Origin of the sequence: Cupriavidus sp. MP-37 (assembly GCF_020618415.1) — a bacterium.
Lineage (GTDB): Bacteria > Pseudomonadota > Gammaproteobacteria > Burkholderiales > Burkholderiaceae > Cupriavidus.
The window spans coordinates 1,924,393-2,155,078 of sequence record NZ_CP085345.1 but is presented as its reverse complement, the minus strand read 5'-3'; the positions used below and the strand labels follow the sequence as shown (position 1 = coordinate 2,155,078).

The 230,686-nt window shown below is 69.0% G+C and carries 189 protein-coding genes and 3 pseudogenes (2 of these 192 running past the window's edge); 107 read left to right on the top strand and 85 right to left on the bottom strand.

From position 1 onward, the window contains the following. Both LIN44_RS26045 and LIN44_RS26040 read right to left on the bottom strand, forming a co-directional pair. Window positions 1-564, bottom strand: the beginning of a protein-coding gene (locus LIN44_RS26045; RefSeq protein ID WP_227315124.1) for a CaiB/BaiF CoA-transferase family protein. 648 nt of this gene lie to the left of the window's left edge; 564 of the gene's 1,212 nt are visible here — the first part of the coding sequence; the start codon lies at window positions 562-564; the stop codon falls past the left edge of the window. Between the two features lie 123 nt (window positions 565-687). Continuing rightward, window positions 688-1,575, bottom strand: coding sequence for a LysR family transcriptional regulator (locus LIN44_RS26040; RefSeq protein ID WP_227315123.1), 888 nt, complete (start codon window positions 1,573-1,575; stop codon window positions 688-690). Window positions 1,576-1,652: 77 nt separating this feature from the next. On the opposite strand from LIN44_RS26040, the gene LIN44_RS26035 reads away from it, so the two are divergent. Next, window positions 1,653-2,519 carry an IclR family transcriptional regulator C-terminal domain-containing protein gene (locus LIN44_RS26035; protein ID WP_227315122.1) on the top strand — a complete coding sequence of 289 codons (867 nt, stop codon included), beginning with the start codon at window positions 1,653-1,655 and terminating at the stop codon, window positions 2,517-2,519. A 14-nt stretch (window positions 2,520-2,533) separates the two neighbouring features. Here the strand turns inward: LIN44_RS26035 and LIN44_RS26030 are convergent, their stop codons facing one another. From LIN44_RS26030 to LIN44_RS26015, 4 genes are all read right to left on the bottom strand, one after another. Continuing rightward, complete coding sequence (locus tag LIN44_RS26030) at window positions 2,534-3,373, bottom strand: dioxygenase (RefSeq protein WP_227315121.1); 840 nt, start codon at window positions 3,371-3,373, stop codon at window positions 2,534-2,536. Window positions 3,374-3,394: 21 nt separating this feature from the next. After that, window positions 3,395-5,038, bottom strand: a complete 1,644-nt coding sequence (locus tag LIN44_RS26025; RefSeq protein ID WP_227315120.1) for a class I adenylate-forming enzyme family protein — start codon at window positions 5,036-5,038, stop codon at window positions 3,395-3,397. After that, window positions 5,035-5,832, bottom strand: a complete 798-nt coding sequence (locus LIN44_RS26020; RefSeq protein WP_227315119.1) for a citryl-CoA lyase — start codon at window positions 5,830-5,832, stop codon at window positions 5,035-5,037. Before LIN44_RS26020 ends, LIN44_RS26025 begins: the two co-directional genes overlap by 4 nt. A gap of 144 nt (window positions 5,833-5,976) precedes the next feature. Further along, on the bottom strand, window positions 5,977-6,255 hold the full coding sequence (locus LIN44_RS26015) for a hypothetical protein (RefSeq protein ID WP_227315118.1): 279 nt from the start codon (window positions 6,253-6,255) through the stop codon (window positions 5,977-5,979). A 277-nt stretch (window positions 6,256-6,532) separates the two neighbouring features. Here LIN44_RS26015 and LIN44_RS26010 point away from each other — a divergent pair, with 277 nt between their 5' ends. Next, window positions 6,533-7,147: a TetR/AcrR family transcriptional regulator gene (locus tag LIN44_RS26010; protein WP_227315117.1), complete on the top strand. Its 615-nt coding sequence runs from the start codon at window positions 6,533-6,535 to the stop codon at window positions 7,145-7,147. Between the two features lie 63 nt (window positions 7,148-7,210). Here LIN44_RS26010 and LIN44_RS26005 read toward each other — a convergent pair whose 3' ends face one another. From LIN44_RS26005 to LIN44_RS25985, 5 genes are all read right to left on the bottom strand, one after another. After that, on the bottom strand, window positions 7,211-8,299 hold the full coding sequence (locus LIN44_RS26005; RefSeq protein WP_227315116.1) for a PHB depolymerase family esterase: 1,089 nt from the start codon (window positions 8,297-8,299) through the stop codon (window positions 7,211-7,213). Window positions 8,300-8,497: 198 nt separating this feature from the next. Then, on the bottom strand, window positions 8,498-9,376 hold the full coding sequence (locus tag LIN44_RS26000; protein ID WP_227315115.1) for a DUF2950 domain-containing protein: 879 nt from the start codon (window positions 9,374-9,376) through the stop codon (window positions 8,498-8,500). Window positions 9,377-9,379: 3 nt separating this feature from the next. Then, a complete protein-coding gene (locus tag LIN44_RS25995) occupies window positions 9,380-10,723 on the bottom strand; it encodes a DUF3300 domain-containing protein (RefSeq protein ID WP_227315114.1) in 1,344 nt (447 codons plus the stop codon). A gap of 52 nt (window positions 10,724-10,775) precedes the next feature. Next, window positions 10,776-11,159, bottom strand: coding sequence for a hypothetical protein (locus LIN44_RS25990; RefSeq protein ID WP_227315113.1), 384 nt, complete (start codon window positions 11,157-11,159; stop codon window positions 10,776-10,778). A 67-nt stretch (window positions 11,160-11,226) separates the two neighbouring features. Next, window positions 11,227-11,517, bottom strand: a complete 291-nt coding sequence (locus tag LIN44_RS25985; protein ID WP_227315112.1) for a transposase — start codon at window positions 11,515-11,517, stop codon at window positions 11,227-11,229. Between the two features lie 803 nt (window positions 11,518-12,320). On the opposite strand from LIN44_RS25985, the gene LIN44_RS25980 reads away from it, so the two are divergent. Together LIN44_RS25980 and LIN44_RS25975 are read left to right on the top strand one after the other, a co-directional pair. Next, complete coding sequence (locus LIN44_RS25980) at window positions 12,321-13,277, top strand: LysR family transcriptional regulator (protein WP_227315111.1); 957 nt, start codon at window positions 12,321-12,323, stop codon at window positions 13,275-13,277. 406 nt (window positions 13,278-13,683) lie between these two features. Beyond that, on the top strand, window positions 13,684-14,349 hold the full coding sequence (locus LIN44_RS25975) for a response regulator (protein WP_227315110.1): 666 nt from the start codon (window positions 13,684-13,686) through the stop codon (window positions 14,347-14,349). A 36-nt stretch (window positions 14,350-14,385) separates the two neighbouring features. On the opposite strand, the gene LIN44_RS25970 is transcribed toward LIN44_RS25975, so the two are convergent. From LIN44_RS25970 to LIN44_RS25955, 4 genes are all read right to left on the bottom strand, one after another. After that, the gene (locus tag LIN44_RS25970) at window positions 14,386-14,847 is read right to left on the bottom strand and encodes a MarR family winged helix-turn-helix transcriptional regulator (RefSeq protein ID WP_227315109.1); all 462 of its coding nucleotides are present in this window, start codon (window positions 14,845-14,847) and stop codon (window positions 14,386-14,388) included. A 32-nt stretch (window positions 14,848-14,879) separates the two neighbouring features. Then, window positions 14,880-16,475, bottom strand: a complete 1,596-nt coding sequence (locus LIN44_RS25965; protein WP_227315108.1) for an MFS transporter — start codon at window positions 16,473-16,475, stop codon at window positions 14,880-14,882. A gap of 118 nt (window positions 16,476-16,593) precedes the next feature. Continuing rightward, window positions 16,594-17,388, bottom strand: coding sequence for a DUF2182 domain-containing protein (locus tag LIN44_RS25960; protein ID WP_227315107.1), 795 nt, complete (start codon window positions 17,386-17,388; stop codon window positions 16,594-16,596). Beyond that, complete coding sequence (locus LIN44_RS25955; protein WP_227315106.1) at window positions 17,385-18,029, bottom strand: DUF1326 domain-containing protein; 645 nt, start codon at window positions 18,027-18,029, stop codon at window positions 17,385-17,387. The genes LIN44_RS25960 and LIN44_RS25955 overlap by 4 nt, the downstream gene beginning before the upstream one ends. Window positions 18,030-18,202: 173 nt before the next feature. Between LIN44_RS25955 and LIN44_RS25950 the strand changes: the two genes are divergently transcribed. Then, on the top strand, window positions 18,203-18,493 hold the full coding sequence (locus tag LIN44_RS25950) for a hypothetical protein (protein WP_227315105.1): 291 nt from the start codon (window positions 18,203-18,205) through the stop codon (window positions 18,491-18,493). 159 nt (window positions 18,494-18,652) lie between these two features. Here LIN44_RS25950 and LIN44_RS25945 read toward each other — a convergent pair whose 3' ends face one another. From LIN44_RS25945 to LIN44_RS25905, 9 genes are all read right to left on the bottom strand, one after another. Beyond that, the gene (locus LIN44_RS25945; RefSeq protein WP_227315104.1) at window positions 18,653-21,964 is read right to left on the bottom strand and encodes a hybrid sensor histidine kinase/response regulator; all 3,312 of its coding nucleotides are present in this window, start codon (window positions 21,962-21,964) and stop codon (window positions 18,653-18,655) included. Between the two features lie 88 nt (window positions 21,965-22,052). Further along, window positions 22,053-22,754 (bottom strand): response regulator transcription factor, encoded by a 702-nt coding sequence (locus LIN44_RS25940; protein WP_227315103.1) that lies wholly within the window; start codon window positions 22,752-22,754, stop codon window positions 22,053-22,055. A 209-nt stretch (window positions 22,755-22,963) separates the two neighbouring features. Continuing rightward, window positions 22,964-23,605, bottom strand: coding sequence for a response regulator transcription factor (locus tag LIN44_RS25935; RefSeq protein WP_227315102.1), 642 nt, complete (start codon window positions 23,603-23,605; stop codon window positions 22,964-22,966). A 131-nt stretch (window positions 23,606-23,736) separates the two neighbouring features. Next, window positions 23,737-27,129, bottom strand: coding sequence for an ATP-binding protein (locus LIN44_RS25930; RefSeq protein ID WP_227315101.1), 3,393 nt, complete (start codon window positions 27,127-27,129; stop codon window positions 23,737-23,739). A gap of 203 nt (window positions 27,130-27,332) precedes the next feature. After that, window positions 27,333-29,918: a fimbria/pilus outer membrane usher protein gene (locus tag LIN44_RS25925; protein WP_227315100.1), complete on the bottom strand. Its 2,586-nt coding sequence runs from the start codon at window positions 29,916-29,918 to the stop codon at window positions 27,333-27,335. A 114-nt stretch (window positions 29,919-30,032) separates the two neighbouring features. Further along, window positions 30,033-30,803, bottom strand: a complete 771-nt coding sequence (locus LIN44_RS25920; protein ID WP_227315099.1) for a fimbria/pilus periplasmic chaperone — start codon at window positions 30,801-30,803, stop codon at window positions 30,033-30,035. 132 nt (window positions 30,804-30,935) lie between these two features. Next, entirely contained in the window at window positions 30,936-31,484 is a 549-nt protein-coding gene (locus tag LIN44_RS25915; protein ID WP_304524192.1) for a fimbrial protein, read from the bottom strand. A gap of 289 nt (window positions 31,485-31,773) precedes the next feature. Continuing rightward, a complete protein-coding gene (locus tag LIN44_RS25910; RefSeq protein ID WP_227315098.1) occupies window positions 31,774-33,183 on the bottom strand; it encodes an ATP-binding protein in 1,410 nt (469 codons plus the stop codon). Beyond that, window positions 33,180-33,899 (bottom strand): response regulator transcription factor, encoded by a 720-nt coding sequence (locus LIN44_RS25905; RefSeq protein WP_227315097.1) that lies wholly within the window; start codon window positions 33,897-33,899, stop codon window positions 33,180-33,182. The genes LIN44_RS25910 and LIN44_RS25905 overlap by 4 nt, the downstream gene beginning before the upstream one ends. Window positions 33,900-34,210: 311 nt before the next feature. On the opposite strand from LIN44_RS25905, the gene LIN44_RS25900 reads away from it, so the two are divergent. Both LIN44_RS25900 and LIN44_RS25895 read left to right on the top strand, forming a co-directional pair. Then, window positions 34,211-36,145: a ligand-gated channel protein gene (locus LIN44_RS25900; RefSeq protein ID WP_255638472.1), complete on the top strand. Its 1,935-nt coding sequence runs from the start codon at window positions 34,211-34,213 to the stop codon at window positions 36,143-36,145. A 51-nt stretch (window positions 36,146-36,196) separates the two neighbouring features. Then, window positions 36,197-37,126 (top strand): siderophore ABC transporter substrate-binding protein, encoded by a 930-nt coding sequence (locus LIN44_RS25895; protein ID WP_227315096.1) that lies wholly within the window; start codon window positions 36,197-36,199, stop codon window positions 37,124-37,126. Window positions 37,127-37,144: 18 nt separating this feature from the next. Here LIN44_RS25895 and treF read toward each other — a convergent pair whose 3' ends face one another. From treF to LIN44_RS25880, 3 genes are all read right to left on the bottom strand, one after another. Further along, entirely contained in the window at window positions 37,145-38,932 is a 1,788-nt protein-coding gene (treF, locus tag LIN44_RS25890; RefSeq protein ID WP_227315095.1) for an alpha,alpha-trehalase TreF, read from the bottom strand. 129 nt (window positions 38,933-39,061) lie between these two features. Continuing rightward, complete coding sequence (gene mdtD / locus LIN44_RS25885; RefSeq protein WP_227315094.1) at window positions 39,062-40,486, bottom strand: multidrug transporter subunit MdtD; 1,425 nt, start codon at window positions 40,484-40,486, stop codon at window positions 39,062-39,064. Window positions 40,487-40,587: 101 nt separating this feature from the next. Beyond that, window positions 40,588-42,777 (bottom strand): TonB-dependent receptor, encoded by a 2,190-nt coding sequence (locus tag LIN44_RS25880; protein ID WP_227315093.1) that lies wholly within the window; start codon window positions 42,775-42,777, stop codon window positions 40,588-40,590. 303 nt (window positions 42,778-43,080) lie between these two features. On the opposite strand from LIN44_RS25880, the gene LIN44_RS25875 reads away from it, so the two are divergent. Beyond that, window positions 43,081-43,701: a flavodoxin family protein gene (locus tag LIN44_RS25875; RefSeq protein ID WP_227315092.1), complete on the top strand. Its 621-nt coding sequence runs from the start codon at window positions 43,081-43,083 to the stop codon at window positions 43,699-43,701. 58 nt (window positions 43,702-43,759) lie between these two features. Here LIN44_RS25875 and LIN44_RS25870 read toward each other — a convergent pair whose 3' ends face one another. Further along, on the bottom strand, window positions 43,760-44,719 hold the full coding sequence (locus LIN44_RS25870; RefSeq protein WP_227315091.1) for a LysR family transcriptional regulator: 960 nt from the start codon (window positions 44,717-44,719) through the stop codon (window positions 43,760-43,762). Between the two features lie 173 nt (window positions 44,720-44,892). Between LIN44_RS25870 and LIN44_RS25865 the strand changes: the two genes are divergently transcribed. The 3 genes from LIN44_RS25865 (at window position 44,893) to LIN44_RS25855 (ending at window position 48,666) form a co-directional block, all read left to right on the top strand. Further along, the gene (locus tag LIN44_RS25865; protein ID WP_227316430.1) at window positions 44,893-46,014 is read left to right on the top strand and encodes a M20 aminoacylase family protein; all 1,122 of its coding nucleotides are present in this window, start codon (window positions 44,893-44,895) and stop codon (window positions 46,012-46,014) included. Between the two features lie 60 nt (window positions 46,015-46,074). Continuing rightward, window positions 46,075-47,397: an MFS transporter gene (locus LIN44_RS25860; protein WP_227315090.1), complete on the top strand. Its 1,323-nt coding sequence runs from the start codon at window positions 46,075-46,077 to the stop codon at window positions 47,395-47,397. Between the two features lie 162 nt (window positions 47,398-47,559). Continuing rightward, window positions 47,560-48,666 carry a methyl-accepting chemotaxis protein gene (locus tag LIN44_RS25855; RefSeq protein ID WP_227315089.1) on the top strand — a complete coding sequence of 369 codons (1,107 nt, stop codon included), beginning with the start codon at window positions 47,560-47,562 and terminating at the stop codon, window positions 48,664-48,666. Window positions 48,667-48,893: 227 nt separating this feature from the next. Here the strand turns inward: LIN44_RS25855 and LIN44_RS25850 are convergent, their stop codons facing one another. The 4 genes from LIN44_RS25850 to LIN44_RS25835 all read right to left on the bottom strand — a co-directional run bounded on the left by LIN44_RS25850 (window position 48,894) and on the right by LIN44_RS25835 (window position 54,099). Beyond that, a complete protein-coding gene (locus LIN44_RS25850) occupies window positions 48,894-50,231 on the bottom strand; it encodes an aspartate aminotransferase family protein (RefSeq protein WP_227315088.1) in 1,338 nt (445 codons plus the stop codon). Window positions 50,232-50,264: 33 nt separating this feature from the next. Continuing rightward, entirely contained in the window at window positions 50,265-51,773 is a 1,509-nt protein-coding gene (locus tag LIN44_RS25845) for an amidohydrolase family protein (protein WP_227315087.1), read from the bottom strand. A 26-nt stretch (window positions 51,774-51,799) separates the two neighbouring features. Continuing rightward, the gene (locus LIN44_RS25840) at window positions 51,800-52,792 is read right to left on the bottom strand and encodes a tripartite tricarboxylate transporter substrate binding protein (protein WP_227315086.1); all 993 of its coding nucleotides are present in this window, start codon (window positions 52,790-52,792) and stop codon (window positions 51,800-51,802) included. 293 nt (window positions 52,793-53,085) lie between these two features. Beyond that, on the bottom strand, window positions 53,086-54,099 hold the full coding sequence (locus tag LIN44_RS25835) for a helix-turn-helix transcriptional regulator (protein WP_227315085.1): 1,014 nt from the start codon (window positions 54,097-54,099) through the stop codon (window positions 53,086-53,088). Between the two features lie 234 nt (window positions 54,100-54,333). On the opposite strand from LIN44_RS25835, the gene LIN44_RS25830 reads away from it, so the two are divergent. The 15 genes from LIN44_RS25830 to LIN44_RS25760 all read left to right on the top strand — a co-directional run bounded on the left by LIN44_RS25830 (window position 54,334) and on the right by LIN44_RS25760 (window position 71,673). Beyond that, window positions 54,334-55,455 carry an SRPBCC family protein gene (locus LIN44_RS25830; protein WP_227315084.1) on the top strand — a complete coding sequence of 374 codons (1,122 nt, stop codon included), beginning with the start codon at window positions 54,334-54,336 and terminating at the stop codon, window positions 55,453-55,455. A gap of 28 nt (window positions 55,456-55,483) precedes the next feature. Then, on the top strand, window positions 55,484-56,950 hold the full coding sequence (locus LIN44_RS25825; RefSeq protein WP_227315083.1) for an aldehyde dehydrogenase family protein: 1,467 nt from the start codon (window positions 55,484-55,486) through the stop codon (window positions 56,948-56,950). An 85-nt stretch (window positions 56,951-57,035) separates the two neighbouring features. Further along, a complete protein-coding gene (betA, locus tag LIN44_RS25820) occupies window positions 57,036-58,766 on the top strand; it encodes a choline dehydrogenase (protein WP_227315082.1) in 1,731 nt (576 codons plus the stop codon). 176 nt (window positions 58,767-58,942) lie between these two features. Beyond that, window positions 58,943-59,830 carry a TorF family putative porin gene (locus LIN44_RS25815; RefSeq protein ID WP_227315081.1) on the top strand — a complete coding sequence of 296 codons (888 nt, stop codon included), beginning with the start codon at window positions 58,943-58,945 and terminating at the stop codon, window positions 59,828-59,830. Window positions 59,831-59,876: 46 nt separating this feature from the next. After that, window positions 59,877-60,188: a hypothetical protein gene (locus tag LIN44_RS25810; RefSeq protein WP_227315080.1), complete on the top strand. Its 312-nt coding sequence runs from the start codon at window positions 59,877-59,879 to the stop codon at window positions 60,186-60,188. A gap of 440 nt (window positions 60,189-60,628) precedes the next feature. After that, on the top strand, window positions 60,629-62,185 hold the full coding sequence (locus LIN44_RS25805; protein ID WP_227316429.1) for an APC family permease: 1,557 nt from the start codon (window positions 60,629-60,631) through the stop codon (window positions 62,183-62,185). A gap of 79 nt (window positions 62,186-62,264) precedes the next feature. Continuing rightward, entirely contained in the window at window positions 62,265-63,218 is a 954-nt protein-coding gene (locus tag LIN44_RS25800; RefSeq protein WP_227315079.1) for a PDR/VanB family oxidoreductase, read from the top strand. A gap of 107 nt (window positions 63,219-63,325) precedes the next feature. Next, entirely contained in the window at window positions 63,326-63,790 is a 465-nt protein-coding gene (locus LIN44_RS25795; RefSeq protein ID WP_227315078.1) for an SRPBCC family protein, read from the top strand. Further along, window positions 63,771-64,130: a helix-turn-helix transcriptional regulator gene (locus tag LIN44_RS25790; RefSeq protein WP_227315077.1), complete on the top strand. Its 360-nt coding sequence runs from the start codon at window positions 63,771-63,773 to the stop codon at window positions 64,128-64,130. The genes LIN44_RS25795 and LIN44_RS25790 overlap by 20 nt, the downstream gene beginning before the upstream one ends. A 243-nt stretch (window positions 64,131-64,373) precedes the next feature. Beyond that, on the top strand, window positions 64,374-65,588 hold the full coding sequence (locus LIN44_RS25785; protein WP_227315076.1) for an efflux RND transporter periplasmic adaptor subunit: 1,215 nt from the start codon (window positions 64,374-64,376) through the stop codon (window positions 65,586-65,588). 10 nt (window positions 65,589-65,598) lie between these two features. Continuing rightward, a complete protein-coding gene (locus LIN44_RS25780) occupies window positions 65,599-66,291 on the top strand; it encodes an ABC transporter ATP-binding protein (protein WP_227315075.1) in 693 nt (230 codons plus the stop codon). 12 nt (window positions 66,292-66,303) lie between these two features. Next, window positions 66,304-67,458, top strand: coding sequence for an ABC transporter permease (locus LIN44_RS25775; protein ID WP_227315074.1), 1,155 nt, complete (start codon window positions 66,304-66,306; stop codon window positions 67,456-67,458). A gap of 16 nt (window positions 67,459-67,474) precedes the next feature. Continuing rightward, complete coding sequence (locus LIN44_RS25770; protein WP_227315073.1) at window positions 67,475-68,641, top strand: ABC transporter permease; 1,167 nt, start codon at window positions 67,475-67,477, stop codon at window positions 68,639-68,641. Window positions 68,642-68,918: 277 nt separating this feature from the next. Next, window positions 68,919-70,109 carry a sodium/glutamate symporter gene (gene gltS / locus LIN44_RS25765; RefSeq protein WP_227315072.1) on the top strand — a complete coding sequence of 397 codons (1,191 nt, stop codon included), beginning with the start codon at window positions 68,919-68,921 and terminating at the stop codon, window positions 70,107-70,109. A gap of 13 nt (window positions 70,110-70,122) precedes the next feature. Then, entirely contained in the window at window positions 70,123-71,673 is a 1,551-nt protein-coding gene (locus tag LIN44_RS25760) for a TAXI family TRAP transporter solute-binding subunit (protein ID WP_227315071.1), read from the top strand. Window positions 71,674-71,700: 27 nt separating this feature from the next. On the opposite strand, the gene LIN44_RS25755 is transcribed toward LIN44_RS25760, so the two are convergent. Further along, a complete protein-coding gene (locus LIN44_RS25755) occupies window positions 71,701-71,934 on the bottom strand; it encodes a hypothetical protein (RefSeq protein ID WP_062803537.1) in 234 nt (77 codons plus the stop codon). Between the two features lie 163 nt (window positions 71,935-72,097). Here LIN44_RS25755 and LIN44_RS25750 point away from each other — a divergent pair, with 163 nt between their 5' ends. Next, the gene (locus LIN44_RS25750) at window positions 72,098-72,571 is read left to right on the top strand and encodes a DM13 domain-containing protein (RefSeq protein WP_227315070.1); all 474 of its coding nucleotides are present in this window, start codon (window positions 72,098-72,100) and stop codon (window positions 72,569-72,571) included. A gap of 188 nt (window positions 72,572-72,759) precedes the next feature. On the opposite strand, the gene LIN44_RS25745 is transcribed toward LIN44_RS25750, so the two are convergent. Continuing rightward, complete coding sequence (locus tag LIN44_RS25745) at window positions 72,760-73,827, bottom strand: porin (RefSeq protein WP_227315069.1); 1,068 nt, start codon at window positions 73,825-73,827, stop codon at window positions 72,760-72,762. 322 nt (window positions 73,828-74,149) lie between these two features. Between LIN44_RS25745 and LIN44_RS25740 the strand changes: the two genes are divergently transcribed. After that, window positions 74,150-76,780: a penicillin-binding protein 1A gene (locus LIN44_RS25740; RefSeq protein WP_227315068.1), complete on the top strand. Its 2,631-nt coding sequence runs from the start codon at window positions 74,150-74,152 to the stop codon at window positions 76,778-76,780. A gap of 36 nt (window positions 76,781-76,816) precedes the next feature. Here LIN44_RS25740 and LIN44_RS25735 read toward each other — a convergent pair whose 3' ends face one another. Then, the gene (locus tag LIN44_RS25735) at window positions 76,817-78,148 is read right to left on the bottom strand and encodes a DUF1501 domain-containing protein (RefSeq protein ID WP_227315067.1); all 1,332 of its coding nucleotides are present in this window, start codon (window positions 78,146-78,148) and stop codon (window positions 76,817-76,819) included. A 19-nt stretch (window positions 78,149-78,167) separates the two neighbouring features. Beyond that, window positions 78,168-79,772 (bottom strand): DUF1800 domain-containing protein, encoded by a 1,605-nt coding sequence (locus tag LIN44_RS25730; protein WP_227315066.1) that lies wholly within the window; start codon window positions 79,770-79,772, stop codon window positions 78,168-78,170. Window positions 79,773-79,960: 188 nt separating this feature from the next. Here LIN44_RS25730 and LIN44_RS25725 point away from each other — a divergent pair, with 188 nt between their 5' ends. Both LIN44_RS25725 and LIN44_RS25720 read left to right on the top strand, forming a co-directional pair. Continuing rightward, on the top strand, window positions 79,961-80,884 hold the full coding sequence (locus LIN44_RS25725; RefSeq protein ID WP_227315065.1) for a DMT family transporter: 924 nt from the start codon (window positions 79,961-79,963) through the stop codon (window positions 80,882-80,884). Further along, entirely contained in the window at window positions 80,868-81,632 is a 765-nt protein-coding gene (locus LIN44_RS25720; protein ID WP_227315064.1) for an AraC family transcriptional regulator, read from the top strand. The genes LIN44_RS25725 and LIN44_RS25720 overlap by 17 nt, the downstream gene beginning before the upstream one ends. Window positions 81,633-81,665: 33 nt before the next feature. Here LIN44_RS25720 and LIN44_RS25715 read toward each other — a convergent pair whose 3' ends face one another. Beyond that, entirely contained in the window at window positions 81,666-82,115 is a 450-nt protein-coding gene (locus LIN44_RS25715) for a group 1 truncated hemoglobin (protein ID WP_227315063.1), read from the bottom strand. A 211-nt stretch (window positions 82,116-82,326) separates the two neighbouring features. On the opposite strand from LIN44_RS25715, the gene LIN44_RS25710 reads away from it, so the two are divergent. Next, the gene (locus LIN44_RS25710) at window positions 82,327-83,130 is read left to right on the top strand and encodes a BPL-N domain-containing protein (protein WP_227315062.1); all 804 of its coding nucleotides are present in this window, start codon (window positions 82,327-82,329) and stop codon (window positions 83,128-83,130) included. Between the two features lie 12 nt (window positions 83,131-83,142). Here LIN44_RS25710 and LIN44_RS25705 read toward each other — a convergent pair whose 3' ends face one another. Next, entirely contained in the window at window positions 83,143-84,291 is a 1,149-nt protein-coding gene (locus LIN44_RS25705) for a hypothetical protein (protein WP_227315061.1), read from the bottom strand. A 192-nt stretch (window positions 84,292-84,483) separates the two neighbouring features. Between LIN44_RS25705 and LIN44_RS25700 the strand changes: the two genes are divergently transcribed. Both LIN44_RS25700 and LIN44_RS25695 read left to right on the top strand, forming a co-directional pair. Next, entirely contained in the window at window positions 84,484-84,798 is a 315-nt protein-coding gene (locus tag LIN44_RS25700; RefSeq protein ID WP_227315060.1) for a multidrug efflux SMR transporter, read from the top strand. Between the two features lie 201 nt (window positions 84,799-84,999). Next, a complete protein-coding gene (locus LIN44_RS25695) occupies window positions 85,000-86,856 on the top strand; it encodes an ABC transporter ATP-binding protein (protein ID WP_227315059.1) in 1,857 nt (618 codons plus the stop codon). Between the two features lie 12 nt (window positions 86,857-86,868). On the opposite strand, the gene LIN44_RS25690 is transcribed toward LIN44_RS25695, so the two are convergent. After that, the gene (locus tag LIN44_RS25690; protein ID WP_227315058.1) at window positions 86,869-87,618 is read right to left on the bottom strand and encodes an SDR family NAD(P)-dependent oxidoreductase; all 750 of its coding nucleotides are present in this window, start codon (window positions 87,616-87,618) and stop codon (window positions 86,869-86,871) included. Between the two features lie 20 nt (window positions 87,619-87,638). Between LIN44_RS25690 and LIN44_RS25685 the strand changes: the two genes are divergently transcribed. After that, entirely contained in the window at window positions 87,639-88,640 is a 1,002-nt protein-coding gene (locus tag LIN44_RS25685; protein ID WP_370641700.1) for a LysR substrate-binding domain-containing protein, read from the top strand. Between the two features lie 52 nt (window positions 88,641-88,692). Here LIN44_RS25685 and LIN44_RS25680 read toward each other — a convergent pair whose 3' ends face one another. After that, entirely contained in the window at window positions 88,693-89,193 is a 501-nt protein-coding gene (locus LIN44_RS25680) for an Ohr family peroxiredoxin (protein ID WP_227316427.1), read from the bottom strand. A gap of 325 nt (window positions 89,194-89,518) precedes the next feature. After that, on the bottom strand, window positions 89,519-90,490 hold the full coding sequence (locus LIN44_RS25675; RefSeq protein ID WP_227315057.1) for a GlxA family transcriptional regulator: 972 nt from the start codon (window positions 90,488-90,490) through the stop codon (window positions 89,519-89,521). 516 nt (window positions 90,491-91,006) lie between these two features. Here LIN44_RS25675 and LIN44_RS27590 point away from each other — a divergent pair. The 3 genes and pseudogenes from LIN44_RS27590 to LIN44_RS25665 all read left to right on the top strand — a co-directional run. Further along, window positions 91,007-91,183 (top strand): annotated as a pseudogene (locus LIN44_RS27590) (hypothetical protein); the annotation flags it as partial. A gap of 138 nt (window positions 91,184-91,321) precedes the next feature. Further along, window positions 91,322-92,392: a LysR family transcriptional regulator gene (locus tag LIN44_RS25670; RefSeq protein ID WP_255638666.1), complete on the top strand. Its 1,071-nt coding sequence runs from the start codon at window positions 91,322-91,324 to the stop codon at window positions 92,390-92,392. Then, window positions 92,389-93,270, top strand: coding sequence for a DMT family transporter (locus LIN44_RS25665; RefSeq protein WP_227315055.1), 882 nt, complete (start codon window positions 92,389-92,391; stop codon window positions 93,268-93,270). The genes LIN44_RS25670 and LIN44_RS25665 overlap by 4 nt, the downstream gene beginning before the upstream one ends. Before the next feature lie 112 nt (window positions 93,271-93,382). Here the strand turns inward: LIN44_RS25665 and LIN44_RS25660 are convergent, their stop codons facing one another. After that, window positions 93,383-94,213, bottom strand: coding sequence for an alpha/beta fold hydrolase (locus LIN44_RS25660; protein WP_227315054.1), 831 nt, complete (start codon window positions 94,211-94,213; stop codon window positions 93,383-93,385). A 450-nt stretch (window positions 94,214-94,663) separates the two neighbouring features. Between LIN44_RS25660 and LIN44_RS25655 the strand changes: the two are divergent. Then, window positions 94,664-94,786, top strand: a pseudogene (locus tag LIN44_RS25655) (helix-turn-helix domain-containing protein); the annotation flags it as partial. 214 nt (window positions 94,787-95,000) lie between these two features. On the opposite strand, the gene LIN44_RS25650 reads toward LIN44_RS25655, so the two are convergent. After that, window positions 95,001-95,825, bottom strand: coding sequence for a substrate-binding domain-containing protein (locus tag LIN44_RS25650; RefSeq protein ID WP_227315053.1), 825 nt, complete (start codon window positions 95,823-95,825; stop codon window positions 95,001-95,003). A gap of 194 nt (window positions 95,826-96,019) precedes the next feature. Between LIN44_RS25650 and LIN44_RS25645 the strand changes: the two genes are divergently transcribed. The 5 genes from LIN44_RS25645 (at window position 96,020) to LIN44_RS25625 (ending at window position 101,160) form a co-directional block, all read left to right on the top strand. After that, window positions 96,020-96,922, top strand: a complete 903-nt coding sequence (locus LIN44_RS25645) for a LysR family transcriptional regulator (protein ID WP_227315052.1) — start codon at window positions 96,020-96,022, stop codon at window positions 96,920-96,922. A gap of 30 nt (window positions 96,923-96,952) precedes the next feature. After that, complete coding sequence (locus LIN44_RS25640; protein ID WP_227315051.1) at window positions 96,953-97,156, top strand: hypothetical protein; 204 nt, start codon at window positions 96,953-96,955, stop codon at window positions 97,154-97,156. A gap of 1 nt (window position 97,157) precedes the next feature. Next, a complete protein-coding gene (locus tag LIN44_RS25635) occupies window positions 97,158-98,102 on the top strand; it encodes a DUF808 domain-containing protein (RefSeq protein WP_227315050.1) in 945 nt (314 codons plus the stop codon). A gap of 441 nt (window positions 98,103-98,543) precedes the next feature. Then, the gene (locus LIN44_RS25630; RefSeq protein ID WP_227315049.1) at window positions 98,544-99,923 is read left to right on the top strand and encodes an amino acid permease; all 1,380 of its coding nucleotides are present in this window, start codon (window positions 98,544-98,546) and stop codon (window positions 99,921-99,923) included. A 76-nt stretch (window positions 99,924-99,999) separates the two neighbouring features. Continuing rightward, complete coding sequence (locus tag LIN44_RS25625; RefSeq protein WP_227315048.1) at window positions 100,000-101,160, top strand: glycosyltransferase; 1,161 nt, start codon at window positions 100,000-100,002, stop codon at window positions 101,158-101,160. A 13-nt stretch (window positions 101,161-101,173) separates the two neighbouring features. On the opposite strand, the gene hpnA is transcribed toward LIN44_RS25625, so the two are convergent. After that, complete coding sequence (hpnA, locus tag LIN44_RS25620; protein WP_227315047.1) at window positions 101,174-102,181, bottom strand: hopanoid-associated sugar epimerase; 1,008 nt, start codon at window positions 102,179-102,181, stop codon at window positions 101,174-101,176. A gap of 241 nt (window positions 102,182-102,422) precedes the next feature. Here hpnA and ispH point away from each other — a divergent pair, with 241 nt between their 5' ends. The 6 genes and pseudogenes from ispH to LIN44_RS25590 all read left to right on the top strand — a co-directional run bounded on the left by ispH (window position 102,423) and on the right by LIN44_RS25590 (window position 109,227). Next, entirely contained in the window at window positions 102,423-103,382 is a 960-nt protein-coding gene (ispH, locus tag LIN44_RS25615) for a 4-hydroxy-3-methylbut-2-enyl diphosphate reductase (RefSeq protein ID WP_227315046.1), read from the top strand. A 20-nt stretch (window positions 103,383-103,402) separates the two neighbouring features. Further along, the gene (gene hpnH, locus LIN44_RS25610; protein ID WP_227315045.1) at window positions 103,403-104,575 is read left to right on the top strand and encodes an adenosyl-hopene transferase HpnH; all 1,173 of its coding nucleotides are present in this window, start codon (window positions 103,403-103,405) and stop codon (window positions 104,573-104,575) included. A gap of 10 nt (window positions 104,576-104,585) precedes the next feature. Continuing rightward, window positions 104,586-105,731 (top strand): annotated as a pseudogene (gene hpnI, locus LIN44_RS25605) (bacteriohopanetetrol glucosamine biosynthesis glycosyltransferase HpnI); the annotation flags it as partial. A 203-nt stretch (window positions 105,732-105,934) separates the two neighbouring features. Further along, entirely contained in the window at window positions 105,935-107,359 is a 1,425-nt protein-coding gene (hpnJ, locus tag LIN44_RS25600; protein ID WP_227315044.1) for a hopanoid biosynthesis associated radical SAM protein HpnJ, read from the top strand. Between the two features lie 38 nt (window positions 107,360-107,397). After that, on the top strand, window positions 107,398-108,213 hold the full coding sequence (gene hpnK, locus LIN44_RS25595; RefSeq protein ID WP_227316426.1) for a hopanoid biosynthesis-associated protein HpnK: 816 nt from the start codon (window positions 107,398-107,400) through the stop codon (window positions 108,211-108,213). Window positions 108,214-108,222: 9 nt separating this feature from the next. Next, the gene (locus LIN44_RS25590) at window positions 108,223-109,227 is read left to right on the top strand and encodes a lysylphosphatidylglycerol synthase domain-containing protein (protein WP_227315043.1); all 1,005 of its coding nucleotides are present in this window, start codon (window positions 108,223-108,225) and stop codon (window positions 109,225-109,227) included. 24 nt (window positions 109,228-109,251) lie between these two features. On the opposite strand, the gene LIN44_RS25585 is transcribed toward LIN44_RS25590, so the two are convergent. Continuing rightward, a complete protein-coding gene (locus LIN44_RS25585) occupies window positions 109,252-109,896 on the bottom strand; it encodes a phospholipid-binding protein MlaC (protein ID WP_227315042.1) in 645 nt (214 codons plus the stop codon). 180 nt (window positions 109,897-110,076) lie between these two features. On the opposite strand from LIN44_RS25585, the gene LIN44_RS25580 reads away from it, so the two are divergent. Further along, window positions 110,077-112,713, top strand: a complete 2,637-nt coding sequence (locus LIN44_RS25580; RefSeq protein ID WP_227315041.1) for an MMPL family transporter — start codon at window positions 110,077-110,079, stop codon at window positions 112,711-112,713. A 38-nt stretch (window positions 112,714-112,751) separates the two neighbouring features. Continuing rightward, window positions 112,752-113,549, top strand: a complete 798-nt coding sequence (locus LIN44_RS25575) for a VacJ family lipoprotein (protein ID WP_227315040.1) — start codon at window positions 112,752-112,754, stop codon at window positions 113,547-113,549. Window positions 113,550-113,554: 5 nt separating this feature from the next. Here the strand turns inward: LIN44_RS25575 and LIN44_RS25570 are convergent, their stop codons facing one another. After that, window positions 113,555-113,998 (bottom strand): FKBP-type peptidyl-prolyl cis-trans isomerase, encoded by a 444-nt coding sequence (locus LIN44_RS25570; protein ID WP_227315039.1) that lies wholly within the window; start codon window positions 113,996-113,998, stop codon window positions 113,555-113,557. A 208-nt stretch (window positions 113,999-114,206) separates the two neighbouring features. On the opposite strand from LIN44_RS25570, the gene LIN44_RS25565 reads away from it, so the two are divergent. The 8 genes from LIN44_RS25565 to LIN44_RS25525 all read left to right on the top strand — a co-directional run bounded on the left by LIN44_RS25565 (window position 114,207) and on the right by LIN44_RS25525 (window position 128,121). Beyond that, a complete protein-coding gene (locus LIN44_RS25565; RefSeq protein WP_227315038.1) occupies window positions 114,207-115,541 on the top strand; it encodes a tetratricopeptide repeat protein in 1,335 nt (444 codons plus the stop codon). Window positions 115,542-115,632: 91 nt separating this feature from the next. Continuing rightward, window positions 115,633-115,998: a DUF6152 family protein gene (locus LIN44_RS25560; protein WP_227315037.1), complete on the top strand. Its 366-nt coding sequence runs from the start codon at window positions 115,633-115,635 to the stop codon at window positions 115,996-115,998. A 13-nt stretch (window positions 115,999-116,011) separates the two neighbouring features. Beyond that, entirely contained in the window at window positions 116,012-116,524 is a 513-nt protein-coding gene (locus LIN44_RS25555) for a DUF6644 family protein (RefSeq protein ID WP_227315036.1), read from the top strand. Between the two features lie 453 nt (window positions 116,525-116,977). Further along, window positions 116,978-117,997, top strand: a complete 1,020-nt coding sequence (locus LIN44_RS25550; protein WP_227315035.1) for an AraC family transcriptional regulator — start codon at window positions 116,978-116,980, stop codon at window positions 117,995-117,997. A 166-nt stretch (window positions 117,998-118,163) separates the two neighbouring features. Next, window positions 118,164-123,128: an Ig-like domain-containing protein gene (locus LIN44_RS25540; protein WP_304524191.1), complete on the top strand. Its 4,965-nt coding sequence runs from the start codon at window positions 118,164-118,166 to the stop codon at window positions 123,126-123,128. 241 nt (window positions 123,129-123,369) lie between these two features. After that, window positions 123,370-124,701: a TolC family protein gene (locus LIN44_RS25535; RefSeq protein ID WP_227316425.1), complete on the top strand. Its 1,332-nt coding sequence runs from the start codon at window positions 123,370-123,372 to the stop codon at window positions 124,699-124,701. A 79-nt stretch (window positions 124,702-124,780) separates the two neighbouring features. Next, complete coding sequence (locus LIN44_RS25530; protein ID WP_227316424.1) at window positions 124,781-126,916, top strand: type I secretion system permease/ATPase; 2,136 nt, start codon at window positions 124,781-124,783, stop codon at window positions 126,914-126,916. 53 nt (window positions 126,917-126,969) lie between these two features. Further along, complete coding sequence (locus tag LIN44_RS25525) at window positions 126,970-128,121, top strand: HlyD family efflux transporter periplasmic adaptor subunit (protein WP_370641756.1); 1,152 nt, start codon at window positions 126,970-126,972, stop codon at window positions 128,119-128,121. Window positions 128,122-128,151: 30 nt separating this feature from the next. Here LIN44_RS25525 and copD read toward each other — a convergent pair whose 3' ends face one another. The 4 genes from copD to LIN44_RS25505 are packed head-to-tail and all read right to left on the bottom strand — an operon-like array spanning window position 128,152 to window position 132,459. Continuing rightward, window positions 128,152-129,090, bottom strand: coding sequence for a copper homeostasis membrane protein CopD (copD, locus tag LIN44_RS25520; RefSeq protein WP_227315033.1), 939 nt, complete (start codon window positions 129,088-129,090; stop codon window positions 128,152-128,154). Then, window positions 129,091-129,477, bottom strand: coding sequence for a copper homeostasis periplasmic binding protein CopC (copC, locus tag LIN44_RS25515; protein ID WP_227315032.1), 387 nt, complete (start codon window positions 129,475-129,477; stop codon window positions 129,091-129,093). A 49-nt stretch (window positions 129,478-129,526) separates the two neighbouring features. Continuing rightward, window positions 129,527-130,549 (bottom strand): copper resistance protein B, encoded by a 1,023-nt coding sequence (locus LIN44_RS25510; RefSeq protein WP_227315031.1) that lies wholly within the window; start codon window positions 130,547-130,549, stop codon window positions 129,527-129,529. Continuing rightward, on the bottom strand, window positions 130,549-132,459 hold the full coding sequence (locus LIN44_RS25505; RefSeq protein ID WP_227315030.1) for a copper resistance system multicopper oxidase: 1,911 nt from the start codon (window positions 132,457-132,459) through the stop codon (window positions 130,549-130,551). Before LIN44_RS25505 ends, LIN44_RS25510 begins: the two co-directional genes overlap by 1 nt. Window positions 132,460-132,638: 179 nt before the next feature. On the opposite strand from LIN44_RS25505, the gene LIN44_RS25500 reads away from it, so the two are divergent. After that, on the top strand, window positions 132,639-133,364 hold the full coding sequence (locus tag LIN44_RS25500) for a heavy metal response regulator transcription factor (protein ID WP_227315029.1): 726 nt from the start codon (window positions 132,639-132,641) through the stop codon (window positions 133,362-133,364). After that, window positions 133,361-134,746, top strand: a complete 1,386-nt coding sequence (locus LIN44_RS25495; RefSeq protein ID WP_227315028.1) for a heavy metal sensor histidine kinase — start codon at window positions 133,361-133,363, stop codon at window positions 134,744-134,746. The genes LIN44_RS25500 and LIN44_RS25495 overlap by 4 nt, the downstream gene beginning before the upstream one ends. Window positions 134,747-134,940: 194 nt before the next feature. On the opposite strand, the gene LIN44_RS25490 is transcribed toward LIN44_RS25495, so the two are convergent. From LIN44_RS25490 to LIN44_RS25445, 10 genes are all read right to left on the bottom strand, one after another. After that, window positions 134,941-137,442: a CHASE2 domain-containing protein gene (locus LIN44_RS25490; protein ID WP_227315027.1), complete on the bottom strand. Its 2,502-nt coding sequence runs from the start codon at window positions 137,440-137,442 to the stop codon at window positions 134,941-134,943. Further along, window positions 137,420-139,129, bottom strand: coding sequence for a FecR domain-containing protein (locus LIN44_RS25485; protein ID WP_370641755.1), 1,710 nt, complete (start codon window positions 139,127-139,129; stop codon window positions 137,420-137,422). The genes LIN44_RS25490 and LIN44_RS25485 overlap by 23 nt, the downstream gene beginning before the upstream one ends. Further along, on the bottom strand, window positions 139,122-139,856 hold the full coding sequence (locus LIN44_RS25480; protein WP_227315026.1) for a response regulator transcription factor: 735 nt from the start codon (window positions 139,854-139,856) through the stop codon (window positions 139,122-139,124). Before LIN44_RS25480 ends, LIN44_RS25485 begins: the two co-directional genes overlap by 8 nt. A gap of 236 nt (window positions 139,857-140,092) precedes the next feature. Beyond that, on the bottom strand, window positions 140,093-141,463 hold the full coding sequence (gene pelG, locus LIN44_RS25475; protein WP_227315025.1) for an exopolysaccharide Pel transporter PelG: 1,371 nt from the start codon (window positions 141,461-141,463) through the stop codon (window positions 140,093-140,095). Window positions 141,464-141,465: 2 nt separating this feature from the next. Continuing rightward, window positions 141,466-143,061, bottom strand: a complete 1,596-nt coding sequence (gene pelF / locus LIN44_RS25470; RefSeq protein WP_227315024.1) for a GT4 family glycosyltransferase PelF — start codon at window positions 143,059-143,061, stop codon at window positions 141,466-141,468. Then, window positions 143,058-144,044, bottom strand: coding sequence for a lipopolysaccharide N-acetylglucosaminyl transferase (locus LIN44_RS25465; protein WP_227315023.1), 987 nt, complete (start codon window positions 144,042-144,044; stop codon window positions 143,058-143,060). Before LIN44_RS25465 ends, pelF begins: the two co-directional genes overlap by 4 nt. Then, a complete protein-coding gene (locus LIN44_RS25460) occupies window positions 144,037-145,476 on the bottom strand; it encodes a PelD GGDEF domain-containing protein (protein WP_227315022.1) in 1,440 nt (479 codons plus the stop codon). Before LIN44_RS25460 ends, LIN44_RS25465 begins: the two co-directional genes overlap by 8 nt. 65 nt (window positions 145,477-145,541) lie before the next feature. Further along, a complete protein-coding gene (locus LIN44_RS25455; protein WP_370641754.1) occupies window positions 145,542-146,087 on the bottom strand; it encodes a penicillin-binding protein activator LpoB in 546 nt (181 codons plus the stop codon). A gap of 78 nt (window positions 146,088-146,165) precedes the next feature. Then, window positions 146,166-150,263 (bottom strand): tetratricopeptide repeat protein, encoded by a 4,098-nt coding sequence (locus LIN44_RS25450; RefSeq protein WP_227315020.1) that lies wholly within the window; start codon window positions 150,261-150,263, stop codon window positions 146,166-146,168. Further along, window positions 150,226-152,997, bottom strand: coding sequence for a bifunctional glycoside hydrolase 114/ polysaccharide deacetylase family protein (locus tag LIN44_RS25445; RefSeq protein ID WP_227316422.1), 2,772 nt, complete (start codon window positions 152,995-152,997; stop codon window positions 150,226-150,228). The genes LIN44_RS25450 and LIN44_RS25445 overlap by 38 nt, the downstream gene beginning before the upstream one ends. A gap of 1,132 nt (window positions 152,998-154,129) precedes the next feature. Between LIN44_RS25445 and LIN44_RS25440 the strand changes: the two genes are divergently transcribed. From LIN44_RS25440 to LIN44_RS25425, 4 genes are all read left to right on the top strand, one after another. After that, entirely contained in the window at window positions 154,130-154,333 is a 204-nt protein-coding gene (locus LIN44_RS25440) for a cold-shock protein (RefSeq protein ID WP_012356773.1), read from the top strand. A 225-nt stretch (window positions 154,334-154,558) separates the two neighbouring features. Continuing rightward, complete coding sequence (hpnD, locus tag LIN44_RS25435; protein WP_227315019.1) at window positions 154,559-155,422, top strand: presqualene diphosphate synthase HpnD; 864 nt, start codon at window positions 154,559-154,561, stop codon at window positions 155,420-155,422. 45 nt (window positions 155,423-155,467) lie between these two features. Beyond that, window positions 155,468-157,483: a squalene--hopene cyclase gene (gene shc, locus LIN44_RS25430; protein WP_227315018.1), complete on the top strand. Its 2,016-nt coding sequence runs from the start codon at window positions 155,468-155,470 to the stop codon at window positions 157,481-157,483. Next, window positions 157,480-158,160 (top strand): phosphorylase, encoded by a 681-nt coding sequence (locus LIN44_RS25425; protein ID WP_227315017.1) that lies wholly within the window; start codon window positions 157,480-157,482, stop codon window positions 158,158-158,160. Before shc ends, LIN44_RS25425 begins: the two co-directional genes overlap by 4 nt. A 237-nt stretch (window positions 158,161-158,397) precedes the next feature. Here LIN44_RS25425 and LIN44_RS25420 read toward each other — a convergent pair whose 3' ends face one another. Next, entirely contained in the window at window positions 158,398-159,654 is a 1,257-nt protein-coding gene (locus tag LIN44_RS25420) for an Hsp70 family protein (RefSeq protein WP_227315016.1), read from the bottom strand. Window positions 159,655-159,745: 91 nt separating this feature from the next. Continuing rightward, entirely contained in the window at window positions 159,746-161,005 is a 1,260-nt protein-coding gene (locus LIN44_RS25415; RefSeq protein ID WP_227315015.1) for a diguanylate cyclase, read from the bottom strand. Window positions 161,006-161,550: 545 nt separating this feature from the next. Between LIN44_RS25415 and LIN44_RS25410 the strand changes: the two genes are divergently transcribed. Next, window positions 161,551-161,784 carry an IclR family transcriptional regulator gene (locus tag LIN44_RS25410; protein WP_227315014.1) on the top strand — a complete coding sequence of 78 codons (234 nt, stop codon included), beginning with the start codon at window positions 161,551-161,553 and terminating at the stop codon, window positions 161,782-161,784. Window positions 161,785-161,960: 176 nt separating this feature from the next. Beyond that, entirely contained in the window at window positions 161,961-162,326 is a 366-nt protein-coding gene (locus tag LIN44_RS25405) for a LysR family transcriptional regulator (protein WP_227315013.1), read from the top strand. A 2-nt stretch (window positions 162,327-162,328) separates the two neighbouring features. On the opposite strand, the gene LIN44_RS25400 is transcribed toward LIN44_RS25405, so the two are convergent. The 4 genes from LIN44_RS25400 to LIN44_RS25385 are packed head-to-tail and all read right to left on the bottom strand — an operon-like array spanning window position 162,329 to window position 165,906. Then, a complete protein-coding gene (locus tag LIN44_RS25400) occupies window positions 162,329-163,099 on the bottom strand; it encodes a class I SAM-dependent methyltransferase (RefSeq protein WP_227315012.1) in 771 nt (256 codons plus the stop codon). Window positions 163,100-163,159: 60 nt separating this feature from the next. Continuing rightward, on the bottom strand, window positions 163,160-164,041 hold the full coding sequence (locus tag LIN44_RS25395) for an ABC transporter permease (RefSeq protein ID WP_227315011.1): 882 nt from the start codon (window positions 164,039-164,041) through the stop codon (window positions 163,160-163,162). A gap of 15 nt (window positions 164,042-164,056) precedes the next feature. After that, window positions 164,057-164,893: an ABC transporter ATP-binding protein gene (locus tag LIN44_RS25390; protein WP_227315010.1), complete on the bottom strand. Its 837-nt coding sequence runs from the start codon at window positions 164,891-164,893 to the stop codon at window positions 164,057-164,059. Window positions 164,894-164,895: 2 nt separating this feature from the next. Continuing rightward, window positions 164,896-165,906, bottom strand: coding sequence for an ABC transporter substrate-binding protein (locus LIN44_RS25385; RefSeq protein ID WP_227315009.1), 1,011 nt, complete (start codon window positions 165,904-165,906; stop codon window positions 164,896-164,898). Window positions 165,907-166,300: 394 nt separating this feature from the next. Between LIN44_RS25385 and LIN44_RS25380 the strand changes: the two genes are divergently transcribed. Continuing rightward, window positions 166,301-167,575, top strand: coding sequence for an O-acetylhomoserine aminocarboxypropyltransferase/cysteine synthase family protein (locus tag LIN44_RS25380; protein WP_227315008.1), 1,275 nt, complete (start codon window positions 166,301-166,303; stop codon window positions 167,573-167,575). Between the two features lie 87 nt (window positions 167,576-167,662). Here LIN44_RS25380 and LIN44_RS25375 read toward each other — a convergent pair whose 3' ends face one another. The 3 genes from LIN44_RS25375 to LIN44_RS25365 are packed head-to-tail and all read right to left on the bottom strand — an operon-like array spanning window position 167,663 to window position 170,280. Continuing rightward, window positions 167,663-168,640: a lysylphosphatidylglycerol synthase domain-containing protein gene (locus LIN44_RS25375; protein WP_227315007.1), complete on the bottom strand. Its 978-nt coding sequence runs from the start codon at window positions 168,638-168,640 to the stop codon at window positions 167,663-167,665. After that, entirely contained in the window at window positions 168,637-169,869 is a 1,233-nt protein-coding gene (gene clsB, locus LIN44_RS25370; protein WP_227315006.1) for a cardiolipin synthase ClsB, read from the bottom strand. The genes LIN44_RS25375 and clsB overlap by 4 nt, the downstream gene beginning before the upstream one ends. 54 nt (window positions 169,870-169,923) lie before the next feature. Continuing rightward, complete coding sequence (locus tag LIN44_RS25365) at window positions 169,924-170,280, bottom strand: hypothetical protein (protein WP_227315005.1); 357 nt, start codon at window positions 170,278-170,280, stop codon at window positions 169,924-169,926. Window positions 170,281-170,462: 182 nt separating this feature from the next. On the opposite strand from LIN44_RS25365, the gene LIN44_RS25360 reads away from it, so the two are divergent. From LIN44_RS25360 to LIN44_RS25325, 8 genes are all read left to right on the top strand, one after another. Then, window positions 170,463-171,284, top strand: a complete 822-nt coding sequence (locus LIN44_RS25360) for a MetQ/NlpA family ABC transporter substrate-binding protein (RefSeq protein WP_227315004.1) — start codon at window positions 170,463-170,465, stop codon at window positions 171,282-171,284. Between the two features lie 117 nt (window positions 171,285-171,401). Next, window positions 171,402-172,175 (top strand): SDR family oxidoreductase, encoded by a 774-nt coding sequence (locus LIN44_RS25355; protein WP_227315003.1) that lies wholly within the window; start codon window positions 171,402-171,404, stop codon window positions 172,173-172,175. An 80-nt stretch (window positions 172,176-172,255) separates the two neighbouring features. Then, the gene (locus LIN44_RS25350; RefSeq protein WP_227315002.1) at window positions 172,256-173,164 is read left to right on the top strand and encodes a LysR family transcriptional regulator; all 909 of its coding nucleotides are present in this window, start codon (window positions 172,256-172,258) and stop codon (window positions 173,162-173,164) included. 211 nt (window positions 173,165-173,375) lie between these two features. Continuing rightward, window positions 173,376-174,461 (top strand): pyruvate dehydrogenase (acetyl-transferring) E1 component subunit alpha, encoded by a 1,086-nt coding sequence (gene pdhA, locus LIN44_RS25345; protein ID WP_227315001.1) that lies wholly within the window; start codon window positions 173,376-173,378, stop codon window positions 174,459-174,461. Between the two features lie 71 nt (window positions 174,462-174,532). Beyond that, the gene (locus LIN44_RS25340; protein ID WP_227315000.1) at window positions 174,533-175,510 is read left to right on the top strand and encodes an alpha-ketoacid dehydrogenase subunit beta; all 978 of its coding nucleotides are present in this window, start codon (window positions 174,533-174,535) and stop codon (window positions 175,508-175,510) included. A gap of 45 nt (window positions 175,511-175,555) precedes the next feature. Continuing rightward, window positions 175,556-176,674, top strand: a complete 1,119-nt coding sequence (locus LIN44_RS25335; RefSeq protein ID WP_227314999.1) for a dihydrolipoamide acetyltransferase family protein — start codon at window positions 175,556-175,558, stop codon at window positions 176,672-176,674. 220 nt (window positions 176,675-176,894) lie between these two features. Beyond that, on the top strand, window positions 176,895-177,917 hold the full coding sequence (locus LIN44_RS25330; protein WP_227312327.1) for an IS110 family transposase: 1,023 nt from the start codon (window positions 176,895-176,897) through the stop codon (window positions 177,915-177,917). A 487-nt stretch (window positions 177,918-178,404) separates the two neighbouring features. Beyond that, entirely contained in the window at window positions 178,405-178,599 is a 195-nt protein-coding gene (locus tag LIN44_RS25325) for a ribbon-helix-helix domain-containing protein (protein ID WP_018006421.1), read from the top strand. A 1-nt stretch (window position 178,600) separates the two neighbouring features. Here LIN44_RS25325 and LIN44_RS25320 read toward each other — a convergent pair whose 3' ends face one another. Further along, window positions 178,601-180,286: a SulP family inorganic anion transporter gene (locus LIN44_RS25320; protein ID WP_227314998.1), complete on the bottom strand. Its 1,686-nt coding sequence runs from the start codon at window positions 180,284-180,286 to the stop codon at window positions 178,601-178,603. A gap of 215 nt (window positions 180,287-180,501) precedes the next feature. Between LIN44_RS25320 and LIN44_RS25315 the strand changes: the two genes are divergently transcribed. Together LIN44_RS25315 and LIN44_RS25310 are read left to right on the top strand one after the other, a co-directional pair. Continuing rightward, window positions 180,502-180,939: a universal stress protein gene (locus tag LIN44_RS25315; protein WP_227314997.1), complete on the top strand. Its 438-nt coding sequence runs from the start codon at window positions 180,502-180,504 to the stop codon at window positions 180,937-180,939. Between the two features lie 104 nt (window positions 180,940-181,043). Further along, window positions 181,044-181,700 carry a peroxiredoxin gene (locus LIN44_RS25310; RefSeq protein ID WP_227314996.1) on the top strand — a complete coding sequence of 219 codons (657 nt, stop codon included), beginning with the start codon at window positions 181,044-181,046 and terminating at the stop codon, window positions 181,698-181,700. A 325-nt stretch (window positions 181,701-182,025) separates the two neighbouring features. Here LIN44_RS25310 and LIN44_RS25305 read toward each other — a convergent pair whose 3' ends face one another. From LIN44_RS25305 to LIN44_RS25295, 3 genes are all read right to left on the bottom strand, one after another. Next, on the bottom strand, window positions 182,026-183,018 hold the full coding sequence (locus LIN44_RS25305; RefSeq protein WP_227314995.1) for a chemotaxis protein: 993 nt from the start codon (window positions 183,016-183,018) through the stop codon (window positions 182,026-182,028). A 141-nt stretch (window positions 183,019-183,159) separates the two neighbouring features. Next, the gene (locus LIN44_RS25300; protein WP_078201057.1) at window positions 183,160-183,420 is read right to left on the bottom strand and encodes a MoaD/ThiS family protein; all 261 of its coding nucleotides are present in this window, start codon (window positions 183,418-183,420) and stop codon (window positions 183,160-183,162) included. Between the two features lie 29 nt (window positions 183,421-183,449). Then, window positions 183,450-184,622, bottom strand: a complete 1,173-nt coding sequence (locus tag LIN44_RS25295; RefSeq protein ID WP_227314994.1) for a sialidase family protein — start codon at window positions 184,620-184,622, stop codon at window positions 183,450-183,452. Window positions 184,623-185,201: 579 nt separating this feature from the next. Here LIN44_RS25295 and LIN44_RS25290 point away from each other — a divergent pair. After that, the gene (locus tag LIN44_RS25290) at window positions 185,202-185,825 is read left to right on the top strand and encodes an N-acetyltransferase (protein WP_227314993.1); all 624 of its coding nucleotides are present in this window, start codon (window positions 185,202-185,204) and stop codon (window positions 185,823-185,825) included. A 16-nt stretch (window positions 185,826-185,841) separates the two neighbouring features. Here the strand turns inward: LIN44_RS25290 and LIN44_RS25285 are convergent, their stop codons facing one another. Beyond that, window positions 185,842-186,051 carry a hypothetical protein gene (locus LIN44_RS25285; RefSeq protein ID WP_227314992.1) on the bottom strand — a complete coding sequence of 70 codons (210 nt, stop codon included), beginning with the start codon at window positions 186,049-186,051 and terminating at the stop codon, window positions 185,842-185,844. A gap of 465 nt (window positions 186,052-186,516) precedes the next feature. Between LIN44_RS25285 and LIN44_RS25280 the strand changes: the two genes are divergently transcribed. Next, window positions 186,517-187,920 (top strand): NCS2 family permease, encoded by a 1,404-nt coding sequence (locus tag LIN44_RS25280; protein WP_115702107.1) that lies wholly within the window; start codon window positions 186,517-186,519, stop codon window positions 187,918-187,920. Window positions 187,921-188,066: 146 nt separating this feature from the next. Here the strand turns inward: LIN44_RS25280 and LIN44_RS25275 are convergent, their stop codons facing one another. Further along, window positions 188,067-188,477 (bottom strand): VOC family protein, encoded by a 411-nt coding sequence (locus LIN44_RS25275; RefSeq protein ID WP_227314991.1) that lies wholly within the window; start codon window positions 188,475-188,477, stop codon window positions 188,067-188,069. A 284-nt stretch (window positions 188,478-188,761) separates the two neighbouring features. Between LIN44_RS25275 and LIN44_RS25270 the strand changes: the two genes are divergently transcribed. Then, window positions 188,762-189,070 (top strand): H-NS histone family protein, encoded by a 309-nt coding sequence (locus LIN44_RS25270; protein WP_018006439.1) that lies wholly within the window; start codon window positions 188,762-188,764, stop codon window positions 189,068-189,070. 64 nt (window positions 189,071-189,134) lie between these two features. On the opposite strand, the gene LIN44_RS25265 is transcribed toward LIN44_RS25270, so the two are convergent. Further along, on the bottom strand, window positions 189,135-189,752 hold the full coding sequence (locus tag LIN44_RS25265; RefSeq protein WP_227314990.1) for a hypothetical protein: 618 nt from the start codon (window positions 189,750-189,752) through the stop codon (window positions 189,135-189,137). 488 nt (window positions 189,753-190,240) lie between these two features. Here LIN44_RS25265 and LIN44_RS25260 point away from each other — a divergent pair, with 488 nt between their 5' ends. After that, entirely contained in the window at window positions 190,241-191,269 is a 1,029-nt protein-coding gene (locus LIN44_RS25260) for an AraC family transcriptional regulator (protein ID WP_227314989.1), read from the top strand. 13 nt (window positions 191,270-191,282) lie between these two features. Here LIN44_RS25260 and LIN44_RS25255 read toward each other — a convergent pair whose 3' ends face one another. Further along, window positions 191,283-192,203, bottom strand: a complete 921-nt coding sequence (locus tag LIN44_RS25255; protein WP_227314988.1) for a LysR family transcriptional regulator — start codon at window positions 192,201-192,203, stop codon at window positions 191,283-191,285. Between the two features lie 104 nt (window positions 192,204-192,307). Here LIN44_RS25255 and LIN44_RS25250 point away from each other — a divergent pair, with 104 nt between their 5' ends. Further along, on the top strand, window positions 192,308-193,537 hold the full coding sequence (locus LIN44_RS25250; protein ID WP_227314987.1) for an MFS transporter: 1,230 nt from the start codon (window positions 192,308-192,310) through the stop codon (window positions 193,535-193,537). Window positions 193,538-193,548: 11 nt separating this feature from the next. Here LIN44_RS25250 and LIN44_RS25245 read toward each other — a convergent pair whose 3' ends face one another. Further along, on the bottom strand, window positions 193,549-194,775 hold the full coding sequence (locus LIN44_RS25245; RefSeq protein ID WP_227314986.1) for an NnrS family protein: 1,227 nt from the start codon (window positions 194,773-194,775) through the stop codon (window positions 193,549-193,551). Between the two features lie 234 nt (window positions 194,776-195,009). On the opposite strand from LIN44_RS25245, the gene LIN44_RS25240 reads away from it, so the two are divergent. The 22 genes from LIN44_RS25240 (at window position 195,010) to cobA (ending at window position 220,868) form a co-directional block, all read left to right on the top strand. After that, window positions 195,010-196,290 carry a nitrate/nitrite transporter gene (locus LIN44_RS25240; protein ID WP_227314985.1) on the top strand — a complete coding sequence of 427 codons (1,281 nt, stop codon included), beginning with the start codon at window positions 195,010-195,012 and terminating at the stop codon, window positions 196,288-196,290. 54 nt (window positions 196,291-196,344) lie between these two features. Further along, the gene (locus tag LIN44_RS25235) at window positions 196,345-197,730 is read left to right on the top strand and encodes a NarK family nitrate/nitrite MFS transporter (protein ID WP_227314984.1); all 1,386 of its coding nucleotides are present in this window, start codon (window positions 196,345-196,347) and stop codon (window positions 197,728-197,730) included. Between the two features lie 189 nt (window positions 197,731-197,919). After that, the gene (locus tag LIN44_RS25230) at window positions 197,920-201,669 is read left to right on the top strand and encodes a nitrate reductase subunit alpha (protein ID WP_227314983.1); all 3,750 of its coding nucleotides are present in this window, start codon (window positions 197,920-197,922) and stop codon (window positions 201,667-201,669) included. Then, window positions 201,666-203,216 carry a nitrate reductase subunit beta gene (gene narH, locus LIN44_RS25225; protein ID WP_227314982.1) on the top strand — a complete coding sequence of 517 codons (1,551 nt, stop codon included), beginning with the start codon at window positions 201,666-201,668 and terminating at the stop codon, window positions 203,214-203,216. Before LIN44_RS25230 ends, narH begins: the two co-directional genes overlap by 4 nt. A 27-nt stretch (window positions 203,217-203,243) precedes the next feature. Continuing rightward, window positions 203,244-203,909 carry a nitrate reductase molybdenum cofactor assembly chaperone gene (gene narJ / locus LIN44_RS25220; protein ID WP_227314981.1) on the top strand — a complete coding sequence of 222 codons (666 nt, stop codon included), beginning with the start codon at window positions 203,244-203,246 and terminating at the stop codon, window positions 203,907-203,909. 214 nt (window positions 203,910-204,123) lie between these two features. Next, window positions 204,124-204,807: a respiratory nitrate reductase subunit gamma gene (gene narI / locus LIN44_RS25215; RefSeq protein ID WP_227314980.1), complete on the top strand. Its 684-nt coding sequence runs from the start codon at window positions 204,124-204,126 to the stop codon at window positions 204,805-204,807. Window positions 204,808-204,834: 27 nt separating this feature from the next. Further along, a complete protein-coding gene (locus LIN44_RS25210; RefSeq protein ID WP_227314979.1) occupies window positions 204,835-205,587 on the top strand; it encodes a peptidylprolyl isomerase in 753 nt (250 codons plus the stop codon). Between the two features lie 15 nt (window positions 205,588-205,602). Continuing rightward, a complete protein-coding gene (locus tag LIN44_RS25205) occupies window positions 205,603-206,310 on the top strand; it encodes a carbonic anhydrase (RefSeq protein WP_227314978.1) in 708 nt (235 codons plus the stop codon). Continuing rightward, window positions 206,307-206,864 (top strand): molybdopterin-guanine dinucleotide biosynthesis protein B, encoded by a 558-nt coding sequence (gene mobB / locus LIN44_RS25200; RefSeq protein WP_227314977.1) that lies wholly within the window; start codon window positions 206,307-206,309, stop codon window positions 206,862-206,864. The genes LIN44_RS25205 and mobB overlap by 4 nt, the downstream gene beginning before the upstream one ends. Before the next feature lie 199 nt (window positions 206,865-207,063). Next, the gene (locus tag LIN44_RS25195; RefSeq protein ID WP_227314976.1) at window positions 207,064-209,958 is read left to right on the top strand and encodes an AMP-binding protein; all 2,895 of its coding nucleotides are present in this window, start codon (window positions 207,064-207,066) and stop codon (window positions 209,956-209,958) included. 75 nt (window positions 209,959-210,033) lie between these two features. Next, on the top strand, window positions 210,034-211,050 hold the full coding sequence (locus LIN44_RS25190; protein WP_227314975.1) for a TerC family protein: 1,017 nt from the start codon (window positions 210,034-210,036) through the stop codon (window positions 211,048-211,050). A 10-nt stretch (window positions 211,051-211,060) separates the two neighbouring features. Next, on the top strand, window positions 211,061-211,486 hold the full coding sequence (locus tag LIN44_RS25185; protein WP_227314974.1) for a universal stress protein: 426 nt from the start codon (window positions 211,061-211,063) through the stop codon (window positions 211,484-211,486). Window positions 211,487-211,706: 220 nt separating this feature from the next. After that, window positions 211,707-213,392: a nitrite reductase gene (locus tag LIN44_RS25180; RefSeq protein ID WP_227314973.1), complete on the top strand. Its 1,686-nt coding sequence runs from the start codon at window positions 211,707-211,709 to the stop codon at window positions 213,390-213,392. 74 nt (window positions 213,393-213,466) lie between these two features. After that, window positions 213,467-213,787 (top strand): c-type cytochrome, encoded by a 321-nt coding sequence (locus LIN44_RS25175; protein ID WP_227314972.1) that lies wholly within the window; start codon window positions 213,467-213,469, stop codon window positions 213,785-213,787. After that, the gene (locus LIN44_RS25170; protein WP_227314971.1) at window positions 213,769-214,143 is read left to right on the top strand and encodes a cytochrome c; all 375 of its coding nucleotides are present in this window, start codon (window positions 213,769-213,771) and stop codon (window positions 214,141-214,143) included. Before LIN44_RS25175 ends, LIN44_RS25170 begins: the two co-directional genes overlap by 19 nt. Further along, window positions 214,143-215,318, top strand: a complete 1,176-nt coding sequence (locus LIN44_RS25165) for a cytochrome D1 domain-containing protein (protein ID WP_227314970.1) — start codon at window positions 214,143-214,145, stop codon at window positions 215,316-215,318. The genes LIN44_RS25170 and LIN44_RS25165 overlap by 1 nt, the downstream gene beginning before the upstream one ends. An 8-nt stretch (window positions 215,319-215,326) precedes the next feature. Then, on the top strand, window positions 215,327-216,316 hold the full coding sequence (locus LIN44_RS25160; RefSeq protein ID WP_227314969.1) for an Lrp/AsnC family transcriptional regulator: 990 nt from the start codon (window positions 215,327-215,329) through the stop codon (window positions 216,314-216,316). Next, window positions 216,313-216,822: an Lrp/AsnC family transcriptional regulator gene (locus tag LIN44_RS25155; RefSeq protein ID WP_227314968.1), complete on the top strand. Its 510-nt coding sequence runs from the start codon at window positions 216,313-216,315 to the stop codon at window positions 216,820-216,822. The genes LIN44_RS25160 and LIN44_RS25155 overlap by 4 nt, the downstream gene beginning before the upstream one ends. Then, complete coding sequence (locus LIN44_RS25150) at window positions 216,822-217,355, top strand: AsnC family transcriptional regulator (RefSeq protein WP_227314967.1); 534 nt, start codon at window positions 216,822-216,824, stop codon at window positions 217,353-217,355. The genes LIN44_RS25155 and LIN44_RS25150 overlap by 1 nt, the downstream gene beginning before the upstream one ends. A gap of 22 nt (window positions 217,356-217,377) precedes the next feature. Next, the gene (gene nirJ / locus LIN44_RS25145) at window positions 217,378-218,541 is read left to right on the top strand and encodes a heme d1 biosynthesis radical SAM protein NirJ (RefSeq protein ID WP_227314966.1); all 1,164 of its coding nucleotides are present in this window, start codon (window positions 217,378-217,380) and stop codon (window positions 218,539-218,541) included. Next, the gene (locus LIN44_RS25140; RefSeq protein ID WP_227314965.1) at window positions 218,538-220,064 is read left to right on the top strand and encodes a nitrite reductase; all 1,527 of its coding nucleotides are present in this window, start codon (window positions 218,538-218,540) and stop codon (window positions 220,062-220,064) included. Before nirJ ends, LIN44_RS25140 begins: the two co-directional genes overlap by 4 nt. A gap of 30 nt (window positions 220,065-220,094) precedes the next feature. Continuing rightward, on the top strand, window positions 220,095-220,868 hold the full coding sequence (cobA, locus tag LIN44_RS25135) for a uroporphyrinogen-III C-methyltransferase (protein ID WP_227314964.1): 774 nt from the start codon (window positions 220,095-220,097) through the stop codon (window positions 220,866-220,868). 80 nt (window positions 220,869-220,948) lie between these two features. On the opposite strand, the gene pobA is transcribed toward cobA, so the two are convergent. The 5 genes from pobA to pcaH form a co-directional block, all read right to left on the bottom strand. Continuing rightward, window positions 220,949-222,118 carry a 4-hydroxybenzoate 3-monooxygenase gene (gene pobA, locus LIN44_RS25130; RefSeq protein ID WP_227314963.1) on the bottom strand — a complete coding sequence of 390 codons (1,170 nt, stop codon included), beginning with the start codon at window positions 222,116-222,118 and terminating at the stop codon, window positions 220,949-220,951. A 43-nt stretch (window positions 222,119-222,161) separates the two neighbouring features. Continuing rightward, complete coding sequence (pcaC, locus tag LIN44_RS25125) at window positions 222,162-222,569, bottom strand: 4-carboxymuconolactone decarboxylase (protein ID WP_227316421.1); 408 nt, start codon at window positions 222,567-222,569, stop codon at window positions 222,162-222,164. A gap of 373 nt (window positions 222,570-222,942) precedes the next feature. Continuing rightward, window positions 222,943-224,322 (bottom strand): 3-carboxy-cis,cis-muconate cycloisomerase, encoded by a 1,380-nt coding sequence (locus LIN44_RS25120; protein ID WP_227314962.1) that lies wholly within the window; start codon window positions 224,320-224,322, stop codon window positions 222,943-222,945. A 95-nt stretch (window positions 224,323-224,417) separates the two neighbouring features. Further along, entirely contained in the window at window positions 224,418-224,987 is a 570-nt protein-coding gene (pcaG, locus tag LIN44_RS25115; protein WP_227314961.1) for a protocatechuate 3,4-dioxygenase subunit alpha, read from the bottom strand. Between the two features lie 4 nt (window positions 224,988-224,991). Next, window positions 224,992-225,693, bottom strand: a complete 702-nt coding sequence (gene pcaH, locus LIN44_RS25110; RefSeq protein ID WP_227314960.1) for a protocatechuate 3,4-dioxygenase subunit beta — start codon at window positions 225,691-225,693, stop codon at window positions 224,992-224,994. A gap of 94 nt (window positions 225,694-225,787) precedes the next feature. On the opposite strand from pcaH, the gene LIN44_RS25105 reads away from it, so the two are divergent. Continuing rightward, window positions 225,788-226,750 carry a LysR substrate-binding domain-containing protein gene (locus LIN44_RS25105; protein WP_227314959.1) on the top strand — a complete coding sequence of 321 codons (963 nt, stop codon included), beginning with the start codon at window positions 225,788-225,790 and terminating at the stop codon, window positions 226,748-226,750. A gap of 58 nt (window positions 226,751-226,808) precedes the next feature. Here LIN44_RS25105 and LIN44_RS25100 read toward each other — a convergent pair whose 3' ends face one another. Beyond that, a complete protein-coding gene (locus LIN44_RS25100) occupies window positions 226,809-228,188 on the bottom strand; it encodes an aromatic acid/H+ symport family MFS transporter (protein WP_227314958.1) in 1,380 nt (459 codons plus the stop codon). 426 nt (window positions 228,189-228,614) lie between these two features. Here LIN44_RS25100 and LIN44_RS25095 point away from each other — a divergent pair, with 426 nt between their 5' ends. Beyond that, on the top strand, window positions 228,615-228,824 hold the full coding sequence (locus LIN44_RS25095; protein ID WP_116341694.1) for a DUF2905 domain-containing protein: 210 nt from the start codon (window positions 228,615-228,617) through the stop codon (window positions 228,822-228,824). A gap of 27 nt (window positions 228,825-228,851) precedes the next feature. On the opposite strand, the gene LIN44_RS25090 is transcribed toward LIN44_RS25095, so the two are convergent. After that, window positions 228,852-230,686 carry the 3' portion of a methyl-accepting chemotaxis protein gene (locus tag LIN44_RS25090; protein WP_227314957.1) on the bottom strand. It continues 118 nt past the right edge of the window, so 1,835 of the gene's 1,953 nt are visible here — the last part of the coding sequence; the start codon falls outside the window, past its right edge — the gene reads right to left on this strand; it ends in the stop codon at window positions 228,852-228,854.

Genomic DNA, 230,686 nt, shown 5'->3' with positions numbered 1-230,686 from the left:
CAGCAGCGCGCCGATCACGCCGTACAGCGAGGCCAGCGTGTCGCCGATGCTGACGCCGGAGCGCACCGGCGGCCGGTCGGGATAGCCGCTGACGTAGCGCAGCCCGCCCATCGATTCGGCGATTGCGGCAAAGCCGGGACGGTCCTTGTACGGACCGGTCTGGCCGTACCCGGAGATGCGCACCATGATCAGCGCCGGATTCACCTGGCGCAGGTCCTCCCAGCCGAGGCCCCATTTCTCGAGCGTGCCGGGGCGGAAGTTCTCGATCACGATGTCGGCGTCGGCCACCAGCTTGCGCACGATCTCCTGCCCTTGCGAGCTGCGCAGGTCCAGCGTCATGGACTTCTTGTTGCGGCTCTGGCTGTACCACCACAGCGAGGTGCCCTCATACAGCTTGCGCCATTTGCGCAACGGATCGCCTTCGCCGGGCGACTCGATCTTCACCACCTCGGCGCCGAACTGCGCCAGCAGGCCGCCGGCATACGGGCCGGCGATCAGCGATCCCAGCTCCACCACGCGCACGCCCTGCAGCGGCATCTTTTCCTTGTTCGCTTCGTTGACCATGACGGTTTGCTGCTCCTGTCCAGATACGGTGACTGCCATGCAAGATTGGAAGAACTGGCGCGGCCGGTAAAGCAGTCATTGGCGAGCCCGCCATCGCGTGACGCGATGGCGGCAATGCCTGCGCTATGCCGCCTCGCGCAAGCGGTCGACCAGCAGCCGTGCCACGGCCGACAGGCTGTCGTAGGCGCGCACGCCGATCACCAGCTGGCGCGCGGCCCAGGGCTCGTCCAGGCGGACGGCACGGATGCCGAGCGTGTCCTGGTAAGGCGCCGCGCTGGACCGCGGCAGGATCCCCAGCCCCAGCCCCGCCTGCACCATCAGGCACAGCGCGTCGTAGCCCGGCACATGGATGCGCGGCTTGAACGCGCGGCCCGCCTCGCTGGCCGCCCTCACCAGCTGCAGATGGATCTGGCTGCCGGCATGCAGGCTGATCAGGTCATGGTCCAGCATTTCGCGGATCGTCACGCCCTGCTGCGCCGCCAGCGGATGCCCGCGGGGCACGACCACCACCAGCTCGTCGCACCGGTAAGGAAAGGTCTCCAGTTCGGCGCCGAAGGCGCCCGCCGTGAAGATGCCTATGTCGGCGGCGTTCTCGGCCACGGCACGCACGATGGCGGTGGAAATCCGCTCATCGAGATGCACGTCGACACGCGGGTAGTCCGCCAGGAACGACTTGAGCTGCGCCGGCAGGAACTGCGTGATGGCGGAGATGTTGGCGAACACCCTGACCTGCCCGCGCAGGCCGCCGCCGTAATCGCGCATGCGAACGACGATGTCGTCGAGGTCGTTCAGCACGCCGCGCGCAAGATGGACCAGCTCGAGTCCCGCCGTGGTCGGCTCCACGCCCTTGTTGCTGCGCCGGAGCAGGGGCGTGCCCAGCCCTTGCTCCAGCTCGCTGATGCGCTTGCTGACCGCGGCCGCGGCCAGGTGCGTACGCTCCGCCGTGGCGGCGATGGAGCCCTCTTCGGTCACGCAGACAAAGAGGCGCAACGAGGTAGGATCGAGTCTCATGTGGATCTGTCTCCCGGACGCCGGCCTTGCCGCCGTCCCCTTTGTTCCGGCCCGGCCGTTGCGGCTAAAATGCACGCATGACCTCTGCCGCTGATTCGCCCGACCCTGCCACCGCCCCCGCCGGCCAGGACGCCCCGCCCAAGCTCGAAGAAGGCCACCGCGATTACGTCGCGGCGCTGGCGCGCGGGCTGGCGGTGATCCAGGCATTTACCGACGCCATGCCTGAAATGACGCTGAGCGAGGTGGCCCAGGCCACCGGCATGACGCCCGCCAGCGCGCGCCGCGCGCTGCTGACGCTGCAGGCGCTGGGCTACATCGGCGCCAACGGGCGGCGCTTCGTGCTGCTGCCCAAGGTGCTGTCGCTGGGCGCCGCCTTCCTCAGTTCGATGAACCTGCGCGACATCGTCCAGCCCTTCCTGCAGGAAGTGGCCGAGCGCTTCCGCGATTCAGTCTCGTTCGCCGTCCTCGACGGCGACAGCGTGGTCTACCTGGCGCATGTGCCCAGCCAGCGCCGCATCGCGTTCCGCGCCTCGGTCGGCTACCGGCTGCCGGTCCATTGCACCTCGCTCGGCCTGGCCTTGCTGGCGCATGCGACCAAGCCGCAGCAGAAAAAGGTCCTGGACCGCGCGCCGTTCCAGAAATTCACGCCGATGACGCTCAGCGACGCGGATTCGCTGCGCGCCGCGCTGGCACGCACGCTCGAACAGGGCTATGCAATCCAGAACGGCCAGCTCGAACTCGGCGTGCTGTCGATCGCCGTGCCCGTGCGCGATCCCCAGCGGCGCGTGATCGCCGCCATCAACTGCTCCACCGAGACCGAGCGCGCCAGCCCCGAGGAGCTGGTTGCCACGCGTCTGCCGGCGCTGCGCGAAGCGGCGGCGGCCATCGAGGACGCGATCCGGCGCGCGCCCGCGCTGGCACACTCCATCACGGCGGCCTACTGAGCCGCGCACATCGTTCAGGCTGCCGCTTCAGGCTCAATCACCACGTCCAGCGTCACCAACTGGTGCCCGTCGCGCTCCGGATGGGGCATGGCCTCGACGATATGGTCATCGATGGTCGAGAAAATGCAGTCGACCGGATTGGCGGGATCGCCCTTGAAGTAGAGCTGGCAGGTCAGCGTGCGGTATCCCGGCTGCATCACGCGGTAGTGGATATGCGGCGCGCGCTGGCGGTTGCGGCCCAGGCGCTTCATCAGCACGCCGACCTCGGTATCCTCGCGCCCGATGATGTAGCCGCCCGGACGCACGGTGAAGATCTGGAAACCACCTTCGGCATCGCAGCGCAGCTTGCCGCGCAGGTTGTCTTCGGACTGGGAGTCGTCTTCGTTCTCGTAACGGCCGAACTGGTTGGGCTGCCACACGATCAGCGTCGCGCCCGGCACCGGCTGGCCGGTGCGCGCGTCCCGCACGCGCCCGCGCACTTCCAGCCGCTGCCCGGGTTCCTCGTCCGTCGCCAGGTGGCAGGGGTTGCTGCCTTCGGGCACCTGGTCCTTGGGGAACGGGCCGGTCACGTTCTGCGGCGTGGCCTGCTCGTCGGTACGCGCCAGGTCCAGCGCGCGCATGGTCAGCCCCATCATGTCGCACAGCATGATCAGCTCATCCTGCGCGGCGACCCTGCCCAGCCAGGCGGCAATGCCATAGAGCTGGTCATCGGTCAGCCGGAGCTCGTCCAGCATGGCGTGGAAATGCCGCAGTGCCACGCCGAACTGCGCCTGCAGCTTTTCATCCGAACCGGGCGCCCCGGCGCACATGGCGGCCAGCGCGCGCTGAAGGGTGTAGTTGTCCTGAGTGCTCATGGTTGTCTCCGTTGTTCTGGTTCATTGGCCGGCGGCGGACAGGTCGACCGCGCGCGCCAGCAGTGTCTGGTCCGCCTTCAGCTTGTGCTTGGCGGGCTTGTGGGTGGGTGTGTGCGGGATGGCATCCACGGTGACGATATAGCGCGGCAGCTTGTGCGCGGCCACGCGGCCGCGTGCCCAGGCAAGCAGTTCGGCAGCACCGGCCGACTGGCCGGAGCGGAACTGCACCGCCAGCAGGATTTCTTCCTCGCCCAGCTCTGCCGGCACGCCGATGGCTGCGGCCTCCTCGACGGCCGGGTGCTCGCCGAAGATGCGATCGAGCTCGGCGCCGGAGACGTTTTCGCCCTTGCGCCGGATCACATCCTTCTTGCGCGCAACAAAGACGTAGTAGCCGTCATCGTCCTGCCGCACCAGATCGCCGGTGGCGAACCAGCCGTCGCGGAACGCGGCCGCCGTCTGCTCGGCATCGCGGTAATAGCCTTGCATCAGCGTAGGCGTGCGGATCAGCAGTTCTCCCTCGCCGCCCGGCGCCACGTCATTGCCTTCGTCATCGACGATGCGGGCCTGCGGCACCGGCACTTCGGGGTCCGGGTGCGGCGAGATCAGCCCCATCGTGCCGAGCTTGTGCGGACCGTTGAACGGGTTGGCGATCACGCCCGGAATCTCCGTCATGCCATAGCATTCGATCAGGCGCGGCACGTGAAACTCCTGCTTCATCACGCGCACCATCTCCTGCGTCTGCGGCGCAATGAACATCTTGGTGATGCGATGGCCCGGCACGAACTCCTCGCGCGGACGCCTGGCCAGGATGCTGCCGGCCGCAGCCACCAGATTGACTTCCGTCGCAGCGGTCTCGGCCGCGAAACGCCAGAACGACGACGCCGAGAACCTGCGCAGCAGCACCAGGCAGCCGCCGCAGGCCAGGGCGCCGCCGACCGAGTACATCAGCGCGTTGATGTGAAACAGCGGCATCACGCACATCACACGCTCGTCGGGCTGCAAGTGCAGCCGGCCCACGAAGGCCTCGGCCGTCAGCACATAGCCGCGATGACTATGCATCGCGCCTTTGGGAAAGCCGGTGGTGCCGGAGGTGTAGATGATCAGCGCGGTGTCCCGGCTGTCCGCGGACTCGCCGGCAAGTTGCGCGCCATCGGCCAGCATCGATTGCTCGAGCGTCGGTACGCCGTGGTCGCCGGGCTCGTTGGCACGCAGCCATACGTTGCCGCCCAGCGTTTTGGCGATGGCCGCACCGGTTTCCAGCGTGGCCGGCGCGCACACCAGCCCGCATATCTGCGCGTGCCGGAAGACATAGAGTGCTTCATCCAGCCGGTATTCCGGATTGGCCGGAACCATGGTGGCGCCGATGCGCGCCAGCGCGAACATCAGCACGACCGTGGACGGATGATTGGTGGACAGCACGCCGACGCGGTCGCCGGGGCGCACGTGCATGGCTTGCGCCAGCCAGCCGGCGGTGCGCACGATGCGCGCCTCAAGCTGCCGATAGCTCCAGGTCTCGCCTTCGAACAGCAAGGCGGGCTTGTCCGGATGCGCGGCCGCGCGGGCCGCCAGAAAGCCGGTCAGCGTGAAGTCATGCGCCGGGTATTGCCGAAGCACGTCGAGCGGCGCCATCGGGTCAGCGCCGGTGTGGGTGGCCGGCGCGCTCATGACGCCTGCGCCGGCGTGGCGCTGTGGGTGATGGCCTGTTCGGCGGCATTGGCCAGGATAAAGCCGATGGGCTGCCGGCGTTCCTCCTGCAGGTGGGCGATCAGGCTGGCGACGCGCGCCAGCAGGGGCACACCCTTGAGCGCGGTGGCAGGATAGCCGGCGTCCAGCAGCACCGCCGGGATCGCGCCCGAAACATTGAGCGGCAGGGGCTTGCTGAAATGCTCCGGCACCGCGGCGGCGACCGCTTCCAGCGCGGCGACGTGCTCGCCGGCAATGCCCAGCTCGCGTGCGACCGCCAGCAGCCGGTGCGCGCGTGGATCGCCCTGCTTGTGCGTGGGATGGCCGAAGCCGGGCAGCGGCTTGCGCGCCTGGCGCACCGTCGCCACCACCGCGTTCGCGCTCTCGGCGAGCGACCGACCTTCGCGCCCCGCCAGCACGTCAACCAGCATCTGTCCCGCGGTCTCGGATGCGCCCAGGATCACCGAACCGCAGCCCAGCACACCAGCAGCGACGGCGCCCTGCAAGGCATCGGGCGCGGCTGCCAGCGTCATGCGCGCCGCCTGCACCGAGGGCACCAGGCCATGTTCCGCGATGGCCACCAGGCAGGCATCGGTGGCCGCCACCAGTTTTGCGTCCGGCTCACGGCCGGTCAGCAGGAACAGGAAATAAGCGGTGAAGCCGGTCTTGCCGATCAGGGCCTCGCTCAGGTCCTTGCCATGTACCGTCACGCCGTGGATATCCACTTGCGCGATGGCGGTCTGCCCCGCGGCCCGGGAGGGTTGTGCGTCCGTCACGTTGTCTCCATATTTTGCGCTAGGCGCAATCAAATGCGATATACGAATAATTTTAGGTGGGCGCGCTGGGCGGTACAAGTTCGGTAAACCCGGATCCTGGCGCCAGCGCACAGCCCTTGCCGCGCATGTGCGCGGCAAGGGCGCTCACGCGCCCTGCGAGAAGGCGTCGGCACTGCCCATGCTGGCGAGTACTCCGTCGGCAAAGGGGTCATCCCCCTGCCGCACGGCGCCATCCACAAAGGGATCCGGCTTGCGAATGGCAACCTTGCGGAACTGCTCGTCGACCAGCCTGCCGGCTTGCGAGCGCTGCAGCGCCTCAACGGTATGTGCGCCGTCCGTGTAAGCGTCCCGGTTACGCGTCGCCGCCTGTGCCTCGATTCCAATCACCAACATCACCATGGCGCCGATCATTGCCTTTTTCATCACTTGCTCCTGTGCCAAACTGGAAGTGAAATGCGGACGGACATAGCGCGCCGCTCGTGGGGAAACTATAGTTAAACCGTACTGTACGGTATTCAATTTATCAGATGAACTCCTTCAGTTTTTTTGAAGGCGAAGGGTGCTTGACCGCCAGCGCTGGGCCTGTGCGGCCTTTTGGTAGACTGCGCAGGGCACCGACGCCCGTCCATTGCTACCTGTCCACCCGATGGCATTACCCTCGAGCATTCCCGACGCCCTCCCTCCCCGGCCGCCCCAGCGCATGACCCGCCGCGGTGAAGAAAAACGCGCCCTGATTCTGAGCACCGCGGCCGACATGTTTCTCGAGCACGGCTACGACGGCGTCAGCCTGGACGACATCATCAAGGCGTGCGGCGGCTCCAAGACCAATGTCTACAGTTACTTCGGCGGCAAGGACGGGTTGTTTGTGGCGGTGGTGGAGCGGCTGTGCGACCGCTTCCTGGAAAAGACCGAGAAAAGCCTGGACTTGTCGCGCTGCGACGCGGCGCAGGGGCTCGGCAGGATCGCGCACAGCTTCCTGCAGTCATTGCTGGATGAGCGCCACCTTGCCTTCCTGCGGCTGATCCTGGCGGAATCGCGGCGTTTCCCCACGCTGGGCAATGCATGGTACACGCGCGGGCCGGGGGCGACCTGTGCCTATATCGCGGCCTTTCTTGCCGCACACCAGGCCAAGGGCACCCGCCTGTCCGCCAACCCCGAGGTCGCTGCCCGGCTATTCCATGGCATGGTGCTGGCCAGCGTGATGCACCGTACGCTGGCCACCGGTATACGTCCGGACAACGCGGAGCTCGATGCGCTGGTCCGCGACGCCATCGCGGTGATCGTGCCGGCCGTGGATGCCGGCACGCCGTCCTGACGGAAGTCAGAAGCGGCGCGGCATGTGGTCGTCCGTATCCGAAGGGGGGCCAGCAGCCTCGCCCTAGCGCCGGTGCTGCCGGAAAAACTGCCACATCATCCTGCTCGCATCCGGCCCGATCTCGCTGTGGTAGTTGTAGCGGTCGTCGCCGCCGCTCCAGGCGTGGCCCAGGCCCTCCACCTCGACCAGCGTCACCAGGTCGCGGTGCCAGCGGCCGAAGCGGTATTCATGCGACCGGCCCGGGACATTGCTTTCGGGCTCGAAGCGCGCGGGGCGGCCGGCGAGGCGGTCTTCCAGGCCGTTGTAGGCCAGGAACTGCCGCGCCAGCAGGCGGCCGTTGACCGGATGCACCGCTTCATCGGCCAGCCCGTGAATCACCAGCGCGGGCATCTCGGGGCCGCCCGGCGTTACGCCGGCGGCATCGAGCAGCCACGCCGGCTCGGCCTCGGAGCCGGCCTGCATCGCGCGCAAGCCGGCGCGCGGGTTGCTGGCCGCGCCGATGACCACGCCGGAATGGAGCGCCACAGCCGCCACCTTGTCCGGGTAGCGCAGCGCCACCACCGCGGCCATGGCCGCGCCGGCGGACATGCCAGCCAGGTAGATCTCGCGTTCGCGCACGTCATGGCGCGCCGCCAGTGCGTCGACCAGCGCGGCCACCGCCTGCGCCTCGCGTCCGCCGTCGGCCGCGCCGAGGTCGAACCACTGCCAGCAGCGCTGCACCTGGCGGCGCAATGGCTGTTGCGGGTAGGCGACGATAAAGCCCTCGCGTTCGGCCAGGGCATTCAGGCGCGTACCCGCGGCCAGGTCATCCGGCGTCTGGCGACAGCCGTGCAGCACTACCACTACCGGTAGCGGGCCGCGATGGGCCTTCGACGGGATGTAGAGGTGATAGGACAGTTGCGGCACCAGCTCGCCCGGCATGGGCGCCAGGCGCAACCGGTGCGCCTGCCAGGTGCCGCGCAGGGCGCCGGGCTCGACCGACGGGCGCGCGGGCCGGGCGGGCCGGGGCGGGTCGGGCAGGCGCGTCGGCGTCAGCGGATTCAGCGAATCCATGCTCCGGAGCCAGGACTTCACCTGGGCTTCCGTGCGGGCCTGCACGCGGCTCAGACGCCGCATGCGCGCATGCCAGTCAGCAGCAAGGCTCTTGGTCATGAGGACTCCTGTATGACGGAATCTCCTCCTATGCCTTATTGTTGCGTTGCAGCATACCACAGCCAAGAGAAGTCCACCCGCCATCGGCGGTCACGCTTTGTCCGCTGGGATAGAACCTGGTGCCCGTCCCGGCATCAGCCGACGGCGGCCCGGCGGCAAAGCGCGCCGGGGCGTCGGCTTGCCGAAAGGCCTGAAAAGTCAGCGATCGGCCACCCGCTTCCAGCCTTCGGGCGAGAAGCTGCGAATGGACCGGGCGCGCGAGGCGGTGCCGGGTCCGAGGTCCCGTTCGTAGAACACACGGTCGCTGCCGAGCAGGAAGGTATTGACACCGGTATCGCCGTAGCGGGCCGGCCACGCGAGCAGGCCATACGGAGCATCGCTGCCCTTGCCCGCGGGCAGGATGCGGTAGTGATAGCCATAGAATGCGTCGGCGGCGGGCGTTTCGGGAACCATCGCCAGTGCGTCGGGACCGAGCGGGCTGGCGTCCTGCTCGCTGGCGGCAGGCCAGTAGAGTCCGTCGGTCTTGCCCGGCGTGCTGATCAGGCGCCTGGCGTAGCGGCCCTGGCCCACCTGTTCGGCATAGCGCTGCTGGGCATCTGCCAGCTGCAGCAGGGTCTCCATGGTGACCAGCTCATTGCGCCCGAGGCGGCGGCGGCGCACTTCCTGCTTGCCGGCGGGCAGGTCGAACTGCCAGCCGCCCTGCCGCCGGGCCAGCGGCACGGGGAAGGTCCAGCCGCTCTCTCCCACCGCGATGCGCGCGCGGTTATCGCCTTCGGGCTGCACGGCGTGGTGGCGCGCCCATGCGCCCAGGAAGTCATAGACGTCGTCCTGGTCGATCGAGCCTTGCGGCACCAGCGACTGGTATTGCGGGCCCAGCACGCGCTGCAGCGCATCGCCATCGCTGCGCGCGATGGCATCGCCGAGCGCATCGGCCGCCGCTTCCGCGCTCGGGTAGACCTGCTGAGCCGCGGCAGGGACGGCCAGTGACAGGGCCAGGACCGCAGCCACCAGAGGCAGCACGCGCGCACCGCGGACGAAGGCGACGGCAGAGATCAGGTTACCGGTCTTGCGCATCATGCTTTACCTCCGGCCATGGCCAAAATGTTCGCCGCCGCCCAGCCGGCCCCCGCCGCCCTGACGCAAGCCACCCCGCTCGAATCCTGCCGGGCGCACCGGCGCCACCTGGTGCTGAGACAACGCGGCGCGCTGCGTCTGCTGGCGCATGCGCTCGCCGTTGCCGGCGTCGCGCAGTGCGCTGTCACGATTGGCATTGCGCGCGCGGTCGCGCGCCGCGGCCTGGTCCGCGCGCTGGTGCTCGGCACCCGCGGGGCGCGGATTGCGCGCGCCGGCGCCGCCCGCGCCGGGCCGCGTGCCTTCGGTGCGACCGGCCACGCCGCCGGCATGGCCGGCATGGCCGGGAATGGCCTGCCCGGTACGCCCTTCGAACGAGCGCGCGGCGCGCTCGCGTGCCTGGTCGCGCGCCGACGGCTCGCGCTGCACGGCCCCGGCGCCGCCGACGCGCTGGCCCGGCTGCGCCCCCGCCTGGCGACTGGCCAGGCCGGCCTGGCGCTGCTGGTCATAGCGGCCGCGCACCGCCGCATTGTTGTAGGGCACATTGCCGCGCCGGGCCGGGTTGTGCTGCCAGCTCACGTTGGCGCGATTCACGTCCAGGCGCTGGTTGACATTGATGTTGTTGTAGCGGTTGACATTGATATTGACATCGTGGTCGTGCCAGTCGAACCCGCCCCACATCGCGTCGACCGCGGCCACGCCGAGCCCGAAGCCGATGCCCGACACCAGCGCCGTGGCGAACACCGAGCCTGGCGGCGGCGGGTAATACGCAGGCGGATAGGCGGGATACGGCCAGGTGCCGTAGACCGTGGTCGGGTTATAGGTAGGCACGTAGACCACTTGCGGATTGGCCGGCTCGATCTGCACGATGGTGGTACCGCCGGAACTCTGGGTCACCACCTTCTGCTGTTCGGTGGTCTTGAGCGTGCCCGCCTTCTGCGCTTGCAAGCGCAGCCGCTGCACCGAGTCCATCACGTCGTTGGGCTGCGCCAGGAACGCGTCGCCGATCGACTGCACCCACTGCGGCTGGCGTCCCATCATGTCGAGCACCGACGGGAAGGCAGCCAGCGATTGCACGCTGGGGTCCCAGCTCTGGCTCGCCACCGCCTTGGTGGCGGCGTCGCCCGAGAGACCGGGATTGGCCTTGGACCATTGCGCTGCCGCGGCGACGTCGGCGGGATACGTGGCGGCCATCAGCACCTGGGACAGCAGCGCATCCGGATACAGCGCCACCGGTGCGGTCAGCTGGTCCAGCTGCGCCTGGCTCAGCGTGGTTTGCGCCACCGCGGGCTGCAGCGGCGCCATCAGCATCAATGCCAGGCACCATGCGAAAAGCTGTTGAAGACGATGCATGTTGACGCTCCACAAATCCGCAAGTGACAGCCGGCCGCCCGCCGTGCGCCGCTTAGCGACGCTCTTGCGCGCACTGCTGGCGATACGCCTCTTCCAGGCGCTTGCGATCCGCCTGGCGTTCCAGCGTCGGGTAAGTGCGCCCGTCCGCCGTGGTGACCGAATCTTTGCCGGTGGACCACTGCGGCCCGCCGGGCAGTGCGTTGAGCTGGTCAAGCAAGCCCTGGCAGTGCTGCCGCTGCGACGCCGAGAGCGTGCCGCCAGGCCCTTCCACCACCGCCGTGGCCTCATCCAGCATCCGCGGCGGTGGCGGCGCCACCATCGGCGTAGCGGCCGCCGAAGCGGCCGCAGCCGCGCCGGCATTGCCGGCTGCCCACAACGGGGCTGCCACCATGGCGCTGCATGCCAGCATGCCCGCCTTGATCAGAAACTTCGTCAAACCCATGACTCCAGAGCCGTCCACGGCGCGTCCCTGGCCGTGGACATATTGCGGGAACCGTCCGCCGCTAGCGGTCCTTGCCGCTGCCGCCGCGGCGGCCGGTACGGTTGCGCATCAATTCAAGCTTGAGCAGCGCATCCGCAAGCATACTCTTCAGGCGGGCATTCTCTTCCTGCAGCTCGCGCAGCTTGCGCCCGTCGCGCGCCTCGCCGTTGCCGGGCTGACCATAGCGGGTGCGCCATCCGTAGAACGATGCATCGCTGAAGCCATAGCGCGCACACAACTCGCGCACCGGCACGCCGCTGGCGGCCTCCGCCAGATAAGCGCGGATCTGTTCTTCCGAATACCGTCTGTTCACGAATCTCTCCGCTTCGCAACGGCGGGGGCCCAGGCGTCGCACAGCCGCGCCGCCAACCGTGCCGACTCTCGCCCTAAGTTAGCCCAGGGCTGCCGCAAAAGGCAATTCAGTGTCTTCGCAGTGCGAGTTAAGAAAATTATCGTGGTGCACCGGCAGCAGCCATTGGCATGCGTCACCAAATTTCGTTATTCCAATTTGGAAATTGCATGGACTGATTGCATGCAAATGTCACCCAAGCGGGGGATGAAATACCATCGCCAGAACCGGTATTTGACGCCAGATTGGCCCTTAAACGCTGATGGCAAGCCATGTCTTCGGAGCGCTACAAAGGCATCAAAAAGAATTGACAGGTCAGTCATCAATTCAAGTTTCTATGACTTTTGCTAAGCATGTATTAAGATTCCTCGGCATAACTAAATTTCACACGCCTTCGCACGACGCGCTTGCAGCGCCGGCAGAAGCGCGGGCCGGCAGCGCGCACCATCGCGCAGCGGCCGGATACGCCGGCGCCATCCCCGCCGCAAACATGCGCCGAATTGGTGGATCAAAAGCGTCGCTACGCTGGTGGTCGAAGCAAGACGGACACCTGCTTGTCACACGTGTAGCGAAGCATCCTGCTGGAACATTCAAGTGCGGGACTTCGTACCAGCCATACCAGCTCGCGCGGCATCGCGCCGATAGCGAGCATCCGTGGCAAACGCGCCGCGGAGCGCCCTGGTTCCGTGCGCCATGACTGGCGCATCGCTGTTTGGATCGACAGACAAACAACAAGAAAGCGAAGTCGTGTATCAGGAGAAGTCGGAATGCGTCATGTCAGCACGAAGCTGTTGCATGTCTTTGTTCTCGTGATGGAGTACCGTGACCTGAGCGCGGTTGCCGCCTGCACGCAGGGCCGCGTGCCCACGGTGGCCTACAGCCTGGCGCGCTTGCGCGAAATCACCGGCGACCCATTGTTCGTCAAGCGCAACGGCATGCTCGAGCCCACCGCGCACGCACTGCGCCTGGAGCAGACCGCGCGCCAGATCCTGGCCAAATGGAACCACCTGGTGCGGCCCGGCGAACCCGGCCTGGGCAAGCGCCGCGACGGCGGCCGGCGTGTCTCCATCGGCTTCTCCTCATCGATCGGCGATCCGGTCATCACCGAGATCCTGACCGCGCTGTGCGAGCAGTTTCCGCAAGACAGCTTTGTCACGCGCCCGGTGATTGCCGATGCTGCGCTTGCCGGCCTGCTGGGCGAAGGCGAGCTGGACTGCGCCTTCGTCGTCGACAGCGGGCATGATCCCGAACGCGTGCGCCAGCACAACATCATGGCGACGCCGCGCCGACTGGTCAGCGCCACGCGCGGCGGCAGCCAGGAAAACGAGAGTGCCTGGATCCTGCTGCAGGAAGACAGCGAGGCCGGCAGCCCGCTGCGTGCCTTCCTCAGCCGGCAAGCCAGCACACCCGGCCATCGCGAAACGGTGGTGCCCTCCTGGCATACGCAGATCACGCTGCTGCATTCCGCCGGCGGCATCTGCCCGGTGCTGGATTTCAACGTGCCGCTGGTGACGCGCGAGCACAAGACCCGCCTGCTGGCGCCGCCAAGCAGCTTCCCGGAATGGGCCGCGGTGCATTTCTGGGGGCCGGAGCGCGGCCGCGACCAGGGCGTGCTGCGCGACGTCATGGAGATCGGCAGCGCCGTGCTGCGCGACCCGCTCAAGGCCATTGGCGGGCGCCGCAACGGGCGTCCCGCAGTGCCGGCCGAGGCCGTGACGACCTGAGCCCGGGCGCGGGATACCAACGTGCGCATCGGCGCTGCCCGACAAAAGGCGCCAGCGTCCCCTCTTGTCACGCATCGGCAACGCCCGCGCCGCCGATCAGTTTCCTGAGACCGATTTTCGATTCGCCCGCCCGCGCCACCCCGCGCGCGCATGCTGGCGCAGGCATCGTCTCGGGCCCGATTTACGAATCCTCCTAGTTCCGCCGGACCGGCTCGCCGCTATGCTGCCATGGCATTGCCGCAGTCCGGCCGTCTCCCGTTTGGCCCGGGCCGGCGGCAATGCGAGCAGTTGTCCGGCGCCTCCATCTCTGGCGTCATTTTTGCGCCGCACGCCCCCTTGGCGTGCGGCGTTTTCTTGACGTTCGCCGAGGGCTGCGCCGCCTGAACAAGAATCGAGGAGCAACCCGATGGCATTGAGGATCCTGCTTGCCGACGACCACCCGCTGGTCTCGGCGGCCGTCGCAGACCGCTTGCACACGCAGACCGGCTGGGAAGTCTGCGGCAGCGTCACCACCGCGACCGCGCTGCTCAACAGCATCGACAGCCTGCGCCCCGATGTCGTCATCACGGACTACCACATGCCCACGCAGGGCGAGCGCAACAGCGACGGACTGCGGCTGCTGGCAAGCCTGCGGCGGCGGCACCCGTCGATGGCCGTGATCGTGCTGACCATGATCACCAACCCGCTGGTGCTGCGCTCCATTCTCGACACACAGGTGCATGGACTGGTGCTGAAGGACGCACCGCTGACCGAACTGGTCACGGTGGTATACCGCATCCAGCGCGGCTTTCACTACATCGGCAAGTCGGCCATGGAAGTCCTGTCGCAGGCCGACCCGGGCAGCCCGTTGGGCGTGGGCCGGCCCGGCGCGGAACGCCTGTCGCGGCGCGAAATGGAAGTCTTGCGGCTATACCTGACCGGGCGCTCGGTCAGCGAAATCGCCATCCAGCTGTGCCGCAGCGTCAAGACCATCAGCCGGCAGAAGAACTGCGCCATGCAGAAGCTCGGCGTGACCAACGACCGCGAGCTGTTCGAGTTTGCCGCGCTCAACGGCCTGCTGCTCAGCGGCTGAGCGCAACGCCGCGCGGCGCTGTTGGCGCTCTCGGCGTCAGGCCGCGTCGGCCTGCTCCGCCGCGCGGGCCTGCGCGTGGGCAATGCCCGCCTCGAGGCGAGCCAGCCCGCGCGACAGTTCGCGCATGGTCGTAGGCGACACCTCGGACAGCACGTCCTCAAGAAAGGCAGAACGCAGCGGCATGGCGCGGGCCACCACCTCGCGGCCGGCCGGCGACAGCGTGACATGGGTCACGCGGTTGTCCCGTTCGGACGTGGTGCGCTCGACCCAGCCCAGTTCCTGCATGGCCTTGAGCTGGCGCGTCAGCGCGCCGGGGTCCATCACGACGAGGTCGGCCAGCGCCTTCTGGCCGATCGCGCCCTGCTGGTGATACAACGCATGCAGGATGCGCCAGCGCGGCAAGGGCAGTCCCATGCGCTGCTCGAACGCCCCCGCATAGGCGCGGTAGGTTCGGCCGAACTGCTGCAATACGGCCACGCTCTGTCGCTCCAGTTCCATCCATTCTCCTCCGGGTAAGTTGCCGCCGCGCTTCAGTCCGCCGCCATCGCCGGTGCGGGGGCCCGGGTGAGCTTGATCGATGGCACCTGCCGCGCGCACCACACGCCCAGCGCGGCCGCCGCCCCTGCCACCACCAGGCCAAGGTGGATGGATCCCACCAGCGACACCCGCGCCTGCTCCAGCAGCAATGCGCCATTGTGCCCGGCCTGTTCCAGCTGGCCGAGCAGCGCCAGTTGCGACGCCTTGTCGATCAGCACCTGCGGGTCCGCCATGCGCGACACCCACTGGGCCGCATTGGCGCCGGACAACGCCTGTTCGACGCCGCCGGTGTAGCTGCGCGTCACCAGCGTGCCCACGATCGCCGTGCCAACCATGCCGCCGACCATGCGCAGCGACTGCAGCATGGCCGTGGCGATGCCGAGGTGCTCGCGCCCCGCGGTCTGCTGCGCGAACACTGTCAGGTTCGGCATGATAAAGCCAAGGCCCAGGCCGCCGACCAGCATGATGGCCATCAGCACGCCATGCGGCATGCCGCGCGTGGCCTGCGACAGCCCCAGGCACGACAGCGCCAGCATGCCGAAGCCGGCGTAAAGCATGGTGTTGGGCCGGCGGATGCGCGTCACGATGCGGCCGTTCAGGATGCTGCCGACGGTGATGCAGACCACCAGCGGCGTGATCAATACCCCCGCCTCCTTTGGCGAGTAGCCGAAGCCGCCCTGGAACAGCAGCGGCGCATACAGCAGTAGCGCAAACATGGTGAAACCGGCGAACACCGAGAGCTTGAACAGCGGTGCCAGCCCCGGATCGCGGAACATCTCGACCGGCAGGATCGGATTGGCGCAGCGCCGCTCCCACTGCCACAGCGCCACCAGCGCCACCGCCGCCAGCACGAGCAGCCCCGCGGTATAGGCGTCGAGGCCGCGCGCCGGCAACAATTCCACGCTCATCTGCAAGCTGCCGAGCCCGGCCGCGATCAGCAGCGCCCCCAGCCAGTCGACGCGGATCTGTCCGCGATGCGCCTGCTGGCGCAGATGCGGCAGGTAACGCCACGCAAACCACAGGCCCAGCACGCCGACCGGCAGGTTGACATAGAACACGGCGCGCCAGCCGTACCACTCCGTCAGCAGGCCGCCCAGCGACGGCCCTACCGCATTGGCAACGCCAAACGCCGCGCTCAGCATCACCTGCCAGCGCAGCCGCACATGCGAGTCCGGAAACAGGTCGGCGATGCAGGCAAAGGCCGTACCGACCAGCATGCCGCCGCCGATGCCCTGCAGCGCACGCGCCAGCACCAGGAACGGCATGCTTGGCGCCATGCCGCACAGCGCGGAGGCGACCGAGAACACGACGATCGAAGCCAGCACGAACGGCTTGCGTCCGTAGTAATCCCCCAGGCGGCCGAACACCGGCACCGTGATGACCGAGGTCAGCAGGTAGGCCGTGGCCACCCATGCGTAGTACTCGAACCCCTGCAGCTCCGCCACCACCGTGGGCAGCGCCGTACCGACCACGGTCTGGTCCAGCGCCACCAGCATCACCACGAAGGCCACGCCCAGCATGGCCAGCAGCGACTCGCGAAAGGGCAGGACCTGGCCGGCCGGCTGGGGACTATGTGGTTCCGGGGTCATTTTATTGCTCGATCAATCGTTGCATTATCAAGAATTATAGGGCAACTTCCGCGGCCTTGCCTGGCCGTCTCAGGCACGGTTGCCATGCCGGCGCCCGCGACATGAGCGCGCGGAAGCCTCACTCGACCAGCAAGGTTGCGCCGGCCCAGACGATCAGCAGGACACCCAGCACGCGGCCGGCACGCTCGCCGCCGGGCAGGATTTTTTCGACGAACACCACCAGGGACAGCGCGGCGATCCAAACGATGTTCATGATGCCGCCGACAAACAGTAAGGCCATCAGCATCCAGCAGCAGCCCACGCAGTAGGCGCCGTGGCGCAGGCCGAGCAGGAAACTGCCGGCGACGCCGGGACGCCAGTGCGTGACCAGGAGAGCCGCGGGCGAGCGGCACTGCGCCAGGCACGCGCGCTTGAGCGGCAAAAACTGATAGACGCCCGCCACGAGCAGCACGACCGCGGAAAGGAGCGCGCTCTTGGACCACAGCATCATTGCCGAGATGAGGCCGGCGGGTTGCAGCGCCAACTGCAGCAATGCCGCGCCAATCGAGAACCCCAGCCATGCAGTGAGGTAGCCGGCCAGCAGGAACATCGACGTGGCAGCAGGCCTGCCCTCGGACGTGCCGTGATACCGCAATACGCGCCGATGCAGCAAGATGACCGGCGCCGCGCTGGGCGTCATCATCGCAATCATCATCACCCACCACATGAGGATGACGGTGAACAACGGCGTGTCCATGCCCCCGATACCACCGGGCAGCCGATGCGGAAAAAGCGTGACTGCCGTCATGTCGAGCGCAGACATGCCGGTACCCGCCCCCGTCCACAGATAGCCCCACGACAACCCGACAATGGCGACGATGCCGAGTAACGTGATGGCGCGCTCGCGTCCGAGGACGCTGTCGAGACTGCTCATGCGGCGGTGCGATGCCGGATCAGTCCCTGGTTGTTCATGTGCAATCGTGCGAATTGCGCGTAGGTGCCGTTGAGTTCCAGTGCGATATTGCCTTGCGAGCGGCTGGTGCCGGAGCCGATCTCGGCCAGCTCGTACTCGAAGCCGTGCGGCAGATCGATGCGGGCGCGATGTTCGGCGCCGGTGACCGGGTTGCGGATCGGTTCGCCGACCGTGTCGAACACACCTTCGACATGGATGCGGCCGCGGCGGGCATCGACGTCGACGTCAAAGTCGATCTTCGTGAAAATCGGCTCGAAGGCTTGCTCGAGTGTCGACGCGAACACCGCGAACATGGTCGCGAACGGCTCGGTGTCCTGCCCTGTCATGATCTTCAGGACGGCTTCGCGCTGCGCCGGCGTGGCCCGTTCGTCGACGATCGGCTGACACTTGCCTTTGCCTTCGTGGATGGGCCCGGGCCACTGGAACACCACGGCGATGTTGAGGCCGTCGAGTCGCACATTGCCGTAGTAGCCGTCGTTGATCGAGATCGCGCCCATGGCTTCGCAGAAGCCCTTGGTTGGCAGCGCGTTGAATTGGCATGGGCAACCGTACGAGCAATTGCAGTTGATCAGCTCGGTGCCTTGGATTTCCCAGGGGGTCATGGCAGTTCTCCTTGCGCTTGACGTCTGAAGCGCCTGCTTATCGTCCCCGCACGATGGGCAGTCTGGCTTGAATCTAGTGCGCTGCAAGGGGAAGTCAAGACGGGATCTGCGCCAGCATGTGCGTTCGGCGACCCAAGTCTTGTGAGGTACCATCGCGGGAAACGGAGGTCGCCATGCCTGCACCGATGCGCAAGAGCCTGTGGTGGTACAAGTTGTGCTGGATCCTGGTTTTGCTGTGCGCCTGCGCCTTGCTGGCCGGTGCGCCGTGGCTGCTGGTGGCCGGACTCTTTATAGCCGCCGCGTTGGCGGGCGGCGCTTCGGCGGCGTACCTGGAACAGATCCGGCCAACCATCGTCGCCGATTTCGTCTGGTTCGTTGCCCCCGGGGCGCTGTTTCTGTTCCCGCTTGCGCTGGCGATCCACAGCGTGCGCGTCTATCGCCTGAGCCGGACCGACTGGGCGTAAATCCCGTCTCGACCGCCTTGTCTGCCGCATGCGGCTACCGTCCGGTCGATGCGGCCTTCGGCGCGCAGGGCCTGCGCCGCGGCAAAGCCCGCTCCGGCGCACAGTTCCGTCAGCGCCTGGCCGATCTGCAGTGATGCCCGCGCGGCTGCGGCGCCGGCGTCAGGCGGCGTGGCTGCCGCACTGCGCTTCCAGCCGCTCCGCCAGTTGCTCCAGTTCGGCGTGGATCGCTTGCCAGTCGGCACCGATGGCGCCCAGCCCGGCGCGCCGCACGGTCTGTTCGAGCCAGCGGCAGGCCTGGCTCTGCACCGGATGGCCCATCACCGCCAGCGCGCCGGCCAGCCCGTGCAGGCGCTGGGCGAAGGTGTCGGCATCGCCGGCGAGCAGCGCCTCGGCCAGCGCGCGCTGGTCGCTGCGCAGTGCATCGGCATGCAGCACGGCGCCGCCGACGGCATGCCGGTCGGGCACCCTGCGTGCGGCCAGGCGGGTGCCGGAGTAGTCCTCGAGCAGCTCGCGCAGCGTGGCCAGGCCGACCGGCTTGGTCAGGCAGCGGTCGATGCCGGCGTGCCGGCAGCGCTCGGCCACATCGGGCCCCACGCTCGCGGTAATGGCGACGATGGGCATGGCATGTCCTGCCTCGCGCATGCGCCGCGCCAGCGTGAAGCCGTCCATGCCCGGCATCTGCAGGTCGGTGAGGATCAGGTCATAGTGACGCCCCGACGCCAGCGACAGGGCCTCGGGGCCATCGCTGGCCAGGTCGACCGATTGCCCCAGGCTTTCCAGCTGCTCGCGCATGACTACCTGGTTGATGGGGTGGTCTTCCACCAGCAGCAAGGCCAGCTGCGCGGCGGGCACTTCGGCGTGAGCCGGCGCCGCGCCGGGCATTTCCGCCACCTCCGCGCCCGCCGCGGCCGCGATCGCGGCGACCAGGCCGCGCCAGGCATAAGGCGAGGCCACCACGGGGGTCTGGGTCAGGTCCGGCGAGACCGGCGCCAGCGCGGAAATCACCACATCGGCATCGGGGCAGGCCGACAGGGTCTCTTCGTCGCAGACCAGGACGTCGACCGGCGTCACCGGCGGCGCGCCGGGGTCGTACCGGACCGCGCGGGCGCCGTAGAACCGCAGCAGCTGTTCCACGCCCAGATAGAGTTCCTGCAAGGTGACGTTCAGGCCCACGGACAGCCCGCGCAAGGCGGCCCGCGGCCATGCTTCCGCGGGCTCCGCGATGCCCGCGCTGGCCAGCGGCAGGCTGACGATAAAGCAGCTGCCCAGGCCGGGCTCGCTGACCACGCGGATCTCGCCGCGCATCAGCTCGACCAGCCGCCGGCAGATCGACAAACCCAGCCCCGTGCCGCCGTAGTGGCGCGTATCGGGCTGCTCGGCCTGCACGAACGGCTCGAACAGGCGGCGCTGGTCGTGCGCAGCGATGCCGATGCCGGTATCGACGACGCGGATCTCGACACCGTCGGCGCCGCTGCCATGGCCCGCCCGCATGCGCCTGGCCGTGACGATGACCTTGCCTTGCTCGGTGAACTTGACCGCATTGCTGACCAGGTTGTTCAGGATCTGCTCGACCTTGACCACGTCGGCCATCACCGGTTCGCACAGCGACGGATCGTTGATGCACAACAGGCGCAAGTGCTTGCGCGCGGCTTCGGCGGCAAAGCCCCGGGTCACTTCCTCGACCACCTCGTCGAGGCGGCACGGCCGCGGCTGCAGCGACATCTGGCCAGCCTCGATCTTGCTGAAGTCGAGCACGTCGTTGATGATGTCGATCAGCGATTGCGAGGCGTGCTGCATCACGGCCAGCTGGTCGCGCTGGCGCGGGTCCAGCCGCGTCATGCTGAGCAGTTCGATGCTGCCCAGCATGCCGTTGAGCGGGGTACGGATTTCATGGCTCATGGTGGCCAGGAACGAAGACTTGGCCCGGTTGGCGGCATCCGCGGCGCGGATGGCCTCGCGCAGGCGGGCCTCGCCGCGCCGCGCCTCGGTGACGTCGTTGAGGGCGCACAGCAGCGCGGCGCGGACCTCGTAGGTGATCTGCACCAGGCGGACTTCCAGGTAGCGTGTCTCGCCGTTGCTGCAGGCCATGTCGACATCGAAGCAAGGCAGCACCTGCGGCGGGCCTTCCGCGCTGGCGTCGCAGCTGGCCAGGCGGGCTTCGCATGCGTCCTGCAACTGCGCCAGCCCGGCAGGCGTGGCCTGGCCGATAAGCGACTGGGCCGCGGCATTGGCCAGCAGCACCTGGCGCGTGCTGCGCTCGACGATCATCAGGCCCACACCCGCCACCTCGATCACGAAGCGCCCCAGCGCGTCGCTTTCCTGCAGGCGCAGGGACTGGCGCTGCGCCGGCCGCATGATGCGCCGGTCGATCAGCCAGATCCACGCAAACACCATCAGCGACAGCGAACCGGTCAGGCCCAGCATCCAGAAGGTATTCTCGCGGAACTGCCGCCACACGCGGCCCACCTCGACCACGGCCACGGTGCGCCAGCCCCAGGCGTCGAGCGGGTACTCCAGCACCACCTCGTGCTCCAGCAGCCCGTGCCGCACCAGCGCCGACCGCACCGTGCCCGGCCGCGCGCCTTCGGCGGCGAGCGCCGCGGCAACCGGCGCTTCGAGCGGCCCGCCGGGCATGCCGTCGGCGGTCAGCACCATGCCGGCATCGGTCAGCAGCATGAAATCGCTGTCCACGGCCTGCCCGTCGGGCAGCATCGGCGACAGCGGAAACTCCATCGCCAGCACCGCGGCGGGCTCGCCGCCGTCCTGCACCAGGGTGGCAAAGGTGACGGTGCGGATGCCGCTGACCCAGTCCTGTGCCGGCGCCAGCATCACCGCCTGGCCCGGGTGTGCGCGCAGCCGCGCCAGCAGCGCATCGTTGCGCAGCCGCTGCAGGGTGTCGTGGAGGAAGTTGTGGCGCGCGTCGTCACGCTGCAACAGCGTGCGCGCCGGATTCAGGCGGCGCGGGACGACATACAGCTGGTCGGCCTGCAGGTCGATCAGGTAAGCGTTCTGCACGTCCCGGTATTGCAGGTTGTTGACGCGGAAGGTGAACGTCATCACGTCAGCCAGGTCCTTCAGCCGCTTGGCCGGTTGGCCGGCGTGCGCAGGCGCGACCAGCAAGGCGATGTACTGGCGGTCGCCGCGACGCTTCAGGCGGTCAGTCCATTGCGTGTCGCGGACCGCCGTGACATCGTCGGCCACGCCAATATCGGACAGCCGTGCCAGCGATCCCTGCGCGCGCACGGTCAGCGCCTCGGCCCGGTGCAGCGTCGACTGCAGCTGCTCGGACTGTGCGCGCAGCACCATGCCCTGCCGGTCGATCGCCTCGCGCAGGCGGTAATGGAGCAGCACGCCCCACGACAATACCGTCAGGCCCACCACGCAGGCCGAGAACAGATAAACCAGATAGCGGATCTGGCGAATGCTAAGCGGCAATGCGGCGCCGCGGTCGGCCGGCATCAGCCTTTTCATCACTTACCTCGCATTTACGTCGGCCGGGCGGCGCATCCGGCCAGTTCAAGAGTGGCGGCAAGCCCGCGCGCATGCGGCGCCGGGCTGCTCACAACATGCCGCGCTGGATGGCGAAGGCGGCGAGCTCGACGTCGTTGTCGGCGCCGATCTTGCGCATGACGCTCTGCTTCTGCGTGCTGATCGTCTTGACGGTCCGGCCCGTGCGCTCGGCAATGGCGGTCACGGACAGGCCGGACAGATAGAGCCGCAGCACTTCGCTTTCGCGGGTGGTGAGCAGTTCGGCCCAATCGTCCCAGTCGGCCAGGCTGCGGCAGCGCCGGCCCCAGATCAGGTCACAGGCGATTTCCGAGACCGAGGCGAGTTCGAGGTGAGCCATCCGGACCGCCTTGACCACCTCGTCGACGTGATCGCGGGCGGTCACGACGTTGCGGCAGCCATCCCGGATCAACCCGAGCACGCCGGCACGGTCCGCGATGTTGGCGATGGCCACCACGCGCTGCCGTCCCAGCCCGGCCAGCCGCGCGCCCAGGCGCGCGTAGCCGTCAGGCTCGCGGTCTTTGCCGTTGCCGAGCGGGAACCGCAGCGCCACTACATCGCAGGCGCGCTGCCGCAATGCCTGCAACAGGCCGCGTTCATCGGCCACCAGCTCAACCAGCTCAATGCAGGCGCTGGCCGCGAGCTGCCGGCTCAGCAGGCGCCGCATGACTGGTTGCGGGTCCGCGACGATCACCCGGATGCTTTCCATGGCCGCCTTACGCTCCACCGTTGTCCCGGTTTCAGGATGGGCCATGGGCCTGGCTTGCGGAATCAGCCAAGCCTGAAATGTCGGCGGTATTTTCTGATCCGGCACCCGGCAAGGGGATGCGCGTTCGGATGACGCGCGGCGATAACCTCGCGGGGCAGAGCCCGCGCAGAAAGAGACGGTGAAAAAAGAGGAAGGGAAAGAAGAGAAGAAAGCCGGGTGCTCATGCACCCGCGGCCGCGCAGCGGCCGCGAGGCTTATGCGCCGCCAAGCAAGCCGCTGGTGCGGGCATACTCGTAAAGCTCATAATCATTTGCCAGGCCCAGCTTCTTCATGGCAATGCTCTTTTGCGCGCTGATGGTCTTGCTGCTGCGATTGGCCTGGCGTGCAATCTCGATGACCGGCACCCCGGCCGCGCACTGCCGGATCACTTCGAGTTCCCGGCGCGTCAGGATCGGGCGGCGCGACAGCTCGTCGAGACCGCCGGAGGCAAGGATGGCGCGCACCGATGCCGGCTGGTAGCTCAGCCCGCTGAACGCGGCGCGCACCGCGGGAATCAGTTCCTGTACCGGATCGGTCTTGTTGAGGATTACCGAAATGCCGACCTTCTGGATATTGCGGATCAGCGCCGGATTATCCAGCATGGTCATGACCACGATGCGCGTGGTGGGATAGCGGCGCCGCAGCATTTGCAGCATCGGCAGGCCGTCGCCAAACTGCCCGCCGGGCATGGAATAATCGGTCACGATGACGTCGCAATCGGTGCTTTCGAGCAACGCGACCAGCTGCGTCGAATTGGCGGCGCTGCCTACGACCTGCATGCCCACTTCAAGCGCCAGCACACGGCTCATCCCGTCCAGGACGACGGGGTGGTCATCGGCGATGATTATCTTGATCATGCTTACCCCCTGATTTTCGGTTCCGTGGCCACGCAGCGGTGCGCCTGGGAACTGAGCCGGTATTCAATACCGGTCATTTTCGCTGATTTGAATATTAGGAGTCTTCCGAACAGCCCGAATTAAGGTATTCCTTAAATGCTACTCCGCCAATCGCCCTGGTGGCCGTTCTGGTTGCCGTTCTGGTTGCCGTTCTGGCTGCTGGCCGGGCCGTCGGGCCCGTCAAAGTACGCTGCAAGATACAAGGCCAGGTTGTCGACATGGGCCTGCACGGCCTCTTGCGCCTGCGCCACGTCCCGTTCCAGTTCCCGGCACAATGCGACGATTTCGTCGCCGTCTTCGGCGAGCGCCATGGCGCCGCGCATGCGGTGGGCGTGGTGGCGAAGCGCCTTCAGTTCCCCGCTGGCCGCGGCGGCTGACAGCGCCGCAAAATCGTCGCGCATGGTACGCGCCAGCAATGCCAGGCTGGCGGCGCTGTCGGCCATCCGCGGCAAGGCGCTGTCGTTGGCCTCATGGTCGGCCTGGTGGTCACCCAACGGCACCGGGGACGCGGCATGCGCCGGCAGCACCGCCCGCAGGCACTCGGCCAGCGGCCCCAGCAACACGGGCTTGGACAGGTAACGGTCCATGCCGGCGGCCAGGCAGCGCTCCGCCTCACCCGGCGCAATGCTCGCGGTCAGCCCCACGATCGGTACCGTAGCCCCTTGCGCGCGCAGCCTGCGGCTCAGCTCGTTGCCGTCCATACCGGGCATGTGGATGTCGGTGAGCACCAGGTCGAACTTGCGCTGCTGCCACAGCCCCAGCGCCTCTTCGCCACCGGCCGCCAGCGTGGCGCGGCAGCCAAGGCGTTCGAGCTGCTGCTGCATCAGCAGACGGTTGTAGGGGTGGTCGTCCACCACCAGGATCTCCAGGTCCAGGCGCGGCACGGGATCGGCTGCCGTCGCCGCGGGCGGCGCACTCGCCGGCGTCATGCCGGCGGCCAGGCAAAGCGCGCGCAGGATGCCGGCCTGGTGATAGGCGTTGACCAGCCAGCTGCCGCCGACGAGCTGCGGTTCGGCCGGACCGTCGGCGCGTGCGAACACCACGCCGGCGTAGCCCTCCGGAATGGCCGCGATACGGCGGGTGGCGACGAACAGCACCATGCCCGCCGCCGGCGCCGGCCCGCTGCAGGCGATCGCCTCGCACCCCATCGCACGCAGCGTGTCGATGGCATGGTTGCGGATCTCTTCGTCCTCGGTCAGCACGGCCACCGGCGGCAGCACCGGCTCCAGCGCCGCGCGCGGCCCCGCCTGCGGCAGCCTGAGCAAGACCCGGAACACGCTGCCCTTGCCGGGCTCGCTGTGCACGGAAACGCTGCCGTCCATCAGCGCGGCCAGCCGCCGGCAGATCGACAAGCCCAGGCCGGTCCCGCCATACCGCCTGGCGGTGGACGGGTCGGCCTGCACGAACGGCTCGAACAGTTTTTCTTGTATTTCGGGCGCGATGCCCGGCCCGGTATCCGCCACCTCGAGCAGGATCGCGATCCTGCCTGCCGCGTCGGCAGCCTCCGGCACATCGGCCCGCGGCGCGCGCGCCAAGCGCACGATGACATGGCCTGTGGCGGTGAATTTCAGCGCATTGCCGAGCAGGTTGCCGATGATCTGGCGCACCCGCACCGGGTCGCCGGCCAGGCAGGGCAGGCCCGGCTCCGGATAGCACGACAGCGCCAGGCCCTTTTGCAGCGCGATCGGCGCGTGCGCCCGCACCGTCGACTCGAGCAGATCGACCGGATCGAACGGCACGCTGTCCAGGTGCATCTGTCCCGCTTCGGCGCGCGAGTAATCCAGCAGGTCGTCCAGGATCTGCAGCAGCACCTGCGACGAAGACCGGATGGTCGACAGCATCTCGCGCTGGCTATGCGCGAGGCCGGTCAGCGACAGCAGTTCCAGCGTGCCCAGCATGCCGTACAACGGCGTCCGGATTTCATGGCTCATGGTGGCCAGGAAGCGCAATTTGGCGGCGCTGGCCTCGTCTGCGAGCTGGCGTGCGCGTGCCAGCCTGCGGTGCGCCTCGCGTTCGTCCGTGACGTCATGGATCGCGCACAGCAACACGTCCTCGCCTTCAAAGCGGGTACGGCGACCGACCACCAGCACGTCGCGCGCGGCACCGGCACCCGCCGGCACCCGCACCTCCAGCCGCACGGGCGCGTCGCCGCGCTGCGCCAGGATGGCGTCCAGCCACGGCCGGCCCTGCGTGCGGGCATCCAGCGGCAGCCATTGCGCGGCGAGCGCGTTCTCGGCCCGCACATGCGCATCGGCGGTGCGCACCACCCGCAGGCCAACCGGCGCCGCCTGCATCACGGTGCGGTTGAAGCGCTCGCTGTCCTCGATGCGTTCGGCGTTGCGCCGCATCGGCACCAGCACCCGGCGCCGCACCATGCGCGCGCCTTGCAGCACCGCCGCGATGCCGAGCCCGTAGAGCAGCAGTGCCGCCGCCAGTGCCAGGCCGTGGTCCGCCAGCCCTTGCGACAGCGGATAGGCATAGGCCGCGCGCCAGCTGTGGTCGGGCGCCATGCTGCCGATCATCAGGCTGCCTTGCTCGAACCAGTAAGCCACGCCCCGCTCGCTGGCGGCCAGCTCACGGGCGACCCGCTCGCCCAGGGCGTGGGGACGCAACCAGCCGGCATCGCGGCCCTGGAACAGCAGCTTGCCGCGTTCATCGAAGAATACCGCGCGCTTGCCGGAGACCGGCTGGCCCGCCTGGGCGCCGCCCGGCATGCTGACATCGGCCATCAGCGCGCGTACGGGAATGGCCGTGGCGGCATAGCCCAGCAGCGTTCCGGCGGCGTTGTGAACGGGCAGGAAGCAGCTCAGCATCGTTTCCTGCCCGATCAGGCCAGGATAGGGGCCGGCCCACAGCGGCGTGCCGGCTGGCGTACTGGTCCGCACCTCGCTCGAGCGGCGCGCCAGCGCCTTGGCCCAGTTGCTGACGGCATCGGCCACCTGCGGCCCGCTCAGCCGCAACGCCGCCGGCAGCGCGGGGGTCACCAGCGCCTCGCTGCCGTCCGCCAGCAGAAACACCGAGCGCACCCCTTGCGGTGCCGTGCCCCAGTACGCGCGCTCGAAGATGGCGAAGCGGATGACATGCGACAGCGCCACGGACCGGTCCGCGCCGGGCACCGGCGCGCCGCGCATCAGGGTCGCGGGATTGATCAGTCCGGGCACCTCGACGGCACGCGCGCTGCCGACCGGCACGGCCATCAGCAAGGCTTCGAGCCGGGTCGCGGGACGATCGCTGCGCACCAGCCGGTATTCGGGCCCGGTGATCTCCGCCATGCGACGGATAAAGTACTCGTGGGTAGCCTTGGCCGCCAGCACGGCGCCAAAATGCTGGCGTGCGGACCACGCCTGCTCCCAGACAATGCGCTGGAACCGGCTATGCAGGAACAAGGCGAGGCAGCCGCTGATCACCACGATCAGCAGGGCGGCAACAACGGCGAGAAGGCGACCGGGAAACTGCTTGTTTGCGCGAGACAGCCAATTGGGCATTGGCGAAGCTCCTTCTCAGCAACCTGCCTGACGTCGCTCGGGGACCGGGCATCGCCCGGCGCCCCCTGGCTGGGGAATTGCCTACGGATTATGCATCAACATCCCGGGTGATCCCGGCTGATCCCGGCTCATCCCGGCCCGCCAGCACGCCAACGATGCGTCGCCAAGACTGACCCCGTCCATGGGCGGTGCCATGGCCCCGGTTACCGCGCCGCCGATGCCACGCACGCCCCGTCAAGCACCGCAAACGGGTTGGCCGGGTGCGCCGCTTCGGGCGGCAGGGCATAGGGCAGCGTGCACGAGGATTTGGCATCGCTGCCCCATTTCACCAGCAGTTCGCCACGGTCCTGCTTCAGCCCGCGCACGATGATGCGCCCGCCCTGCCCCACCGTGCCGGCCGCCTGGCCCTGCGCATCGGTGACCTCCGCGCCGAACGGCAGCGGCGCCCCATCCGGGCCCATGACACGCAGGATCGCGGCACGCCCGGGGTTCTCGGTCTCGAACTTCATCTTCACGATGGCGCCCGCGGTTGGCGCCGTGTTTTGCAGCGTGGTCTTCAGCGACACGCTGATCGGCAGCCCCTTGGGGTCGATCTCGACCTGGTTGCTGGAGAACGGGGTCAGGCTCGGCACGAGAGCGTGGCCCCACGGATCCACGCGCAGGCCGCTGCCGTTGGCCACTCGTGCGCCGGCTGCGTCCGCGGCCTCGACAATGGCCATGGTGTCGCCGGGCATCGGCGTGAACACCACGCCGCCGGCATAGGCGACGATGCCGCCGCTGATGCCGAAACCGGCCTGCGAGTAATTGTTGCCCTTGCTCGCGCTGGCCGTGACGGTGGCGAACGGAGACACGTAGCCGAGATTGGCGCCGACGGTGGCGGTATCGGCCGCATTGCCGCCGCCGGTGTAGCCGGCGTTGACGCCGTAGCTGAAGGCATTGTCGTCGCCCAGCGTGCCGGTCACCGATTCCTGCAGCGAGGTGCCGCCCTGGGAGTCGCGGGACAGGCTGGTCATCGAGTACGGCGCATGCTGCCCCGTGCCGAGCGGGATGCCCACCGTGAGCATCACCCGGTTATCCCATTTGCCGGCGTTGACGTTGAACTGGCGCGATGCCGAGACGCCGTAGTTGATGCGCTTGTAGCTGTTGTTGTAGCCCGCCTGGAACTGGGTGTCGCTGCCGCCGCGGTTCCAGTAGTTCTGCGTCGAGCCGGCCAGGTAGAATGAGCCGTAGCCCTGCGGCAGCATCTGGTTGATGGTGACCTGCAGCCGCCCGCGCTGGATCCCGCCCATTAACATGCCCGCGGCCATGCCGCGCTGCTCCAGGTCGCGCAGCGCCATGGCATCGGCCATGCTGAGGTAGCCGCTGCTGGAGTAGCGGTAGGCCGCCAGCGTCAGGTTGGTATTGGTCGGCGCCACCAGCTTGCTGTATGACAGCCGCAGGCTCTGGCCGCTGCGCCCGCCGGCATTCTGCAGGTCGGTCCAGGCTTGCGTGATGTCGGCGCCGAAAGCGCCCAGGTCCGTGTTCAGGGCGCCGCCGCCCATCACCGCCGTGTAGTCCTGTGCCGCAATGAAGCCGCCATAGCCCGTCACCATATTGTTGATGCCATGCTGGACCGTCGCCTGCATCATCATCGGCCGGCTGTGGAGCGCGACATTGCGGTACTGCCCCACGGTAATGCTGTAGCGCGTGATGCCGGGGCGCAGCGCGTTGACGGCCGCGGCATAGGGCAGGCGCGAAGTGCGCACGCTGCCGTCGGCCTCCGTGATCACCAGCTCCAGGTCGCCGCCATAGCCGGTCGGATACAGGTCGGTGATCTCGAACGCGCCGGGCGCGACCGTGGTTTCGTAGATGATGTTGCCGCCCTGGCGCACCTGCACGCGGGCATTGCTGTTGGCAATGCCGCGCACGACCGGTGCATAGCCGCGCTGCGACTCCGGATACATGCGGTCGTCGCTGGCGACCTGCACGCCACGGAAGCCGAAGCTGTCGAACAGCGCGCCGTCGGTATAGGCCTCGCCGATCACCAGCTGGCTGCGGATCGGCGCAAGCGCGCGCTGCAGGCTGGTCTGCACGCTCTGGTAGCGGTTGCCGCCGATATCGCCATGCGTCAGGTTGCCCACATGACGGAAGCGCCAGGCGCCGACGTTGACGCCGGCATTCAGGCCGACATAGGTCTGCGTGGTCGACAGCCCGCTCGCATCCGAGTGGTAGACGTTGGCGTTGTACTGCAGCCGCGCCGCGGTGACGCCGTCGTCCCAGTACTTGGGATCGACATAGCCGCGTGCCGTGCGCGACAGGGCAATCTGCGGCACCGACACGTCCAGCCGCTGCTCGCCGTTGTCGAAGCTGGCGGTGGCATCGGGGACCAGGTCGGGCAATGCCACGCAGCCGGCCAGCAGCCGTGCCGACGCGTCCGGCGAGAGCTTGCCCAGGTCGATCCCCATGCGCTCGACCGCGGCGCGGTCAAAGCAGGGCTGCACGTTGCGGGCGTCGTCGCCGATCTGGCGCAGCGTCACCTCGGTGCGGCCCAGCCAGACGTCGTTCACGTAGAGCTCGGCGCGATAGTCGCCCGGCAAGGCCACGTTGCCCTTGTTGAAGCGGCTGACGTCGATGCGGACCCCGCCTGGCTGTTGCAGGAAGGTATCGTTGAATTCGACTTCGGCGACCAATGTCGAACCGCGGGAACTGCCGGGCGCTCCCCACGCGCTGACGCTGGCAAACAAGGACAACACTACCGCGCTGGCCGGACTCAGCCGCGACGGGAACGACGAGGTCTTCTGGGTTCTCATGGTTTATGCCGGATTTCTGGCACTGCGCGGGCAAGACTCGCCCCTGCCGCCTGCGCGGCATCGTCAATCGAAGGATTCAGCCTGGAAGTTCGCCGGGCGCCGCCCGGCGCAAGATCAGTGCGAAACGGCCTGGGTGCTAGCGCCGTCGAGCGTGGCTTCACCGCGCGCGGCGCCGCCGTAGTCATTGATGGAGTTGAAGCGGACCCTGGCGTCGGGGCCCTGCGCCACCTCGCCAGTCAGCGGGAAGCTTCGGGTCTCGCCCGGCGCGATCATGCCGCCGTCTTCAAAGCGGGCGGTCTTGCCGCCGCCGACCAGTTCAATCTTGGCGAAGGAAACGTGATACGCACTCGGGTTGCTGCCCTCCAGCGCGGTCTTGCCGCCAGCGTGGACGACGCGCCAGCGGATCAGGCCAGGCGCCTCGTCCGCCGTGCCCTTCAGGCCCGCGGGCCGAAAGAACAGCTTGATGCGCGAGCGAAACGCCAGTTGCAGCTTATTGGTATCGGCCTCTTCCGCCGACGGCTTGGGCGGGATTTCGAGCACATTGAGCCAGAACACCGATTCGCGGTCCTGCGCCAGCGGCTCGCCGGTATAGATGATGCGCAGCGTCTGGCCCTTGCCCGGATCGATACGCGACACCGGCGGGGTCACGGTGAACGGAACTTCGATGGCCGCCGGCGCTGCCTTGGGATCGCCCTTGTCGATCCACACCTGCGTCAGGGCCGGCATCTTGCCTTCGTTGGTCAGCTTGATGGTGGCCTCGGTCTCCTGGGCACGATAGATGACCCGCGTACCGGCGATGACCACGGAGGCCTGCGCGTGCACGGCACTCAGGAGCCCCAGCGCAACAACGCCGGCGTAAATCAGGGACTTGATTGTCATGTTCATGATGGCAGCGGGACCCATGGTTCGGATGAACCGGCAACCGGATGGACCGCCAAATGGGTTTACCGGCGCACATCGGGTAGTGCAAGGCGCGGAGCGCGCCGGTAACACGCTCCGCACCCTCGGGCACAAGGCTTACTCGTAGGCGATGGAGTACATCACGCTTGAGTTGGCGGGACCGGCACCTGCCACGCCGGTGGCGTAGTACTGCGCGTAGTACGACAGCGTGGCCGCACCGTTGACGATCGGCACCGAATTCGAATTCTGCGCAGCATTGGTGGCGCCGGCGCTGATGGGGGTGTTGGCGGCGCCGCCGTTCAGCAGGCGGATCTGCACGTTCTGGGCGCCGCCCGCATCCAGGATCAGGTTGCCGGTGCTGAGGTCGGTGGTCGGGCCAGCCTCGAAGAACGTATGCACGTTGCCGGTGTCTGGCGTGCACTCGGTCAGCGCGATGTTGAAGGGCGTCTGTCCAGCGACCTTGCCGGCCCCGTTCAGGGTCAAGGCCGAAACCGTCGGCAGCTGCACTGTAAAGTCGTGCGAGCCGGTGCCGTTGCCGTTGATGGTGCAGGTCTGGGCGGTGATATTGCCTTTGAAAGTGATGGTGCCATCGGCGGCATGGGCAAACTGCGCGCCCATGGCGGTACCGGCGACGATCAGAGCGGCGAGAAGCTTGTTATTGGTCATGATGGGTGATTCGGAGGTAGGTAGGTCAATGGCTCGCGGATCCGGCGGATCCTTGCCTTGCCCCGTGCCGCGTGCAATTGCCGATCAGCTTGTGCAGTTGCCGGCCGCCCCGGGGACAAGTGGAATATAGGGATGGGGCTTAATGCCACCAATCAGGCAAGCCTTAGATCTTGTTCGGAATTTTCCCTTTGACATGCCACGGTCACGCCATGATGCGTTGACACCACCGGGGGCCGGCGTGGGTCGCCCAGCCCCTAAGCCGCCCTGTTGCAGGGCCGCGCTGCGCGCCTCAGGCCAGGCGCGGCAGTGACACCGATACCGCAAGCCCGCTCGGCCGGGCGTTGCGGGCCGACACCGTACCGCCATGCGCTGCGATGCCCGCATGCGCGATGCTCAGCCCGAGGCCCGCGCCGGCCGGATGGCCCGGGCCGCTGCGCACGCGGTAGAACGGTTCGAACAGGCTTGCCAGCGCCTCTGGCGGCACGCCGGGGCCGCCGTCGACGATATCGAGCCGGATTGCCGCCGCGTCGGCCTGCAGTGTCACGGTAACGGGCGCGGCCGGGTCAGTGTACCGGATCGCGTTGCGCAGGATGTTCTCGATGGCGCTGCCCAGCGCCGCACCGTCGGCGTCGAAGATCAGTTCGCCGGGCCGGGTCCAGCGGATCGCCACGCCCCGGGCCGCGGCCTCGAAACGCGCATCGGCGACGATCCCGTCGACCAGTTCGCCGAGGTCGATGGGCTTGCGCACCGGTGCCGCCGCGTGCAGGCGCGCCAGCTGCAGCGTGCGCTCGACCAGGCCATCGAGCCGTTCGGTCTCGCGCTCGATGCGCTCGAACTGCAGCGCGAGCGTGGCGTCGCGGCGGCGCGCCAGCTCCAGCGACAAGCGCAGCCGCCCCAGCGGTGAACGCAACTCATGCGCAATATTGCGCAGCAGTTGCTCGCGCCAGTCCACCAGGCACTGCAGCCGGTCGGCCATGGCGTCGAAATCGCGCGCGAGCTGGCCCAGTTCGTCGGCGCGGCGCGCCAGTAACTGCGGCGTGCGCGTGGCCAGTTCGCCCGCGGCCAGCGCCTGCGTGGCTTCGCGCAGGCGCCGCACCGGGCCGGTCACGTGCCGCGTCAGGGCCCAGCACAGCGGCGCCGAGACCGCCAGCGCGAACATGCCCAGCGCCAGCGCCACCGGCGACAGGCGCAGCACCTCCCAGCGCGACGAGTCGAACGGCAGGAACAGCATCAGCACCTCGCTGCCGTCCGGCAGCACGATCGGTTGCGGGTCCCACCATGACACGCGCGCACCGGGGCGCGCGACCTGCGCGACCGCATGGCCGATCATGCCCGCGCGCCACACCGGCACGATCCGGTCGACGAGATGGTCGCGCAGCCGCGCCGGCAGTTGCCGGCCGAGCAGGTCCTGCAGCGCGGGATCGACGATATAGACGTCCAGCGCCGAGGCATGCGAGTCCATCATCCGCAGCCAGCGCCTGAGCCCCGGACGCCCCTGGGTGCGCGCCACCTCGACCGCGTCCGCGGTCAGCGCGGCAGGGCTCAGGCCGTCGAGCGCCTCGAAGCGGTACCAGGCCACCGCGGCGGTCAGCGCCATGCCGATGCCGACGATCGCGGCCATGCCGAGCCAGAAGGCCAGGAAGTTGCGCCAGAACAGCGGCAGCGGCAACAGCGCGCGCACGCTGCGCCAGCCGTTCACGGCACCTGCACCAGCAGGTAACCCCGGCCGCGCAGGTTGCGGATGCGCAGCGGCGACGAGGTGCCGTCGAGCGCCAGCTTGCGGCGCAGCGCGCTGACATGGGTATCGAGGCTGCGATCGTAGCGCTCCGGAGCGCGTCCCAGCGCGAACCGCCCGATTTCCTCCCGCGCGACCACCCGGCCCGCCGAACGCATCAGGATTTCCAGCACGCGCTGCTCGGCGCCGGTCAGCGTGGCCTGTGCAGGTCCGTGCATGGCTTCGCCGGAAGCCAGGTTCAGGCGCAGCGCGCCGGCTTCCAGCCATGCGCTGGCGCCGCTGGCCGGCAGCGCGCACTGGAACCGGCGCAGCACCGCGTGCATGCGCGCCCGCAGTTCGCGCGGGCTGAAGGGCTTGCTCAGGTAGTCGTCGGCGCCCAGTTCCAGACCGAGCACGCGGTCGGTCTCGTCGCCATGCGCGGTAAACATGATCACCGGGCGCTGCGAGCGCGCGCGATGCAGCCGCAGCAGCTCCAGGCCGTTGCCGTCGGGCAGCATCAGGTCGAGCAGCGCGACATCGTAGTCATTGCGGGCCAGCAGGGCCTCGCCCTGCTCGCGGGTGTGCGCCAGCGTGACGGTGCAGTGGTCGGGCTCCAGGTACTCGCGCAGCATCTGCGCCAGTTCCAGGTCGTCGTCGATCAGCAGCACGCGCGCGGGCGGCGGGTGAGAACACATCAGCATGCAGCTTGCCGCGGGCCTGGCGGGCGAGGAATGGGCCGCCGACCCCCGGTTCCGTCAAGAAACGTCAAGAAAACAAAAGCTTTCCAAAGTGACTGGTTAGCAATTTGGATCCCCGATTCTAATATGAGAATGATTGTTATTTGCATACAGCGGGGAAAATAATGAAGGACAGGCAGGCCGCCGGACGCGGGTGGGCATTGAAGGCGGCAGCACGGGTAGTGGTCGGGGCGGCATCATCGGCGGGCACGCCGCGGGGCATAGCGCAGGGTCAGTGGATCAAGGGGCTGGCAGCGCTCTGCGCGGCCTCGGGCATGACGGGGACCTGGGCCCAGGCGGAGGCACCCAAGGCGGAAGCCACCCTTGCCACCGTGGTGGTGACCGCGGCCGGCAGCGCGCAGGACATCCGCGATGCGCCTGCGTCGATCAGCGTGGTCACGCGTTCGGACCTGGAAAACAAGGCTTACCGCGACGTCAACGACGCGCTGGTCGAAGTGCCGGGCGTGATCGTCAGCGGCGGCGGCGACCGCACCGATATCAGCCTGCGCGGCATGGGCGCCAAGTACACCCAGGTGCTGATCGACGGCAAGCGCCAGAGTTCGCGCGAGACCCGCACTAACTCCGATTCGTCCGGTGTCGAGAGCAGCTGGACCCCGCCGCTGGCCGCGATCGAGCGGATCGAAGTGGTGCGCGGCCCGATGTCGTCGCTGTATGGCTCCGATGCCATGGGCGGCGTGGTCAACATCATCACGCGCAAGGTGCCGAAACAATGGACCGGCGAGCTGCGCGGCGATGCCACGCTGCAGCAGCACAGCGACTCGGGCAACCAGTACCAGGGCAACTTCTACCTGGCCGGCCCGCTCAAGAGCGACCTGCTGGGGCTGCAGCTGTACGGCCAGAGCACGCACCGCGTCGAGGACGACATCGCTTACGGCTTCCACGGCCGCCGCTCTGAAAGCCTGACCGCCAAGCTGGCGCTGACTCCCACGCGCCAGCACGACATCGTGTTCGAGGCCACCGGCATGCGCCAGCAGCGCAGCGAGACCGTCGGCAAGACCGTGCCGCCGCTGCCGCCCGGCACGGCGTGCCCGCGCACCGGCTGCCCGACCTCGTCCGAGACCGACTACCGCAGCGAGAAGTACGCGTTGTCGCATACCGGGCGCTGGGGCTTCGGCGTCTCCGACAGCTATATCCAGCAAGAGGAGTTCGACAACCGCAGCCGCCGGATGAAGATCAGGAACCTGAACGCGCGCACCAGCTGGGCCATGCCGCTGGGCAGCCACATGCTGTCGGTCGGCGCCGAATACCTGAACCAGCGCCTGAACGACCAGACCGGTAACCAGATCGCGGGCGGCCCGAACCGGGTCGAGCGCTACCAGTGGGCGCTGTTTGCCGAGGACGAATGGCGCCTGGCGCAGAGCTTTGCGCTGACCGGCGGCGTGCGCATGGACCATGACCAGAACTTCGGCCAGCACTACAGCCCGCGCTTGTACGGCGTCTGGCACGCGGCCGAGCGATGGACCGTCAAGGGCGGCGTGTCCACCGGCTTCCGCGCGCCGGACCTGCGCCAGACCGTGGCCGGCTGGGGCCAGACCAGCCGCGGCGGCAATATGTACGGCAACCCGGACCTGAAGCCGGAGACCATGGTGTCGCAGGAACTGGGCCTGCTCTACGACAAGGGCAATGGCCTGCAGGCCGGCGTGACGCTGTTCAACAATGACTTCAAGGACAAGATCACGCGCGTGGCCTGCCCGCTCACGCAATGCAGCGACGGTCCCAACCAGTTCGGCGCTGCCCCGACCACGTACATGAACGTGGACCGCGCCTATTCGCGCGGGGTGGAAGCCAGCCTGCGCTGGCCCATCGCGCAGGCGTGGTCGCTGACGGGCAGCTATACCTACACCCGCTCGGAACAGAAGACCGGGCAGTACCAGGGCCAGCCGCTGAACCAGTTGCCGATGCACCTGCTGGTGGCCACGCTGAACTGGCGCCCCTCCGAAAAGCTCAACGCGTGGGCCCGCGTCAACTACCGCGGCAAGGAAAGCCAGCCGATCACCGGGCCGTCTTCCAGCACCGTGGTGGCGCCCTCGTACACCTTTGTCGACCTGGGCGCGACCTACGCGCTCACCAAGAACGTGTCGCTCTTCGCCGGCATCTACAACCTGTTCGACAAGCAGGTGAACTACACCGACTACGGCTATGTCGAGGATGGCCGGCGCTACTGGATGAGCGTGGCGGTGAAGTTCTGAACCCCGTGTTGCCGTGCGCCCCGGCGCATCCATCTCCAAGAGGAAATCCCGATGACGACCTACCAACCCAAGCGGCGGCGCCTGCTGGCCGCCTGCGCGGCGGCAATGCTGGCGCCTGCCCTGCCCGCCCTGGCGCTGCCGTTCAAGCATGCGCAAGGCATCACCGAAGTGCCCGACCATCCCGCCCGGATCGCGGTGTTCGACCTCGCCACGCTCGACGCCCTGCGCGTGCTGGACGCCCCGGTGGCCGGCGTGCCCGACGGCAAGCTGCCCGGCAAGCTCGGCATTTACCAGGACGCACGCTACACCCGGCTCGGGTCTGCCAGCGAGCCCGACGTCGACGCCCTGCGCGCGCTGGCGCCGCAGCTGATCGTGGTCGGCGGGCGCTCGGCATCGAAGTATGAAGCGATGGCAAAGCTGGCCCCCACGCTGGACCTGAGCCCGTCCCGCGATGACCTGGTCGGCAGCGTCGCCGCGCAGGCGGAACTGCTGGGCCAGCTGACCGGCCGCCAGGCCCGGGCCGCGCAGCAGGTTGCGGCGCTGCGCGCCGCGGTGGCGCGCCTGCAGGCGCAGGCGGCGGGCGCCGGTACCGCGCTGGTGGTGCTGACCACCGGCGGCAAGATCAGCGCACAGCCACCGGGCACGCGCTTTGGCGTGATCCATGCGGCGTTCGGCCTGCGCCCGGCGCTGGCCACCGCGCCGGAAGCCGGCGCGCGCGGCATGCCGATCACGCCGGCGGAGATCCGCCAGGCCGATCCGGACTGGCTGCTGGTGATCGACCGGGATGCCGCCATCGGGCGCGCCGGCCCCTCGGCCAAGGAACTGCTCGACGTGGCGCCGCTGCAGGGCGGGCGCGCCTGGCAACGCGGCCAGGTGCTGTACCTCGACCCGGCCAACTGGTACCTGCTCGGCGGCGCCGGGCTGGGCGCCATGCAGGACAACGTGAAGCAGATCGCCGACGCGCTCGCGCGGCAACACTGACCACAAGGCACGCGCGGCTCAACTCGCCGCGCCATCCGCGCGGCAAGTAGCCGGCACCTCGCCGTAGCGCGCCATCAGCGCACCGGCAACCGCATTGGTCCAGCCAAAGCCGTCCTGCAGCGGATACTCGCCGCCGCCCCCGCCCTGGGCGGCCCCTTCGATATGCCGGATGCGGTATTTCTCCACCAGCTTGCATTCGTGGGTGTACAGGCTGGCCACGGTGGCCAGCCAGCGCCGCGCAATCTCGCGCGCGAGGGCCGCGTGGCCATAGCGCTCCAGGCCGCATACCGCCAGCCATTGCAGCGGCGCCCAGCCATTGGGATGGTCCCATTGCTGGCCCGAGGTGCACTCCGTGGTGGCCAGGCCGCCGTCGACCAGCAGCCGCTCCTGCACCGCCCGCGCCACCGCTTGCGCCTGCGCCGGGCGGGCCAGGCCGAGATAGAGCGGCATCACGGTGGCGGCGGTGAGAAACCGGCGCGGTGCGCCGCGGCACCAGTCGTAGTCGATGAAGACGCCCCCGGCCTCGTCCCACAGGTACTGCAGGATGGCCGCCTCGCGCCGCTGCGCTGCGGCGCGGTAAGCCTCTGCCGCGGCATCGCCGGCGCGCTCGCACAGCGCGGCAAGCCGTGTTTCCAGGTGCCACAGCAGCGCATTGAGATCGACCGGCAGCATCGCCGTGGTGCGGATGGTGGCCAGGTCAGCGGGCTGGCCGGCGGCCGGGTCAGGCGCATCGAGCCAGCGCGAGCTGAAGTCCCAGCCCGACTCCGCCGCGGCGCGCAGGTCGCGGAACACCATATGGTGCGGGCGGCCGCTGCGCAGCGCGGTTTCCATGTCCTCCAGGAAAGCCTCCTCGCGCGGCCACGGGCGATCGTCCCAGTAGCGGTTGAGCAGCGCGCCGCCGGGCAGGCAGACCACGCGGCGGTGCGCGTGGCCGGGACTCAGGCCGTCGGCACCGTCCATCCAGAACGCATATTCGCGGCGCAGCTGCGGCAGGAAGTCCTGCGCGCTGGCGAGTTGCTCGCGTTCGAGCAGGTCCACCATCAACGCAAACACCGGCGGCTGCGAGCGGCTCAGGTAGTAGTTGCGGGTGCCGTTCGGCACCAGGCCGTAGGTATCGATCAGGTAGGCGAAATTCCGCGTCATCTCCACGATCAGGTCGCCGAGGCCGCTGCGGGCCAGCCCTTCCATGGTGAAGTAGGAATCCCAGTAATAGAGTTCGCCGAAGCGTCCGCCCGGCACCACATAGCGGTGCGGCAGCGGCAACAGCGACGACAGCGGTGGATGGTCCACGGGCTCGCGCGTCAACACCGGCCACAGGCCGTCGATATGCTCGCGCAAGGTGTTATCCGGGTCGGATACGTAGTGGCTTTCCGGCACGGTGGCGCGGGTGAAATACGCCTGCACGAAATCGGCCAGCGAAAAACCGGGTGTATCGCGCATCTCGCGATAGCGCGCCACGATCAGGTCCGGGTCGCAGTTGGGAATGCAGTCCGGGAAGGTCTTGCTGTCGGCGAACAGGCCGCTGTGCTGGACGTCGACGAACAGTTCGCAATAGCGTGCCGCCGGCGACAGCATGTCGGCGCACGCGCAGCCCGGCAGCGCGTGCGGCGGCGGGCAGTCGCGGTGCGTGATCAGTCGCGGGCGCGCGGCCGCATGGACCTGGCCGGGCGCCGCGGCGGGGCCGGCCACGGCGCCGGCGCCGTCCGGCGTGGCCGGGGCGCTGCGCGGCACCGTGCTGCCGCTGGCGGCGGTGCCGGGCTGCGGTGCCACCGCGGTTTCGGAATCGGGCTTGCCGGTCGGCCGCATGCGCGCCTCCTTGTACCGGCATCGGCCGGCTCCAACGGGATAGAAATAGGAGCCGCAAAGCGCATGGTAAGTTCGCCGCCGCGGCGCAAAGCGCTGCATGTGCCACGCCAGGGCGATACGGTCGGCGCGCTACACCTCCTTCTCGCCATGCTGCACCGGGATCGCCGGCGCGGCTTCGCGCACGCCCAGCTGCATGAAGATCCACGCCGACGCGCAGGTGATCAGCCCCATGCAGACAAAGGTGGCATGGAAGGCGGGCAGCACCGCGGCGGGATCCCCGCCAAAGCGGTGCTGGAAGGTTGCCAGCAACGCCCCTGCCGCGGTCACGGCCAGGCTCATCGACAGCATCTGCACCATCGACAGCATGCTGTTGCCGCTGCTGGCACCGGCGCCGCTGAGGTCCTTCAGCGTGACCGTGTTCATCGCCGTGAACTGGATCGAATTGACCATGCCGAACACGGCTAGCAGCGGCACCAGCAGCCACAGCGGCAGCTGCGGCGTGATCAGCGCAAAGGCCGCCATCACCACGCCGACCACGAAGGTGTTCGACACCAGCACGCGCCGGTAGCCATGGCGCTGGATCAGCCGCGTGGCGAGCCGCTTCGACGCCATGCCGGCCGCCGTGACCGGCAGCATCATCAGGCCGGCGTCCAGCGGCGCATAGCCCAGGCTGACCTGCAGCGTCAGCGGGATCAGGAACGGCATCGAGCCGTTGCCGATGCGCGCGAACAGGTTGCCCAGCAGCCCGACGCTGAAGCTGTGGATGCGGAACAGCCGCAATGGGAACAGCGGCTGCTTGCGCCGGTTGGCGTGCAGCCCGTAGGCGGTCAGCGCGGCCATGCTGCCGATCAGCAGCATCAGCACGGTGGCGTGCTGGAAGCCCAGCCCGGCGAGCCCGTCGAGCGAAAACGACAGCGCCAGCATGGCGGTGGCCAGCAGCAGGTAGCCCGCGAGATCGAAGCGGCCGACGCCGGCCAGCCGCGCATTCGGCATGTAGCGCACCGTGGCGAGCGCGCCCAGCACGCCGACCGGCACGTTGATCAGGAAGATCCAGTGCCACGACAGCGCCTGGGTCAGCCAGCCGCCCAGCGTGGGGCCGATCAGCGGGCCGATCATGCCGGGAATGGCGACGAAGCTCAGCGCCTGCAGGTACTGCTCGCGCGGGAAGGTGCGCAGCACCGAGAGCCGCCCCACCGGCAGCAGCATCGCGCCGCCCACGCCCTGCACCACGCGCGCGCCGATCAGGAAGTTCAGCGTCGGCGCGTAGGCGCACAGCAGCGAGCCGGCCACGAACAGCGCGATCGCGGTCTGGAAGATGGTGCGGGTGCCGAAGCGGTCGGCCAGCCAGCCCGAGGCCGGGATGATCACCGCCATCGTCAGCGAGTAGGCGATCACCACCGACTGCATCCGCAGCGGGCTCTCGCCCAGGCTATGCGCCATCGACGGCAGCGCGGTGTTGACGATGGTCGAGTCCAGCGTCTGCATGAAGAAGCCGACTGCCACCACCCACAGCATGATGCGGCGGGTGCGGTCGTCGGGTGCGGGCGAGGTCATGGTGCGGCTCCGGGTCCGGCCAGCGCCGCGGTGACCCGGTGCGCGCCGGCCAAAGCCAACACCTTAAAGGGCAACGACGGCCGAGGCAATCGGCGTGCGGCTTACAGCGCGGCGCGCAGCCCGATGAAGAAGCGCCGGCCCGGTGCCGGCTCGAAGTAGCGCCCGTTGGCCTCGTTGACGATCACCGAGCCGATGTAGCGCCGGTCGGCCAGGTTGTCGATGCGCCCGAACAGGTAAAGGCGGGTCGGGCCGATGCGGAACGCGTAGCCGGCGCGCAGGTTGATCACGGCATAGCCCGGCGCCGCCTGGGTGTTGAGGTCGTCGGCATAGACGCGGCTGTCGACGCGCAGCTCGGCCCCCAGCGTCAGCGGCGCGACGGGTCGCCACGACACGTCGGCGGCCAGGCTGTGGCGCGCGGTGCCGGGCAGGCGGTTGCCGGCCGCCACCGCCTGCCCCTGCGCATTGATGAAGCCATCGCCGAAGTACGCATCCAGCCAGGTATAGGCCAGCCCCGCCTCGATCCCGCTGCCGCCGCCCTGCCCCGGCGTGCCGAGCTCGCCGAGAAAGCCGCCGCGCCAGCCCAGTTCCAGGCCGCGCCGGCGCACGCCGCCGACGTTCTGGTAGACGGTGCGTCCGGCATTGTTCGATTGCGGCACCACCTCGTCATGGCTGTCGGCATCGAACAGCGCCGCTTCCAGCCGCTGCCCCGCCGCCTGCCACTTGATGCCGATCTCGCCCTGCCGGCTGGTCGAGGCCTGCAGGCCCAGGTTGCTGCCGGCGCCGCCGGGGCCGTAGGCCACCTCGGTCAGCGTCGGGGTCTCGAAGCCGCGGCCGAGGTTGGCGTAAACGTTGAGGGAATCCAGCGCATGCCAGACCAAGCCGAGCACCGGACTGACATTGCTGTAGCTGGCGAGGCCACTATCGTCGGGGCTGGCCGCATTGATGAAATGATCGTCGATGCCCAGCCGCACCCGGCTGGCGCGCGCCCCGCCCACCAGTTGCCAGGCCGGATGGAAGCTCCAGTCGAACTGGGCGAAGGCGCCGAGATCGGTCGCGGTATTGGTTTCGTCGCGGCGTAGCGCACCCTGCGAGCCGTTCTGGTTGACGTAGCCGTTGCGGCCGTCGCGCATGCCGTTGGCTTCGACCCCGGCGCTCCACAGCAAGGGCAGACCCGCGGCGGTGGTGGTGCGCCGGCTCCAGGACAGCGCGGCACCGCCGAAGGTGCGGTCGAGGTCGACGATGCCGCCGGACGACGCCGGCGCGGCGCCGCTGAAGCCCAGCCGCTGGTACAGGTTGCGCGTGCCGCCGTACAGGCGTGCCGACAGGCTGTCGCTGTCGCTGAGCTGGTGGTCCACCACCACCCCGGCCTGGGCCTGCTCGACGGTCTTGCCGGTATCGAACTGCGTCGCCGCGGCCACCGCCTGGCGCGGATCGGCATCGGCCTGCGCGCGGGTCAGGCCGAGCGGGTCCTGGGCCAGCGGCTGGTTGAAGTAGTTGAACTGCCCGGTCACGCGCGTGCCGCTGGCCGGCTGCGCCACCACTTTGGCATTGAGCTGGTAGCGGCGCGCCGCGCTGTGCTCGCGATAGCCGTCGGTCTGGTAGGTCCACGCATCGAGCGAGCCGCCGAGCCGGTCATTGCCGCCGGCCAGCGCCACGCCCGCCTGCCACTGGCCGTCGGCGCCGAAGCCGGTCGAGACGCGCCCGGTGAATCCGTCAGTGGGCGGATCCGGCGTGAACACCTGCACCACCCCGCCCGAGGCATTGCCATACAGCTGCGCGAACGGGCCGCGCAGCACCTCGACCCGGCTGGCATTGGCCAGGTCGGCCGTCGATGCCTGTCCCTGCCCGTCCGGCATGGTGGCGGGAATGCCGTCGACATAGAGGCGCACGCCACGCACACCGAAGGTCGAGCGCGTGCCGAAGCCGCGCACCGCCAGCTGCAGATCCTGCGCATAGTTTTGCCGGTCGCGCACCGCCACGCCGGGCACGCCGGCCAGTACCTCCGACATATTCACCAGCGGCGTGGCGCTGCGCAGCGGGTCGACCGGCACGCTGTCGATCGCGGCGGGCGCGTCGAAGCGGCGCTGCTCGCTGCGCGTGGCGCTGACGACCACGTCGGGCAGGGTCTCGCCGGTGGCCGCGGCAACGGCCGCGTCTGGCGCATCCGCCGCCCGCGCAGCAGCGCTGGCCAGCAGCAGCGCCGCGCGGGCCAGCGTGGAGACAGCCGGGAAACGGGAGAGAGCGCGGCGCTGCTGCCGCATTGCCAGGACCTGCCTGCCGCCGGGGTTCATGGGAATCGGAAGCGGTTGGGGCGCGGAATCGGGCAGCGCCGGGCGTGAGGGGATATGGCGCAACTTTATCCCGGCCGCGCCATGCTGGCTACGCGCCGCCGGGAAAACCCGTGGAGGGGAACGGCGGACCACCCCACGACTGCATATTCAGAAAATTTCAACAACTGATTGCAGAATCGCGCCGGTCAGCGCCGGCTCGCCGCCCTACACTTCCTTCACCAGCCGCTGCAGCCCGCCATCCTCCATATAAGCGATGCAGCATAAGGATATTCAGATTTTCGCAATCAATAAGGATCCGACATCATGACCACCGCCTCCACCCGCGTTGCCATCGTCTACCACAGCGGCTACGGCCACACCGCCAGGCAGGCGCAGGCCGTGGCGCGCGGCGCCGGCAGTGTGGCGGGCGCCGAAAGCCTGCTGATCCCGGTCGAAGACATCGACCAGCACTGGGATACCCTGGAGCAGGTCGATGCCATCATCTTCGGCGCGCCGACCTACATGGGCAGCGCCTCGGCCCAGTTCAAGGGCTTTATGGACGCGACCTCGCGCAACGTGTTCGCCAAGGGCGGCAAGTGGGCCAACAAGGTCGCCGCCGGCTTTACCAACGCGGCCTCGCGCTCGGGCGACAAGCTGGCCACGCTGCAGCAGATCGCCATCTTCGCGGCGCAGCACGGCATGCACTGGGTCAACTTGGGCCTGCCGCCGGGCCACAACAACTCGAAGTCGACCGAGGATTCGCTGAACCGCCACGGGTTCTTCCTCGGCGCGGCCGCGCAGTCGGATGCGGATGTCAGCGCCGAAGTCGCGCCGCCGCCGGCCGACCTGCGTACCGCCGAACACCTGGGCGCGCGCGTGGCCGAAGTGGCGCAGCAGCTGGTGGCGGGCCGGCAGGCGCTGGCGGCGCTGAAGCAAGCGGCCTGAGCGCCCGCCTGGCACTGGCAACAGGGTCCGAGGCCCGATTCCGGGACGGCCCTGAAGCTCAGTACAGGACTTCCAGCGCGTCGAACAATTCGATGTCCCTCTGCGCCGCCGAACGCGCGCGGCGCCGGATTTCGTCGAGCAGGCAGTCGGTAAAGCATTGCGCCGCGGGGCTGCGCACGGCGTTATGGCGCGTAATGATGCCAAGCCGGCTGGTCTCGAACTGCTCGGCTAGTGACAGCGCCTGGACCCAGCCCCGCATCGGCTCGGCCAACAGCAGCGGCAGCGGGCAATAGCTGATCATGCCGGCATGGCGGACCAACTCGAGCAGCAATGCGGTCGAGTGCGCGCAATGCAGGCGTGCCGGGTCGATGCGCGCCTCATGCTGCCAGAACAGGTTGCGCATGAAGGGGTCGTAGCTGGCCGCGGTGTAGTTCACGACCCAGTCCTGTTCCAGCAACTCGTGCAGCGAGCGCGCCTGCGCGCAGGGATGTCCGCGCCGCGCGATGACGCCCGAGCGATAGGCAAGCAACGGCTCGCATTCGAATTCCTGCGTGGACATCGCCGCCGTGAAGGGCCCCACCGCGAAGTCCAGGGTGCCTTCGCGCAGGCGCGGCAAGGCCACAGCGGTCAAACCTTCAAAGATCTCCACCTGCACGCCGGGCATGCGCTCGCGAAAGCGCAGCAGCACGCGCGGCAGGAACGTCAGCATGACCCACGGCGTGACGCTCAGGCTTACCCGGCCCACGCCTTCGCCCCGCAGCGTAGCCAGTTCTTCACTGGCGCGGGCGAGTTGCCCGACCACCAGCCTGGCATGGCCCAGCATGCGCTGCCCCGCTTCGGTCAGCGCCACGCCGCTGGCGGTGCGCGACAGCAACGGCAGGCCCGCTTCGGCTTCCAGCTCGCGCAGCGCCTTGGTCAATGCCGCCTGTGACAGCCCCATCAGCCGCGCAGCGGCGCGGATGCTGCCGGCATCGGCCACCGCGACAAGGGCCTGGATCTGGTGCAGTTTCATCGGCATGGCGGCGCGGAAAGGGGTGACAACCAACGGTTGTCAGGATAACAGTATTGCGGCTGGCGGCACATGCGGGCGCTGCATAAGATCGGTCCACACCATTCCCCGCCAACGCCTCCCCGGAGACTCCATTGCATCCCGATCCCGTCCTGCCCGGCATCCGCGACATCGAAGCCGAGATGGTGGAACTGCGCCGCCGCATCCACGCCCATCCCGAACTCGGCTTCGAGGAATTCGCCACCAGCGACCTCGTGGCGGAATGCCTGCAGGCCTGGGGCTATGCCGTGCATCGCGGCCTGGGGGGCACAGGCGTAGTCGGCACGCTGCGTCATGGCGAAGGCCGCGCCATCGGCTTGCGCGCCGACATGGATGCCTTGCCGATCCAGGAAACCACGGGCCTGCCGTATGCCAGCAAGCTCGACGGCAAGATGCATGCGTGCGGCCATGACGGCCATACCGCCACGCTGCTGGCCGCCGCCCGCTACCTTGCCGAACACAGGCCCTTCCGCGGCACGCTGCATGTCATCTTCCAGCCGGCCGAGGAAGGCATGGGCGGTGCCCGCGAAATGATCCGTGACGGCCTGTTTCGCCTGTTCCCGTGCGATGCGGTCTTCGCGCTGCACAACATGCCCGGCCATCCCACCGGCAAGTTCGGCTTCCTGGGCGGACCCTTCATGGCGTCGTCCGATACCGTCACGATCCGCGTCAGCGGGCGCGGCGGCCATGGCGCGGTGCCGCACCGGGCGGTCGATCCGGTGGTGGCGTGCGCATCGATGGTGATGGCCTTGCAGTCCGTGGTGGCGCGCAACGTGAATCCGCTCGACATGGCGATCGTCACGGTAGGTTCGATCGAAGCCGGCAAGGCGCCCAACGTGATTCCGGAGAGCGCCGAGCTGCGCCTGTCGGTGCGCGCGCTGACGGCCGAGGTGCGCGACCTGCTGCAGGCACGCATCACGGCGCTGGCCCATGCGCAGGCCGAGAGCTTCGGCGCCACCGCCGAAGTGCGCTACGAGCGCCGCTACCCCGTGCTGGTCAACGACCCGGCCACCACCGAGATGGCACGCGAGGTCGCACGCGACTGGCTCGGCGAGGACGGCCTGATCGAAGACATGGTGCCGCTGACTGGCAGCGAGGACTTCTCTTTCATGCTGGAAGCGTGCCCGGGCTGCTATCTGATCGTCGGCAACGGCGACGGCGAGGGCGGCTGCATGGTCCACAACCCGGGCTATGACTTCAACGACGCCTGCCTGCCGCTCGCGGCCACCTACTGGGTAAAGCTGGTCGAGCGCTACCTGGGCTGACCAGCGCCAGCCACCAAGACCGGCCCGGAGGCCGGCGCCAACACCCTATGGAGACACAGCATGTCGACACCTCTTCCCGCGCAGCCGCTGGACGGCGCCTTCGCCGCGCCGGTCACGCGCGCAGCGCCCCGTCGCCGCGTGATTGCCGCCATTACCATCGGCAATGGCCTCGAGTTCTACGATTTCACGGTCTACAGCTTCTTTGCCGTGCTGATCGGCAAGCTGTTCTTTCCGGTTTCCGGCGGCATTGGGCAATTGATGCTGTCACTGGCGACCTTTGGCGTGGGCTTTGTCGCGCGCCCGCTCGGCGGCTTGCTGATCGGGCTCTATGCCGACCGTGTCGGGCGCAAGCCGGCGATGGCGCTAACGCTGTGGCTGATGGGGCTGGGTTCGCTGCTGTTCGTGGTGTCGCCCACCTACGCACAGGCCGGCATGGCGGCGCCGCTGCTGATCATGCTGGCGCGGCTGCTGCAGGGCTTCGCACTGGGCGGCGAAGTCGGCGCCTCGACGGCGCTGCTGATGGAGTACGCCGATGACCATTCACGTGGCTATTACGGCAGCTGGCAGCTGTTCAGCCAGGGCGTCAGCGTGCTGCTGGGCGCGCTGGTCGGGCTGTCGCTGACCAACGGGCTGTCGCCCGACGCCCTGCAAAGCTGGGGGTGGCGCGTGCCGTTCGCCATCGGCATCCTGGTCATCCCACTCGGCCTTTATATTCGCCGCCACCTAGAGGAAACCGCCGAGGCACCGCCCGCCGGCAAGGCGGGCCATGAACGCGCCGGCCTGGTCGAGATCTTCCGCGCCCACGGCCGCGTCGTGGTCGCCGGCGTGCTGGTGACCATCGGTGGCACCTCGGCGACCTATATCGTGCTGCACTACATGACCAGCTACGCGGTGACGATGCTGAAAATTCCGCTCGGGCTCAGCATGGCCGCAGGCTGCGTCGCCGCGCTGGTGCAGGTGGCACTGTCCGCGCAAGCCGGCCGGCTGTCGGACCGCATCGGCCGCAAGCCTGCCATCCTGTGGTCGCGCCTGGCCATGCTGGCGCTGGTCTATCCCGCCTTCATGCTGCTCAACGCGCGGCCGTCGCTGGGGATGCTGCTGGCAGTGGTCGCGGTGCTGGCCCTGCTGCTGGTGCTGAATTCGGTGCCGTCGGTGGTGCTGATCACCGAGCTGTTCCCGCGCCGCATCCGTGCCAGCGGCCTGTCGGTGGTCTATTGCATCGGCGTGCTGATATTCGGCGGCTTTGCCCAGCTGATCGCCACCTGGCTGATCGAGCTGACCGGCAATGCCAGCGCGCCGGCGCTCTATGTGATCGGCTGCGGCCTGATTTCACTGGTCGGACTGGCGATGGTGCCGGAGACCGCAGGCAAGCGGCTGGATTGAGTCATGGACAGCCCGGGAATGCATCGTCGGCACTCCCTGGATTGGGCCGCCCATCCGGACGTTGCCCCCGCAGGTCGCCTTCGTTACCAAGAATCTGCTAAAGCCCTTGCCCCTCCCGACCGTTAAGCAATGGGGTCGCATCAGGATGGAGGGGAGACAGAGATGCAAGATCTGGGGATTCGCATACGCCTGGGCGCGGCGTTTGGCGCCATGTGGTCGCTGCTGGCGATCGCGATCGCGGTGGCCTTGCCGCGCCTGCACGACGCCGCCGATGCCCGGCGCCTGCTGATCGCGCTGGCCGCGGCAAGCCTGTGCGTGGCGGTGGCCGCGGTATGGGGTCTCGCGCGCAGCATCGAGGCGCCGCTGCTTGAAGCCGTCCACATCGCCGAGACCGTGGCCGCGGGCGACCTCAGCCAGGAGTTCAACACCGAGCGCGGCGGCGAGTTCGGCCGGCTGCTGGGCGGCCTGGGCGAGATGGAAGACATGCTGACCGACCTGGTCACACGCATCCGCACCGCCACCGACTCCATTACCGACGCTTCGCACCAGATTGCCGCCGGCAATACCGACCTGTCGCAACGCACCGAAGAGCAGGCCGCGGCGCTGCAGCAAACCGCGTCGAGCATGGGCGAGCTGACCGCGATGGTGCAGCAGAACACCGAACGCGCCCGCGCCGCCAACGGCATGGCGGCCAGCGCCTCGGGCATCGCGGCGCGCGGCGGCGAAGTGGTGGGCAACGTGGTGCAGACCATGTCGGCGATCAGCGCCAGTTCGCGCAAGGTCACCGACATCATCGAAGTGATCGAAGGCATCGCTTTCCAGACCAATATCCTGGCACTGAACGCCGCGGTCGAAGCCGCGCGCGCCGGCGAACAGGGCCGCGGCTTCGCCGTGGTCGCGGGCGAGGTGCGCACGCTGGCACAGCGCAGCGCCGCCGCGGCGCGCGAGATCAAGCAGTTGATCGATGATTCCGTGCAGCAAGTGGACAGCGGCTCGGCGCTGGTGGGCCAGGCCGGCACAACCATGCAGGAGATCGTCCAGGCGGTGGCCAGCGTCACCGGGCTGCTGGGCGAGATCACCGCGGCCTCGGAACAGCAGAGCGCCGGCATCGCGCAGGTCAACGAAGCGGTGGCGCAGATGGACACCGTGACGCAGCAGAATGCGGCGCTGGTAGAGCAGGCGGCCAGCGCGTCGCAGGCACTGGCGGGGCGGGCGACGGAATTGCAGCAGGTGGTGGGGGAGTTCAGGCTGGATGCCGAGCCGGCGTAACCGCCAGGACGCTGGTGCATCCAGTCAGGTTGCGGCGTGCGACTGTCGGAGGCATCACGACCGATTGTGTACTCCCTCTCCCGCTTGCGGGAGAGGGTTGGGGTGAGGGTGGGAGTACCAACGAAGTGAAGCAGATCGGTATGCCCGCGCCTGCCCTCACCCCCGGCCCCTCTCCCGCAGGCGGGAGAGGGGAGCAAACCGGCAGCAAGCGGTGGCCTTTCAGTGAATCAGGCCGCAACGCTCGCCGGCAGCACCGCCTCCACCGCCGCGACAAAACGCTCGACGATGTTGTCGATATCTCGTGGCGTACAAATAAACGGCGGCGCGAACAGCACGTGGTCGCCATGCACACCGTCGACCGTGCCGCCCATCGGATAAACCAGCAGCCCATTCTGCATCGCCGCGGTTTTCAGCCGCGCATGCGTCTTCAGCGCGGGATCGAGCGTAGCCTTGCTGTCGCGGTCGGCGACAAATTCCACGCCGACGAACAGGCCGCGGCCGCGCACGTCGCCCAGGTTGGGGTGCTCGCCCAGGGCCTCGCGCAGGCGGCTGCGCAGCTGCTCGCCGCGGGCCAGCACGTTGGCCAGCAGCTTGTCCTCGGCGATGGTGCGCTGCACTGCCAGGGCCGCCGCGCAGGCCGTGGCATGGCCGATATAGGTGTGACCGTGCTGGAAGAAGCCGCTGCCGCCGACAATGGCGTCATAGATCCGGCGCGTCGACAGCATCGCGCCGATGGGCTGGTAGCCGGCGCCCAGGCCCTTGGCGATGGTGACGATGTCCGGCACCACGCCGTCCTCTTCGCACGCGAACAGGTAGCCGGTGCGGCCCATGCCTGACATCACTTCATCAAGGATCAGCAATACGCCGTACTTGTCGCATACGGCGCGGATGCGCTTCAGGTAATCGCCCACCGGCGGCACCGCGCCGGCGGTGGCGCCCACCACGGTTTCGGCGACGAATGCGGCCACGGTCTCCGGGCCTAGGGCCAGGATCTTCGCTTCCAGTTCGTCGGCCAGGCGCTGCGCGTATTGCGCGTCGGTCTCGCCCGCCAGCTGGTCGCGGTACGCATAGCACGGCGACACGTGGTGCGCCGGCACCAGCAGCGGCAGGAACGGCTCGCGCCGCCAGGCGTTGCCGCCGATGGCCAGCGCGCCCAGCGTATTGCCGTGGTAGCTCTGGCGGCGCGCGATAAAGTGGCGGCGCGCCGGCTGCCCCACCTCGACGAAATACTGGCGCGCCAGCTTCAGCGCCGATTCCACCGCCTCGGAGCCGCCCGAGACGAAGTAGACGTGATCGAGATCGCCGGGTGCGGCCTGCGCCAGGGTTTCGGCGAGCGTTTCCGACACCTCGGTGGTGAAGAACGAGGTGTGCGCGTAGGCGATGGTGTCGAGCTGCGCCTTGATCGCCTCGATCACGCGCGGATGGCCGTGTCCGAGGCACGACACGGCGGCGCCGCCGGAGGCGTCCAGGTAGCGCTGGCCGGTGCTGTCGATCAGTTCGATGCCCTGCCCGGCAACGGCAACGGGCAACTGCTGGCGCGGATTGCGATGGAATACGTGGGTCATGATGAAGTGGTGGTGGCAGTGCCGGGCCGCGCGTCAGCGGTGCGCGGCGGAAGGATTGTCGTTGGCAACGCGCCGCAGCACGCGGCCGGAGAATGCGGCCAGCGCGCTGCCGATGCTGTGGTCGCCCCCGGCGGACTGTTGCCAGACCTGCGCGCCGTTGACCCAGACCCCGTCGATGCCGGTGCTCAGTTGCAGCGGGTCTTCGAAGGTGGCGCGGTCCTGCACGCGCTGCGCGTCGAACAGGACCAGGTCGGCGAACGCGCCCGGCGCGATCCGGCCGCGGTCTGCCAGTCCGTATTGCTGCGCGGCCAGCCCGGACATCTTGTGGATCGCGGCCTCGAGCGTCATCAGCTGCTCTTCGCGCACCATGCGCGCCAGGATGCGCGGGAAGGTGCCCCACTGGCGCGGATGCGGGCGCGGATCGAACGGCAGGCCGTCGGAGCCGAAGATGGTCAGCGGGAACTGCGCGATGCGCGCGACGTCGCGCTCGTCCATGATGAAGTAGATCGCCGCCGCGGGACGCAGCCTGGCGAGCAACTCTTCTTCATCCAGTCCAAGCTCCTGCATCAGCTCATGGAAGTCACGGCCGCCCGCCGCGGGGTAGCCGGTCGACCACGTGATCAGCGTGCGGGTGGACTGGCGCACGCGGTCCAGCCGCAGCATGGTCGAGGTCGCGGGATAGGGATGGCAGTCCAGGCACAGCGGCTGCAGGCGCGCGGCCTCGGCCAGCAGGCCCAGGGTCTCGACAGAGCGGCCATGGTTGCGCTTGCCCGCCACCTTGTGGTGAGAGAACACCACCGGACAGTCCAGCGCGCGGCCGATGCGCAGCGCTTCCTCGATCGACGGCACGATGGCGTCGGTCTCGTCGCGCAGGTGGGTGGAATAGAGGCCGCCATGCGTGCGGACCGGCTCGCAGACGGCGATGATCTCGGCTTCGGTGGCCGCGGCCGCGGGCGGATAGAAGGTTCCGGTCGACACCCCGAAGGCGCCCGCCTCCATCGCCAGCGCAACCTCCTCGCGCATCGCGGCAATCTCCGCGTCATTGGCGGGACGGTCCAGTTCCGGCATCGCGCGCACGCGCAGCGTGGAGTGCCCCAGCAGCGGCACCACGTTGACGTTGGCCGGCGCCGCGCGCAGCGCGTCGAGCCACTGCGCGAACGTGTCGAAGCGGAACAGCGCGGGCGGGCCCAGCAGGTCCAGCGGCTGCGGCGGCGCGCCGCTGACCAGCGGCGCCACGCTGATGCCGCAGTTGCCGGTCACCACCGTGGTGATGCCCTGCGACACCTTGGGCGTCATGTCACGGTGCACCAGCAGGTAACCGTCGTCATGCGTATGCGCATCGATAAAACCCGGCGCCAGCACGCGGCCGGTGGCGTCGACGGTATGGTCCGCGGCGATGCCGCCGCAATCCCCCACGGCAACGATGCGGTCGCCTGCGACGGCGACATCGGCCAGGCGGCGGTCGGCCCCGGTGCCGTCCACGACCGTGGCGTTGCGGAAGATCAGGTCGGCGCGCCGGGGCGCGGGGGGTTGTGATGCCATGGTCGATCCTTGTCTTGCCGGCGGGCTTATTGCGGCGCGATGCCGGCCTGTCTGACCACCGCCGCCCACTTGTCGGTTTCTAGCGCGGCATAGCCGGCCAGCGCCTGCGGCGTGCCGCCGACCGTCTCGGCGCCCAGCGCAGAGAATTTTTGGCGAATGGCCGGGTCCGCCAGCGCGCGGTTGAAGGCGCCGTTGAGCCTGGCCACCACGTCGGCGGCGGTGCCTTGCGGCGCCACCACGCCGCCCCACGCCACCCCCTCGAAGCCCGGCACGCCGGACTCGGCGATGGTGGGCAGCGCCGGCAGCAGCGGCGAGCGTGCCAGGCTGGTCACGGCCAGCGGCCTGAGCTTGCCCGCCTTGATCAGCGGCAGGATGGTCGGCATGTTGTCGATCAGCACATTGACCTGGCCGCCCATCACATCGGTGGCGGCCTGCGGGCTGCCCTTGTAGCCGACGTGGGTCCAGGCCAGCCCTGCCTTGTCCGCCAGCAACTGTCCGGTCAGGTGCCCGGACGTGCCTTGCCCCGGCGAGGCGTAGGTGACCTTGTCCGGATTGGCCTTGATGTGGGCCACCAGCTCGGCAAAGTTCTTCACCGGCATGTCCGGCCTGACCGCGATCACGTTCGGCACCTTGAACAGCAGCACCACCGGCACGAGGGCATCGGGGCGATAAGGCAGCTTGCGGAAGGTGCTCTTGTTGATCGACAGCGTGACGTTGTTGGCGTAGCCGAGCGTGTAGCCGTCGGGCGTGGCGCGCTCCAGCTCCGAGATGCCGATCACGCCCGAGGCCCCAGGCTTGTTGTCGATCACGAACGACTGGCCCAGCGACTTGCCGGCTTCGGCGCCCAGTGCGCGCATCAGCACGTCCGGACTGCCGCCGGCCGCCGATGGCACCACCAGGCGGATCGGACGCGCGGGATAGGTGTCGGCCAGCGCGGGTCCGGCCAGGATCGAGGCGCCCAGCCAGAACAGTGTGGCCAGCGATCGCCGTTTTCTTTGCTGCTGCCTTTGCTGTTGCATCTCGATCTCCCGTTCAGTCCCTGCGGTTGGCCCGGTTACGCGAGGCAGTATAGGGGCATGGCGCGAGGTAATGCAACATTTGTTTCTCACGTTGCGCAAATGAACCGAAACGAAGATGCAATCGCCGCCAGAATACTTACAGTAATGCGCTCACCAAATGAAACAGTCGTTACACTGGCCGCGGCCTTGCGCCTCAGGAAGATGCGCCGCCATTGCCAAAAAAGAAAAAGGGCGGCATGCCTGCCGCCCCGGAATGGCCTGGCCGCTACCGCCGGCCGGCGCGCGCGCCGCTGTCAGGGAGTCACATCCTGCGACGCTCCCACCATGGTCAGCGCGTTGCCGTGCTCGTCCAGCGTGACCTCGCCTTCCTCATGGATGTCGCGAAGGCTGCCGTCCGGCAGCTGGATGCGGTAGTCGACGCGATACGGCACCTTGTCGACGATGGCCGCGCGGATTGCCGCCTGCACGCGCGGGCGGTCTTCTTCGACGATCGATGCGAGGTAGCGCTCCATGGTCACCTTGAACGCCTGGGGGGCCCAGCCGAAGATGCGGTAGGCCTCGTCGGTCCAGGCGCAGTCGTCGGTCTGGATGTTCCAGTACCAGCCGCCCAGGTGGGCGATCTGCTGCGCCTTGGCCAGCAGCGCCTCGCTCTGGCGCAGCGCGGCCTCGGCGCGGCGGCGCTCGGTGATGTCAAGGCTGACGCCGATCATCTTGACCGGGCGCTGGTCGAAATCGCGCACCAGCGTCGCCCGCGACGAGATCCAGCGCGTGTTGTCCTGATGCACCACGCGGAATTCCCACTCGTGCATCTCCTGCGCGCCCAGCGTGCGCGCCAGCACTTCCTTCAGCCGCGTCACGTCGCCTGGATGCACGCAGGCCCAGAAGTCGTCCATGTTGCGGATATGGCGGCCGAACAGCGAGACATCGTTGGAAGAATAGGTCAGGCCATCGGTCAGCACGTTCCATTCCCACGTGACGATGCCGGAAACCTCCTGCGCGAATTTCATCCGCGCCTCGCTTTCCATGATTTCGGCGAGGTGCTTCTGGCGCAGTTCCTTGATGTGCGGGTCGGACGCGGTGCTGGCCTCGAGGTCGGCGATGGCCTGCTCGCCGTAGCGCAGCCACAGCCAGTTGACGCCCAGGAAGCGCGCCAGCGCCAGCAGGCGCTCGTACTCGATCTCGCCGCCGCGCGTCCATTTGTGCACGGCCGACGGCGACACCGACAGGGCCTCGGCCACCTGCTTGAGCATGATCCTTTTGCCTTCCAGCACCCCCTTCAGGCGCGTGGCAAAAGTGTCTTCGGTCATGGGCGCTCCTCCGCTTTTTTTCAACCGATGGTGAATTGAGTAACTCGAACCTTACACCATCCCTGCAAATCGCGCGAATCGATAGTAACCGGCAATTGTCTTTGCACAGAAGATCGCTTTTTTGAATTGCAACAACCCATTCCCTCTCACTAGACTTCGTCTCACATCACTATTAGTAATTTAATTTACTTTCAGTGAATCAACAAAGCATCGAGATCAACGAGGAGACACCCCATGCAAGAGACCGCCGCCCCCGTCTGCAGCACCACACCGCCGCTCGCCTATACGCTGCCGGCCCACTACTACACCTCGCAGGAAGTCTTCGAGCAGGAAAAGAAGACCATCTTCGCGCGCAGCTGGGTATGCGTGATGCACAAGAGCCAGGTGGCCGAGAACAACCAGTACGCCACCGCCCAGGTGGCGGGCGAGAACATCTTCGTGGTGCGCGGCCGCGACGGCGTGCTGCGCGCGTTCTACAACGTCTGCCCGCACCGTGCGCACGAACTGTTCGCCGACGGCGCCGGCAAGGCGAAGAACGTGATCACCTGCCCCTACCACGCCTGGTCGTTCGGCCTGGACGGCAAGCTGATCCATGTGCGCAACGCCGAGAATGTGCCGGGCTTCTGCAAGGACAACGCCGGCCTCACGCCGGTGCGCGTGGAAGAATTCTGCGGGCTGGTCTTCGTCAACCTCGACATGGACGCGAAGCCGCTGGCCGAACTCGCCGCCGGCCTGAACCACGAGATCCGCGCGCGCTGCCCGGACGTCGACCAGCTGGTGCCGGCGCACAAGCTCACTTACGAGATGAAGGCCAACTGGAAGGTGGTGGTCGACAACTACCTGGAATGCCTGCACTGCCAGACCGCGCACCCGGCGCTGGTGGAGTCGATCCAGATGGAGACCTACAAGCACGAGGTGCGCGGCCTCTATACCAGCCAGGTCGGCCAGACCCGCTCGGGCAGCGACGCCTTCACCTATGCCAGCGACGCCCCCAACACCGACTTCGCCGCGTACTGGCTGTGGCCCAACGTCACGCTCAACGTGCTGCCGGGCGATGGCAACTATGGCGTGTTCTACATGTTCCCGGTGGATGCCGACACCACCATCCAGCACTTCGAGTTCTACTTCCGCGACAGCACGCCGACGGCCGAGCAGGAACAGCTGATCGATTACTACAAGAACGTGCTCAAGCCGGAGGACCTCAGCATCGTCGAATCGGTGCAGCGCGGCCTGAAGTCGCGCGGCTACCGCAACGGCCAGGGCCCGCTGCTGGTCACCGACGACAAAACCTCCGCCATCGGCGAGCACGGCGTGCAGCACTTCCAGCAGATGGTGCTCGACGCCCTGGCCGCCTGAACCCACAAGAACAACCGGAACCGCAGCAATGATCCAGACCCAGCTCTATATCGACGGCCAGTGGCAGTCGCCCATCGACCGCGGCACGCGCGCCATCGTGAGTCCGGCCGACGAATCGGTGATCGCCCAGGCCGCCGAAGCCACCCGCGCCGATGCGCGCCTGGCCATCGCGGCCGCACGCAAGGCCTTTGACGGCCCGTGGCGCCAGACCACGATCCGCGACCGCGCGAAACTGCTGAACAAGCTTGCCGAACTGATCGACCGCGATGCCGACAAGCTCGCCCACCTGGAGTCGCTCAACACCGGCAAGACGCTGACCGAAAGCCGCACCGACATGGGCGATATCGCCGCCACCTTCCGCTACTTTGCGGGCCTGGTGGCGTCGGAATCGGGCGCCGTCAACGAAGCGCCGCACCACGTGATCAGCCGCACGCTGCGTGAGCCGGTGGGCGTGTGCGGCCTGATCACGCCGTGGAACTACCCGCTGCTGCAGGCCGCGTGGAAGATCGCGCCGGCGCTGGGTGCGGGCAACACGGTGGTGATCAAGCCCAGCAACCTGACGCCGCTGACCACGCATCATTTCACGCAGCTGGTGGCGGAGCTGGACCTGCCGCCGGGCGTGTTCAACCTGGTGACCGGCGGCGCCGAAGTCGGCGCGGAACTGGCCGAAAGCCTGGACGTGGACCTGGTGTCCTTCACCGGCGGCGCCTTTGCCGGCGAGAGCATCATGAAGGCCGCCACCGGCAACTTCAAGCGCATCGGCCTGGAGCTGGGCGGCAAGAACCCCAACATCGTCTTTGCCGATGCCGACCTCGATGCCGCGGTCGACTACGCGCTCAACGCCGCGTTCTTCCACGCCGGCCAGGTCTGCTCCGCGGGCTCGCGCCTGATGGTCGAGGACAGCATCTATGATGCATTCATCGGCCGGCTGGCCGAGCGCCTGCCGCGCATCGTGATCGGCAACGGCTTCCATGGCGAAACGCAGATGGGCCCGGTGCAGTCGGCGCAACAGCACGAGAAGATCCTCGGCATGGTGCAGGCCGGCATCGCCGAGGGCGCGCGCCTGGTCCACGGCGGCAAGCGGCCGGCCGGTGACGTGTACAAGAAGGGCTACTGGCTGGAACCGACGCTGCTGGCCGACGTGACGGCGGAAATGAAGATTGCGAAGGAGGAAATTTTCGGGCCGGTGATCACCGCCGAGCGCTTCCGCTCCGAAGCCGAAGCGCTGCGTGCCGCCAACGACACGCCGTATGGCCTGGCCGCCGCAGTCTGGACCCGCGACCTGGACAAGGCCAACCGCATGTCGCGCGCGCTGCGTTTCGGCACGGTGTGGGTCAACGACTACCACCCGTACTTCCCGGAAGCGCCGTGGGGCGGCTACAAGGCCAGCGGCATTGGCCGCGAGCTGGCCCGCATCGGCCTGGACGAGTACACCGAGCTCAAGCACAGCTATATCAACCTCGCCCCGAAGGCGATGGGCTGGTTCGGCGCCTGAGCGCAGCTGACTTCGCAATCGCGTGCGCGGCGGCACCGCCCCCGGGCTGCCACGCACGGCGTCACGCAAACAAGGAGATTGCACCATGCAGGCAATCCATGAGTACGACTACATCATCGTCGGCGCCGGCTCCGCAGGCTGCGTGCTGGCGGCGCGGCTGACCGAGGACGCCGGTGTCTCGGTGCTGCTGCTGGAGGCAGGCGGCCCCGACTGGCGCCTGGACTGGCGCACGCAGATGCCGGCCGCGCTGGCCTACCCGCTGCAGGGCACCACCTACAACTGGGCCTATGTCACCGAGCCCGAGCCGCACATGAACCACCGGCGCATGACGCAGGGCCGCGGCAAGGGCCTGGGCGGCTCGTCGCTGATCAACGGCATGTGCTATATCCGCGGCAATGCGATGGACTACGACGGCTGGGCCGAAAGCAAGTCGCTGGAAAACTGGAGCTACGCCGACTGCCTGCCCTACTTCCGCAAGGCCGAGACCTACGACAAGGGCGCCAACGATTACCACGGCGGCGACGGTCCGCTGCACGTGACCACGCCCAAGGCCGGCATCAGCCCGCTGTTCGATGCCTTTATCCGGGCCGGCGAGCAGGCCGGCTACGGCCGCACCGACGACCTGAACGGCTACCGCCAGGAAGGCTTCGGGCCGATGGACCGCACCACCACCGCGGGCGGGCGCCGCTGCAGCACGTCGCTGGCCTACCTCGACCAGGCGCGGGAGCGCCCCAACCTGACCGTGCACACGCGTGCGCTGGCCGACCGCATCCTGTTCGCCGGGCAGCGCGCCATCGGCGTGTCGTACCTGCAGGGCGACCACGTGTGCGAAGCGCGGGCGCGGCGCGAAGTGATCGTCAGCAACGGCGCGATCGCGTCGCCGCAGCTGCTGCTGCGCTCGGGCGTGGGCAATGCCGATGAACTGCGCGCCTTCGGCATCGACACCGTGGCCGACCTGAAAGGCGTGGGCGAGAACCTGCAGGACCACCTGGAGATGTACCTGCAGTACGAATGCACCAAGCCGGTCTCGCTGTACCCGGCGCTGCAGTGGTGGAACAAGCCGGCGATCGGCATCGAGTGGTACCTGCGCGGCACCGGCACGGCGGCCTCCAACCACTTCGAGGCCGGTGGCTTTATCCGCAGCAGCGACGAGTTCGCGTGGCCCAACCTGCAGTACCACTTCATTCCGCTGGCAATGAACTACGACGGCAGCAACCCGGTGAAGTCGCACGGCTTCCAGTGCCACGTGGGTTCGATGCGCTCGCCCAGCACCGGCTTCGTCAAGCTGGCCAGCCGCGACCCGCGCGTCAAGCCGCGGCTGCTGTTCAACTACATGGCGCATGAGGTGGACTGGCGCGAGTTCCGCGCCGCGGTGCGGCTGACGCGCGAGATCATCGGCCAGCAGGCGATGGACCAGTTCCGCGGCCGCGAAATCAAGCCCGGCATGATGGTGCAGAGCGATGCCGAGATCGATGCCTTCGTGCGCGAGCATGCCGAGACCGCGCTGCACCCGTCCTGCACCTGCAAGATGGGCGATGCCTCCGACCCGATGGCGGTGGTCGACCACCAGGGCCGCGTGCACGGCTTGTCCGGGCTGCGCGTGGTCGACGCGTCGATCATGCCGAAGATCGTCACCGGCAACCTCAACGCGCCCACCATCATGATGGCCGAGAAGCTGGCCGACGTGATCCGCGGCCGCGCGCCGCTGCAGCGCTCGACCGCGCCGTACTACAAGGCGGCGCCCACGCGCAGGCAGACCGTGGCGCAGAGCCCGCAAGCGCCTGCCGCACGCATGCCCTTGCCAATGCCTGCCTGACCCGAGCGGCGCGGCGCGCGGGTCTGCGGCCCGAACCCTGACTGCGGCACCCATGCTGCCGGGACCAGCGTCCCGGCGGGCAGCGTGCGCCCGGTCGGACGCGTCGCGCCTCCATCACCACCAAAGCCGGCAACCAACACACAAACCCAGACCGGCTGCACGGAGGAGACACAACCATGCTGAGCAAACGCTTTGCCGCAAGATCCGCCCTGGCAGGCGCACTGCCCCTGCTGCTGTGCCAGGCGCCGCCCGCGCTGGCGCAGGCCGGCGGCGACACCACGCTGGCGGTCGCGCCGGTGCCGCAGGTCGCCGCGACCGTGCCGCCCGCGCAGACCGCCGCGGCAACGTCGCCCTGGAGCGCGAACATGACGCTGCCGTCCCAGTACGTGTCGCGCGGTTTTCGCCAGACCTGGGGCAAGCCCGCGGTCCAGGGCGGCATCGACTACAGCCACCCGAGCGGCTTTGCCGCCGGCACCTGGATGTCGAGCATCAGCGACAAGTTCATCGAGGGCGGCACGGTCGAATGGGACCTGTATGCCGGCTACACCGGAAGCGTCGGCGACTTCGTCTACGCCGGACAGCTCTACTACTACCTCTACCCCGGCGCCAGGCTGCAATACGCGCAGACCAGGTACAACTACGGCGAGGCGGTCGCGTCGCTGACGTGGAAGTGGTTCAACGTCAAATACTGGCTGACGTACACCCCCGACTACTTCGGCTACAACAGCGCCTCGCTGCTGTCCGGCAACAACCTGCACAGCCGCGGCTCCGGCTACCTGGATATCAACGGCACCTTCGACCTGGGCCACGGCGTCACGCTGCTGCTGCACTATGGCCAGGAGCGCGTGCGCAACTTTGCCGCCTACAACTTCCGCGACGTGCGGGTGGCGCTGTCCAAGGCCTTCGAGGGCGGCTGGACCGTGACCGGCGCCTATACCCGCGGCTGGGGCCGCACCGACGTCTACGACCGCTACACCACCGGCGCGCTGGATTCCTCCGGCAATCCGTCCGTTTCCAATCCGCTGAAAAGCACGTTCCTGGTTTCGCTGACCAAGACGTTCTGACGGCGTTTATCCACCGCTGCACCACTGCCTTACGAAGCACACCACCATGGCCTCCCTGGGTCTTACCGACGCAACCGGACTTGTCGGCGTTGCCGCCTACGTTGCCGCGCATTTTGCCGTGCAGGTCCTGCACAAATCCCCGACGGGCCGGCTGGCCGTCGCCCTCAACGTGATCGGGCCGGCCTGCATCCTGATCTCGCTGACGGGCGCGTTCAACCTGGCGTCGTTCCTGACCCAGTGCTTCTGGCTGGTGCTGACATTGCTGGGCTGGTGGCGCAAGCGCCGGGCCGGCGCCGCGGGGCGCGCGATGGTGGAAACGCTCGGTGCTCCGCGCCCCGGGCAACCCGTGCAGCAGTAGCCACGGGGACGGCCGGGACTTCGCAGCGCGATACAAAACTTCCGTTGCCTTGCCTCCGCGCCGTTCCTATACTCACCCGAAACACCACAAGTAATCTAATTTACTTACAGTGAATCGATAAGACCGGAATACCACGCGCCCTGCGAATCGGACAAGTGGCAACCCGGGATGACAACAGGAGACAACCATGAGAAACGCCCCCAGAATCCCCGCCAGACCTTCCCGACCGTCGTAACCCCGGCAGGCAGTACCGCAACGTACCCACCCAGACCGCAGACGGCAGACCGTGACGGAGCCCAGCTCCCGCAACACGGCGACCCGGGAAGCAAGGAGACATCGTGTATTCACAGAAAGACGTGCTGTCGATCGGCGCGCAGGCGCCGCTCGCCCCCGCGCAACAACCCCAGCAGCAAACCCAGCAACAAGCCCCCTCGCACGAACTGCAGCGCACGCTGACCTGGAAGGACGCCTTCTGGGTCACCAGCGGCGTGCCGGCGGGCGTGCTCTTCACCATCGGCGGGGTGTCCGCCACCATCGGCAACCCGGCCTGGGTGATCTGGATCCTCGCCATCCTGGTCGGCTTTGCCCAGTGCTTCGTCTATGCCGAGATCTCGGGCCTGTACCCGCACAAGTCGGGCGGCGCGTCGGTGTACGGCGCGATGGGCTGGGTCCGCTACAGCAAGTTCGTCGCACCGGTCTCGGTCTGGTGCAACTGGGTGGCGTGGTCGCCGATGCTGGCGCTCGGCACCAGCCTGGCGGCCGGCTATATGCTGAGCGCGCTGTTCCCGGCCGATTCCGTCATCAACACCTGGCAGCTGACGCTGGTGGACCTGGGCTTCGTCAGCAAGGGCCTGACGCTGCGGGTGAATTCCACTTTCCTGCTCGCCACCGCGTTCCTGCTGATCACCTTCAAGCTGCAGCACAGCGGCGCTTCCGCCGCCGCGACCACGCAGCGCATCCTGGGCATCGCCTCGCTGACGCCGCTGGTGGTGATCGCGCTGGTGCCGCTGTTCACCGGTGACATGCCTTCGACCAACTTCTTCCCGCTGCTGCCGCTGACCCATGACGCTTCCGGTGCCGCGGTGCTGGGCGGCTGGAACGCCGCCGGACTCAGCACGGCGATGGGTGCGATGTTCCTGGCGTGCTGGTCGACCTTCGGCTTCGAGACCGCGGTGTGCTACACGCGTGAGTTCAAGGACCCGCAGAAGGACACCTTCAAGGCCATCTTCTGGTCCGGCGTGCTGTGCCTGTTCATGTTCATCGCGGTGCCGATCGCGTTCCAGGGGTCGCTCGGGCTACAGGGCATGCTGGCACCGGACATCGTCGACGGCTCCGGCGTAGGCGCGGCAATGGCCAAGTTCGTCGGCGGCGGCGCGGTGGTGTTCAACGTGATCGTGGTGATGCTGGTGCTGGCGATCCTGCTGATCGTGATGACCTCGATGATGGGTTCGTCGCGCACGCTGTACCAGGCCTCGGTCGACGGCTGGCTGCCGCGCTACCTCTCGCATGTGAACGAGCACGGCTCGCCCACGCGCGCGATGTGGACCGACCTGCTGTTCAACCTGTTCCTGCTGCTGATGTCGAACTACATGGCAGTGCTGTCGATCTCGAACGTCTGCTACATGATCTTCGTGTTCCTGAACCTGCAGTCGGGCTGGATCCACCGCATGGACCGCCCCGACTGGCCGCGGCCGTACAAGTGCAAGAACTGGCTGCTGGCGCTGGGCGCGTTCCTCGGCTTCTTCGACCTGGCCTTTGTCGGCGCCGGCGCCAACTTCCAGGGCGAACACACGCTGCGCAACGGCCTGATCGCCGCGCTGCTGATCGTGCCGGTGTTCATCTACCGCCACTACATCCAGGACAAGGGCCGCTTCCCCGAGTCGATGCGCCGCGACATGGAACTGCCCAACGCGCGCGCCGGCGTGCTGCCCTATGTGGCGCTGGTCGTGGGCGGCCTGGTGGTGTGGATCGCCGCCAGGCTGACGGTCATTACCTGATGGCCCGGGCGGACCGGCGCCATGCCGGTCCGGCTTCCCTCCCGCATTCCCTGCAATTCCTGAATTCCGAGGTACCGCCATGACTGACACGCTCCGCGTGCGCGTCGGCCGCGTCGAGCCGCTGGCCGCCGGCATCAAGCGCTTTACCCTGCAACCCTGCGACGGCGGCGCGTTGCCCGCCTTCGACAGCGGCAGCCATATCGTCGTCCACATGGACGGCGGCCGGCTGCGCAACGCCTACTCGCTGACCAGCACCCTGGGCGAGCCCGGCCACTACCAGATCGCGGTGCGGCTGGAAGAGGCCTCGCGCGGCGGCTCGCGCTACATGCACGAGCAGGTGCGCGAAGGCGACGAGCTGCACATCGGCGCGCCCGGCAACCTGTTCAGCCTGGACCACGGCGCCGGCCGCCACCTGCTGATCGCCGGCGGCATCGGCATCACGCCGTTCATGACGCATATCCAGGTGCTCGCCGCACGCGGCGCCAGCTTCGACCTGCACTACTGCTTCCGCAACGCGCAGTCCGCCGCTTTCCTGGATGTGCTGCCCGCCACGCTGCAGCCCGGCCAGCTGCACCTGTACGAAAGCGACAGCGGCACGCTGCTCGACATCGCCGCGCTGATCGCCGCACAGCCGGCCGACACCCACGTCTACGTTTGCGGCCCGGCCCCGCTCAACGATGCCGTGGTCAACGCCGCGCGCGCCGCCGGCTGGGACCCCGCGCGCATCCACTTCGAGCAGTTCCGCAACGAGGTCGACGCAACGGGCGGCGCCTTCGAGGCCGTGCTGCACAAGAGCGGGCTGACGCTGCAGGTCGGCGCCGACGAATCGCTGCTGCGCGCGATCGAGAAGGCCGGGGTCAACGTGGACTGCATGTGCCGCGAGGGCATCTGCGGCTCGTGCGAGACCGCCATCCTCGAGGGCGAAGCCGACCATCGCGACCAGTACCTGTCCGACGCCGAGAAGGCGGCGCAGAAGACCATGATGCTGTGCGTGTCGCGCTGCAGGGGGCAACGGCTGGTGCTCGATCTCTGAGCACCTTTGCCCGCAACAATAAGCAACCATTTGGTTGCGCTTTCCGAGCCGGTCTCCTAACATGCAACCACAGCGTTGCAGGCAACGCCTGGCACAGGAGACCGGACATGGCCACAGAAACCGACCGCATCGAACGCAGCATCCTGATCGAAGCCCCCGTCGCGCGCGTCTGGCACGCCCTCACCGATGCCGATACCTTCGGCAGCTGGTTCGGCGTCCGCTTTGACGGCGCGACCTTTGCACCCGGCCAGCGCGTGGTGGGCAGCATCACCTATCCGGGTTACGAGTACCTGAAGTTCGATGTGCAGGTCGATCGCATGGAGCCGGAACGGCTGCTGTCGTGGCGCTGGCATCCGGCGCCGCTGGAACGCGGGCGCGATTATTCGAACGAGCCGGCCACGCTGGTGGAATTCACGCTGCGCGAGGTGGAAGGCGGCACCATGCTGACCGTGGTCGAGTCCGGCTTTGACCGGATCCCGCCCGAACGGCGCCAGGAAGCCTTCCGTATCAACAGCGGCGGCTGGGACGCGCAAGTCAACAATATTCGCCAGCATGTTGCCGGCACTGCCTGAGGCGCTGCCGGACGCGCCGGAACTGCGGCAATCCGCCGCGGTGTTTGCCGCGCTCGGCGACGAAACCCGGCTGCGGCTGGTGGCGGCGCTGTGCGCCGGCGGCGCGATGTCGATCGCGCAGTTGACCGCGGGCAGCGCGATGACACGGCAGGCGGTGACCAAGCACCTGCAGGTGCTCGCGCAGGCCGGGCTGGTGCATGACAGCCGCGCCGGTCGCGAGCGCCTGTGGCAGTTCGAGCCTGGACAGCTCGATGCCGCGCGCCGGTCGCTGGAAGCGATCGGGCGGCAGTGGGAGTTTGCGCTGGGCAAGCTGAAGCTGGCGGTGGAGGGCGAGCATTAAGCTGACCACCTCGATCGGTTTGCTCCCCTCTCCCGCTTGCGGGAGAGGGGCGGGGGTGAGGGCAGGCGCTGGCAATAGCGACCGCCTTCACTTCGTGGACACTCCCGCCCTCACCCCAACCCTCTCCCGCAAGCGGGAGAGGGAGCAAACAAGCGGTCGTCTGGCTGCCTCGCCGGTCACGTAGTCTCTTGGCATCACCGCTATACTGACAGCCCCGCCCATTCCAGCGAGAGGAAGCGCGTAGTGGCTGACCACGACCTGTCCAGGCTCAAGATCGACCGGCAAGCCGCCGCGGCCGGCGTGCGTATTCGCCCGCGGCGCAAATGGCTGCGCATTGCGGCCATCGCGGTGGTGCTGCTGGCGCTGGCCGGCATTGCCATGCGACTGGCCGGCCCGCGGCCGGTGCAGACCGCCACCGTCACCTCGGCCTACCCCACGCAGAACTTCACGCTGCTGAACGCCACCGGCTATGTCGTGCCGCAGCGCAAGGCGGCGGTCGCGTCGAAGGCGCAGGGCCGGCTGGAATGGCTGGGCGTGCTCGAAGGCTCGCGCGTGAAGAAGGACGAGGTGATCGCGCGGCTGGAAAGCAAGGACGTTGCCGCCTCGTTCGCGCAGGCGCAGGCGCAGGTCCAGGTGGCGCAGGCCAACCTGGCGCTGCAGCAGGCCGAGCTGAAGGATGCCGAAGTGAACCTGCGCCGCTCCAGGGTGCTGATCGTGCCGAACGCGATCTCGCGCACCCAGTACGACGCCGACGTGGCGCGCTTCGACAAGGCGCGGGCATCGGTGAACAGCTCGCGCGCGTCGGTGGTGTCGGCGCAGGCCAATGCGCGCGCGGCCGAGGTTGCGGTCGAGCAGACCGTGGTGCGCGCGCCGTTCGACGGCGTGGTGCTGGTCAAGCATGCCAACGTGGGCGACAACATCACGCCCTTCTCGGCTGCCGCGGACACCAAGGGGGCGATCGTCACCATCGCCGACATGGAGACGCTGGAAGTCGAAGCCGATGTCGCCGAAGCCAATATCGCCCGGATCCGCGTCGACCAGCCCTGCGAGCTGCTGCTCGACGCCCTGCCCGGCCTGCGCCTCGCCGGGCAGGTCTCGCGCATCGTGCCGACGGTGGACCGTTCCAAGGCCACCGTGCTGGTCAAGGTGCGCTTTGTCGACCGCGACGCGCGCGTGCTGCCGGACATGAGCGCCAAGATTGCCTTCCTGTCGCGCGCCGCCACCGCGCAGGACCGCCAGCCGGTGGTCGCGGTGCAGCCGGCGGCAATCGCCACGCGTGATGGCCGCCAGGTGGTCTACGTGGTCAGGGACGGCAAGGCGCACGAGATGACGGTCAAGACCGGCGACAAGCTGGGCGAACTGGTCGCCGTGCAGGGCGTCAAGCCCGGCGACGTGGTGGTGCTGTCGCCGGGCGACCAGATCGGCGACGGCCGCCGCGTCAGCACCGCCAAGCCATGAGGAGGGCCGCATGAGCGCCGCGCCGCTGGTGCAGATCGAGCACGTCGCCAAGTCGTACCGGCGCGGCGTGCAGACCGTGCCGGTGCTGACCGATATCTCGCTGGAAATCGGCGAAGGCGATTTTGTCGCGCTGATGGGGCCGTCCGGCTCGGGTAAAAGCACGCTGCTGAACCTGATTGCCGGCATCGACCGGCCCGACCGCGGCACGCTGCGCGTCGCCGGGCTGGACATCACGCAGCTGCCCGAAGCGGCATTGGCCGACTGGCGCGCCGCCAATGTCGGCTTTATCTTCCAGTTCTACAACCTGATGCCGGTGCTGACCGCGTTCGAGAATGTAGAGCTGCCGCTGATGCTGACCCGCCTGCCGCGCGCGGAGCGGCGTGCGCGCGTGGAACTGGTGCTGGACATGGTCAACCTGGCCGACCGCATGAGCCACTATCCGTCGGAGCTGTCGGGCGGGCAGCAGCAGCGCGTGGCGATCGCGCGCGCGCTGATCACCGACCCCGCGCTGATCGTCGCCGACGAGCCCACCGGCGATCTCGACCGCACCTCCGCGGCCGAAATCCTGGCGATGATGCAGCGGCTCAACGCCGATGCCGGCAAGACCATCATCATGGTCACGCACGACGCGCACGCCGCCGCCGCGGCCGGCGCGCTGGTGCACCTGGAGAAGGGAGAGCTGATCCGTGGCGAGCCGGCGTAGGTTCCATTCCCCATGTACGCGCTCAAGCTGATCGCCCGCAATGCGCTGCGGCACAAGCTGCGCACCACGCTGACGGTATTCGGGCTGGTGATCGCGGTGCTGGCGTTCGGGCTGCTGCAGACCGTGATCGATGCCTGGTATGCCGGCGCCTCGGCCGCGTCCAGCGCGCGACTGGTCACGCGCAATGCCATCTCGCTGGTGTTTCCGCTGCCGCTCAGCTACGAAAGCCGCATCAAGGGCGTCGACGGCGTGACGCAGGTGGCGCGCTCCAACTGGTTCGGCGGGGTCTATCGCGATCCCAAGAACTTCTTCGCGCAGTTCGCGGTCTCCGACAACTACCTCGACCTCTACCCTGAATTCATCGTCCCGGACGCGCAGCGCGCCGACTACCAGCGCGACCGCAAGGGCGCGCTGGTCGGGCGCCAGCTGGCCGACCAGTTCGGCTTCAAGGTGGGCGACGTGATCCCCATCAAGGGCACCATCTACCCCGGCACCTGGGAATTCGTGGTGCGCGGCATCATGGACGGGCGCGACGAGAGCACCATCACGCGCCAGATGGTGTTCCACTGGGAATACCTGAACGAGACCGTGCGCAAGCGCACCCCGCGCCAGGCCGACCAGGTCGGCGTCTATATCTTGGGGGTCGCCAACCCTGACAACACCGCGGCGATCTCGCGCCAGGTCGACGGCGTGTTCCGCAATTCGCTGGCCGAAACGCTGACCGAGACCGAGCAGGCCTTCCAGCTGGGCTTTGTCGCCATGTCCAACCAGATCATCGCGGCGATCCGCGTGGTGTCGTATGTGGTGATCGTGATCATCATGGCGGTGATGGCCAACGCCATGGCGATGAGCGCGCGCGAGCGCACCGTGGAATACGCCACGCTCAAGGCGCTGGGCTTCGGCCCCGGCTTCCTGGCGCTGCTGGTGTTCGGCGAATCGCTGGCGCTGTGCGTGGCCGGCGGCGCGCTCGGCATGCTGGCCACGCCGCCCGTGGCCACCGCCTTCAAGCAGGCGGTGGGCGGCGTGTTCCCGGTATTCACGGTATCGCCGCAGACCATGCAGTTGCAGGCGGCGTGCGCGCTGGCGGTGGGGGTCTGCGCCGGCATCGTGCCGGCGGTGCAGGCGGCGCGCGTGCGCATCGTCGAGGGCCTGCGGGCCATCGGCTAGCGCGAGGGAGACTGCCGTGGCCATCCCGCTGACGTATATCGCGCGCAACCTGTGGGCCCGGCGCCTGACCACCGCGCTGACCGCGGCCGGGCTGGCGCTGGTGGTGTTCGTCTTCGCCACCATGCTGATGCTCGACGCCGGCCTGAAGAAGACCCTGGTCACCACCGGCGAGCACGACAACGTGGTGGTGATCCGCAAGGGCGCCGAGACCGAGATCCAGAGCGCGGTCAACCGCGACCAGGCGAGCATCATCGAGATGCACCCGGCCGTGGCCATGAGCGGCGCCGGCCTGCCGCTGGCGTCGCGCGAGGCCGTGGTGCTGATCTCGCTGACCAAGGCCAGCACCGGCCAGCCCTCCAACGTGGTGATCCGCGGCATCTCGCCGGCGGGCATGGACCTGCGCCCGCAGGTGCGGCTGGTGGCCGGGCGCATGTTCCGGCCGGGCTCGTCCGAGATCATCGTCGGCAGCAGCATCGCCGGCGGCTTTGCCGGCGTGCAGATCGGCGGGCACCTGCGCTTTGCGCAGCGCGACTGGACCGTGGTCGGCCACTTCGACGCCGGCGGCAGCGGCTTCGACTCCGAGATCTGGGGCGACGTCGACCAGCTGATGCAATCGTTCCGGCGCAACGCGTATTCGTCGATGGTGGTCAGGCTGGCCGATGCCGCGCTGTTCGAGCGCTTTCGCGCCGATCTCGACGTCGATCCGCGCCTGGCCGACGAGGCCAAGCGCGAGCAGGCGTTCTACAGCGACCAGTCCAAGGCCCTGTCCGGCTTTATCAATATCCTGGGCTTTACGCTGTCGACCATCTTCTCGATCGCAGCCATGATCGGCGCCATGATCACCATGTACGCCTCGGTGGCCAACCGCGTGGCCGAGATCGGCACCTTGCGCGCGCTGGGCTTCCAGCGTGCCAGCGTGCTCGCCGCGTTCCTGGCCGAAGCCGCGCTGCTGGGCCTGGTCGGCGGCGCCGCGGGCCTGGCGTGCGCGGCGCTGATGCAGTTCGCCTCGTTCTCGACCACCAACTTCCAGACCTTCGCCGACCTGTCGTTCCGCTTTATCCTGACCCCGGCCATCGCGCTGCAGACGCTGGCGTTCTCGATGGCGATGGGGCTGGTGGGGGGATTCCTGCCGGCGGTGCGGGCGGCGCGGATGAATATTGTGGACGCGCTGCGGGCGCGTTGAGGCTACGTCTCCCGCTGGTTTGCTCCACTCTCCCGCACGCGGGAGAGGGGCGGGGGTGAGGGCCGGCGCTTCCACGACAGCTATGTCCTGAAAAACCATTGGCGCCGCTTGATGTGGACGCCAGCTAGACCACCCCTCACCCCGGCCCTCTCCCCATGAGGGGAGAGGGAGTACACCCTGCCCTGCCCTGGCGCGGCGGCCCCATCCTTTCCTTGCCTTCTCCCCGGTGTCCGACTACAACCCGTAGTGATGCATGCTACGCGTCAGGACGCCCCCAATGAACCTTGACCTGCTGGCCTCATTGCTGACCGCCGTCGTGGTGCTGCTGATCGGTACGCTGGTCAACCGCAGCGTCGGCGTGCTGTCGCGCTACAACATTCCCGATCCCGTCACTGGCGGCCTGCTGTTCGCGATCATCGCGTCGATTGCGGTGGCGGTGGTCAACGTCCGCGTGGTGATCGATCCCGGCATGAAGCCGGTATTGCTGCTGATGTTTTTCGGTGGCGTCGGCCTCTGCGCCGACCTGCGCATGCTCAAGCGCGGCGGCAAGGCGCTGGTGGTCTTCCTGGTTATCCTGCTGCCTTATATCGTGGTGCAGAACGTGGTGGGCGTGGCCATGGCGCGGGTGCTGGACCTGCATCCGATCTTCGGCCTGGTGAGCGGTTCCATCACGCTGGTGGGCGGGCATGGCACCGGTGCCGCCTACGCCGAGCGCTTTGCCGAGGTCAACAACCTGCAGGCGGTGATGGATTTGTCGATGACGGTGGCCACCGTCGGCCTGATCGTCGGCGGCATCATCGGCGGACCGGTGGCGCAGTACCTGATCTCGCGCTACCGGCTGCGCTCGACCGCGCGCGAGGCCGGCGACACCGAGGAGGAAGCGGCGGCGGTCTCGCCCATCACCACCGTGGGCGCGCTGGCGTCGCTGGCCGGCATCCTGGCCGCGGTGATCGGCGGACGCTGGATCGCGGCGCAGATGCCGACCGGCGCCATCACCATCCCGGGCTTCCTCTGGTGCATGATGCTCGGCATCGCCATCCGCAACCTGCTGCCCTTTGCCGGCATGCGTTTCGACGACCGCGCCACCGACCTGATCACCAATGTCTGCCTGTCGCTGTTCCTGGTGATGACGATGATGGCGCTGGACCTGGCCGACGTGGCGCTGTCCGCAGGTCCGTTCCTGCTGATCATCGCCATGCAGGTGGTGTTCATCATCCTCTATGTGGTGCTGGTGTGCTTCCGCTTCATGGGGCGCGACTACGAGGCCGCGGTCAGCTCGGCCGCGTTCATCGGCTTCAACATGGGCTCGACCGCCACCGCCATGGCCAATATGCGCGCCATCACCGCGCGCTACGGGCCGGCGCCCACCAGCTACCTGATCACGCCGCTGGCCGGCGCGTTCTTCGTCGACCTGATGAACGCGTTCGTGCTGACCATGATGCTGGCGCTGCCGCTGATCGGGGGCTGAGATGGGGGCTAAGATGCGGCGCCGCGCCCTGCTGACCCTGCTGTTCGCCGTGCTGGCCAGCGCCTGGCTGGCGGGATGCGGCGGCGGCCCGGCCGCCGACGGCATCCGCGCCGGCGTCGAAGAGCGGCTGGCGCTGGCGCTGCCGCCGGGCACGGTGCAGGTGGTGGAGCTGGAGCGCCGCGGCTCGCAGGCCGATACCAAGGCCCCGGCGGGCGAGACGCGCCGCATCGTCTATTTCGATGCGCAGCTCAAGCTGCTGCGCGACTATGACTTCGGCGCCTGGGATTCGCCGGGCGTGGCCGGGCTGGTGTCGGCGCTGGGCGCGGGCCCGCGCGGCATCACCGGCATCACCAGCGGCGGCAACAAGGCCGGCGACATCATCCGCGCCCACGGCACCGCGCTGTACCGGCGCGACGGCGAGCGCTGGGTCGGCGTGCTGCCGGCCGGCTACCGCCCCGCCGAGGCCCCGTCCGTCGCCACCAATGCCCAGACCGGTCCGGCAGCGATCCTCGACGCGATGCGCAAGGTGATCGACTCGGTGCAGAAGGATGCCTCGCCGGCGCAGCGCGCGGTGATCGAGCAGGAGCTGACCACCGCGCACGCCAATATCCGCGCGCGGCTGGCGCGGGTCAACGAAGGCTATGCCATTGCCGCCGGCGCCGAGCACGGCCAGTACCTGCGCTTTGCGCAGGCGCTGGTGGCCGGTACGCGCGTGCGCGCCATCCCGCTGGTCACGCACGGCGGCGAAGAGAACCTGCGCCTGCTGCGCGCGGGCAAGGTCTCGGTGGCGCTGGCGCAGGGCGACGCCGCGCTCGACGCCTACGAGGGCAAGCACGCCTTTGCCGGGGACGGCCCGCAGGCCTCGCTGCGCGCCATCGGCAGCCTCTATCCGGAACCCGTGCACGTGCTGGTGCGCGACGCCGATCCGGCGCGCTCGGTGTCGGACCTGCGCGGCAAGCGCATCGCGGTGGGCGAGCGCGGTTCGGCTTCGCGCGGCACGGCGCTGCGCGTGCTGGCCGCGCATGGCCTGGCGGACAAGGACTTCAAGGCCGAGGAAGTGGGGCTGGGCACCGGCCTGGTGGCGCTGCGCCAGAACCAGGTCGACGCCGTGATCCAGGTGATCGGCGTGCCCGCCGACAGCATCCGCGACGCCCTGGCGGAAATGCCGCTGCGGCTGCTGCCGCTGGACGAAAAAGCGATCAGCGCGCTGGTTGGAGGCAAGGCGGGCTATTTCCGCGCATCGATTGCGCCGGGCACCTATCCCGGCCTGAGCGCACCGGTGCGCACGATCGCCACCGCGGCCGTGCTGGTGACCGGCCCGGACTTGTCCGACGCCGAAGTGGCCGACCTGACGCGGCTGGTCTACCGCAGCGGGCGCGACCTGGTCGCACGCGGCAGCGCCCAGGGCGGACAGATCGCGGTGGCCACGGCGCGCCAGGGGCTGATGATTCCGCAGCATCTGGCCGCGGCCAAGGCGCTGGATGCCATGGGCCCGGCCGGCGCCGCGCCGGGCGCGGCAAGGCCCGCTCGGCCGCCAGCAGCGTCCGGGACGCCGGTCAGATAGGGACGCGGAAGAATGCGCTGGCCGGCTTCAGCGCCGGCCCGATACGCCGTAGAACGTTCCTGCGCGTGGATTAGACACCACATAAGCGTGGCGCTGCGCCCAGAACTGTGCGGTACGGAAGGCTTCGGCCTCGCGCTCGCTCCAATCCGTAGCCAGCAGCGGCAAGGCCTCGGCATCGGTGGTCAGGTAGACGCGCGCCTGGTAGCGCGCGGATTGCATGGTGCCGGTACGGATGGTGCGGATCGTGACGTGGAGGGTCATAGGCAGCTTCTCGACAGGGCAACTACCAGATCATAACCACTTCCATGTGTTGGATTGGTGAAACCGTTGCGAATGTGCCAAGGCCGTCAACCTGCCACGGCGCTGTCAGGTTCCGGCGCCGGCGCCGACATACCGGCATCATCGTGCCCTTCTGGAGCCAGACATGCCTGCCAGGCCCGCCATCCTCGTCGTCACCCACCTCGCCATGCTGGCGATCGGCTTTGCCGCCGGCATCTATGTGCTGCCGATCCTGACGGCGCAGCCTGGGGCCAGCGCCGGGCAGCTGCAGGCGGTATCGCAGCAGGCGCGCTATGCCGGCACCTTCCGCAAGGACCTGGCCGGCAGCGACGCGCTGCACTGGGCCAGCGGCCGGCTCCATGTCTCGCCCAGCGCGCTCGCCTTCGAAGGCAGCGTGGCGCCGGGACCGGATTACCGGATCTACCTGGCGCCGGCGTTCGTCGATAACAAGGAGGCCTTCCTGCGGATCAAGGACCAGTCGCTGCAGGTGGCTGAACTGAAGACCTTCGGCAATTTCACCGTGGACTTGCCGCCCGGGGTGGATCCGTCCCGGTATGCGGCGGTGGTGATCTGGTGCGAGCGGTTCGGGCAGTTTATTGGAGCGGCGGGGTATCGGTAGGGACCGCGGGCAGGCCGCGGAGCCATGGCGCGGACCGATCAGCGAAGCACCCGGCGAAAGGAAAAAAGGGCCGATCAAGGCAACCGGCCCAACGAACCCCGCAAGACAGCCGCAGGTGTCGATATGAGAGTTAAGCACCCGCCCGTGCAGGCATGGGCGCCTGCCGCGCGGGCATCAGATGGCAATACTCAGAAGCGGTGACGCAGGCCGATGGTGGCGCCGGTCTGGTTCTCGCCCGCGACCACGGTGCCCACGCCGTTCAGGCCCAGCGCCGAGCCCGACTTGTTCTTCGAGTAGCCCAGGTTCAGGTACACGTCGGTGCGCTTGGACAGCGAGTAGTCCGCCGACAGCACGAACATCCACGGATCCGCGTCGCTGTTGCGGGTGTCGTTGTAGTACGCCGCGCCGGTCAGCTGGAACGCCGGCGTGAAGCGGTACTGCGCGCCGGCCCAGTAGACGTTGCTGCGGGTCGCGGCCGCGGTGGCGCTGGACACGCCCTCGTCGCGCAGCCAGCGGTAGCCCGCGAACACCTTGGCGCCGCCGAAGGCGTAGGCCGCGCCCACGGCCGCGCGCTTGGCGGCGCGGTCTTGCAGCGCTACCGTGCCGCCCTGGAACTGGTCATAAGCCGCGCCGACCGAGAAGCCGCCCGCCGCATACGACAGGCCGCCGCCGAAGTTGCGGCCGACCTTGGTCTCGCCGGGGATTTCGTTGTTGTCGCGGCCGAAGCTGTAGAAGCCGGTGGCGGTCAGGCCGCCGAACTTGCCGGTGTACTTGACGGCGTTGTCGGCGCGGCCGTTGAAGGCCGAATCGACGCTGTTGAGCGAGTAGCGCGGGCCCACGCCCATCGGGTCGAAGGCGCCGAACAGGTCGTACAGCGCGTTCTGCTGGCGGCCCAGCGTGACCGCGCCCCAGCCGCCCTGGAGGCCGACGTAGGCCTGGCGGCCGAACAGGCGGTTGCCCTGGCCCGAGGTGCCGGTGTCGACGTCGAAGCCGCTTTCCAGCACGAAGATGCCCTTCAGGCCGCCGCCCAGGTCTTCGGTGCCACGCAGGCCCCAGCGCGAACCGGACAGGTTGCCCGAGTTCAGGCGCACGGCCGTGCCTTCGGCGCCGCCGCTGCCCGGCACGTTGCTGATGACTTCGACGCCGGCATCGACGATGCCGTAGAGCGTCACGTTGGACGTGGATTGGGCCGACGCCACCCCGGATGCGGCCGACGCGGCCGCTGCTGCCGTCATTGCAAGGAGAGCTTTCTTCACTGTAGTTTCTCTGTGTTCTGTTTGAGGCACGACACCGCACCGGACCCAGGGCCCCGATCGTCATGGACAGCCATGGCGATCCGGCCCAGCCGGGCAACCCGGCAACGGCGCTTCGTCCGCACGAGTGGCGGCCCCGGCATTGTTGCGGCGCAATATGAAACCTTTGTGACCCATGCTTCGCAGCAGAAAGTGGCGCATCGCCCCCGAATGGGGGTTTTCCCTGTAACGGGTGAGAACGTTTTGGTAGGATGCAGGCTTTTCCGACGACGGTAATGCCAGTGTTCCGTGCCGCCCCGCGCCTGTGCCTCGACCGCTTCGCCTCATGAAGCTGGCTGAGATCAAGACCCGGCTTGCCCCGCTGCTTGCCTCGTTCCCGGCTTCACTGCCTGCTCCCCTCCGTCGAGGCCTGTCACGACTGGCGGCGCGCGCCGCGCGCGCCGGCTTGACTCGCCCCGGCACGCTGCGCCCCACCCGGCGCGGCCTGCTGGCCGGCCTGGCCGCGATTCCGGCGGCGCTGCTGCTCTATGTGCTGGTGCTGATCCCGTTCACGCCGGGCATCAGCGATATCCGCAAGGCCAAGTCCGAGCAGCCGGCGCAGGTGCTGTCCGCCGACGGCAAGGAACTGGCGGTGTTCAAGTGGGCCAACCGCGACTGGGTGCCGCTCAAGCAGATCTCGCCCAACGTGGTGGCGGCGCTGATCTCCACCGAGGACCACCGCTTCTATCAGCACCACGGCCTGGACTGGCGCCGCATTGCCTCGGCCGCGCTGCATACCTTTTCCGGCGACCGCCAGGGCGGATCGACCATCACCCAGCAGCTGGCGCGCAACCTCTATCCCGACGAGATCGGGCGCGCGCCCACGCTGACGCGCAAGCTCAAGGAAGCGATCACCGCGCTGAAGATCGAGGCGCTCTACACCAAGGACGAGATCCTCGAGACCTATCTCAACACGGTGCCGTTCCTGTACAACGCCTTCGGCATCGAGATGGCGGCGCGCACCTACTTCGACCGCCCCGCCCGCTCGCTCGACGTGCTGCAGAGCGCCACGCTGATCGGCATGCTCAAGGGCAACAGCTACTACAACCCGGTGCTCAATCCCGAGCGCGCGCTGGACCGGCGCAACACCGTGCTGGGGCAGATGGTCAAGCGCGGCAAGCTCGACGCGGCGCGCTACGAGCAGCTGAAAAAGCGCCCGCTGCGCATCGACTTCGAACGGCAGACCGAGCCGCCCGGCCCCGCGCCGCACTTTGCGCAGCAGCTGCGCAAGTGGCTGATCGGCTGGGCCGACCGCAACGGCTACGATATCTACGCCGATGGCCTGGTGGTCCACACCACCATCGACGCGCGCCTGCAGGCGATGGCCACGCAGGCCGTGGTGCAGCAGGGCAACCGGCTGCAGGCAGTCGCCAACGCCGCCTGGGCGCCGCGCGCGGGCTGGGCCGCCAACAAGCCGCTGGTGCAGGCCTTCGTGCGCGAGACCCCGGAGTACCGCGCCGCCGTAGCCGCCGGCACCGCGCCGGACGAGAAGCTGCGCCAGCTGATGGCCGACAGCACCTTCCTGCGCGCGCTGCACCAGAACAAGACCCGCATCCAGGCCGGCTTCCTCGCCCTCGACCCGCGCAACGGCGAGATCCGCGCCTGGGTCGGCAGCCGCGATTACACCCAGGACGCGTTCGACCACGTGCAGCAGGCGCGGCGCCAGCCAGGCTCGACCTTCAAGCCCTTCGTCTACGGCGCGGCCTTTGAAGAAGGCAAGACGCCCGACGATACGCTGGTGGACCAGCCGGTGGCCATCGAGCTGGCCGGCGGCGAGATCTGGCGGCCGAGCGACGAAGGCCGCCCCACCGGCCGCGCCATGACGCTGCGCGACGGCCTGGTCTATTCGCGCAACACCATCACCGCGCAGCTGATGCAGGAAGTGGGGCCCGCGCGCGTGGCGCGGCTGGCGCGCAACATGGGCGTGCGCGACAGCCAGCTCGACGTGGTGCCGTCGCTGGCGCTGGGCACCAGCCCGGTCACGCTCAAGGAAATGGTGGCCGCCTATGGCACCATCGCCAATGCCGGCGACTACATCGCGCCGACCATGGTGACGCGCATCGAAGACCGCCAGGGCAATGTGCTGCAGGTGTTCCGCCCCGCGCGCGCCGAGCACGCACTGCCCGCCGCCGCCACGCAAACCCTGCTCGATGTGATGCGCGACGTGATCGACCGCGGCACCGGCGCGGGCATCCGCTCGCGTTTCGGCATCCGCGCCGACGTCGCCGGCAAGACCGGCACCACCCAGGACAATGCCGACGGCTGGTTCATCCTAATGCATCCGGAGCTGGTGGCGGGCGCCTGGGTCGGGTTCAACGACAGCCGCATCACCCTGCGCAGCGACTACTGGGGCCAGGGCGCGCACAGCGCACTGCCGATGGTGGGCGACTTCTACCAGCGCGCCTTGCGCGCCCGCATCATCGACGGCCGCGCGCGCTTTGCCGAGCATGAGGAGACCCACATGTTCGCGTCGCTTGGCACGCAGTTGCGCGGCTGGTTCAGCCAGCTGTTCACGCGCGACAAGGCCAGCGAGACCCCGACCCCGCGCCCGGCGCCGCGCCGCCCGGCGTTGCCGGCACAGGAAGCCGAACTGCCGCCGCCGGCGGGCGCGGCCTCGGCCGTGGCGGCGGACGGTGACCACGATGAGTCCAGCCTGGCGCTGGACCGGGGAGAAACGGTGATAGCGGTGCCGCCGCCGGACCTCAACGCGGGCAGCGCGCCGGTTGCGCCGGCCCCGGCGAATGAACCGGCCCCGCCAGCCATCCTGCCTCCGGCCTCCCCCACGCCAGCGACTCCGCCGGCTCCAGTTCCAGCTCCAACGCCAGCTCCGACTCCGACTCCGGCGCCAACGCCAGCGCCCGCCGCACCGATCACGCCGCTCGCACCCACCATCATTACCCCGGCCGGCCAACGATAGTCGCTGAACCAGGCGTTCCGTCTGCCGGGACGCGCCTCACACCAGGCCGATATCCCGCCCCGCCACCCCCGGAAACACCTGCGCCAGCCGCTCCGCATCCAGCCCGTACAACCTGCGGAACAGCCCGCCCAGCAGCGCCCGGTACTCGTTGCGCACCGGCCAGTCGCGATTCTGGTTGAGCGTGGCCGGTTCCACTGCAATCTGCTCGCCGGCGATGCGGCCGCCGCGCACGGCGCCGCCCAGCACCCAGTAGACCGTGCCGTGGCCATGGTCGGTGCCGCGCGTGCCGTTCTCGCGGAAGGTGCGGCCGAACTCGGACACCACTACCACGGTGGTCTTGCTCCATGCGGGGCCCATCTCCGCGGCAAAGGCCGACAGGCCGCGGCCCAGGTTGTCGAGCAGCCCGGCCAGCTGGCCCTGCGCTGCGCCCTGGTTGACGTGGGTGTCCCAGCCGCCCACATCGATAAAGCCCAGGTTGAAGCGCTCGCGCATCAGCCCCGCCATGCGCCGGGCCTCGATCTCAAAGCCGCGGGCGCTGAGCGCGCGGCGGCTGGCGGCCTGCATCTCCTGCTGGCGCGACGCCATCGTGGCCGGGCCGGCGCCCGCCATGCCGCCCTTGGTCGCTTCCGCCTGCGCCTGGCGCGCGACGGTCTCGCGCAGTTCGAAGCCCTCGTCGATCAGTGACTCGAAGCGCGTGCCGCGATACATCTGCGCCAGTAGCCCGGCCTGGCGCGCATCGAAGGGGGCGCGGCCGGCGCCCTTCAGCGAGACATTGGGCACGTCGCGCGCGCCTGACAGCACCAGCGGCAGCCCGTCGGTAAACGCCACCGGCGCGGCCTCGCCGCCCATGGCCTGGGCCAGCCGGTTGAGGAAGCCGCTGCCGCGCAGCGCGGCCACGGCCCGGCGGCCATCGTCATGGCCAGGGAGGCCGGCCTCGATGCCGTCCTGGGTCTCGAAGTGGCTGCGCGACAGGTCGTGCGTGCCGGCGAACGGCACGAAGGCCAGCTGGCCCTGCTGCCACAGCGGCAGCAGGGTCGGCGCCAGGGCCGGATGCAGGGCCCAGTCGCCGATGCCGCGCGCCGCGCTGTCGGCGCCAAAGGCGGATGCCAGCGCCACCGCGGCACTGGGGTCCGCGTCGGCACCCGGCGCGGGCGGACGGCGGATGGCGATATTGGGCCGCGCCGCGTAGTAGAAATCGCTGCCGGCCGGGACCAGCACGCTGGCGGCGTCATAGCCGCCGCGCAGGAATACCAGCAGGAAACGCGCGTCGGCCTGCGCCGGGAGCGCATAGACGCGCGCGGCGATGGCGGGCAGCGCCAGCCCCAGCGCGGCGCCGCCCATCGTCCTGAACCAGTGTCGGCGTTGCATGGCGTGATCTCCTTTGCCTTCAGCGCTGCATCCATTCGGGCGAGGCCAGCAGCAGGGTGTTCCATTCGGCCTGCGATTGCGCCTGTGACAGCGCGGTGCGCGTGGCGGGGCCGAGGGTGGCTTCGATGGCCTCGTAGTACAGCTTGTTGCCGATGGTCGGGAAGCGCGCGCCGCGCGGCGCGGTGCCATCGCCGGCGAACAACCCCGCCGGCCCCGCGCCGATCGCGCGCGCGATCTCGAAGCGCCTCACCATCTGCCCCGAACTGGCCCACGCGCTTTCGGCCGACGGGTAGCCGTCGGGCGCCACGTGGCCGTACAGCGGCTCGCCCAGCTGGTTCAGCCAGTTCATCACCGGGCGCAGGTTGGCCAGCGGGCGCCCTTCATACGCCAGCCGCAGCGACGACACCACATAGACCATCGGGTCCTTGAACTTGCGCGGGGACGGGTCCGCTTGCCGGTCCAGCTCGGGCGCCAGCAGCATGGTGCGCAGCACCGCGGCGATATCGCCATCGCTGCGCGTAAAGGTCTGTGCCATGCGCTCGACCAGCGCGGGCGGCGGGTGGTCGGCGATGAAATAAGCGGCCAGCCTGGCGCTCACAAAGCGCGCCGTGGCCGGCTCGCGCGCCAGGATCGACACCGCGCGCACCACTTCGTCGAAGCCGGACGGCTCGATGCGCTGGCCCAGCAGCATCTTGGCGCCGAAGTCGTGGCGCGCGGGATTGAACTCGAACAGGCCATCACTGCGGTACAGGCCGGCGCGCGCCGGGGGCAGCTTGGGCGGCGGCGTGCCGCGCAGGTTCACGCCCACGCCGGTCAGCACGCGCGCCAGTTCCTGCACGTCCTGCTGCGTATAGCGCGAGCCGCTGGGCCCGCCGGAGACGCCCAGCGCATGCAGCTCCATCAGCTCGCGCGCGTAGTTCTCATTGACGCGGTTGACGCTGCTCTGGGCATTGTCGAGATAGACCAGCATCGCCGGCGCGGTCACGGTGGCCATCAGCAGGTCGCGGAAACGGCCCAGCGCGTGGGGCCGGATGGCGTGTTCTTCGTAATCGGCCAGCAGCAGCCCGACCTGGCCCTTGCCCGCATAGACGTTGAAATGGTTCATCCAGAACCACGTCATCTGCTCGCGCAGCTGCGCCGGCGAATACAGCGCGCGCAGCAGGTGGCGCCGCGCCACATCGGCGACGATCTCGCGGCCCTGCAGGTTGAGCGCCTGGCGGGCCTGCTGCTTGCTGGCGTCGTCAGGCAGGGCATCGATGCGCTGGCGCGCCTCGCGCGCGGCCTGGACCTGCGCCGCGGCGCCGTCGCGCAGGTTGGGCAAGGCGGCGATGGCGGCCGCCAGCTCGGGCGGGTCGGCCAGCGGCATCGCCAGTTGCTGCGCGAGAAAGCGCTTGCGGCCCAGCCGGCGCAGCGCGTCCAGCGAAGCCTGGTCGGCGCCGTAGGTGACGGTATTGAGCCAGCGCAGGTCGGCAGCGGCTGTGGCGCCACGGCCGTCGCCGTTGCCCGCCACGCCGGGCAGCTGGGCACAGCCCGCCAGGCACGCGGCCAGCGCCAGCGCCGCGGCGGCGCGCCGGGCGGCCAGGCGCCCGCGGCCGGGTGGTTTCGGATGCTGCGCTGGATCCATGTGGTTCACCTCGTCCGGTTCGATCCCCATCCCCATGTTACGTGGCAGGCCCCGGCCGGTTGACGCGGCGACGCCACGCGAGTGTTACCAATGCTTTCAGCGGGCGATTGCCGGATTTGCCAAGACAGCGGCGGCGCGCCGCGCTAGCCTTGCGCTTTGTGCTGTCCTTCCCGCCGCCGCCTGCCCGCATGTCGCGCCCCCTGTCCACGTTCGCCTGGCTGCCCGCCGTGGCTTTTGTCCTGATCTGGTCCACCGGCTTTATCGTCGGCAAGGCCATCGTGCCGCTGGCCGACACCAGCCTGTTCCTGCTGGGCCGCTTTGCCGTGGCCGGACTGATGTTCGTGGCCTGGTCGCTGGCCGCGCGCGCGGCATGGCCGCCGCTGCGCGAGGCGCCGCGCCACCTGCTGGCCGGCGCGCTGATGCAGGGCATCTATCTGTGCGCCGGCTACGGTGCCGTCGCCCGGGGCCTGCCGCCGGCGATCATGGCCCTGCTGGGCGCGCTGCAGCCGCTGCTGACCGCGCTGCTTGCCATCCCCCTGCTGAAAGAGCTACCTTGCAGGCGGACCTGGCAAGGGCTGGCGCTGGGTGCACTCGGTGTCGCGCTGGTGGTCGCCCCGGCGATGCAGGCCGGCCTGCACGGCGCGGCCCGCCCGGTATCGCCGTGGATTGTGCTGCTGGGCGTGCTGGCCATTGTCTCCATCACCATGGGAACCCTGTTGCAGAAGACTGCCATCGCTGCCTGTGACCTGCGCGCCAGCTCGGCGTGGCAGAACCTGGGCGCCATGCTGGTCGCCGCCGCGATGGTGGCGATCCAGGCAGCCGACGCGCCGCTGCACTGGCACGGCGGGCCGGAACTGTGGGCCGGCCTGGCCTGGGCTGCCATCGGCCTGTCCGGCGCCGGCACCTGGCTGCTGGTCAGCCTGGTGCGGCGCGGCCAGGCCGCCAATGCCGCGGCGCTGATGTTCCTGGCGCCGCCGCTGGCCGCGCTGCAGGCCTGGGTCCTGTTCGGCGAGCGCCTCGATGCAGTGCAGATACTGGGCATGGCGGTGGCCGGGGCCGGCGTCTGGCTGTGCCAGACCCGTGGCAGGATGCGGCATGCCGAAGCCCGCTGAAGCGCGCGCCGCGCCGCTGGTCGAGCACCGGCGCTACCGGCCGCAGCCCGAGGGCCACCAGCACGGCTACCACCAGCTGCTGTTCGGCCTGGCCGGCGCCTCCGAGCTGGAACTCGACGGCCATCTCTACCGCGTCGACGACCGCACCGGCCTGATCGTGCCGGCCGGCAGCCATCACGACTACATGGGCTACCAGGGGAACCTGCAGCTGGTCGCGGACTTCCCCGCGCAATCGGTGGCGCTGCCCGCGCGGCTGATGGCGCGTCCGCGCGCGTTCGCGCTGGAGGGCGCCTTTGGGGACCGGGTGCGGGCCCTGGCGGCGGGGCGCACGGCGCTCGCGGCACGCCCGCCGCAGGCAGACTGGCAGCTTGCGGCAACCCTGGCCGCGGCGCTGGCCGACAGCCTCGGCATGCCCGCGGAGCGCGATGTCTTTCCGCTGATGGCCGTCGACGCCTACCTGCGCGCCAACCTGGCCGCACCGCTGCGCGTGCCGGAACTGGCCGCGCATTTCGGCTGGAGCGTGCGCCGCTTCCAGACCCTGTTCGCCGAGGCTTTCGGCGATACCCCGCACCGCTACCAGACCCGCCTGCGGCTGGATCGTGCGCTGCAGTGGCTGTCGAGTTCCCGGCTGCCGCTGGCCGAGATCGCGCTGATGTCAGGCTATCCGGACCAGACCACGTTCACGCGCAGCTTCACGCGGCGCTTCGGGCTGCCGCCGGGGGCATGGCGGGCGGCCACGCGCAGGTGACAACGAGGGTGCTGGCCGCCTTGCGCCACCGGGTTACCGCGAGACAATATCCTTGCGCATCGGCCCCAGGATACTCAGCAACTCCTTCTGCTCGCGCGCCGGCACCTTGAACTTGTTGAGCGATTTCACCAGGTCGTCGACCAGCGCATCGAACTCGTCATTGCTGATGGCCATGCCGGCATGGGCGGTTCTCATATCGCGGCCCGAATAGGTGCAGGGCCCGCCTGAACCCGCGCAGATCTGTTCGACCAGCCTGGTCTTCAGCCGCGGAATATTGGCATTGGCGAACCTGGCATTGATGCGCGTGTCGGTCGCCACGTTGCCGACAAAGTCGTCGACCACCGCGGTAATGGCCTGCATGCCGCCAAGCCGGTCATATAACGACGAAGTCGTGGCAGGCTTGGCACGATCCGGCGTTGCGCAACCGGCAAGCCCCAGCATCGCCGCCACAACAAAACCGCACAGAACAGGCGAGATACGCATGGCTGCCTCCTTCCTTTACCGGTAGATGCGGGATCGGAGCCAGTGCCGCGGCGCAAATTGCATTGACCGCATGCGGGGATAGCGCCGACAGCGCCGGCCTCGGCTGTTTCAGCATAGCAGGTTGGTTCCGCTTTGCTTTCAGGCCGATGACGGCATGGCGCTTTCGATACCAAACGGCTAGAGTCGGAGACGACAAGACACGGATGCGGCCATGCCCAAGCCCCAGATCCTTACCTATGTCGACGCCGGCGCGTCGGACTGGACCGCGTGCCTGATGCGAACCATCGGCCATCAGCTGCCTGCCGGGGCCTATGAAATCCGCGCGGTGATGGCAAGCGAGATCCGGCACGACGCCACGCTGTTCGATGATGCGGTGATGTTCGTCATGCCGGGCGGCGCCGACCTGCCCTATTGCGCCTTGCTCAATGGCGCCCCGAACACGCGCATCCGGCAATTCGTCGAGCAGGGCGGCATCTATCTCGGTATCTGCGCGGGCGCGTACTACGCCTGTCGCGAACTGGCATTCCATGCCGGCACCCGCGGCGCCATCTGCGGCCCGCGCGAGCTGTGCCTGGTCGACGCGGTGGCGGTCGGCTCGCTGCCTGAACTGACCGGCGGCAGGCTCTATGACGGCACGCCGCGCACCACGGCCGCGGTGGAACTGCGGACCACCGACAAGCTGACCGATGTCCCGATGTCGCTTTACACGCATTACCACGGCGGCTGCCGCTTCGACTTCGCCGAGGCTCCCGGCGCCGGGACCGAAATCCTGGCCGTGTATGCGGGCATCGCCGGCACGCCGCCCGCCATCGTCAGCGCACAGGTCGGCAAGGGCCGCGCGCTGCTGAGCGGGGTCCATCTGGAAATCTCGGAGCGGGAGTGCAAGGACGCGCTGCGTGGACACAGCGATATGTCCGAATACCTCCACGTGTGCGACCGGCTGGCGGAAACGGGCGATGCGCGCCTGGCGGTGTTTCGGCGACTGCTGGCGCAAGGTGGGCTGTCGCTTGGCTGAACGGGCGGCACCCTAGCGCGCCACCTTCCCCGCCGCATCCCCGGTAAAGTGATAAAGGTGCGTATTGTCCGGCGCCTCGCTGATCCCCTCGCCGCTCGGACGGAATTCGATATGGCGCTGGAACTTGTCGCTGTCGGCCCGGGCGTCGCGCTCGGCGGCCCGCAGCGCCTCGGCATAGGGCATGGGGTCCTTCGATTTTTCGATTTCCAGCAGCAAGGTCTGTTCGTTGACCCGCACGCTGTACTTGCCGAGATGGAACAGCAGGTACATCGCCAGCAGGTTGTCATAGTCCTGGTACGCCCCGGCCTCGCGGCGGAAGTCCAGCGACAGCACCGAGGGAAAGCGGTCGGGCAGGTCCTTGAAGGCGATTTTTTCTTGCTCTTGCGGATCGACATAGGTCGAGCCGCGGTACTTCTTGTACAGCACCACGTCCATGCCGTAGTTGCGCTGGCCCCATTCCCGGATCAGCTTCATCGCCATCTCGGTCGGGATATTGGCGGTGGCTGCCGCGACCATGCGCTGCCCTGAAAGCAGCGTCGCGCCGGTCACCGCCAGGTCGCGGTAGCCGGCGCCATACTTGAAAGCGGCGCCGATGGTCTTGGCGCAGTTCAGGCGCAGGTAGTCGTAGCGGACCGGCCCGTGGTGATATTCGGTGTTGCTGCGTTGCTGGTGATAGTCGTCGTTGATGCGACGGAAATAAGCGGCCAGCGCCGCCTTGTCCGCCGCCGGCACGCCATAGACACGCACCCCGATGACCGAGCGCTTGTAGATCTCGCCGAAATCGAGCCCGAACGATGCGGTATCGGCAACCGTGGATGCGGTCTTGAACAGATATTCCTGCTTGGGAATGGCGATCATCAGATCGGTGGTGTAGCGGCCGCTCGCGTGCGCGGGGTCGCGGTCGGCGTAGAAGTTGGCCGAGTACACCACCTCGTCCCCCGCCGCATCGTCACGCAAAGCGAGAGCAATATGGCCGGCCGATCCGCCTTTGGAGGTGCCGAAGCTGATCAGCAGCTCCAGGTCATACGGGTCCTCGCGCAGCCGTGCCGCGATCTGTTCGAGGTTGGCGGGCTCCGGCCCGCCCTTGCTGCCGAAGCCGGTGGCCAGCGCCAACCGCGGCAAGAGCAACGCTATCGCGACGAACCACAGCACCAGCCTCATTCTCAGTATTCCCCCCCCCCACTTGTGGGTGTCCCAGGGCATGACCACGACATGCCGACGATACCATGCTGCACGTCGCCAGGGCGCACGGCTGCCCGCGCGAGCCGGTATAATGCTCCGCTTTCGAGGACGACCTCGCCCGCGTTGGGTATGAATGTCCGGGACGGCCCGGCTCTTGATCAAGGAGCCGTCATGGCCTGGATATTTCTCGTCATCGCCGGAGTACTCGAGGTCCTGTGGGCCTACTCCATGAAGCTGTCCGAAGGCTTTTCACGCCCCGGCTATTCGGCCATCACCATCGTGGCCATGATTGCCAGCTTCGCCCTGCTCTCCCTGTCAATGAAAAGCCTGCCGCTCGGCACGGCCTACACCATCTGGACCGGCATCGGCGCCGTGGGCGCGTTCCTGGTGGGGTTGTTCGTGCTGGGTGAACCCGCCAGCGCGCCCAGGGTGCTGGCGGCGGGGCTGATTGTCAGCGGGCTCGTGTTGATGAAGGTGACCTCCTGATAGTTCAGGCATGCGTCGGCTTGTACTGCTGATGCCGCGGCCGTGGTGCGGCGGCTCGACAAGTTCGTCGCTAAATGCACGCCAGCGCCAGGCCCTGCACCGCCTTGCCGACGGGGGTAGAATCTGCGCCTCACACCGAAGAAGGCCGCCCGGTGCGCATGCCGGCTGAATCGCGGGCCTTCTGTCGTTTCGGAGGTCCCCTTGCTGCGCGCGTTCGAACGTCTGCTTGATCCCTTCCCGCCCGACGAGGCACCGCCGCCGCCCAAGGGGCTGGCGGCCTTCCTGTGGGCCTGCACCCGCGGCACGCGCCGCTATTTCGTCGCGCTGGCGCTGCTCAGTGCCGGCGTGTCGGTCTACGAGGCGTGGCTGTTCTCCTTCCTCGGGCAAGTGGTGGATCTGCTGGCGGCGTGGCAGGGTAACCGGGAAGCTTCGGCACAGGAGCAACGCGTGCTGTGGGGGATCGGCATCGTGCTGGTCACCAGCATCGGCCTGGTGGCGCTGCGCACCATGGTGCAGCACCAGGTGCTGGCGATCAACCTGCCGCTGCGGCTGCGCTGGGACTTCCATCGGCTCATGCTCAGGCAGAGCCTGTCGTTTTTCTCCGATGAGTTCGCCGGACGGGTCACCACCAAGGTCATGCAGACCGCGCTGGCCGTGCGCGAGGTGCTGTTCACGTTCATCGAGATCGTGCTCGCCATCGGCGTGTACTTCATCACCATCATCGCGCTGGCGGGCGGCTTCGACTTCCGGCTGATGCTGCCCTTTATCGGCTGGATCGTGCTGTTCGGCCTGGCCATGCTGTACTTCGTGCCGCGCCTGGGCAAGGTCGGGCAGGAGCAGGCCCATGCCCGCTCGTCGATGACCGGGCGCGTCACCGACGCCTATACCAACATCACCACCGTCAAGCTGTTCTCCCACACCCGGCGCGAGGCGCACTTCGCGCGCGCGGCAATGGAGGATTTCAAGGAGACCGGGTTCCGGCAGATGCGCCTCGTCAGCCAGTTCGAGATCGTCAACCAGGCCCTGGTGGTGGGGTTGATCCTGGCGGCGGGCGGCTATGCGCTGTGGCTGTGGCACGGGGCCGAGATCGGCACCGGCGCGGTCGCCGCGGTGACCGCCATGGCGCTGCGCATCAACGGCATGTCGCACTGGATCATGTGGCAGATGGCTTCGTTGTTCGAGAACATCGGCACCGTGCAGGATGGCATTGCCACCCTCACGCACGTGGCCAAGGTGCAGGATGCACCCGGCGCTCCCGCGCTGCAGATCAAGCGCGGCGAAGTGGAATTCGACCAGGTCTGCTTCAACTACAACGGCGAACGCCAGGTGCTCGACGGCCTCAGCCTGACCGTGCGTCCCGGCGAGAAAATCGGGCTGGTGGGCCGCTCCGGCGCGGGCAAGTCCACGCTGATCAACCTGCTGCTGCGCTTCTACGACGTCGACAGCGGCCGCATCCGCATCGACGGGCAGGACATCGCCAAGGTGACGCAGGACAGCCTGCGCGGCGCCATCGGCATGGTCACCCAGGACACCTCGCTGCTGCATCGCTCGATCCGCGACAACATCGCCTACGGCCGCCCCAACGCCACCGATGCCGAGATCCGCCACGCCGCCGTGCACGCCCAGGCCGATGACTTCATCCGCCAGCTGAGCGACCAGCACGGCCACACCGGCTACGACACCCTGGTGGGCGAACGCGGCGTCAAGCTCTCGGGTGGCCAGCGCCAGCGCATCGCGATTGCCCGCGTGATGCTCAAGAACGCGCCCATCCTGCTGCTGGACGAAGCCACCAGTGCGCTCGATTCCGAAGTCGAGGCCGCCATCCAGGGAAGCCTGGACGAAATGATGGAGGGCAAGACCGTGATCGCGATCGCCCACCGTCTCTCCACCATCGCCGCCATGGATCGCCTGATCGTGATGGACCGGGGGCGCATCATCGAGCAGGGCACGCACGCCGAATTGCTGGCGAAGAACGGCACCTATGCGCGCCTGTGGCGGCACCAGAGCGGCGGCTTCCTGGGTGAAGAGCAGGACGAGGTGTCCGAATCGGTTCAGTAGGCGTCAGCCATGTCAGGTCAGCGCGATCCCGCCATCGACGCGCAGGTTCACGCCGGTGATGAAGCTGCCTTCGCCGCTGGTCAGCATCAGTGCCGCAGAGGCAATCTCGTCGGCACGCCCAAGGCGACCAAGCGGAATGGCACTTGCCACGCCTGCCTCGAAAGCGGGCCTGTCATCCGCGGCAACGCCGAGCTTGGACAGGATCGGCGTATCGATGGGACCCGGGCTGATGACGTTCACCCGGATGCCACGCGCCTTGAACTCGAGCGCCCAGCTCTGCGCAAACGCTTCGATCGCCGCTTTGGTCCCTGCATAGACGGCGTGCCCATCGAGTACCTTGGCGCTGGCAATCGAACTGACAAGCAGGATGGAGCCGCCATCGCGCAACACCGGCACGATCTTCTGCACGCCGAAGAACACACCTCGCGTGTTGGTGGCGAACTGTGCGTCGTATTCGTCGATGTCAACCTGGCCGGACGGCCTGATCTGGTTTATGCCCGCGTTGGCCACGTAGATGTCGGCCCCGCCAAACCGCGTGGTGACCTCTGCCGACACACGATCATGCGTGGACAGATCGGCGATATCGCCGGTCAGGCCAAGCGCCCGCGGTCCCAGTTCGGCTACCGCCGCGTCAACGGCGTCACCACGCCGGCCAACGATGAGCACCTGGGCCCCCTCGTTGACGAACCGCCTTGCCATCGCCAATCCTATGCCGCTGTTCCCACCCGTAATGACCGCGACCTTTCCTTCAAGCTTGCTCATCGTGTACCTCGACATTCCTGTTGGATGAGGTTGAAAATCTAAGGGATCCGTCGCAAGCGGGGCAGTCCTACAATGGACGCATGACTTGTGCCACATTGTCTTCTATGTCGATAGAACGTCTCCATGGCCTTTCAGCCTTTGTCCGTGCGGTGGAAGCGGGTTCGTTCACCGGTGCTGCCAGGCTCCTCGGCACGACGCCATCGGCCATTTCGAAGAGCGTGTCGCGACTTGAAGCCAGGTTAGGCGTGAAGCTCTTTCACCGATCTACCCGCGCCTTCGCATTGACCGACGAAGGGGCCGTCTTCTACCGACGCGTCGCGCCGCTGGTACGGGGACTGGAAGAAGCAAGCGAGGGGTTGGTCGCGCCATCGGAGACGGCGGTGGCAGGTCATCTTCGCATCAGCATGCCGGGCGATCTGGGCACTACCTTGCTGGCCGCGATCGCGGCGAAACTAATGCCGCGCCATCCGCGTCTGTCGCTGGACGTCAGCTTCAGCGACCAGCACGCCGATCTGATCCGCGAGGGGTTCGACGTGGCCTTTCGCGCCGGTCACGCAACTGACAGCGGCCTGCATGCACGGCACCTGACAAACCTTCCTCTGGTGCTCGTGGCGTCGCCTGCGTACCTGGAAAGTTACGGGGAGCCTCGCACGGCGGCGGACCTGCTGCACCATCGCCATGTGCGTTATCGGCTGGCCGGACAAGTCATGCCGGTCACGCTTGCCGACGGCACGCGGCTGCAGACAAAGGGATCGTTCGATGCCGACAATGGCGCCGCGATGCGCACGGCGGCGCTCAACGGCCTCGGTATCGCGCAACTGCTGCAGCTCTCCGTGCAGGCTGATCTCGATGCCGGCCGGCTGCAGCGCGTCGTGCCCGCCCTGGCGCTACTCGCGGTACCGCTGCAGGTGCTGCACGGCTTCGGCCGCCGTATCCCGGCGCGCGTAAGCGTACTGGTGGACTTTGTCGCAGCGGAGCTTGCCGGCCAGGCGGAACGCTGGGCAAACTCTGCCCGCCAATAGGCAGCCTTCAATTCGGGTATGTCGGCTGGGAAGACCTAGAGGTTTCATGCAGTCAGTCGATCACGCTCACGACGCTGTGAATGCCCTCGCGAGCCATCTTGGCGTAAGGACAAAGACGCTCGGTGTTGCGTACCAGTTCCTCGGCCTGGCGCCGCTCTACGCCCGGCATGCGGACGCGAATCTCGGCAATCAGCGCGTAGCCGCCATCAACGGGATCGCGGCCGAAGGACACCTCGACCGCCACCGTCGCCCGGGTCGTGTCGACCCGCGCGCGTCGGGCAAGAAGACTCAGTGCCCCGTGAAAGCAGGCGGCATAGCCCGCGGCGAAAAGCTGCTCGGGATTGGTACCGCTGCCGGGGCCGCCCATCGCCGCGGGCAGTCGCAGGTCGAGGATGAGATTGCCATCGTCGGACCTTGCCATGCCGGACGCCCGGCCATGCGCGGCCTCGCCTCCGGACACCGTGACCGTCGTGGTGTACAGCGCCAAGAATCCCTGTCCCCGATATCTGTCGAGCAAGGTCAATGGCGGAGGCTGCAACCGCTCGCTATCCATCATCGTCTCCGCCTTTTCTTGTCTGACGAATCCCTTCCCGTAGTGGATGTGTCCAAGCCGTGCCTCGCCGTCCGGCACAAGCGCGCCCTCCTGACGTGCTGCCGAAACAGAGCGACGCCGGACCTGCCACGATGGCGCGCTTGTCGCCGGTCGCCGGTCGCCTGCAGGCAGCGCTGCACGAGGTGACGCATCTCCATGCAGGCAAGTGGAGCCTGACCACGGTACCTGCATGCTACGTGTGGCCGCGGGCCGGCACCAGACCGGTGCCGGACCCACGGTGTTTCCTTTTCCGCATCAATCGGATCCGGGAGCGGAGCGAGCGATCCTAGCGGTTGACCTTCAGCCGGTACTCACTTGGAGACAGTCCAAAGTGGCGCTGGAACGTCACGCGCATCCGCTCTTCGCTGCCGAAGCCGCACTCGCGCGCGATGACGTCGAGCGGCCGACCCGGATCCTGCAACTGCCGCCGCGCCGCTTCGAGCCTGAAATGCTCCACGCCTTTGGCCGGCGTGCGCCCCGTCTTTTCCTTGTAGATGCGCGCAAAATTACGCGGACTCATGCCGACACGGTCGGCAAGCTGTTCGACGGACAACTCCTGCGTGGAGAGGTTCTGCAGGATCCACAAATGCAGAGATTCAAACACCGGCACCTGCCGGCTCTGGGAGATCAGGATCTCGCTCAACTGCGGCTGGGCTCCGGGGCGTTTCATGTAGACCGCCAGCTCCTTGGCGGAATTGAGCGCGACCTCGTGTCCGTAGTCGGCTTCCACCATCGCCAGGGCCAGGTCGATGCCGGTGGTCACGCCGGCCGACGTCCAGAGGTTTTGCTGCTGCACGAAGATCGCGTCGGGATCGAGGTCCACAGTGGGGAACAATGCGCGGAACCGGTCCAGCATGGCCCAGTGCGTGGTGGCGCGCTTGCCGTCCAGCAAGCCCGCGAATGCCAGCAGGAATGCACCGCTGCACACAGAGGCCATGCGCCGGATCCTGCCCGACGCCGTTGCCAGCCAGTCGATCAGCGCCGTCTCGTTCTTCGCGACCTCAAGAATCGTGGGTGACCCCGGTACGATCACCGTGTCGACGACCCGCAGGTCGAACGACGCCAGGGACACCGAACTCATTGCGGTGCCCTCCACCGTTGCAACCATTCCACCGGTGAAGCTGGTGGTGTGGCACCGGTAACCCGCCATCCCGCGCGCCCGCGCGTAGTTGGACGCGGCCCAGAACACGGTCTGCGGTCCGGCGAGATCGAGCAGGCTGACATCGGGATACGCCACGAACAGGATGTTGCGCGGCATGTCTTCAATGTTCTCTGAGGTGGGGAGCGACTGATGTTGAAGCATGAGAGGAATCGCGGGCATCGAGCGATGCTATGCCAATAGGGCAATCCCGCGCAAGCCGGTGCCCGGACCATAACAGGACGGCCAGCGGGCGCTGCTGCACGACGGCAATCTCCCCGGTACATGCCTGTCGCTCGACGGCCTCGCGTATCGATAGTGCTGTCATCCTCGGCTTCCGTATGTCACATCCGGTGGCATCGCACGACTCTCAGGCATAGGCCAGGCGTCCCGGGTCGGTCAGTCCGGCGGGTGTCGTGGCGACAGGGCAATGTGGCCGCGAGTCTAGTGCGCGCGTGGGTGCGTCACAAGGGAGTCCGGAGCGCAACGCCGTTTCCCGAAATGCACCAATGCCGGATGACATTGTCGTGACGTGACCCGGACGGCCGGCAGCCTGGCAGAAAAAATGGGATCGCTGTCATTTACGGTCTATTAAGCGCTCATTACCATGGGGACACACCACGGCAGACACGCCAAATGATCCTGCACCTGGCCGCCGACACGCACGACGCCGTCGTGGCGGTCAGCGACCGTAGCTGCGGCTTTGCCGGCGACGCCGTGCTACGCCTGTGCGACGCGTTCTATACGACCGGGGATGGCGGGGTGGGGATGCGACTGGCAATCTGCCAGCGCATCGTGAGCGGCCCCGGCGGCAGCATCCGTGTGGAATGCCGGCCCGGTGGCGGCGCACGCTTTTCCGTGCGCCTGCACACCGCCAGGCTCCGGCGGCCATTGAGCGCCGCTCGCAAGACAGCCGACACCAGGCAGCGCAATGCATTGGGGAAAAAACACATGGAATCGACGCAACAGGCGGGCGTATTGGACCGCAGTTTCCGCATCAGCCCGCCGAATCGCTCTGACGCGCTGTCGACAAGCTTTGCCGCGAGCTACGCGGGGATCATGGCATTCATGGCCGTGGCCAGCGAAGGCAGCTTCGCCAAAGCCGGCGAGCGCCTCGGCATCGGGCGATCGGCCGTGAGCCGCAACGTGCAAAAGCTGGAAACACAGTTGAGCACCAGACTCTTCCTGCGCACCACGCGCACGACACAGCTCACGCGCGAAGGTCAGCGCTTCTTCGAGAACTGCCACAAGGGCGTCACGCATATCGTAGAAGCCATGAACGACATGCTGGAGTTGCGCGAGGGCCCCCCGCGTGGCCAGCTGCGCATAAGCGCCACCGTGGGTTTTGGCCGAAAGGTCGTGGCACCGTTGCTCGACAGCTTCGTCAAGACCTATCCGGACATTGCCATCGACCTGCTGCTGGATGACCGGCCGACGGACTTCGCATCGGCGCAGATCGATGTCGCATTCCGCAATGGGCGGATCGAGGATTCCAGCATCATCGCCAAGCAACTGATCCCGATGCAGATGGCACTATGCGCGGCGCCGTCGTATGTGGCGCGGCACGGACTGCCGGAGACACTGGACGACCTGGCACACCACGAATGCATCAACTTCCGTTTCTCCAGCGGGCGCATCTTCGAATGGGAGTTCAAGGTCGACGGCATCGTGCGCAAGGTCCTGCCCAAGGCGCGGATGACATTCAACGATGCGGACCTCGTGCTGCACGCAGTGCTGCAAGGCTGGGGGATCGCACAAATGGCCGGCTACCAGATCCGGGATCATGTCGCAAACAATGAACTCGGAATCGCCTTGGCCCGGCACGCGCCGGACGATCGCGGCCATTACATCTGCTACCTGAGCCGCCAGCACCTTCCCACACGTATACGCGTGTTTATCGACTTCATGACTGACCGGATCCGCGCTCTCGGCATCGACTTCATGACGAATTTCAACGGGGAAAACCCCGGGGCGTTTTCAGCGCCCTCACCGATAACCCGCATGACGGGAGCAGCGGCATGAGCATGCTGGCCTGGATCTGCGCGACCGGCGCGATTCTGCTTTGGGCGTCGTTCGCCACGCTGGTGTCGTACGTGCCAGACTTGCCGCCGCTGTTGCTGACCGGGCTGGCACTTTCGGCGGGAAGCCTCACCTGCCTGCATCGCGTGCGCGCCTGGCGCGTGCCGTTTCGCACGCTCGCATTCGGCGTGGGGTGCCTGTTCATCTATAACGCCGGCCTCGTCATGGCCTTCCGGATGGCACCGATCGTGGAGGCGAATCTCATCAACTATCTGTGGCCGCTGATCCTGGTACTGCTGGGCACAACAGCCTGGCGCGGAACAGAATGCGCTGCCAGCCTGCTTGGCGCCCTGCTGGCCTTTGCCGGCTGCGTCATTGCCATCACCTCCGGCTCGGGCGCAGTGGCGTTCAGCAGCGATCACGCCGCCGGCTATGCCCTCGCATTGCTCGCAGCCTTCGTATGGGCCGTCTATTCGCTGGGCACGCGCTGGTTGCCGCCGTTTTCATCGTGGGCGACGGGCGGCTTCTGCCTGGGCGCCGGCATACTGGCCCTCGCCAGCCACCTTGCATTCGAACCCCGCACCGCAATATCCGCCGCCGACATGGGATGGGTACTGGCGATCGGCCTCGGACCGCTCGGTGTCGCCTTCGTGCTTTGGGACGTTGCGATGCGAGGCGGCAATGCCGCGCAAGTCGGCATTCTCGGCTACGCCACGCCCGTACTGTCGATGCTCAGCCTGGCGTTGGCCGCGCGGGTGACGGACCGAGACTGGTCGTCAGTCTTCCTGGCCAGCATACTTATCGCGGCAGGAATCGCCATGGCGGCGAAAGGACCTGAGGCATTGCGGCGCATGACGAGCGCGACCCCATGCGAGCGCTGAGGTGGGTGACAATATACTGAATGTCCTCGATCACCCCCCGGCATAGGCCAGGGGGCAACTATTGCTGGTCCGCGTCGAAGCAGACCAGGCAGCTGTCTCCGGCTTCGGCCGATCAGGCCTTGATGAAGTTCGCCAGATCAGTGTTGATGACCTCCGCCTGCGTCGTCGGCATGCCATGCGGGAAGCCTTTGTAGGTCTTCAAGATGCCCTTCTTCAAGAGCTTGGCCGACAAGGGTCCGGATTCTGAGTAGGGGACGATTTGATCGTCATCGCCGTGCATCACCAGCACTGGTAAATTGATTTTCTTCAGATCCTCGGTAAAGTCGGTCTGCGAAAACGCCACGATGCCGTCGTAATGCGCCTTCGCGCTACCCATCATGGCCTGCCGCCACCAGTTCTGGATAACGCCTTCCTGAGGCTTTGCGCCCGGCCGGTTGAAACCATAGAACGGCCCCGCGGGAAGGTCCCGGAAAAACTGCGCCCGATTGGTGGCCGTCTGCAATTGCAGGCCGTCAAACACCTCCCTCGGCAGGCCTCCCGGATGGGATGACGTCTTGACCATGAGCGGCGGAACCGCCGCAATCAGGCAGGCTTTCGAGGCCCGCTTCTCGCCGTGTCGCGCCAGGTAGCGCACAACTTCGCCACCGCCAGTGGAGTGGCCCACGTGGATGGCGCCCTTGAGGTCAAGATGCGTTACCACTGCTGCCAGATCGTCGGCATAGTGGTCCATATCGTGCCCTTCCCAAACCTGCGACGAGCGGCCATGCCCGCGCCGATCATGGGCAATGACGCGATAGCCCTTGGCCAGGAAGAACATCATCTGGGCATCCCAATCGTCGGAACTCAGCGGCCATCCGTGAGAGAAGACGATCGGCGTGGCATCGGCAGGTCCCCAGTCCTTAAAGAATATCTGGACACCGTCCTTGGTAGTGACATAGTTCATAGCGAAATTCCTTTGTGAGGTTGCCGCGCTGTTCGGCGCGGTGGACGTCTTCGAAGCAGCCGTAGCCGTGATGGGCAAGGACGCAGCGACTGCGGCACTCGTTCCGAGCGAGAGCAGTTGGCGGCGGGTGATTCCCCCGGGGACAGACAGCGAGGTAGATGCAGGTTTCATGGCATTAAGAACCTTCTTAGTTCGTGCAAGCAAAATGAACGGATAAAGCAACGCCCTCGTCTTCCACTGGATGAATGAATGGCGACGTGATCGGGTCAAGAAAATGGGCTGGCATTGCATCCACCGCCATCGCAATGGACCGATGAATCGATACTTGGCGGGTTGCGTTGAATCCTAGCCGTCATTCTTGGCAGGCACTAGGCAAGCGTGGAGAAACAGCATGTTGTTCGCGCAGCGCCAATCCCCTCGCCTGATTGCGTCTTCCACCAGTGCGCGGCGCTGGCCTATGCCGCGGTGATGGATGCCGTCGCGCGCCACGGCGGCAACAAGAAGCGCGCGGCCGAGCAACTAGGGATCTCTCGCTCGCATCTGTACAAGATCCTGGAGCGCGGGCCGCACGGGTCGCGATCGAAACAGGGTGCCTTCGTGGCCGCGAGTTCGTTGGCGACCTTGACTGCGAACAGATGCAGTGGGCCATCTGTCGGGTGAGCTGTTCAAGTCTATGGCGGACGTCGAGTCGTGCACGTGCCTTGACTGAGGGGGTGTTGGTGGCGGTAGTCGTGCCATGAGTGAGTGCGGCCCAAAGGCAGCCGTAAGTCCCCACAGCCAACCTGGTTCAGCGCCGCTGCGCCTGGCCCAGCGCCGGGGGCTCCGGTGGCGGCAGCGGCGTGGCCACGGGCTCCAGCCCGGTACTGCTGACAATCGATGCCGCCGCCGGCGAGGCCAGGAAACGGATGAAGCGGGAAGCTGCCGCGCTTTGCCGGCCCGCGGCCGTTCCGGCGGAAAAGAACACCCTTTGCTGCAGCTCGGCGGGCAGCGGCCCCACGTAGTCCAGTTCCTTGAACGGCAACAGCTCGCTGACCTGCTGGAAGCCGATCTCGGCATCGCCTCGCGCGACCACGGCGCCGACACGCTCGCTGTAGATCTTGCGCGCCTTGCCCTGGATCTGGTCTGCGACGCCAAGCCGGGGGAACAGCTCGGTGGAGAGGTAAGTCCCGCTGGCGCTTGCGGAATAAGCGATGGACTGCGCGTTGAGCAGCGTCTGCTTCAGCGCCTCGGCCGTGCTGATATCCGGCTTGAGCGTGCCCTTGCGCACGGACACGCCGATCAGCGAGCGCGCCAGGTCGACCCGGCTGCCGACGGCCACCTTGCCCTGCTCGACCAACTTGTCCAGGCCCGAGTCTGCCAGGATCACGACATCGAAGGTCTCGCCTCGCGCCAGCCTGCTGGGAATGGAGTCGGGCGCATTGCCCATTGACGCGCCATAAGCAGTGATGACGCGGTCCTGCGTGGCGGCCTCGTACAGTGGCACCAGTTGCTGGTAGGCCGCGGTAAAGCCGCCCGAGGTAATCACGCGGATCTCGTCGGCCCAGGCCGGCGCCGCCAGCCATAGCAGGAACACCAGCAACGCGTGCCTGGCGGCAAGGATGTTCAGTTTCATGTTGTCTCCTGTGGTTCAGTATCGCGGGCCCTGCGGCGCCTTTGTCGTCTTTCAGGTTCGCGGCCTGCGCAATCGCGCCAAGCTGGCCTCGTAGTTCAGGCGACTTGATAGCCGGCACCACGTTCCAGTCAGGCATTGCAAGGCTAGCCACGGGTGACTATTCTGTGAATTGCAATGTTCTGATTATTTAATGCATGCCGTGCATCAATTTCGCCCTGGAAGACTTGCAGGCTTTTGTCGCCACCGCTGACAAGGGCAGTTTCCGCATGGCGGCCGAGGCGCTGCATATCTCGCAACCGGCGCTGAGCCGGCGCATCGAAAAGCTGGAAAAGACGCTGGGTTCGCGTCTGCTGGACCGGACCACGCGTCGCGTGGAAGTGACCCATGTCGGCCGCCAGTTCCTGGAGGAGGCCCGCGCCGCGCTCGATATCCTCGATAACGCCGTGCTCCGCCTTGGCGACGAAGCGGCGCTGCAACGCGGGCTGGTGACCGTGGCGGCGATACCATCTGCTGCCCTGCATTGCCTGCCCCATGCGATCCGCGCGTTTGCCGGGCGGCATCCTGGCGTGCGCGTGCGCGTGATTGACGAAAGCGCCAGCAGCGTACTGGCCAGCGTGCTGTCCGGAGAATCGGATTTCGGGCTCAACTTCATGGGCGGGCAGGAGCCCAATATCGACTTTCGTGCCATCCGCGCTGAACGCTATCGGCTGGCAATGCGGCGGGACCACGAATGGGCCGGGCGGGAAAGCGTGGCCTGGCAGGAACTGGCCGGGCAACGGATGGTCAGCGTGTCCCGGCACAGCGGCAATCGCGCCCTGATCGAGAACGCCATCGCCCATCTGGAGCGGCGGCCGACCATTCATTACGAGGCCAACCACGTCGTGGGCGTGCTCGCGCTGGTTGAGGCCGGCCTTGGCATTGCCGTGCTGCCTGGCATGGCGGTGCCGCCGGATCATCCACGGCTTTGCGCCATGCCGCTGGTCGAGCCCGATGTCGATCGCGTGCTGGCACTGATACGCCGTCGCGACCGGCCACTGCAGCCCGCTGCGCAGGCGCTGTACGAAACCATCTCGTTGTCGATGGCGGGCGACGCATGACGACGGGGCCGGCCGGTCCGGAACCGAACCATGTTTTACAATCTCGCCGGCTGCACCTGGAACCCGCGGCCCCCGCAGCATTTCCGGCCGGCCGGCACCAGTGAAGACGCCGGCCCGACATTCCACCGCTGCACGGTACAAAACCTGCTTGGCCGGACCAACGACATCGAGGAGCATGACCGAATGACAAACTGGCTGCATCAGCGGCAGCTTTGCCGCGCGCGGAGGTCCTGACATGGCGGGTTCGAGCTTGCTGGTATTGATCGACGACATCGCCACCATCCTGGACGATGTCGCCGTCATGAGCAAAATGGCGGCCAAGAAGACCGCGGGCGTGCTGGGGGATGACCTGGCGTTGAACGCGCAACAGGTCAGCGGCGTGAAGGCGGAGCGCGAGCTGCCGGTGGTATGGGCCGTCGCCCTGGGGTCGATCCGCAACAAGGTGATCCTGGTGCCGGCGGCGCTGGCGATCAGCGCCTGGGCCCCCTGGGCCGTGGTGCCGCTGCTGATGATCGGCGGCGCGTTCCTTTGCTACGAAGGCTTTGAAAAACTGGCACACCGGTTCTTGCATAGCAAGGCCGAGGACGCCGCCCACCACGCGCGCGAAGTCCAGGCCGTGGCGGACCCGGCCGTCGACATGGTTGCCTTCGAGAAAGAGAAGATCAAGGGCGCGGTCCGTACCGACTTCATACTCTCGGCGGAAATCATTGTGATCTCGCTGGGCACCGTCGCCAGCGCGCCCTTCGGCCAGCGGCTCGCGGTCCTGTGCGCGATCGCGGTGATCATGACGGTCGGCGTCTATGGCCTGGTGGCCGGCATCGTCAAGCTCGACGACGCGGGCCTGTACCTGAGCAAGAAGGCGTCGGCGGGGCTCCGCTGGCTGGGGCAAGGTTTGCTGCGGCTGGCACCGTTGCTGATGAAAACCTTGTCGTTTGCCGGCACGGCGGCGATGTTCCTGGTCGGCGGCGGCATCCTGATGCACGGCATCCCGGCGATGCACCACATGACCGAAGCCGCGGCACTGGCTGCGGCGGGGGTGCCGGCGATCGGCGGTGTGCTGGCGGTGCTGACCCCGGTGCTGCTGGACGGCATTGCCGGCATCGTCGCCGGCGGGCTGGTGCTGGCGGCGGTGAGCGTGGTGAAGGCCGGCATGCGGGCGTTGCGGCCTTCGGCGCGCTAGGCCCCGAAAGGAGCAGGCGTCGCCGCGGTGAGCGCGGCGCCCGACGCGCGGCATCCTGCGAGGCCGCGCACTTGGCCTGAAACAGGCGAGTTGTCGCACACCGCGCCCGCAACGAGCCACCCCCACGCATTGCCGCACCATCCGGGCAGGAGATTGCGCGCCACAGTGACCGGCGCGCGCAACCAGCATTTTTTTCTGAATTCCCTGTGGAATTCAGCAACAAATGTCCCTCCGATCTGATTAACCTGCCCGCTATTTTCCGTTTGCAGCGCCTGGCCGGCGGGCAACCGAGCGCGGCGCCTCGCGCAGGCGCCCTTGCGGATTGCTGCCCCTGGCCGCAATCCGGCCCTACCCATGGCCCGATGCAAACGTGAAAACCCGCTACCCGCGCCACCCCACAAGGGCCGCGCGGCCATTCAGATGACACGGAGACAACGACACATGAGTGCAAGCGCAGAACATCTGCAACGCGGCCTGGGCGAACGCCATATCCGGCTGATGGCGCTGGGATCGGCCATCGGCGTGGGCCTGTTCCTGGGCGCCGGCAATGCCATCAAGATGGCCGGGCCCGCCATCATGCTGGCTTACCTGATCGGCGGTGCGGTGATCTTCCTGATCATGCGCGCGCTGGGCGAGATGGCCGTGCACAATCCGGTGGCCGGCTCGTTCTGCCGCTACGCGCAGGACCACATGGGTCCGCTGGCGGGCTACCTGACCGGCTGGAACTACTGGTTCCTGTGGCTGGTGACCTGCGTCGCCGAAATTACGGCCGTGGCGATCTACATGGGCATGTGGTTCCCCGACGTGCCGCGCTGGATCTGGGCGCTGGCGGCGCTGGCGGCGATGGGCTCGGTCAACCTGATGGCGGTCAAGGCCTATGGCGAGTTCGAGTTCTGGTTCGCCATGATCAAGATCGTCACCATCGTGCTGATGCTGATCGGCGGCGGCGCGATGATCGTGTTCGGCTTCGGCAACGGCGGCGTTGCCACCGGCATCTCCAACCTGTGGGCGCACGGCGGCTTCATGCCGAACGGCGCCTCGGGCGTGCTGATGTCGCTGCAAATGGTGATGTTCGCCTACCTTGGGGTCGAGATGATCGGCCTGACCGCCGGCGAGGCGCGCAATCCGAAGAAGTCGATTCCGGACGCGATCAACTCGGTGTTCTGGCGCATCCTGATCTTCTACGTCGGCGCGCTGTTCGTGATCCTGGCGCTGTACCCGTGGAACGAGATCGGCGCGCAGGGCAGCCCGTTCGTGCTGACCTTCGAGCGCCTCGGCATCAAGACCGCTGCCGGCATCATCAATTTCGTGGTGCTGACCGCGGCGCTGTCGTCGTGCAACGGCGGCATCTTCAGCACCGGGCGCATGCTGTACAACCTGTCGCTGCAGGGCCAGGCGCCGGCGGCTTTCGCCCGCGTCGACCGCAACGGCGTGCCGCGCCGCGCGCTGCTGGTATCGATCGCCGCGCTGCTGGCCGGCGTGCTGCTCAACTACCTGGTGCCGGAGAAGGTGTTCGTCTGGGTGACCGCGATCTCCACCTTCGGCGCGGTCTGGACCTGGGCCATCATCCTGGTCACGCAGATCCAGTTCCGCCGCGGGCTGGCCCCCGCGGCGCGCAAGGCGCTGGCGTTCCGCATGCCGTTCTGGCCGTATGGCTCGTATATCGCGCTGGCGTTCCTGGCGCTGGTGGTGGCGCTGATGGCCTACTTCCCCGATACGCGCGTGGCGCTGTACGTGGGTCCGGGCTGGCTGGTGCTGCTGACGATCTGCTACTACGCGCTCGACATGCGCTCGCGCGGGCCGGTCAGCTACCGCGCCTGAGACCGGCGGCTGGCCAGCGCCCGCCGCTGGCCATCGCCTAAAATAGCCCCCGAACCATGCCACCGCAGGGGGCTGCATGACTGAGACCACCGTGCCCGGCGCCGCCATGGCGCTGTCGCTGCTGTCGCTTGCGATCTGGGCCGTGCTGCTGTTCGGGCGCGCCGGTTTCTGGCGCGTACGCAAGCCGCCGGCCGCGCCGGCGCCGGCGCACTGGCCCGCGGTGGTTGCCATCATCCCCGCGCGTGACGAAGCCGATGTCATCGGCAGCGCCGTGGCGGGGGTGCTGGGCCAGCGCTACCCCGGCCCGCTGGCGCTGGTGGTGGTGGATGACCACAGCGCCGACGGCACCGCCGACATCGCCCGCGCCGCCGCGGCGACCACCACGCGCCCGCACGCGCTTACCGTGATCGGCGCGCGCGAGCTGCCGGCCGGCTGGAGCGGCAAGGTCTGGGCCCAGTCCGAAGGCCTCGCCGCCGCCGACCGCATCGCGCCGCAGGCGCGCTATGTCTGGCTGACCGACGCCGATATCCGCCACGGTGCGGGCGTGCTGGCCGCCCTGGTCGCGCGCGCCGAGGCGGAACGGCGCGACCTGGTCTCGCTGATGGTGCGGCTGCGCTGCATCTCGGCGTGGGAACGGCTGGTGGTGCCGGCCTTTGTCTTTTTCTTCGCCAAGCTTTACCCCTTCGCCCGCGTGCGCGATCCGCGCAGCCGCGTTGCCGCCGCGGCCGGAGGCTGCATGCTGGCGCGCCGCGAGGCGCTGGCGCGCATCGGCGGCTTTGCCGCGATCCGCGGCGAGCTGATCGACGACTGCAGCCTGGCCGCGCGCATCAAGCCCGGTGGCGCCATCCGGCTGGACCTGGCCGACGACAGCGTGTCGCTGCGGCCCTATGACGACTGGCGCAGCCTGTGGGACATGATCGCGCGCAGCGCCTATACGCAGCTGCGCCATTCGCCGCTGTGGCTGGCGGGCGCGGTCGCCGGCATGGTGCTGACTTACCTGGTGCCGCCGGTGCTGGCGCTGGGCTGGCGGCTGTGGCCGGCATGGCTGGCCTGGGCCGCGATGGCGCTGGCCTACCTGCCGATGCTGCGCGAGTACCGGCAGCCGTGGTGGCTGGCCCCGCTGCTGCCGGTGACGGCGCTGTTCTATCTGGGGGCGACCATTGACTCGGCGCGGCGCTACCGGCTGCGGCGCGGCGGGCAATGGAAGGGCCGGACCCAGGCGCCAATGCGCCCGTGAGCGCGCCAGGGGCTCACGAGTTGCCCAGGTATCCGTGCGCGCGGAACCATGCCAGCGCGTCGCGCAGCCCCTCCTGGTACGGACGCGGCTGATACCCCAGTTCCTTGCGCGCCTTGTCTGAAGTAAAGAACATCCGGTAGCGGGACATATTGAGTCCATCGACAGTCAGGAACGGCTCCTTGCCGGTCAGCCGCGCCGCCGCTTCCGCGCCGTAGGCCAGCGGATACAGCGGCCAGCGCGGCAGCTGCAGCGTCGGCGCGCGCCGGCCGCACAGCTGGGCGATGTCGCGCAGCATCTGCTGCAGCATCACGTCCTGGCCGCCCAGGATGTAGCGCTCGCCGGTGCGGCCGCGCTCCAGCGCGAGCAAATGCCCGTTGGCGACGTCGTCGACGTGGGCCAGGTTCAGCCCGGTATCGACGAAGGCCGGGATCTTGCCGGTGGCGGCCTCGACGATGATGCGGCCGGTCGGCGTCGGCCGCACGTCGCGCGGTCCGATCGGGGTCGACGGGTTGACGATGACCGCTGGCAGGCCATGGTCGGCCACCCGTTGCTCGACCACGCGCTCGGCCAGCACCTTGCTGCGCTTGTACGCGCCGATGGCTTCATGCGGGCGCAGCGCCGCGGTCTCGTCCACCGGTGCCTGCGCGCCGGCGACGCGCAGCGTCGCCACGCTGCTGGTATAGACCACGCGCTCGACGCCGGCCCGCTGCGCGGCTTCCATCACCGCCAGGGTGCCGTCGACGTTGGTGCGCACGATGTCTTCCGGGTCGCGCGCCCACAGCCGGTAGTCGGCGGCCACGTGGAACAGGTAGCGCACGCCCTGCAGCGCCGCGGCCACCGCGGCGGCATCGCGCATGTCGCCCTGCGCCACGGTCACCGGCAGCCCGGCCAGATTGGTGCGCGGGCTTTGCGGGCGCACCAGCACGCGCACGCGCCAGCCGCGCGCCAGCGCCTGGCGCGCCACCGCCGATCCCAGGAAACCCGCTGCCCCCGTCACCAGCACGTCATCGTTTTTGGTCATCAGCCCGTTTCCCCGTAAGGCGGCATCGGCAGGGCCGGCCCCGCGCCGGTCATGGCGGCGCCAGACAAAGCCGGCGTGTCGGGTATATAGTAACCACCGTGCGAGGAAAATGTGATCCGCGGCGGATCTCCGGTGGGTCTGGCTCGATACCGGGCATCGCTCGGGCATCGCCCGGGCATCGTTTTCCGTTGCGCGATCCCAAACACTGAAACCCGTAGCAAAAGGGTCGGGGGCCTACTCCATGCAGGTGATTCTTGCTCAGCCCCGGGGCTTCTGTGCCGGCGTGGTGCGCGCGATCGAGATCGTCGACCGCGCCCTCGTGAAGCACGGCGCGCCGGTGTTCGTGCGGCATGAGATCGTGCATAACAAGCACGTCGTACAGGGACTGAAGGACAAGGGCGCGCGTTTCGTCGAAGAACTGGACGAAGTGCCGGCCGGCGCGGTGACGATCTTCAGCGCGCACGGGGTGTCGCGCGAAGTCGTCGACGATGCCCGCCAGCGTCAGCTACATGCCATTGACGCCACCTGTCCGCTGGTGATCAAGGTCCACACCCAGGGCCGCCAGTACGCCGCCAGCGGCCGCACCGTGATCCTGATCGGCCATGCCGGCCACCCCGAGGTCGAAGGCACCATGGGCCAGATTCCCGGCAAGGTGATCCTGGTGCAGAACGAGGCCGACGTCGGCAAGCTCGACCTGCCCGACGACACCCCGGTCGCCTACGTCACCCAGACCACGCTGAGCGTGGACGACACCCGCAACATCATCGCCGCGCTCGGACGGCGCTTCAGCAACCTGGTCGGCCCCGATACGCGCGACATCTGCTACGCCACGCAGAACCGCCAGAGCGCGGTGCGCGACCTGTGCAAGCTGGCCGACGTAATCCTGGTGATCGGCGCGACCAACAGTTCGAACTCCAACCGCCTGCGCGAGATCGGCACCGAAAGCGGCGTGCCCAGCTACCTGATCGCCGAAGGCAGCGAGCTGGACCCGGCCTGGGTGCGCGACGCCAACGTGGTCGGCATCACCGCGGGCGCCTCGGCCCCCGAAGCCATGGTCGAAGACGTGATCGCGGCGCTGCGCCGGCTCGGCCCGGTCGAGGTCAGCACCATGGCCGGGCGCGAAGAGCATGCCGAATTCCGGCTGCCCGCCGAACTGGCCGACGTGAAGGCGGCCCCCGCCAACGAGAACATTGCAGGCTGAACCAACCAGAGGAAGCTGTCGTGGCCATTCCGCTCCTGCAGGTTGCCCGCGTGGGCGCCTATATCGTCGGCAAGCACCTGTCGCGGCAGAAACGCTATCCGCTTGCGCTGATGCTGGAACCGCTGTTCCGCTGCAACCTGGCGTGCTCGGGCTGCGGCAAGATCGACTACCCCGACCCCATCCTGAACCAGCGCTTGTCGGTGCAGCAATGCCTCGATGCGGTGGACGAGTGCGGCGCCCCGGTGGTTTCGATTGCCGGCGGCGAGCCGCTGCTGCACAAGGACATGCCGCAGATCGTGCAAGGCATCATCCAGCGGCGCAAGTTTGTCTACCTGTGCACCAATGCGCTGCTGATGGAAAAGAAGCTGGACCAGTACCAGCCCAGCCCGTATTTCATCTGGTCGGTGCACCTGGACGGCGATCGCGAGATGCATGACCGCTCGGTGTGCCAGCAAGGCGTGTACGACCGCTGCGTCGAGGCGATCCGCGCGGCCAAGGCGCGCGGCTTCCGCGTCAATATCAATTGCACGCTGTTCAACGACGCGCAGCCCGAGCGCGTGGCCAGGTTCTTCGACTCGGTCAAGGCGCTGGGCGTCGATGGCATCACCGTGTCGCCCGGCTACGCGTATGAGCGCGCGCCGGACCAGCAGCACTTCCTGAACCGCGGCAAGACCCGCCAGCTGTTCCGCGACATCCTCAGCCGCGGCCGTGCCGGCAAGAACTGGGCATTCAGCCAGTCGACGCTGTTCCTGGACTTCCTCGCCGGCAACCAAACCTACCACTGCACGCCGTGGGGCAATCCGGCGCGCACGGTGTTCGGCTGGCAGCGCCCGTGCTACCTGGTGGGCGAAGGCTATGCCGCGACCTTCCGCGAACTGATGGAAGAGACCGACTGGGACGCCTACGGCACCGGCAATTACGAGAAATGCGCCGACTGCATGGTGCACAGCGGCTACGAAGCCACCGCCGTGGCCGACACCTTCGCGCATCCGCTCAAGGCGCTCGGCGTCAGCCTGCGCGGCGTGCGCACCAGCGGCCCGATGGCGCCGGACATTGCGCTGGACCGGCAGCGGCCGGCCGAATACGTGTTCTCGCGCCACGTCGAGATCAAGCTCGAGGAAATCCAGCGCGCCCGGCCGTCCGCCCGGCAGCCACGGGCGGCCGAGGCGCCTGCCGGCGCCGCCACGCACTGAAGCCATTGCCATGGCCGCCGGACTTGCCAGCATCCTGCCAGGCGCAGCGCTGGTGTGCGCGGCGGCTGGCTATGCACTGGCGGCGGCCTGGCTGTCGCGACGCAAGCCCGCGCCACGCGGCGCCATGGCCGCCACGCCGGTCAGCGTGCTCAAGCCGCTGTGCGGCGCAGAACCCCGGCTCTATGCCAACCTGGCAACCTTCTGCCGGCAGCGGCATCCGTGCTTCCAGCTGGTATTCGGCGTGCGCGCCGCGGACGATCCCGCCATCGCGGTGGTGGAACGGCTGCGGCGCGACTTCCCGGCCTGCGACATCGCACTGGTGATCGACCCGCGGGTGCACGGCAGCAACCTCAAGATCAGCAACCTGATCAACCTGTCCGGCGCGGCCAGGCACGATGCGCTGGTCATCGCCGACAGCGACGTCGCGGTAGCGCCGGACTACCTGGCGCGGGTGACGGCGCCGCTGGCGCAGGCCAGCGTCGGCGTGGTGACCTGCCTGTACCGCGGGCATGCCATCGGCGGCTTCTGGTCGCGCCTCGGCGCGCAGTTCATCGACGACTGGTTCGCGCCGGCGGTGCGCATCGCCCACGCGGGCGGCTCGCGGCGCTTTGCCTTCGGCGCGACCATCGCGCTGCGCCGCGACGCGCTGGCGGCCAGCGGCGGATTCGAGGCGTTGCGGGACCGGCTGGCGGATGACTTCTGGCTGGGTGAGCTGACGCGGCGGCAGGGATTGCGAACGGTGCTGTCGGAGGTGGTGGTGACGACCGATGTCACTGAAAACCGCTTCGCCGACCTGTGGCGGCATGAGTTGCGTTGGCTGCGGACGATCCGCTCGCTAAATCCGGCTGGCTTTGTCCTGGCCTTCATCACGTTCACCTGGCCGGTGCTGACGCTGGGCGCGCTGCTGGCGCCTCTGCCGCTGGTCTTCGCCGTGGCCGCAACCGGCGCTGTGGCGCGCAGCATGCTGGCGGGCAGCATCGCCGCCGCACTGCGTGCACCGCTGCGCGATGCGCTGCTGATGGCTGGATGGGCGGTTGCGCTGAAAGGCAGGCATGTGCAGTGGCGCGACCAGGTATTGTCGGTACGCAGTGGGCAGCACTCCGGGCAAGCGCCCGCCCTCACCCCCGCCCCTCTCCCGCAAGCGGGAGAGGGGAGAAAACCAGCGGCCACGGAACCGCGATCGCTTCATTCGAGAAACGGTGATGCGGGGGCACGTGCCAGTGCGGCTCCCCTTAGCGCGCCAACGGTTTGCTCCCCTCTCCCGCCTGCGGGAGAGGGGCAGGGGGTGAGGGCCGGCGTATCCACGAAGTCCCCACCCCAGCACCAACCCTTCACCGGCACCCCTTCCAAGAGGCCGCTATGAAAAAAACCCTGTTCCTGCAGGCCCCGTCCTTCGACGGCTTCGACGGCGGCGCGGGTTCGCGCTACCAGGCCAAGCGCGAGATCAAGTCGTTCTGGTACCCCACCTGGCTGGCGCAGCCCGCCGCGCTGGTGCCAGGCAGCCGCGTGCTCGATGCCCCGGCCGATGGCCTGACCGTGCAGCAGACGCTGGAGATCGCCGCGGATTATGAACTGGTGATCATCCACACCAGCACGCCGTCCTTTCCCACCGATGCCAAATTCGCCGAGGAACTGAAGCGGCGCCACCCTGACGTGATGATCGGCATGGTCGGCGCCAAGCCCGCGGTCGATCCCGGCGGCACGCTGGGCGCCAGCGACGCCATCGACTTCGTCTGCCGCGAGGAATTCGATTACACCTGCCAGGACGTGGCCGCGGGCAAGCCGCTCAGGGACATCCTGGGGCTCAGCTATCGCCTGCCGGACGGCTCGCTCGAACACAACGGCCAGCGCCCCATGATCGAAGACATGGACGCGCTGCCGTTCGTGGCGCCGGTCTACCAGCGCGACCTCAAGATCGAGAACTACTTCATCGGCTACCTGAAGCATCCCTACGTGTCGATCTACACCGGCCGCGGCTGCCGCTCGCGCTGCACCTTCTGCCTGTGGCCGCAGACCGTGGGCGGCCACCGCTACCGCACGCGCTCGGCCGCAAGCGTGATTGCCGAGGTGAAATGGATCAAGGAGAACATGCCCGAGGTCAAGGAGATCATGTTCGACGACGACACCTTCACCGACTTCAAGCCGCGCGTGGAAGAGATTGCGCGCGGGCTCGGCCAGCTCGGCGTGACATGGTCGTGCAACGCCAAGGCCAACGTGCCGTACAGCACGCTCAAGATCATGAAGGACAACGGGCTGCGCCTGCTGCTGGTGGGCTACGAGTCCGGCGACGACCAGATCCTGCTGAACATCAAGAAGGGCCTGCGCACCGACATCGCGCGCCGCTTCACCGAAGACTGCCGCAAGCTCGGCATCCAGATCCACGGCACCTTCATCCTGGGCCTGCCGGGCGAGACCCGCGAGACCATCGAGAAGACCATCGAGTACGCCAAGGAAATCAACCCGCACACCATCCAGGTCTCGCTGGCGGCGCCCTACCCCGGCACCACGCTGTACCGGCAGGCGGTGGAGAACGGCTGGCTGGAGGAGAACAAGGTCATCAACCTGGTCAACGACCAGGGCGTGCAGCTGGCGGCGATCAGCTATCCGCACTTGTCGAAGGAGGACATCTACCACGGCGTGGAGACCTTCTACAAGCGCTTCTACTTCCGCCCCGGCAAGATCTGGGAAATCGTGCGCGAGATGCTCGGCAGCTGGGACATGATGAAGCGGCGCCTGCGCGAAGGCGTGGAGTTCTTCCGCTTCCTGCGCTCGCACGAGGCCTGATCCTGGCCCGGGCGCTTTCCAAGGCGGCGCGACGCGCGCTGATCGTCACCGCCGACGACTTCGGCCTGCACCCGGCCGTCAACGAAGCGGTGGAACTGGCCCACCGCGACGGCGTGCTCAACGCCGCCAGCCTGATGGTGGGCGCGCCGGCGGCGGCGGATGCGGTGGCGCGCGCGCGCCGGCTGCCGGCGTTGTGCGTGGGCCTGCACGTGGTGCTGGCCGACGGGCCGGCCACGCTGCCGCGCGCGCGCATTCCAGCGCTGGTCGATCAGCACGGCCGCTTCGGCTCGGCCATGGCGCGGGACGGCTGCCGCTTCTTCTTTCTGCCGGCGGTGCGCCGCCAGCTCGCCGCGGAAATCCGCGCGCAGTTCGAGGCTTTCGCCGCCACCGGCCTGCGGCTGGATCACGTCAACACGCACAAGCATTTCCACCTGCATCCGACCGTGCTGTCGCTGATCCTGTCGATCGGGCGCGAGTACGGGCTGCGTGCGATGCGGCTGCCGCGCGAGGCGGGCGCGCCGTGGCTGCTGCGCCCGTGGCTGGCGTTGTTGCGCCGCCGGCTGGACCGCGCCGGCATTGCGCACAATGACTACGTGGTCGGCATCGCGCGCAGCGGCCAGATGGACGAGGCCGCACTGCTGCAGGCGCTGGCGCAACTGCCCGCGGGCGTGGGCGAGATCTACCTGCATCCGGCGGTGGTGTCCGGCGCGGCCATCGCTGCGTCAATGCACGGCTACCGCCACGCCGACGAACTGGCCGCGCTGCTGTCGCCGCGCGTGCGCGCCGCGCTGGAGCAGGCGGCCCACCGGCGCGGCGGCTTTGCCGATGTGCTGGGCAGCAGGACACTCTGCTGACGATTGCCGATGAAACGCCTGGCTTACCTGACCGGACTGCTCGGGCTGCTGGCGCTGACCGCGCTGGTGATCCACCAGGGCGCGAGCGATATCGCAGCGGTCATGGCCCGGGGCGGCTGGCCGCTGTTGCTGCTGGTGCCGCTGCACGCGCTGCCGCTGCTGCTCGACGCGCAGGGCTGGCGCGTGCTGCTGACCTCCGCCGATCCCGACGAACGTGCCGGCGTCGGCTTCCTGTGGTGGGTCGCCGCGGTGCGCGAGGCGGTGGGCCGCCTGCTGCCCACCGTGGGCGTCGGCGGCGAGCTGGTCGGCATCCGCCTGACGCGGCTGCGCATCCACGACACCACCGCGGTCACCGCCAGCGTGGTGGTGGAAGTGATGGTGACGATGTTCTCGCAGTACCTGTTCGCTGCCGCCGGCGTGCTGATGCTGGTGGCCGCGCTGCAGCAGCGCGCCGGCGCGTGGATCATCCTGGCCGGCCTGCTGCTGTCGCTGCCGGTGCCGGTGCTGTTCGCGCTGTCGCTGCGCCACGCCGGCTTGTTCGAAAAGCTGGAAGGCGCGGCGCGCCGGCTGTTCGGCGCCGACCACCGCGTCGTCGCGCTGATCGACGGCGCGCGCCTGGACGCGCAGATCCGCGCGCTCAACCGGCGCCACCGCGAACTGGCGAAAGCCCTGGGCTGGCAACTGGCCGGACTGCTCAGCGGCACGCTCGAGATCTGGCTGGCGCTGTGGCTGCTGGGTCATCCGGTGCCGTTCTGGCAGGCGCTGGCGATCGAGTCGCTGACGCAGGCCGCGCGCCACGTGGCGTTCTTCGTGCCGGCCGGGCTGGGCGTGCAGGAAGCCGTGATGATGCTGCTGGGCCAGGTGCTGGGAATGAGCGCGGAGGTGGCGCTGGCGCTGGCGCTGGTCAAGCGCGCGCGCGAGATCCTGTTCGGGGTGCCGGCGCTGCTGTCATGGCAGTGGGTGGAACTGCGCCGCTGGCGGCGCGGCGGGGAGCGCGAACAGCGCGCGCCCTAGCGCGCCGCAACGTCGGCAGGCCGTTCAGATCTCCGCCGCCTGGCGCGCGTTGTGCGTGGTCAGGTACTTCACCAGGCCGTCGACGCCGTTGCGCGCGACGATGTCGGCAAACTGCTTGCGGTACACCTCGATCAGCCACGCCCCCATCATGTTGATGTCATAGATCTTCCAGCCGGTCGCGGTGCGCTGCAGCCGGTAGTCGATCTGCATCTCGTCGGCGTTGTTGATCACGCGTGTCTGCACCACCACATCGGCGGCGCCGCTGGCGGCCCTGGCCGGCTGGTAGCGGAACCTGACGTTCTGCTCGCGCAGTTGCGCCAGCGAGACCGCATAGCTGCGCACCAGCAGCGTCTGGAACTGTTCGTACAGCTGTTGCTGCTGCTCCGGCGTGGCCGTGCGCCAGGCGCCGCCCAGCGCCAGCCGCGTGGTGCGCTGGAAATCGGTGTAAGGCAGGAACTGCTTCTGCACGACCGCGGTGATCTTGCCGAGGTCGCCGGCGCGGGTCTCGGGCTGCGACTGGATGGTACCGATCACGCCCTCCACCGCGGCCTGCACCAGCCGCTCGGGGCTGGCGCGCAGGTCGCCGGGCTGGACTGCCTGGGCGTGCACGACGGATGCCATGGCCAGCGCCGCGAGCGGCGCCACGGGAAGCAAACGGTGAATCGTCATGGATGCAAGAGCGGGGAAATGACGGAGGACGGTGAAGCGGCAGCGCCGCGCTACATCGCCGGCACCGGCTGACAGTGTATAGCGGATCCGCCCGCATCGCGGCCGCTCCGGCGCCGCATGGCGCATGCGGCACCGCGCCAGCCGATATACTCGCGGTTCGTGCTCCTTCCGGATCCGTCCATGCTGACCTCGCTGCTGACACGCATCGTCCGGCTTGCCACCGCCTGGCCGTGGCGCGTCATCCTGCTGGCGGCATTGCTGACGGCGGCCAGCGGCATCTACGTAGCCCGCAACTTTGCCATCAACACCGACATCGGCCGCCTGCTGGACTCCGACGCGCCGTGGGCGCTGCGCGACGAGGCCATCGCCAAGGCCTTTCCGCAGCGCGGCCAGATGATCCTGGCGGTGGTGCAGGCGCCGGCCGCCGAGCTGGCCGATGCCGCCGCCGATGCGCTGGCCGATGCCTTGCGCCGGCAGCCGGCGCGTTTCACCGCAGTCAGCCAGCCCGGGGGCGGCGCTTTCTTCGCGCGCAACGGCCTGCTCTTCGCCGGCACCGATGAAGTCCGCCAGCTGACGCAGCAGTTGACGCAGGCGCGCCCGCTGGTCAACGCCCTCGCGCACGACCCGACACTGCGTGGCCTGTCCGATGTGCTCACCACCACGCTGGCGCTGCCGCTGCAGATGGGGCAGGTCAAGCTGGGCGACATGGCCGGTCTGCTGGGCAGCAGCGCGCGCACGCTGGACCAGGTGCTGGCCGGCAAGCCCGCCGCGCTGTCGTGGGCGGGGCTGCTCGACGACAGCCTCAGGCCCGGCGCCGACGGTCAGGTCTACCGCTATGTCGCGCTCAGCCCGGTGCTCGACTACAGCGACCTGAAAGCCGGCGCCGCGGCCGCGCGCGCGATCCGCCACGCCGCGGACGAGCTGCAGCTGGCACAGCGCTACCAGGCGTCGGTGCGCCTGACCGGACCGCAGGCGCTGGCCGACGATGAATTCGCCTCGGTCAGCGACGGCGCCCTGCTCAACGGCGTGCTCACGGTGCTGGCGGTGGTGCTGATCCTGTGGCTGGCGCTGCGTTCGGCGCGGCTGATCGTGGCGGTGCTGGCGAGCCTGTTCGCCGGGCTGCTGATCACCGCCGCGCTGGGCCTGGCCATGGTCGGCGCGCTGAACATGATCTCGGTGGCCTTCGCGGTGCTGTTCGTCGGGCTGGGCGTGGACTTCGGCATCCAGTTCGGCGTGCGCTATCGCGCCGAGCGCCATGACCGCGACCATATCGTCGATGCGCTGGGGCTGGCCGCCCGTGCCGTCGGCGCGCCGCTGGCGCTGGCCGCCGCGGCCACGGCGGCGGCGTTCTTCTGCTTCCTGCCCACCGACTACCGCGGCGTGGCCGAACTGGGCCTGATCGCCGGCGTCGGCATGATGGTGGCGTTCGCCACCACCTTTACGCTGCTGCCGGCGCTGATCGCCGTGCTCAAGCCGGGCGGCGAATCCGTGTCGCCGGGCTTTGCCTGGCTGGCGCCGGCGGACCGCTTCTTCGACCGCTACCGCAAGCCGGTGCTGGTAGTCACGCTGCTCGCCATCCTCGCGGGCGCGCCGCTGCTGCCGCACCTGCGCTTCGACTTCGACCCGCTGCACCTGAAGGATCCGCAGTCGGAATCGATGGCCACGCTGCTGGCACTGAAGGACGCCCCGCAGGCCGGCACCGACGATGTCAGCGTGCTGGCGCCGTCGCTGCCGGCCGCGCACGCGCTTGCGGGCCGGCTTGCGGCGCTGCCCGAAGTCGCGCGCGCGGTCACGCTGCAGAGCTTTATTCCCGACGACCAGCCGCCCAAGCTGCAGGCCATCGGCCAGGCCTCGGCCGCGCTGATGCCGGCGCTGGCGCAGCCCACCGCGACGCCCGCTACCGACAGCGCGCGCGTCAATGCGCTGCGCAACGCCGCGCGGCAACTGGCCATCGCCGCCGACGAGCATCCCGGCCCGGGCGCCGCCGAAGCCGCGCACCTGTCCGCCACGCTGAAAAAACTGGCCAGCGCGGACCCGCCCACGCGCGACCGCGCCGAGCGCGCCATCGCCCTGCCGTTGCAGCTGGCGCTGGCAAAGCTGAAGCTGGCGCTGGCGCCGCAGGCGGTCAGCCAGCAGACGCTGCCGCCCGAGCTGGTGCGCGACTGGATTGCCCCGGACGGGCGCGCGCTGGTCAACGTCAGCCCCAGGCTGCCGCCGCCCGCCAGCGCGCAGCGCGAAGCCGCGCTGGCGCGCTTCATCGCCGCGGTGCAGCGCGTGGTGCCCGAAGCCACCGGCGGACCGATCTCGATCCGCGGCTCCGCCGATACCATCATGAGCGCCTTTGCGGAGGCTGGTGCCTGGGCAGTGCTGTCGATCACCATCCTGCTGTGGATCACGCTGCGCCGCTTCGGCGACGTGCTGCGCACGCTGATCCCGCTGCTGGTGTCGGCCATCGTCACGCTGGAACTGTGCGTGGTGTTCGGCATTGCGCTGAACTTCGCCAACGTGATCGCGTTGCCGCTGCTGCTGGGCGTGGGCGTCGCCTTCAAGATCTACTACGTGATTGCGTGGCGGCATGGCAAGACCCAGCTGCTGCAGTCCAGCCTGACGCACGCCGTGCTGTACAGCGCCGCGACCACCGCCGTCGCCTTCGGCAGCCTGTGGCTGTCGCAGCATCCCGGCACCGCCAGCATGGGCAAGCTGCTGGCGCTGGCACTGGCCTGTACGCTGGTCGGTGCGGTGTTCTTCCAGCCCATCCTGATGGGCCGTCCGCGCGAAGATGGCCATCATGGGCCGGACCAGCCGGCGCTGCCCTGAACCGCTTCCCGCTCGCGCGACCGACTCTGTTTGCCTCGATGCCTGTTCCGCTTCGCCTTCCGACGCTCGCCACGACCGTCGTCGCCGCAGCCGCGCTCGCGGGCTGCGCTACCGGACCGCAAGCCAGTCCGGACGATCCGCTGGAACCGATGAACCGCGCCATCTTCACCGTCAACGACAAGGTGGACCAGTATGTCGCCGTGCCGGTGGCCAAGGGCTACCAGGCGGTCACGCCGGCGCCGGTGCGCACGGCGGTCAGCAACTTCTATTCGAACCTCGCCGACATCGGCAACTTTGCCAATAACCTGCTGCAGGGCAAGGGCGTGGCAGCAGCGGAAAGCTTCATGCGGGTAGCGATGAATTCCGTGCTGGGCCTGGGCGGGCTGATCGATCTGGCCACGCCCGCCGGGCTGCCGAAGCACTCGCAGGACTTCGGGCTGACACTGGGCACGTGGGGCGTGCCGTCAGGGCCGTACCTGGTGCTGCCGCTGTTCGGCCCCAGCTCGTTGCGCGACGGCGCGGGCCTGTATGTGAATTTCTGGTTCGATCCCACCACCTATGCCGAGCCGGCGGTGCGCAATTCGCTGTACGGGATGAACGTGGTCGACGTGCGCACCAACCTGCTGGGCGCCACCGACCTGCTCAAGCTGGCGGCGCTGGACAAGTACGCCTTTGTGCGCGACGCGTACCTCCAGCGGCGCCGCTACCTGCTCGGAGAAAACACCGCGCTGCCGGACTACGGCGACGACGAGGATCAGCAGGACACCGGCGCGGCGCCCGTATCGCCGGCCCCCGCCGGAACGCCGGCGCCCGCGCAGCCGCAGGCGCCGCGCTGAGGCGCTTAGCTACCGATCCCCAGCAGCACCACCTCGAAGGTCAGCGTGGCGTTCGGCGGGATCGTGCCCGGCACGCCGCGCGCGCCGTAGGCGGTGCCCGACGGGCAGGTCAGGCGGGCCTTGCCGCCGACCTGCATGGCCTGCACGCCCTCGGTCCAGCACGGGATCACACGATTGAGCGGAAACGAGATCGGCTGGCCGCGCTTGTACGAGCTGTCGAATTCGGTGCCGTCCGCGAGCGTGCCGCGGTAGTGCACCTGTACCGTGTCGGTGGCCTTGGGCGAGGCGCCGGTACCCTTGATCAGGTGCTGGATGGTCATGCCCGACGCCAGCGTCTGCGGCGCTGCCGCGGCGGGGGCAGAGGCGGCAGGTGCCGAAGCGGCCGGCGCGGCAGCGTACGCGGCGCCGGCAAAGGTCAGGGTGCCAAGGAAAAGCGCGAATGTTTTCATGGAAGGCCTGGTCTGAAGGTCGTGATTGGGGATGCGGCAGTTTAACCGACGCGCGCCGCCGGTATGGCGGCGGCGGCATATCGCGCACCGCGCCCGCGCCACCCGCAGGCATGGTGCGCCGCACCGCGCCGCAACCGTTACACCGGGCGTTTTGCCGTCTACGATGGTTCGTGACAGCCCGCTGCCGCGCGGGCGCACGGAGACGGTCATGGCACTGACGGATTCCAGGGACCTCGCGGTCTCGACCTTGAACACACGCTCGGTGGCGCAGTACGAGACCGCCCTGCGCCTGCTGAACGGCTACTACGGCGACCCGCTCGCCGTGATCGACGCGGCGCTGGCCGACGATCCGGGATTCGCCATGGGCCACGCCCTGCGCGCGGCGCTGATGGTGACTTCCGGCGACGGCACCGCCGAGCCCATGCTGCGCCAGAGCGTCGAAGCCGGCGAAGCCCTGCACGCCCGCGCCAACGACCGCGAGCGCCGCCATATCGCCGCGGCGCGCGCCTGGCTCGACGGCGATTTCGAGCGCGCCGTGCGCTGCTATGGCGACATCGTGATCGATTATCCACGCGACTTGCTGGCGCTGCAGACTGCGCATCTGGGCGACTTCCTGCTGGGCCAGTCGACCATGCTGCGCGACCGCGTGGCGCAGGCGCTGCCGCACTGGGATGCCGCCATGCCCGGCTACGGCTACGTGCTCGGCATGCATGCGTTCGGCCTGGAAGAAACCCAGCTTTACGAACGTGCCGAGGAAACCGGACGGCGCGCGCTGGAATGCCAGCCGCGCGATCCGTGGGCGGTGCACGCGGTGGCGCACGTGATGGAGATGCAGGGCCGGCTGGCCGACGGCATCGCCTGGCTGGAAGGCCGCCGCCAGGACTGGGCCGACGACAACATGCTGGCCGTGCATAACTGGTGGCACCTGGCGCTGTTCCTGCTGGAAGACGACCGCACCGACGCGGTGCTGGCGCTGTACGACCGCGCCATCAGCCGGCCCGCGCCGGCGATCGCGCTGGACCTGGTCGACGCCTCCGCGCTGCTGTGGCGGCTGCACCTGCGCGGCGTGGATGTGGGCCGGCGCTGGCAGGTGGTGGCGGATGACTGGCTCGGCCGCGGCGCGGCCGGCTATTACGCCTTCAACGACGTGCATGCGGTGATGGCGAGCCTGGGCGCGCAGCGCCCGGCGGCGGCCGACCAGGTGCGCGCGGCACTGGAGCGCGCCGCGCTCGGCAACGGCACCAACGCGATGATGTCGCGCGAGGTGGGGTTGCCGGTGGCCGATGCGCTGATCGCATTCGCGCAGGGCGATTACGCCACCGCCATCGAGCTGCTGATGCCGGTGCGCCTGGTGGCCCACCGCTTCGGCGGCAGCCACGCGCAGCGCGACGTGATTGGCCTGACACTGCTCGAAGCGGCGCTGCGCAGCGGCAGCGGCAAACTGGCGCTCGCGCTCACGGCCGAGCGCGCCGCGCTCAAGCCCATGAGCCCGAGCCTGCGCCGGCTGGTGCAGCGCGCCGACACCTGCCGCGCGCAGCCCTGAGGCACGGGGCCGGCGCCGTGGCAAGGTCGGCAAGGCCGGCAAGGCCGGAAATGGGCGCCTATACTGCACCTGTCCCGACCGGAGACCCGCCATGCCCAGCATCCGCGCCCTGTTCCGCCCCGCCCTGCTCTCCGCCGCCCTGGCCATGGCGGCCGTGCCGGCGATCGCCCACCACGGCTGGTCGACCTATGACGAGACCAGGCCGATGACGCTGACCGGCAAGATCGTCGAAAGCCATTACGAGAACCCGCACGCGCACATCCGCATCGACGCCGGCGGCAAGCGCTGGCTGGCGGTGCTGGCGCCCGTCTCGCGCATGGAAGCGCGCGGCGCGACCTCGGACAAGGTTGCGGTGGGCCGCGAGGTCACGCTGGTCGGCTACGCCAGCAAGGAAAAACCGGACGAACTGCGCGCCGAGCGCATCACCGTGGACGGCAAGACGGTCGAGCTGCGCTGAGCCGGCACGCCGCATGCCGGCGCTCTTCACCGCATGGACCGAATGGGCCGGCACGCTGGCGCGGCTGCCGTTCGCGACGGCGCTGCGCAGTTCGGCGTGGGCCTATCCCGCGGTGGAGATCGTCCACCTCGCCGGCATGGCGCTGCTGTTCGGCTCCATCGTCGTGGTCGACATGCGGCTGGCCGGGCTTGGCCGGCGGCTGCCGGTCAGCCTGCTGCTGCGCCATGCGCTGCCCTTCAGCGTCGGCGCCTTCATTGCCGTCGCGGCCAGCGGCGTGCTGCTGTTCGTGGCCCATGCCGATGAACTGGCCGCCAATCCCGCCTTCCTCGTCAAGCTGGGCCTGATCGCGCTCGCGCTCGCCAACGTGCTGTGGTTCCACGCCGGGCCCGGCCGCAGCCTGCATGACCGCGAGCGCGGCTGGGACGCCGACGCAGCGCCACCAGCCGGCGCACGCCTGAATGCCATCCTGTCGATCGCCGCCTGGCTGCTGGTGATTTGCGCCGGGCGGCTGATTGCCTATGTCTGAATCGGCACGCCGGCGGTAACTATGCCGTGCCAGGCCGGCGCCACTGCGCGTAAACGCCAATCCCCGGCCGTTTTCCCGGCAAGCACAATGTATTCACATTTCCAATATTCGATTAAAGTGATACACATTGTCGTAAATGCAAATTTCAACACCAGATATTATTTTTATTTAAATCTGGTTTGCCGATAAGAAAGACCGGCGGCGGTCTTGCCTGGCACTATCCGGCTCCCGCGGATGCGGCCCGTCAATGGGCCGCGGCGAGCCTTGCAGGCAGCTCCGTATGCCACGGCGCATGGGGAACCCCTTTGCATGGCGTTGGCCGGCAAGGGCGCGGGGTCGTCATGAAGTCCGGTTTGCCATCACGGCCTTGCCGTGATTTTCGTGGGGGAAACCTGGCGGCGCATCGGCGCCGCCAGGCCGGCTTCGGCCATCACCCAGGAAACGCATCGGCACATGACCAAAGCCACGATCCAGACCGCGCGCATCGCGGGGAGCAGCCCGGAACAGATCCGCGCAGCGCTGTCGCAGCTCTATCCCGGGGTTGCGGTACACACGGCGGCGCCAGCGCTGGAATTCGAACTGCAGCAGCACCAGTTCGGCGAACTGGCGGTGATCCGGCTGTCGACCACCGCGACCATCCAGCTGGAGCTGGTGCAGCGTCTTGACGGCTACCTGCTGTCGACCGCCGCGCAAGGCGCCGGCCTCGAGACCGGCAAGACGCCGTCCGCACCGCTGTCGCCCATGCCGCCATCGTTTGTGCTGGACATGCAGCAGGTGGGAGTCTGGCGCTGGCAGCCCGGCAGCTACGACATGGTCATGATCGACGGCGCGCGCCTGCACAACCGGCTGCGGCACCTGCTGGAACGCCCGCTGGTGCAGCGCGTGAAATTCCACCAGTCGATCCCGGCCGAGGCCCCGGCGCTGCAGCTGGCGCGCGCGCTGGCCGGGGCCGCGCCCGGCTTGCGGCGCGATGACGCACGCATGCGCGCCTGCGCGGCGGAACTGGCGCTGAGCCTGGCCGACGCCCTGGCCTATGCCGTGCTGGACGATATCCCGCACAACTACTCGTTGCTGCTGGAGCAGCGCCACGCCGGGCCGTCGCCGCGGCACGTCAAGCGCGCGATCGACTATATCCATGCCAACGCCCGCTCCGTGCTGGCGCTGGACGACATTGCGCGGGCGGCGCGCGTCAGCGTGCGCACGCTGCAGGCCGGCTTTGCCCGCTTCCAGGGCTGCTCGCCGATGCAGTATGCCAAGCGCGTGCGGCTGGAAGGCGTGTATGGCGCCTTGCGCGGCGGCGACCTCGAGCAGTCGGTGGCGCAGATCGCGCGGCAATGGGGCTTCGGCCACCTCGGCCAGTTCGCCCATGACTACCGCATGGCCTTCGGCGAAACGCCCTCGGAAACGCGCCGCACACGCCAGAGCGCGTCGAATGACGAGGCCTTCGCCAGCCGCGGCGGCATGCCCGGCTGAGCCGCGCGCGCGCCGCTGCGGGCCTGCCGCTATCGGGATTGCGCAGCCCCTATCAAACCGGCGCACTGTATCGAATCTGAAACAGATCTCGCATGGACGAACCTGTGTGCGCGCGAATACTGTGCATGCACCACCTACCGGTCACTCAGGATGAAGGAGACTCAGCATGGCTTCGTCAGGCGTTCTGCTCAACCACACGGATGTTCCTGTCGCCCCTGGCACCCGCACCGTTGCCTCACCTGACGGACCCGCCAACTTCCTGATCGCGGCGCAGCGCGACAGCGTCGCCAACTTCGCGCGCGAAGGCAACGACCTGCTGCTGACGATGCGCGATGGCAGCACGCTGCGCATCCAGGGCTTCTTCACCCACGGCGCACAGTTCAACAACCTGGTGTTCGTGCAGGAAGACGGCCAATGGCTGGCCGACTTCAGCCAGGCGCTCGGCGCGCAGGGCGATGGCGTGGCCGAGGCGGCCATGCTGTTCGAGCCGATCGGCGACAGCGCTTCGACGGCATTGCTGCTGGGGCTGCTGGGCGCCGCGGCCGGTGCCGGCATCATCGCGGCCGCTGCCGGCGGCGGCGGCGGGGATGGCGGCGGCGGTTCCGGGTCCGGCGGCGGCACCCCGCTGGCCACGCCCAAGGTGGCGCCCACCAACGGCGCCACGCTGTCCGGCACGGCCCCGGCCGGCAGCACGGTCGGCCTCGACTTCAACGGCGACGGCAAGGCCGATGCCACCGTTACCGCCGATGCCGCGGGCAACTGGACCTACACGCCGCCGCAGCGACTGGCCGACGGCACCGTGGTCAGCGTGACCGCCACCGACGCCTCCGGCAACACCAGCCCGCCGGCCACGGTGACCGTCGATGGCGCGGCCCCGGCAGCGCCCGTGATCAGCGCGGCCAGCAACGATGCCGGCACGGCGATCGCCGCGGGAGGCAGCACCAGCGACACCACGCCCACGCTCTCCGGCAGCGCCGAGGCAGGCAGCACCGTCAGCATCTACAGCGGCACCACCCTGCTCGGCACCGCCATCGCCGACGCGAACGGCCGCTGGAGCTTCACGCCGTCGTCGGGCCTGGCCGATGGCAGCCACGCGCTGACGGTCACCGCCACCGACGCGGTCGGCAATACCGGGCCGGCCAGCGCGCCGTTCCTGCTGACGGTCGATACCGCACCACCCCCGGCCCCCGCGATCACGCCGAGCAACGGCACCGTGATTGCCGGCACCGCCGAGCCCGACAGCACCATCCACATCGACCTAAACGGCGACGGCACGCCCGATGCCACCGTCATCGCCGACGGCAGCGGCAACTGGACCTATACCCCGTCGCCAGCACTGGGCGACGGCGCCGTGGTCAGCGTCACTGCCACCGACGCCGCGGGCAATACCAGTACACCGGCCACCGCCACCGTCGATGCCAGCGCGCCCGCTGCACCGGTGCTCGCCAGCGTCACCGACGACGCCACCCCGTCGACCGGCCCGCTCGCCGACGGCGACAGCACCAACGACAGCACCCCGACACTGTCCGGCACCGCCGAAGCCGGCAGCACCATCAGCATCTACAACGGCAGCACGCTGATCGGCACCACCACTGCCGACGCCACCACCGGCGCCTGGAGCTTCACGCCCACCTCACCGCTGGCCGACGGCGCCGTGAGCCTGACCGTCACCGCTACCGACGCCGCCGGCAATACCAGCGCGCCCAGCACGCCCTTCACGCTGACGCTGGATGCTACGCCGCCGGCAATCCCGGCCATCACCGGCGTCACCGACGACAACCCGGTCGCCAGCCCACTGGCATCCGGCGACAGCACCAACGACACCACCCCGACGCTCACCGGCACCGCCGATGCCGGCAGCACCATCAGCATCTACAACGGCACCACGCTGATCGGCACCACGGTTGCCGACGCCACCACGGGCGCCTGGACCTTCACGCCGGCCACGCCGCTGACCGATGGTCCGTATGTGCTGATCGCCACCGCCACTGATGCATCGGGCAACGTCAGTGCGCCGACCACTGCCTTCAACCTCACCGTCGATACGGCGCCACCGGCAGACCCCAGCATCACCGTTGCCGGCGGCACCACGATCTCGGGCACCGCCGAAGCCGGCAGCACAGTCGATATCGATCTCGATGGCGATGGCGCGCCCGACGCCACCGTCACGGCCGACGCCACCACCGGCGTGTGGACCTATTCGCCCGCCACGCCGCTGCCTGACGGCACCGCGATCAGCGCCACCGCCACCGATGCCGCCGGCAACACGAGCGCACCAGCAACCGCTATCGTCGATGCGCTCGCGCCGGCCGCGCCGGCGATCACCAGCGTCACCGACGACAACCCGGTCAGCAGCCCGCTGAACTCCGGCGACAGCACCAACGATTCCACGCCCACACTGACGGGCACCGCCGAAGCCGGCAGCACCATCAACATCTTCAACGGCACCACGCTGATAGGCACCACCACCGCCGATGCCTCCACCGGCGCGTGGACCTTCACCCCGGCCACGCCGCTGACCGACGGTCCCTATACGCTGACCGCTACAGCAACCGATGCGGCGGGCAACGTCAGTGCGCCGACCGCTGCCTTTAACCTCACCGTCGATACTGCGCCACCCGCTGACCCCATCATCACCGTTGCCAACGGCACCACCCTGGCCGGCACCGCCGAGCCAGGCAGCACCGTCGATATCGACCTGGACGGCGACGGCACCCCGGAAGGCACGGTCACGGCCGATGCCACCACCGGCGCCTGGACTTACACTCCCGGCACGCCGCTGCCCGATGGCGCGGTTGCCAGCGTCACCGCCACCGATGCCGCCGGCAATACCAGCGGCCCCGCGACGGTGACCATCGACGGCACGCCGCCCGCGATCCCGCTGATCACCAGCGTCACCGACGACAATCCGGTAGCCAGCCCATTGGCTTCGGGCGACAGCACCAACGATTCCACGCCTACACTGACGGGCACCGCCGAAGCGGGCAGCACCATCAGCATCTACAACGGCTCCACGTTGCTCGGCACCACCACCGCCGATGCCACCACCGGCGCCTGGACCTTCACCCCGACCACGCAACTGACCGATGGGCCCTATGTACTGACCGCTACCGCGAGCGACGCAGCCGGCAACATCAGCGCGCCAACCGCCGCCTTCAACCTGACGGTCGATACGGCACCGCCCGCTGATCCGAGCATCACCGTTGCCAACGGCACCACCCTGGCCGGCACCGCCGAAGCTGGCAGCACCGTCAACATCGACCTGAACGGCGACGGCACCCCGGAAGGCACGGTCACCGCCGATGCCACCACCGGCGCGTGGACCTACTCGCCCGTGGGCGGACTGCCCGATGGCGTGGTCGCCAGCGTCACCGCCACCGATGCCGCGGGCAATACCAGCGGCCCCGCGACGGTGACCATCGATGCCGTGCCGCCCGCGGTCCCGCTGATCACCAGCGTCACCGACGACAATCCGGTCGCCACCCCGCTGAATTCTGGCGACAGCACCAACGACAGCACGCCAACCCTGGTCGGTACGGCCGATCCCGGCAGCACCATCAACATCTTCAACGGCACCACGCTGATAGGCACCACCACCGCCGATGCCTCCACCGGCGCGTGGACCTTCACCCCGACCACGCCGCTGACCGACGGCCCCTATGCGCTGACCGCTACCGCGACCGACGCGGCGGGCAACATCAGCACGCCGACCGCTGCCTTCAACCTGACGGTCGATACGGTCGCGCCGACCGCCACGGCGACGGCCACCGCGCTGACCGACGACACCGGCACCGCCGGCGACTGGATTACCGGCGACACGACCCCCGTCGTCAGCGGCACGCTCAGCGCGGCACTGGCCGCCAACGAGACACTGCAAGTCAGCCTCGACGGCGGCGCCACCTGGACCGATGCCGTGGTCACCGGCACCACGTGGCAATGGTTCCCGCCGGGCCAGCTGGCGGACGACACCTACACCATCACCACGCACGTGATCGACAGCGCCGGCAACATCGGCGCGGTCACCACCCAGAGCTTCACCGTGGCGCAACAGGTGGCGCCCGAAGCTGCGGTCAATGAAGCGGGCGGATTGCTCGGCATTGCCGATGCCAACCTGCTGGGGCTGATCGACCTGAGCGCCCAGCAGTTCTTCACCGCCAGCGACTACAACGAGAACATCAATAGCGTTGTGATCCGGTATGGTGGCCTGCTGGGCATTGGCATGCAGCAGCTAGACGCCAGCGCCGCGCTGGCCGCGGAACTGGGGCTGACCTTCAACGTGGTCAACGACCCCGGCACGCTGCTCATCGGTCCCTCGTCAACGTTGTCGATCTCCGCCATCGGCGGCGGACCGATCGACAACCTGAGCCTGAACGAACTGCTCGGTTCGATCACGCTGGAAGGCGGCCTGCTGGGCGTCAGCCTTAGCCTGCTCAACGCCATGACGATCACCGCCACCGACACCACGGGGCTGACCACCACGTCGACCGGCAGCCAACTGGTCAGCGCCGGCGTGCTGACCGAGCTGCTCGGCGCCAGCCAGCCGTCGGCGATCATCGAAGGCGATGCCACGGGCAATACGCTCACGGGCAGCGCCGACAATGACCGGCTCTATGGCTACGATGGCAACGACACCATCAATGCGGGCGCCGGCAACGACCTGGTGCGCGGCGGCGCGGGCGACGACACGCTCAATGGCGAGGGCGGCAACGACGTGCTGATCGGCGGCGCCGGCAACGACACCATGAGCGGCGGCGCCGGCACCGACGTGTTCCTGTGGGAGGCGCGCGGCACCGATGGCACCGGCGGCAACGGCAGCGACCTGATCACGGATTTCACCGTGGGCACCGCGCCCGGGCAGGCCGGCAATGACGTGCTCGATGTATCCGCGCTGCTGGAGGGCTACGCCGCCGACGCCAACGGCCCTGCCCACTACCAGAACGGCGTGGCCACCATCGATGCGGGCGACGACATCGGCCAGTACCTCAGCGCCACGCAGTCGGGCGCCGACACCGTGATCGCCATCGACCGCGACGGCGCCGGCACCAACTACAGCGCGCAAACCCTGGTGACGCTGACCAACGTCACCACCAACCTGGAGACCTTGCTGGCTAACCAACAGATCCTGGTCTGACCCTGCAGCCCCCGGCCCGGCAGCATGCGCGAGCAGCCGGGCCGGCCGTGGCGCCGGCAGCCATGCGTGCATGCCGGCGCGATCGACACATCCGGACGGCATCGCCATCTTGTTCACAGTCAGACTGACCCTTGACGCCGGCGCGAGCGCCGGCCCCCGCTTCGGCCTCGTTCTGTTTCCCGGTTCCACCGCCTCGCGCGCGGCAAGACCTTTCCTCGCCACACTGCTGGCGACCACGCTGATGGCCGCGCCGGCTGCCGCAGCGCCGGTGCCAGCGCTTGCCGCCACAGCCACGCTTGCCGCCGCGCCGGCGCCGGGTGCCGCCGCGCCAGACGGTGTGCCGGCGGCCCTGCGCATCCCGCTGGCGGGCATGGCGCTGCACGAGGCCGTCGGCATCGCCATCTCGCGGCATCCCGATATCGGCCGCGCCAACGCGGTGGTGGCGCAGAGCGAGGCCGAGATTGCGGTGGCGCGTTCGGCCTGGTATCCCAAGCTGGAATATGGCGTGCGCCCGGGCTACGGCGGCAGCTTCGGCAGCGGCGGCAACGACATGGGCGCACGCGCCTCGGTGGGCGTGAGCCAGCTGCTGTACGACTTCGGCCGCACCGCCAGCAAGATCTCCGCCGCGGACGCCTCGCTGGTGCAGCGCCGCCATGAACTGTCCGACACGGTCGAGCAGATCGCCTACAACACCGCCTCGATCTATATCGAACTGGCCGCAAGCCAGGCGGTGATGGCGGCCGCGCAGCGCCAGCTCGAGACGCTTGCCGTCACGCGCGACAAGATCGGCCAGCGCGTGCGCGCGGGGCTGTCGGTCAGCTCGGACGGCACCATGGCCGACGTGGCGATCCAGCGTGCCCGCACCGAGGTGCTGCGCGCACGGACCCGCTTCGACGTGGCCGCGTCGCGCCTGGCCGAGCTGATCGGCGTGCGGCCCGAGCGCGTGGCCGAACTGGCGCGTACCGAAGATGAAGTCCGCAGCCTGGGCGACGAGGGCGACGACATCGAGCACACCCCCAAGGTGCTGGCCGCCGCGGCCGCGGCCGAGGCCGCGCACGCGCGCGTGACGCTGGCCGAGGCCGAGCGCTTCCCGTCGGTCAGCGTCGGCGTGAGCCGCTCGGTGTCGACCGGCCGCGCCAATGCCAACGACGACACCTGGATCGGCGTGGCCATCGCCGGCGACTTTTCGCTGGGCGGGCTGAACCGGCACCGCATCGACGCCGCCCGCGCCGGCCAGCGAGCCGCGCAGCAGGCCTTGGACAACGAGCGGCTGCTGGCCCGCACCACGCTGCACTCCGCCGCTACCGAGGCGGCCGGCGCCGCGGCGCGCACGCAGAGCTACGCGCAGATGATCGCGCTGCTGCGCGCTTCGCGCGACCTGTACTGGCAGGAATACATCCTTAACAAGCGGACCCTGACCGACGTGCTCAATCCCGAGCGCGAGATCTTCCTGGCCGAGCAGGAATGGATCGGCGCGGTCGCCGACGGCATGCTGGCGCGCATCAAGGCGCACGCCGCCACCGGCAGGTTCGTGGCCTTGCTGCGGGAGCACGACAGTGCAAGCCACCCTTGACGCACCGGATGCCGGCACCACGCCTGCCGGCGCCAAACCCCAAGATGGCGGCGCACCGGCGCAGACCGCGCAGCCGGCGTTGGCCTGGGCCGAGGCCCTGCTGCTCACGGCACGCCATCTCGGGCTGTCGCCGTCGCCGGAACTGGTACGCGGCGCCGCCGCCTGGGCCGACCGCGCCGATGCGGACCGCGCCGTGGTCGAGATGGCCGCAGCGGCCGGCCTGTCGGCCCAGTTTGCCGACCTGCCCGCGGCCGCACTGTCGCCGCTGCTGCTGCCCGCGCTGGTGGCGCTCGACGGGACCCAGGTGGCCCTGCTGACCAGCATCGCCGACGGCAAGGCAGTGCTGCAGCTGCCCACCGCAGCCGGCACCGTCGAACGCACGCCCGCGCTGGCGGCGCTGGCTCGGCAGGCCGACGGCACCGTGCGCCTGCTGCTGGTACGCGAGCGGGTGGCGCCGCGCAGCGGCCGTCTCGACGCCTACCTGGCGGCACGCCCGGAAGGCTGGCTCGGCAGCATCTTCACCGCCAACTGGCGCACGCTGGTGGAGCTGGGCGCGGGCTCGCTGTTCGGCAACCTGCTGGCGGTGGGCACCTCGCTGTTCGCGATGCAGGTGTGGGACCGCGTGGTGCCGGCGCGTTCGCTGCATACGCTGTGGGTGCTGGCCAGCGGCGTGGCACTGGCACTGGTGCTGGAGCTGCTGATCCGCACCGTGCGGGTGTCGATCGCCGATCATTTCGGCAAGCAGGTCGACCAGCGCCTGTCGGCGATGTTCTTCGCGCGCGTGCTGGATATCCGCAACGACGCGCGCCCACGTTCGCCCGGCACGCTGGTGGCGCAGCTGCGCGACCTGGAGCAGCTGCGCGAGCTGCTCACCTCGAGCACGCTCGGGGTGCTGATCGACCTGCCCTTCGTGGCCGGCTTCCTGGTCATCATCTGGCTGCTGGGCGGCTGGCTGGTGCTGGTGCCGCTGGTGGCGATCCCGCTGCTGGTGCTGCCCGGCCTGGTGGCGCAGATTCCGCTGGCGCGGCTGTCGCAGCAGGGCATGAGCGAGGCCGCGCTGCGCAATGCGATCCTGATGGAATCGATCTACCGGGCCGAGGACATCAAGACCCTGCAGGCCGAGCCGCGCTTTCGCAAGCTGTGGGACCGGGTCAACGCGGTCAACGGCGAGATCGGCCTGCAGCAGCGCTTTATCGCCGGGCTGCTGCTGAACCTGTCGCAGACGGTGCAGCAGCTGGCCTATGTCGGGGTGCTGGTGGCCGGCGTGCATGGCATCCTGGACGGCGGCCTGTCGTTCGGCGCGGTGCTGGCCTGCTCGATCCTGACCAGCCGCACCATCGCGCCGCTGTCGCAGATCCCCGCGGTGCTGGGGCGGATCCAGAACGCGCGCGTCGGCAAGCAGGGGCTGGACGCGCTGCTGAGCCTGCCGCTGGACCACGACCCGGCGCGCGACGCCTACCACCGGCCCGCGCTGGTGGGCCGCTATCGCTTCGAGCAGGTGGTGTACGGCTTCGACCCCCAGGAAAAGCCGGTGCTCAACATCCCGCAGCTGCAGATCGCGCCCGGCGAGCGCATTGCGGTGCTGGGCCGCGTCGGCGCCGGCAAGTCCACGCTGCTGCGCCTGCTGGGCGGGCTGGCAACGCCGGTCCAGGGCCGCATCCTGTTCAACGACACGCCGCTGCCGCTGATCGACCCCGCCGACGTGCGCCGCGATGTCGGCATGGTGATGCAGGAATCCAGCCTGTTCTACGGCACCTTGCGCGACAACCTGCTGGTGGCCGATCCGCTCGCCACCGACGAGGCCATGCTGCAGGCGCTGCGGCTGGCGTGCGCCGACCGGCTGCTGCTGAACCAGGTGCACGGGCTCGACCTGACCATCCGCGAGAACGGCGTGGGGCTTTCCGGTGGCCAGAAGCAGGCGCTGATCCTGGCGCGCACGCTGCTGCGCGCGCCCAACGTGCTGCTGCTGGACGAGCCCACCGCATCGCTGGACGAAGCGACCGAGCAGGCCGTGATCGCGCGGCTGCGGCCATGGCTGGGCCAGCGCACGCTGGTGGTGGCCACGCACCGCTACGCGGTGCTGGCGCTGGTCGATCGCATTATCGTCGTCGACAACGGGCGCATCGTGCGCGACGGCCCCAGGGATGCGGTGCTGGGTGCGCTGCGCGGCCAGGGCGCGCCAGCCACTGGCGCTGCGGATCCGGCAGGAGACTGAACATGGGCATGGGCACTGGCATGGGCACAAGAGCGGCCGGGGCGGCGGACTGGATGCGCATCGGCGGGCAGCCCGAGGGCCCCCGCTACCTGCTGTGGGTGATCGTGGGTGCGCTGACGCTGTTCCTGCTGTGGGCAGCGCTGGCGGGGCTGGATGAAGTGGCGATCGGCGAGGGCCGCGTCACGCCGGCGTCCAAGGGACAGATCATCCAGAGCCTGGAAGGCGGCATCCTGGCCGAGCTGGCGGTGCGCGAGGGCGACGTGGTCGAGGCCGGGCAGCAGCTGGCCACGCTCGACCCGGTTCAGGCGCGCGCCTCGATGGAAGAGACGCTGGAGCGGATCGCGGCGCTGCAGGCGCGCGCGGCGCGGCTGCATGCGGAAATGAACGATGCCGCCAGCGTGGCCTTCCCGGCCGAGCTGGCCGGCAATACCGCGGTGGTCGACCGCGAGCGCCAGCTTTTCACCGCCAACCGGCGCGCCTTTCGCGAGAACGTCGGCAACCTGCGCGAACAGCTGCGGCTGGCCGAGAACGAGCTGCAGATCGCCATCCCGCTGCTGCGCACCGGCGCGAGCAATGAGGTCGAGGTGCTGCGGCTGCGGCAGAAGGTGGCCGAATTCTCGACCAAGCTGGCCGCCACGCAAAGCGAATACTACGTGGCGCTGAAGGCCGACTATGCCACCACCATGGCCGACCTCGGCCCGCTGCTGAAGGTGCGCGAAGGCCGCGCCGACCAGTTGCGCCGCACCGCCATCAACTCGCCGGCGCGCGGCATCGTCAAGGACATCCGCGTCTCGACCATCGGCGGCGTGGTTAGCCCCGGCGGCGTGCTGATGGAAATCGTGCCGCTGGGCGACCAGTTGCTGATCGAGGCGCGGCTGAGCCCGCGCGACATCGCCTTCATCCATCCGGCGCAGCCGGCCACGGTCAAGATCACGGCGTTCGAGCCGTCGATCTACGGCACGCTGCCGGCGCGCGTGGACCGGATCTCGCCCGACACCATCGAAGACCAGGTCGACAAGCGCATCTACTACTACCGCGTCTACGTGCTGACCGACCACGCCTACCTGGAAACCAGCGACGGCAAGCGCCACCCGATCCTGCCCGGCATGGTCGCCACGGCCGAGATCCGCACCGGCCGGCGCACCGTGCTGGATTACCTGCTCAAGCCGCTGCGCCGCGCCGCCGAGGCCTTGCGCGAGCGCTAACGGTTGCCCACCCGCCCGGCAACGCGGCAGTCATGCCGGTGCCGGCGACAGCATGCCCAGCACCGCCACCAGCGCCAGCACCAGCGCGGCGGTGCCGGCTTCGAACAGCAGGCTGCGCCGCAGCGCCCGTACTGCCTGCAGCACCGGGCCCCGCTCACCCGTGCGCGCGGCCGCTTGCAGCCGTGGCGCCAGCGCAAACCGGTTCGCCGCCGCCAGCCCGAGCATGGCGGCAAACAACGCAAGCTTGGCCGCCAGCAGCCCGCCGTAGGACATCGGCGCGAACACGGGCATCACCGGCCCGACGATAAGCCAGTAGTTGAGCACGCCGGTCATCACCAGCAGGACCACGATGCGGGTGCCGATGCGCGCGAAGCCGTTGGCGCTGCGGCTCAGCAGCGCCAGGCCCTCGCCGTGCGGAGCCGAACCGGGCCGCGCCAGCAGCAGGAACGCCGCCAGCGCCCCCACCCATGCGCCCGCGGCCAGCAGGTGCACCACGTCCGACGCCAGATGCAGGGTGCGCATCGCGCCGTCATGCATCGCGCCATGCCCGCCCCACGCCAGCGTGGCCAGCGCCACGCCCCCAGACCCGGCCAGCACCGCAAGGGGTGCACGCAGCCGGTGCGCGTGCATGCCGGCCAGCACGAACAGCAGCAGCGCCGCCATGCGCACGCACCAGGCCACGCCGAAGTCCGTGCCGGTGACGATCATCGCCAGCACATGGGCCTGCAGCGCGGCATAGTCGGACGCGCCCGTCATGGCGCGCGCCATCTCGACCAGGGCCAGCAGCGACAGCGCGATGCCCACGCCGGCGCCACCCAGTGCCAGCGCGCGGCAACTGCGCGCGAAGCGGCCGGCGCGTTCGTCCCGTTGCAGTGCGTACAGGCAGAACAGCGGCAGCCCGAACACCAGGGCGAGATCGAGATAGAGCGCCAGGCGCAGCCCGGCGGCCAGCCATTCCGGCTGCGCCAATTACTTCACCGTGAACGTGACGTTGCCGTTGACGGGATGGGTATCGGAAGAGACCGCGCGCCAGTCCACCCGGTAGCTGCCCTGCGGCAGCGGCTGGGTGGGGGTGATGACCATGGTTTTGGGGTCATCGCTGCCCGAGACCTTCACCGCCATCTTCATCGGCGCATGGTTGGCCATGCCCGGCATCCCGGTCATCACCAGGTTGGCGCCGGAAAACTGGGTGACGAGATTCTCGGAGAAGCGCAGCTCGATCTTCTGCGGCGCCGGCACCTCGGCCTTGTCGGCGGGCGTCGACGATTCCAGCCTGGGATGCGCGAAGGCAAGGCTGCTGGCCAGCGCGGCGATGGCCGCCATCGTGGCGTGGATCAGGGGGCGATTGGCATGCATGGTGGTCTCCGCTCAGGGATGTGGAAATGGTCGTGGCAACGTGCTCGCGTCAGAACCACACGCGGACGCCGGCGACGAAGCGGGTCTCGCCCGACTTGCCGCCGGCGGTGCGGATCATGTCGGCGGTATTGCCGAAGGTCTGGTAGCGCTCGACGCCGATATACGGGGCGAACTGCCGGCTGAACTCATAGCGCAGCCGCAGTCCCACGGTGCCGTTGGACAAGCCGCTACCGATGCCCACTTCCCGATCGTTCTTGCCATAGAGATTGGCCTCGATGCGCGGCTGCAGGATCAGGCGCTGCGTCAGCAGCAGTTCATACTCCGCCGACAGCCGCAGCGCGGTGCGGCCGCTGGTGCCGACATAGGCGGTGGCGTCGAGCTCGAACCAGTACGGCGCCAGTCCCTGCACGCCGAACGCCAGCCAGTTGCGCGCCGGGCGCCCGCTGCCTGCATCGTTGCGCAGGCCCAGCTGGGTGTCCCAGTAGCTGGCCACGGCATGGCCCCACAGCAGCTCGGTGCGGGCTTCGTGCAGCTTGCCCCCGGCCGCCTCGCCCTCGGCCTTGAGCACCAGCTTGTCGAAGCTGTTGCCGAACCACGCCTGCGCCTCGTAGGCGGCGGCATTGTGGCCGTTGGCATGGGCCCATTCCAGGCGGTCGACCAGCACCGACGCGAACAGGTGCTCGTCGGCCATCACCAGCTGGCGCTTGTCGCCCAGCGCGTACTGGCCGACACCGAGCTGGTAGCCGCCGGAATAGGCGTGCGGATCGCGCGCGTCGGGCGGCGCGCTGCCGCCCTGCATCTTCATGTCGCCATGGTCGATGGCCGGGGCCGCCTCTTGCGGCGGCGCATTGGCGCCGTCCATGGTCTGGATCTCCGGCTGGTCCATGCCTTGCACCTGGCCGTGGTCCATGCCCTGCATCGTTGCGGGCGCAGCCTGGTGATGGTGGCCGTGCGCATGGCCGGCATGCGGGTCCTGCGCAAAGGCTGCGCTCATGGCGCCCAGCGCCAGCGCCGCGGCCAGCATGGTCTTCTTGTATCCGGACATCGGGATCAGGAGTTCACGTTGCATCATCACGCCACCACCACTTCGCGGAACATGCCTGCATCCATATGCAGCATCAGGTGGCAATGCCAGGCCCAGCGCCCCAGGGCATCGGCCGTGACCAGGAAGCTGATGCGCTGCGCCGGCTGCACCGGGATGGTATGGCGCCGCGCCTGGAAGCTGCCGTCGGGCGCCTCCAGCTCGCTCCACATGCCGTGCAGGTGCATGGGGTGCGTCATCATGGTGTCGTTGTGCAGGATCACCCGCAGCCGTTCGCCGTGCTTGAAGTAGACCGGCGTGGACTTGCCGAACTCGACGCCGTCGAACGACCACGTATAGCGCTCCATATTGCCGGTCAGGTGCAGCTCGACCTCGCGCCCCGGTCCGCGCGCATCCATGGCTCCGCCGATGGTGTGCTGGTCGGCCAGCGTCAGCACGCGCCTGCCGTTGTTGCGCAGGCCGATGCCGGGGTCGTCGAGGTTGGTGCGGGCCATGTCGACGCGCATGTCGGTGCTGGCGCCGTACTCGGTGCGGGCATGGCGGGCGGTCTTGCTGGGCACCCGCAGCGCATCGGCGGATGCCACGGCGTGCTGGCCGTGGTCCATGCCGGCGCGGTCCATGCCCGCCATCGGCATCGCGCCATGGCCGGCATGCCCGGCATGACCACCGTGCCCGGCATGCCCTCCATGTCCGCCATGACCGCCGTGGCCGGTCATCGCGCCCATCATGTCGGTCATGGTCAGCCATTCCGGGCGGTCCAGCGCGGGCACCGGCGCCGACAGGCCTTCGCGCACCGCCAGCGTGCCGCGCGCATAGCCGGTGCGGTCCATCGACTGCGCGAACAGGGTGTAGGCATCGTCGCGCGGCGTCACGATGGCGTCGCAGGTCTCGCCCGGACCGAAGCGGAATTCGTCGACGGTGACGGGCTCGATGTCCTGGCCGTCGACCTGCACCACGCGCAGCTTGAGCCCGGGGATGCGCACGTCGTAGAAGGTATTGCCCGAGCCGTTGATAAAGCGCAGGCGCACGGTTTCGCCGCGGCGGAACAGGCCGGTCCAGTTGCCCGCCGGCGTGACGCCGTTGGCAAGGTGGGTCAGGGTGGCGCTGGACAGGTCCGCCAGGTCGGTCGGGCTCATCCGCATCTGGTTCCACATGCGGCGCTTGTCCAGTGCCTGCTTCAGCCCGTCGCGCGACACGTCGCGGAAGAAGTCGACCACCGTGGGCTGGTTGTAGTTGTAGTAGTCGCCCTGGATCTTGAGCTTGTTCAGCACCCGCATCGGGTCTTCGTCGGTCCAGTCCGACAGCAGCACGGTATGGTCGCGCTCGGCGTGCGCGCGCTCGTGCCCGGAGGCCGGATCGATGACGATGCCGCCGTACACGCCGGTCATCTCCTGGAAGCCGGAGTGCGAGTGGTACCAGTAGCTGCCGCTCTGCGCGACCTTGAAGCGGTAGGTGAAGGTCTCGCCGGGCGCAATGCCGGGAAAGCTGATGCCGGGCACGCCGTCCATCTGGTAAGGCAGGATGATGCCGTGCCAGTGGATCGAGGTGGGCTCGCGCAGGCGGTTGGTCACGCGGATGGTGACGGTGTCGCCCTCGCGCCAGCGCAGCGTCGGGCCGGGCAGCATGCCGTTGATGGTGGTGGCGATGGTCGGCTTGCCGGTGTAGTTGACCAGCGATTCGCCGATCACCAGGTCGAACTCGGTGCCGCGCAGCACCGGGCCGGCACCGCTGCCGGCCGGCGCGGGCTGCCCGTCGCGCGCACCGCCGCCGTGCCCCGCATGCTGCGCCCAGGCGCTGCCGGCCAGCCCCAGGCCGGCCACCACGCCGCCGGCGGCCAGCCCCTGCACGAAGCGGCGGCGCCGCAAGTCGGGCAAGCCGGAGAGCGGGTCAAGCAGCAAAAGGGGCAGCGCTGGGCGGCCGGGGCTGGGATGGCGTCGCATGTCACGTCGGTTGGGTTGGTTGGCACGCCAAGCGTAGCCAGCGCCACCCTACCGCGGTCTGACCGGAACATGACAATCCGGTAATCTTGCGGTCATGTTGGCGCCGGCAACGCCGGCGTAGAGTTGCCTGGCCGTCATGAAGAGCAATCGGCCCGGCCGATCGCGTAAGGAACGTACTGATGAAACTGCTTGTGGTGGAGGACGAGTCCAAGACCGGCGAATACCTGCGCCAGGGGCTGACCGAGGCGGGCTTCGTCGTCGACCTGGTGCGCAACGGGCTGGACGGCCAGCACCTGGCCATGACCGAGCCCTACGACCTGGTCATCCTCGACGTGATGCTGCCGGACGTGGACGGCTGGCGCATCGTGCAGGCGCTGCGCGCGGGCCAGAACCCCGTGCCGGTGCTGTTCCTGACCGCGCGCGACAGCGTGGCAGACCGCGTCAAGGGCCTGGAACTGGGCGCCGACGACTACCTGGTCAAGCCGTTCGCCTTCTCCGAGCTGCTGGCGCGCGTGCGCACGCTGCTGCGCCGCGGCACCGCGCAGATGACGCTGGACCGCATCCAGGTGGCCGACCTGGTGCTGGACCTGACCCGCCGCCGCGCCACGCGCGCCGGGCGCCGCATCACGCTGACCAGCAAGGAGTTCGCGCTGCTGGAACTGCTGGCGCGCCGCCGCGGCGAGGTGCTGCCGCGCTCGCTGATCGCCTCGCAGGTGTGGGACATGAACTTCGACAGCGACAGCAATGTCATCGATGTCGCCATCCGGCGCCTGCGCGCCAAGATCGACGACGGCTTCGACGCCAGGCTGATCCAGACCGTGCGCGGCATGGGCTATGTGCTGGAGGCGCCCGAAGCCGCCGACGAAGCAGACGCGCCGCCGGCAAACGACGGCCAGCCCGCATGAAGCCCCGCCTGTCACTGACGGCACGGCTCACCATCCTGTTCTCGCTGTCGTCGGCGGCGGTGCTGCTGGGCCTGGGCGTGCTGATCTGGCTGGCTATTGACGATCATTTCGCCGACGAGGACTACGCCGTGCTGGGCGACAACGTGCGGCTGATCGAAAAGATCGCCGCCGACGGCCCGGCGGCGTCGCTGCCGCAACGGCTGGGGCCGGCGCTGGAACACCATGCCGGCTTCGTCGCCGAAGTGCGTGGCGCCGATGGCAAGCGCCTGTATGCCACGCGCGATTTCGATTTCCGCCCGGCGCTGGCCGCCGCCGCGCAGGCGCCGGCAGGAAACGACGCCTTTGCCTGGGAACAGCAGGGCCAGACCTACCGCGGCCTGCGCGCGCAGCTGGCGGCGGCGCCCGCCGGCGGCCAGCCGGGCGCGCTGCAGGTGCTGGTCGGCATGGACACGGCGCTGCATGACCACTTCCTGCACGCGTTCCGCAACACGCTGGCCTTCTACGGCACGCTGGCGGCGCTGGCGAGCGGGCTGCTGGGCTGGTGGGCGGCGCGCCGGGGACTGTCGCCCCTGCGCACCATGGCCTCGCGCGCGCGCATCGTCACCGCGCACAAGCTGGACGAGCGCATGCCGGTCGACGCCGTGCCGGTGGAGATGGCGGACCTGGCGGCCACGCTCAACGCGATGCTGGAGCGCCTGCAGCGCGACTTCGCGCGCCTGTCGGAATTCTCGTCCGACCTCGCGCACGAGCTGCGCACGCCGATCACCAACCTGATGACGCAGACCCAGGTGGTGCTGTCGCAGCCGCGCGATGCGGCGCGCTACCGCGACGTGCTGGCCTCGAACGTGGAAGAACTGCAGCGGCTGTCGCGCATGGTGTCGGACATGCTGTACCTGGCCAAGACCGAGCACGGCATCACGCTGCCTAACGCGGAACCGATCGAGGTGGCGGATGAAGTCGCGGCGCTGTTCGACTTCTACGATGCGCTCGCCGAGGACAAGGGCGTGCGGCTTGCGCTGCGCGGCCGCGGCCGCATCACCGGCGACCGGCTGATGCTGCGGCGCGCGCTGAGCAACCTGCTGTCGAATGCACTGCGGCATACGCCCGCGGGCAAAGCCATCGTGGTGGAGATCACGCCCGCTGCCGACGCGGTGCAGGTGGTGGTCGAGAACGAAGGCGAGACCATCCGGCCGGAGTTGCTGCCCGTGCTGTTCGACCGCTTCTTCCGCGCCGACAAGTCGCGCGCGCGGCCCGAGTCCGACGGCGCGGGACTGGGGCTGGGGCTGGCGATCACACAGGCCATCGTCGCCGCGCATGGCGGTGCAGTCGCGGTGGCGTCAGCAGCCGGCAAGACGCGCTTTACCCTGACGTTTCCCGCCTGATTCCGCGCCCGGGGGCGAAAAAAGCCGCCCACGCCAGTTACGACATTGGGGGAGCTGGCGTGGGCGTGAAGACCACCGGATGCGGCTCCAGCGGTGCTCCGATGCTACGCAAATCCCCCGTTTGCGACTGCCAACAATTGTGTCGGCGGCCGTAACAGACTGGGCCCCTGGACGCGTCACGGGCAGCACACGCGTCATGGCGAAGTGGGCGGGGTAGGCGGGGTAGGCGGGGCGGGCGGCGCGGGCAGCTCGATGCGGAATTCGGCACCCATGCCGGCCTGGCTGCGCACGCTGGCCCGGCCGCCATGCCGCTCGGCCACGGCGCGCACCAGCACCAGGCCCAGGCCGGTACCTTCCGGCGCGCCCTGCTGGCCTTCATGCAGCCGCGCAAACGGCTCGAACAGCCGGGCCTGGTCGGCCTCGGCAATGCCCGGCCCATGGTCCTGCACGGCCACCACGAAGCACTCCGCCTCGCGCGTCAGCGCGACCGTCACGGTGCCGCCCGCCGGGCTGAACTTGATCGCATTGCTGACCAGGTTGGCGATGGCGCGCACCAGCAATGCGGGTTCGCCCTGCAGCACCGCGGGGTCGTCGGGCAGGTCGATCTGCAAGGACACCTCGCGTGCCTTGGCCAGCGCCCACAACTGGTCGGTGGCGTCGAGCACCAGTCCGCCGAGCTCCACTTCCATGAACGCCAGCGCCTTCGACTCCGCGCGCGCCACGCTGATGAAATCGTCGGCCAGCGTCAGGGTGCGGCGCGCGTGCGCGGCGATGCGGGCCAGCACGCCGCTGTCCGCGGCCGCATCGCCGGTGCTGGTGCCAGCATGATGCGCGCGGCGCTCTTCCAGTTCGATCAGCGCCAGGATCGACGCCTGCGGCGAGCGCATGTCGTGCGACAGGAAGCGCAGCATCTGCTCGCGCTGGCGCTCCGCCAGGCGGATCGCGGTGATGTCGATCACGCTGACGATCAGGCCCGCCACGGCGCCCGATTCGCCATGCAGCGGCGCGCCATGCAGCAGGTAGCGGCGGTCGCCGCGCCCGGCCACTTCGATGCCGCCCTCGGGCACGGGCACTGGCGTGCGCGCCGCGGGCGCGCCGGCGTAGCGGTCATGCAGCGCCTGCCAGTAGGCCAGCGCCGGTGCCGGCGCCGGGCACACCGCCTCGATCAGCGCGCGGATGCCGGGACGCGGCAGGCCCGGCTGCGCCGGCCCTTCCGGGACGCGCGGCGACCCGTGCGCCAGCACCCCCGGCGCCAGCGCCGTGCAGCGGCGGTTGGCCAGCAGCACGCCGCCGTCCAGGTCGCAGATGGCGGTGGCGTCAGGAAGGCTTTCGAGCCCGTCGGAGAGGAAGCGCCGCAGCCCGCGCAACTGCGCGCTCACGCCGTAGACGGCGCGCATGCGGCTGTCCAGGGTGGCGCCGGTGTGGCGCGGCGCGGGCATCACGCCGGGCTCGCGCTCCAGCCGCGCCAGCTCGTCGCTGAGGAAGCGCAGCGCCGCTTCCTGGCGCAGCCAGCTCCACAGCGGATAGAACAGCACGCAGCCCAGCACCGCGGCGGCCGGGGCAAACCATAGCCGCGCCAACGCCAGCAGCGCCAGCGAGCCCAGCAGCAGGCCTGCCAGCAGCAGCCCGGTGGCGACCAGCGCGCCGCGCGGCGGCAGCCGCAGCGCCGCCAGCGCGGCCAGCAGCACCGCCAGCAGCGTGCCGCCGGCCTGCCACGCCGGCGCTACCGCGACAATGGCATCGCCGTCGGTCACGGCCTGCACGGTGTTGGCCAGGATCTCGACGCCGCTCATGCCGCGGCCATCGCGCGAGACCGGCGTCGGCAGCACGTCGCCCATGCCGGTGGCGAGCGCGCCGATCAGCACCGCCTTGCCGGCAAAGATGTCCGGCTCGACACGGCCCTCCAGCACGTCGCGCACCGACACGCGGGCAAAGGTGCCGGGCGGGCCGGCGTACGGAATGCGCAGGCGGCCGCTGCGCTCCCAGCCATTGGCTTCGGTGACCACGGCCGGCTCGTGGCGCACGCCCACGGGCAGCCCGCCCGCGCGGCCGAAGCCCGCCATCACCGCGGCCAGGTGCGGCACGCCGGCGGCGGCGACCGGGTGCGGGCCTTCGCGCAGGTAGACCTGGCGCGCCACCCCGTCGGTATCGACCACCATGTTGATATGGCCGACGGCGGCGCCCAGCCCGGCCAGCGGGTAGCGCACCAGCATGCCGGCGGGGCCGGGCTCAGCCAGCACCGGCAGCACCACGTTGCCGGCCAGCGCCATGCTGCGCGCCAGCATGGCGTCGTCGTGCGGATAGCGGGTATCGCGCTCGGACAGGATCACGTCGACGCCGATCACGCGCGGGCCGCCGGCGGCGATGCGTTCGAGCAGTTGCGCCAGCACCGCGCGCCGCCACGGCCAGCGGCCGATCGCGGTGATGCTGGCGTCGTCGATGCCGACGATGACGATGTCGTCGCGGGCGGGATGATGCTGGGCGCCGATGGCGATGTCGTAGGCGGCCAGGTCGGCGCGTTCGGTCCAGCCCTGGCGCGCCGCCAGCATCACCAGCGCCAGCACCGCGGCGGCCAGCAGGCACCATTCGACCAGGGTGCGCCGGCCGAATGGACGCCCCGCCGCACGCCCCCCCGCACGCTGCTCAGCGCGCGCGCCCGGCGGGCCGGGGGCGTCAGTGGAGCCGGATGCGGCCACCGCCGTCCGGCCGGTCGCCCGAGCCGATTGCGCCGCCCTGCCCATCGCGCAGCATGGCGATGACTTCAATACGTTGCGGCGCCGAGAACGCGGCCGGGTCCGGTGCCACGCCGGGCGCGGCGCGCGCCACCCGGATGAAATAGACGCCCGGCGCGGGGCGCGGCAGGTCGATGGCGTTGGCGACGGTGTGCTCGTCCGCCAGCAGCGTGGCGAAGCCCGCATCGGCCGCCAGCTGCACCCGGTAGCCGGGGCCGCCACCGCCATCGGGCCAGCCGATGTGCAGCGGGCCGCCGTCGTCCTGCAGGGTTGGCACCGGCGGCTTGGGCTCGACGCGGAACGGCACCGCGTCCGACCACGGCCCCGGCAGGCCGGCCGCATCGACGCTGCGCACGCGCCACCACCAGCGGCCCGGCGCCAGCGCCTGCGCGGCGGGCGAAGCGGCGGCGGCGTGGACGGCGGCATCGTGGGTAAAGGCGGCATCGGTGGCCAGCGCCAGCTCATAGCTGGCCGCGCTCGGCACGGTGGCCCATTCGAAGCTCACGGCATCGGCATAGCGCACCGCATCCGCGGCGGGCTGCTGCGTGAACGGTGCCGGCGGGTTCAGCCGCACCGAGACCGGAGCCTGGGCGTCGTGGCCGGTCAGCTGGTGCTTGTCGATGGCGCTGACGCTCAGGTACAGCCTGCCTTCCGGCAGGCCGTCGACCCGCATCCGGGCGGCATCGGCGCCGCTGGCGGTGCCGCTCCAGACCAGCTCGCTCAGCGCCGCATCGCGCGCCACCCGCACGCGGTAGCCCACGGCGTCCGGCACCGGTTGCCAGGCCGCCTCGAACGACGGCCCCAGCACGGTTTCAGCGGGCGGCAGCAAGGCCGGCGCCGGCAGCAGCGGCACCGGCTGCGACAGCTTGCCGCCGGCCGACACGCCGATGCCATAGCCGGCATCGAGCGACGCCGCCGCGGTCATGGCGCGCTCCGGCGCCGGTGCGGGGCGCGCGCGCGCGGCGCTGACGCCGACACGGCCCTGCAGCACCTCGCTGCGGCTGCCATCCGCGTCGGCGGAGACCCGGTAGCGGGTGCCGCGCACGCCGGTCACCATCATCGGCGTATGCATCTCGAAGCGGCCGACCCCTCCGCCCTCGGGCGCCACGCGGGTCTCGGCCGCGCCCTTGTCGATACGGATCACGGTGTCGACCAGGCCGCTGCGCGTGAAGGTGCGCAGCCGGCTCACCGCCACGGTGGTCGCGGGCGGCAAGGTGACGCGGGTGCGGTCCGGCAACTCGAGCGTGGCTGAACCGCCGGCCGGGGTCTCGATGCGCGCGGCCTCGTCCAGGGTCATGCCGACCTGCACCGGCCGGCCATTGGCGCGGACTTCGCCGCTGACGTAGACCACGCGCGCGGACGCAGCCTGTTCCGGGATCTGGCTCAGCGGGATGCGCACGCGCGATCCCGGCACCAGCCGGTAGGGATCGGCCACGCCGTTCAGGCGCTGCAGCGTGCGCCAGCCCTGCTCGGATGCCATGTAGCGCGAGGCCAGCCCGATCAGCGTATCGCCCGGTTCCACCACGTAGATAAAGTCGGCGCCCTGCGCGCCCGCGGGCCCGGCTTGCGCGGGTGCCACCATGCCACCGAGCAGCGCCGGCAGGGCCAGCGCGACAGCGCGTACCGCCTTGCGCACCGCCGCCTTACTCATCGCTGGCATCGCCGGCATCGTCCGCCTGCGCTTCGGCCGCGGAAACTTCTTCGAAACGATAGCCATGCGAATACACCGAGGTCAGCCGCACACCGTTCTCGGGACGCAGCGCCAGCTTCAGCCGCAGCCGCGAGATATGCGTATCCAGCGTGCGCGAACCCGCGCCCATGGCACGGCCCCACACCGCCTGCTCCACCACCTCGCGCGCCAGCAGGCGCCCGGTATTGCGGAACAGGAACAGGGCCAGCTCATATTCGCGCGGCGACAGCACCGCGGCTTCGCCGCCGACGGCGATGGTGCGCGCGTGGGTATCGACGGTGTAGTTGCCGCGCCGGATCAGCTCGACCTCCTGCGCGGCCTCGGGGTAGGCGCGGCGCAGCAGCGAGCGCACGCGCGCGACCAGCTCGCCGGCGCGGATGGGCTTGAGCATGTAGTCGTCGGCGCCTACCGTCAGGCCGTCGACGATATCGGACTCGGCGGTGCGGCTGGTGACGAACAGGATCGGCGGCATGTTGCCGGATTTCTGCCGCACCCAGCTGACCAGTTCATAGCCGCTGGTGCCCGGCAACTGCCAGTCGACCAGCAGCAGGTCGTAGGCGCGCTCGCGCAGTGCGCGCAGCAAGTCGGCGCCGTTGGCGAAGGATTCGCATTCGAAACCGGCTTCGCTCAAAATCTGCCGGATCAGCTCGGCCTGATCCGGATCATCCTCCACGGATGCAATTCGCATACCTCTACACCCTTCTGCCAGCTTCCGACTGCAACTGCGGTCTCTGCCACGGCGTGTCGACGGCTCGGCCGGCAAGTCATTCTTTATATTCACCCTGGCAAGGGGGCGCGGCCGTCGATCTGAACCGGCGAGCCAGGCCGAAGCCCGCCGGCTGCCGCAATGTTACCCAATCGCGGCCCATTCCGTCGAGACGCCCCGACGGGGGGTGCGCCGGCGTGCTCCCGGACGCTATTGCGCTATTGCAGCATATAGGTCTCGTACTCCAGCCGCTCCAGCTTGTGGTCCAGCAAGGCCAGCGCCAGTGCCACCACCACCAGCAGCGACACCGCGAAGCCGTAGCCGTACCAGGCCGGCCCCAGCTGCAGCGTCACCAGCGTCAGCGCGAAGTTCAGCACCACGAACAGCGCGGTCAGCAGCAGCACCTCGCGGCGCCGGTCCAGGTAGAAGTAGATGTTGAGCACGCCCAGCAGCACCACCTGCAGGCTGGCGCCGATCACGTCGACGTACAGCAGCGGCAGGTACAGCTCGGAAATGCCCAGCAGCCGCAGCACCCACGTGCCCACCGCGAACAGCAGCAGCGCGGCGATGGCCTGCACCTTGACGATCTCGTACAGCCCCAGCCGGATGGTCTGGACCATGGTGTTGCGCATGTCCTCGATATGCTCCAGCGAGCTGCCGCCGCGCACCGCATCGTAGAACGCGTCGTAGTATTCGACGAAATCGGTCTCGATGCGCACCAGGAACACCGCCATGCCGGGAATGATCGCCAGGTAGGCCAGGAACACCGGGATGTCGTAGATGATCGACGCGTGCAGCGGCCCGATTACCTGGTGGCCGGTGGACGGCGCGTACCAGAACATGAACTTGTCGATCCAGATGCCAAGGTTGTAGAGCAGGCCGATCGCCACCAGGCTGGGGTAGGCATAGCGGCGCTGGAACACCTCGAACGAGATGAACTGGCGGCTGGTGTAGTTGCGGTAGATCAGCGTCACCATGCCGGTCAGCAGGCACAGCTGGCCCGCGGCAAACCCGCCCAGCAGCCCTTCCATGCCGTAGCCGCGCAGCGCCAGCGCGGCCGCCACCGAGACCGCGTAGCCCAGCAGGAAGGTCCATACGATGGCCTTGTACTGCTTCATGCTCGACAGGAAGATCGCCGCGATCCAGATATTGCTCAGCACCACGAAGCCCGCCACCATCAGCAGCCGGTACAGCACGGACTGCGCGCCGAAGCTGAACACCGCGCACGCCACGCCGATGCCGCCCGACAGCACCGTGGCCAATAGCGCGACCGCGTGGTAGTTGCTGAGGATCAGGTGGTCGCGCTTCTCGAACAGCCGGTCGGAGGTAAAGCGCGTGAACGACAGCTGCATCGGCCCGGTCAGGATCAGGCTGCCCGCGATCAGGTAGGTCACCGAGACCTGGAACTGCGTGATCAGCGTCCCCGGCACCACGAACGGCAGGCTCAGCATGCCGATCAGCAGGATGCCGACGATCGACAGGATCCACGGCCCGGAGCTGATGATGCCGGCATACGCATAGGCGCTCAGCATGCCGGACAGGTTGTCCCGCCGCAGCATCTTGCGCAGCTCGAAGCCAATGCCCGCCATGCTCAGGCTCCTCCGTGGACAGGGCAGCGCGCGGGCTTGCCGCCGGGCCGGGCCGATCCGCCAGGCCCGGTGGCATCGGCCTGCGCCATCAGCCGTTGATACAGTTCGCGGTAACTGCCCACCATGCGCTCCTGCGTGTAGTAGCGCTCCACGCGCGCCACGCCGGCGGCCTGCGCCGCCTGCCAGCGCACCGGGTCGCGCAGCAGCCCGAGCGCGGCCGCGGCCAGCGCGGCGGGGTCGGCAATGCGCACCACCTCGCCGGCCGGGCCCAGTGCGGCGTCCTCGCCGGGCAGGCCGAACAGCAGCTCGCGGCACGAGCCGACGTCGGTGGTCACGCACGGCACGCCGGCGGCAAAGCCTTCCAGCACCACCAGCGGCAGCGCCTCGCTGATCGAACTGAGCACCAGCACGCCGACCTGCGGCAGCAGCGCGTCGATGCGCTGGAAGCCCAGGAATTTCACCTTCTTGCCCAGGCCCAGGCTTTCGGCCAGGCTGCGGCATTCGCGCGCGTATTCCGGGTCTTCGTCCTCCGGGCCGGCGATCCAGCCTTCGGCCTCGGGATACTCGCGCACCACCGTCAGCATCGCGCGGATAAAGGTCTTGACGTCCTTGATCGGCACCACCCGGCCGATCAGGCACAGCACCGGCGGCACCCCGGGCGGGCGCTGCGCGCGCAGCGGCGCCAGGCGCGGCAGGTCGATGCCGTTGGGGATGCTGCGCGTGCGCGCCTCGGGCGCGCCGTCCTGCACCTGGCGGCGGCGGTTGCCCTCGTACAGCGCGACGATGTCGTCGCCGGCGTCGTAGCAGACCCGGCCCAGGGTTTCGAAAAAGCGCACCCACAGCTCGCGGAAGTAGCTGATCTGGGAGATGTCGCGCTCGAACACATTGCGGTTGTCGCGGATCCACTGGCTCTGGAACAGGTCGATCTTGCGTTCCTTGGTATAGATGCCATGCTCCGACACCAGCAGCGGGCGCTGGTTGCGGTGGCGCAGCAGCGCGCCGAGGAAGCCCGCATAGCCGGTGGAAACGGTGTGGTAGACGCGCGCCGGGATCAGCCCGTCGGCAATCCGCACCAGCTGCCACAGCGGCTTGTGCATGATGCGCACGGTCCAGAAGTAATCGGTGAACGACGGGTCGGTGCAGAAGCGCCGGTACTGGTCGGTGATGGTCTGCCAGGCACGGCGGCTGTACAGGAACGCGTCCTCGCCGAGCGCGCCGCCCGCGCGCAGCGCCGGCATCAGTTCGCGGATCATCGCGCCGGCCTCGGCCTCGCGGCCCGGTTCGCGCAGCAGGTCGTGCAGGCGGTCGGCCGCATCGAAGGCCTTCGCGTCGCCGCCGCGGGCCTGCGCCAGCGGCGGCGGCGGGAAGTCATAGAGGTAGTGCGTTTCCAGGTGCACCACGTTGGCCGGCAGCTGGTAGGCCATGTCGCCGTAGTCCTCGCGCCGGCTGCCGATGAAGACGATGCCGAAGCGCAGCTGCGGAAACGCGCGGATCATCTGGTTGACCCAGCTCGACACGCCGCCGCTCACGTAGGGGAAGGTGCCCTCGAGCAGCAGCATGACGTCGGCCGACGCCGCTTTCAACAGGATCTCGCTCATGATTGCCAGTACCGCAGCAGGGGCCGCACCAGCGGGAGCGGCGAAGGGCTGTCGAACGATGCCATCAGCTGGCGCACCGCGGCGTAGTCGCGTTCCAGGTAGGCGGCCTCGGCCAGGTGCGGCACGACGCGCTCGCGCGCGAAGCCGAGCGCTTCGGCGCGCTGCAGCCAGGCGCGCGCCTCGCGCGGGGCGTTGCGCGCCAGCGCCAGGCGCCCGCGCATGTACCACAGCGAGGCAATGCTGTCGTCATGCGACAGCGCCGCGCTGGCGTAGCGCTCGACCTGGCTGGCGGTATAGCGGTAGACATCGCCCTGCACCAGGTTCTGGTAGATCAGTTCCCAGTACAGGTCGGCCAGGCGCTTGCTGATCTCGGCGCGCTCGCCCGGGCTGTAGGCCGTTTCCAGCCGCGGCAGCTCCGCCAGGATCTGCTGGGTCAGCTGCTTCTCGGCGCCGTCGAGCATGCCATAGGCCAGCAGCCGGATATCGTCGGCGCTGTCGGCCAGCAGTTCGCGCAGCACCGGGCTGACGGTGCGCGCCGGCATCGACTGCATCGCCACCAGCGCGGTCATGCGCTCCGGCAGCGGCGCGCGGGCATTGCCCAGCTGCGCCCGCAGGCGCGCGCCGCCGCCGTGCGTGACGCGCGACATCAGGTGCGTGACAAACTCGGGCAGGCCCACGGTGCCGATGCCGCTGGTATCGACGCGGCGCCGGAACAGCTTCGACAGCAGGTAGCTGCCCACGCAGACCAGCGCGCCGCCGAGCGGCACGAAGAAGCAGAACAGCGCCAGGAAGCCATAGCTCCACGCGAACGGCACACGCAGGCGCCGCGGCAGCAGGCGCCACAGCAGCAGCGCCGTCAGCGCGGCGGCCACGGCCTGCATGCCGAGGAACGCCAGCAGCAGCGCGGTGCTGTTGCCGGCGCGCGCCAGCAGCGCCAGCGCGGCGATCTGGGCGGCCAGGCCGCCGGCGCCGAGCTTAAACATGGGGCGCTTCCCCGGCCGCCGGCGCGGACCGCGCCGCCGTGCCATCCACCTGGGCCCGGCGCAGCAGCCTGACCAGCGCCTCTTCCGCGCCGGTCGCCGGCACCGCCAGCGTGTAGACGCCGATGCCGGCACTGGTGAAATCGGTGCCGAACTGCGCGCGCAGCATGTCTTCGATGCGCACAAGGTAGGCCGCCACGGCCTGCGCATCGGACAGCGGCATCAGCGTCAGCATGGCGCGGTGGTGCGGGTTGACCAGCGGCCAGGCCACGTCCAGCGCGCGCCGGCTGCGCACCACCTGCTCGAACAGCGCATCGCGCTCGGGATCGGTGTCGAACACCAGCGCCACCACCGAGCTGTCGATGCCGGTCTCGCGCTGCAGGCGCGCCAGGCGCGCATAGTCCAGCGCGAACGGATACGGGCACGCCGGCAGCGCCGCTCGGATGCTGTGGGTGGCGCCGGCGTGCTCGACGCCGTCGGCGTAGTAGCCCAGCAGCACCATCAGCATCTGCAGGTTTTCATAGTTCAGCGACAGGAACGGCATGCGCTCCACCACCAGCAGGCCGATCAGGTGGTCGGAGCCCGCCAGCACCGGCGCCACCGCCACGTAGCGCGTGCGGGCGTCGTGCTGCAGGCCGTCGGCGCGCAGGTGCGCCAGCTGGCGCGTGTCCAGGCAGTGGCGCACCAGCGGATCGGCGGTGTCGAGCGGGAACGCGGGGCCGATGCTGGCCGCGGGCTCGGCGGCGACGCGCTCGCCATCGCAGGCATAGAGCGCGGCCGCCTCCACCTGGCAGGCCTGCGCCACCACCTGCAGCACCGGCTGCGCGCCGGCCAGCACGTGGCCGCCGCGCGCCGCTTCATCCAGCGCCACGCCGCGCAGCTGCGCCAGGGTGTCGCGCAGCGTGGTGGGCCGCGCCAGCAGGTCGTTTTCCAGCCGCGCGTGCGAGATGCGCAGCAGGTAGTGGTTCTTTGTCAACGCCGCCAGGCGTTCGTCCAGGTAGCGGTTGACGGCGCGGGCGCGCGCCAGGCGCGTGCCCCAGATATCGCCGAACTGCCCGGCCACCAGCACCAGCAACAGGCCGCCGAGGAAGAACAGGCGCGGGAACGGGCCGGGCATCACGCCGGTCTGGTGGTACAGGTACCACGCGCCCAGCAGCATCAGCACGCTGCCCACGCCGATCAGCGTGCCGTAGCGCAGCGCCAGGATCACCGGCAGCAGCCAGGCCCACGGAAAGCCCATGCCCAGCAGCAACGGGTTCTGTGGCAGCACCAGCCACGCCAGCCCCAGCGCGGCCAGCATTGCCACTACCAGTTCCACCACGGCGGCGGGCCCGGTGACCGCGGGTGCCAGCAGGCGCGCATAGCGCCCGCCCAGGCCGATGCCCTGCCCCTGCCGCGCGCGATAGGTGTTGTCAGCCGTCTTGGCCACGCTCATCCCCTTGCTTCAACCCATCCATCGCCGCGCTGGCGCGGCGTCGTGCCGATGCTCGCCACGCCGGCTCAGCCCTGCATCAGCGGCGCCAGCAGCCGGCGCAGCAGCTTCTGCGCGGTGCCCGACAACGAGGCGCGGCTCCAGCCGCTGTCGCTGCCGGTGGCGGACCAGACCACTTCGCCGCTGTTCACGTCGAGCAGCTGCAGCGAGATGCCGACCGCCGGCTCGCCGTCCACACCCACCTTGTAGCGCCATTCCTGCACCGCGCCGGTCAGCGCATAGCGGGCCTTCTCGGCACGCGCCCATTCCAGCGCCTTGCCCACCGCCTCGCGCTCGGCCGGCTCGAACAGCGTTTCCGGGTTGAGCGCGGCCGGATAGCGTTTCAGGCTGGCCACGCCGCCGGTCTTCAGCAGGCTTTCGGCAATCGCTTCGGCGCGCAGGCCGGCCTGCGGCGTCTCGGTGTAGTTGACGATCGGCAGCACCGCGATGGTTTCGCCGCGCGCCAGCGCCGGCGCGCGGCCGACGTCGGTCACCGCGCAACCCGCCAGCCACAGCGCCGCGCCCAGCGCGCCGCACCATGCGGCCAGCCGCATTGCCACCGCCCTGCCCGTCATGTCCGTTTGCTTGTTCATGCTCATCCCCTTTTTCCGTATTGCCATGTCGTGTCAATGCCCCACCGCTACCTGCCCCGCTCAATACAGCCAGCGGTAGCGCAATCCCAGTTCCGTCATCGGCCGTCCGCCGTTGCGCGCCGCGGTCTCGTGCGAGACATAGAGCGCCAGGTGGTCGTTGCCGAACACCGATGCCGCCACGCCACCCTGCAGGCGGAAGTTCTGCCGCGCACGGGTATCGTGCAACAACCCGATTTCGCCGAACGGCCGCCACTTGCGGGTGTATTCATCCAGCAGCTCGGTGCCGAAGCCGAACAGCACGCCGGCCTGCGTGAAGCCCTGCGGCATGTAGAACGCCGGCGTCGCCGCGGTGCCGGCCGGCACCAGCGCGGCCTGGCGCGGCGTCAGGCTGCCGCCCTGCGTGCTGTAGCTGGCATGCGTCGCGACCACGCGCACGGTGTAGTCCGGATACGCGGTGCGGATCTTGTAGCCGGCCTCGACGTCATAGACCATGCCGTGGCCCAGCGTGCTGCGGTCCTGGCCGCGGAAGCGGCTGTACTCGATGCGCGCGCCGACGAACTCGCGCAGGCTGAAGCGCCACGTCGCGCCCAGCCCCAGCACGTCCTTGGCCCCGCCCACGCGCAGCGGCGCGGACTCGTCGGCCGGCTGGTTGAGCCCGGCCAGCGTGCTGAACTGCAACCGTCCCTGCTGGTTCCACTCGCCGAAGAAGCGCGCCGTGGCCATGGTGTCGAGGCCCTCGCGGTAGCCCGCGGTGGCGCGCCAGCGCTGCTGGTTATCGCGATAGCCCAGCGACAGGTCGGCGCGCCGGTCCGACGACGGCACATTGGCGAGCTGTTGTGGGTCGGTGCTGCGCTGGTCGCGCCAGGTGCCGCGCAGGTTCAGGTCATAGCCGTCCCACAGCCGCACGCCCCCGGCCAGGCTGCCTTCGGTGAACTCGAGCGGCTTCTGGTGCAGGAAGCGCACGCGCGGCTCGATCGCCTGGGCATTGAACAGCAGCGTTTCGCGCAGGGTTTCCTGCAAGGCGTCATCGGAGCGGGCCCGCTGCTGGGTCTCGAAGGCCAGCGTCTGCGCCGCGCCAAGGCGGTCCAGCCGCTGGTTGGCCTCGATCTGGCTCGCCACCGGCACGCGGCCGGCCTGGCGCTCCAGGATGCGGTCCAGGCTGTTCAGGTCCTGCCGGTCCAGCGCGATCGCCACCTCGGCATACGCCGGGCGCTGCAGCCGGCTGGCGTACTGGCGCGCCAGCCAGGCGCGCGCCAGTTCGTTCGATTCGGCCGACATCGCCCACGCCAGCGCGGTATCGCGGCCAGCGGCAGACAGCGCGGCCTCGCGCCACGCCGCGTCGCGCGCGACCTCGGCGGGGACGGGCTCGCGCAGCGGCGGCAGCCCGTCGATCTCGCCCAGCTGCGACCGCGCCCCGGCGGCCCGCGGATTCAGTTCGCGCGCCGCCGTGGATGCGCGGTCGGCGCGCAGCATCTGGATTACCAGCGCGCGCGAGACATCGCCCGAGGCGAAGATCTGTCCCAGCGCCACGGTCTGGCGGCGCAGGTCCGCGCGCGACGGCGCGCCCGAGGCGTTCTCGTGCTCCTCGTCGCCGTCGCTGTTATCCGGGCGCATGCGGGCATCGCCCGCGCCGCGCCGGGCCCAGCCTCGCCGCAGGTCGATCCAGGCCTGGCGGCGCACGCGCCAGGCCATGTCGGTCTGGCCGATGGCTTCATAGGCGTCGGCCAGCAGGCTCAGCCAGAGCGGATCGGCGCTGTTGCCATCGTGGAGCCTGCGCAGGTAATGCAGCGCCGCACGCCCGTCGTGGAAGCGCATATGGCCGGCGGCGAAGGCGCCCCACAGGTCGGGATTGTCCTCGGCCTGATCCTGCAGTCGGCGCATCACCGCGCGCACCTCGGTATCGCTGCCCTGGTCGACCAGCGTCCACAGCAACGCGGCCAGCGTTTCGCTGTCGGCGTCCGGCAGGCCCGCGGCATGGCGCAGATCGGCCAGGGCCTGCTCGCGCTGGCCCGTGACGCGGTAATACTCGGCGCGCCGCATCAGGAAGCGGCTCGACTGCCAGGCGGCGCGGCGCTGCTCCGGGCTCATGTCCTGCAGCAGCCGCTCGATGCGGCGGTAGGCATGGGCGCGCGTGTAGTAGTACAGCGCCAGCTCCAGCGAGGCCGGGCTGGCGCCGCGGCGCCAGTCGGCCTCGGCGATGCGGCCGGCGTCGATCGGGGTCTTGTCGTAATAGGCGATCAGGTTGGAGAAGTCCGCCTCGCGCGCGCCCCGGACTTCGTTCACGCAGTCGTTGCGCGCCGGGCCCTCGGGCAGCTTCTGGCAGTGCTCGTCGCGGGTCTGCGCCGCCGCCATCATCAGCTGGCGATAGCCGTCCTGGAGCAGGTCGTCGCGCTGGTTGAGCCGCGCGAGTTCGGTGAAGGTACGCCAGAACAGCAGGTCGCGCGGGCCCGCGGCGGCGCGCGCGGGCAGCATCGCGTCCAGCGCCTGAACCAGCCGGCCGCGCACATAAAGCAGGTTGGCCAGCTTGAGCGCATAGGCCGGGCGCGGGCCGAAGCGCTGCTGCAGCTGTGTATAGAGCTGGAATGCGTGCTCGTCCTTGCCGGCGCGCTCGGCCAGCGCGGCGTGGCGCTCGATGATGTCGCGCGCCTTGGGGCCACGGCTCAGGCCTTCCAGGAAGCGCATGGCCTCTTCCGGCTCGCCCAGCCGTTCGTAGGCGGCCACCACCTCGTCCACCGTCTTCAGGTCCGAGCCGCCCGCGCGGTGGCGCAGCGCGGCCAGGTAGGCGCGATCGTCGGACAGCCCCGGCGCGAGCCGCATCACCGCGTCCCAGGCGCGCTCGTCGTTGGTGGCGCGGGCATAGTCGAGCCAGCTCTTCAGCGCCACGGCCGGCTGGCGGTTCCATTCGGCCACCTGCGCCAGCCGCTCGCGCCAGACCGGCTCGTGCGGCAGCCGGCGCACCGCGGTCTCGGCCACGCGCTGCGCCTGGTCGAGCTTGCCCGCCGCCAGGAACACGCGATAGGCCAGCTCGTAGTCGTCGGCATTGAACTTCGTGTCGTCCGGCTGCGGAACCGCGGCCTGCTGTGCCGCGATCCTGCGCACGCCCAGCTGGCCGGAAGCGGCCAGCGCCTCGCGCAGGGCCAGGCCCCGCGGTCCGTCGAGAAACACCACGCCGCGGTCGTGCCACGGCTGGCCGGCGGCGATGCGCCGCACCCGGGCCTGGTGCGCGGCCGGGGCGTCCAGCGCGGCCAGCGCGGCCGGGTCCGCATGGCCGGCATCGCGCAGCCGCGCCGACACCTTCAGCAGCCGCTCGACATAGCGGCTGGCCTGCTCCGGCTTGTTGGCCGCCAGCGCCAGCCGGGTCAGGTAGCGCAGCACCTCGGCGTCGTCGAGCAGCTCGCCGCCGTGGCGCTCGGCCTGCGCCAGCGCCTCGTCCAGCAGGTTGCCGGACTGCAGGGTCTGCACCGCCTTCAGGAACAGCGCGCGCCGCTCGGCCAGCGTGGTCGCGGCCGCCTGCTGCGCAAACAGCGCCTTGGCGGCATCGCGGTAGTCGCCGCCGGCAATCGCCATCTCGGCCAGCTGACGGGTCCAGAACGCTGCGTTGTTGCGGTCCTGGCTCGCCAGCGCGGTATAGAAGCGGCGCATCGCCGCATCCGCGCCGGCCTGGCGCGCCTGCGTGGCCAGCGCCTGCAGGTCCGCCAGGCTCCAGCGGCGGCCGGCGGCCTGGTCCAGCAGGCTGCGCAGCTGCACCAGGTTGTGCTCGCGCTCGGCCGTTCCCGGCAGCGCGGCCCAGGCGCGCTGCTGCGCGATCTCGATGCGCGTGCGCAGCACCTGGCCCGACAGGTCGGTGCCCTGCATCGCCTGCATCCGCTCCAGCATCACCTGCGCCTCTTCCAGGCGGCCGGTGCGCGCGTACTGCTCGGCCAGCACGCCCATGAAGGCGGGGTCGTCGGGCGTGACCTTCCACCAGGCTTCCAGGTAGGCCATGGTCAGCCCGTCGATGGTGCGGCCCTGCCCCAGCAACCGCTCGCGCAGGGTCTCGCGCGGGAACATCAGCGCCAGGCCGACCCCCACGATCGCGGTAAACGTCAGCACCAGCGTCGGCGGCAGCAGCCGCTCGCGCTCAGCCGGCGCAGCGGACTTCGACTTGTTGCCTGACATGATTGGGGTCGGTCACGGGTGCGGTATCGACGCGCAGCGTATTGCGCTCGCGCACGGCCGGTACCGCCTTGCCATCGACACTGACGCGGCAGTGGCCGGCGTTGGCCAGGCGGAAAAACGGCTTGTAGTAGCCACTGAAGGCGAAACGGGTGACGCCGTCGCGCTGCGACCAGTCGCGCACGATGCCGCTGGCTTCCGCCAGCTGCGGCGTGGCCGCCGCCGGGGCCACCGCGTCGCGCATGGCGAAGCGCGCGTCGCCGCCGTCCAGGTGCAGGTAGACGCCGCCGCCGGGCGCCGGCGAGGTGCCGGTCACGCCGTGCGCGGCGGCCACGTCGGGCAGGCCCGCGCCGCTCCAGCGCAGGTTGCGCAGGTTGCCGTCGCCGCGCACGATCCATTGCGTGGCGGTGCCCGCACTGCCATCGTCCACCTCGCGCGCCACCGCCATCTGCTGCCAGTCGAGCACCTTGCGCACGTAGTCGGTCGCATGCAGCGGCAGCAGCGGCTGCGCCAGCACGTAGTCATAGACCTTGCGCAGCGCCTTCAGCGACGCAGCCTTGGTGCCCGAGTAGCTGTGGTAGTAGATGTTCACGGGCTTGAAGCGATACGGCCGGTCGGTCAGCTCGAAGGTCTCGATCACGCGCTCGAAGCCGTAGAACGGGCCATGCCACAGGTTGGTGTAGACGTTCTCGTTCTGGTTGGGCGCGAACACCTGGAAGGTGCCGCCCGGCTTGTTGATGCCCAGCGGCGCGATCGCGGTCCAGCTGGGATTGCCGCGCGTGATCACCGTGTCGCCGCCGTTCATGTTGAGCACGCGCGCCTGCTCGGTCAGGCGCAGCGCCTCGGCCGGCGGCTGGCAGTCGCCCGACCACAGCAGCAGGCCGACGGGCTTGCCGGCAGGCGCCAGGGTGCGGTTGATGTAGTCGATGGAACCGCCGATCTCGCGGTTCAGGTCCATGGTGTAGCCGGGGATATTGAGGTGGTAGGCCTCGTCGCCCGCGCCCGCGGCGGCGTTGCCGCCCCGCCCCGGCTGGCCCGGCACCGTGCGCGCCCATTCGAACGGGTGCGAAAACGTGTGGCTGGCCACTTCGACATAGGGCTGGGCAAAGATCTTGCGTGCGATCGGCTCCAGCTCGGCGGCGAGCTTCGGGTACATGCCGTCGCGGCTGACCTCGCCCTGGATTACCGACATGGTCATCGGCAGCCGGTAGCGGTCGAAGATCTCGCGCAACAGCACCTCGCCGGAGAAGCCGCCGCCGGGCATCTCGGCACGCGAGGCAAAGCCGTCGCCATCGATATGGATGGTCAGCAGGCGCCGGCCGTTCTCGGTGGTGACGTCGGGCACCGGCATCGCGGGCAGGCGCAGCGCCTCGCGCAGGAAGTCCAGCGGCTGCACCACCCAGCGGCTCTGGGTGGTGCCGATGCCGTCCTCGCGCACCGCATACGGGCCCAGCACATAGCCGCCCCACGGCGTGATGGCCGCGGCGTCATAGGTCAGCGTGCCGGAGCGCAGGCGCAGCAGCGAGCGGAAGCCGTCGCCGTCGGGCACCTGGATCGCTTCGGCCTGGGTGCGGTCGGGCGCCAAGGGCATCTCGAAACCCATCATGCGGTCCTTGGCCAGCACCTCGACCGGGCCCGAGACGCGGCCCCTGACCGCCTTCAAGCCAAAGCTGCGCGCCACCGCGCCGCTGACGTCGACGCCCAAGTCGTTCAGGAACACCACCGGCATGCCCTGCGCCATGCGCGCCTGTACCCAGGTGTGGAAGCGGCCCGGCTGCGCCTTGACCTTGCCCGCCAGGTACACCACCACGCCGGCGTAGCGGTCCGGCCCGATCTCCGGCAGCGCGTCGCCGGTCTCGGCAAACTCGACGCGGTAGCCCAGGTAGTTGAGCGGCATCGAGACAAAGCGCACGCCCGGCGAATTGTCGATCGACTCGCCGGGCGGGCGTTCCTGCACCACCAGCACGCGCCGCGGCAGCACTTCGACCTTGCCGATGCCGATCGTCTGCAGGCCGGGATCCGCCACATAGGGCGTAATGCCCAGCGCGCGGATGCGCCGCGCGGTCTCGCGCGCGCAGCGGCGGTCCGCCGGCGGGCAATAGTCGATCGACACCACCGGCAGCCGGTATTGCTCGCGGATGGTACGCGCCTGCGCCAGCAGCCAGTCGCGGTCGGCCTGCGGCACCTCGACATAGCGGCCCTGCGCCTGGTTCCAGCCCCGGAACAGCGACTCGAAGGCGACGGCATAGGCCAGGCCATGCACCTGCGGCAGGATCTCGAAGCCACGGTTGAAGATCAGCCGGGCGTCGGGGTAGCGCGCCTTGATCGCGCGCACCACGCGCACCAGGCCGGCTTCCTGGCGCGCGCGCTCGGCGTCGGTCCTGGCGGCGAGCTGGTACGAGTCCAGGGTATCGAGGAAGAAGCCGCGGAAACCCCGCGCCCATAGCGGCGCGATCACCTTGTCGACATAGAAGGCGGGCCAGCCGTCGGCCGCCTGGTCGATCACCGGCGCGTTCCAGGCGTCGTTGCGGCCGACCAACCAGTTCTTGGGGATGTCCTTGAAGTAGGGCCGGCTTTCCAGCACCTCGCCCACGCTGACATAGGCAAACCAGGCGGTCGCGGGCGTGGCGACCTGGCGCGGATCAAAGCCGCTGTCCGGTTCGACCACGGCGATATCGAAGGCCTGCAGCGCGTCGACCGGCGGCTTGGCGCCATAGTGCAGCGCGATCGAAGGCATCGCCGGAGCGGGTGCGGCAGCGTCGGGCACCGGCTGTGCCGCCCCGGCGCCGGCCGCACTGACGACCAGCGCCAGCGCCCCGCGCCGCGCCAGCTGCCCCAGCGACGTCAGCCAGCCCGGCCATGCCAGCGCTGCCAGCGATGCCAGACGAAAGGGCACCCAGGCACCCCGCCCGCCTTGCGCTTCCCCCAGTCGATTCACAAGTGTACTTCCCGTTGTTTGTGCACTCGAAGTGCTCGGCGCCAGACATTTTAGAGGCGATTCATGACCGCGTCCGTCTGATTCTGACCGGCAATTCGGAAACGTCCGATGGTATCCGGCAACCGCATGCTAGAGCAGCCGCCGGGGCGGTATTGTCAACAATTGTCCCGAAAAGGAGACATTGGCCTAGCTTGTACGTTAACGGCTGCCCTGCCCGGCTGACGATGCGTCGCCACCGGCGCGTCAGCAGCCAAGGGCGGAGGGATTCGCATAAGCGGTGAGCCCGATCATGGCGCTGTCCGTTACCGGATTTCCGGACAGCCGGGTTTCCGGCAACACGAAAGATTTGCGCACATTCGCGAATGTATGGCCCCGCATGCAGGCCATTGACTCATGTATGCACGCGTACAACCCGACCGCCGTCACGGGTATTGCGTGGTATTCGCATAATGTAATATCGGCGCCGGGCTGGCCTCACCCGAACGCGGTAGAAGGCGCGCCGTAAAAATTTGTAAAAAAGGTGGCACCACCCTGCGGCAGGCGGGCAGCCATTATGCACGACAAGGCGGCACGGCGCCCGCCGGCGGTGCACGCACAGGTAAACCGGACAATAAAAAATCAGGGAATTCACTGAACTGGTACCGAAGTAGAAAACGCTAATATCTCCTGTCGGAACCTCTCATCATGATTAGGCGCTTAGCCTGATTGACACACCGGGAAAATTCGGCAGAATGATTCCCACTTGTGCAGCGCCCATTCGGTGTGTCTTTTGGTGTTGTCGTTCCGTGACGGTTTCGGTTGTCACGACAGCGACATATCGAAGTCATATGGAATGCGCCGGCGGGTAACATAAAACAGGCCTGCTGGTTGCGTTGCACACGGTGTATAACGAGCGTTTTCGCTCATTTTGAAATTCAAGGTTGAGATAGATATGGAAACCGGTACCGTTAAGTGGTTCAACGACGCCAAGGGCTTCGGCTTCATCACGCCGGACGAAGGCGGCAATGACCTGTTCGCGCACTTCTCCGCCATCGAAGGCTCGGGCTTCAAGTCGTTGAAGGAAGGCCAGAAGGTGCGCTACGTCAAGGCCATGGGCCAGAAGGGCGAGCAAGCCACCAAGATCCAGGCCCTCTGATACCGGTGAGGTCCCGGGCTGGCCTGAAAGGCCAGCCGGCACAAAAGCCCCGCAGCATCGTTGCGGGGCTTTTGTTTTTGGCCGCGCGCTGCTGCAGCATGGTGGCGGCGGCGCCGTTGCAGGTGAAATTGCTATAATCGCCCGACCCACAACCACCTCCCGGGCGGGTGCGCGCCGATGCCGCGCGGCCGGCGCGGGACGGTAAGCAGCGTGTCGAGGAGTTACGTGGCCGGTACTCAGATCGCAGCTTCAGACAGCCGTGCCGCCATCGGCGGCCAGGCTGGGCCCGCCGCTTCGTCGGGCAGTTCCTTCCATGCCGCGTTGCGCATCCTGCCCGCGGCACAGCGCCAGGCCATGTTCGAGATCTACGCGTTCTGCCGCGCCGTCGACGATATCGCCGACGGCAGCGCGCCGCACGCCGAGCGCCTGGCCGCCCTTGATGGCTGGCGCCGCGACATCGGCGCCTGCTACGCCGGCAACCCGCCCGCGCCGCTGCAGCCGCTCTCCACCCAGATCCGCGCCTTCGACCTGCAGCAGGCCGACTTCCTTGCCGTGATCGATGGCATGACCATGGACGTGGTGCAGGATATCCGCGCGCCCGACGCCGCCACCCTCGACCTGTACTGCGACCGCGTCGCCAGCGCGGTGGGCCGGCTGGCGGTGCGCGTGTTCGGGCTGGAGGCGGAATGCGGAGTTGCGCTGGCGCACCACCTGGGCCGCGCGCTGCAGCTGACCAATATCCTGCGCGATATCGACGAGGACGCCGCCATCGGCCGGCTCTACCTGCCCGCCGAGGCGCTCGCCGCAGCCGGCATCGCGCCCGCCACGCCCGCCGCCGTGGCCGCGCACCCGGCGCTGGGACAGGCGTGCGCGGCCGTGGCGCGCGAGGCCCAGTCCCACTACGACCAGGCCTGGGCAATCATGGCGCGCTGCCCGGCACGCCAGGTGCGTTCGCCGCGCATCATGGCCGAGGTCTACCACCGCATCCTGGCGCGGCTGTGCGCGCAGGGCTGGCGGGCACCGCGCCGGCGCGTGCGCCTGCCGCGTACGCAATTGCTCTGGATCGTGCTGCGCCACGCCATTGGCTGAGCACGGCAAGCCGGTGCACGCCGTGCGCCGGCACAAGGAGGCTGCATGTCGATGAACGAGACCGCCTTTGCCAAGGCCGCGCCGCAGCTGGATCCGGCGCCGCGGCAGCCGGCGGCATCCCCCGCGCCGGCACTGGCGCTCGACCACGGCATCGACCGCGCGCTCGACGCGCTGCTGCGCCAGCAGCGCCCCGACGGCCACTGGATCTACGAACTCGAAGCCGATGCCACCATCCCCGCCGAATACGTGCTGATGGTGCACTACCTCGGCGAACACCCCGACCTCGACCTGGAAGCGCGCATTGCCCGCTACCTGCGCCGCATCCAGAACCCTGACGGCGGCTGGCCGCTGTTCCATCAAGGCCGCTCCGACATCAGCGCCAGCGTGAAGGCGTATTTCGCGCTGAAGATGGCGGGCGACGATCCGCAATCGGCGCCGATGCAGCGCGCGCGCCAGGCCATCCATGCCATGGGCGGCGCCGAGGCCAGCAATGTGTTCACGCGCACGCTGCTGGCGCTGTACGGCGTGTTGCCATGGAAGGCGGTGCCGATGATGCCGGTCGAGATCATGCTGCTGCCGCGCTGGTTCCCGTTCCACCTGTCCAAGGTCTCGTACTGGGCCCGCACGGTGATCGTGCCGCTGCTGGTGCTCAACAGCCTGCGGCCGCAGGCGCGCAACCCGCGCGGCGTCGGCATCAACGAACTCTTCGTCGGCAACTGCCACACGGTGGGCCTGCCGCCGCGCGCGCCCCACCAGCATGCCGGCTGGTACACGGTGTTCCGCGGTCTCGATGCGCTGCTGCGCATGGCCGAGCCGCTGTTCCCGCGGGCGCTGCGCCGGCGCGCGATCGCCGCGGCGCAGGCCTTTGTGCGCGAGCGCCTCAACGGCGAGGACGGCCTGGGCGCGATCTTCCCCGCCATGGCCAACAGCGTGATGATGTTCGACGTGCTGGGCGTGCCGCCCGACGATCCGGCGCGCGCGGTGGCGCGGCGTTCGCTCGAGCGCCTGCTGGTCGAGCACGGCGACGAGGCCTACTGCCAGCCCTGCCTGTCGCCAGTCTGGGATACCGCGCTGGCCACGCACGCCCTGCTCGAAACCGGCGCAGCGCGCGCGGCGCAGGCTGCCGGCCGCGCGCTGGACTGGCTCAGGCCGCTGCAGGTGCTGGACCTGCGCGGCGACTGGGCGGTGCGCCGCCCGCTGCTGCGCCCCGGCGGCTGGGCCTTCCAGTACGCCAACGCCTATTATCCCGACGTCGACGACACCGCGGTGGTGGCCGCCGCCATGGACCGCTTCATGCGCGCGCACCAGGCGCCGGGCCGCTACCGCGAAGCGGTGGCGCGCGCCACCGAGTGGATCGTCGGCATGCAGAGCGGCAACGGCGGCTGGGGCGCGTTCGAGCCCGAGAACACGCACCTGTACCTGAACAACATCCCCTTCGCCGATCACGGCGCGCTGCTGGACCCGCCCACCGCGGACGTATCGGCGCGCTGCCTGTCGATGCTGTGCCAGACCGGCGCCACCCCGGAACAGAGCGAGCCCGCCGCGCGCGCGCTGCGCTACCTGCTGGCCGAGCAGATGGCCGACGGCAGCTGGTTCGGCCGCTGGGGCACCAACTATATCTACGGCACCTGGAGCGCGCTGTGCGCGCTGAACGCCGCCGGCCTGCCGCCCGAAGCACCGGCGTTGCAGCGCGCGGTGGCGTGGCTTGCGCGGATCCAGAACGCCGACGGCGGCTGGGGCGAGGACGGCAGCAGCTACCGGCTCGACTACCGCGGCTACGAGCCCGCGCCCAGCGTGGCCTCGCAGACTGCCTGGGCGCTGCTGGCGCTGATGGCCGCGGGCGCCGCGCAGCATCCGGCGGTGGCGCGCGGCATCGATTACCTGCTGCGCACGCAGCAGCCCGGCGGCCTGTGGCAGGAAGCCCGCTTTACCGCGGTGGGCTTTCCGCGCGTGTTCTACCTGCGCTATCACGGCTACGCACGCTACTTTCCGTTGTGGGCGCTGGCGCGCTACCGCAACCTGCAGCGCGGCCACGCCGCCGGGGTGCCGTGGGGGCTGTGACGGCCCCGTTCGTGCTGGTCGTCACCGGCATGGCATTCGAGGCGCGCATCGCGGCCGGGCCGCATTGCCGCGTGGTGCACGGCGTGCGCGGCTTGGCGCTGGAGCAAGAAGTGTCCGCGATGGCCAGCCGGCAGTGCATGGGTATCCTCAGCTTCGGCGTGGCGGGCGGGCTCGATCCGACGCTGGCGCCGGGCGACGTGGTGCTAGCCGATGCGGTGTGCGCGCCCGGCGAACGCTACGACACCGACATCACCTGGATGCGCACCATGCACGCGGCGCTGCCGCACGCGCGCATCGGCGCCGCGGCCGGGGCCGACCAGCCGGTCCTGTCGGTGGCCGCCAAGGCATCGCTGCACCGGAGCATGGGGGCGCTGTGCGTCGATATGGAGTCGCACCTGGCGGCGCGCATGGCGGCGGCCTGCCGGCTGCCGTTCGCCGCTTGCCGGGTGGTCATCGATCCGGCTTCCCGAGCCGTGCCAGCAGCCGCCGCGGCGGGCATGGGCAATGACGGCAAGACCGATGTGGCCGCGGTGCTGGGCGGGCTGCTGCGCGCGCCTCAAGATTTGCCCGCGCTGCTGCGCCTGGCCGGCGATGCCGCGGCCGCGCGCGGTGCGCTGCGGGCGGCAAGGTTGGCGCTGGGGGATGCCTACGGGTTGCGCGATATGCGGGCGCGGTAACCAGCGTTGCCAACCGTGTAGAGAGCCAACCCGCAGCAGCATCAATGCTTAGATGCCTTGCAACTCCCGCTTGTGTACTCCCTCTCCCGCTTGCGGGAGAGGGCCGGGGTGAGGGCCGGTGCCCCCACGAAGTGACGCGCGTCGCTATTGCCAGCGCTCGCCCTCACCCCCGCCCCTCTCCCGCAGGCGGGAGAGGGGAGCAAACACGCGGCGTGCTGCAGCCCTGTGCCATCCCCCTCACCCAAACTTCCTCACCGCATCCAGCGCCAGCCCGCTGCCGATGCTGCCGAACCGGTCCCCCTCCACGCAGCGCGCCTCCGGCAGCAACGCGGCCAGCCGCTGGCGCAGCAGCGGCACGCTGCTGGAGCCGCCGGTAAAGAAGATGGTATCGACCGCCGCGCCGGCCACGCCGGCGTCGGCCAGCAGCTTGTGCACGGTCTGCTCGGTCTTTGCCACCAGCTTGTCGATCGAGGCATCGAACTCGTCGCGCGTGATGGTCAGGGACAGGCCTGCTTCCAGCCGGTGCAGGTCCACCTCGGTGCTGCCCGTGTCCGACAGCGCAATCTTGGCGGCTTCGACCTGGATCGCCAGCCAGTGCCCGGCGCGCTCGCGGATCAGGCGCACCAGGCGGTCGAGCTTGACCGTGTCGGCGGCGTCGCGGTAGTTGTCCATCACCAGCGACCACGCCTTGCGCGTATAGAGCAGGTTGATGGTGTGCCAGCTGGCCAGGTCGAAATACTGGCTCGACGGCATCGCCTTGCCGTTGCGCAGCGCGCTGCCCAGGCCCAGCAGCGGCATCGCGCGCGCCAGGCTGAGCGCACGGTCGAAGTCGGTGCCGCCGATGTGCACGCCGCCGTTGGCCAGGATGTCGTCGCGCCGGTCGCTGCGCGTAGCGCGCTCGGGCGACAGCCGCACCAGCGAGAAGTCAGAGGTGCCGCCGCCGATATCGGCAACCAGCACCAGCTCCTCGCGCATGATGCCGGCCTCGTAGTCGAAGGCCGCCGCGATCGGCTCATACTGGAACGCGATCTCGCTGAACCCGGCGTCGCGCGCGATCCCGGCCAGCGTGTCTTCGGCCAGTTGGTCGGCCACCGGATCTTCGTCGATAAAGAACACCGGACGCCCCAGCACCGCGCGTGAAAACGCGGTGCCGGCGGCCTGCTCCGCGCGCGTCTTCAGTTCACGGATGAAATGCGCCAGCAGCTTGCGGAACGGCATGGCCTGGCCCATCACCTCGGTGCTGTCGTCCATCATCGAGGTGCCGAGCAGGCTCTTGAGCGACCGCATCAGCCGGCCCTCGTAGCCGGCCAGGTAATCGCCCAGCGCGGCGCGGCCGTAGCTGACCAGCGGATCCTCGGCATGGAAAAAGATCACCGACGGCAGCGTCGCCTTGCCATCTTCCAGCGGCAGCAGCGCGGCCGCGCTGCCGGGGCGGCTCCAGCCTACCGTCGAGTTGGACGTGCCGAAGTCCAGGCCGCATGCGTTTGACATCATCGATTCCATTCCAGGCAAGCAAAGTGGCCCGCGGGGCGCAAGCTGGCCGCGGGCGGGGGGCGCTATTGTAGGGCAGTGCCGGAGTGCGTGCTCAGCCGGCCAGGTCGGGTTCCGGCTCCAGCAGCGGCGCAGCCGCCGCGCCGGCTGCGGGCTCGGCCATCGACGATGCCAGCACATAGCGGTCGCGCCCTTGCGCCTTGGCGTGGTAGAGCGCGCGGTCGGCATCGGCAAACAGGGTCCGCCACAGCGCCTCCCTGCCGCCCGCCCCGCCGCGCAACTGCGCCACGCCGATGCTGACGCTGGCGTGGCCGCGCCCGGCGGGCAAGGGGATCGCATGCACCTTGCGCAGCACGCGGTTGGCCAGCGCCGAGGCCTGCTGCTCGTCGGTATGCGGGCACAGCACGCAGAACTCTTCGCCGCCGTAGCGACCGGCCACGTCCGAGGCGCGGCGCGAGTTGTCCAGCGCCTGCGCCACTTCGCGCAGCACCGCATCGCCGGCGTGGTGGCCGCAGGTATCGTTGACCTGCTTGAAGTAGTCGATATCGATCACCAGGCACGACAGCGGCTGGCCATCGCGCTGCCACCGTGCCACCAGCGACAGCGCCGACATCTCCAACGCGCCGCGGTTGAGCAGCCCGGTCAGGGCGTCGATGCGCGCGCCGCTTTCGTTGTGCGCGACGATCTGCTCCATCGCCATCACGGTGAAACCGAACAGCCCCAGCAGCGCGGCGATCAGCGGCGCCAGCACCCAGGCCGAACCGGCCGGGCCGGCGAAGAACAAGGTCAGCGGCGCAGCGGCTGCACCGGCGGCCGCTGCGTCGGCCGGCAGGCTCATGGCATGGCTGAAGCCGGCGACCTGCGTGGCCAGTTGCACCAGGCTCGCCACCAGCACCAGCGGCGCACCGATGCTGCGGCGCCCGCGCCCGGCGCGCGCCAGCGTGGCGAAGGTAGCCAGCGACACCAGCGCCAGCACGCCATAGACGATGCGCAGCACCAGTTGCGGGCCTTCGGGCAGCCCGCTGAAAGCCGCCATCAGGCCCAGCACGATCGCGCCCGCCCCGGCCAGCGCGCCCGGATGCGCCGGCACGCCGTAGTAGACCCGCACGCCGCGGTAGATCAGCAGCCAGCCGGCGACGAAGGCGAATGCGCCCAGCGTGCCGAGCTGGCCGGTGCCGCTGGCCGCGCTGACCGCCAGCGCCAGGCCGGCGGCCGATACCAGCACATGGCCAAAGGCCCACAGCCGCCCCGCCGTGCTCGCGCGCAGCGCGAACACCAGCCCCGCCGCAATGATCAGCGTGCTGCAGAAAAACACCATCATCACCACCGCAATGGTCTGCTGGTCCAGGTGCAAGGGATTTCCTCAAGGATGCCGTGCGCCAGCCGTCAATACCGATCGGCGGGCATCGGGCCACGGGGCGCGACGCGAGGCATGCGGGCGCTTGTTTCACAGGATGTGACGTGCGCTGTTTTTCATGCCAGCCGCATGATAGCCCGCGCCGGCGCCATGTTGGCACCCCCTGCAAGCCGGGTCGGGTAGGCTTCACCTGGCGGGCCGTTCTGGACCGTGCCGAACGCCATGGCCTGGTGTCTCGCGAGCGAGAACGACGCCGCAAGTTGGCGTTTTTCTGCAACACCTGTCGCCGCAGTGCGGCCGGACTGCCCGCCCGGGCAAGCGCTTCGTCCGCCCCCTGGACCACCGCATGCGCCACATCGCGTGCCCCGCGCCTAGCCTATTCGCCACTCCTGGCTTTGCAAGCCGAATCAGCGGTCAAAATCCCCCTGGCTTTTGCTTAAGCGGCGGCTGCATCGGATGGATAGAATCATGCGTCGCTCAACTCCGCACCCCCTGCTGTTTCCGCCGCAATGTCTCATCGCCGTGCTATTCCCGACCCTGGTATGACCGTTCCTGCACTCTCGCTTGGTGCCATCCTGGACGACCTGCGCAGCGCCCCGCGGCCGCTGACGTCCGCGGAATATGCATACCTGGCCCAGCTGCGGCGACGCATCGTCACCGGCGACGCAGACCTGTGGACCACGCTGGAAACCGCGGGCGTGCCGTGCAGCGAGCGCCGCCTGTCGCCCGACGTGGTGCTGGCACTGACCGCGATCGGCCAGTTGCCGATGCACTGAGGCCCAAGCACTGACTGCGTAGCTGCCGCACGCCTCGCCGGAAGATTCCGCACAGCATTTCTGAATCCGGCTGCCCACCAGCCCCGCGCCACCCCGCTACGATCGATCCACTTCGATCCGCCGGGGACCGTAGCAGCGCGCGAGCGCAACACCGCCCCCCCGGCCATGACCTGGGCATGGCTTACCGACTCATCAACCGGCGCGTCTCCTTTCTCTCCCTGCGTGTCTTTGTCGCGCTGATGCAGCATCGCGACGCCGGCCGCGCCGCCCAGGCGCTCGGCATCCAGCCGCAACGGCTCCATTACCAGCTCCGCCAGCTCGAGGCCGCGCTCGGCATGCCACTGTTCCAGTCGTGCGGCACGGCCTGGCTGCCGACCGCGGCCGGGTTCAATGCCTTGCCCAAGATCCGCGCCATGCTCGACATCTGGGAGCAGGTCCAGGCCAGCACGCACGCGCGGCGCCGTGCCGAGGCGGACCGGCAGCGCGAGCGCTGCGCGGTGCGCGTCGGCGCGGCGTTCTGGGTGCGGCAGGCCACCATGTAGGTTCAGGCGAGCCGTTCGCAGTGATAGGCCTCGGTGCGGTACGGAAAGGCGACCTCGGCGCGGCCCGACAGCGCCGGATGCTGGTCGATGAGGGCGTGCAGCCGCGCGCGCACGCGCGCCTGCTCAGCCTCGGGCAGCGATGCAATAAAGCTAACCGACATGACGCGGTCCACGATCACCTGCTGTGGCGGCCCCGCGTGCGCATAGGGCAGGCTTTGCAGCGCCAGCGGTCCGAAGCCCTCGGCGGGAAAGACCCGCTTCCAGTCGCCCTTGTGGAAACGCGGGGCGTCGCCCTCATACGGCGCCATGATGACAGTCAGCTGCGCCACCCAGTCGACGCTTTCATCCCGCACGTTCCATACCAGCCCGAGCCGGCCGCCGGGCCGCAGCACGCGGCGGATTTCCGCCAGCGCCTGCGCATTGGCAAACCAGTGGAACGCCTGCGCGCAGATCACGGCGTCGACGCTGGCATCGGCCAGCGGGATCGCCTCGGCGCTGCCTTCGAGCGTCTGCACCGGCGCCACCGCGGCCGCCAATTGCGCGCGCATCTGCGCCACCGGCTCCACTGCGATCACCGCGGCGCCGGTCTGCACCAGCCGGCGCGTGAACTTTCCGGTGCCCGCCCCGAGGTCGAGCGCGACACGGCCGGCCTGCAATGCCAGCGCGCCGCGCAGCCACGCGTCGATTTCGGCAGGGTATTCGGGACGTCCGCGCGCGTAGGTATCGGCCTGGCCGGCGAATCCCCGGGCGGCGGCTTGATGGATGGTGGGCATGGGCAGGCTCCGGTTCGTTACCGGTGCCGTAGCCTACGCGCCCTTGCGTGATCGGACAAGCTACTGCTGCATGCCCCAGCGGCGCACGGTCAGCCGCTCCAGCGTGGTGAACACCAGCCCCTCGACCAGCAGGCCGATCAGGATCACCGCGGCCAGCCCGGCGAAGACGCGGTCGGTGTAGAGCTCATTGCGGTTCTGGAAGATAAACCAGCCCAGCCCGCCCTGCCCGGACGACGCGCCGAACACCAGTTCGGCGGCGATCAGCGTGCGCGAGGCAAAGGCCCAGCCGATCTTCAGCCCGGACAGGATCGCGGGCAGCGCCGCCGGCACCAGCACCAGCGCAACATAGCGCAGCCCGCGCAGGCCGTAGTTGCGCCCCGCCATGCGCAGCGTCGGCGGCACCGCGCGGAAGCCGGCGTACATGTTCAGCGCCAGCGGCCACAGCACCGAATGGATCAGCACGAACACCAGGCTGCCGGTGCCGAGCCCGAACCACAGCAGCGCCAGCGGCAACAGCGCTATCGCCGGCAGCGGGTTGAACATGGCGGTGAGCGTGTCCAGCACGTCGCGCCCGACGCGCGTCGATACCGCCAGGGAAGTCAGCACGAACGCCAGCACGATGCCGGCGGCATAGCCGCGCAACAGCACCGACAGCGAGATCGCCGCCTTGCCCGGCAGCTCGCCGCTGGCCACCGCCGCGCCAAAGGCGCGCAGCGTGGCCAGGCAGGAAGGCAGCAGCAGGTCGTTGTCCTGGATGCGCGCCACCGCTTCCCAGATCAGTGCCAGCGCCAGCAGGATCAGCGCCTTGCGCAGCCAGTCTTGCTGCCACGCGCGCTGGTGCCACGGCAGTGCGCGCGCCAGCGGGGCTTCGGTGAACGGCTCGGGGTCGCGCTCGTATTCGGGCCGCAGCGAGTCGGCCAGGGTCAGGGTTGGTTGCGTCATGATGCGATGTGGGTGTCAGCGCGCCGCCGCACTGCGCGCCTGCGGCAGGTCCTTGGCGGCCGGCGCGTCGAACAGCAGGGCGTGGATGCGTTGCGCGGCGGCCTGGAATTCGGCGCCGCCCTGGCTCGCCAGGCTGAACTGGTGGCTGTTGAGCTCCGCCCGCACGCGGCCGGGATGCGGCGACAGCAGCAGGATGCGGCTGCCCACCACCAGCGCCTCTTCGATCGAATGGGTGACGAACAGCAGCGTCAGCGCGGCGTCGTCGCACAGCGCCAGCAGTTCTTCCTGCATGCGCCGGCGCGTCAGCGCGTCGAGCGCGGCAAAGGGTTCGTCCATCAGCAGCACCTTGGGGCGCATGGCCAGCGCGCGCGCGATCGCCACGCGCTGCTTCATGCCGCCCGACAAGGTATGCGGATAGGCATCGGCAAAGTCGGCCAGGCCCACCTTGCGCAGGTTCTCCAGCGCCAGCTCGCGCGCCGCCGCGCGCGCCAGTCCGCGCGCGTGCCGCAGCGGGAACATCACGTTCTGCAGCACCGTCTTCCACGGCGGCAGCTGGTCGAACTCCTGGAACACCACGATGCGGTCCGGGCCGGGCTGCTGCACGCGCCCGCCTTCGAGCCGGATCTCGCCCTCGGCGGGCGCGACGAATCCCGCCACCGCCTTCAGCAGCGTCGACTTGCCGCAGCCCGAAGGGCCCAGCAGCACGAAGCGGTCGCCCGCGTGCACGTCGAAGCTGACCCGATGGGTGGCGCGCACGATGCGCTCGGGGGTGCGGTATTCCAGCGACACGCCGTCCACCTGCAGCAGCGGCGCGGCGCGGTCAGAGACCACGCGCAGGTTGTGGGTGGCCATGCTCAGCTCCCCTGCGCGGTGACCGGGTCCGGGAAGAAATAGTCCTGCCAGGACTTCGGCTGGTTGCGGATCGCGCCGACGCGATGCATGAACGCCGCCAGCGCAAAGGTGTTCTGCGGCGCGACGCGGAACTGCACCTGCGGGTTCTTCAGCACGCGCAGCAGCAGTGCGCGGTCGGTGCGGGCCTTGCTCTGGCGCAGGTAGATGTCGGCGGCTGCCTCGGGATTGGCGGTGGCAAAGGCGGCGGCCTCGGCCAGCGCATCGACGAAGGCGCGATAGGTCTTGGGATTGTCGTTGCGGAATTTCTCGGTGGCGTACAGCACCGTGGACGAGCTTGGTCCGCCCAGCACGTCATACGAGTTCAGCACGATGCGCGCGTTGGGGTTGCCGGCCAGTTCCTGCTCCTGGAACGGGGGGTTGCCGAAGTGGCCGGTGATTTCGGTGCCGCCGGCAATGATGGCCGCCGCCGCATCCGGATGCGGCACCGCCACGGTCCACTTGTCGAGGCGGTTGTATTCCTTGTCGCCCCATTGCTTCGCCGCGGCCAGTTGCAGCACGCGAGACTGCACCGAGACGCCTACTGCCGGCAGCGCGATGCGGTCCTTCTCCGTGAAATCGGCAATCGACTTCACCCTTGGATTGTTGCTGACCAGGTAATAAGGGAAGTTGCCCAGCGACGCGACGCCGCGCACGTTCTGCTTGCCATGGGTGCGGTCCCACAGCGTCAGCAGCGGTCCCACGCCGGCACCGGCAATATCGATGGCACCCGACAGCAACGCGTCGTTGACCGCGGCGCCGCCGGACAACTGGGTCCATTCGACCTTGATGTCGACGCCCTGCTGCCGGCCGTGCTTTTCGATCAGTTGCTGGTCGCGCGCCACGTTGAGCAGCAGGTAGACCACGCCGAACTGTTCGGCAATGCGCAGCCGGCCTTCGGCGTGCGCGCTGCCGGTCATGGCCAGACCGGCGCTGAGCGCCAGCAGGCCGAGCTTGCGGGAAAGACGAGAGAACATGTTCCTTACTCCGGGGGATGCGTTGCACTGGCACTCGCGCAAGCGAGCGCCACGGGATGGCAGGCGACCGCGCTGCCGCAGTCAGCCCGGCGCGGCGCCTTCGACGGTGGTGCGGCACAAGCCTGCACTGTAGGGAGCGGCCCCGGGCACGGTCAACGAATCAAAGCGCCGACCCATATCCGCTGCTTGCATATCCATGTCTCGACATTGGCACCACGCCACGCATATCGACATGCAACAAGCTTCCTTGCCGCGCACGGGCGGGGTCCGCGACGATGGCGACGATGGCGGCGATGCGTTGCCATGCGGCCCTGCGCTGGTACCATCGCATGGCCCGGCAACAGCGCGGGGCTTGCTTCGCGGCGCCGCTGCGCCATCCAACAGAGAGAAGACGATGAGACTAGAAACCCTGGCCGTCCACGGCGGCTATTCGCCCGATCCCACCACGCGCGCGGTGGCCGTGCCCATCTACCAGACCGTGGCCTATGCCTTCGATAACGCGCAGCATGGCGCCGACCTGTTCGACCTGAAGGTGGCGGGCAACATCTACAGCCGCATCATGAACCCGACCAACGACGTGCTCGAGCAGCGCCTGGCCGCGCTCGAAGGAGGCGTGGGCGCGCTGGCGCTGGCGTCCGGCATGGCGGCGATCACCTATGCGATCCAGACCATTGCCGAGGCCGGCGACAACATCGTCTCGTCGAGCCAGCTCTATGGCGGCACCTACAACCTGCTGGCGCATACGCTGCCGCAGTCCGGCATCGAGACCCGCTTTGCCGACGGCCGCAATCCGTCCAGCTTCGGCGACCTGATCGATGCGCGCACCAAGGCCGTGTTTGTCGAGTCGGTGGGCAATCCGCTCGGCAACGTGGTCGATATCGCGGCGATCGCGCGCGTCGCGCACAACCACGGCGTGCCGCTGATCGTCGACAACACGGTGCCGTCGCCCTACCTGTGCCGGCCGTTCGAGCATGGCGCGGATATCGTCGTGCATTCGCTGACCAAATACCTGGGCGGCCACGGCAACAGCGTCGGCGGCGCCATCGTCGACAGCGGCAAGTTCCCGTGGGCGCAGCACAAAGAGCGCTTCCGCCGCCTGAACGAGCCGGACGTGTCGTACCACGGCGTGGTCTATACCGAGGCGCTGGGGCCGGCCGCCTATATCGGCCGCGCGCGCGTGGTGCCGCTGCGCAATACCGGCGCGGCGCTGTCGCCGTTCAATGCGTTCCTGATCCTGCAGGGCATCGAGACCCTGGCGCTGCGGCTGGACCGCATCACCGACAACGCGCTGGCGATCGCGCGCCACCTGCAACAGCACCCCAAGGTGGCGTGGGTCAACTTTGCCGGCCTGCCCGACCATGCCGACCACGCGCTGGTGCAGCAGTACCTGGGCGGCCGCGGGCCCGGCATCCTGTCGTTCGGCCTGAAGCAGGGCGGCCGCGAAGGCGGCGCGCGCTTCCTCGATGCGCTGCAGCTGTTCACGCGCCTGGTCAATATCGGCGATGCCAAGTCGCTCGCCACCCACCCGGCGTCGACCACGCACCGCCAGCTCAACGCCGAAGAACTGCAGGCGGCCGGCGTCAGCGAGGACATGGTGCGGCTGTCGATCGGCATCGAGCATATCGACGACCTGATCGAAGACCTGGACCGCGCGCTGGCCGCGGCCTGAGCCACGGCCCAATTCAATACCGCTGCTCTGCTCCCCTCTCCCTCCTGAGAGGGGCCGGGGCAGAGGGCCGGCGCTCGCACCAGCCGCTCACCTCACTCCACCTCCCTCCCCGCCATCGCGCCTGCCCCGCGCCTCCAGCACAAAATAGCTGACCGAGCCGATCATCAGCGGAATCAGGTAGTACAGCGCCCGGTAAGCGATCAGCGCCGCGAGCAGCAGCCCGTGCGGCACCTGGTCGCCCAGCATCGTCAGGAACACGGTCTCGATCACGCCGAGCCCGCCGGGGATGCGCACCACCACGCCCGCCAGCCCCGACGCCAGCAGCACGCCCAGCACCGTGAAGTACGTCGCATGCGTATGCAGCAGCGCGTACAGGATCGCGCCCATCGCCATCCAGTGGGCCGCCGACAGCGCGCATTGCAACGCCGCGAAGCGCACCGTGGGCACATAGATGTCGTGGTCGCGCACGGTGCGGTGGCGCCCGTGCCAGAGCGCGCACGCGGCCAGGTAAGCGGCCGGGACCGCCAGCATCAGCGCGCCCAGCAGCCGCGTCAGCGCCGCGGGGATGCCCCACTCCGGCGGCAGCACCACCAGTTCGCCGGCCAGGATGGCGCCCGCCAGCACGGCATAGCCGAGCCAGTTGCTGCTGACCACCACCACGAACAGGCTCCAGATCTGCGGCGCGCTCAGCCCCGCGCGCGAATACAGCCGGTAGCGCACGCCGGCGCCGCCCAGCGTGGCGCCGAGGTTGAGGCTGAGCGTGTAGCTGACATAGGAAATCGCCATCACCCGGCGCAGCGGCAACGGGTGCCCGGCATAGCGGCAGCCGAGCACGTCGAACTGGCTGTACAGCAGCCCGCTCAGCGCGACGTAGCCGGCTGCCGGCAGCAGCGTGCGCGCGTCGAAGCCGCGCAGCGCGGCCAGCACCGCGTCCCAGTCGATGGTGCCCAGCTTGCGCGCGATCAGCGCCAGCACCGCGGCAATGAACAGGATGCCGATGGCACGGCGCCAGGCCGGCCAGTGCGCATGCTGGCGGATGGCGGACAGGGCCTCGGCGCCCGTCATTCCGCGCCTCCGCGCAGCACCACCACGCGCCGCGCGTTGCGGCGCCCGCCCGGCATCGGCTGCACCAGCCGCGGCGCATGCGCCGGCAGCCAGCCCGCCCACGCCGGGAAGCGGCGCAGGAAGTGGAACATCAGCGTCGCGCCGAGCGCGTCGAGGCGGCTGCGCGGCGACTTCTGCCCCGGCGGCACCGCGCGGCAGCGCGCGCCGATCAGCGCTTCGAGCCGGCCGCGCAGGTGGCAGGCGAAGGCTTCGTCGCGGATGACGAGGTTGGCCTCGAGGTTCAGCGACAGGCTCAGCGGATCAAGGTTGCTGGAGCCGACCGTGGCCCAGCTGTCGTCGACCACCGCGACCTTGCCGTGGAAAGGCCGCTCGACGTACTCCAGGATCTGCACGCCGGCATCCTGCAGATGCGCGTAGAGCAGGCCGCCGGCGCGCGCCACCCACGGCATGTCAGGCTTGCCCTGCAGCAGCAGCCGCACCCGCACGCCGCGCGCGGCGGCCTCGCACAGCGCGTGCAGCAGCCGGTAGCCCGGCAGGAAGTACGCATTGGCGATGATGACCTCGCGGCGCGCCGCACGGATCGCGTCCAGGTAGGCGAACTCGATGTCGTTGCGGTGGCGGTGGTTGTCGCGCGTGACCAGGCACGCGCGTGCGGGATGCGTGCGGAGCTCCGCCCCCTCGTGCCCGGGCGGAGGCAGGGGCAGCGGCGGCGGCGGACAGTCACCGGGCATCGCACGCACCAGGAAGTCATGCACCTGGCGCGCGAACGGTCCGCGGATTTCCACCGCATAGTCCTGCTTGGCCCGCGGTCCGAACTGGTACAGGTGCTCTGCCGAGAAGTTGAGACCGCCGACGAACGCCACCTCGGCATCGACGGCGATCAGCTTGCGGTGCATGCGGCGGAAGATATGCGTGCGCACGCCGAACAGCCGCGGTCGCGGCGAGAATGTGCAGAACTGCACGCCTGCGTCGACCAGCCCGGCGATAAAGGCAGGCGACAGGTCATGCGAGCCGAAGCCGTCCACCGTCAGCGCCACGCGCACGCCGCGGCGCGCGGCTGCCACCAGTGCCGCGTGCAATTTGTGGCCTACCTCGTCTTCAAACAGGATAAAAGTTTCCAGCAGTACGCTTTCGCGCGCGCGCGCAATGGCGTCGAACACGCACGGAAAATACTCCTCGCCGTTCTCCAGCAGGCGGAAGTGGTCGGAAACGGGCGGCAGCAGTGTCATGGCCGGCGAATCGCCGCAAACACCGTGCCAGCGGCATCGCCACGCCAGTCCGCACTAACCCGGGCGACGGCCGCGCCGCCAGCGCGCCAGCACCGCGGCGGCCAGCGCACCGGCCACCACGCCGGCAACGAAGATCGCCCCCGCCATGCCGCTCCACGTCCCCGCGGATGCGTCGTCGGCGCTGCTCCGCGCCAGGGGCGCGAGCGACTGCCAGTCGGCGGCGGTGAACTGCGTCATCGCGGGCGCGCCATCGAGGCCGTACACGCAGACCTCGCCGCCCGGCAGCTTGCAAAAGCGCGCCGGCGGACAACTGCGCAGGATGGCCTGGGCCTCGCCCTCGCCGCAGCGGGCGCCGGCGCTGCGCAGCACCTGGATCGTGACGTCGGGATGCTTGGTCAGTTGTTCGGGCATGGCAGCCTCCCATGGCGGGGCAAAGGGGTGACGCGTTCCTACAGCGTAGCCCTTATTCTGCGCAGGCATATCGCCATGCATATTTGCTCGTTCGTCCATTGGCTGCCTTTCCATACAATGGGCCGCTGCCACGGTGCGACGCCGCAGGCAGCCAACAACATCAAGAGAACAGGGAGCATCCGATGCAATACGGGAAATTCGGCCTGGCCGCGCGGCTGGCAGCGGCCGTGCTGGCGCTGGGCGTGGTGCAAGGCGCCGGTGCGGCCGATGCGGACAAGAAGGAAATCCGCTTCGGGGCCACCGCCGGCCCCTATGCCGACCAGATCCGCTATGGCGTCAAGCCGGTGCTGGAACAGCGCGGCTACAAGGTCACCATCATCGAGTTCAGCGACTACGTGCAGCCCAACCTGGCGCTGGCCGATGGGGCCATCGACGCCAACGCCTTCCAGCACGTGGCCTACCTGAAGAAGTTCTCGGCCGACCGCAAGCTGGCGCTGAGCGACGTGATCCAGGTACCCACCGCGCCGATCGGCATCTACAGCCGCAAGCACAAGGCGCTGGCCGAGGTGAAGACCGGCAACACCGTGTCGCTGCCGAACGATCCGACCAACCTCGCGCGCGCCATCGCCATCCTGCAGCAGATCGGCTGGGTCACGCTCAAGCCCGGCACCGACCCGATCCGCGCCAGCGAACGCGATATCGACGCCAACCCGCACAAGCTCAAGCTGATCCAGCTGGAAGCCGCGCAGCTGCCGCGCTCGCTCGACGATGTCGACTATGCCTTCGTCAACGGCAACTATGCGCTCGCCTCGGGCCTGAAGCTGACCTCGGCGCTGGCGCTGGAGAAGATTCCGGACTACTACATGAACCTGGTCGCGGTGAAGACCGCCGACCTCAACAAGCCCTTCGTCAAGGACATCCGCGAGGCCTATCAGTCCGCCGAATTCAAGGCGGTGACGCAGCAGCGCTTCGCGGGTTTCGTGCCGCCGCCGTACCAGCGCTGAGCCCCCGCCCGCATTGTTCTGGTTTTCTGGATGATCTATCCAGCCGCCGCCGATTTATTCCACCGTCCCGGCCGCCTAAGCTGAAGCCTCCTTCGACGCATCCACAGGAGAGTTTCCATGGCTGACCATTCCATCCGCGGCAAGGTCGCGCTGATCACCGGCGGCGCCAAGAACCTGGGCGGGCTGATCGCGCGCGACCTGGCCGCCCAGGGCGCGCGGGCCATCGCCATCCACTACAACAGCGCGGCCTCGCGCGCCGACGCCGAGGCCACGGTCCGCGCGCTCCAGGCCAGCGGCGCCCAGGCGGTGGCACTGCAGGCGGACCTGACCAGCGCCGGCGCTGTCGAGCGGCTGTTTGCCGATGCCGTGGCCGCGGTGGGCCGTCCCGATATCGCCATCAACACGGTCGGCAAGGTGCTGAAGAAACCGTTCGCCGAGATCAGCGAGGCCGAGTACGACGAGATGTCGGCCGTCAACGCCAAGAGCGCCTTCTTCTTCCTGAAGGAAGCCGGCCGCCACGTCAACGACCACGGCAAGATTGTGACGCTGGTGACCTCGCTGCTGGGCGCGTTCACGCCCTTCTATGCCGCCTATGCCGGCACCAAGGCGCCGGTCGAACACTTTACCCGCGCCGCGGCCAAGGAGTTCGGTGCGCGCGGCATCTCGGTGACCGCGGTAGGACCCGGCCCGATGGATACGCCTTTCTTCTACGGCCAGGAAGGCGACGACGCGGTGGCCTATCACAAGGGCGCGGCGGCGCTGTCGCCGTTCTCGCCGACGGGACTGACGCATATCGAGGATGTGGTGCCCTTTATCCGCCATCTGGTCAGCGACGGCTGGTGGATCACCGGCCAGACCATCCTCATCAACGGCGGATACACGACCAAGTAAGAACCAGGCCAGCAGCCGGGCCACCGCTCGGGTGCGCGCACGCATTGCAGGTATGCTTGCGCCATCGACGAGCGAGGCGTATGGACAGATTCGACCAGTACCGCGTATTCCTGCAGGTGGCCGAGATGGGCAGCTTCATCAAGGCCGCCCATGCGCTCGGGCTGCCGCGCGCGTCGGTGTCGGCGGCGGTGCAGGAGCTCGAGGCCCAGGTGGGCACGCGCCTGCTGCACCGGACCACGCGGCAGGTGCGGCTGAGCGCCGATGGCGCGCAATTGCTTGAACGATTGCGCCCGCTGCTGGCCGAGGTCGAGGACATCGACCAGCTGTTCCAGGCCGGGCAGCGCCAGGCCAGCGGCCGCCTGAACGTCGATATGCCGAGCCGCATCGCCCGCCGCCTGGTGGCACCCGCGCTGCCCGCCTTGCTGCGGCGCCATCCGCGGCTGCAGCTGTCGCTCGGTTCCAGCGACCGCGCCATCGACCTGGTGCAGGAGGGCGTGGACTGCGCGGTGCGCTTCGGCGTGCTGGCCGACAGCAGCCTGGTCGTGCGGCCGCTGGGCCGGATCGCGCTGGTCAACTGCGCCAGCCCCGCCTATCTGCGCGAACACGGCGAGCCGCGTGACCCGGCCGACCTGCGCCGCGGCCACCTCGCAGTGGGCTACGCCAGCCCCCGCACCGGCCGCGACCTGCCATGGGAGTTCCTGGATGCCGATGGCAGCGGGCGTGAGGCCGAAGTGGCAACCCGCGTCTCGGTCAACAATGCCGAGAGCTATATCGCCTGCTGTCTCGCCGGAATCGGGCTGATCCAGATTCCGCGCTTCGACGTGCAGCACCTGCTCGACAGCGGACAGCTGCTGGAAGTCATGCCCGGTTGGCGCCCGGCGAGCATGCCGGTGTCGCTGCTCTATCCGCACCGCCGCCAGCGCTCGGCACGGCTGGCGGTGTTCCTGGAGTGGTTCCGCGCGCTGATGCAGCCGCACCTGGAAGGCTGAGCGGCGGCTGGCGCTGGCACGGCCGCATTGTGCGCAGCAAGACAATTTCGCGCCGCGCCGGCCGCGCAAATGCCCTACACTCAAGCTCAAGTCCCCCGCGCCCAAAAAGCACGGCAGGGATCACAACGCGATCATTGCCGCGAATGGCTGCGAAGATCCTCGCCGCTGTCCGCGCGGATCCTGTCGAGACAACCGCATCGAGAGACCCGCCATGTCCACGGTTGCGCGCTTTGAGATCGGCTATACCCGCTACCTTGCCCCGCCGGGCGACACCTCCCCAACCACTGCTCCCCCTCCCGCCTTTGCCAGCGACCCTGACGCGCTGGTGCCGCTGTACCAGGCGATGGTCCTGACGCGCCAGTTCGACCTGAAGGCGATCGCGCTGCAGCGCACCGGCAAGATCGGCACGTTCGCCTCGGCGCTGGGGCAGGAGGCCATCGGCGTCGGCGTGGCCTACGCCATGCGGCCGGAAGATGTGCTGGTGCCTTCGTACCGCGACCACGCGGCGCAGTTTGCGCGCGGCGTCACGATGACGGAGAGCCTGCTCTACTGGGGTGGCGACGAGCGCGGCAGCGGCTTTGCCGCGGCGCCGCATGACTTTGCCAACTGCGTGCCGATCGGCACCCAGGTGTGCCACGCGGCCGGCGCCGCCTACGCGTTCCAGCTGCGCGGCGAGCCGCGCGTGGCGGTGTGCCTGCTCGGCGATGGCGGCACCTCCAAGGGCGACTTCTATGAAGGCATGAACATGGCCGGCGCGTGGCGCGCGCCGCTGGTGATCGTGATCAACAACAACCAGTGGGCGATCTCGATGCCGCGCAGCGGCCAGACCGCGGCGCAGACGCTGGCACAGAAGGCCATCGCCGCCGGCATCCCGGGCGAGCAGGTCGACGGCAACGACGTGGTCGCGGTGCGCCACCGCGTCGGCGAGGCCATCGCGCGCGCGCGCGATGGCGGCGGTCCCGCGCTGATCGAGGCCATCACCTACCGGCTCGGCGACCACACCACCGCCGACGATGCCTCGCGCTACCGCGACGAGGCCAGCGTCAAGGCGCACTGGCAGCACGAGCCGCTGCTGCGGCTGCGCACCCAGCTGCTGGCCCTGCATGCCTGGGATGCGGCGCGGGAAGAGGCGCTGGTCAAGGCGTGCTCGCAGCAGGTGGCGCAGGCGGTCGAGACCTACCTGGCGATGCCGCCGCCGGACCCCGCGGCGATGTTCGACTGCCTGTACGCGGCCATGCCGGCCGAACTGCAGGCGCAGCTGGAGATCGCGCGGCGCTTCCCGGCGCAGCACGGCTAGCCACCGCTGCGACACGCTGGCGGCGCTGCACGCGCACGCCTCCATCGACCCGGCCCCACAGCGAGCGAACCATGGCGGAAATCAATCTGGTCGAAGCAGTCAACCTGGCACTGGCCCATGCGCTGGAGCACGATCCCGATGTGCTGCTGCTGGGCGAGGACATCGGCGTCAACGGCGGGGTGTTCCGCGCCACCGTGGGCCTGCAGTCGCGCTTTGGCGCCGCGCGCGTCATGGATACGCCGCTGGCCGAAGGCGGCATCGTCGGCGCGGCGATCGGCATGGCGGCGATGGGACTCAAGCCCGTGGCCGAGATCCAGTTCACCGGCTTTATCTATCCGGCGGTCGATCACATCATCAACCACGCCGGACGCATGCGGCACCGCACGCGCGGGCGGCTGACCTGCCCGCTGGTGGTGCGCTCGCCGTGCGGCGCCGGCATCCACGCGCCCGAGCACCATTCCGAAAGCCCGGAGGCGATGTTCGCGCATATGCCGGGCATCCGCGTGGTGGTGCCGTCATCGCCGGCGCGCGCGTACGGGCTGCTGCTGGCGGCGATCGCCGACCCCGATCCGGTCATCTTCCTCGAGCCGACGCGGCTGTACCGCCTGTTCCGCCAGGAAGTGGCCGACGACGGCGCCGCGCTGCCGCTCGATACCTGCTTCACGCTGCGCGAAGGCAGCGACATCACGCTGGTGAGCTGGGGCGCGATGGTGCAGGAGACGCTGGCCGCCGCCGACGCACTGGCCGCGGAAGGCGTCACCGCGACCGTTATCGACGTGGCCACGCTCAAGCCGCTGGACATGCAGACCATCCTGGATGCGGTCACGCGCACCGGCCGCTGCGTGATCGTGCACGAGGCGCCGCGCACCGCCGGCTTCGGCGCCGAGATCGCGGCGCAACTGGCCGATGCCGGGCTGTACTCGCTGGCCGCGCCGGTGCAGCGCGTGACCGGCTTCGATACCGTGGTGCCGCTGGCGCGACTGGAGTACACCTATCTGCCCGGGGTGGCGCGCATCGTCGATGCCGCGCGCAAGGCGCTGGCGGCGTAGGCACCAGCCCGCAACCAGACCGTTCAAGCTAGCCAAGGAGGACCGATGCGAGTCTTCAAGCTGCCCGACCTGGGCGAAGGCCTGCAGGAGGCCGAGATCGTGGCGTGGCACGTCAAGACCGGCGACACCGTGGCCGCGGACCAGCCGCTGCTGTCGGTGGAGACCGCCAAGGCCATCGTCGAAATCCCGTCGCCTTATGCCGGCAGCATCGGCAAGCTGTTTGCGCAGCCGGGCGACATCGTGCACCTGGGCGCGCCGCTGGTGGGCTTCGAGGGCGCCGGCGAAGATGCCGATGCCGGCACCGTGGTGGGATCGGTCCAGGTCGGCACGCACGTGGCCAGTGAAGCCGCGCCGCCCGGCACCGCCGCACCCGCGGCGGGCATGGCCGCGCGCGTCAAGGCCACGCCGGCGGTCCGGGCGCTGGCGCGCCGGCTCGGTGTGGACCTGGCAATGGCCACCGCCTCGGGACCCGAGGGCGTGGTCACCGCCGCCGACGTGGAACGGGTCGCCGCCACGCTCAAGGACCTCGGCACGCCCGAAGAACTGCGCGGGGTGCGCCGCGCGATGGCGCAGAACATGGCGCGCGCACAGGCGGAAGTGGCCGCCGCCACCGTGATGGACGACGCCGACATCCACGCCTGGCAGTCCGGCGCCGACGTCACCATCCGGCTGGTGCGCGCGCTGGTGGCAGGCTGCCGCGCCGAGCCCGGGCTCAATGCCTGGTATGAAGGACAGACCGGGCGCCGCCACGTGCTGAAGAAGATCGACGTCGGCATCGCCGCCGACCTGCCCGAGGGCCTGTTCGTGCCGGTGCTGCGCGATGTCGGCAACCGCGACGCGGCCGACCTGCGCCACGGGCTCGACCGCATGCGCGCCGACATCCGCGCACGCACCATCGCCCCCGAGGAGATGCGCGGCAACACGATCACGCTGTCCAACTTCGGCATGATCGCGGGGCGCTATGCGGCGCCGATCGTGGTGCCGCCCACCGTGGCAATCCTCGGCGCCGGGCGCGTGCGCGACGAAGTGGTCGCGGCCGGCGGCGCGCCCGCGGTGCACCGGGTGATGCCGCTGAGCCTGACCTTCGACCATCGCGTGGTCACGGGTGGGGAGGCTGCGCGGTTTCTGGCGGCGGTGATTGAGGATCTGGAGAGGGCGGAATAGGGCTGGCTGGCAACAGGTGCGGCCCGACGAAGTACGACAGGCTTTTCCAGCACTAGCTGCGTACTCCCTCTCCCGCTTGCGGGAGAGATGGAATGAACACCGCCCATCTACCGCCAAGCCAGGCCGCGGCCTAGAAAACAAAGGGGCTCTCGCTTGACCGACGGCATCGATGTGCCAGAGTGAAAGTTCGATCCAACACTCAAGGTCGAGGAGAGCCCAAATGAATGCTATGACATATGGGCTGGACATTGCAAAGACAGTGTTCCAGATGTACTGGATAGACCCCATTACGGGGAAGCCCCAGAACCGGCGATTCAGCCGCACCGCGCTCATCGAATTCCTGTCCAATTGCCAGCCTGGGCAGATCGCACTGGAGGCCTGTGGCGGTGCCCACTGGTGGGCGCGCAAGATCCAGAGCCTTGGCCACGAAGTGGTGTTGCTCAACCCGGGTTACGTACGCGCCTTCGTGCGTACGAACAAGAACGACGCGGCGGACGCCCGAGCCATCTGGACTGCAGCCCGGCAACCCGACATGCCGGTCGTGTCGGTCAAGACCGAAGCGCAGCAGGCTGTGCTCTCGTTGCATCGTATACGGGACGGGCTGGTCAAGACGCGCACCCGGCAGAGCAACCAGATGCGCGGGCTGCTGGGCGAATATGGCCTGCACTTCCGCACGGGGCGGCTGGCCTTCCGGGCCGAGCTGCGCCAGCGCTGGGCTGAGGTCGCTCAGGTCGTACCGCCCTTGTTGATGCGCGCGCTGGAGCGGCAGGTCTGTGCGCTGCGCGAACTCGACGAACAGATCCAACTGGTTGAGCGTGACCTCCAGGAATGGCTGAGGTCTGATCCGGCCGCGCAGATCGTGGAGAAGATTCCCGGCGTCGGCCCCATTACCGCCACCGCCTTGGTCGCGACCATGGGCTGTGCCCAGGCCTTCCGCTCAGGCAGAGCCTTCGCTGCAAGCCTGGGACTGGTTCCCGCGCAGACCGGCACGGGCGGCAACGTACGGCTCGGTCACATCAGCAAGCGCGGCGACGCTTACGTGCGACGACAGTTGGTCAACGCCGGACGCACGATGCTCACGCGCACCAAACATCCGCCGGCCTGGGCACTGTCCATGCTGCAGCGGCGCCCCAAGAACGTGGTGGTCGTGGCGCTGGCCAACAAGATCGCCCGGACAGCCTGGGCATTAATGGCCCATGGGCGCCAATACGATCCCGGACATGTGAGCTTGCGCCCGGCCTGAGCCGGGGGGCATCACCTTCCCTTAACCAGCGCTTGATTAACCTTCACGGCTGCACAGGCAAGAAACAGCAATGACGAAACAGGTAGGACCGTGGGAACCCAAACCTGCCCCAACCCAAGCGGCTTACAAGCCCGTGGCGAGAGATTGAGGACGGTTCTCAGCAGCTTCCATTGTGGCCCGCGAGAACAAGTACTCGCTCCAGGCCGGATATAAGGCAGCAGCCCCATCCTGCGACGTCAAGCTGGTTCCAAAACCTTGCAACCGGGGCGGTGTTCATATAAGGGTTGGGGTGAGGGCGGGAGCTTCCACGAAGTTCGAACGCCTCGCGCTTGCCACACGCCCGCCCTCACCCCCGCCCCTCTCCCGCAAGCGGGAGAGGGGCGCAAACCGCCCGCGTCCGAACGGCTGCCGGGCACTCCAGTGGCGGTGTATATAATGCCCATCCCATCCCCGCCGCCATCCCCGGCCCGGACCGCCGCACACCCTCATGGAATCCAAGACCGCCCGCCTGACCATCCTGATCGATCCGGTCAAGAAGAAGGCCTTTGAAACGCTGTGCGCCGCGCAGGACCTGACGCCGTCGCAGGTCGTGCGCCAGCTGATCCGCGACTACCTGGCGCAGCATGGCGTGGATTACGCCACCAAGCCCAAACCGGCCGGCAGCACGCGCCAGAAGAAGTAGCTCAGCGCGGGGCGTTGCCCGCGCCTGGCGCGTCACCGGCCAGCGCGGCGCAGCGTTGCGCCGCCTGCGCCAGCGAATCCGCATAGTTGCCCTCACCCAGCGCCGCCAGCACGCCGGCGCGCGCCAGCTTTTCCCTGACCCGCGCGTTGGCTTCGGCCAGCACCACCGCGACGCCGCGCTTCTGCAGCGTGACGATCACCGCCTCGAGCGTCTGCAGCCCGGTCATGTCCATGAAGGGCACGCGGCCCAGGCGGATCAGCAGCACGCGCGGCTCGGTATGGGTCTGCACCAGCGCACGTTCGCAGGCCTCGACCGCGCCGAAGAAGAACGGGCCGTCGATGACATAGACCAGCACGCCCGGCGGCATCGGCGCCGCCGCGCCGGTGCCCGCATCGCCCAGCTCGCGCGCCACGGCCTCGGCGGCCTGCGGTGCTACCTCCACCGATGCCGACATGCGCCGCAGGAACTGCAGCATGGCCAGGATCACGCCGATATTGACCGCCACCACCAGGTCGGTCAGCACCGTCAGCGTAAAGGTGATCAGCAGGATCGCGACATCGGCGCGCGGCGCGCGCCGCACCATGCGCGCAAACTGGCGCATCTCGCTCATGTTGTACGCCACCACGAACAGGATCGCGGCCAGCGCGGCCAGCGGCACGCTGGCCGCGAGCGGCGCCAGGAACAGCAGCACCAGCACCAGCGTGAGCGCGTGCACCACGCCGGCGAGCGGGCTGTTGCCACCGTTGCGGATATTGGTGGCGGTGCGCGCGATCGCGCCGGTGGCGGCAAACCCGCCGAACAGCGGCGCCAGCACGTTGGCAATGCCCTGTCCCACCAGTTCCTGGTTGGAGTCATGCCGGGTGCCCGCCATGCCATCGGCCACTACCGCCGACAGCAACGATTCGATCGCGCCGAGCATGGCGATGGTGAACGCGGGTCCGGCCAGCTCCAGCACGCGCGCCAGCGAAACCTCCGGCAGCGCCGGCACCGGCAAGCCGCGCGGCAGGCCGCCGAAGGCGGTGCCGATGGTAGCCACGCCGTCGAAGCGGAACAGCGCCTGCGCCGCGGTGGCGGCCACCAGCGCCACCAGCGGCCCCGGCACGCGCCGCAGCCAGCGCACGCGCGGCGCGCCCACCACCAGCGCCAGGCTGCCCAGCGCCAGCGCGGTGGTGGCCGGGTGCCATTGCGGCAGCGCCTGCAGCAGGTGCCAGAGCTTTTCGTGGAAATGCGCGCCGGCCACCGGCGGCAGGCCGAAGAAATCGCGCCACTGGCCGACAAAGATGATCACGCCGATGCCTGCGGTGAAGCCGACGATCACCGGCGCCGGGATGTAGCGGATCACGCCGCCCAGCCGTGTCAGTCCCATCGCCAGCAGGATCAGGCCTGCCATCAGCGTGGCGAGCTGCAGGCCGTCGATGCCGTGGCGCGCCGTGACCGCGGCCAGCACCACGATAAAGGCGCCGGTGGGCCCGGCGATCTGCAGCCGGCTGCCGCCGAACAGCGACACCGCCAGCCCGGCGACGATGGCCGTGTACAAGCCCTGCTCCGGCTTGGCGCCCGAGGCAATCGCGAACGCCATCGCCAGCGGCAGCGCCACCACCCCTACGATCACGCCCGACACCAGGTTCGGCAGCCAGTTGCCGCGGCGGAACAATCCGGCCAGCCAAGCTTCGCGCAGCGCAATCATGCGTCAGTCCCTTCCATCGGTGCGGGGGTACAGGTGCATCGGATGATAACAGGATGTTAATGCCCGGCCGGCCGCCGGCCATGTGCGCGGACGCGCTCCGGCCGCCCTGGCGCCCTGTTCCTTATGCCGCGCAATTCCTATACTGGATTGGCTCGCCCGCCAGTGCGCGGACGCGCCCGGCTGGCGCGGTATCTCTCTGCAAGCGGAGGCTCATCATGTTCAGGCACCTCCTAGTACCGACCGACGGCTCCCCGCGCGCCGAAGCCATGGTGGGCCGCGCGATGGCATTCGCCGGCCGCATAGGCGCCCGCGTGACCGGGCTGCATGTGCTTCCCGAGTACCACGTGCTGACCTACCGGCTGACCAGCCTGCAAGACACCAAGGGCAACTTCGCCGCCGAGGCCGCGCGCCACGCCGACACCTTCCTGGCCGCGCTCAGCCACACCGCGGCGCAGGCCGGCGTGCCGTGCGACACCGTCACCGCCACCGACGACCATCCGTGGCAGGCGATCATCGCGTGCGCGCAGCAGCGCGGTTGCGACCTGATCGTGATGTCGTCGCATGGCAAGCGCGGGCTGCAGGCGCTGCTGATCGGCAGCGAGACGCACAAGGTGCTGACCCACAGCACGATCCCGGTGCTGGTGTTCCGCTAGCGGCGGACCGGGTGATGGCGGGATGGGCGAGATAGGCGGGATAGCGGGCAAGCGTGCGCGGCGACGCGCGATTCCAAACCAAGCCAACTGCAAGGAGCGCAACCATGGCGATTCGACTGGGCGAGCAAGCCCCTGATTTCACCGCCGAGACCACGGAAGGCACGATCAACTTCCATGAGTGGATCGGCGACGGCTGGGCCATCCTGTTCTCGCATCCCAAGGACTTCACGCCGGTGTGCACCACCGAGCTGGGCTACATGGCCCGGCTCAAGCCCGAGTTCGACAAGCGCAATACCAAGATCATCGGACTGAGCATCGATCCGGTGGGCGACCACCAGCGCTGGGTCAAGGACATCGAGGAAACGCAGGGCTGTACCGTCAACTATCCGATGATCGGCGATGCCGACCTGAAGGTTGCCAAGCTCTACGACATGATCCATCCCGAGGCCAGCGGCAGCGGGCCGCGCACCGCGGTGGACAACGCCACCATCCGCTCGGTGTTCATCATCGGCCCGGACAAGAAGGTGAAGGCGATGCTGGTGTACCCGATGAGCGCGGGACGCAATTTCGACGAGGTGCTGCGGCTGCTCGATTCGCTGCAGCTCAATGCGAAGCACACCGTGGCCACGCCGGTGAACTGGAAGCCGGGCGAGGACGTCATCATCCCGACCTCGGTCTCGGACGAGGAGGCCAGCAAGAAATACCCACAGGGCTTCAAGACGCTGAAGCCTTACCTGCGCACGGTGGCCCAGCCCAAGTAACGCAACGGCGACGGACGGGCGCGGACAGGAGGGAAACAGGGGAGAGCGAGGAGCGGCGCCAGGGAGCGCGGCGGCGCGGAGCCCGCGCCAGGCCGCGGTCGGGGCTTCCCGGCCGGCATCGCCTGATGCCGGCCGGGAGCGCACCGGCGGGCTCCACTTGTCCACAGGAAATATCCACAGGATCAGTGGATATCCCCCATCTTGACAACCGCGAAAGGCGCGCCCGCACTGGAACGCGCTGGAGTGCCCGTTTTATAGGCAACCAGGCGGCGTACGGGAATGCTTGCGGGCGCTTGCATTTTGTGCCTGCCGCAGGCTAAGCGGTTTAGCGCGTCAGCACCGCGCGGATGGTGTCGGCCAGTTCCTTGGCGACAAACTTGGCCACATAGGCGTCGGCCCCGACCTTGCGCACATGCTCTTCGCTGGCCTCGCCCGACAGTGATGAGTGAATCACCACCGGCAGCGATTTCAGCCGGCTGTCGGCCTTGATCTTGCGGGTCAGGGTAAAGCCGTCCATCTCGGGCATTTCCAGGTCGGTCAGCACCAGCGCCACGTCGTCCTGGACCGCGCGACCCTGGCTGGCGGCCTCGGCCGCGATGCGGTCCAGGAGTTCCCAGGCCTCCTTGCCCGACTTGGTCATCACCACCGGCGCACCCAGCGCCTTCAGGCCCTGCTCGATCAGCCCGCGCGCCAGCGCCGAGTCGTCGGCGGCGATCACCCTGGCGCCCGGGCGCAGTTGCAGCTGCGGCCCGACCTCGCCCGGATCGACGTCTGGCTGGCGCGTCGGCAGCACGTCGCGCAGGATCTGCTCGACGTCGAGCACCTGCACCAGGCGCGCGGCGTCTGCGCCCGCTTCCGTCCCGGCTTCGGCGCCTGCTTCCGCGCCGCCTTCCAGCTTGGCGATGCTGGTCACATGGCCGGTGCGCACGCTGGCCTCGGCCGAATGCACCTGGTTCCATTCCAGCCGCACGATTTCCTCGACCGCTTCGACCGCAAAGCCCTGGGTCGAGCGCGCGTATTCCGTCACCAGCAGGATGCCCAGGCCGCCGCGCGGCTTGCAGCCCACCAGCCGCGGCAGGTCGATCACCGGAATCACCTGGCCGCGGATATCGGCCATGCCCAGGATCGACGGGTCGGCGCCGACCACGGTCGTCACCGGCGGCATCACCAGGATCTCGCGCACCTTGAAGACATTGATGCCGAACAGCTCCGACTGGCCGGAATGCTGCGCCTCGCCGAGCCGGAACAGCAGCAGCTCGAACTGGTTGTTGTTGGTGAGGTTAGTCCGTTCGTCGATGTCCCTCATGGAACTGCTCATGCGTCGCTCCCGTGCCGTGCGTGTGGTGTGTTGCCGCCATCGTGGTCATCTGCCTGCGGCCGCGGCGGATGGCGCACGGCAGGGTTACTGACTGGATATCGGCCGGGGGCACGGGGAGTTGAGCGGCGCCGCGGCCGGGGGCTAGCCCCCGGCCAGCGCCTGCAGGATATGGACCTCGTCGGTCTCCTGCAGCGGCGCATCGAGCCGCATCAGCTGGGTGCGATTGACGAAGACGCGGATATACGGCCGCAGCTTGCCCTGTTCGTCGACGATGCGAAAACGCATGCCGGGAAACTGGCGGTCGAGATCGTCGAGCAGCTCGGCAATGCTGGCGCCGCGGGCCTCGACGTACTCGCGCTGTCCGGTATAGGAAAACAGCGGCGTCGCGATACGGACCTGCATGGGAAATCCTCCGGAGCGGCGGCTGGCGCTCAGGCCGGGCGCGCCACGCTGACCGCGTAGATCTGCGGCAGGTTGCGGGCGATGCATTGCCAGGCCTCGCCCTCGTCGGCGCTGGCCCACAGTTCGCCGCCGGTGGTGCCGAAGTACACGCCCACCGGCGCATGGCCGTCGGTGGCCATGGCCTGCCGCTTGACCGTGAACCAGCCCTGTTCGGGCGGCAGGCCGCGGTCCTGGCGCTGCCAGGTCTCGCCGCCGTCGCGCGTGACATAGGCGGCGGGCCGGCCGCCCGGGCTGACGCGCGGCCACACATCGCTGCCGTCCATCGGGAACACCCACACCGTGCGCGGGTCGCGCGGATGCGCCACGATCGGGAAGCCGATGTCGCCCACCTCGGCCGGCATCGCCTCGCCGATGCGTTTCCACACGCCTTCGCGGCGGTCCATCCGGTAGATGCCGCAATGGTTCTGCTGGTACAGCAGGTCAGGGTTGGCGGGATGCTGCAGCATGCAGTGCGGGTCCTGGCCGTATTCCGGATTCGGATCGGGCAGGAAATTGGCGATGCTGCCGCGGTTGAGCGGCTTCCAGTCGGCGCCGGCGTCGGTGCTCTCGAACACGCCGCCGCTGGACATGCCGATATACAGGTGGCGCGCGTCGCGCGGATCGACCAGCACGGAATGCAGCTTGGGACCGTCCGGGGTGCCGTCCTGCTCGCCGCCGGTCCAGGCGCGCCACATCGGATGGTCATTGAAGCCGCGCACCGGCTCCCAGGTCGCGCCATGGTCGGCACTGCGGAACAGGCCCTGCGGCGAGGTGCCGGCGTACCACGTGCCGGACTCGCTGGCATGGCCGGGCGTGAGCCAGAACACATGGTCGACGACGCGGCCGGCCTCGCCCTGCGCCGCCTTGTCGAACGCGGGCGGGCGCGCCGCCTCGGTCCAGTTGCGGCCGCCGTCGGTGGAGCGGAACACGGTCGGGCCCAGGTGGCCGGTGCGGGCCGCCATCAGCAGGCGCGACGGCTCGCGCGGGTCCTGCACGATATGGTGGATGGTATGGCCGAGGAAGGTCGGGCCTTCGATCTGCCAGCTGCGGCGCGCGGCGTCGCTGGTCAGGAACCAGGCGCCCTTGGTGGTGGCCACCAGCAGCCTGACCGGGCCGGTCTCCGCGTCCTGGCGGGCGATTTCGGGAGTGGGGGAAGTCGTCATCTTGGCTCCTGCAACAAGGCCGGGGAAACGATGTTTCCGAGTCTAGTACATGTAGACAGTGTTCACAATGAACGATGACGTCGACCCCGTCCTGCGCGCGCGCAGCCCAGGATGGCAGCACGAAGTAGAACGGAGTTCGCCGCGGAAGCCGGTAACTTGACTGGACATTCCCGATGAAGTGTGGCATAAGCAATGTTCCTTCGAACCCTTGCGCCCCAGCCTCCATGCCCTGCGTTGCCCGTTCCGCCCCCCTGAACCGCCCGGCCCGGCCGGCGGCAGGCGTGTGCGTGCGCGCCGCGCAGCGGGGCCTTGCCCTTGACCCGGCCAGGCACTTCCCCGCCTGCAGCCAGGTCCGCCGCGCCGTGCTTTTCCTGGCCGTGCGGGCAGTTCGGGGCGCCACCCTCCAGCCCTGAGCTTTCCCGCACGGCCCATGTCGCGGATGCCATCCGGCACCCGCTCGATCATGCAGCCAGGAGAAAGCCAGACATGTCACCGCTCTACCGCCACACCTTGTGCGCCATGGTGGCGCTCGCCGCCCTCTACCTGATCCTCAATCCCTGAGCGGTCGGGAGACGTTCCATGGCCAATTTCCATGCCCTGCGCCTGCCGGCGCCGGCGCTGCCGCGCGCGCTCGAACTGCGCATCGACGTTGAACTGGCGCCGGCCGAGATCGAGCGCGAGCTCGACACCCTGCACGGCCGCCTTGTCCGGCCGGGCGACCGCCTCCATGCGATGCCCGCGCTGCCGGCGGGCGCGCCTGGCCTGCGCCTGCGCTACCGCGAGGCCGACGGCGAGTACTACGTGTATGTGGAAGACGTGATGCAGCGCCGGCTGGCCGGTTATACCGTCTTCAACCGGCTGATAGAGGTCGGCCGCCGGGCCGATCCGTGGGTGCGGGCGCCGCATAGCAAGTTTGCGCCCGCTTACCAGCGCCGCGGCCTGGCGCGGGCCTTATATCGCTGGGCACTGGACGGCGGGCTATGCCTGCTGAGCGGCGCGCGGCAGTCGGCCGGGGCCCACGCCTTGTGGCAGGCACTGGCGCCGGACTACGCCATGGGCTATGTCGATTTGCGCAGCAAGACGCTGACGTGGCTCGGCGATGCTGTCGATGCGGCCACGCGGGAAGGGCTGCATACGCGGATGCTGATGCTCGGACGCGGCTGGACGCTGGATGCGTTCATGGCGCGCACCGGCATGTACTGATGCAGCGCGCGGCTCTTTACAGCCAGCGGATCGGCGCGGCCTCGCGCGCATTGGCCGCGTACAGCGTCCAGCCCTGGGCAAAGTAAGCGCGCACGCGCGCGGCCAGCGACAGGCCGCCGCCCATGCGGGCGTAATAGGCGACATCGCGCGCCGGCTGGGCCGCGGCGGGCTGGGCCGCGTTGGCCTGGGCGGGTTGGCGATAGAGGGTGTCGGCGAGTGCTTGCATGGCGATTCTTCCTTTCCGATTGGAAACAGAGATATGTCTCACGAAGCACTTCAAGCCGGGATTCGGCCCGGATCGCGAGACGATTCAGGGTTATCCCTAGTATAGAGAAGTCGACCGTCAGACATCCGGGTCATTCCCTATAGGCCGTATATGCATCGCCTGATAATGGGAGCCGCCGAGAAAGCCACCTGGCGCGGCTTCGCCATCCAGAGATAACCGTGGATCACATTCGATATTCCCCACCGCACATGCCGCGCATTGAGCCCCGGTGATGATGGCTGGCGCCCCGTCACCTAGCCTTCAGCCTTGCCCGGATCACGCCCGCAGAAGGCACCGACAAGCGGCACACCGATAACAGCGGGGTTGGCCAGGATTCCGCCTCCAGCCCAGACCAGAACCACGTGAGACCGCCTGACGACGTTCCGCACGACGGACGTTGCAGCGCCCGCAAGGAGACAGCTCATCATGATCGAACAACCCTATCCGTCGTCCGCGGCGGAGGCCGATCCCGCACGCCCCCACGCTCCCCATGTTCCGGAAGTCAAAGGCCGGCTCGACGCCTTCTTCGAGATCACCGCGCGCGGCAGCACCCAGCGCCAGGAAGTGGTGGCCGGGGTCACCACCTTCATGGCGATGGTCTACGCCGTCTTCGTCGTGCCGGGCATGCTCGGCAAGGCCGGCTTCGACACCAGCGCGGTGTTTGTCGCGGTGTGCCTGACCACGGCCTTCGGCTCGCTGCTGATGGGCCTGTGGGCCAAGCTGCCGATCGCCATCGGCTGCGCCATCTCGCTGACCGCGTTCATGGCCTTCGGCCTGGTGCTGGGACAAGGCCTGTCGCCGGCGGTCGCGCTCGGCGCGGTGTTCCTGATGGGCCTGATCTTCACCGCGATCTCGGTCACCGGCGTGCGCTCCTGGATCCTGCGCAACCTGCCCGCCGGCGTGGCGCACGGCACCGGCATCGGCATCGGCCTGTTCCTGCTGCTGATCGCCTCGAATGAAGTCGGGCTGGTGGTCAAGAACACGCATGCCGGCCTGCCGGTGGCGCTGGGCAAGATCACCTCGTTCCCGGTGGTGATGTCGGTGCTGGGCCTGGCCGCGATCTTCGGGCTGGAGCGGCGCAAGGTGCCGGGCGGGATCCTGCTGGTGATCATCGCCATCTCGGCGCTGGGCCTGGCCTTCGATCCGGCGGTGAAGTTCACCGGCGTGTTCGCGCTGCCGTCGCTGAGCGCACCGGGCCATGAATCGCTGATCGGCGCCATGGATGTGCGCGGCGCGCTGACGGCGGCCGTGCTGCCGAGCGTGCTGGCGCTGGTGATGACCGCGGTGTTCGACGCCACCGGCACCATCCGCGCCGTCGCCGGCCAGGCCGGGCAACTCAATGCCGCCGGCCACATCCACAACGGCGGGCGCGCGCTGACCGCGGACTCGGTCAGCTCGATCTTCTCGGGCATGTTCGGCGGCGCCCCGGCCGCGGCCTATATCGAGTCGACCGTCGGCGTCGCCGCCGGCGCCAAGACCGGCCTGACCGCGGTGGTGGTGGGCCTGCTGTTCGTGGCGGTGATGTTCTTCTCGCCGCTGGCCGCGCTGGTGCCGTCGTACGCCACCGCGCCGGCGCTGATGTACGTGGGCCTGCTGATGCTGTCGAGCGTCAGCCGCCTGCACATGGATGACCTGGTCGATGCGCTGGCCGGCCTGGTCTGCGCCGTGTTCATCGTGCTGACATGCAATATCGTCACCGGCATCATGCTCGGCTTCTGCACCCTGGTGGTGGGCCGCATCGTCGCCGGCGAATGGCGCAAGCTCAATCTCGGCACCGTGGCGATCGCGGTGGTGCTGGCAGCGTTCTACGCCGGCGGCTGGGCAATCTGACCCCTCGATGCATGACCGCGTCCCGGGCCGTCCCGGGACGCCAACAACCAGATGTCTCCTCCACCGCGATCCAGGTGGATTTCAAGCCCGGGCTTCCTGCTTTCCCGGGCTGTTTTTTTTGGCGCTGTCCCGGCGCGATGGCGCAATTACTGCGACGCCTGCAGCGCCGCCATATCCATATACGCCAGCTCCCAGACATGGCCATCCAGGTCCTGGAAGCCGTGGCCGTACATGAAGCCCAGATCCACTGGCGGCTTGTAGGTATTGCCGCCCGCCAGCACCGCGGCATTGACCATTTCATCGACACGCGCACGGGTTTCCATCGACAGGCAAACCAGCACTTCGGTGGCTTTGCGCGCATCGCAGATGTCGTTGGGCGAGAAGGTGCGGAACTTGGCTTCGGTGAGCAGCATCACGAAAATGTTCTCGCCGACGATCATGCAGGTACCGGTATCGTCGGTAAATTGCGGATTGAAGGAAAAGCCCAGCTGGGTAAAGAAGGCGATCGACTTTTGCAGGTCGCGCACGGGTAAATTGACAAAGATCTGCTGACTCATAGGGGGGCTCCGGTAGTCGTGAGGTGGCACTGCGCGGGGCGCAGACAACCCAGTTTAGGCGCTGAAGCAAAGCGGCGCGGGTATTTTCATTAGCTCTAAATGCGGGAAAAAATGGAGCAATCCTTCCCGCAATCCTTTCCGCAAACGGCATGGCAATGATGCCGACAAGCGGCGCGACAATCTGTCCGTGCAATCTGCGTTATTTTTTGTAAAATTTTTTCAGGTGCTCTGTCACCGGAATTTCTAGTACCATGCAGCGGCCTAATTGCAGAAAGGGGATATAAATGGCGACATACAAGCAACTCCTGGCTGAGAAGGAAGCGCTGGAAGCCAAGCTGAATGAAGTGCGCGCGACCGAAGTCGCGGGCGTGATCGATAAAATCCGCGAACTGATGACCGAATATGGCCTGACCGCGGAAGACATCCTGCCCCGGCGCAAGCGCGGCCGTCCCGCCGGCAGCAGCCCGCGCAAGACCGCCGCCGCCCTGCCCCCGAAGTACATGGACCCCAAGACCGGCAAGACCTGGTCCGGCCGCGGCCGTGCGCCGGCCTGGCTGGGCAAGCGCCCGGAGCGCTTCCTGATCGAGCAGTAAGAACCGGCGCTGCCGCCGGACGGCAGCGCCTCACCCGTCCACGGCCCGGGGGCCCGGACGGGTTTCACAACGCCTGGCAGACATAATCCTTGCGCAGCGCCCTGAAACCCTGCTGCGTCGGCTCGGCGGTCAGGCGCGCGCTGCCGTCGGCCAGCGGCTGCAGGCGCAAGATCCGCGCGGAACACTGGCTGGCGGTCTCGTCCCGCTGGTAGCGGATCTCATACTGCGCGCCGGCCGCCGGCACGAACGACACGCCCGCGGCACAGCGCATCTCCGGCAGCGGCGGCGCCGCGGCCGAAGTCACCGCCACATAGATGCGCCGGCCCGCCTCGACCAGCCGCTCACGCGTGCGCGCGGGCGGCTCCGGCGAACGCCCGGCCATATCCAGGCTGCGCTCCCTTCCCATGGCCGACAACTGCTTGCCCATTCCCGCCAGTACCAGCGGCCGGGCCGGATCCGGGCACCGGGCCGGATCGACGATGGTGAACGAGGTGTTTTCGTCGGTGCTGGTCACCAGCCGCACGCTGGCGGACGGGGCACCGGCAGGCACCCGGTATTGCGCCACGCAGCCCGACAGCGCCAGCGCGGCGGCAAGCATCGGCAACACAGCAAGGCGGGGCAGGATGGCGGACGACCGGTCAGGGCGCATGGCGGCGGGCAGGTTGAGTCGCGAACGCGGCATGCCGGCCCAGGGGCCGGCGTTGGCGGCACGATGATGCAAGATGCGGCATGGATGCGGCCCGATCGGCGCTGGCGCGGACCGTCGCGGCGGCGGGCCGGCCGGTGCCGGCACGAGCTGCCATGCCGCCAAAGCCACCCAGCATACCCGCTTCCAGCGCCCGCCGGCAGCCGCACAAACCCATGTTGAAAACTCCGACGTGATATCCACAGAATCTGTGGATATCCTGGCGTGCCATGTCCGAAAACCCCGGTCTGTGCGCCAGCGCACCGGACTGCCCAAAATTTAAGCAACGGGTTGCAGCGGCCCGCCAGGCCAGCAGCGGCGCGGCACGCGCCGCCGTCAAGCCGCCGCCGCGGCCCAGTAAAGCTGCCTGGCGCACACTTCCGGCCGTCCCGCGCCCTTGAAGGGGCCATCGTCACCGCGTAATCTCTTTCGTACCGGGGGCTGCACGGGCGCACTTGCGCCACCTTGCCAGCCAGAAAACGACGATGCCACAACAAGAGCCTATCCAGGCCGGGCCGTTGCCTCGTGACCTGCTGCACGCGCTGCGTGAAGGCGGTTACGACGTATCGGCACTCGCGCCTGCCCCGGAATCCGATACCGGCTCCGACTCCTGCGACCACCAACCCGCCGCGCATGCGGCCGACCCGCAACAGGCCATCCACCTGCTGCTGGCCGTCTATCACGCCACCGGCGACCCCGCCATCGGGCTATGGCTGGGCAGCCGGATGCCGCCCGACCTGCTCGGCCTGGCCGGCCTGCCCGCCATGGCCGGCCCGTCGCTGGGCACGGCCCTGCGGCGCATCGCGCGCTACCAGAAGCTGCTCGCCGGCGACCGCGTCGAGCTGCGCCGCCAGGGCGACGAAGCCTGGGTCTGCATCCGCCCGAGCGACCCCGAGGCGCCCGACAGCCGGCCGCGCATCGACATGGAGCTGTGCTCGCTGCTGGCCTTTGGCCGGCGCTTCACGCGCAAGCCGCTGCATCCGCTGCGGGTGTCGCTGCGCATCGGCCGCCCGGCCTGGCACCTGCGCTATACCGAGGCCTTCGACTGCCCGGTGCGCTTCGGCGAGCCGGAAGACGCGATCGTGTTCGGCCGCCGCGACCTGGCGCTGCGGCTGGTGGCACGCGACCGCTCCAGCCCCGCGGCGCCCGCTGCCAGCCGCGACCTGCGTCCGGCCGCGGCCTCGCTCTACGATGTGCGCAGCGCCCTGCAGCAGCTGGCCGGCGACCGCGCCCTGAGCCTGGCCGCGGTGGCGCGCCACCTCGACATCAGCGAGCGCACGCTGCAGCGCCGGCTGATGGCCGCCGGCACCAGCTTCCGCACGCTGTGCGAAGACGCCCGGCGCGAGCTGGCCGGCCATTACCTGAGCGAAGGCGCGCTGTCGCTCGGCGAGATCGCGTTCCGGCTCGGCTTCGACGATGCCAACTCGTTCTTCCGCGCGTTCCGCCGCTGGACCGGCATGACGCCGGGCGACTACCGGCGCCACGCCACGCCCGCGGTACAGCCGCCGGCGTAGCGGGAAACCGCGCTCACCCGCCGCGCAGCCGTTCCCACGGCGGGTTCTCGCCAAAGCGCTCGGCCAGGAAATCGACAAAGGCGCGCACGCGCGGCGGCACCAGCCGCCGCTGCGGCATCACCGCGTAGATGCCGGTGTCAGCCAGCGGGTAGTCGGGCAGCACCTGCACCAGCCGGCCGGCGTGCAGGTCGGCGCAGACATGCCAGGCCGAATGCAGTGCGATGCCGAAGCCGGCCAGCGCCGCGTCGGACAGCAGCTCGCCGGTGTTGGCCTCGATCCGGCCGCGCACGCGCACGGCAATTTCGCCGCCGGCGCCATCGCCCAGCCGCCACACGTCCTGCCGTCCCTGGCTGCCGACCAGCAGCAGGCAATCGTGCCGTGCCAGGTCTTGCGGCGTGCGCGGCGTGCCGCGCCGGCGCAGGTAATCCGGCGACGCGCACAGCAGGCGCCGGTTGTTGGCGAGCCGGCGCGCGACCAGCGCCGAATCGTCGAGCGCGCCGATGCGGATCGCCAGGTCAAAGCCGGCGCTGACGAGGTCCAGCACGTGGTCGCTCAGGTTGACGCTGAGCGATACCCCCGGGTGCCGCGCCAGGAATTCCGGCAGCAGCGGCGAGACATAGAGCCGCCCGAACGACGACGACGTCGTCACCCGCAAGGTGCCGGTAATGCCGGTGCCGGCCTGCCGCAGCGACGCGCCCAGCGCTTCCAGGTCATCCACCAGCGCGCGCCCCTGTTCGGCCAGCACGGCGCCCTCCGGGGTGGCGTGCAGCTGGCGTGTGGTGCGATGCAGCAGGCGCACGCCCAGCTCGCGCTCCAGCCGCTGCAGGCGCTGGCTGGCCACCGCCACCGACAGGTCCAGGCTGCGTGCCGCGGCACTGATCGAGCCCAGGTCGAGCACGCGCAGAAACAGGCCGATATCGCCGATCCGGTCCATGATTCTCAAGAATTTATTGAAACTGATTATGGATCATGCCGGTTTTTACTGAAGCCGAAAAGGGCCAGACTGCGGGCTTCCTTACCCTTGCGCCCGTCCCCACCATGGCTTCCGCTCATTCCACCGTTACCGCCCCTGCCAGCGGCCGCTTGCCGCTGGCGCTGTACGCGCTGACCGCCGGCTCCTTCGGCATCGGCTGCGCCGAATTCGTGATCATGGGCCTGCTGCTGCAGGTTGCCGCCGACCTGCAGGTGACCATCGCCGCCGCCGGCATGCTGGTCTCCGGCTACGCGCTGGGCGTGTTCGCCGGCGCGCCGGTGCTGACGCTGCTGACGCGCCGCATGCCGCGCAAGGCGGTGCTGCTGGCGCTGATGGTGATCTATACCGTCGGCAACGCCGCCTGCGCGCTGGCGCCCGACTACACCACGCTGATGATCGCGCGCGTGCTGACCTCGCTCACGCATGGCACCTTCTTCGGCGTCGGCGCGGTGGTCGCCACCGGGCTGGTGCCGGAACACCGCCGTGCCTCGGCGATTTCGGTGATGTTCTCGGGCCTGACCCTGGCCACGCTGCTGGGCATGCCCGCCGGCGCCTGGCTGGGCCTGCACCTGGGCTGGCGCTCGACCTTCTGGGCGATGACGCTGGTCGGCCTGCTGTCGCTGGCGGTGATCGCGCTGCTGGTGCAGAAAAGCCAGGACCACGGCGCGCGCGTGGCGCTGCGCGACGAGCTGGCCACCATCGGCCGCCCGCAGGTGCTGCTGGGGCTGTCGATGACGGTGCTGCAGTCGATGGGCATCTTCGCCGTGATCACCTACGTGCAGCCGCTGCTGACGCGCGTGTCCGGCTTTGGCGAGGCGGCGGTGTCGCCGATCCTGCTGCTGTTCGGTGCCGGCATGATCGTCGGCAACGTGCTGGGCGGGCGCTTTGCCGACCGCGCGCCGACGCGCGCGGTGCTGGCCACGCTGGCGGCGCTGACGCTGGTGCTGGCGGCGATGACGCTGGCCATCCACAGCCAGGTGCTGGTGGTGGCCTTCGTCGGCATCCTGGGCGTCGCGGCCTTTGCCACGGTGTCGCCGCTGCAGCTGCGCGTGCTGCGCCACGCCCGCGGCGCCGGCGAAAACCTGGCATCGAGCTTCAATATCGCCGCGTTCAACCTGGGCAATGGCCTGGGTGCGTGGCTGGGCGGGGTGGTGGTCGACCACGGGCCGGGGCTCACGGCACTGCCCTGGGTTGCAGCACTGGCGCCGATGGCGGCGCTGGCGGTGGCGTGGCTGAGCGTGAAGCTGGAACAAGGCGCCCGCACGCGCGCGCCGATGGCGCAGGCCTGCCCCTGAACTCCAGGGACTCAGCCCGGCTTGCCGTCGACGCGCGGGCGCGCGAGCCGCGGCGCATACGTCAGCGCATAGAGTCCGAAGCCCGCCACCCAGCACGCGCCCGCGCCCCACACCCAATGCAGGTAGCCGGCGGGCCAGGCCATCGGCCCGAACACGCGCAACACCGCCGCCGCGGCTACCAGCCAGTACGCCGCGGTCTCGGCGCGGCCGGCCACCAGCATGCGGCCGGTGTGGCCCAGTGCGGTGCGGGTGATCATGGCGATGATCGCCACGCCCAGCACGCCCACCGTGAACGCGTGCGTCGCCAGCCCGGCCATCACCAGCCCCAGCGCACCGAGCGCCTGCAGCAGCAGCGCCACCGGCAGCCATGCATAGGCCAAGTGCAGCACCCACAGGATCGGCCGGTTGCCGACCGCATACCCGCGCCACCCCGCCACGCGCACGCCCAGCACCAGCGCCGCCAGCAGCGACAGCGCCGCCGCCAGCCATGCGGGCACGGGCAGCAGGCCAGCCGCCAGCCCCAGCACGGCCGCGGGAATCGCCAGGCGATCCACCTGCCGGTACTGGCGCAGGCGGAAGCCCGGAATCGCATTGGTGGTGAACATCGGGATCACGCGCCCGCCGATCACCACCACGAACAGCGTCACCAGGGCCACGCCGGCGCGGCACGCCAGCATCGCACCGGCATCATGGCCGCGTGCCTGCAGCCACAGGCTGGCCATGTCGGCCAGCGCCAGCAGCCATAGCGCGAGCGCCAGCGGATAGTTGCGGCGGTTGCCGGCGCGCACCAGCGTGCGCGTGAACGCCAGCGCCGCCAGCGGCAGGAACGCGGCTTCGATCACGAAGGCCGCGATGCCCGGTGCCAGCCACAGGCCCGCGCGCCCCGCCACCCACAGCCCGAACAGCGCCGCCAGCGCGGCGCCGGTCGGCGTCGGCTGCCCGGTCCAGGCCCGCCCGGCGGTGAACAGGAAGCCCACCACGATGGCCGCGGCAAAGCCGAACACCATCTCGTGCGCATGCCAGAACATCGCCGGCAGCGCCGCTGCCGGGCCGACCGCGGGCATGCCCGCCAGCATCGCCGACCACGCCGCCAGCGCCAGCGCGGCAAACACCGCGCCGCCCAGGTAGAACGGGCGGAACCCCAGTGCAAACAAGGCGAAGCCACGTGGCGGCGGCCCCGCGGGGGCCTTGCCGGAGGGCGGCGTACGCCGCGCGGGAAGGATGGGAATGGTGTCCATGGCCGGAGCGAGCAATCAGGGTGCGGCGCGGGGTTCGCCGCGGCGGCGCGCAGCGATGCGCCGCAGGTCGTTCCCACGATAGCACCGCTGCCGCGCCGGCGACCTCCGCCGGTAGAACTACTGCCAAAGGCAGTCGGCGCGCGCGCGTGCGCTGTGCTGCCGGCGAATAGGCAGCACCAGCGCCCGCCCCTACTCTGGCATCACCCCCGCCAAAGTTGACACAGGAGCATGGCCATGGCCACCCAATCCCGCGCGCCGGAGCCGATCCCGCCCGGCGCCGCAATGACGCTGGCGTCCAGTACTTTTGCCTTCACCATCTGCTTTGCCGTGTGGATGCTGTTCGCGGTCCTCGGCATTCCTCTCAAACAGCAACTCGGTCTCAACGACACCGAATTCGGCCTGCTCGCCGCCACCCCGGTGCTGAGCGGCTCGCTGATCCGCGTGCCGCTGGGGCTGTGGACCGACCGCTTCGGCGGCCGCATCGTGTTCTTCGTGCTGATGCTGGCCACCGTGATCCCGATCTGGCTGATCTCGTACGCCACCACGCTGTGGCAGCTGCTGGTGCTGGGGCTGTTCGTCGGCCTGGCGGGCGGCTCGTTCTCGGTGGGCACGCCGTACGTGGCGCGCTGGTTCCCGCGCTCGCGCCAGGGGCTGGCGATGGGCATCTTCGGCGCCGGCAATTCCGGCGCCGCGCTGACCAAGTTCGTCGCGCCGGCGCTGATCCTTGCCGCCGGCACCTGGACCATCGTGCCGCGCGTGTACTCCGTTGCGATGCTGGCCACCGCGCTGCTGTTCTGGGTGTTCTCGCGCAGCGACCCGGCGCACATGGTCAAGTCCAGCGTCGGCTGGCGCGAGCAGCTGGCGGTGATGCGCGACCCGCGCGTGTGGCGCTATTCGCAGTACTACTCGGTGGTGTTCGGCGGCTATGTCGGCCTGTCGCTGTGGATGACCAAGTACTACATCGGCGAATACGGCTTCGATATCAAGGTGGCGGCCTTCCTCGCCGCGTGCTTCTCGCTGCCGGGCGGCGTGCTGCGCGCGATCGGCGGCTGGATCTCGGACCGCTACGGCGCGCACCGCACCACCTGGTGGGTGATGTGGGTGAGCTGGGTCGGCTTCTTCCTGCTCAGCTATCCGCAGACCGACTTCATCATCCAGACCACCAGCGGCCCGCAGGCCTTCCGCATCGCGCTTTCGCCCACGCTCTTCACCATCCTGCTGTTCGTGGTCGGCATCGCCTTCGCCATCGGCAAGGCCTCGGTGTTCAAGTTCATCTCCAACGACTTCACCCACAACATCGGCGCGGTCTCCGGCGTGGTGGGGCTGGCCGGAGGCCTCGGCGGCTTCGTGCTGCCGATCCTGTTCGGCATGCTGGCCGACCTGACCGGCATCCGCAGCAGCTGCTTCATGCTGATGTACGGCACCGTGTGCGTGAGCCTGGTGTGGATGCACTACAGCCACCGCGCCGAACGCCAGCGCAAGGCCCAGGCCGTCGGCCTGACCCAGGCGGCCTGACGCGGCACTGACCACCCTGCGCCTCCGCGCAATCTTCATCAAGGCACACTGATCATGACCTCATCCGTACTCACCCGCTGGGAGCCCGAGAACGCGGCATTCTGGCAAAGCGAGGGCGAGCGCATCGCCTACCGCAACCTGTGGATCTCGATCCCGGCGCTGATGCTGGCCTTCGTGGTCTGGATGCTGTGGAGCGTGGTCGCGGTCAACCTCGACCGCGCCGGCTTCCAGTTCACCAAGAACCAGCTGTTCTGGCTGACCGCGCTGCCGGCGCTGTCCGGTGCCACGCTGCGCATCTTCTATTCCTTCCTGGTGCCGGTGTTCGGCGGCCGCCGCTTCACGGCGATCTCCACCGCGCTGCTGCTGATCCCCGCGCTGGGCATGGGCTTCGCGCTGCGCGACCCGTCCACGGGCTATCCCACGCTGCTGGTGCTGGCGCTGCTGTGCGGGCTGGGCGGCGCCAACTTCAGTTCGTCGATGGCCAATATCAGCTTCTTCTTCCCCAAGGCGAAGAAGGGGCTGGCCACCGGGCTGAATGCCGGCATCGGCAACCTGGGCGTGTCGGTGGTGCAGTTCGTCACGCCGCTGGTGGTGTCGCTGGCGGTATTCGGCGCGCTCGGCGGCGAGCCGCAGCAATACCAGGCCAACGGCGCCACGCACAGCCTGTGGCTGCAGAACGCCGGCTTTATCTGGGTGCCGTTCATCGTGGTGTCGGCGCTGGCCGCGTGGTTCGGCATGCATGACATCGCCGACGCCAAGGCCTCGTTCGCCGAGCAGGCGGTGATCTTCAAGCGCAAGCACAACTGGCTGATGTGCTGGCTGTACGTCGGCACCTTCGGCTCGTTCATCGGCTTCTCGGCCGGGCTGGCGCTGCTGACCAAGTCGCAGTTCGCGGGCGTGAACCCCACCGCCTACGCCTTCCTGGGGCCGCTGGTCGGCGCGCTGACGCGGCCCGTGGGCGGCTGGATCTCCGACAAGCTCGGCGGTGCGCGCGTCACGCTGTGGACCTTCATCGGCATGATCGCGTCGGTGTTCGCGGTGCTGGCGGCGCTGCCGCACGACGGCGCCGGCGGCAACTTCACGTACTTCCTCGCGGCCTTCATCGCCTTGTTCGCGCTGACCGGCATCGGCAACGGCTCGACCTTCCGCATGATCCCGGTGATCTTCCTGATCGAGCGCCAGCGCGCCGCCAAGGGGCAGGGCGACGCCGCGCAACGCCAGGCGCTGCAGGACGCCGGCAAGGAATCCGCCGCGGTGCTGGGTTTCTCCGGCGCGATCGGCGCCTATGGCGGCTTCTTCATCCCCAAGAGCTTCGGCACCTCGCTGGAGCTGACCGGCGCGCCCGACGCCGCGCTGTATTGCTTTATCGCCTTCTATCTCAGCTGCGTGCTGGTGACGTGGTGGTACTACGCGCGCCGCAACGCCCCCATGCCCTGCTGAACGCCTTGCCGGCCGGACTAGTTCTTCGGAACTAGGTCCGCGCCCGACGCCTCCCCCGATCGCCATCCGGCGGCTGTTCCACCAGCGAATTGGCCGCCGCCCCGCTCCCCCATAAGCTCAAGGTGTCCCTGCAAATGCTCCCGGGCAACCGTCGGAGCCCCGCAGAATAGCCTCGCGGAGAACAAGCAAATGAGTCATTTCCTGGATCGACTGAAGTTCATGTCGCGCGTCAAGTCCACCTATGCGGACGGCCACGGCGCGGTGGTGAACGAAGACCGCAAGTGGGAAGACGGCTACCGCAGCCGCTGGCAGCACGACAAGATCGTGCGCTCCACCCACGGTGTGAACTGCACCGGCTCCTGCTCCTGGAAGGTCTACGTCAAGAACGGCCTGATCACCTGGGAAACCCAGCAGACCGATTACCCGCGCACGCGCCCGGACCTGCCCAACCATGAGCCGCGCGGCTGCCCGCGCGGCGCGTCCTACAGCTGGTACGTCTATTCCGCGCAGCGCGTCAAGTACCCGATGATCCGCGGCCGCCTGATGGAAATGTGGCGCGAGGCCCGCAAGACCATGGACCCGGTCGCCGCGTGGGAATCGATCAGCCAGGATCCGGTCAAGGCGGCGCGCTACAAGAGCGTGCGTGGCCAGGGCGGCTTCGTGCGCGCCGACTGGAACACCGCCACCGAAATGATCGCCGCGGCCAACGCCTTCACCGTGAAGAAATTCGGCCCCGACCGCGTGATCGGCTTCTCGCCGATCCCGGCGATGTCGATGGTCTCGTACGCCGCCGGCGCGCGCTACCTGAGCCTGCTCGGCGGCGCCTGCCTGTCGTTCTACGACTGGTACTGCGACCTGCCGCCGGCCAGCCCGCAGATCTGGGGCGAACAGACCGACGTGCCAGAATCGGCGGACTGGTACAACTCGACCTACCTGATGGTGTGGGGCTCCAACGTGCCGCAGACGCGCACGCCCGACGCCCACTTCTACACCGAGGTCCGCTACAAGGGCACCAAGACCGTCGCGGTCTCGTCCGACTTCGGCGAGATGGTCAAGTTCGGCGATATCTGGCTGGCGCCGAAGCAAGGCACCGATGCCGCGCTGGCGATGGCGATGGGCCACGTGGTGCTCAAGGAATTCCACGCCAGCGGCAAGTCCGCCTACTTCCGCGACTACATCAAGCAGTACACCGACATGCCGATGCTGGTGCTGCTGCGCGAGCATGGCGACACGCTGGTGCCCGACCACTTCCTGCGCGCCTCGCACCTGGCCGACAACCTCGGCGAAGCCAACCATCCGGAATGGAAGACGCTGCTGGTCGACGACGCGACCGGCGAGATCGTCGCGCCCAACGGCTCGATCGGCTTCCGCTGGGGCGAAGCCGCGCACAACGATGGCGAGAAGGTGGGCCGCTGGAACCTGGAACTGAAGGACGGCGGCAGCGGCCGCCCGGTCGAGCCGCGCCTGTCGCTGCTCGGCCACCACGATGCGGTGGTGGAAGTCGGCTTCCCCTACTTCGGCGGCGAGCACGACGAGCTGCTGCGCCGCCGCGTGCCGGCGCGCCGCATCACGCTGGCCGACGGCAGCAGCGCGCTGGTGGCGACCGTGTATGACCTGCAGATGGCCAACTACGGTGTCGACCAGGGCCTGGGCGGCCCCAACGTGGCGGCGTCGTATGAAGACGACGTGCCCTACACCCCCGCCTGGCAGGAAAAGCACACCTCCGTGCCGGCCCGCCTGGTGATCCAGGTGGCGCGCGAGTTCGCCGACAACGCCGACCGCACCCAGGGCAAGAGCATGGTGATCGTCGGTGCCGCGCTGAACCACTGGTACCACAACGACATGATCTACCGCGGCATCATCAACCTGCTGATGATGTGCGGCTGCATCGGCAAGAGCGGCGGCGGCTGGGCCCACTATGTGGGCCAGGAAAAGCTGCGCCCGCAGTTCGGTTGGGCGCCGCTGGCGTTCGGCCTGGACTGGTCGCGCCCGCCGCGCCAGATGAACGGCACCTCGTTCTTCTACAACCACACCAGCCAGTGGCGCCACGAGAAGCTGGCCGTCGACGAAATCCTGTCCCCGACCGCCGACCGCAAGCGCTACGACGGCCTGTCGCTGCTGGACCTGAACGCGAAATCCGAGCGCATGGGCTGGCTGCCGTCGGCGCCGCAGCTCGGCGCCAATCCGCTCGACGTGGTCGACGCGGCCGAGCGCGCCGGCAAGGACCCGGTGGCCTACACCGTCGAGCAGTTGAAGTCGGGCGCGCTGCAGTTTGCCTGCGACGATCCCGACAATCCGGCCAACTTCCCGCGCAATATGTTCGTGTGGCGCTCGAACATCCTGGGCAGCTCGGGCAAGGGGCATGAGTACTTCCTGAAGTACCTGCTCGGCACGCAGAACGCCGTGTTCGGCGACGAGAACGACGCCATCACGCCGAGCGAAGTCAACGTGCGCCCGGCCGCAGAAGGCAAGCTCGACCTGCTGACCGTGCTCGACTTCCGCATGAGCACCACCTGCCTGTATGGCGACATCGTGCTGCCGACGGCAACGTGGTACGAGAAGGACGACCTCAACACGTCCGACATGCACCCGTTCATCCACCCGCTGTCCGAGGCCGTGCAGCCGCTGTGGGAAAGCAAGACCGACTGGGAAATCTACAAGGCCATCGCGAAGAAATTCAGCGAGATCGCCGGCCCCTATCTGGGCACGCGCAAGGATCTGGTCTGCACGCCGCTGCTGCACGACACCCCGGGAGAGCTGGGCCAGCCGTTCGAGCCGAAGGACTGGAAGGCCGGCGAGTGCGACCTGATCCCGGGCAAGACTGCGCCGTCGATGACGGTGGTCGAGCGCAACTACGCCGACATCTACAAGAAATTCACCTCGATCGGCCCGCTGCTCGACAAGCTCGGCAACGGCGGCAAGGGCATCAACTGGAACACCCGGCATGAGGTGAAGGAAATCGGCGAGCTCAGCCACACGGTGACGGAGCCCGGCGTGAGCCAGGGGCGCCCGAAGCTGGAAACCGCGATCGACGCCGCCGAGATGATCCTGACCTTTGCGCCCGAGACCAACGGCCACGTCGCCGTCAAGGCGTGGCAAGCACTGTCGAAGATCACCGGCCGCGACCACACCCACCTGGCCGAGGGGCGCGAGCACGACAAGATCCGCTTCCGCGACGTGCAGGCGCAGCCGCGCAAGATCATCTCCGCGCCGACGTGGTCGGGGCTGGAATCGGAAGAGGTCAGCTACAACGCCGGCTACACCAACGTGCACGAGCTGATCCCCTGGCGCACGCTGACCGGCCGCCAGCAGTTCTGGCAGGACCACCGCTGGATGCTGGACTTCGGCGAAGGCGCGTGCGTGTACAAGCCGGCCATCGACACCAAGACCGTGGCGCCGATGCTGGGCAAGAAGCCCAACGGCAACCCGGAACTGGTGCTGAACTGGATCACGCCGCACCAGAAGTGGGGCATCCACTCCACGTATTCGGACAACCTGCGCATGCTGACGCTGTCGCGCGGCGGCCCGCACGTGTGGATCTCGGAAGCCGAGGCCAAGGCCAACGGCATCCGCGACAACGACTGGGTCGAAGTGTTCAACGTCAACGGCACGCTGACCGCGCGCGTGGTGGTGTCGCAGCGCGTGCCCAAGGGCATGTGCCTGATGTACCACGCCCAGGAAAAGATCGTGAACGTGCCCGGCGCCGAGACCAGCGGCATGCGCGGCGGCATCCATAACTCGGTCACGCGCGCCGTGACCAAGCCCACCCACATGATCGGCGGCTACGCGCAGCTGGCCTACGGCTTCAACTACTACGGCACCGTCGGCAGCAACCGCGACGAGTTCGTGATCCTGCGCAAGATGAAGAAGGTCGACTGGCTGGAAGGGCCGCTGGTGGAAAAGACGCAGTTTCGTGTGAAGGAAGGAGCAACGCAATGAAGATCCGCGCCCAGGTGGCCATGGTGCTGAACCTCGACAAGTGCATCGGCTGCCATACCTGCTCCGTGACCTGCAAGAACGTCTGGACCAGCCGCGACGGCGTCGAGTACGCCTGGTTCAACAACGTCGAAACCAAGCCCGGCATCGGCTATCCCAAGGAATGGGAGAACCAGGACAAATGGCAGGGCGGCTGGAAGCGCAATGCCGACGGCACGCTCGAGCCGCGCCAGGGCAGCAAGCTGAAGATCCTGGCGAACCTGTTCGCCAATCCCAACCTGCCGGCGATCGACGAGTACTACGAGCCCTTCACCTACGACTACGAGCACCTGCAGAAGGCGCCGCTGTCGCAGACGCCGCCCACCGCGCGCCCGGTCTCGGTGCTGACCGGCCGCAAGATGGAAAAGATCGAGTGGGGCCCGAACTGGGAAGACGACCTCGGCGGCGAGTTCAGCTCGCGCGGCCGCGACAAGCTGTTCGACGACGTGCAGAAGGAGATGTACTCGACCTTCGAGAACACCTTCATGATGTACCTGCCGCGCCTGTGCGAGCACTGCCTGAACCCGGCCTGCGTGGCGTCGTGCCCGTCGGGCTCGATCTACAAGCGCGAGGACGACGGCATCGTGCTGGTCGACCAGGACAAGTGCCGCGGCTGGCGCATGTGCATCTCGGGCTGCCCGTACAAGAAGATCTACTTCAACTGGCAGAGCGGCAAGGCCGAGAAATGCCTGTTCTGCTATCCGCGCATCGAGGCCGGCCAGCCCACGGTCTGCTCCGAGACCTGTGTCGGCCGCATCCGCTACCTCGGCGTGATGCTGTACGACGCCGACCGCATCGAGCAGGCCGCGTCGGCGGCCGACGAGCGCGACCTGTACCAGTCGCAGCTCGACCTGTTCCTCGATCCGCACGACCCGTCGGTGCAGGCCGAGGCGCTGCGCCAGGGCATCCCGCAAAGCTGGCTCGATGCCGCGCGCAAGTCGCCGGTCTACAAGATGGCGTGCGAATGGAAAGTCGCGTTCCCGCTGCACCCCGAGTACCGCACGCTGCCGATGGTCTGGTACATCCCGCCGCTGTCGCCGATCCAGTCGGCGGCCGAAGCCGGGCACATGGGCATGAACGGCGTCATCCCCGACGTGAAGAGCCTGCGTATCCCGGTCAGGTACCTGGCCAACCTGCTGACCGCGGGCGACGTGATGCCGGTGCTGTCGGCGCTGGACCGCATGCTGGCGATGCGCGCGTACAAGCGCTCGCAGGTGGTCGACGGCGTGCAGGACCTCGATGTGCTGAAGCAGGTGGGGCTGACCCCGGCGCAGGTCGAGGACATGTACCAGACCATGGCCATCGCCAACTACGAGGACCGCTTCGTGATCCCGTCCTCGCACAAGGAGATGGTCGAGGACAGCTTCAACGACAAGGCCAGCTGCGGCTTCACCTTCGGCAACGGCTGCTCGGGCGGCACCTCGGAAGGCGCGCTGTTCGGCAAGAAGCCGCAGGGCAGCGTGCATTTCGTCGACATGCCGAAGTCGCGCAAGAAGGCCGTGATGAGCTGAACGCCCGCGAACCAACCGGAGAAGAACATGCCCCTCTATCCCATCCTCAGCGCCCTGCTCGGCTATCCCGAGCAGGAACTGCTCGACGCAATGCCCGAGATCGACGCCGCGCTGGCCGAATGGCCGCAGGCGCGCGCGCTGCTGGCGCCGGTGACCGCGATGCTGCGCAGCGAGTCGCTGATCGCGCTGCAGGAAAACTATGTCGCCACCTTCGACCGCAACCCGGCGCACTCGCTGCACCTGTTCGAGCATGTGCACGGCGAAAGCCGCGACCGCGGCCAGGCCATGGTCGACCTGATCGACGAGTACCGGCGCGCGGGCTTCGAGCCGGCGGCGTCCGAGCTGCCCGACTACGTGCCGCTGTTCCTCGAGTTCCTCGGCGCGCTCGCGGCGGACGGCAACGAGGCACGCGCCGAACAGCTGCTGGGCGAAGCCATCCACGTGCTGGCCGCGATCGGCGACCGGCTCGCGCGCAACCAGAGTCCCTACGCCAGCGTATTCGCGGTGCTGCGCACGCTCACCGACGTGCAGCCGCAACCGCAGCAGGAGCCGCCGGTGCGGGACATGGACGAGGCGCTGGAAACCTTCGGGCCGGGCGCCGATGGCGTGGAGCCGCTGCTGGCCCCGCAGACCGGTCCGCAGGCGGTGAAGTTCTATCCGCGCGGCACCGCGCCGGTGCCGGCGGCTTGCTGATATGCCTTCACTGACCGACTGCTTTCTCCCCTCTCCCGCTTGCGGGAGAGGGGCGGGGGTGAGGGCTGGAGCTTCAACGAAGCGCCCGTGCTTAAACCATCCCTCACCCTGCCCTCTCCCCTGAGGGGAGAGGGGAACGCAGCTGGCAGATGTAGACACCGAGGCAAGCCCATAGTCGAGTCGCTTCTGCCTTTTTCCGAGCTAACACAACACCATGGCAACCCTCCACCAATTCCTCTTCGGCATCTACCCGTACATCGCGCTTGCCATCTTCCTGTTCGGCAGCCTGGCGCGCTTCGAGCGCGAGCAATACACCTGGAAGAGCGACAGCTCGCAGGTGCTGTACCGCGGCAACCTGCGCACGGGCAACATCCTGTTCCATGTCGGCATCCTGGGCCTGTTCTTCGGGCACCTGGTGGGCCTGCTGACCCCGGTGGCGATGTGGGACGCGCTGGGCGTCTCGCACGGCTTCAAGCAGGGCGTGGCGATGGCCGCCGGCGGCGTGATGGGCACCATGTGCCTGGCCGGCCTGCTGATCCTGCTGCACCGCCGCCTGACCAACGCGCGCGTGTCCGCGGTGACCCGCACCGGCGACAAGGTGCTGCTGCTGTGGCTGCTGGTAACGCTGCTGCTGGGCCTGTCCACCATCTTCGAATCGGCCGGCCATATGGACGGCCACATGATGGTGCAGCTGATGCACTGGGCGCAGCATATCGTCACGCTGCGCGGCGATGCCGCCGGCTTTATCGCCGATGCCCCGCTGCTGTTCAAGGCGCACCTGTTCATGGGCATGACCCTGTTCGTGATCTTCCCGTTCACGCGGCTGGTGCATGTGTGGAGCGGCTTTGCCTCGCTCGGCTATCTCGGGCGCGCCTGGCAGCTGGTGCGCAGCCGCTGAGCGCCGCGACCGTACAAGGAGAACCCGATGCCTGTCACCGTCAACGGCGTGGAACTGCGCGACGCCGATATCGAGCGCGAACTGGACCACCATCACGACGCCGCCAATCCTGCGAAGATGGCGACGATCGCTGCCATCCTGCGCGTGCTGGTGCGCGAAGAGGCCGGACGCATCGGCCTGAGCGTGCCGGGCCAGGACGACGACGCGCTCGCCATGGCGCTGCTGGAACACGAGGCCGGCACCCCCGAGCCGGACGAAGCCAGCTGCCGCCGCCACTACGACAGCCGTCCGGAGCGCTTTCGCGATGGCGAATGGGTCGAGGCCGACCACATCCTGTTCCAGGTGACGCCACGCGTGCCGCTGGACGCGCTGCGCGAAATCGCGGCGCAGACGCTGGCGCTGGTGCGCGGCGATCCGTCGAGCTTCGCGCAGCATGCCCGCGCGCTGTCGAACTGCCCGAGCGGCAATAACGGCGGGCGCCTGGGCCGCGTGTTCCGCGGCGAGACCGCGCCGGAGTTCGAGCGCGCGCTGTTTGCCGCGCAGCATGACGGCGTCTTGCCGCAGTTGGTCGAAACCCGTTATGGACTGCATATCGTGCGCATCCTGGAGCGCTGCCCCGGCACCCGCCTGCCGTTCGAGGCCGTGCGCGGCGACATCGCCGGCGCGCTCGCCACGGCGGCGCGCGACCGCGCCTGGAAGCAGTACGCCAGCCTGCTGATCGGCCGCGCCCGCATCGAAGGCATCGAGCTGGACGGCGCCGACAGCCCGCTGGTGCAGTAGCGAGCGGAGGCCGCCGTGCATCACATCGAACATCTGCTCAAAGGCTTCGAACGCTTCCAGCAACGCTATTTCGACGACGAGCCCGGGCTGTTCGACACGCTGCGCACCGGCCAGCGTCCGCCGACGCTGCTGATCGGCTGCAGCGACTCGCGCGTCGATCCCGGCCTGCTGCTCGGCTGCGATCCGGGCGAATTGTTTACCGTGCGCAATATCGGCAACCTGGTGCCGCCCTGCACCGGCCGCCACGAGGGCAGCCTGCATGGCGTGTCCGCCGCGATCCAGTTCGCGGTGCAGCAGCTGCGCGTGGCCCGCATCATCGTGATGGGCCACGGCGGCTGCGGCGGCATCCGCGCGCTGCTGGCGCAGCCGGCCGACGCCGGCGACCATGCGCCCGACGACGGCCAGGATCCGGACTACCTTGGCGCCTGGGTCCGCATCGCCGCACCGGCGCGGCGGCAGGTCGAGGAAACGCTTGCCGGCGCCAGCCCGGCGCAGCGCCAGCGCGCCTGCGAACAGGCGGCGATCCTGGTGTCGCTGCGCAACCTGCAGACCTTCCCGTTCGTGCAGCGCGCGCTGGAAGCCGGCGAGCTGACGCTGCACGGCTGGTACTTCGACCTGCAGGCCGGTGCGCTGCTGGCCTACTCGCAACGCGCCGATGCCTTCCTGCCGCTGGTATGCCCCTTGCCCGTTACCGCGGCACCCACCGAATCCGTCACGACATGAATCCCTTTATCTTCGGCATCGCCGGCACCTCGGGCAGCGGCAAGACCACGCTGATTACCGCACTGCTGCCGTGGCTTCGCGCGCACGGCCTGACCGTCAACGTCATCAAGCACAGCCATCATCCGCTGGAACTCGAGCCGCCCGGCAAGGACAGCGCGCGCTTTCGCGCGGCCGGTGCCACGGAAGTGATGGTAGCCTCGCCCTATCGCTACGCCATCGTGCGCGAACTCGCCGACGAGGCCGAGCCGACGCTGGCCGAACAGGTGGCACGGCTGCGGCCGGCCGATATTACGCTGGTGGAAGGCTTCCGCCGCGAGGATATTCCGCGCCTCGAGGTGTATCGCCCGGCGCATGGGCGCGCGCCCTACTATCCCTGCGATCCTTCGATCGTTGCGGTGGCCACCGATGCGCGGCTCGACACAATGCTGCCCTGCCTGCCGCTGGACGATGCCGCGACCGTGGGGCGCTTCATCCTCGCCATGCGCGGCCGGAACCACCTGGAGCCGCTCGACCCAGGCGCTTTCCTTAAGGCGATGGAGCGGATCGCCATCTGACGGCGGCCGCGAAGGCGGATGCCGGATGCCGCCTGTGCCGCACCGGCGCGCGCGCCAGTGCCCGCTGCGTCACCACACTCGACAATTTCCGCACGCCGCCTATCTTTAGGGGTGCCAGTACCGTCGACGTCGGTGCTGCCGCTTGCCCGTGCGCGGCAGGCGGCAGCCACCGGTTCGCGCGGACCCAAGCAATAAGCGAATGAACGAGGACTCGCCCCCGCGGCAGAACTACGAGGATGCCTTGCTCGGCATCGTGGGGGAGATGTCTACCGCTATGCGGCCGCAGGCCGAGTCCGGGGCGGCGAACGCGCCCTCGATGGACAGCGCGCTCGAGGCCGAACTGGGCTTCGACAGCCTGACGCGCGCCGAACTGCTGACCCGCATCGAGCAGCGTTTCGGCGTCAGCCTGCCGGAGCAGGTACTGGCCCAGGCGGACACGCCGCGCGCGCTGCTGCGCGCCGTGCTCGCCGCCCGGGACCTGCCGCCCGGCGCCGAAGACGGACCCGCGCGGCTGCTCAGCCCGGCAGCGGCGGAGGCCGCGGCGCAGGCACCGGAAGACGCCGCCACGGTGACCGACGTGCTGCGCTGGCACCTGCACCGCCATCCCGACCGCACGCACCTCATCCTGCTCGGCGGCGAAGGCGACGATACGCCCATCACCTTTGCCCAGCTGCACCGGCGCGCCTGCGGCGTGGCCGCCGGCCTGGCCGCGCGCGGCGTGCGCGCCGGTACCACCGTGGCGCTGATGCTGCCGACGTGCGCGGAGTACTTCTACTGCTTCACCGGCATCCTGATGGCAGGCGGGATACCCGTGCCGCTCTACCCGCCGGCACGGCTGGCGCAGATCGGCGACCACCTGCAGCGCCATGCCGGCATCCTGGCCAACGCGCAGGCGCCGATCCTGATCACGGTGGCCGAGGCCCGGCCGCTCGCGACCCTGCTCAAGGCCGGCACCGGCACGCTGCAAAGCGTGCTGACGCCCCGGGAAGTGGAAAACACCGCCGCCGCGCCGGCCGATGCGATGGCGGGCGCGCATGACATCGCGCTGCTGCAGTACACCTCGGGCAGCACCGGCTCGCCCAAGGGCGTGGTGCTGACGCATGCCAACCTGCTGGCCAACCTGCGCGCCATGGGCATGGCGCTGTCGGTCGACTCGCGCGACGTCTTTGTCAGCTGGCTGCCGCTGTATCACGATATGGGCCTGATCGGCGCCTGGCTGGGCAGCCTGTACTACGCCTTCCCGCTGGTGGTGATGTCGCCGCTCACCTTCCTGGCACGGCCCGAACGCTGGCTGTGGGCGATCCACAAGTACCGGGGCACGCTGTCGGGCGGGCCCAATTTCGCTTATGAGCTGTGCCTGCACCGGCTGGCGCAGGCGGATCTGTCGGGGCTGGACCTGTCGAGCTGGCGCTTCGCCTTCAACGGTGCCGAGCCGGTGAGCCTGCAGACCATGCGCAGGTTCACCGCGCGCTTCGCCCGGCATGGCCTGCGCGCGCACGCGGCGGCGCCGGTCTACGGGCTGGCGGAAGCATCGGTGGGCCTGACGTTCCCGCCGCCAGGACGCGCTTTGGCTGCCGACCGCATCGACCGCGAAGCCTTCGTCCACACCGCGCGCGCTGTTCCCGCCGCTCCCGCCGAGGGGGACGGGCAAGACGCGGCAGCCGCACGCGAGGTGATGGAGTTCCCGTCGTGCGGCCGGCCGCTGCCGGGCCACGAGATCCGCATCGTCGACGCCAGCGCCTGCGAACTGCCCGAGCGGCGCGAGGGCCTGCTGCAGTTCCGCGGCCCGTCGGCCACCAGCGGCTATTTCCGCAACCCGGCGCAGACGCGCCAGCTCTTCGACCGCGGCTGGCTCAACACCGGCGACTACGGCTATATCGCCGACGGCGAGCTCTACATCACCGGGCGCGCCAAGGAAACCATCGTGCGCGGCGGCCGCAATCTCTATCCCTACGAAGTCGAGCAGGCCATCGGCGCGATTCCCGGCATCCGCAAGGGCTGCGTCGCGGTGTTCGGCAGCCCCGATCGCGACAGCGGCACCGAGCATATCGTCGTGATGGCGGAAACCGCGGCCACCGACGCCGCGGCGCGCGGCGCGCTGCAACGGCAGGCGCTGAAGACCGCGCTCGATGTACTCGGCATGCCGCCGGACCATGTCGTGCTGGTGCCGCCGCACACCATCCTGAAGACGTCGAGCGGCAAGATCCGGCGCGCCGCCTGCCGCGAGCGCTTCGAGCACGGCGTCACCGGCCAGGGCGAAGCCGCGCCATGGCTGCAGCTTGCGCGCTTCGGCTGGCAGGCGCTGCTGCCGCAGCTGCGGCGCGGCCGGCATGCCGCCGCCGGCCTGTCCTACTCGCTGTACGCGTGGCTGTTGTTCGCCGCGATGGCGCCGGTGACGTGCCTGGCATCGGTGGCAATGCACCGGCCCGCCATGGGATGGGCGCTCAGCCACCACGCCGCCCGGCTGCTGCTGCGGCTGGCCGCGGTGCCATGGTTCGTGCAGGGGCTGGAGCACCTGCCGCGCGATCGCGCCTGCGTGCTGGTATCGAACCATGCCAGCTACCTGGACGGCATCGTGCTGATCGCCGCCCTGCCGCTGCCGGTATGCGTGGTGGCCAAGCGCGAGCTGCAGGCGCAACGCATCCCGGGCGCCTACCTGTCCAGCATCGGTGCCGACTTCATCGACCGCTTCGACAACGTGCGGGAATCCGAGGCCATCGCGCGGCTGGTCACGGCCGTGCGCGCCGGGCGCTCGGTGCTGCTGTTCCCGGAAGGCACCTTCGGCCGCGAGTCCGGGCTGCAACGTTTCCGCTCGGGCGCCTTCATCGCCGCCGCCCGCGCCGGCGCCCCGGTGGTTCCGATTGCGCTGCGGGGCACCCGCTCGGTGCTGCGCGATGGCCAGTGGCTGCCGCGCCGGGGACCGGTCAGCGTCGTCATCGGCCAGCCGCTGGCGCCCGACGGGGATGACTGGCCGGCCGCCATGCGCCTGCGCAATGCGGCCCGCGCCGAAATCCTGCACTACTGCGGCGAACCCGACGCCCTGCGCGTGAAGGCGCAGTCCGCGCGGCGCCACTTCGCGCGGCAGCTGCCATGATCTCCGCCGGCCGGGCCTGGCGCCTGCCGGCGGCCATCACCCACCCCGTCCCACCCGCCGTTTCACCATAAGGCAATGGAGACCTTTGCCACCGCCCCGATGTGGGCCGGATTTTTCGTCCTGGTGCTGGGCACGCTGGTCGTGGACATCTTCGTCCTGGGCGGGCGGCACGCGCACCGGGTCTCCTCGCGCGAAGCGCTGGGATGGACCCTGACCTGGATGACCCTGGCCGTGCTGTTCGGCGTGGCGCTCTGGTGGGTGGTGGCCGAGGATGCCGGACACGACGCGGCCTATCGCAAGGTGCTGGAGTTCTACACCGGCTACCTGATCGAGCTGTCGCTGTCGGTCGACAACATGTTCGTGTTTGCGATGATCTTCAGCTATTTCGCCGTGCCGCCTGAGCTGCAGCGCCGCGTGCTGCTGCTCGGCGTGCTCGGCGCCATCCTGATGCGCGCCGCCATGATCCTGGTGGGGGTCTGGCTGATCAGCCAGTTCGCCTGGATCCTCTACGTGTTCGGCGTGTTTCTCGTCATCACCGGCATCAAGATGCTGTTTATTTCCCGGCACGCGCCCGACCTCTCGCGCAATCCCATCGTGCGCTTCCTGTGCGCGCATATGCGGATCACCTCCGAGTACCACGGCGAACGCTTCTTCGTGCGCATCGGCGGACTGCGCCATGCCACGCCGATGTTCGTGGTGGTGCTGATGGTCGAGGCCACCGACCTGGTGTTCGCGGTCGACAGCATCCCGGCGATCTTCGCCGTGACCACCGATCCGTTCATCGTCTTCACCTCGAACATCTTCGCGATCATGGGCCTGCGGGCCCTGTATTTCCTGCTCGCCAACCTGGCGGCGCATTTCCAGTACCTGAAGTACGGGCTCGCCATCGTGCTCGCCTTTATCGGCGCCAAGATGCTGGTCGCGCCGTGGTTCCACGTACCGGTGCACTGGTCGCTGGGCGCGGTGGCGATGACGCTGTTCGTCTCTGTCCTGCTCAGCCAGGCCAGGACCAGGCGAGCCGCCGCAGCGGGCGATCAGCCGGGCCGCAGCGGCGCACCGCGCGAACGCGGGGCCGGCAACCGGCGCACATGAGGAGCAAGCCATGAACACGATCCTGCTGGCGACCGACGGGTCGTCCTATAGCGACGCGGCCGCGCGTTTCCTGGCGCAAAGCCCGCTGCTGACGCGCGACCTCGTCGTGCATGTGGTGCATTGCGAACCGGATGTGCCCGGCGACATCAAAACCTTCATCGACCGCGGCACGCTCGAGGACTGGCATCGCGAACAGAACGAGAAGGCGATGGGCTCGGTGGCCACCATCCTGGGCGAGGCCGGGATCCCGTTCGAGCGCCACGGCCTCACGGGCTTCGCGCCGGCCCGCATCGTCGAGCATGCGAGCCAGATCGGTGCCAGCCTGATCGTGATGGGCTCGCACGGCCGCGGCGGCTTTCTCGATGCCATCGTCGGGTCGGTGGCCAGACGGGTGCTGGCCCATGCGCACTGCCCTGTGCTGCTGATCAAGCATTAGCAGCGCGTGCTGCCACGCGCTTTTCTCCCCGACCCTCTCCCGCACGCGGGAGAGGGAGCATCCAATCGGCATGTTTGGCTCCACCATCCCGCCCGGTTTGATGCCAGTCAATCCCCTTCTCGCAGTGTGTCCGCATCATCACTGCAAGCGCCAGGTGCCAGTTCGCGCCCCACAAAGCACCGCGACAACAGCTTTCCACAACCCGCTGAACCACGGCACCATGAAAGCAAGACCATGGCTTTACCCCGCATTCGCGGCACTCCCGCTCTCGCTCTGGCTGGGTCTTCCCCAGGCAGCCACCAACATTGCAAAGGCCGCGCCGAAGCCTGAAGCCAAGGCCGAACAAAAGGCGGCCATCCCCACCCTCACCACCGCTGAATTCGACCACGCGCGCCAGATCTACTTCGAGCGCTGCGCCGGCTGCCACGGCGTGCTGCGCAAGGGCGCCACCGGCAAGGCACTGACACCCGACATCACCCGCGCGCGCGGCACCGAGTACCTGAAGACCTTCATCAAGTATGGCAGCCCCGCCGGCATGCCCAACTGGGGCACCTCGGGCGACCTCACCGACAAGGAAGTCGACCTGATGGCGCGCTACATCCAGCTCGACCCGCCGACGCCGCCGGAGTTCTCGCTCGCCGATATCGAGAAGAGCCGCAAGGACATCCTGCCGGTGGCCAGGCGCCCGACGCAGAAGATGAACCAGTACAACCTGGACAACCTGTTCTCGGTCACGCTGCGCGACGCCGGCGAGGTCGCGCTGATCGACGGCGACAGCAAGCAGATCATCAATATCGTCAAGACCGGCTATGCGGTGCATATCTCGCGCATGTCGGCGTCGGGGCGCTACCTGTACGTGATCGGCCGCGACGCGCGGCTGGACCTGATCGACCTGTGGCTGCCCAAGCCCGATATCGTCGCCGAGGTGAAGATCGGCATGGAGGCGCGCTCGGTCGAGACCTCCAAGTACAAGGGCTACGAGGACAAGTACGCGGTGGCCGGCTCCTACTGGCCGCCGCAGTACGTGATCATGGAGGGCGACACGCTCAAGCCGCTGAAGGTGGTGTCCACGCGCGGCATGACCGTCGACAACGAATACCATCCCGAGCCGCGCGTGGCGTCGATCGTGGCCAGCCATTTCCATCCGGAATTCGTCATCAACGCCAAGGAGACCGGCAAGATCCTGATGGTCAACTACTCGGACCTGGCCAACCTGAAGACCACCACCATCGACTCGGCCAAGTTCCTGCATGACGGCGGCTTCGATTCGACCGGGCGCTACTTCCTGGTGGCGGCCAACGCCTCCGACAAGATCGCCGTGGTCGACACCAAGGAAGACAAGCTGGCCGCGCTGATCAACGTCGGCAAGACCCCGCATCCGGGCCGCGGCGCCAACTTCACGCATCCGCAGTTCGGCCCGGTCTGGGCCACCAGCCACCTGGGCGACGAGACCATCAGCCTGATCGGCACCGACCCCGCCGGCCACCCCGCGCAAGCGTGGAAGGTGGTGCAGACGGTCAAGGGCCAGGGCGGCGGCTCGCTCTTTATCAAGACCCATCCCAAGTCGTCCAACCTGTGGGTCGATACGCCGCTGAATCCGGATGCCAAGCTCAACCAGTCGGTGGCGGTGTTCGACACGCGCAACCTCGAGGCCGGCTTCAAGGTGCTGCCGATCGCCGAGTGGGCCGACCTGAAGGGCAGTGGCGCCAAGCGCGTGGTGCAGGCCGAATACAACAAGGCCGGCGACGAGGTCTGGTTCTCGGTGTGGGGCACCAAGGACGGTGAATCGGCGCTGGTGGTGGTCGACGACAAGACCCGCGCGCTCAAGACCGTGATCAAGGACAAGCGCCTGATCACGCCGACTGGCAAGTTCAACGCCTACAACACGCAGCACGACGTCTACTGAGGCCGCGCCCTCGCTGCGCCGTGGCGCAGCGAGGACCGCCAGCGTTCCCCCGCACCTTCCATGGAGAGTTCATCATGCGAACCCAACACGCGCTGACAGCGCTGCTGGCAGCGTTCGGCTGCCTGGCACTCGGCGCCGCCATGCCCGCACACGCCAGCCAGGCGCTGGCATCGAGCAAGGCCTGCCTGGCCTGCCATGCCCTCGACAAGAAAATGGTCGGGCCCGCGTTCCAGGACATCAAGGCCAAATACACCGGCCGCAAGGACGGGCAGGCGCAGATGGTCCAGTCCATCCTGAAAGGCAGCAGCGGCCGCTGGGGCCCGGTGCCGATGCCGGCCAACGCCGTCAGCGAGGCCGACGCCAACACGCTGGCCAAATGGATCCTGTCGCTCTGAACCGCAGCGCGTGGCGCCGCGCCGCGGCTGCCGCGCTGGTCGCCACGGCGGCGGCAAGCGCATTCGCCACGGCCGATCCGCCCGCGCCGGCGCGGCAGGCGCAACTGGCGCACTGGCTGCGCGATGACTGCGGCGCCTGCCACGGCATGACCTTGCGCGGCGGACTGGGCCCGCCGCTGACGCCGGCAAGCCTGGCCGGCAAGCCGCCCGATGGCCTGGTGGCCACCGTGCTGTACGGCCGGCCCGGCACGGCAATGCCGCCCTGGCAACCTTTCATGACGCAGGATGAAGCCCGATGGCTGATCGATCGACTGCAGGCCGGCCAGCCGCCGGCCGTCTCGCCGCAAGGCAACTGATGCGCGGCCTGGCCACGGCGGCGTGCGCGGCACTGGTGGCCGTGCTGGCCGCGGGTTGCGCCGCCACCGTGCGCGGCACCGGCGACCTGGGCGTGGTGGTGGAGCGCGCCGCGGGCCGGCTGCAGATCGTCGAGACCACCGGCATGACACGCCTGGCCACGGTCGAAGGACTGGGCGACCTGTCGCACGCCAGCGTGGTGTTCTCGCGCGATGCGCGCTATGCCTATGTCTTCGGCCGCGATGGCGGCCTGACGCGGGTCGACCTGCTCGGCGCCCGCATCACCCACCGCGTGCTGCAGGCAGGCAACAGCATTGGCGGCGCCATCTCGCAGGACGGCCGCGTGGTGGCGGCACAGAACTACGCGCCGGGGGGGATCCGCCTGTTCGACGCCCGGACGCTGGAAGCGCTGGCGGATCTTCCCGCCATCGGCAGCGACGGGCGCCGCGCCAAGGTGGTCGGACTGGCCGACCTGCCCGGCCGGCGCTTTGCCGCCAGCCTGTTCGAATCCGGCGAAATCTGGATCATCGATGCCGGCGACCCGCGCCACCCGCAGGTGACCCGCCTGCCCGCCGGCCGCGAGCCTTACGACGGGCTGGTCACGCCCGACGGCCGCTGGTACCTGGCCGGCCTGTTCGGCGAAGACGGGCTGGCGCTGGTCGACCTGTGGCAGGCGCCGCCGCAGGTGCGCCGCATCCTGTCCGGCTACGGCCGCGGCAACGCGCCGCTGCCGGTCTACAAGATGCCGCACCTGCGCGGCTGGGCCATGGCGCAGGGCATGGCATGGCTGCCGGCGATCGGGCGCCATCAAGTGCTGGTGGCCGATCCCGCCAACGGCTGGCGCGAGGCGGCGCGCGTGGCGCTGGCGGGCCAGCCGGTATTCGCCATGGCGCGGCCCGACGGGCGCCAGGTCTGGGTCAATTTCGCCTTCCCGCACAACGACACCGTGCAGGTGATCGACACCGCCACGCGCCGGGTGGTGCGCACGCTGCAACCCTGCCGCGGCGTGCTGCACATGGAATTCACGCCCAAGGGCGAGGCGCTGTGGCTGTCCTGCCGCGACGACAACCGCGTCGAGGTCTACGACACCGCCACGCTGGAACGCCTGGCCACGCTCCCTGCGGACAATCCCAGCGGCATCTTCTTTACCGCGCGCGCGCAGCGCTTCGGCATGTAGGGCGCGCCATGTTCAACGAGCACAACCTCTACGACCAGCTGCAGCGCGGCTTCCCGCTGCTGCCGCGGCCCTACCAGGCGCTGGCCGCCAAAGCCGGACTGTGCGAGCACGCGCTGCTGAGTTTGCTGGCGCGCGACCTCGGCACCGGGCGCATCAGCCGCGTCGGCGCCGTGTTCGCGCCGAACGTGATCGGCGTCAGCACGCTGGGCGCGCTGTCGGTGCCGCCGGCGCAGCTGGACCGCGTGGCGGCGCGCGTCAGCGCCTGCGCGGCGGTCAGCCACAACTACGCGCGCAGCGGCCACCGGTACAACCTGTGGTTTGTCGCGGGCGCGCGCGAACGCGGCATGCTCGAGGCCACGCTCGCGTCGATCGGCGAGCTCACCGGCCTGGCGCCGCTGGACCTGCCGATGACGCGCGAATACCACATCGACCTGGGCTTTCCGCTGGCGCGCCAGCGCGGCGCCCAGCCGCGCCGGCCTGCCGCGCTGGCGGCGCCCGCCGCCCCGGTGGCGCTGGACGACGATGACTGGCGCCTGGTCGCGGCACTGGAAGCGGGCCTGCCGCTGACGCCGCGCCCGTTCCATGCGCTGGCGCGGCAGGCGCGCCTGGGGGTGCCGCAGGTGCTCGAGCGGCTGGCGCAATGGTGCGCGCAAGGCGTGATCCGGCGCCTGGGCGTGGTGCTGCGCCACGGGCGCTTCGGCTACCGCCACAACGCCATGTGCGTGTGGGACGTGCCGGACGGCCGCGTCGACGCCATCGGCATGCGGCTGGCGCGGCAGCCGCGCGTAACCCTGTGCTACCGCCGCGAGCGCCGGCTGCCGGACTGGCCCTACAACCTGTTCGCGATGATCCACGCCCGCAGCGCGCAGGACCTGCAGCCCGCGCTGGCCCAGGTCCGCGCCGCCGCCGGACTGGAGCAGGCACCCGGCTCGGTGCTGGTCGGCACGCATTGCTACAAGCAGCGCGGCACGCGCTATGCCATCCAGGTGCCGGCATGAACGGCGCCACCGCGTCGTGCGACGCCATCGATCCAGCCGATCGTCCCGATCCCCTCGACACGCTCGACGCGCTCGACCGCCGCATCATCAACGCCCTGCAGCGCGGCCTGCCGCTGGTGCCGCGCCCGTATGCCGAGGCCGCCGCGGCGCTCGGCATCACCGAGGCCGTGCTGCTGGCGCGGCTGCGCGCGCTGCTGGCAGCGGGCGTGCTGACCCGTTTCGGCCCGCTGTACCAGGTCGAGCGGGCGGGCGGCCGCTTCGTGCTGTGCGCCTGCCATGCGCCGGCGGCGCGGATGGAAGCCGTCATCGCCGCCATCAACGCCCAGCCCGAGGTCGCGCACCACTACGCGCGCACCCACCACCTGAACCTGTGGTTCGTGCTGGCGGTGGCGCGGCCGGAACAGGTTGCGCCGGTGCTCGCGCGCATTGCCGCGGCGGCCGGCGTCGAGGTGTTGCCGTTTCCCAAGGAACGCGAGTTCTTCGTCAATCTCTACCTGCCCGCCTGATGCCCGACGCCGTCGACGCTACTGACCTCACCGACCTGGCGCTGATCCGCGCCACCCAGGCCGGCCTGCCGCTGGTGCCGGCGCCTTACGCCGCGATCGCCGCCGAACTGGGCCTGACCGAGGCGGCAGTGATCGCGCGGCTGGCGGCGATGCAGGCGCGCGGCGTGCTGCGCCGCATCGCCGCCGTGCCCAACCACTACCGGCTCGGCTGGCGCGCCAACGGCATGACGGTGTGGGATGTGGACGACGCCTGCATCGACGCGCTGGGCGCGCGCATCGGCGCCCTGCCCTTCGTCAGCCATTGCTATCGGCGTCCGCGCCGGCTGCCGCACTGGCCCTACAACCTGTTCGCGATGGTCCACGCCCGCTCGCGCGAAGACGCCGCGCCGCAGGTCGCCGCGATCGCGGCACTGCTGGGCGATGCCTGCCGCGCGCACGACGTGCTGTGGTCCACCCGCGTGCTGAAAAAGACCGGGCTGCGGCTGCCGCCAGCCGGTGCCGGCCCCGATCCGGACCCAAGCCCAGACCAATAGCAACCGATAGGAAGCCCCACCCATGTTCCGCCTGTCCCGCTTCATGGAAGCCCTGCGCGATAACGGCCCGGTGCCGCCGCCGCGCCAACCCGCCGGCCCGGTGGTGATCTGGAACCTGATCCGCCGCTGCAACCTGAACTGCCGGCACTGCTACGCCACCTCCGCCAATACCGACTTCAAGGGCGAGCTCGATACCGCCGCAGCGCTGGACGTGCTGGGCCAGCTGCGCGCGGCGCGCGTGCCGGCGCTGATCCTGTCCGGCGGCGAGCCGCTGCTGCGGCCGGACCTGTACCAGATTGCCGGGCACGCGCGCGCGCTCGGCTTCCACCTGTCGCTGTCGTCCAACGGCACGCTGCTCGATGCCGGCCACGCGGCGCGGCTGGCGGCGGCGGGCTTCGACTACGTCGGCGTCAGCCTCGACGGCCTGCCCGCCACGCACGACCGCTTCCGCCGCAGCGACGGCGCCTTCGCGCAGGCGCTGGCCGGCTTGCGCACGGCGCGCGCGGCCGGCCTGCGCGTGGGCGTGCGCATGACGCTGACCGAAGCGAACGCGGCGCAGCTGCCACAGCTGGTGGCGCTGGCCGAGCGCGAAGGCATCGACAAGTTCTACCTGTCGCACTTCAACTATGCCGGGCGCGCGCGCAGCCATCGTGCCGACGACGCACGCCATGCCCGCACCCGCGCCGCGCTGGACTGGCTGTTCGACCATGTCTGGCAACGCGCCCGGCAAGGGCACGCGGGCGATTTCGTCACCGGCAACAACGATGCCGACGGCGTGTACCTGCTGTACTGGATCGCCCGCCGCTTTCCGCACCGCGTCGCCGACATGCGCCAGCGGCTGGAGCGCTGGGGCGGCAATGCCACCGGCGTCGGCGTGGCCAATATCGACAACCTCGGCAACGTCCATCCCGATACGATGTGGTGGCATGTGACGCTGGGCAACGTGCGCCAGCGGCCGTTCGGCGAGATCTGGGCTGACCGCGCCGACCCGCTGATGGCGGGCCTGGCCAGCACGCCGCGTCCGCTGCAGGGGCGCTGCGCGGGCTGCGCGCAGCGCGCCATCTGCAACGGCAATACGCGCGTGCGCGCCTTTGCGCTGACCGGCAACCCATGGGCCGAGGACCCGGGCTGCTACCTGAGCGATGCCGAGATCGCGCACGCGCCGGACGCGGAGGTCGCGGCATGAATGCGCTGACCCGATGGCTGGGCGCACTGGCGCTCGCCTGCCTCGCGCAAGCCGCGACGGCTGCTACGGCTGCTACGGCGGCCGACCCGGCCGCACTCTACGGCCAGCATTGCGCCGCCTGCCATGGCACCGACCGCCTCGGCGCGATGGGCCCGGCGCTGCTGCCGGAAAGCCTGGAGCGCCTGCGCGCCGGCGAACTCGACGCGGTGCTGCGCGACGGCCGCACCGCCACGCAGATGCCCGCCTTCGCCGGCACGCTGGCCGCGGCCGAACTGCAGGCGCTGGCGCGCTGGCTGCGCACCGCCCCGGCCGCCGCACCGCAATGGGACGAGCAGGCCATCCGCGCCAGCCATATCGTGCACCACGCCCCCGGCAGCCTGCCGGCGCGCCCGGTGTTCCACGCCGACCCGCAGAACCTGTTCGTGGTGGTGGAGGCCGGCAGCCACCACATGACCGTGCTCGACGGCGACCGGCTGGAGCCGGTGCATCGCTTTGCCACGCGCTTCGCGCTGCATGGCGGGCCCAAGTTCAGCCGCGACGGCCGCTATGTCTACATGGCCAGCCGCGACGGCTGGGTCAGCAAGTATGACCTGTGGAACCTGGCGTATGTGGCCGAGATCCGGGTCGGCGTGAACACCCGCAACGTGGCCGTCAGCGATGACGGACGCTGGGTGCTGGCCGGCAACACGCTGCCGCGCACGCTGGTGCTGCTCCATGCCGACGACCTGTCGCTGGTGCGCGTGATCGACGTTGCCGGGCGCAACGGCGAGCGCTCGCGCGTCTCCGCGGTCTACGATGCCGCGCCGCGCCACAGTTTTATCGCCGCGCTGAAGGACATCCCCGAGGTCTGGGAGATCCCGTATGCCGACGCCGCGGGCGCGCCGCTGCCGCCTTCGGCGATGTTGAAGCCGCGCGCGATCGAACTGGACGAGGTGCTCGACGATTTCTTCTTCGACCAGCCCTACCGCCATATCCTGGGCGCCGCGCGCCAGGGCGGCGGGCAGGTGATCGACCTGCAGCGCGGGCGCAAGGTGGCGTCGCTGGCGTTGGGCGGCATGCCGCACCTGGGCAGCGGCATCACCTGGCAGCGCGATGGCCGTGAAGTGATGGCCTCGCCGGACCTTGGCCAGGGACGCATCACCGTGATCGACATGCAGGACTGGCACACCGTCGCCACCGTACCGACCAACGGCCCGGGCTTTTTCCTGCGCAGCCATGAGCGCACGCCCTACGCCTGGGCCGACGCCATGATGAGCCCCAGGCGCGACACCCTGCAGGTCATCGACAAGCAAAGCCTGCGCGTGGTCGGCAGCGTCACGCCCAGCCCCGGCCGCACCGCCGCGCACGTCGAATTCACGCGCGACGGGCGCTACGCGCTGGTCAGCCTGATGGAGCGCGACGGCGCCATCGTGGTCTATGACGCCGCCACCTTGCAGGAAGTCAGGCGCCTGCCGATGGACAAGCCCATCGGCAAGTACAACGTCTTCAACAAGACCACGCGCTCGGCCGGCACCAGCCACTGAGCGCGTGGCGAGATCCCATTGGAGTGCAACATGCAAGCACCGCTGAAGCCCGGCAAGGTCTGGCTGGTCGGCGTCGGCCCCGGCAGCCCGGACCTGGTCACGGTGCGCGCCATGCGCGCGCTGGCCGCGGCAGAAGTCTGGCTGGTCGATGACCTGGTGTCGCCGGAGATGGCCGGCTATGCCAGCCCGGGCACCCATGTGGAGTGGGTCGGCAAGCGCGGCGGGCGCTGCTCGGTGAGCCAGCAGCGCATCCAGCAGCTGACGCTGCAGCATGCGCTGGCCGGCCGCGCGGTGGCGCGCGTCAAGGGCGGCGATCCGCTGCTGTTCGGCCGCGGCGGCGAAGAAGCCGCGTTCCTGCGCGGCCATGGGCTGGAGGTCGAGATTGTCAACGGCATCAGCAGCGGCATGGCCGCCGCGCAGGCACTGGGCATTGCGCTGACGCATCGCGCGCACTGCCACGGCGTGACCTTCGTCACCGGCCATACCAGCGCCGACGGCTCGCCCGACTGGCACGCGCTGGCGCGCGGCGGCACCACCCTGGTGATCTACATGGGCATGAGCCGCATCGCCGCGATCCGCGACGGCCTGCTCGCCGCGGGCATGGCGGCCGGCACGCCGGCGGCGGTGGTGATGCACGCCGGCAGCGAGCACGCGCGCAGCTGGACCGGTTCGCTGGGCACGCTGGCCGAAGCGCTCGCGGCCGGGCTGGCAAGCCCGGCGGTGGTGCTGGTGGGCGGGGTGGTCGCGGACGCACTGCCGGCAATGGAGGCGATGGCCGCGGGTGCGGTTACGCTGGCCGCTTAGCGTCGCTCCTCCGGCGCGCGCGTCAGGTCGCGGCGGCCGCCGTCAGCCATCCTGCGTCGGTACTGCCCGCGCTGCCTCGTTCAATAAGGCAAGCCCACATAGTTCTCCGCCAGCATCCGCGACGCCGCCTCCGACCCCACCAGATAGTCGAGTTCGGCGCGCTGCATGCGCAACGAGAACGGATCCGCATCCGGGAAGCGATGCATCAGCGAAGTCAGCCACCACGAAAAACGTTCGGCCTTCCAGATGCGGCGCAGGCAGCGCGCCGAGTAGGCCTCCAGCTCGCGCTGGTCGTCATGCCGGTAGGCGGCGACCAGCCCGTCGGCCAGCGTCAGCACGTCGCTGGCCGCGAGGTTCAGCCCCTTGGCGCCGGTCGGTGGCACGATATGCGCGGCATCGCCCGCCAGGAACAGGTTGCCGAAGCGCATCGGCTCGCACACAAAGCTGCGCAAGGGCGCGATGCTCTTCTCGATGCTCGGACCCGTCATCAGCGACTGCGCCGACTGCGGATCAAGGCGGCGGCGCAGTTCGTCCCAGAAGCGCTCGTCGGGCCAGTCTTCCACGCGCTCGCTGGATGGCACCTGCACGTAGTAGCGGCTGCGCGTGCGAGAGCGCATGCTGCATAGCGCAAAGCCGCGTTCGTGGCGGGCGTAGATCAGTTCGTCGGCCACCGGCGGCGTGTCCGTGAGCATGCCAAGCCAGCCGAACGGATAGACGCGCTCGAACCCTTGCGTGGCGGTATGCGGCACGCTCTGGCGGCTGACGCCATGGAAGCCGTCACAGCCGGCGATGTAGTCGCAGCGGATCTCGTGTGCGACGCCGTCCTTGCGATAACGGACCACCGGATGCGCACCGTCGAAGTCATGCAGGCTGACATCCTGCGCCGCGTAGACGGTCGTGATGCCCGCTTCCTGCCGGGCCGCCATCAGGTCGCGCGTGACCTCGGTCTGGCCGTAGACGGTCACGCTGCGGCCGACCAGCGCGTGCAGGTCGATGCGATGCCGCTGGCCATCGAACGACAGCTCGATGCCGCCGTGCACCAGCCCTTCGTCATGCAGCCGCGCCGCCACGCCCGCGCGCTCCAGCGCCTCGACGGTCACGCTCTCGAGGATGCCGGCGCGGATGCGCCCGAGCACGTATTCCGGATTGCGTTGCTCGACGATGACGTTGTCGATACCCGCCCTGGCGAGCAACTGCCCTAGCAGCAGGCCGGCGGGGCCGGCACCGATGATGGCAACCTGGGTGCGCATGTCTTGTCTCCTTGTGCGTAGCGATCAACCGGAGCTGCCGGGATCAGGCTGGCTGGTCCATCTGATCCGTCTGGTCCATCCCGGCGAAGACTTCCTCGGCCATGTGGAACGCCGAATTCGCCGCCGGCACACCGCAATAGATCGCCGTCTGCAACAGCACTTCCTTGATCTCGTCGCGCGTCACGCCGTTGTTGGCAGCGGCGCGCAGATGCAGCTTCAGTTCTTCCGAACGGTTCAGCGCCACCATCATGGCGATGGTCAGCAGGCTGCGGGTATGGCGCGGCAGGCCCTCGCGCGTCCAGATCTCGCCCCAGGCATAGCGCGTGATCAGGTTCTGGAATTCTTCGTTGAGCGGCGTCAGCCGCGCCAGCGAACGATCGACATGCGCGCTGCCGAGCACCTCGCGCCGCACCGAGAGGCCGGCGTCATAGCGGGCGTGGTCGTCGCTCACCGGCCGGCGGCCGCGCACGAAATCGACCAGCGCGGCAGAGAAGCGGGCGCCGGCGTGTTTTAGGTAAGGCAAGGGCGTCTCCCTGGATGTTGGTTATTGGTGAAATTGGCGCGTGGCGGGCTTGACAGGCGCCGGCCCTCTCCCCCGGCCCCTCTCCCGCGCGCGGGAGAGGGGAGCAAACCGGCCGTTATGCTGAGGCCATCGAGTTGGCTAACACCCTTCGCGAACGCTCCCCTCTCCCGCTTGCGGGAGAGGGGTGGGGGAGAGGGCCGGCGCCACCACGACGTACCGCCCGCCAACAGGCGGCAACCCTGCGATCCCGCAGGCAGCCTCAAGCAAGGCCGACACAGCAGGCAGTCGTGCCGATCGCACATCAATGCCTCGCCACCGCTTCCCGCCACGCTGCCACCGCGGCATCCGCGAACTGCACCGACTGCCCCGCATAGTTGGCCGGATCGGCGAGCCGGTCCAGTGCGGCTGCATCCAGCAGCCCGGCATGCGCAGGATCTTCGTGCAGCATCGCCGCCAACGCATCGCGCAGGCTCGTGCCCTGCTCCACCGCGCGCCGCGAAGCGTTCTCCACCAGCTTGTGTGCCGGCAAGCGGCCGATGCAATCGCCCAGCGCCAGCATCGCGGCCTCGCTTAGGATCAGCCCGCGCGTGAGATCGAGGTTGGCCCGCATGCGTGCCGCATCGACCTGCAGCCCTGCCACCACTTCGCCCATCCGGCACAGCGCGCCCGCGGCCAGCGTGACGATCTGCGGCAGCGTGTCCCATTCCGCCTGCCAGCCGCCCAGCGCGCGCTCGTGCTCCTGCACCATGCCGGAGAGCATGGTGGCCACCAGTGGTGGCACGCGCACCGATGCCGCCAGCACCGCCGCGCAGCCGACCGGATTGCGCTTGTGCGGCATGGTGCTGGAACCGCCGCGCCCGGGTGCGGCGGGCTCGGCCACTTCCGCCACCTCGGTCTGCATCAGCAGCGAGATATCGCGTGCCATCTTGCCTAGCGTGCCGGTGAGCATGCCGAGCGTGGTAGCGACGTCGACCACGCGGTCACGCTGCGCATGCCACGGCAGCACCGGTGCGACGAGGCCCAGCTCGCGCGCCAGTGCGGCAGCCACGGCGGGCGCGGCGTCGCCGAGGCTGGCAAGCGTGCCCGCGGCGCCGCCGAACTGCAGCGCGCGGGCCTGCGCGCGCGCCGCGTCAAGGCGCGTGAGGTCGCGGCGCAGCGCGTCGAGCCAGCCGGCGGCCTTGCAGCCGAAGGTGGTCGGCAGTGCATGCTGCAGCCAGGTGCGCGCCACCATCGGCGTGGCGCGATGCGCGGTGGCCAGCGCGGCACAGGCTTCGCCCAGGCGTACCAGGTCGGCATCGAGCACGCGCAGCGCGTCTGCCAGCTGGAGTACCAGCGCGGTGTCGATGATGTCCTGGCTGGTGGCGCCCCAGTGCACGAAGCGCGCCGCCTCGGCATCGCGCGCAGCCACCGCGGCGGTCAGTTGCCTGACCAAGGGAATGGCGAGATTGCCGGAGTTGACCGCGGCCTGTGCCAGCGCATCGCGGTCGATCGCGCCCACCTCGCGGCAGACTTCGGTGATGGCTGCCGCGGCCGCGGCCGGGATCACGCCGCACTGCGCTTCGGCGCGCGCGAGCGCGGCCTCGACGGCAAGCATGCGTTGCACGGTGCCGGCGTCGGAGAAGATATCCAGCACCGCCGGGCTGCCGGAGATGGGGTCGGTGAGGCGCGTGACGGTTGGCATGGGGGCGATTGATCAGGGTCGTGGTCATGACGACCACCGGTTTATGCGTCTGTCGCCGGCGGCGCGGGCACTTGCCCCGCTGCCGGCACGGCCTGTCAGATATCGAAGAACACCGTCTCGCCCGGGCCGTGCAGCACGATATCCCAGCGCAGCGTGCCGTTGCCGGCATCGTTGCCGACCAGCGTGCCGCGCCGCCCCGCCGGCACCAGCGCCAGCACCGGATCGGCCTCATTGGCGGCGGCCTCGTCCGGGAAGTACATGCGCGTGGCGACGTGCCTGACCAGACCGCGCATGAACACCGACACCATGATGTGCGGCGCCTGCGGCCGGCCGTCGGCACCGGGCACGACGCCCGGCTTGACGGTGACGAAGCGGAACGAACCGTCAGCCCCGGTCGGCACGCGGCCGAAGCCGGTAAAGCCGGGCACCAGCGGCAGCTCGCGCGTGTCTTCGGCGTGGCGGTAGCGGCCGGCGGGATTGGCCTGCCAGATCTCGACCATGCCGTCCGGCACAGGCTCGCCGTTGCCGTCGGTGACGCGGCCTTCGATCACGATGCGCTGGCGGGCCAGTGCCGGCGCGCCGGCGGTCAGGTCGGCGCAGTTCAGCCCGCTCAGGCCGATATGGAGATAAGGACCGACGGTCTGCGATGCGGTGGCGTAAAGCATGGTCTTACTCCATCGGCGTGGCATCGCGGCCACGCAGCACGATATCGAAGCGGTAGCCGAGCGCGTATTCGGGCTGGGTGGTCTCCCAGTCGAGGCTGGCGATGAGCCGCTCGCGCGCCTTCTGGTCCGGCACGCAGTTGAAGATCGGGTCGAACGGCAGCAGCGGATCGCCGGGGAAGTACATCTGCGTCACCAGCCGCGTGGCATAGGCATTGCCGAACAGCGAGAAGTGGATATGCTGCGGCCGCCAGGCATTGTGGTGGTTGCGCCAGGGATAGGCGCCGGGCCTGATGGTCTTGAACCGGTAGTGCCCGTTGGCGTCGGTGACGGTGCGGCCCTCGCCGGAGAAATGCGGGTCCAGCGGCGCGTCATGCTGGTCGCGCTTGTGCACGTAGCGGCCGGCCGCGTTGGCCTGCCACACCTCGATCAGCGCGTTCGGCACCGGCCGGCCGTTCTCGTCGAGCACGCGGCCGGTCACGAGGATGCGCTCGCCGATGGGCTCGCCGCCGTTGCCGACGGTGAGGTCGTTATCGCCTGCGCGGACGAACTCGGCGCCGAAGCTGGGGCCGGTCACCTCGGACAGGGATTGCGGCAACGCGATCAGCGGCTGGCCCGGCGAGCGCTTCTGCGTGGAAGCGTAGGGATCGAAGCGGTATGCGGGCTGGGTGTCCCAGTAGGGACGGCGATACTGGGCAAGGCGGCTCATTGCGCAGTCTCCTGTCGTTGGATTGGTACGGACTTTAGGCAACACATAAAGTCATGTAAATTGAGATTTCTGCGATTTACGATAACTTTTCAACATGAAGGCCTCCGCCCCGCCCGCGCTCGAAATCTTCCGCAACCGCGTGCGGCTGCGGCACCTCTATTGCTTCGTCGCGGTGTCGCAGACCCAGCATCTGGGTCGTGCCGCCGACCGCCTGGGGCTGACCCAGCCCGCCGTGTCCAAAACCCTGAGCGAGCTGGAGGAGCTGGCCGGCACACGCCTGCTGGTGCGCCAGCGCGCGGGCACGGAACTGACCACCGCCGGCACGCGCTTCCTGCGCCACGCCCTGCGCCTTCTCGCCGATCTGGACGCGGCGGCCGACAGCATCGCCGGCGAGCAGGCGCAGCCACAGGAGCGCATCCGGCTGGGCGCGCTGCCCAGCGTCGTGCCGGCAGTGCTGACCGATGCCTTGCTGCGCTTCCGCGCCGCGCACCCCGAAGTCGGGCTCGCCGTGCACACCGGCATGAACCGCAGCCTGATCGACCAGCTCAAGGCCGACGTGCTGGATCTGGTCATTGGCCGGATGGACAACCCGGTGGCCATGGAAAGCCTGTGGTTCGAGTCGCTGGGCCCGGACTCGCTGGCCCTGGCGGTGCGTCCCGGGCATCCGCTGGCCGCCATGGCCGTATCGCGACGGCCGAGCTTGCTTGACGTGCTGGCATGGCCGCTGGTGATTCCCGCCGCGGGCTCGATCCCCCGCCACAACACCGAAAGCCTGCTCGCCCGCCACGGCCTGCCCCTGCCGGGCGGATGCGTGGAAACGTCGGATGCCTACCTCGGCCGCCTGCTGGCCCGCCACAGCGACTGCGTGTGGGCCGCACCGCTGTCCGCCGCGCGGCGCGCGGTGGCGGAGGATGAGCTGGTCCTGCTGCCGCTCGATACGCAGGGCACCGAGGAACCGATCGGCCTGCTGCGGCACGGCGACCGCGCGCTCAGCCCGATGGCCGAAGCGCTGGCGGACTGCATCCGCGCCGCGGCCAGGCCGCCTTCCGCCCAGTGAATGCTCAGTGAATGCTCAGTGAATGCTCAGTGAATGCTCAGTGAATGCTCAGTGATGTTCAGTGAGCGGCCACGCCCGCACTGCCAGCGGCGTCGGCATCCGGCGCGCCCCTGCCGCTGAAGTGCTTGACCACCAGCGCACCGGCGGCGACGAATGCCGGCACGGTAAGCAGCGTAAAGATGGTGTCGAAGCCCAGCTGCAGGCGCAGCAGCTCGGCGCCGAGCAAGGCCCCCGCTATGCCGCCGAAGCGGCCGATGCCAAGCATCCACGCCACCCCGGTGGCACGGCCCTGCGTCGGGTAGAACGCCGCCGCCAGCGCCGGCATCGACGACTGCGCCCCGTTCATGGCGGTGCCGGCCAGGAAGATCAGCACGCCAAGCAACACCTGGTTGCCGGTGCCGTGCCCCACCGCGTAGATCAGCACGCCGGTGGCGGCATAAGTGATGGCAATCACCTTGTTCGGATTGCAGCGGTCCATGAACCAGCCGGCCGCGATGGTGCCGATGCCGCCGCCGAGCGGGAACAGCGCCGTCAGCAATGACGCGTGCTGGATCGAGAAGCCGGCGTCCTTCATCAGCGTGGGCATCCAGCTCGTGAGCAGGTAGAAGATGACCAGCCCCATGAAGTAGGTGCACCACAGCATCGCCGAACCGAGGCGATAGCCGGGTGCCAGCACGGTGCCGATGGCGGAGCGGGTCGCGGGCGCCTGTTCGCCGATGATAAAGGCATGCGCCTCACCCACGTCCACGCCGCTCACGCGCCGCAACAGCTGGCGGATCTGGTCGGCCGGATAGTTGCGCACCACCATGTAGCGCACCGACTCCGGCAGCAGCACCACCAGCAGCAGCGCCAGCGCCAGCGGCACGATGCCGCCCAGCAGCAGCACGCTGTGCCAGCCGAAGTGCGGGATCATCGCGGCGGCGACAAAGCCGCCGGCGGCGGCGCCGAGCGGAAAGCCGCAGAACATGGTGTTCACCAGCACGGCGCGGCGGCGTTGCGGCGCGAACTCGGCGGTCAGGGTCACGGCATTGGGCATGGCGGCGCCCAGGCCCAGGCCGGTCAGGAAGCGCAGCACCGTCAGCCAGCCCAGCGTGGGCGCGAAGGCCGTGGCCAGGCTGCACGCGCCGAAGAACAAGACCGACAGCACCAGCACCTTCTTGCGCCCGATGCGGTCGGCCATCGGACCGGCAACGATCGCGCCGAAGGCCAGGCCGAACAGGGCCGCGCTCATGACGGGCCCGAGCGCCGATTTCTCGATGCCCCAGTCCTGCACCAACGCCGGCGCGATATACCCGATCGCGGCAGTATCGAAGCCATCGACGGCAACCACCAGGAAGCACAGCACAAGGATGCGCCACTGGTAGCCAGTGAATCGCTGTCCGTCGATCAGGGCCTGGACGTCCGCGACGCCAGCCTTGGATTGGAGGGATTGGGGCACTGTGGTCTCCGTCTGCCTTGTGAATCGCGCACCGCGCGATTGTTCTATTAGCGAACTCGCGTTCTCTGATTGAACGCATCTTAGGCAGCGGGGATCGGGGCCAAGAATTGGCGTTAACCCCGGGAAAACTGCGTGGCGCTTTGAGGTGGAATTCACCCGAATTTGGCTACTATTCCGCTTTCAGAACTAGCTGAAGCGCCACTTACAGGCATTCTATTTCAGTAAATCGCTGATCCATGAAATGTTCCATATGACATGTGCATATAGATAAGGAAATTTCATAAAAAATGCGCCAGCCTTCAATTTACATTCCAGAACCTTGGAAAAATCTCAGCAAGTTGACTGGCTGGCCGCCCGCAGCAAGCTGGAATCAATGCCTCCATCCGCCGGTCAAACGCCTCAAAGACGCCCTCGCGCCCCCATCCCATGCAACGCCTGCTCCTCATCCTGGGCGCCGTGCTGCTTGCCGCCGGCGCCGCCTGGCCCTGGCTGTCCAGGCTGCCGTTCGACCGCCTTGGCCGCCTGCCCGGCGACATCCATATCGTCCGCGATGGCTTCAGCTTCTACCTGCCGATCACCACCTGCATCCTGGTGTCGGTGGTGGTGTCGGTCGTGATCTGGCTGTTGCGGCGCTGATCCTGCGCGAATCCGCCGCCGGCGTCCTCAGGCCGCCTGCGCCTCGGTGCGGAACACCGCCATCGCACGCTGCATCTGCTGCGCCTGCTCCTGCAATGACTGCGCCGCGGCCGCCGCCTGCTCCACCAGCGCGGCGTTCTGCTGCGTGACCTGGTCCATCTGCGCCATCGCCTGGTTGACCTGGCCGATGCCGGTGCTCTGCTCGCGCGAGGCCTGGCTGATGTCATCCATCATCGCCGCGACCCGGCCGATGGCGTCGACGGTGCCGGCCATGGTCGCGGCAAGGTCCAGCGCCAGCGTATTGCCCGCGGCCACGCGCGCGCCGGATTGCGAGATCAGCATGCGGATCTCCTTGGCCGAGGCGCCGGCGCGCTGCGCCAGCCCGCGCACTTCGCTGGCCACCACCGCAAAACCGCGGCCGGCCTCGCCGGCGCGCGCCGCTTCCACGGCCGCGTTCAGCGCCAGGATATTGGTCTGGAAGGCTATGCCGTCGATCACCGCGATGATGTCGGCGATGCGCCGCGAGTCGGCGTCGATCGCCTGCATGGTCTGCTGCATGCGGCCGACCGCGTCGCCGCCGGCGCGCGCCGCTGCCGACGCCTCGCGCGCCAGTGCGCTGGCCTGCCCGGCGCTGCCGGCATTCTGCTGCACGGTGGCGGTCAGTTGCTCCATGCTGGCCGCGGTCTGCTCCAGCGACGCCGCCTGTTCCTCGGTGCGCTGCGACAGGTCGACATTGCCTTGCGCGATATCGGCCGCCGCGGCCAGCACGTTGTGCGCGCCGGCCTTGGTGTCGCCGATCAGCGTGCGCCAGCCCGCGGCCAGCGCCAGCAGGTGCCGCTTGATCTCGCTCAGCTCGTCGCGCCCGCGCACCGCCAGGCCCACGGTCAGGTCCCCCGCATTGATGCGCGCGACCATCGCGCCGACCTCGCGCACGTCGGCGCGCATGCCGCGGCTGAAGCCGATAAACAGGTAGAACGCGGCGCCCACCGTCACCAGCGCAAGGCCGGCCAGCCAGGCGAATTGCCGGGCCTGCGCCGCGGCGCGGCGGGCCAGCATCTCGGCGGCCATCGCGGCGAAGGCCTGGCTGGCATCGGCCACGCCTTCGATGGCGGTGGTGGCCTGGTCGAAATAGGCCCTGGCATCGATGTCGATGCCGGCGGCGCCCAGCATGCGCACCTGGAGCGTGCGATGGAAGCTTTCCATCGCACCCAGCCGCGCCAGCGCGGCATCGATGCGCGCGCGGTAAGCCGGCGTTGCCTTGCCAACGCGCGCGATATCGCCCCGTATCGTGTCCAGCCCTGCGTGGATCTGTTCGGCCAGCGCGCCCAGCCCGGCTTGCTGCGCGGCGTCGGCATAACCGCCTTGCGCGATGATGCCGGCGCCGCGCCCGCGCGCCAGCGCGCTCAGTTCAGCCAGGCGCGGCATCGGGCCCGACAGCAGGCTGACCAGGTAGTACGAGCCCGTGTCGCTGTCCAGCGCCAGTTGCGAGCGCTCGGCCACGTCGGCGACAAACGCCTGCGTTTGCCGCACCAGCGCGCTGTGGCGCTGGAACAGCGGCCCCGCCGCGGTGTCGAGGCCAGGCCCGCGCAATTGCTGCCAGTCCTGCTCCAGCTGGCGCATGCCGGGCGCGAGTGCAAAGTCGGGATTCTGCGCAATGCTGCGCGCCAGTGCGGCCAGGCTGGCCGCCGCCTTTTGGTCGGCCTGGTCGAAGGTGGCGCGGAACGCGGCGTTGCCCGACAGCACCGCATGCGCGGCGCCACGCCGGACCTGGGTCTCGCGCATAAAGTCGAGCGCGTGCGCGACCACTGCCAGCCCGCGGATTTCCTGGCTGGTGGTGCGGCGCGCTTGCGCTGCATCGCGCA

What these genes read in the sequence shown, in the direction of transcription:
- LIN44_RS25710 (WP_227315062.1), top strand. Translation starts at nt 82,327, where the DNA reads ATGCCCAAGCCCCAGATCCTTACCTATGTCGACGCCGGCGCGTCGGAC.
- LIN44_RS25330 (WP_227312327.1), top strand. Translation starts at nt 176,895, where the DNA reads ATGAATGCTATGACATATGGGCTGGACATTGCAAAGACAGTGTTCCAG.
- pcaH (WP_227314960.1), bottom strand. Translation starts at nt 225,693, where the DNA reads ATGAGCCGCCTTGCCCAGTATCGCCGTCCCTACTGGGACACCCAGCCC.
- LIN44_RS25535 (WP_227316425.1), top strand. Translation starts at nt 123,370, where the DNA reads ATGGCCGCGCCGGCTGCCGCAGCGCCGGTGCCAGCGCTTGCCGCCACA.
- LIN44_RS25975 (WP_227315110.1), top strand. Translation starts at nt 13,684, where the DNA reads ATGGCATTGAGGATCCTGCTTGCCGACGACCACCCGCTGGTCTCGGCG.
- LIN44_RS25690 (WP_227315058.1), bottom strand. Translation starts at nt 87,618, where the DNA reads ATGAGCAAGCTTGAAGGAAAGGTCGCGGTCATTACGGGTGGGAACAGC.
- LIN44_RS25505 (WP_227315030.1), bottom strand. Translation starts at nt 132,459, where the DNA reads ATGCGACGCCATCCCAGCCCCGGCCGCCCAGCGCTGCCCCTTTTGCTG.
- LIN44_RS26025 (WP_227315120.1), bottom strand. Translation starts at nt 5,038, where the DNA reads ATGAGCGCGCCGGCCACCCACACCGGCGCTGACCCGATGGCGCCGCTC.
- LIN44_RS25165 (WP_227314970.1), top strand. Translation starts at nt 214,143, where the DNA reads ATGCGCGGCCTGGCCACGGCGGCGTGCGCGGCACTGGTGGCCGTGCTG.
- LIN44_RS25465 (WP_227315023.1), bottom strand. Translation starts at nt 144,044, where the DNA reads ATGTTTAAGCTCGGCGCCGGCGGCCTGGCCGCCCAGATCGCCGCGCTG.
- LIN44_RS25920 (WP_227315099.1), bottom strand. Translation starts at nt 30,803, where the DNA reads ATGAACATGACAATCAAGTCCCTGATTTACGCCGGCGTTGTTGCGCTG.
- LIN44_RS25930 (WP_227315101.1), bottom strand. Translation starts at nt 27,129, where the DNA reads ATGCCCAATTGGCTGTCTCGCGCAAACAAGCAGTTTCCCGGTCGCCTT.
- pdhA (WP_227315001.1), top strand. Translation starts at nt 173,376, where the DNA reads ATGTCCACGGTTGCGCGCTTTGAGATCGGCTATACCCGCTACCTTGCC.
- LIN44_RS25855 (WP_227315089.1), top strand. Translation starts at nt 47,560, where the DNA reads ATGCAAGATCTGGGGATTCGCATACGCCTGGGCGCGGCGTTTGGCGCC.
- LIN44_RS25175 (WP_227314972.1), top strand. Translation starts at nt 213,467, where the DNA reads ATGCGAACCCAACACGCGCTGACAGCGCTGCTGGCAGCGTTCGGCTGC.
- LIN44_RS25940 (WP_227315103.1), bottom strand. Translation starts at nt 22,754, where the DNA reads ATGGCCCATCCTGAAACCGGGACAACGGTGGAGCGTAAGGCGGCCATG.
- LIN44_RS25305 (WP_227314995.1), bottom strand. Translation starts at nt 183,018, where the DNA reads ATGAGCAGTTCCATGAGGGACATCGACGAACGGACTAACCTCACCAAC.
- narH (WP_227314982.1), top strand. Translation starts at nt 201,666, where the DNA reads ATGAAGATCCGCGCCCAGGTGGCCATGGTGCTGAACCTCGACAAGTGC.
- LIN44_RS25585 (WP_227315042.1), bottom strand. Translation starts at nt 109,896, where the DNA reads ATGACGATTCACCGTTTGCTTCCCGTGGCGCCGCTCGCGGCGCTGGCC.
- LIN44_RS25350 (WP_227315002.1), top strand. Translation starts at nt 172,256, where the DNA reads ATGGACAGATTCGACCAGTACCGCGTATTCCTGCAGGTGGCCGAGATG.
- LIN44_RS25525 (WP_370641756.1), top strand. Translation starts at nt 126,970, where the DNA reads ATGCGCATCGGCGGGCAGCCCGAGGGCCCCCGCTACCTGCTGTGGGTG.
- LIN44_RS25230 (WP_227314983.1), top strand. Translation starts at nt 197,920, where the DNA reads ATGAGTCATTTCCTGGATCGACTGAAGTTCATGTCGCGCGTCAAGTCC.
- LIN44_RS25825 (WP_227315083.1), top strand. Translation starts at nt 55,484, where the DNA reads ATGATCCAGACCCAGCTCTATATCGACGGCCAGTGGCAGTCGCCCATC.
- LIN44_RS26000 (WP_227315115.1), bottom strand. Translation starts at nt 9,376, where the DNA reads ATGATGCGCAAGACCGGTAACCTGATCTCTGCCGTCGCCTTCGTCCGC.
- LIN44_RS25575 (WP_227315040.1), top strand. Translation starts at nt 112,752, where the DNA reads ATGCCTGTTCCGCTTCGCCTTCCGACGCTCGCCACGACCGTCGTCGCC.
- LIN44_RS25140 (WP_227314965.1), top strand. Translation starts at nt 218,538, where the DNA reads ATGAATGCGCTGACCCGATGGCTGGGCGCACTGGCGCTCGCCTGCCTC.
- LIN44_RS25755 (WP_062803537.1), bottom strand. Translation starts at nt 71,934, where the DNA reads ATGACCCTCCACGTCACGATCCGCACCATCCGTACCGGCACCATGCAA.
- LIN44_RS25570 (WP_227315039.1), bottom strand. Translation starts at nt 113,998, where the DNA reads ATGAAAACATTCGCGCTTTTCCTTGGCACCCTGACCTTTGCCGGCGCC.
- narJ (WP_227314981.1), top strand. Translation starts at nt 203,244, where the DNA reads ATGCCCCTCTATCCCATCCTCAGCGCCCTGCTCGGCTATCCCGAGCAG.
- LIN44_RS25240 (WP_227314985.1), top strand. Translation starts at nt 195,010, where the DNA reads ATGGCCACCCAATCCCGCGCGCCGGAGCCGATCCCGCCCGGCGCCGCA.
- LIN44_RS25290 (WP_227314993.1), top strand. Translation starts at nt 185,202, where the DNA reads ATGGCCAATTTCCATGCCCTGCGCCTGCCGGCGCCGGCGCTGCCGCGC.
- LIN44_RS25340 (WP_227315000.1), top strand. Translation starts at nt 174,533, where the DNA reads ATGGCGGAAATCAATCTGGTCGAAGCAGTCAACCTGGCACTGGCCCAT.
- LIN44_RS25265 (WP_227314990.1), bottom strand. Translation starts at nt 189,752, where the DNA reads ATGCCGCGTTCGCGACTCAACCTGCCCGCCGCCATGCGCCCTGACCGG.
- LIN44_RS25680 (WP_227316427.1), bottom strand. Translation starts at nt 89,193, where the DNA reads ATGGATAGCGAGCGGTTGCAGCCTCCGCCATTGACCTTGCTCGACAGA.
- LIN44_RS25705 (WP_227315061.1), bottom strand. Translation starts at nt 84,291, where the DNA reads ATGAGGCTGGTGCTGTGGTTCGTCGCGATAGCGTTGCTCTTGCCGCGG.
- LIN44_RS25335 (WP_227314999.1), top strand. Translation starts at nt 175,556, where the DNA reads ATGCGAGTCTTCAAGCTGCCCGACCTGGGCGAAGGCCTGCAGGAGGCC.
- LIN44_RS25190 (WP_227314975.1), top strand. Translation starts at nt 210,034, where the DNA reads ATGGAGACCTTTGCCACCGCCCCGATGTGGGCCGGATTTTTCGTCCTG.
- LIN44_RS25400 (WP_227315012.1), bottom strand. Translation starts at nt 163,099, where the DNA reads ATGCCCACCATCCATCAAGCCGCCGCCCGGGGATTCGCCGGCCAGGCC.
- ispH (WP_227315046.1), top strand. Translation starts at nt 102,423, where the DNA reads ATGCAGGTGATTCTTGCTCAGCCCCGGGGCTTCTGTGCCGGCGTGGTG.
- LIN44_RS25660 (WP_227315054.1), bottom strand. Translation starts at nt 94,213, where the DNA reads ATGAACTATGTCACTACCAAGGACGGTGTCCAGATATTCTTTAAGGAC.
- LIN44_RS26035 (WP_227315122.1), top strand. Translation starts at nt 1,653, where the DNA reads ATGACCTCTGCCGCTGATTCGCCCGACCCTGCCACCGCCCCCGCCGGC.
- LIN44_RS25935 (WP_227315102.1), bottom strand. Translation starts at nt 23,605, where the DNA reads ATGATCAAGATAATCATCGCCGATGACCACCCCGTCGTCCTGGACGGG.
- LIN44_RS25795 (WP_227315078.1), top strand. Translation starts at nt 63,326, where the DNA reads ATGGCCACAGAAACCGACCGCATCGAACGCAGCATCCTGATCGAAGCC.
- LIN44_RS25260 (WP_227314989.1), top strand. Translation starts at nt 190,241, where the DNA reads ATGCCACAACAAGAGCCTATCCAGGCCGGGCCGTTGCCTCGTGACCTG.
- LIN44_RS25440 (WP_012356773.1), top strand. Translation starts at nt 154,130, where the DNA reads ATGGAAACCGGTACCGTTAAGTGGTTCAACGACGCCAAGGGCTTCGGC.
- hpnA (WP_227315047.1), bottom strand. Translation starts at nt 102,181, where the DNA reads ATGACCAAAAACGATGACGTGCTGGTGACGGGGGCAGCGGGTTTCCTG.
- pobA (WP_227314963.1), bottom strand. Translation starts at nt 222,118, where the DNA reads ATGCGCACCCAGGTTGCCATCATCGGTGCCGGCCCCGCCGGCCTGCTG.
- LIN44_RS25625 (WP_227315048.1), top strand. Translation starts at nt 100,000, where the DNA reads ATGACTGAGACCACCGTGCCCGGCGCCGCCATGGCGCTGTCGCTGCTG.
- mobB (WP_227314977.1), top strand. Translation starts at nt 206,307, where the DNA reads ATGAATCCCTTTATCTTCGGCATCGCCGGCACCTCGGGCAGCGGCAAG.
- LIN44_RS25180 (WP_227314973.1), top strand. Translation starts at nt 211,707, where the DNA reads ATGAAAGCAAGACCATGGCTTTACCCCGCATTCGCGGCACTCCCGCTC.
- LIN44_RS25840 (WP_227315086.1), bottom strand. Translation starts at nt 52,792, where the DNA reads ATGCAACAGCAAAGGCAGCAGCAAAGAAAACGGCGATCGCTGGCCACA.
- LIN44_RS25390 (WP_227315010.1), bottom strand. Translation starts at nt 164,893, where the DNA reads ATGGCCACCCACAACCTGCGCGTGGTCTCTGACCGCGCCGCGCCGCTG.
- LIN44_RS25365 (WP_227315005.1), bottom strand. Translation starts at nt 170,280, where the DNA reads ATGCCCGAACAACTGACCAAGCATCCCGACGTCACGATCCAGGTGCTG.
- LIN44_RS25725 (WP_227315065.1), top strand. Translation starts at nt 79,961, where the DNA reads ATGTCGCGCCCCCTGTCCACGTTCGCCTGGCTGCCCGCCGTGGCTTTT.
- treF (WP_227315095.1), bottom strand. Translation starts at nt 38,932, where the DNA reads ATGCGGCCGACCGGCAAGCCCGATTCCGAAACCGCGGTGGCACCGCAG.
- LIN44_RS25495 (WP_227315028.1), top strand. Translation starts at nt 133,361, where the DNA reads ATGAAGCCCCGCCTGTCACTGACGGCACGGCTCACCATCCTGTTCTCG.
- LIN44_RS25810 (WP_227315080.1), top strand. Translation starts at nt 59,877, where the DNA reads ATGGCCTCCCTGGGTCTTACCGACGCAACCGGACTTGTCGGCGTTGCC.
- LIN44_RS26030 (WP_227315121.1), bottom strand. Translation starts at nt 3,373, where the DNA reads ATGAGCACTCAGGACAACTACACCCTTCAGCGCGCGCTGGCCGCCATG.
- LIN44_RS25555 (WP_227315036.1), top strand. Translation starts at nt 116,012, where the DNA reads ATGCCGGCGCTCTTCACCGCATGGACCGAATGGGCCGGCACGCTGGCG.
- LIN44_RS25355 (WP_227315003.1), top strand. Translation starts at nt 171,402, where the DNA reads ATGGCTGACCATTCCATCCGCGGCAAGGTCGCGCTGATCACCGGCGGC.
- LIN44_RS25835 (WP_227315085.1), bottom strand. Translation starts at nt 54,099, where the DNA reads ATGACCGAAGACACTTTTGCCACGCGCCTGAAGGGGGTGCTGGAAGGC.
- LIN44_RS25320 (WP_227314998.1), bottom strand. Translation starts at nt 180,286, where the DNA reads ATGATTGCGCTGCGCGAAGCTTGGCTGGCCGGATTGTTCCGCCGCGGC.
- LIN44_RS25095 (WP_116341694.1), top strand. Translation starts at nt 228,615, where the DNA reads ATGCAACGCCTGCTCCTCATCCTGGGCGCCGTGCTGCTTGCCGCCGGC.
- LIN44_RS25700 (WP_227315060.1), top strand. Translation starts at nt 84,484, where the DNA reads ATGGCCTGGATATTTCTCGTCATCGCCGGAGTACTCGAGGTCCTGTGG.
- LIN44_RS25865 (WP_227316430.1), top strand. Translation starts at nt 44,893, where the DNA reads ATGGTGGAACTGCGCCGCCGCATCCACGCCCATCCCGAACTCGGCTTC.
- LIN44_RS25980 (WP_227315111.1), top strand. Translation starts at nt 12,321, where the DNA reads ATGCGTCATGTCAGCACGAAGCTGTTGCATGTCTTTGTTCTCGTGATG.
- LIN44_RS25630 (WP_227315049.1), top strand. Translation starts at nt 98,544, where the DNA reads ATGAGTGCAAGCGCAGAACATCTGCAACGCGGCCTGGGCGAACGCCAT.
- shc (WP_227315018.1), top strand. Translation starts at nt 155,468, where the DNA reads ATGTCGATGAACGAGACCGCCTTTGCCAAGGCCGCGCCGCAGCTGGAT.
- LIN44_RS25945 (WP_227315104.1), bottom strand. Translation starts at nt 21,964, where the DNA reads ATGAAAAGGCTGATGCCGGCCGACCGCGGCGCCGCATTGCCGCTTAGC.
- pelG (WP_227315025.1), bottom strand. Translation starts at nt 141,463, where the DNA reads ATGGCGGGCATTGGCTTCGAGCTGCGCAAGATGCTGCGGCGGGACAAC.
- LIN44_RS25860 (WP_227315090.1), top strand. Translation starts at nt 46,075, where the DNA reads ATGTCGACACCTCTTCCCGCGCAGCCGCTGGACGGCGCCTTCGCCGCG.
- LIN44_RS25255 (WP_227314988.1), bottom strand. Translation starts at nt 192,203, where the DNA reads ATGGACCGGATCGGCGATATCGGCCTGTTTCTGCGCGTGCTCGACCTG.
- betA (WP_227315082.1), top strand. Translation starts at nt 57,036, where the DNA reads ATGCAGGCAATCCATGAGTACGACTACATCATCGTCGGCGCCGGCTCC.
- LIN44_RS25650 (WP_227315053.1), bottom strand. Translation starts at nt 95,825, where the DNA reads ATGAAACTGAACATCCTTGCCGCCAGGCACGCGTTGCTGGTGTTCCTG.
- gltS (WP_227315072.1), top strand. Translation starts at nt 68,919, where the DNA reads ATGAACCTTGACCTGCTGGCCTCATTGCTGACCGCCGTCGTGGTGCTG.
- LIN44_RS26015 (WP_227315118.1), bottom strand. Translation starts at nt 6,255, where the DNA reads ATGAAAAAGGCAATGATCGGCGCCATGGTGATGTTGGTGATTGGAATC.
- LIN44_RS25185 (WP_227314974.1), top strand. Translation starts at nt 211,061, where the DNA reads ATGAACACGATCCTGCTGGCGACCGACGGGTCGTCCTATAGCGACGCG.
- LIN44_RS25460 (WP_227315022.1), bottom strand. Translation starts at nt 145,476, where the DNA reads ATGAGCGTGGCCAAGACGGCTGACAACACCTATCGCGCGCGGCAGGGG.
- LIN44_RS25410 (WP_227315014.1), top strand. Translation starts at nt 161,551, where the DNA reads ATGACCGTTCCTGCACTCTCGCTTGGTGCCATCCTGGACGACCTGCGC.
- LIN44_RS25905 (WP_227315097.1), bottom strand. Translation starts at nt 33,899, where the DNA reads ATGCTGATGTGTTCTCACCCGCCGCCCGCGCGCGTGCTGCTGATCGAC.
- LIN44_RS25195 (WP_227314976.1), top strand. Translation starts at nt 207,064, where the DNA reads ATGAACGAGGACTCGCCCCCGCGGCAGAACTACGAGGATGCCTTGCTC.
- LIN44_RS25735 (WP_227315067.1), bottom strand. Translation starts at nt 78,148, where the DNA reads ATGCAACGCCGACACTGGTTCAGGACGATGGGCGGCGCCGCGCTGGGG.
- LIN44_RS25540 (WP_304524191.1), top strand. Translation starts at nt 118,164, where the DNA reads ATGGCTTCGTCAGGCGTTCTGCTCAACCACACGGATGTTCCTGTCGCC.
- pcaG (WP_227314961.1), bottom strand. Translation starts at nt 224,987, where the DNA reads ATGCTTTACGCCACCGCATCGCAGACCGTCGGTCCTTATCTCCATATC.
- LIN44_RS25395 (WP_227315011.1), bottom strand. Translation starts at nt 164,041, where the DNA reads ATGACGCAACCAACCCTGACCCTGGCCGACTCGCTGCGGCCCGAATAC.
- LIN44_RS25245 (WP_227314986.1), bottom strand. Translation starts at nt 194,775, where the DNA reads ATGGACACCATTCCCATCCTTCCCGCGCGGCGTACGCCGCCCTCCGGC.
- LIN44_RS25970 (WP_227315109.1), bottom strand. Translation starts at nt 14,847, where the DNA reads ATGGAACTGGAGCGACAGAGCGTGGCCGTATTGCAGCAGTTCGGCCGA.
- LIN44_RS25950 (WP_227315105.1), top strand. Translation starts at nt 18,203, where the DNA reads ATGCCTGCACCGATGCGCAAGAGCCTGTGGTGGTACAAGTTGTGCTGG.
- LIN44_RS25420 (WP_227315016.1), bottom strand. Translation starts at nt 159,654, where the DNA reads ATGATGTCAAACGCATGCGGCCTGGACTTCGGCACGTCCAACTCGACG.
- LIN44_RS25275 (WP_227314991.1), bottom strand. Translation starts at nt 188,477, where the DNA reads ATGAGTCAGCAGATCTTTGTCAATTTACCCGTGCGCGACCTGCAAAAG.
- narI (WP_227314980.1), top strand. Translation starts at nt 204,124, where the DNA reads ATGGCAACCCTCCACCAATTCCTCTTCGGCATCTACCCGTACATCGCG.
- clsB (WP_227315006.1), bottom strand. Translation starts at nt 169,869, where the DNA reads ATGACACTGCTGCCGCCCGTTTCCGACCACTTCCGCCTGCTGGAGAAC.
- LIN44_RS25640 (WP_227315051.1), top strand. Translation starts at nt 96,953, where the DNA reads ATGTTTTACAATCTCGCCGGCTGCACCTGGAACCCGCGGCCCCCGCAG.
- mdtD (WP_227315094.1), bottom strand. Translation starts at nt 40,486, where the DNA reads ATGACCTCGCCCGCACCCGACGACCGCACCCGCCGCATCATGCTGTGG.
- LIN44_RS25645 (WP_227315052.1), top strand. Translation starts at nt 96,020, where the DNA reads ATGCCGTGCATCAATTTCGCCCTGGAAGACTTGCAGGCTTTTGTCGCC.
- LIN44_RS25500 (WP_227315029.1), top strand. Translation starts at nt 132,639, where the DNA reads ATGAAACTGCTTGTGGTGGAGGACGAGTCCAAGACCGGCGAATACCTG.
- LIN44_RS25480 (WP_227315026.1), bottom strand. Translation starts at nt 139,856, where the DNA reads ATGCGAATTGCATCCGTGGAGGATGATCCGGATCAGGCCGAGCTGATC.
- LIN44_RS25300 (WP_078201057.1), bottom strand. Translation starts at nt 183,420, where the DNA reads ATGCAGGTCCGTATCGCGACGCCGCTGTTTTCCTATACCGGACAGCGC.
- LIN44_RS25170 (WP_227314971.1), top strand. Translation starts at nt 213,769, where the DNA reads ATGGATCCTGTCGCTCTGAACCGCAGCGCGTGGCGCCGCGCCGCGGCT.
- LIN44_RS25120 (WP_227314962.1), bottom strand. Translation starts at nt 224,322, where the DNA reads ATGCCAACCGTCACGCGCCTCACCGACCCCATCTCCGGCAGCCCGGCG.
- LIN44_RS25775 (WP_227315074.1), top strand. Translation starts at nt 66,304, where the DNA reads ATGTACGCGCTCAAGCTGATCGCCCGCAATGCGCTGCGGCACAAGCTG.
- LIN44_RS25675 (WP_227315057.1), bottom strand. Translation starts at nt 90,490, where the DNA reads ATGCCGCGCAACATCCTGTTCGTGGCGTATCCCGATGTCAGCCTGCTC.
- LIN44_RS25150 (WP_227314967.1), top strand. Translation starts at nt 216,822, where the DNA reads ATGCCCGACGCCGTCGACGCTACTGACCTCACCGACCTGGCGCTGATC.
- copC (WP_227315032.1), bottom strand. Translation starts at nt 129,477, where the DNA reads ATGCATGCCAATCGCCCCCTGATCCACGCCACGATGGCGGCCATCGCC.
- LIN44_RS25405 (WP_227315013.1), top strand. Translation starts at nt 161,961, where the DNA reads ATGGCTTACCGACTCATCAACCGGCGCGTCTCCTTTCTCTCCCTGCGT.
- LIN44_RS25900 (WP_255638472.1), top strand. Translation starts at nt 34,211, where the DNA reads ATGACGGGGACCTGGGCCCAGGCGGAGGCACCCAAGGCGGAAGCCACC.
- LIN44_RS25155 (WP_227314968.1), top strand. Translation starts at nt 216,313, where the DNA reads ATGAACGGCGCCACCGCGTCGTGCGACGCCATCGATCCAGCCGATCGT.
- LIN44_RS25375 (WP_227315007.1), bottom strand. Translation starts at nt 168,640, where the DNA reads ATGACGGGCGCCGAGGCCCTGTCCGCCATCCGCCAGCATGCGCACTGG.
- LIN44_RS25235 (WP_227314984.1), top strand. Translation starts at nt 196,345, where the DNA reads ATGACCTCATCCGTACTCACCCGCTGGGAGCCCGAGAACGCGGCATTC.
- LIN44_RS25800 (WP_227315079.1), top strand. Translation starts at nt 62,265, where the DNA reads ATGACTGACACGCTCCGCGTGCGCGTCGGCCGCGTCGAGCCGCTGGCC.
- LIN44_RS25995 (WP_227315114.1), bottom strand. Translation starts at nt 10,723, where the DNA reads ATGCATCGTCTTCAACAGCTTTTCGCATGGTGCCTGGCATTGATGCTG.
- LIN44_RS25915 (WP_304524192.1), bottom strand. Translation starts at nt 31,484, where the DNA reads ATGACCAATAACAAGCTTCTCGCCGCTCTGATCGTCGCCGGTACCGCC.
- LIN44_RS25565 (WP_227315038.1), top strand. Translation starts at nt 114,207, where the DNA reads ATGGCACTGACGGATTCCAGGGACCTCGCGGTCTCGACCTTGAACACA.
- LIN44_RS25780 (WP_227315075.1), top strand. Translation starts at nt 65,599, where the DNA reads ATGAGCGCCGCGCCGCTGGTGCAGATCGAGCACGTCGCCAAGTCGTAC.
- LIN44_RS25720 (WP_227315064.1), top strand. Translation starts at nt 80,868, where the DNA reads ATGCCGAAGCCCGCTGAAGCGCGCGCCGCGCCGCTGGTCGAGCACCGG.
- hpnJ (WP_227315044.1), top strand. Translation starts at nt 105,935, where the DNA reads ATGAAAAAAACCCTGTTCCTGCAGGCCCCGTCCTTCGACGGCTTCGAC.
- LIN44_RS25670 (WP_255638666.1), top strand. Translation starts at nt 91,322, where the DNA reads ATGGAATCGACGCAACAGGCGGGCGTATTGGACCGCAGTTTCCGCATC.
- LIN44_RS25360 (WP_227315004.1), top strand. Translation starts at nt 170,463, where the DNA reads ATGCAATACGGGAAATTCGGCCTGGCCGCGCGGCTGGCAGCGGCCGTG.
- LIN44_RS25580 (WP_227315041.1), top strand. Translation starts at nt 110,077, where the DNA reads ATGCTGACCTCGCTGCTGACACGCATCGTCCGGCTTGCCACCGCCTGG.
- LIN44_RS25960 (WP_227315107.1), bottom strand. Translation starts at nt 17,388, where the DNA reads ATGAGCAGTCTCGACAGCGTCCTCGGACGCGAGCGCGCCATCACGTTA.
- LIN44_RS25510 (WP_227315031.1), bottom strand. Translation starts at nt 130,549, where the DNA reads ATGATGCAACGTGAACTCCTGATCCCGATGTCCGGATACAAGAAGACC.
- LIN44_RS25635 (WP_227315050.1), top strand. Translation starts at nt 97,158, where the DNA reads ATGGCGGGTTCGAGCTTGCTGGTATTGATCGACGACATCGCCACCATC.
- LIN44_RS25295 (WP_227314994.1), bottom strand. Translation starts at nt 184,622, where the DNA reads ATGACGACTTCCCCCACTCCCGAAATCGCCCGCCAGGACGCGGAGACC.
- LIN44_RS25790 (WP_227315077.1), top strand. Translation starts at nt 63,771, where the DNA reads ATGTTGCCGGCACTGCCTGAGGCGCTGCCGGACGCGCCGGAACTGCGG.
- LIN44_RS25880 (WP_227315093.1), bottom strand. Translation starts at nt 42,777, where the DNA reads ATGAACCCCGGCGGCAGGCAGGTCCTGGCAATGCGGCAGCAGCGCCGC.
- LIN44_RS25450 (WP_227315020.1), bottom strand. Translation starts at nt 150,263, where the DNA reads ATGTCAGGCAACAAGTCGAAGTCCGCTGCGCCGGCTGAGCGCGAGCGG.
- LIN44_RS25870 (WP_227315091.1), bottom strand. Translation starts at nt 44,719, where the DNA reads ATGCCGATGAAACTGCACCAGATCCAGGCCCTTGTCGCGGTGGCCGAT.
- LIN44_RS25445 (WP_227316422.1), bottom strand. Translation starts at nt 152,997, where the DNA reads ATGCCTTCGATCGCGCTGCACTATGGCGCCAAGCCGCCGGTCGACGCG.
- LIN44_RS25895 (WP_227315096.1), top strand. Translation starts at nt 36,197, where the DNA reads ATGACGACCTACCAACCCAAGCGGCGGCGCCTGCTGGCCGCCTGCGCG.
- LIN44_RS25875 (WP_227315092.1), top strand. Translation starts at nt 43,081, where the DNA reads ATGACCACCGCCTCCACCCGCGTTGCCATCGTCTACCACAGCGGCTAC.
- LIN44_RS25730 (WP_227315066.1), bottom strand. Translation starts at nt 79,772, where the DNA reads ATGGATCCAGCGCAGCATCCGAAACCACCCGGCCGCGGGCGCCTGGCC.
- LIN44_RS25590 (WP_227315043.1), top strand. Translation starts at nt 108,223, where the DNA reads ATGAAACGCCTGGCTTACCTGACCGGACTGCTCGGGCTGCTGGCGCTG.
- LIN44_RS25550 (WP_227315035.1), top strand. Translation starts at nt 116,978, where the DNA reads ATGACCAAAGCCACGATCCAGACCGCGCGCATCGCGGGGAGCAGCCCG.
- LIN44_RS25210 (WP_227314979.1), top strand. Translation starts at nt 204,835, where the DNA reads ATGCCTGTCACCGTCAACGGCGTGGAACTGCGCGACGCCGATATCGAG.
- nirJ (WP_227314966.1), top strand. Translation starts at nt 217,378, where the DNA reads ATGTTCCGCCTGTCCCGCTTCATGGAAGCCCTGCGCGATAACGGCCCG.
- cobA (WP_227314964.1), top strand. Translation starts at nt 220,095, where the DNA reads ATGCAAGCACCGCTGAAGCCCGGCAAGGTCTGGCTGGTCGGCGTCGGC.
- LIN44_RS25760 (WP_227315071.1), top strand. Translation starts at nt 70,123, where the DNA reads ATGCGGCGCCGCGCCCTGCTGACCCTGCTGTTCGCCGTGCTGGCCAGC.
- LIN44_RS25845 (WP_227315087.1), bottom strand. Translation starts at nt 51,773, where the DNA reads ATGGCATCACAACCCCCCGCGCCCCGGCGCGCCGACCTGATCTTCCGC.
- LIN44_RS25830 (WP_227315084.1), top strand. Translation starts at nt 54,334, where the DNA reads ATGCAAGAGACCGCCGCCCCCGTCTGCAGCACCACACCGCCGCTCGCC.
- LIN44_RS25385 (WP_227315009.1), bottom strand. Translation starts at nt 165,906, where the DNA reads ATGTTCTCTCGTCTTTCCCGCAAGCTCGGCCTGCTGGCGCTCAGCGCC.
- LIN44_RS25280 (WP_115702107.1), top strand. Translation starts at nt 186,517, where the DNA reads ATGATCGAACAACCCTATCCGTCGTCCGCGGCGGAGGCCGATCCCGCA.
- LIN44_RS25270 (WP_018006439.1), top strand. Translation starts at nt 188,762, where the DNA reads ATGGCGACATACAAGCAACTCCTGGCTGAGAAGGAAGCGCTGGAAGCC.
- LIN44_RS25815 (WP_227315081.1), top strand. Translation starts at nt 58,943, where the DNA reads ATGCTGAGCAAACGCTTTGCCGCAAGATCCGCCCTGGCAGGCGCACTG.
- LIN44_RS25955 (WP_227315106.1), bottom strand. Translation starts at nt 18,029, where the DNA reads ATGACCCCCTGGGAAATCCAAGGCACCGAGCTGATCAACTGCAATTGC.
- LIN44_RS25850 (WP_227315088.1), bottom strand. Translation starts at nt 50,231, where the DNA reads ATGACCCACGTATTCCATCGCAATCCGCGCCAGCAGTTGCCCGTTGCC.
- LIN44_RS25285 (WP_227314992.1), bottom strand. Translation starts at nt 186,051, where the DNA reads ATGCAAGCACTCGCCGACACCCTCTATCGCCAACCCGCCCAGGCCAAC.
- LIN44_RS25105 (WP_227314959.1), top strand. Translation starts at nt 225,788, where the DNA reads ATGAAGGCCTCCGCCCCGCCCGCGCTCGAAATCTTCCGCAACCGCGTG.
- LIN44_RS25160 (WP_227314969.1), top strand. Translation starts at nt 215,327, where the DNA reads ATGTTCAACGAGCACAACCTCTACGACCAGCTGCAGCGCGGCTTCCCG.
- LIN44_RS25715 (WP_227315063.1), bottom strand. Translation starts at nt 82,115, where the DNA reads ATGCGTATCTCGCCTGTTCTGTGCGGTTTTGTTGTGGCGGCGATGCTG.
- LIN44_RS26005 (WP_227315116.1), bottom strand. Translation starts at nt 8,299, where the DNA reads ATGACCAAGAGCCTTGCTGCTGACTGGCATGCGCGCATGCGGCGTCTG.
- LIN44_RS25310 (WP_227314996.1), top strand. Translation starts at nt 181,044, where the DNA reads ATGGCGATTCGACTGGGCGAGCAAGCCCCTGATTTCACCGCCGAGACC.
- LIN44_RS25315 (WP_227314997.1), top strand. Translation starts at nt 180,502, where the DNA reads ATGTTCAGGCACCTCCTAGTACCGACCGACGGCTCCCCGCGCGCCGAA.
- LIN44_RS25485 (WP_370641755.1), bottom strand. Translation starts at nt 139,129, where the DNA reads ATGAGTAAGGCGGCGGTGCGCAAGGCGGTACGCGCTGTCGCGCTGGCC.
- LIN44_RS25455 (WP_370641754.1), bottom strand. Translation starts at nt 146,087, where the DNA reads ATGACGGGCAGGGCGGTGGCAATGCGGCTGGCCGCATGGTGCGGCGCG.
- LIN44_RS26040 (WP_227315123.1), bottom strand. Translation starts at nt 1,575, where the DNA reads ATGAGACTCGATCCTACCTCGTTGCGCCTCTTTGTCTGCGTGACCGAA.
- LIN44_RS25965 (WP_227315108.1), bottom strand. Translation starts at nt 16,475, where the DNA reads ATGACCCCGGAACCACATAGTCCCCAGCCGGCCGGCCAGGTCCTGCCC.
- LIN44_RS26010 (WP_227315117.1), top strand. Translation starts at nt 6,533, where the DNA reads ATGACCCGCCGCGGTGAAGAAAAACGCGCCCTGATTCTGAGCACCGCG.
- LIN44_RS25560 (WP_227315037.1), top strand. Translation starts at nt 115,633, where the DNA reads ATGCCCAGCATCCGCGCCCTGTTCCGCCCCGCCCTGCTCTCCGCCGCC.
- LIN44_RS25750 (WP_227315070.1), top strand. Translation starts at nt 72,098, where the DNA reads ATGCCTGCCAGGCCCGCCATCCTCGTCGTCACCCACCTCGCCATGCTG.
- LIN44_RS25925 (WP_227315100.1), bottom strand. Translation starts at nt 29,918, where the DNA reads ATGAGAACCCAGAAGACCTCGTCGTTCCCGTCGCGGCTGAGTCCGGCC.
- LIN44_RS25250 (WP_227314987.1), top strand. Translation starts at nt 192,308, where the DNA reads ATGGCTTCCGCTCATTCCACCGTTACCGCCCCTGCCAGCGGCCGCTTG.
- LIN44_RS25325 (WP_018006421.1), top strand. Translation starts at nt 178,405, where the DNA reads ATGGAATCCAAGACCGCCCGCCTGACCATCCTGATCGATCCGGTCAAG.
- LIN44_RS25740 (WP_227315068.1), top strand. Translation starts at nt 74,150, where the DNA reads ATGAAGCTGGCTGAGATCAAGACCCGGCTTGCCCCGCTGCTTGCCTCG.
- LIN44_RS25380 (WP_227315008.1), top strand. Translation starts at nt 166,301, where the DNA reads ATGAGACTAGAAACCCTGGCCGTCCACGGCGGCTATTCGCCCGATCCC.
- LIN44_RS25665 (WP_227315055.1), top strand. Translation starts at nt 92,389, where the DNA reads ATGAGCATGCTGGCCTGGATCTGCGCGACCGGCGCGATTCTGCTTTGG.
- pelF (WP_227315024.1), bottom strand. Translation starts at nt 143,061, where the DNA reads ATGAGCGAGATCCTGTTGAAAGCGGCGTCGGCCGACGTCATGCTGCTG.